The sequence below is a fragment of the Pontibacter cellulosilyticus genome (assembly GCF_014306105.1).
GTDB lineage: Bacteria > Bacteroidota > Bacteroidia > Cytophagales > Hymenobacteraceae > Pontibacter > Pontibacter cellulosilyticus.
In genome coordinates, this window is sequence record NZ_JACRVF010000001.1 from 1448139 (window position 1) to 1678824 (window position 230686).

Annotated in this window: 196 protein-coding genes, 10 tRNA genes and 1 riboswitch (1 of these 207 running past the window's edge); of the genes, 108 read left to right on the forward strand and 98 right to left on the reverse strand. The window is 44.6% G+C overall.

From position 1 onward, the window contains the following. Window positions 1-242: 242 nt before the first annotated feature. Window positions 243-1712 (reverse strand): competence protein CoiA family protein, encoded by a 1470-nt coding sequence (locus H8S84_RS06190; RefSeq protein ID WP_187066370.1) that lies wholly within the window; start codon window positions 1710-1712, stop codon window positions 243-245. Between the two features lie 166 nt (window positions 1713-1878). Here H8S84_RS06190 and H8S84_RS06195 point away from each other — a divergent pair, with 166 nt between their 5' ends. From H8S84_RS06195 to H8S84_RS06210, 4 genes are read left to right on the forward strand one after another with little or no spacing between them, the layout of a single operon-like run. Next, a complete protein-coding gene (locus H8S84_RS06195) occupies window positions 1879-3852 on the forward strand; it encodes a tetratricopeptide repeat protein (protein WP_187066371.1) in 1974 nt (657 codons plus the stop codon). Between the two features lie 2 nt (window positions 3853-3854). After that, window positions 3855-4187, forward strand: coding sequence for a nucleotide pyrophosphohydrolase (locus tag H8S84_RS06200; protein ID WP_187066372.1), 333 nt, complete (start codon window positions 3855-3857; stop codon window positions 4185-4187). A 42-nt stretch (window positions 4188-4229) separates the two neighbouring features. Then, a complete protein-coding gene (locus H8S84_RS06205; protein ID WP_187066373.1) occupies window positions 4230-6113 on the forward strand; it encodes a DUF2075 domain-containing protein in 1884 nt (627 codons plus the stop codon). Between the two features lie 25 nt (window positions 6114-6138). Continuing rightward, window positions 6139-8019 carry a DUF2075 domain-containing protein gene (locus tag H8S84_RS06210; RefSeq protein WP_187066374.1) on the forward strand — a complete coding sequence of 627 codons (1881 nt, stop codon included), beginning with the start codon at window positions 6139-6141 and terminating at the stop codon, window positions 8017-8019. 126 nt (window positions 8020-8145) lie between these two features. Here H8S84_RS06210 and H8S84_RS06215 read toward each other — a convergent pair whose 3' ends face one another. Next, window positions 8146-8358 (reverse strand): hypothetical protein, encoded by a 213-nt coding sequence (locus H8S84_RS06215; RefSeq protein WP_187066375.1) that lies wholly within the window; start codon window positions 8356-8358, stop codon window positions 8146-8148. A gap of 406 nt (window positions 8359-8764) precedes the next feature. On the opposite strand from H8S84_RS06215, the gene H8S84_RS06220 reads away from it, so the two are divergent. Then, window positions 8765-10489: an SIR2 family protein gene (locus tag H8S84_RS06220; RefSeq protein WP_187066376.1), complete on the forward strand. Its 1725-nt coding sequence runs from the start codon at window positions 8765-8767 to the stop codon at window positions 10487-10489. A gap of 68 nt (window positions 10490-10557) precedes the next feature. Here H8S84_RS06220 and H8S84_RS06225 read toward each other — a convergent pair whose 3' ends face one another. The 3 genes from H8S84_RS06225 to H8S84_RS06235 all read right to left on the reverse strand — a co-directional run bounded on the left by H8S84_RS06225 (window position 10558) and on the right by H8S84_RS06235 (window position 12148). Continuing rightward, the gene (locus tag H8S84_RS06225) at window positions 10558-10890 is read right to left on the reverse strand and encodes a hypothetical protein (RefSeq protein ID WP_187066377.1); all 333 of its coding nucleotides are present in this window, start codon (window positions 10888-10890) and stop codon (window positions 10558-10560) included. A 153-nt stretch (window positions 10891-11043) separates the two neighbouring features. Further along, window positions 11044-11349: a hypothetical protein gene (locus H8S84_RS06230; RefSeq protein WP_187066378.1), complete on the reverse strand. Its 306-nt coding sequence runs from the start codon at window positions 11347-11349 to the stop codon at window positions 11044-11046. Between the two features lie 725 nt (window positions 11350-12074). Further along, a tRNA-Ile gene (locus H8S84_RS06235) sits at window positions 12075-12148 on the reverse strand. 92 nt (window positions 12149-12240) lie between these two features. Here H8S84_RS06235 and H8S84_RS06240 point away from each other — a divergent pair. Both H8S84_RS06240 and H8S84_RS06245 read left to right on the forward strand, forming a co-directional pair. Next, window positions 12241-12876 carry an HAD family hydrolase gene (locus H8S84_RS06240; protein WP_187066379.1) on the forward strand — a complete coding sequence of 212 codons (636 nt, stop codon included), beginning with the start codon at window positions 12241-12243 and terminating at the stop codon, window positions 12874-12876. Then, a complete protein-coding gene (locus tag H8S84_RS06245; protein WP_187066380.1) occupies window positions 12863-14152 on the forward strand; it encodes a site-2 protease family protein in 1290 nt (429 codons plus the stop codon). Before H8S84_RS06240 ends, H8S84_RS06245 begins: the two co-directional genes overlap by 14 nt. A 101-nt stretch (window positions 14153-14253) precedes the next feature. Here the strand turns inward: H8S84_RS06245 and H8S84_RS06250 are convergent, their stop codons facing one another. The 5 genes from H8S84_RS06250 to H8S84_RS06270 form a co-directional block, all read right to left on the reverse strand. Further along, window positions 14254-17010, reverse strand: a complete 2757-nt coding sequence (locus tag H8S84_RS06250) for a S8/S53 family peptidase (protein WP_187066381.1) — start codon at window positions 17008-17010, stop codon at window positions 14254-14256. A gap of 393 nt (window positions 17011-17403) precedes the next feature. Next, window positions 17404-17709 carry a rhodanese-like domain-containing protein gene (locus tag H8S84_RS06255; RefSeq protein ID WP_187066382.1) on the reverse strand — a complete coding sequence of 102 codons (306 nt, stop codon included), beginning with the start codon at window positions 17707-17709 and terminating at the stop codon, window positions 17404-17406. 3 nt (window positions 17710-17712) lie between these two features. Then, window positions 17713-19512 carry a T9SS type A sorting domain-containing protein gene (locus H8S84_RS06260; protein ID WP_187066383.1) on the reverse strand — a complete coding sequence of 600 codons (1800 nt, stop codon included), beginning with the start codon at window positions 19510-19512 and terminating at the stop codon, window positions 17713-17715. 587 nt (window positions 19513-20099) lie between these two features. After that, a complete protein-coding gene (locus H8S84_RS06265) occupies window positions 20100-20876 on the reverse strand; it encodes a PASTA domain-containing protein (RefSeq protein WP_187066384.1) in 777 nt (258 codons plus the stop codon). A gap of 98 nt (window positions 20877-20974) precedes the next feature. Next, complete coding sequence (locus tag H8S84_RS06270; RefSeq protein WP_187066385.1) at window positions 20975-23677, reverse strand: D-alanine--D-alanine ligase family protein; 2703 nt, start codon at window positions 23675-23677, stop codon at window positions 20975-20977. Between the two features lie 834 nt (window positions 23678-24511). On the opposite strand from H8S84_RS06270, the gene H8S84_RS06275 reads away from it, so the two are divergent. The 4 genes from H8S84_RS06275 (at window position 24512) to H8S84_RS06290 (ending at window position 30401) form a co-directional block, all read left to right on the forward strand. Further along, a complete protein-coding gene (locus H8S84_RS06275) occupies window positions 24512-25711 on the forward strand; it encodes a phosphoglycerate kinase (protein WP_187066386.1) in 1200 nt (399 codons plus the stop codon). Between the two features lie 171 nt (window positions 25712-25882). Further along, a complete protein-coding gene (locus H8S84_RS06280) occupies window positions 25883-26476 on the forward strand; it encodes a hypothetical protein (RefSeq protein ID WP_187066387.1) in 594 nt (197 codons plus the stop codon). A gap of 446 nt (window positions 26477-26922) precedes the next feature. Next, window positions 26923-28500 (forward strand): amidase family protein, encoded by a 1578-nt coding sequence (locus tag H8S84_RS06285; protein ID WP_187066388.1) that lies wholly within the window; start codon window positions 26923-26925, stop codon window positions 28498-28500. A 287-nt stretch (window positions 28501-28787) separates the two neighbouring features. Continuing rightward, window positions 28788-30401, forward strand: coding sequence for a M1 family metallopeptidase (locus tag H8S84_RS06290; protein ID WP_187066389.1), 1614 nt, complete (start codon window positions 28788-28790; stop codon window positions 30399-30401). Window positions 30402-30462: 61 nt separating this feature from the next. Here H8S84_RS06290 and H8S84_RS20100 read toward each other — a convergent pair whose 3' ends face one another. Both H8S84_RS20100 and H8S84_RS20105 read right to left on the reverse strand, forming a co-directional pair. Then, window positions 30463-31002, reverse strand: a complete 540-nt coding sequence (locus H8S84_RS20100) for an NADP-dependent oxidoreductase (protein ID WP_317175429.1) — start codon at window positions 31000-31002, stop codon at window positions 30463-30465. Window positions 31003-31013: 11 nt separating this feature from the next. Then, window positions 31014-31409, reverse strand: a complete 396-nt coding sequence (locus tag H8S84_RS20105) for an alcohol dehydrogenase catalytic domain-containing protein (RefSeq protein WP_230407053.1) — start codon at window positions 31407-31409, stop codon at window positions 31014-31016. 236 nt (window positions 31410-31645) lie between these two features. Between H8S84_RS20105 and H8S84_RS06300 the strand changes: the two genes are divergently transcribed. From H8S84_RS06300 to H8S84_RS06320, 5 genes are all read left to right on the forward strand, one after another. Then, window positions 31646-32443, forward strand: coding sequence for a S1/P1 nuclease (locus H8S84_RS06300; protein ID WP_222621581.1), 798 nt, complete (start codon window positions 31646-31648; stop codon window positions 32441-32443). A 277-nt stretch (window positions 32444-32720) separates the two neighbouring features. After that, on the forward strand, window positions 32721-33851 hold the full coding sequence (locus H8S84_RS06305; RefSeq protein ID WP_187066390.1) for a helix-turn-helix domain-containing protein: 1131 nt from the start codon (window positions 32721-32723) through the stop codon (window positions 33849-33851). A gap of 73 nt (window positions 33852-33924) precedes the next feature. Beyond that, on the forward strand, window positions 33925-34305 hold the full coding sequence (locus tag H8S84_RS06310) for an SRPBCC domain-containing protein (protein ID WP_187066391.1): 381 nt from the start codon (window positions 33925-33927) through the stop codon (window positions 34303-34305). Between the two features lie 43 nt (window positions 34306-34348). After that, entirely contained in the window at window positions 34349-35014 is a 666-nt protein-coding gene (locus tag H8S84_RS06315) for a hypothetical protein (protein WP_187066392.1), read from the forward strand. A 161-nt stretch (window positions 35015-35175) separates the two neighbouring features. Then, entirely contained in the window at window positions 35176-35892 is a 717-nt protein-coding gene (locus H8S84_RS06320) for a hypothetical protein (RefSeq protein WP_187066393.1), read from the forward strand. Between the two features lie 69 nt (window positions 35893-35961). On the opposite strand, the gene H8S84_RS06325 is transcribed toward H8S84_RS06320, so the two are convergent. Continuing rightward, window positions 35962-36588, reverse strand: coding sequence for a YdcF family protein (locus H8S84_RS06325; RefSeq protein ID WP_187066394.1), 627 nt, complete (start codon window positions 36586-36588; stop codon window positions 35962-35964). Between the two features lie 108 nt (window positions 36589-36696). Here H8S84_RS06325 and H8S84_RS06330 point away from each other — a divergent pair, with 108 nt between their 5' ends. Together H8S84_RS06330 and H8S84_RS06335 are read left to right on the forward strand one after the other, a co-directional pair. Further along, complete coding sequence (locus H8S84_RS06330; RefSeq protein WP_187066395.1) at window positions 36697-37116, forward strand: nuclear transport factor 2 family protein; 420 nt, start codon at window positions 36697-36699, stop codon at window positions 37114-37116. Window positions 37117-37168: 52 nt separating this feature from the next. Then, window positions 37169-37393, forward strand: coding sequence for a VF530 family protein (locus H8S84_RS06335; protein ID WP_187066396.1), 225 nt, complete (start codon window positions 37169-37171; stop codon window positions 37391-37393). A gap of 376 nt (window positions 37394-37769) precedes the next feature. Continuing rightward, window positions 37770-37872: riboswitch (SAM riboswitch) on the forward strand. A gap of 88 nt (window positions 37873-37960) precedes the next feature. Here H8S84_RS06335 and H8S84_RS06340 read toward each other — a convergent pair. Then, window positions 37961-38116 carry a hypothetical protein gene (locus tag H8S84_RS06340; protein WP_187066397.1) on the reverse strand — a complete coding sequence of 52 codons (156 nt, stop codon included), beginning with the start codon at window positions 38114-38116 and terminating at the stop codon, window positions 37961-37963. Between the two features lie 116 nt (window positions 38117-38232). On the opposite strand from H8S84_RS06340, the gene H8S84_RS06345 reads away from it, so the two are divergent. The 3 genes from H8S84_RS06345 (at window position 38233) to H8S84_RS06355 (ending at window position 41526) form a co-directional block, all read left to right on the forward strand. Continuing rightward, a complete protein-coding gene (locus H8S84_RS06345; RefSeq protein ID WP_187066398.1) occupies window positions 38233-39213 on the forward strand; it encodes an ATP-grasp domain-containing protein in 981 nt (326 codons plus the stop codon). Then, a complete protein-coding gene (locus H8S84_RS06350) occupies window positions 39213-40247 on the forward strand; it encodes an LLM class flavin-dependent oxidoreductase (RefSeq protein WP_187066399.1) in 1035 nt (344 codons plus the stop codon). The genes H8S84_RS06345 and H8S84_RS06350 overlap by 1 nt, the downstream gene beginning before the upstream one ends. 175 nt (window positions 40248-40422) lie before the next feature. Further along, window positions 40423-41526, forward strand: a complete 1104-nt coding sequence (locus H8S84_RS06355; protein WP_187066400.1) for a serine hydrolase domain-containing protein — start codon at window positions 40423-40425, stop codon at window positions 41524-41526. 137 nt (window positions 41527-41663) lie between these two features. Here H8S84_RS06355 and H8S84_RS06360 read toward each other — a convergent pair whose 3' ends face one another. The 5 genes from H8S84_RS06360 to H8S84_RS06380 form a co-directional block, all read right to left on the reverse strand. Continuing rightward, complete coding sequence (locus H8S84_RS06360) at window positions 41664-42398, reverse strand: head GIN domain-containing protein (protein WP_187066401.1); 735 nt, start codon at window positions 42396-42398, stop codon at window positions 41664-41666. Between the two features lie 154 nt (window positions 42399-42552). After that, on the reverse strand, window positions 42553-44460 hold the full coding sequence (locus H8S84_RS06365; RefSeq protein WP_187066402.1) for a RecQ family ATP-dependent DNA helicase: 1908 nt from the start codon (window positions 44458-44460) through the stop codon (window positions 42553-42555). A 173-nt stretch (window positions 44461-44633) separates the two neighbouring features. Beyond that, complete coding sequence (locus H8S84_RS06370; RefSeq protein WP_187066403.1) at window positions 44634-45419, reverse strand: hypothetical protein; 786 nt, start codon at window positions 45417-45419, stop codon at window positions 44634-44636. Between the two features lie 530 nt (window positions 45420-45949). Beyond that, the gene (locus H8S84_RS06375; protein ID WP_187066404.1) at window positions 45950-46615 is read right to left on the reverse strand and encodes an ABC transporter ATP-binding protein; all 666 of its coding nucleotides are present in this window, start codon (window positions 46613-46615) and stop codon (window positions 45950-45952) included. Window positions 46616-46762: 147 nt separating this feature from the next. Next, complete coding sequence (locus H8S84_RS06380; RefSeq protein ID WP_187066405.1) at window positions 46763-47809, reverse strand: AI-2E family transporter; 1047 nt, start codon at window positions 47807-47809, stop codon at window positions 46763-46765. Window positions 47810-47996: 187 nt separating this feature from the next. Here H8S84_RS06380 and sucC point away from each other — a divergent pair, with 187 nt between their 5' ends. Further along, window positions 47997-49199: an ADP-forming succinate--CoA ligase subunit beta gene (gene sucC / locus H8S84_RS06385; protein ID WP_187066406.1), complete on the forward strand. Its 1203-nt coding sequence runs from the start codon at window positions 47997-47999 to the stop codon at window positions 49197-49199. Between the two features lie 106 nt (window positions 49200-49305). Here the strand turns inward: sucC and H8S84_RS06390 are convergent, their stop codons facing one another. Next, window positions 49306-49722: an organic hydroperoxide resistance protein gene (locus H8S84_RS06390; protein WP_187066407.1), complete on the reverse strand. Its 417-nt coding sequence runs from the start codon at window positions 49720-49722 to the stop codon at window positions 49306-49308. 178 nt (window positions 49723-49900) lie between these two features. On the opposite strand from H8S84_RS06390, the gene H8S84_RS06395 reads away from it, so the two are divergent. The 8 genes from H8S84_RS06395 to H8S84_RS06430 all read left to right on the forward strand — a co-directional run bounded on the left by H8S84_RS06395 (window position 49901) and on the right by H8S84_RS06430 (window position 55808). Further along, window positions 49901-49974, forward strand: a tRNA-Arg gene (locus H8S84_RS06395). 566 nt (window positions 49975-50540) lie between these two features. After that, a complete protein-coding gene (locus tag H8S84_RS06400) occupies window positions 50541-50927 on the forward strand; it encodes a response regulator (protein WP_187066408.1) in 387 nt (128 codons plus the stop codon). Window positions 50928-51368: 441 nt separating this feature from the next. Further along, window positions 51369-51445, forward strand: a tRNA-Pro gene (locus H8S84_RS06405). A 284-nt stretch (window positions 51446-51729) separates the two neighbouring features. Beyond that, window positions 51730-52602, forward strand: coding sequence for an STAS domain-containing protein (locus H8S84_RS06410; RefSeq protein WP_187066409.1), 873 nt, complete (start codon window positions 51730-51732; stop codon window positions 52600-52602). Between the two features lie 6 nt (window positions 52603-52608). Beyond that, on the forward strand, window positions 52609-53019 hold the full coding sequence (locus H8S84_RS06415) for an STAS domain-containing protein (protein ID WP_187066410.1): 411 nt from the start codon (window positions 52609-52611) through the stop codon (window positions 53017-53019). After that, window positions 53012-53416, forward strand: coding sequence for an anti-sigma regulatory factor (locus H8S84_RS06420; protein WP_187066411.1), 405 nt, complete (start codon window positions 53012-53014; stop codon window positions 53414-53416). Before H8S84_RS06415 ends, H8S84_RS06420 begins: the two co-directional genes overlap by 8 nt. Further along, a complete protein-coding gene (locus tag H8S84_RS06425; protein ID WP_187066412.1) occupies window positions 53406-54440 on the forward strand; it encodes a SpoIIE family protein phosphatase in 1035 nt (344 codons plus the stop codon). Before H8S84_RS06420 ends, H8S84_RS06425 begins: the two co-directional genes overlap by 11 nt. Window positions 54441-54446: 6 nt before the next feature. After that, window positions 54447-55808 (forward strand): sensor histidine kinase, encoded by a 1362-nt coding sequence (locus H8S84_RS06430; protein WP_187066413.1) that lies wholly within the window; start codon window positions 54447-54449, stop codon window positions 55806-55808. A 31-nt stretch (window positions 55809-55839) separates the two neighbouring features. Here the strand turns inward: H8S84_RS06430 and H8S84_RS06435 are convergent, their stop codons facing one another. Then, on the reverse strand, window positions 55840-56268 hold the full coding sequence (locus H8S84_RS06435) for a response regulator (RefSeq protein ID WP_187066414.1): 429 nt from the start codon (window positions 56266-56268) through the stop codon (window positions 55840-55842). Between the two features lie 235 nt (window positions 56269-56503). Then, the gene (locus H8S84_RS06440; RefSeq protein WP_187066415.1) at window positions 56504-57634 is read right to left on the reverse strand and encodes a PepSY-associated TM helix domain-containing protein; all 1131 of its coding nucleotides are present in this window, start codon (window positions 57632-57634) and stop codon (window positions 56504-56506) included. Window positions 57635-57879: 245 nt separating this feature from the next. On the opposite strand from H8S84_RS06440, the gene H8S84_RS06445 reads away from it, so the two are divergent. Further along, window positions 57880-58176, forward strand: a complete 297-nt coding sequence (locus H8S84_RS06445) for a sll1863 family stress response protein (protein ID WP_187066416.1) — start codon at window positions 57880-57882, stop codon at window positions 58174-58176. 57 nt (window positions 58177-58233) lie between these two features. Here the strand turns inward: H8S84_RS06445 and paaN are convergent, their stop codons facing one another. Continuing rightward, complete coding sequence (gene paaN, locus H8S84_RS06450) at window positions 58234-59910, reverse strand: phenylacetic acid degradation protein PaaN (RefSeq protein WP_187066417.1); 1677 nt, start codon at window positions 59908-59910, stop codon at window positions 58234-58236. A gap of 184 nt (window positions 59911-60094) precedes the next feature. Here paaN and H8S84_RS06455 point away from each other — a divergent pair, with 184 nt between their 5' ends. Beyond that, window positions 60095-63412: a S8 family serine peptidase gene (locus tag H8S84_RS06455; protein ID WP_187066418.1), complete on the forward strand. Its 3318-nt coding sequence runs from the start codon at window positions 60095-60097 to the stop codon at window positions 63410-63412. A 98-nt stretch (window positions 63413-63510) separates the two neighbouring features. On the opposite strand, the gene H8S84_RS06460 is transcribed toward H8S84_RS06455, so the two are convergent. Continuing rightward, the gene (locus tag H8S84_RS06460; protein ID WP_187066419.1) at window positions 63511-65790 is read right to left on the reverse strand and encodes an aconitate hydratase; all 2280 of its coding nucleotides are present in this window, start codon (window positions 65788-65790) and stop codon (window positions 63511-63513) included. A 169-nt stretch (window positions 65791-65959) separates the two neighbouring features. On the opposite strand from H8S84_RS06460, the gene H8S84_RS06465 reads away from it, so the two are divergent. After that, window positions 65960-67225 carry a peroxiredoxin family protein gene (locus H8S84_RS06465; RefSeq protein WP_187066420.1) on the forward strand — a complete coding sequence of 422 codons (1266 nt, stop codon included), beginning with the start codon at window positions 65960-65962 and terminating at the stop codon, window positions 67223-67225. 103 nt (window positions 67226-67328) lie between these two features. On the opposite strand, the gene H8S84_RS06470 is transcribed toward H8S84_RS06465, so the two are convergent. The 3 genes from H8S84_RS06470 to H8S84_RS06480 all read right to left on the reverse strand — a co-directional run bounded on the left by H8S84_RS06470 (window position 67329) and on the right by H8S84_RS06480 (window position 69700). After that, window positions 67329-67850 (reverse strand): energy transducer TonB, encoded by a 522-nt coding sequence (locus H8S84_RS06470; protein ID WP_187066421.1) that lies wholly within the window; start codon window positions 67848-67850, stop codon window positions 67329-67331. An 87-nt stretch (window positions 67851-67937) separates the two neighbouring features. Further along, the gene (locus tag H8S84_RS06475) at window positions 67938-68561 is read right to left on the reverse strand and encodes a class I SAM-dependent methyltransferase (protein ID WP_187066422.1); all 624 of its coding nucleotides are present in this window, start codon (window positions 68559-68561) and stop codon (window positions 67938-67940) included. Window positions 68562-68722: 161 nt separating this feature from the next. Then, window positions 68723-69700, reverse strand: a complete 978-nt coding sequence (locus tag H8S84_RS06480) for a polyprenyl synthetase family protein (RefSeq protein WP_187066423.1) — start codon at window positions 69698-69700, stop codon at window positions 68723-68725. 205 nt (window positions 69701-69905) lie between these two features. On the opposite strand from H8S84_RS06480, the gene H8S84_RS06485 reads away from it, so the two are divergent. From H8S84_RS06485 to H8S84_RS06495, 3 genes are all read left to right on the forward strand, one after another. Next, window positions 69906-70751, forward strand: a complete 846-nt coding sequence (locus H8S84_RS06485; protein WP_187066424.1) for an alpha/beta hydrolase family protein — start codon at window positions 69906-69908, stop codon at window positions 70749-70751. Continuing rightward, window positions 70744-71238: a 2-amino-4-hydroxy-6-hydroxymethyldihydropteridine diphosphokinase gene (folK, locus tag H8S84_RS06490; protein WP_187066425.1), complete on the forward strand. Its 495-nt coding sequence runs from the start codon at window positions 70744-70746 to the stop codon at window positions 71236-71238. Before H8S84_RS06485 ends, folK begins: the two co-directional genes overlap by 8 nt. A 694-nt stretch (window positions 71239-71932) precedes the next feature. After that, window positions 71933-72370: a hypothetical protein gene (locus H8S84_RS06495; RefSeq protein WP_187066426.1), complete on the forward strand. Its 438-nt coding sequence runs from the start codon at window positions 71933-71935 to the stop codon at window positions 72368-72370. A gap of 61 nt (window positions 72371-72431) precedes the next feature. Here the strand turns inward: H8S84_RS06495 and H8S84_RS06500 are convergent. The 3 genes from H8S84_RS06500 to H8S84_RS06510 form a co-directional block, all read right to left on the reverse strand. After that, window positions 72432-72505 (reverse strand) — tRNA-Arg (locus H8S84_RS06500). 69 nt (window positions 72506-72574) lie between these two features. After that, window positions 72575-72648: transfer RNA gene (locus tag H8S84_RS06505), tRNA-Pro, on the reverse strand. Window positions 72649-72758: 110 nt separating this feature from the next. Then, window positions 72759-72845 (reverse strand) — tRNA-Ser (locus tag H8S84_RS06510). 328 nt (window positions 72846-73173) lie between these two features. Here H8S84_RS06510 and H8S84_RS06515 point away from each other — a divergent pair. From H8S84_RS06515 to H8S84_RS06535, 5 genes are all read left to right on the forward strand, one after another. Beyond that, window positions 73174-74145: a vWA domain-containing protein gene (locus H8S84_RS06515; RefSeq protein ID WP_187066427.1), complete on the forward strand. Its 972-nt coding sequence runs from the start codon at window positions 73174-73176 to the stop codon at window positions 74143-74145. 8 nt (window positions 74146-74153) lie between these two features. Beyond that, entirely contained in the window at window positions 74154-75086 is a 933-nt protein-coding gene (locus H8S84_RS06520; protein ID WP_230407054.1) for a tetratricopeptide repeat protein, read from the forward strand. 134 nt (window positions 75087-75220) lie between these two features. Further along, entirely contained in the window at window positions 75221-75826 is a 606-nt protein-coding gene (locus H8S84_RS06525) for a TetR/AcrR family transcriptional regulator (RefSeq protein ID WP_187066429.1), read from the forward strand. Window positions 75827-75872: 46 nt separating this feature from the next. After that, window positions 75873-76382, forward strand: coding sequence for an acyl-CoA thioesterase (locus tag H8S84_RS06530; RefSeq protein WP_187066430.1), 510 nt, complete (start codon window positions 75873-75875; stop codon window positions 76380-76382). Between the two features lie 169 nt (window positions 76383-76551). Further along, a complete protein-coding gene (locus tag H8S84_RS06535; RefSeq protein WP_187066431.1) occupies window positions 76552-77205 on the forward strand; it encodes an HD domain-containing protein in 654 nt (217 codons plus the stop codon). A gap of 133 nt (window positions 77206-77338) precedes the next feature. Here H8S84_RS06535 and H8S84_RS06540 read toward each other — a convergent pair whose 3' ends face one another. Then, on the reverse strand, window positions 77339-77728 hold the full coding sequence (locus H8S84_RS06540; RefSeq protein WP_187066432.1) for a VOC family protein: 390 nt from the start codon (window positions 77726-77728) through the stop codon (window positions 77339-77341). 107 nt (window positions 77729-77835) lie between these two features. Between H8S84_RS06540 and H8S84_RS06545 the strand changes: the two genes are divergently transcribed. Together H8S84_RS06545 and H8S84_RS06550 are read left to right on the forward strand one after the other, a co-directional pair. Then, window positions 77836-78276, forward strand: coding sequence for a PaaI family thioesterase (locus tag H8S84_RS06545; protein ID WP_187066433.1), 441 nt, complete (start codon window positions 77836-77838; stop codon window positions 78274-78276). Window positions 78277-78435: 159 nt separating this feature from the next. After that, complete coding sequence (locus H8S84_RS06550) at window positions 78436-79041, forward strand: hypothetical protein (RefSeq protein WP_187066434.1); 606 nt, start codon at window positions 78436-78438, stop codon at window positions 79039-79041. Between the two features lie 74 nt (window positions 79042-79115). Here H8S84_RS06550 and H8S84_RS06555 read toward each other — a convergent pair whose 3' ends face one another. From H8S84_RS06555 to H8S84_RS06565, 3 genes are all read right to left on the reverse strand, one after another. Then, window positions 79116-80231: an L-dopachrome tautomerase-related protein gene (locus tag H8S84_RS06555; RefSeq protein WP_187066435.1), complete on the reverse strand. Its 1116-nt coding sequence runs from the start codon at window positions 80229-80231 to the stop codon at window positions 79116-79118. Between the two features lie 123 nt (window positions 80232-80354). Beyond that, window positions 80355-80873, reverse strand: coding sequence for a hypothetical protein (locus H8S84_RS06560; RefSeq protein ID WP_187066436.1), 519 nt, complete (start codon window positions 80871-80873; stop codon window positions 80355-80357). Window positions 80874-81062: 189 nt separating this feature from the next. Next, a complete protein-coding gene (locus H8S84_RS06565) occupies window positions 81063-83951 on the reverse strand; it encodes an alpha/beta hydrolase family protein (RefSeq protein WP_187066437.1) in 2889 nt (962 codons plus the stop codon). Between the two features lie 408 nt (window positions 83952-84359). Here H8S84_RS06565 and H8S84_RS06570 point away from each other — a divergent pair, with 408 nt between their 5' ends. The 5 genes from H8S84_RS06570 to H8S84_RS06590 all read left to right on the forward strand — a co-directional run bounded on the left by H8S84_RS06570 (window position 84360) and on the right by H8S84_RS06590 (window position 89364). Then, window positions 84360-85544: an acetyl-CoA C-acyltransferase gene (locus tag H8S84_RS06570; protein WP_187066438.1), complete on the forward strand. Its 1185-nt coding sequence runs from the start codon at window positions 84360-84362 to the stop codon at window positions 85542-85544. Window positions 85545-85667: 123 nt separating this feature from the next. Then, the gene (locus H8S84_RS06575) at window positions 85668-86201 is read left to right on the forward strand and encodes a HEAT repeat domain-containing protein (protein ID WP_187066439.1); all 534 of its coding nucleotides are present in this window, start codon (window positions 85668-85670) and stop codon (window positions 86199-86201) included. 28 nt (window positions 86202-86229) lie between these two features. Continuing rightward, window positions 86230-87552, forward strand: a complete 1323-nt coding sequence (locus tag H8S84_RS06580; RefSeq protein ID WP_187066440.1) for a toxin-antitoxin system YwqK family antitoxin — start codon at window positions 86230-86232, stop codon at window positions 87550-87552. Window positions 87553-87689: 137 nt separating this feature from the next. Then, window positions 87690-88271, forward strand: coding sequence for a TetR/AcrR family transcriptional regulator (locus tag H8S84_RS06585; protein WP_187066441.1), 582 nt, complete (start codon window positions 87690-87692; stop codon window positions 88269-88271). Between the two features lie 55 nt (window positions 88272-88326). After that, window positions 88327-89364, forward strand: a complete 1038-nt coding sequence (locus tag H8S84_RS06590) for an SDR family oxidoreductase (RefSeq protein ID WP_187066442.1) — start codon at window positions 88327-88329, stop codon at window positions 89362-89364. A gap of 57 nt (window positions 89365-89421) precedes the next feature. Here H8S84_RS06590 and H8S84_RS06595 read toward each other — a convergent pair whose 3' ends face one another. Further along, window positions 89422-90192, reverse strand: a complete 771-nt coding sequence (locus H8S84_RS06595; RefSeq protein ID WP_222621582.1) for a multidrug transporter — start codon at window positions 90190-90192, stop codon at window positions 89422-89424. Between the two features lie 370 nt (window positions 90193-90562). After that, the gene (locus H8S84_RS06600; RefSeq protein WP_187066443.1) at window positions 90563-91732 is read right to left on the reverse strand and encodes a glycosyltransferase family 61 protein; all 1170 of its coding nucleotides are present in this window, start codon (window positions 91730-91732) and stop codon (window positions 90563-90565) included. A gap of 573 nt (window positions 91733-92305) precedes the next feature. On the opposite strand from H8S84_RS06600, the gene bioB reads away from it, so the two are divergent. The 8 genes from bioB to lysA all read left to right on the forward strand — a co-directional run bounded on the left by bioB (window position 92306) and on the right by lysA (window position 105302). Next, window positions 92306-93304 (forward strand): biotin synthase BioB, encoded by a 999-nt coding sequence (gene bioB / locus H8S84_RS06605; RefSeq protein ID WP_187066444.1) that lies wholly within the window; start codon window positions 92306-92308, stop codon window positions 93302-93304. A 104-nt stretch (window positions 93305-93408) separates the two neighbouring features. Next, complete coding sequence (locus tag H8S84_RS06610; protein ID WP_230407055.1) at window positions 93409-94524, forward strand: aminotransferase class I/II-fold pyridoxal phosphate-dependent enzyme; 1116 nt, start codon at window positions 93409-93411, stop codon at window positions 94522-94524. Continuing rightward, window positions 94521-95135 carry a dethiobiotin synthase gene (gene bioD / locus H8S84_RS06615; RefSeq protein WP_187066446.1) on the forward strand — a complete coding sequence of 205 codons (615 nt, stop codon included), beginning with the start codon at window positions 94521-94523 and terminating at the stop codon, window positions 95133-95135. Before H8S84_RS06610 ends, bioD begins: the two co-directional genes overlap by 4 nt. A 394-nt stretch (window positions 95136-95529) precedes the next feature. Further along, the gene (gene bioA / locus H8S84_RS06620; protein ID WP_187066447.1) at window positions 95530-96810 is read left to right on the forward strand and encodes an adenosylmethionine--8-amino-7-oxononanoate transaminase; all 1281 of its coding nucleotides are present in this window, start codon (window positions 95530-95532) and stop codon (window positions 96808-96810) included. 8 nt (window positions 96811-96818) lie between these two features. After that, window positions 96819-98042: a beta-ketoacyl synthase N-terminal-like domain-containing protein gene (locus tag H8S84_RS06625; RefSeq protein ID WP_187066448.1), complete on the forward strand. Its 1224-nt coding sequence runs from the start codon at window positions 96819-96821 to the stop codon at window positions 98040-98042. A 313-nt stretch (window positions 98043-98355) separates the two neighbouring features. Beyond that, window positions 98356-102696 (forward strand): T9SS type A sorting domain-containing protein, encoded by a 4341-nt coding sequence (locus H8S84_RS06630; protein ID WP_187066449.1) that lies wholly within the window; start codon window positions 98356-98358, stop codon window positions 102694-102696. A gap of 136 nt (window positions 102697-102832) precedes the next feature. Continuing rightward, window positions 102833-104167 (forward strand): aspartate kinase, encoded by a 1335-nt coding sequence (locus H8S84_RS06635; RefSeq protein WP_187066450.1) that lies wholly within the window; start codon window positions 102833-102835, stop codon window positions 104165-104167. After that, on the forward strand, window positions 104139-105302 hold the full coding sequence (lysA, locus tag H8S84_RS06640) for a diaminopimelate decarboxylase (RefSeq protein ID WP_230407056.1): 1164 nt from the start codon (window positions 104139-104141) through the stop codon (window positions 105300-105302). The genes H8S84_RS06635 and lysA overlap by 29 nt, the downstream gene beginning before the upstream one ends. 75 nt (window positions 105303-105377) lie before the next feature. Here the strand turns inward: lysA and H8S84_RS06645 are convergent, their stop codons facing one another. Continuing rightward, window positions 105378-106109 carry a S8 family serine peptidase gene (locus H8S84_RS06645; RefSeq protein WP_187066451.1) on the reverse strand — a complete coding sequence of 244 codons (732 nt, stop codon included), beginning with the start codon at window positions 106107-106109 and terminating at the stop codon, window positions 105378-105380. Window positions 106110-106514: 405 nt separating this feature from the next. On the opposite strand from H8S84_RS06645, the gene H8S84_RS06650 reads away from it, so the two are divergent. The 9 genes from H8S84_RS06650 to trpS all read left to right on the forward strand — a co-directional run bounded on the left by H8S84_RS06650 (window position 106515) and on the right by trpS (window position 114929). Beyond that, complete coding sequence (locus H8S84_RS06650) at window positions 106515-107957, forward strand: SDR family oxidoreductase (RefSeq protein WP_187066452.1); 1443 nt, start codon at window positions 106515-106517, stop codon at window positions 107955-107957. Between the two features lie 208 nt (window positions 107958-108165). Continuing rightward, the gene (locus tag H8S84_RS06655) at window positions 108166-109122 is read left to right on the forward strand and encodes a phosphoribosylaminoimidazolesuccinocarboxamide synthase (RefSeq protein WP_187066707.1); all 957 of its coding nucleotides are present in this window, start codon (window positions 108166-108168) and stop codon (window positions 109120-109122) included. Window positions 109123-109166: 44 nt separating this feature from the next. Continuing rightward, complete coding sequence (locus H8S84_RS06660; protein ID WP_187066453.1) at window positions 109167-109544, forward strand: STAS domain-containing protein; 378 nt, start codon at window positions 109167-109169, stop codon at window positions 109542-109544. Window positions 109545-109560: 16 nt separating this feature from the next. Next, window positions 109561-110478 carry a ribonuclease Z gene (locus H8S84_RS06665; protein WP_187066454.1) on the forward strand — a complete coding sequence of 306 codons (918 nt, stop codon included), beginning with the start codon at window positions 109561-109563 and terminating at the stop codon, window positions 110476-110478. Between the two features lie 222 nt (window positions 110479-110700). Then, a complete protein-coding gene (locus tag H8S84_RS06670; protein ID WP_187066455.1) occupies window positions 110701-111060 on the forward strand; it encodes a DUF4260 domain-containing protein in 360 nt (119 codons plus the stop codon). An 81-nt stretch (window positions 111061-111141) separates the two neighbouring features. Beyond that, window positions 111142-111939, forward strand: coding sequence for a queuosine precursor transporter (locus tag H8S84_RS06675; RefSeq protein ID WP_187066456.1), 798 nt, complete (start codon window positions 111142-111144; stop codon window positions 111937-111939). Window positions 111940-112153: 214 nt separating this feature from the next. Further along, complete coding sequence (locus H8S84_RS06680) at window positions 112154-113071, forward strand: EamA family transporter (RefSeq protein ID WP_187066457.1); 918 nt, start codon at window positions 112154-112156, stop codon at window positions 113069-113071. Window positions 113072-113396: 325 nt separating this feature from the next. Beyond that, window positions 113397-113870, forward strand: coding sequence for a copper resistance protein NlpE (locus H8S84_RS06685; RefSeq protein WP_187066458.1), 474 nt, complete (start codon window positions 113397-113399; stop codon window positions 113868-113870). An 84-nt stretch (window positions 113871-113954) separates the two neighbouring features. Next, window positions 113955-114929 (forward strand): tryptophan--tRNA ligase, encoded by a 975-nt coding sequence (gene trpS, locus H8S84_RS06690; RefSeq protein WP_187066459.1) that lies wholly within the window; start codon window positions 113955-113957, stop codon window positions 114927-114929. Between the two features lie 82 nt (window positions 114930-115011). On the opposite strand, the gene H8S84_RS06695 is transcribed toward trpS, so the two are convergent. Then, on the reverse strand, window positions 115012-115605 hold the full coding sequence (locus H8S84_RS06695) for a CREC-EF hand family protein (RefSeq protein ID WP_187066460.1): 594 nt from the start codon (window positions 115603-115605) through the stop codon (window positions 115012-115014). 265 nt (window positions 115606-115870) lie between these two features. Continuing rightward, window positions 115871-116242: a methylglyoxal synthase gene (locus H8S84_RS06700; protein ID WP_187066461.1), complete on the reverse strand. Its 372-nt coding sequence runs from the start codon at window positions 116240-116242 to the stop codon at window positions 115871-115873. Between the two features lie 552 nt (window positions 116243-116794). Here H8S84_RS06700 and H8S84_RS06705 point away from each other — a divergent pair. Further along, the gene (locus tag H8S84_RS06705; RefSeq protein ID WP_187066462.1) at window positions 116795-117781 is read left to right on the forward strand and encodes a serine hydrolase domain-containing protein; all 987 of its coding nucleotides are present in this window, start codon (window positions 116795-116797) and stop codon (window positions 117779-117781) included. Window positions 117782-117919: 138 nt separating this feature from the next. On the opposite strand, the gene H8S84_RS06710 is transcribed toward H8S84_RS06705, so the two are convergent. Next, the gene (locus H8S84_RS06710) at window positions 117920-118318 is read right to left on the reverse strand and encodes a hypothetical protein (protein WP_187066463.1); all 399 of its coding nucleotides are present in this window, start codon (window positions 118316-118318) and stop codon (window positions 117920-117922) included. A gap of 149 nt (window positions 118319-118467) precedes the next feature. On the opposite strand from H8S84_RS06710, the gene hppD reads away from it, so the two are divergent. The 3 genes from hppD (at window position 118468) to H8S84_RS06725 (ending at window position 122127) form a co-directional block, all read left to right on the forward strand. Then, window positions 118468-119592, forward strand: coding sequence for a 4-hydroxyphenylpyruvate dioxygenase (hppD, locus tag H8S84_RS06715; RefSeq protein WP_187066464.1), 1125 nt, complete (start codon window positions 118468-118470; stop codon window positions 119590-119592). A 217-nt stretch (window positions 119593-119809) separates the two neighbouring features. Further along, window positions 119810-121543: a phospho-sugar mutase gene (locus tag H8S84_RS06720; RefSeq protein ID WP_187066465.1), complete on the forward strand. Its 1734-nt coding sequence runs from the start codon at window positions 119810-119812 to the stop codon at window positions 121541-121543. Between the two features lie 143 nt (window positions 121544-121686). Then, the gene (locus tag H8S84_RS06725; RefSeq protein ID WP_187066466.1) at window positions 121687-122127 is read left to right on the forward strand and encodes a hypothetical protein; all 441 of its coding nucleotides are present in this window, start codon (window positions 121687-121689) and stop codon (window positions 122125-122127) included. 79 nt (window positions 122128-122206) lie between these two features. Here the strand turns inward: H8S84_RS06725 and H8S84_RS06730 are convergent, their stop codons facing one another. The 13 genes from H8S84_RS06730 to H8S84_RS06790 all read right to left on the reverse strand — a co-directional run bounded on the left by H8S84_RS06730 (window position 122207) and on the right by H8S84_RS06790 (window position 138333). Continuing rightward, entirely contained in the window at window positions 122207-123598 is a 1392-nt protein-coding gene (locus H8S84_RS06730) for an undecaprenyl-phosphate glucose phosphotransferase (RefSeq protein ID WP_187066467.1), read from the reverse strand. Between the two features lie 222 nt (window positions 123599-123820). After that, the gene (locus H8S84_RS06735; protein WP_187066468.1) at window positions 123821-124603 is read right to left on the reverse strand and encodes a DUF4184 family protein; all 783 of its coding nucleotides are present in this window, start codon (window positions 124601-124603) and stop codon (window positions 123821-123823) included. Between the two features lie 129 nt (window positions 124604-124732). Next, a complete protein-coding gene (locus H8S84_RS06740; protein WP_230407057.1) occupies window positions 124733-125527 on the reverse strand; it encodes a WecB/TagA/CpsF family glycosyltransferase in 795 nt (264 codons plus the stop codon). Between the two features lie 406 nt (window positions 125528-125933). Next, window positions 125934-126869, reverse strand: a complete 936-nt coding sequence (locus H8S84_RS06745) for a sugar transferase (protein WP_187066469.1) — start codon at window positions 126867-126869, stop codon at window positions 125934-125936. Between the two features lie 2 nt (window positions 126870-126871). After that, window positions 126872-128086, reverse strand: a complete 1215-nt coding sequence (locus tag H8S84_RS06750; RefSeq protein WP_187066470.1) for a glycosyltransferase — start codon at window positions 128084-128086, stop codon at window positions 126872-126874. 1 nt (window position 128087) lies between these two features. Further along, window positions 128088-128930, reverse strand: a complete 843-nt coding sequence (locus tag H8S84_RS06755) for a glycosyltransferase family 2 protein (protein ID WP_187066471.1) — start codon at window positions 128928-128930, stop codon at window positions 128088-128090. Window positions 128931-128937: 7 nt separating this feature from the next. Continuing rightward, complete coding sequence (locus H8S84_RS06760) at window positions 128938-130221, reverse strand: hypothetical protein (protein WP_187066472.1); 1284 nt, start codon at window positions 130219-130221, stop codon at window positions 128938-128940. A gap of 250 nt (window positions 130222-130471) precedes the next feature. Further along, window positions 130472-131110, reverse strand: a complete 639-nt coding sequence (locus tag H8S84_RS06765) for a xenobiotic acyltransferase family protein (protein ID WP_187066473.1) — start codon at window positions 131108-131110, stop codon at window positions 130472-130474. Window positions 131111-131209: 99 nt separating this feature from the next. Beyond that, window positions 131210-132280, reverse strand: a complete 1071-nt coding sequence (locus H8S84_RS06770) for a glycosyltransferase family protein (RefSeq protein WP_187066474.1) — start codon at window positions 132278-132280, stop codon at window positions 131210-131212. Between the two features lie 40 nt (window positions 132281-132320). Then, window positions 132321-133871, reverse strand: coding sequence for a lipopolysaccharide biosynthesis protein (locus H8S84_RS06775; protein WP_187066475.1), 1551 nt, complete (start codon window positions 133869-133871; stop codon window positions 132321-132323). A gap of 247 nt (window positions 133872-134118) precedes the next feature. Continuing rightward, entirely contained in the window at window positions 134119-136491 is a 2373-nt protein-coding gene (locus tag H8S84_RS06780; RefSeq protein ID WP_230407058.1) for a GumC family protein, read from the reverse strand. Between the two features lie 12 nt (window positions 136492-136503). Then, window positions 136504-137292, reverse strand: a complete 789-nt coding sequence (locus tag H8S84_RS06785) for a polysaccharide biosynthesis/export family protein (protein ID WP_187066476.1) — start codon at window positions 137290-137292, stop codon at window positions 136504-136506. Between the two features lie 267 nt (window positions 137293-137559). Beyond that, a complete protein-coding gene (locus H8S84_RS06790) occupies window positions 137560-138333 on the reverse strand; it encodes an outer membrane beta-barrel protein (RefSeq protein WP_187066477.1) in 774 nt (257 codons plus the stop codon). 464 nt (window positions 138334-138797) lie between these two features. Between H8S84_RS06790 and H8S84_RS06795 the strand changes: the two genes are divergently transcribed. Further along, window positions 138798-140012: a glycosyltransferase family 61 protein gene (locus H8S84_RS06795; protein ID WP_187066478.1), complete on the forward strand. Its 1215-nt coding sequence runs from the start codon at window positions 138798-138800 to the stop codon at window positions 140010-140012. A 143-nt stretch (window positions 140013-140155) separates the two neighbouring features. Here H8S84_RS06795 and dnaB read toward each other — a convergent pair whose 3' ends face one another. After that, a complete protein-coding gene (gene dnaB, locus H8S84_RS06800; protein ID WP_187066479.1) occupies window positions 140156-141730 on the reverse strand; it encodes a replicative DNA helicase in 1575 nt (524 codons plus the stop codon). A gap of 156 nt (window positions 141731-141886) precedes the next feature. Here dnaB and H8S84_RS06805 point away from each other — a divergent pair, with 156 nt between their 5' ends. Further along, entirely contained in the window at window positions 141887-143263 is a 1377-nt protein-coding gene (locus H8S84_RS06805; RefSeq protein ID WP_187066480.1) for a UDP-N-acetylmuramate--L-alanine ligase, read from the forward strand. An 18-nt stretch (window positions 143264-143281) separates the two neighbouring features. Further along, window positions 143282-144088, forward strand: a complete 807-nt coding sequence (locus H8S84_RS06810; RefSeq protein WP_187066481.1) for a 3'-5' exonuclease — start codon at window positions 143282-143284, stop codon at window positions 144086-144088. Window positions 144089-144148: 60 nt separating this feature from the next. Here H8S84_RS06810 and H8S84_RS06815 read toward each other — a convergent pair whose 3' ends face one another. Together H8S84_RS06815 and H8S84_RS06820 are read right to left on the reverse strand one after the other, a co-directional pair. Continuing rightward, window positions 144149-144787 carry a hypothetical protein gene (locus tag H8S84_RS06815; protein WP_187066482.1) on the reverse strand — a complete coding sequence of 213 codons (639 nt, stop codon included), beginning with the start codon at window positions 144785-144787 and terminating at the stop codon, window positions 144149-144151. 18 nt (window positions 144788-144805) lie between these two features. Beyond that, window positions 144806-145600 carry a M48 family metallopeptidase gene (locus tag H8S84_RS06820; protein ID WP_187066483.1) on the reverse strand — a complete coding sequence of 265 codons (795 nt, stop codon included), beginning with the start codon at window positions 145598-145600 and terminating at the stop codon, window positions 144806-144808. A gap of 369 nt (window positions 145601-145969) precedes the next feature. Between H8S84_RS06820 and H8S84_RS06825 the strand changes: the two genes are divergently transcribed. The 9 genes from H8S84_RS06825 to H8S84_RS06865 all read left to right on the forward strand — a co-directional run bounded on the left by H8S84_RS06825 (window position 145970) and on the right by H8S84_RS06865 (window position 153962). Continuing rightward, window positions 145970-146581: a fumarylacetoacetate hydrolase family protein gene (locus H8S84_RS06825; protein ID WP_187066484.1), complete on the forward strand. Its 612-nt coding sequence runs from the start codon at window positions 145970-145972 to the stop codon at window positions 146579-146581. Continuing rightward, window positions 146541-148472, forward strand: a complete 1932-nt coding sequence (locus H8S84_RS06830) for a M23 family metallopeptidase (protein WP_230407059.1) — start codon at window positions 146541-146543, stop codon at window positions 148470-148472. The genes H8S84_RS06825 and H8S84_RS06830 overlap by 41 nt, the downstream gene beginning before the upstream one ends. An 11-nt stretch (window positions 148473-148483) precedes the next feature. Then, on the forward strand, window positions 148484-148933 hold the full coding sequence (gene bcp / locus H8S84_RS06835; protein WP_187066485.1) for a thioredoxin-dependent thiol peroxidase: 450 nt from the start codon (window positions 148484-148486) through the stop codon (window positions 148931-148933). Between the two features lie 94 nt (window positions 148934-149027). Then, the gene (locus tag H8S84_RS06840; protein WP_187066486.1) at window positions 149028-149885 is read left to right on the forward strand and encodes a transketolase; all 858 of its coding nucleotides are present in this window, start codon (window positions 149028-149030) and stop codon (window positions 149883-149885) included. A gap of 50 nt (window positions 149886-149935) precedes the next feature. After that, window positions 149936-151330: a vWA domain-containing protein gene (locus H8S84_RS06845; protein ID WP_187066487.1), complete on the forward strand. Its 1395-nt coding sequence runs from the start codon at window positions 149936-149938 to the stop codon at window positions 151328-151330. A gap of 73 nt (window positions 151331-151403) precedes the next feature. Then, the gene (locus H8S84_RS06850) at window positions 151404-152360 is read left to right on the forward strand and encodes a transketolase family protein (protein ID WP_187066488.1); all 957 of its coding nucleotides are present in this window, start codon (window positions 151404-151406) and stop codon (window positions 152358-152360) included. 138 nt (window positions 152361-152498) lie between these two features. Beyond that, window positions 152499-153038, forward strand: coding sequence for an RNA polymerase sigma factor (locus tag H8S84_RS06855; RefSeq protein WP_187066489.1), 540 nt, complete (start codon window positions 152499-152501; stop codon window positions 153036-153038). A 35-nt stretch (window positions 153039-153073) separates the two neighbouring features. Further along, the gene (locus tag H8S84_RS06860) at window positions 153074-153517 is read left to right on the forward strand and encodes a hypothetical protein (RefSeq protein ID WP_230407060.1); all 444 of its coding nucleotides are present in this window, start codon (window positions 153074-153076) and stop codon (window positions 153515-153517) included. A gap of 7 nt (window positions 153518-153524) precedes the next feature. Further along, on the forward strand, window positions 153525-153962 hold the full coding sequence (locus H8S84_RS06865) for a hypothetical protein (RefSeq protein ID WP_230407061.1): 438 nt from the start codon (window positions 153525-153527) through the stop codon (window positions 153960-153962). Between the two features lie 63 nt (window positions 153963-154025). On the opposite strand, the gene H8S84_RS06870 is transcribed toward H8S84_RS06865, so the two are convergent. The 4 genes from H8S84_RS06870 to H8S84_RS06885 all read right to left on the reverse strand — a co-directional run bounded on the left by H8S84_RS06870 (window position 154026) and on the right by H8S84_RS06885 (window position 157500). Further along, a complete protein-coding gene (locus H8S84_RS06870; RefSeq protein WP_187066490.1) occupies window positions 154026-155834 on the reverse strand; it encodes a DUF885 domain-containing protein in 1809 nt (602 codons plus the stop codon). 179 nt (window positions 155835-156013) lie between these two features. After that, window positions 156014-156733, reverse strand: coding sequence for a dipeptidase PepE (gene pepE / locus H8S84_RS06875; protein WP_187066491.1), 720 nt, complete (start codon window positions 156731-156733; stop codon window positions 156014-156016). Window positions 156734-156909: 176 nt separating this feature from the next. Further along, window positions 156910-157173, reverse strand: coding sequence for a hypothetical protein (locus tag H8S84_RS06880; protein WP_187066492.1), 264 nt, complete (start codon window positions 157171-157173; stop codon window positions 156910-156912). A 96-nt stretch (window positions 157174-157269) separates the two neighbouring features. Next, window positions 157270-157500 (reverse strand): hypothetical protein, encoded by a 231-nt coding sequence (locus tag H8S84_RS06885; protein ID WP_230407062.1) that lies wholly within the window; start codon window positions 157498-157500, stop codon window positions 157270-157272. 300 nt (window positions 157501-157800) lie between these two features. On the opposite strand from H8S84_RS06885, the gene H8S84_RS06890 reads away from it, so the two are divergent. Further along, complete coding sequence (locus H8S84_RS06890; RefSeq protein WP_187066494.1) at window positions 157801-158895, forward strand: MBL fold metallo-hydrolase; 1095 nt, start codon at window positions 157801-157803, stop codon at window positions 158893-158895. Between the two features lie 60 nt (window positions 158896-158955). Here the strand turns inward: H8S84_RS06890 and H8S84_RS06895 are convergent, their stop codons facing one another. Beyond that, window positions 158956-159162 carry a hypothetical protein gene (locus H8S84_RS06895; RefSeq protein ID WP_230407063.1) on the reverse strand — a complete coding sequence of 69 codons (207 nt, stop codon included), beginning with the start codon at window positions 159160-159162 and terminating at the stop codon, window positions 158956-158958. A gap of 192 nt (window positions 159163-159354) precedes the next feature. Between H8S84_RS06895 and H8S84_RS06900 the strand changes: the two genes are divergently transcribed. Next, window positions 159355-160083 (forward strand): Dph6-related ATP pyrophosphatase, encoded by a 729-nt coding sequence (locus H8S84_RS06900; protein WP_187066495.1) that lies wholly within the window; start codon window positions 159355-159357, stop codon window positions 160081-160083. 59 nt (window positions 160084-160142) lie between these two features. On the opposite strand, the gene H8S84_RS06905 is transcribed toward H8S84_RS06900, so the two are convergent. Next, window positions 160143-161036, reverse strand: a complete 894-nt coding sequence (locus H8S84_RS06905; RefSeq protein WP_187066496.1) for a DUF4249 domain-containing protein — start codon at window positions 161034-161036, stop codon at window positions 160143-160145. Between the two features lie 21 nt (window positions 161037-161057). Further along, the gene (locus H8S84_RS06910) at window positions 161058-163418 is read right to left on the reverse strand and encodes a TonB-dependent receptor (RefSeq protein WP_187066497.1); all 2361 of its coding nucleotides are present in this window, start codon (window positions 163416-163418) and stop codon (window positions 161058-161060) included. Between the two features lie 167 nt (window positions 163419-163585). Here H8S84_RS06910 and H8S84_RS06915 point away from each other — a divergent pair, with 167 nt between their 5' ends. The 3 genes from H8S84_RS06915 (at window position 163586) to H8S84_RS06925 (ending at window position 166924) form a co-directional block, all read left to right on the forward strand. Then, complete coding sequence (locus H8S84_RS06915; RefSeq protein ID WP_187066498.1) at window positions 163586-164386, forward strand: SDR family NAD(P)-dependent oxidoreductase; 801 nt, start codon at window positions 163586-163588, stop codon at window positions 164384-164386. Between the two features lie 115 nt (window positions 164387-164501). Next, a complete protein-coding gene (locus H8S84_RS06920; RefSeq protein ID WP_187066499.1) occupies window positions 164502-166259 on the forward strand; it encodes an SLC13 family permease in 1758 nt (585 codons plus the stop codon). Between the two features lie 44 nt (window positions 166260-166303). Then, entirely contained in the window at window positions 166304-166924 is a 621-nt protein-coding gene (locus H8S84_RS06925; RefSeq protein WP_187066500.1) for a hypothetical protein, read from the forward strand. 7 nt (window positions 166925-166931) lie between these two features. Here H8S84_RS06925 and H8S84_RS06930 read toward each other — a convergent pair whose 3' ends face one another. Then, entirely contained in the window at window positions 166932-167264 is a 333-nt protein-coding gene (locus H8S84_RS06930) for a hypothetical protein (RefSeq protein ID WP_187066501.1), read from the reverse strand. A gap of 3 nt (window positions 167265-167267) precedes the next feature. Then, a complete protein-coding gene (locus H8S84_RS06935; protein ID WP_187066502.1) occupies window positions 167268-167696 on the reverse strand; it encodes a tellurite resistance TerB family protein in 429 nt (142 codons plus the stop codon). A gap of 293 nt (window positions 167697-167989) precedes the next feature. Between H8S84_RS06935 and pfkA the strand changes: the two genes are divergently transcribed. The 4 genes from pfkA (at window position 167990) to tamL (ending at window position 177130) form a co-directional block, all read left to right on the forward strand. Continuing rightward, a complete protein-coding gene (gene pfkA / locus H8S84_RS06940) occupies window positions 167990-168961 on the forward strand; it encodes a 6-phosphofructokinase (RefSeq protein WP_187066503.1) in 972 nt (323 codons plus the stop codon). A 128-nt stretch (window positions 168962-169089) separates the two neighbouring features. Continuing rightward, entirely contained in the window at window positions 169090-169434 is a 345-nt protein-coding gene (locus H8S84_RS06945) for a hypothetical protein (RefSeq protein ID WP_187066504.1), read from the forward strand. Window positions 169435-169756: 322 nt separating this feature from the next. After that, window positions 169757-174712 (forward strand): translocation/assembly module TamB domain-containing protein, encoded by a 4956-nt coding sequence (locus tag H8S84_RS20300; RefSeq protein ID WP_187066505.1) that lies wholly within the window; start codon window positions 169757-169759, stop codon window positions 174710-174712. A 45-nt stretch (window positions 174713-174757) separates the two neighbouring features. Continuing rightward, window positions 174758-177130, forward strand: a complete 2373-nt coding sequence (gene tamL, locus H8S84_RS06955) for a translocation and assembly module lipoprotein TamL (protein ID WP_187066506.1) — start codon at window positions 174758-174760, stop codon at window positions 177128-177130. A gap of 101 nt (window positions 177131-177231) precedes the next feature. On the opposite strand, the gene miaA is transcribed toward tamL, so the two are convergent. Both miaA and H8S84_RS06965 read right to left on the reverse strand, forming a co-directional pair. Next, on the reverse strand, window positions 177232-178155 hold the full coding sequence (gene miaA / locus H8S84_RS06960; RefSeq protein WP_187066507.1) for a tRNA (adenosine(37)-N6)-dimethylallyltransferase MiaA: 924 nt from the start codon (window positions 178153-178155) through the stop codon (window positions 177232-177234). Next, window positions 178143-179231 (reverse strand): glycosyltransferase, encoded by a 1089-nt coding sequence (locus H8S84_RS06965; RefSeq protein ID WP_187066508.1) that lies wholly within the window; start codon window positions 179229-179231, stop codon window positions 178143-178145. The genes miaA and H8S84_RS06965 overlap by 13 nt, the downstream gene beginning before the upstream one ends. A gap of 182 nt (window positions 179232-179413) precedes the next feature. Here H8S84_RS06965 and H8S84_RS06970 point away from each other — a divergent pair, with 182 nt between their 5' ends. From H8S84_RS06970 to H8S84_RS06990, 5 genes are all read left to right on the forward strand, one after another. Continuing rightward, complete coding sequence (locus tag H8S84_RS06970; protein ID WP_187066509.1) at window positions 179414-184621, forward strand: PAS domain S-box protein; 5208 nt, start codon at window positions 179414-179416, stop codon at window positions 184619-184621. A gap of 9 nt (window positions 184622-184630) precedes the next feature. Further along, on the forward strand, window positions 184631-185008 hold the full coding sequence (locus H8S84_RS06975; RefSeq protein WP_187066510.1) for a response regulator: 378 nt from the start codon (window positions 184631-184633) through the stop codon (window positions 185006-185008). Then, window positions 185009-185284: a hypothetical protein gene (locus H8S84_RS06980; protein WP_187066511.1), complete on the forward strand. Its 276-nt coding sequence runs from the start codon at window positions 185009-185011 to the stop codon at window positions 185282-185284. It begins immediately after the preceding gene. After that, on the forward strand, window positions 185281-186042 hold the full coding sequence (locus tag H8S84_RS06985; RefSeq protein ID WP_187066512.1) for an MBL fold metallo-hydrolase: 762 nt from the start codon (window positions 185281-185283) through the stop codon (window positions 186040-186042). Before H8S84_RS06980 ends, H8S84_RS06985 begins: the two co-directional genes overlap by 4 nt. A 155-nt stretch (window positions 186043-186197) precedes the next feature. After that, entirely contained in the window at window positions 186198-187769 is a 1572-nt protein-coding gene (locus H8S84_RS06990) for an NFACT RNA binding domain-containing protein (protein ID WP_187066513.1), read from the forward strand. Window positions 187770-188211: 442 nt separating this feature from the next. Here H8S84_RS06990 and H8S84_RS06995 read toward each other — a convergent pair. Continuing rightward, window positions 188212-188293 (reverse strand) — tRNA-Leu (locus H8S84_RS06995). A gap of 347 nt (window positions 188294-188640) precedes the next feature. Between H8S84_RS06995 and H8S84_RS07000 the strand changes: the two genes are divergently transcribed. Both H8S84_RS07000 and H8S84_RS07005 read left to right on the forward strand, forming a co-directional pair. Next, window positions 188641-189399 (forward strand): ABC transporter ATP-binding protein, encoded by a 759-nt coding sequence (locus H8S84_RS07000; protein ID WP_187066514.1) that lies wholly within the window; start codon window positions 188641-188643, stop codon window positions 189397-189399. Between the two features lie 27 nt (window positions 189400-189426). Continuing rightward, window positions 189427-190788 (forward strand): hypothetical protein, encoded by a 1362-nt coding sequence (locus H8S84_RS07005; RefSeq protein WP_187066515.1) that lies wholly within the window; start codon window positions 189427-189429, stop codon window positions 190786-190788. A gap of 59 nt (window positions 190789-190847) precedes the next feature. Here the strand turns inward: H8S84_RS07005 and H8S84_RS07010 are convergent, their stop codons facing one another. The 3 genes from H8S84_RS07010 to H8S84_RS07020 all read right to left on the reverse strand — a co-directional run bounded on the left by H8S84_RS07010 (window position 190848) and on the right by H8S84_RS07020 (window position 192020). Next, a complete protein-coding gene (locus tag H8S84_RS07010) occupies window positions 190848-191465 on the reverse strand; it encodes a DUF4403 family protein (RefSeq protein ID WP_187066516.1) in 618 nt (205 codons plus the stop codon). 268 nt (window positions 191466-191733) lie between these two features. After that, a tRNA-Lys gene (locus H8S84_RS07015) sits at window positions 191734-191806 on the reverse strand. Between the two features lie 141 nt (window positions 191807-191947). Continuing rightward, window positions 191948-192020: transfer RNA gene (locus H8S84_RS07020), tRNA-Lys, on the reverse strand. A 69-nt stretch (window positions 192021-192089) separates the two neighbouring features. Here H8S84_RS07020 and H8S84_RS07025 point away from each other — a divergent pair. Continuing rightward, window positions 192090-192827, forward strand: coding sequence for an SH3 domain-containing protein (locus tag H8S84_RS07025; protein WP_187066517.1), 738 nt, complete (start codon window positions 192090-192092; stop codon window positions 192825-192827). 209 nt (window positions 192828-193036) lie between these two features. Beyond that, entirely contained in the window at window positions 193037-194314 is a 1278-nt protein-coding gene (locus H8S84_RS07030) for a hypothetical protein (protein WP_187066518.1), read from the forward strand. Between the two features lie 42 nt (window positions 194315-194356). Here H8S84_RS07030 and H8S84_RS07035 read toward each other — a convergent pair whose 3' ends face one another. Then, the gene (locus H8S84_RS07035) at window positions 194357-195166 is read right to left on the reverse strand and encodes an SDR family oxidoreductase (protein WP_187066519.1); all 810 of its coding nucleotides are present in this window, start codon (window positions 195164-195166) and stop codon (window positions 194357-194359) included. A 284-nt stretch (window positions 195167-195450) separates the two neighbouring features. On the opposite strand from H8S84_RS07035, the gene rlmD reads away from it, so the two are divergent. Continuing rightward, the gene (gene rlmD / locus H8S84_RS07040; protein ID WP_187066716.1) at window positions 195451-196803 is read left to right on the forward strand and encodes a 23S rRNA (uracil(1939)-C(5))-methyltransferase RlmD; all 1353 of its coding nucleotides are present in this window, start codon (window positions 195451-195453) and stop codon (window positions 196801-196803) included. Window positions 196804-196809: 6 nt separating this feature from the next. After that, window positions 196810-197178 (forward strand): hypothetical protein, encoded by a 369-nt coding sequence (locus H8S84_RS07045; protein WP_187066520.1) that lies wholly within the window; start codon window positions 196810-196812, stop codon window positions 197176-197178. Between the two features lie 152 nt (window positions 197179-197330). Here the strand turns inward: H8S84_RS07045 and thiL are convergent, their stop codons facing one another. From thiL to H8S84_RS07065, 4 genes are all read right to left on the reverse strand, one after another. Next, window positions 197331-198356, reverse strand: a complete 1026-nt coding sequence (gene thiL, locus H8S84_RS07050) for a thiamine-phosphate kinase (RefSeq protein WP_187066521.1) — start codon at window positions 198354-198356, stop codon at window positions 197331-197333. A 362-nt stretch (window positions 198357-198718) separates the two neighbouring features. After that, on the reverse strand, window positions 198719-200830 hold the full coding sequence (locus H8S84_RS07055; protein WP_187066522.1) for a ComEC/Rec2 family competence protein: 2112 nt from the start codon (window positions 200828-200830) through the stop codon (window positions 198719-198721). Then, a complete protein-coding gene (locus H8S84_RS07060; RefSeq protein WP_187066523.1) occupies window positions 200830-201258 on the reverse strand; it encodes a GNAT family N-acetyltransferase in 429 nt (142 codons plus the stop codon). Before H8S84_RS07060 ends, H8S84_RS07055 begins: the two co-directional genes overlap by 1 nt. 120 nt (window positions 201259-201378) lie before the next feature. Beyond that, window positions 201379-202416, reverse strand: a complete 1038-nt coding sequence (locus tag H8S84_RS07065) for a PhoH family protein (RefSeq protein WP_187066524.1) — start codon at window positions 202414-202416, stop codon at window positions 201379-201381. 96 nt (window positions 202417-202512) lie between these two features. Here H8S84_RS07065 and H8S84_RS07070 point away from each other — a divergent pair, with 96 nt between their 5' ends. From H8S84_RS07070 to H8S84_RS07085, 4 genes are all read left to right on the forward strand, one after another. Next, a complete protein-coding gene (locus H8S84_RS07070) occupies window positions 202513-203289 on the forward strand; it encodes an SAM hydrolase/SAM-dependent halogenase family protein (protein ID WP_187066525.1) in 777 nt (258 codons plus the stop codon). A gap of 447 nt (window positions 203290-203736) precedes the next feature. Further along, window positions 203737-204027, forward strand: coding sequence for a putative quinol monooxygenase (locus H8S84_RS07075; protein WP_187066526.1), 291 nt, complete (start codon window positions 203737-203739; stop codon window positions 204025-204027). Window positions 204028-204296: 269 nt separating this feature from the next. Further along, on the forward strand, window positions 204297-204830 hold the full coding sequence (gene hscB / locus H8S84_RS07080; protein WP_187066527.1) for a Fe-S protein assembly co-chaperone HscB: 534 nt from the start codon (window positions 204297-204299) through the stop codon (window positions 204828-204830). A 16-nt stretch (window positions 204831-204846) separates the two neighbouring features. Next, window positions 204847-204930, forward strand: a tRNA-Leu gene (locus H8S84_RS07085). Between the two features lie 149 nt (window positions 204931-205079). Here the strand turns inward: H8S84_RS07085 and H8S84_RS07090 are convergent. The 6 genes from H8S84_RS07090 to H8S84_RS07110 all read right to left on the reverse strand — a co-directional run bounded on the left by H8S84_RS07090 (window position 205080) and on the right by H8S84_RS07110 (window position 211834). Further along, entirely contained in the window at window positions 205080-205538 is a 459-nt protein-coding gene (locus H8S84_RS07090; RefSeq protein ID WP_187066528.1) for a hypothetical protein, read from the reverse strand. 336 nt (window positions 205539-205874) lie between these two features. Continuing rightward, window positions 205875-206279 (reverse strand): XrtX-associated membrane protein, encoded by a 405-nt coding sequence (locus H8S84_RS20365; RefSeq protein ID WP_394367991.1) that lies wholly within the window; start codon window positions 206277-206279, stop codon window positions 205875-205877. Then, the gene (gene xrtX / locus H8S84_RS07095; RefSeq protein WP_187066529.1) at window positions 206269-206811 is read right to left on the reverse strand and encodes an exosortase X; all 543 of its coding nucleotides are present in this window, start codon (window positions 206809-206811) and stop codon (window positions 206269-206271) included. Before xrtX ends, H8S84_RS20365 begins: the two co-directional genes overlap by 11 nt. Window positions 206812-206887: 76 nt before the next feature. Next, window positions 206888-207133, reverse strand: coding sequence for a PID-CTERM protein-sorting domain-containing protein (locus tag H8S84_RS07100; protein ID WP_187066530.1), 246 nt, complete (start codon window positions 207131-207133; stop codon window positions 206888-206890). A gap of 73 nt (window positions 207134-207206) precedes the next feature. Beyond that, entirely contained in the window at window positions 207207-210674 is a 3468-nt protein-coding gene (locus H8S84_RS07105; protein ID WP_187066531.1) for an NHL domain-containing protein, read from the reverse strand. A gap of 764 nt (window positions 210675-211438) precedes the next feature. After that, on the reverse strand, window positions 211439-211834 hold the full coding sequence (locus tag H8S84_RS07110) for a DUF983 domain-containing protein (protein WP_187066532.1): 396 nt from the start codon (window positions 211832-211834) through the stop codon (window positions 211439-211441). Window positions 211835-211981: 147 nt separating this feature from the next. On the opposite strand from H8S84_RS07110, the gene H8S84_RS07115 reads away from it, so the two are divergent. Next, entirely contained in the window at window positions 211982-212857 is an 876-nt protein-coding gene (locus H8S84_RS07115) for a helix-turn-helix domain-containing protein (RefSeq protein ID WP_187066533.1), read from the forward strand. 36 nt (window positions 212858-212893) lie between these two features. Here the strand turns inward: H8S84_RS07115 and H8S84_RS07120 are convergent, their stop codons facing one another. Beyond that, window positions 212894-213196: a hypothetical protein gene (locus H8S84_RS07120; protein WP_187066534.1), complete on the reverse strand. Its 303-nt coding sequence runs from the start codon at window positions 213194-213196 to the stop codon at window positions 212894-212896. A 254-nt stretch (window positions 213197-213450) separates the two neighbouring features. Here H8S84_RS07120 and H8S84_RS07125 point away from each other — a divergent pair, with 254 nt between their 5' ends. Continuing rightward, window positions 213451-214770: an alpha/beta hydrolase family protein gene (locus H8S84_RS07125; RefSeq protein WP_187066535.1), complete on the forward strand. Its 1320-nt coding sequence runs from the start codon at window positions 213451-213453 to the stop codon at window positions 214768-214770. 63 nt (window positions 214771-214833) lie between these two features. Here H8S84_RS07125 and H8S84_RS07130 read toward each other — a convergent pair whose 3' ends face one another. The 4 genes from H8S84_RS07130 to H8S84_RS07145 all read right to left on the reverse strand — a co-directional run bounded on the left by H8S84_RS07130 (window position 214834) and on the right by H8S84_RS07145 (window position 216754). Next, window positions 214834-215574 carry a class I SAM-dependent methyltransferase gene (locus H8S84_RS07130; protein WP_187066536.1) on the reverse strand — a complete coding sequence of 247 codons (741 nt, stop codon included), beginning with the start codon at window positions 215572-215574 and terminating at the stop codon, window positions 214834-214836. A 7-nt stretch (window positions 215575-215581) separates the two neighbouring features. Further along, window positions 215582-216040, reverse strand: a complete 459-nt coding sequence (locus H8S84_RS07135) for a hypothetical protein (protein ID WP_187066537.1) — start codon at window positions 216038-216040, stop codon at window positions 215582-215584. A 146-nt stretch (window positions 216041-216186) separates the two neighbouring features. Continuing rightward, window positions 216187-216438, reverse strand: coding sequence for a hypothetical protein (locus tag H8S84_RS07140; RefSeq protein ID WP_187066538.1), 252 nt, complete (start codon window positions 216436-216438; stop codon window positions 216187-216189). A gap of 76 nt (window positions 216439-216514) precedes the next feature. After that, the gene (locus H8S84_RS07145) at window positions 216515-216754 is read right to left on the reverse strand and encodes a hypothetical protein (RefSeq protein ID WP_187066539.1); all 240 of its coding nucleotides are present in this window, start codon (window positions 216752-216754) and stop codon (window positions 216515-216517) included. A gap of 251 nt (window positions 216755-217005) precedes the next feature. On the opposite strand from H8S84_RS07145, the gene H8S84_RS07150 reads away from it, so the two are divergent. After that, window positions 217006-219201, forward strand: a complete 2196-nt coding sequence (locus H8S84_RS07150) for a M3 family metallopeptidase (RefSeq protein ID WP_187066540.1) — start codon at window positions 217006-217008, stop codon at window positions 219199-219201. A gap of 74 nt (window positions 219202-219275) precedes the next feature. Here H8S84_RS07150 and H8S84_RS07155 read toward each other — a convergent pair whose 3' ends face one another. The 11 genes from H8S84_RS07155 to H8S84_RS07205 all read right to left on the reverse strand — a co-directional run. Further along, window positions 219276-219728 (reverse strand): hypothetical protein, encoded by a 453-nt coding sequence (locus H8S84_RS07155; RefSeq protein WP_187066541.1) that lies wholly within the window; start codon window positions 219726-219728, stop codon window positions 219276-219278. A gap of 71 nt (window positions 219729-219799) precedes the next feature. Next, complete coding sequence (locus H8S84_RS07160) at window positions 219800-219997, reverse strand: hypothetical protein (RefSeq protein ID WP_187066542.1); 198 nt, start codon at window positions 219995-219997, stop codon at window positions 219800-219802. A 95-nt stretch (window positions 219998-220092) separates the two neighbouring features. After that, window positions 220093-221988 carry an amidophosphoribosyltransferase gene (locus H8S84_RS07165; RefSeq protein ID WP_187066543.1) on the reverse strand — a complete coding sequence of 632 codons (1896 nt, stop codon included), beginning with the start codon at window positions 221986-221988 and terminating at the stop codon, window positions 220093-220095. Window positions 221989-221996: 8 nt separating this feature from the next. Beyond that, window positions 221997-223496 (reverse strand): NADH-quinone oxidoreductase subunit N, encoded by a 1500-nt coding sequence (locus H8S84_RS07170; RefSeq protein WP_187066544.1) that lies wholly within the window; start codon window positions 223494-223496, stop codon window positions 221997-221999. Further along, window positions 223497-225242, reverse strand: coding sequence for a complex I subunit 4 family protein (locus H8S84_RS07175; protein WP_187066545.1), 1746 nt, complete (start codon window positions 225240-225242; stop codon window positions 223497-223499). 101 nt (window positions 225243-225343) lie between these two features. Beyond that, on the reverse strand, window positions 225344-227518 hold the full coding sequence (nuoL, locus tag H8S84_RS07180; RefSeq protein ID WP_187066546.1) for an NADH-quinone oxidoreductase subunit L: 2175 nt from the start codon (window positions 227516-227518) through the stop codon (window positions 225344-225346). Between the two features lie 109 nt (window positions 227519-227627). After that, on the reverse strand, window positions 227628-228425 hold the full coding sequence (locus H8S84_RS07185) for a cation transporter (protein WP_187066547.1): 798 nt from the start codon (window positions 228423-228425) through the stop codon (window positions 227628-227630). A 6-nt stretch (window positions 228426-228431) separates the two neighbouring features. Next, window positions 228432-228743, reverse strand: coding sequence for an NADH-quinone oxidoreductase subunit NuoK (gene nuoK, locus H8S84_RS07190; protein ID WP_222621583.1), 312 nt, complete (start codon window positions 228741-228743; stop codon window positions 228432-228434). 2 nt (window positions 228744-228745) lie between these two features. Beyond that, a complete protein-coding gene (locus H8S84_RS07195; protein ID WP_187066548.1) occupies window positions 228746-229258 on the reverse strand; it encodes an NADH-quinone oxidoreductase subunit J family protein in 513 nt (170 codons plus the stop codon). A gap of 30 nt (window positions 229259-229288) precedes the next feature. Further along, on the reverse strand, window positions 229289-229897 hold the full coding sequence (locus H8S84_RS07200; protein ID WP_187066549.1) for a NuoI/complex I 23 kDa subunit family protein: 609 nt from the start codon (window positions 229895-229897) through the stop codon (window positions 229289-229291). Window positions 229898-230035: 138 nt separating this feature from the next. Next, on the reverse strand, window positions 230036-230686 hold the 3' portion of the coding sequence (locus H8S84_RS07205) for a complex I subunit 1/NuoH family protein (RefSeq protein ID WP_187066550.1). Its footprint extends 453 nt past the window's final position; only the last 651 of its 1104 coding nucleotides appear in the window; the start codon falls outside the window, past its right edge — the gene reads right to left on this strand; the stop codon is at window positions 230036-230038.

Genomic DNA, 230686 nt, shown 5'->3' on the forward strand with positions numbered 1-230686 from the left:
CAGCTACATTTTCAAAGCCAATTTATCAAAAATTATTTGTAGTTAACTATTGACAATAAATTTAAGTTAAACTTGCAAAGTTATGTAAAAACAGGTTTTTGAAGCTATGGCAAAGGTATTTTTTACTATGATAGGGCTACAGCAGCATTCAAACTGGAGTAATTGAACTACTCATTTTAGTAGGAGCATCAGGATACTCTTCTTCAGTAAATTTACCTAATTGAATCACCCATGTTTAAAGATCAATCTAACTTTTCTCTAACCTCTCTAATTCTTCGCAGATCGTCTCTAACTCTGTTTGCCTCTCCACTAACTCTAAAGATTTCTTCCCGCATCCAGCTATCAATCTGTCCCTCTGACTCAATTTGGCAGATAACGTAGTATTCAGCTGCTCTATACTCTTTCTCCTCTCTGCCAAGGCGTTCCTCTTCGTCTCCAATTGAGTCAATCTCTCCTCTAAGCTCTTTAACTCGGATACGAGTTGCTTCAACTCTCTTTGCAATGCTGTCTTCCTCTGCTCCGATCCTTGCATTAAGCTCAGACTCCTTTCTTGATAGCTTTTCTCTAGCTCGTCCAACTTCTTCTCTAAATGTTGTGGATAGTTCTCCCTGACTTCCTCCAACGTCTCTTTCCTCTTCTTCAAGCTTTCTCGACGCGTTTTGATATCGTTGCTCCAGTTTTCTGTACTCTCTTCTAGCTTCTTCGTCCAGTCGGTCTCTTTGCCGTATTTTTTCCTCAGCTGCTGCTCGAGCTTTAGCGTCCATTCGGAGAAATCTCTCTCCAGCCTCGACTTCAGCTCCTCTAACTTGTCCGATTGCTTCTTCAGCTTCGCCTTTTCTTCTTCCAAATTCGCCAGAGCCCATGTATGTCTCAAGCTGTCGTATAACATTCTTAATTCGGTACGCTCTGCATTGGTAATCCTCCCCTGCAGGAACGCGTCCTCGTCCGAGAGCAGTTCCAGGACTTTTTCGCTTAGGGAGGTGGTTACTGGGGTCAAAGGTTGTGTGTGCTCTTTCATAATTGTACAGCCATTGCGTGTTGGTGTGGCTCTCTAGTATTTTCTCAATGTCTTCCTTCTCCGGTACTGGCGGGATTTTTACCTCCACCGCATCGATCCCGATGGTCATCAGCTTCGCCAGTTTCTCTGCGTCCACCTTGTGCGTGGCGCATATCTCTATTAGCAGGATGATCTTGCCCTGGGCGTCGAGGAACAATGCATCCGGCTTAACCGAGATGAACTTTTCACCTGTTGACTCATCCTTGGTCAAGCGGACGTTGCCTGTCTCGTCCAGGTAAACGTACCGCTCTATCAGGACCCTGTGCGCCTGCACAGTCCTTGCCCCGCGTATTTCCGCTTCCTCGTCCTCGCCGTACTCAGCTGGAAGAGGAATCGTAATAGGCGGCACTTTGATGGTCCTGGTGATTTGCAGTATGTCTTTGGCTACCTTGTGCCGGTGGGTCTCGTCAGACCACACGCACTCCTTGGCGGCGCCCACGTCGGCCTGGTGGCGGAAGTGAGGGGTCTGCACAAGGCCGATACAGGCCATCATGGGCGAGCCGCAGCCAATACAGAAGTACCCCTTGCCGCCGCTGACAGCCTTGCGTATGGAGATTTCGTCACCGTTCTCTAGTTTGGCGTGCTGGAAAGTTGCTTTGCGCATTTGCATCAGTTTTCTACTATATATGAAAACAACAATAAAAAATCGTGCCAAACTCTACTTCTCTTGGCAGCAACTGAACCAGCTCTTCATTCTCACTTATTTGAAGTGTTAGGCCATACATCAGTTGTAATGTTGGAGTATATTTACCTTTTTTGTAAATAAGGCTGCTGTGCAGCTAATAATCTATATCTCTCAGTGAAAGCGACTAATATTTTACATGACGATAACACACCAAATTGATGATTTCCTCTTCGAGCTGTTTCCAAAAGCCAAAGCTGCAGAAAATAGTAAAGGGACACTTAAGGAGGAGATGTCCAGATACTATACAATAGGTCCTTTTGTGCCATCGGTGATAGTAAAAGGCGATACTATCGAGGTTACCTTGGATTCCGATCTTATAGACGAACAGCATAAGGAATATCAGACAGTTGTAGCACTTGCTGAGAAAGGCAGGTACAACGAGGCCAAGCAAAGGCTCCTCCCCTTGTTAGAGAAAGCCCCTCATATATCTGAATACCACCGCATCTTGGGTCAGATCCAATCAGAGGAAGGTGATCAGGATGAAGCGATAAACTCTCTTATAGACGCACTTCGTTGGGATCCGAAGAACGGATACGCGCTGCTCATGATGGGCAACATCTTCGCCCGGCACAAAAAGGACATTGACACAGCTTTAACCTATTACGCTCAGGCTGCTAAGGTGAATCCTGAAGACAACATAACGCTTAATAATATCGGAGCGATCTTGGTGCAGTCGGGCCGGGTTAAGGAGGGGATAGATTACCTGCTGAGTGCAAAGGATCTCGCCCCCGAGTACCCTAATACGTACTTTGCCCTGGCCATGGCAGAAGAAAGTCAAGGTAGTCTACTCAGTGCATTCGATTATGCTGTCGGTGCTATCAAAAAAAGCAAGGGTAGTCAACTTTACAGCCAGAGCGTAGAGTGTGCTATTGACTTAGCTGGCCGATTAGTGGCACACGGTAAAGGTGACAGAATTGTGGCAAAATACACAGCCGAACTGCAGCAAAGTGTCGGCACAACCATTGAGGTGGTAGAGGATGACAGCATCGCCACCGCCGCAAAGATAGAGTTCGCGGAGAACTACAACAGAGACAGACACATTATACGCTATAAGCCCTCCTACTCTGCCGTGCAGCACCTGATCATGCACGAGTTGGTACACTTGGACCTCGTAGCACAAGCCAGAAAGGAGCAGAAGAACCAACTTTTTACCTCTGGTCCCTCACACAGTACAGCCTTCAATAAGGCTATGGATAAGGATGTGAAACGGCTACGGAAGGAAGGAATACCAGAGGACTCGGTGATGCAGTTCCTCTCCTCTATCTTCAACGGACTTAACCTACAGGTCTACAATACGCCGATAGATCTCTTCATTGAGGACTACCTGTACAGCACCTATAAGGAGCTACGCCCTTACCAGTTCCTTTCGCTCATGCGCATCGTGCAGGAGGGGGTTAACGCCACTACTGACAAACGCATAGCTTCCCTTGCCCCGAGATTAGTACTGTCGGCTTCAAAAGTATACAACCTAGTGAATGCACTTCACCTGAAGGATCTTTATGGGGTGGATTATACAACAGTATTCAACGCTACTGCTAAAGAGACAAAGCAGGCAGAGGAGTTTATAGAAGAGTTTGAGGAGTACCGCTATGATCGGGACGCAGCTGAGGAGTACGAACTGGTTCAGCATTGGGCAGACGACCTTGACTTAGGTGACTTTTTTGCATTAGTGCAGGAAAATTCCTTCCGTAAAGGGAAAAGCCCCGAAGATCTGATAGCCGAAATGGAGCAAGACGCATTGGGGACTGATGAAGCTGATCCATACGAGGAGGAGCAAATGCAGACCTTCTTAAAGGAGCATCAGAACAAGGACTTAAACATGGCCGTGGTCATGTACATGGTAGATGCCCTAAAGTACTTTGGGAAGCTTTCAAAGGAAAAGGTAAAGACCATTGCACATGATATCGCGATGAAGGGAATGTACGGTATCTCCCCCGAAAAGTCAGACTACTCTATAGCAAGTATACCTGGAAAAACTTTCACTGGCTATCATCTGCTTGCTTACTACTATGTCAGCTGGGCTATTGCAGAACCAGCTTTCTTAAAGGAACTGCAGCTACCATTCGACAAAGAATACGTGGTAGCGCAACAATTCAAGCAGGAGAAATAACTATGAGCGCGATCCGAGATATAACGACAGCACTTCTGAAGTTCAGAGATGAACGGGACTGGAAGCAATTTCATAATTCAAAGGACTTAGCGCTAGCCATTTCTATCGAAGCCTCTGAGTTAGTAGAGCTATTCTTGTGGAAAGGGAATGAAGATGTGGAGAAGGAACAACTGAAGGATGAGCTGGCAGATATCCTGTCCTACTGTTTACTGCTAGCTGAAAAACACGACATCGATATCCTTGACATCATAAAAGAGAAGATTGAGAAGAACGCCCTAAAGTACCCGGTATCTAAGGCAAAAGGTAATTCGAAAAAATACAACGAGCTACAATAACACCAACTTTACTAACAGCAAACTTAATATCCCTCACAGGCCATGATCGTTTACAAGAAAACCAAGAGCGAGTTTATTACCGATATTGATGACTTCATCATTGAAGATATCATTCATGAAAGTGTTCAGCGAAAGCTAAACAAGCGTGTTGGCGAAAGTGAGTATAAATCCTGGCAAAACTCTTTGCAGTACATGGCTAATGTTCTCCGAACCGACATGATACCAGGTGATGCCGGTGTTGCCATTGAATATAATATACCAAGGACCAGCAATCGTATTGACTTTATAGTTTCCGGTCAAAGCGTCAACGGGGAAGAGCATGCCGTTCTGATAGAGCTGAAGCAATGGAGTGAGGTGCAACTAACAGGGAAGGATGCCATGGTTCGAACCCGTTTCAAACATGGCATGAGTGAGGAGCTACACCCAAGTTATCAGGCATGGTCTTATTCAGCGTTGCTCAATGGCTTCAACCAAACTGTTTACGAAGAGAACATTCAGTTAAAACCGTGTGCGTATCTCCACAACTATACCGATGATGGGCTTATCACAAATGCTTTCTATTCTGATTATATCGCCAAAGCACCTGTCTTTTGCAAAGAGGATAAGCTAAAGCTAAGGGACTTCATCAGCAGCTTTATCAAACATGGGGATAAAAAGGATCTAATACTTCGAATTGAGAACGGCAAGATAAAGCCATCAAAAAACCTAGCTGATAGCATGGTGTCGATGATCAAGGGAAACCAAGAGTTTGTCATGATCGACACCCAGAAAATCGTGTATGAAAATGCACTTGCCCTAGCCAAATCATCTGCTCCATCTAAGAAAAATGTACTCATCGTTAAAGGTGGTCCCGGGACAGGCAAGTCGGTAGTAGCAATAAATTTGCTGGTAGCGCTAACAAAGAAAGGGCTCCTTACGCAATACGTGACCAGGAACTCAGCACCGAGAGTGGTATATGAAACCAAACTCACCGGTACGCTAAAGAAGACAGAAATCTCGAACTTCTTTTCCGGCTCCGGGGCCTTTACTGAGTCAGCTTCTAACAGGTTTGATGCACTCATTGTGGATGAAGCACACCGGTTGAATGAAAAGTCTGGTATGTTTCAAAATTTGGGTGAAAACCAAATCAAAGAGATCATCTACTCATCTAAGTTCTCTGTTTTCTTTTTGGATGAAAATCAGAAAGTAACGCTGAAAGATGTCGGTAGTGAGGAAGAAATTGAGAGGTGGGCCACCTACCATAACGCTACCGTTCATAAGCTTGAACTGACCTCGCAGTTCCGTTGTGGTGGATCAGATGGTTACCTCGCCTGGCTAGATGACGTACTCCAAATCCGGGAAACTGCCAACACCGTCTTAGATCATAAAGATGGGTATGACTTCAGAATTTTTGATAACCCTAATGACTTAAGAGACATCATCTATAAGAAGAACAAGGAGGCAAACAAAGCCCGTATTGTTGCCGGTTACTGCTGGGACTGGACAAGCAAGAAACACCCCAATGCTATGGATATCGTCATTCCGGAACATGACTTTGCCATGCAGTGGAACATGGTAGATGATGGCATGCTATGGATCGTAAAGCCGGAAACGGTTAGTGAAGTGGGATGTATTCATACTTGCCAAGGCCTCGAAGTAGATTACATCGGTGTAATTATTGGTGATGACCTGGTTTGCAGAGATGGTGAAGTGATAGTTGATCCTACTAAACGTTCACGGATGGATAAGTCGGTTCATGGCTATAAAAAGCTGCTGAAGGAAAACAAAGAAGAGACCATGAGCAGGCTAACGGATATAGTTAAAAACACATACCGGACGCTCATGTCCAGGGGCATGAAGGGGTGCTACGTCTACTTTACAGATAAAGAAACGGAAGAATACTTCCGGTCAAGAGTGCTGCAGTACCAGCAACAGGAAAGCATCTAACCTTTGTTCTTGAAGTAATAATGGTATGCGTTTGTATCAAGGAAGTTCGCTAGAGTTTATTCGGGATAATGCACACAACAGTATTGTGTCAAAACTTGAGGAGAATTTCTTCAAGTACTATCGCCAAAAACCACAACCCAATGAAATACTAAGTTGGAAGAACTCACTAAAGTCTATAAGTAAGGTGTTTGATGACGCCAGGTTGTACGATCATGGTGTGCTGGTGGAATATCAACTACCGTTAACTTCGAAGCGCTTAGACTGCCTTATTTGTGGCAAGGACAAGCATGGTACTCCTAATGCCGTGATCATCGAACTTAAGCAATGGTCCGAGTCAGAACCGGCAGTTGGGGATAACGAAGTGACGACCTGGTTAGGTGGCGAACTAAGGGAAGTATTGCATCCTTCTGCTCAGGTAGGGCAGTACCGGGAATACCTCTCAGATGTGCATTCAGCATTTACCGATGAAAATACACCCGTACAATTGTATGCCTGCGCTTACTTGCACAACTATACATACCAGGAAAAGGAAGCGATACTGGACCCCAAATTTAAAGAAGTACTTAAAGAGAACCCGGTCTTTGCAACAAATGAAACTCAGAAACTAGAGCAGTATTTGCTAGATAAGTTATCAGCCGGTGACGGTCTCCCAACTTTGGATAAGATTGCCGTTGGAAGCTTCAAGCCGTCAAAAAAGCTGATGGTTGAAGTTGGGGAGGTCTTGAGATCAAAATCTCCCTATGTGTTACTGGATGATCAGCTTATAGTATACGACAAGGTTAAATCACTGGTAGAACAAGCTCAGCAAGCCGCAAAGAAGACCGCTGTGATTGTGAAAGGTGGTCCCGGGACAGGAAAGTCTGTGATCGCATTACACTTGATGACAGAGCTTGCTAAAGCCGGTTTCAAGGCACATTATGCAACTGGCTCCAAAGCATTCACCGAAACGCTACGAGCCATATTTGGAACAAAATCAGCGAAAGTATTCAAGTACTTCAACAACTATGTGGATGCTGAACCTAACAGCGTTGATGTCCTCATATGTGATGAAGCGCACCGGATACGAGAGTCTAGCTTTAACCGGTTCAAGCCAAGTATAGGCAAAAGTGTACCACAACTATATGAGTTGCTTAGAGCAAGCAAGGTGTCAGTGTTGTTTATCGATGACAATCAGATTGTACGACCAAGTGAAGTCGGGTCCATCGCGTATGTGAAGCAGTATGCTGCATCCAAAAATGTGGATGTTATAGAGTATGAGCTCGAATCACAGTTCCGTTGCAATGGTTCCGACGGTTTTATTAACTGGATCAACAATACACTCGGTATACAGCGAACAGCAAATGTGATCTGGTCCGAAGCGGATACTGAAACATTCGATTTCCGGATTTATGAATCAGCAGAAAGTCTAGAAGCAGCTATCATGGAGAAAGCCGAAGCCGGTTATTCCGCTCGCTTAACCGCTGGATTTTGTTGGCCATGGTCAGAACCAGATAGCCAAGGAAATCTGGTAGCAGATGTAAAAGTTGGGAGTTTTCAGAGGCCATGGAATGCTAAACCGGCAGCTAGAAGGTTATCCAAAGAATATCCAACTGCATCGTTATGGGCATATGATCCGAAAGGCATTGGACAGGTTGGGTGCGTTTATACCGCGCAGGGTTTTGAATTCGATTATGTTGGTGTTATCGTTGGTGAAGACATGAAATATAATTTAGAGAGATCAATTTGGTTAGCCGATCCTTCGAAATCTCATGATGGGATGGTAAAGAAAGATAAAGCAAGGTTTATCGATTATATTAAGAACACCTATAAGGTACTAATGACTCGTGGCATGAAAGGATGCTATGTGTATTTTGTAGATAAGGAGACTGAGAAATTCTTCCGATCTAGGATTGAGAAGTCATTGTGACATTACTAAAAAGGATACGATTAACTAGAGGTTTGTTTGGGATTAGATGATACATAGAGGTTATTTTAAAAAAAAGGCCGCTTACATCCCGAAAGCGGCCCTCATAATGAGTTAGGGTACATTCAATTACTTTTGGTTAATTACAACGTCTCCTGATTTTATTTGCACCGTGTTCACGGTAATCGGCAGAATGCTGATGCTCGGCAAGTTGATCGTAACGCTCTCGACCTGCACATCAAACATCGGCTTCTGCTCAACCTGGACTGCTCCGGATTGCAACAGCATCTTTAACCCGATCATCGGGATAAGCACTTTGCGCAGTATTCTCTGTTTTCTCATGACTTTTTACACCTCCTTCCTGCCATATTTGGTTAATCGGTATGCGATGCCTGGCGTTGCTATCGCTGCTACCTATCCTACTAATTGTAGAAACTCTTTTTACTATCGGTTATATCATAGTATCTGACTTGAGCCCACTTTGGTTATAGCTTAAAATGGGAATTAACCAATCTTATGTTTTTTTTGGCACAAACAGTAATTGAGTTTAGAAGTGTATAGGTAATTTACTGAGGGAGAGGCAGAAAAAATCTTAAAAATTTTTATTGATCCTGATCAAGTGTATGAACTGACAAAGTTTAGCCACCCTATTAAATATGTATTTATGTCTTTACGTATCAGACTGCTAACACTCGCTGTTTTAAAGGCCTAAATTCCATATATTGGGCCTCTACAAATCAGGCTTAATATGAATGATCAAGTAACTTCGGTATCGTACTCAGTTTACAGCAACAAAGGCGCGTTTGCGCTGCTATTAGGCTCAGGTATTTCCAGAAGTGCCGGTATCCCCACAGGTTGGGAGGTAGTGCTCAACCTTATCCGGCATACTGCTACTCTGAAGAATGAAAATTGTGAGCCGGATCCAGAGAAATGGTTTACTGAGAAATTCAAAAAGGACCCGGACTATTCCGATCTGCTAGAGTCCCTTACCAACACACCGGCTGAGCGACTTAACCTGTTGCGACCTCTCTTCGAGCCAAACGAAGAAGATTTGGAAGATGGGTTGAAGAAACCGACAGTGGCGCATCGTATGATTGCTGAATTGGTCCGCAAGAGGTACATCAGGGTTGTCATAACAACAAACTTCGACAGGCTCCTAGAAAATGCATTGAAAGATGTCGGCATCGAGCCAACGGTAATAAGCAACCCAGGGCATGTAGAGAACACAATGCCGATTGTTCATTCCCCGATCACCATTATCAAAATCCATGGAGACTACCTCGATACAAGCTTACTAAACATCAAAAGTGAGTTGTATAAATACGACGATCGGCTTGGAGAGCTGTTGCGCTTCGTGTTTGAGAACTTTGGTCTTATTACCTGTGGTTGGTCAGCAACCTGGGACATTGCGTTACGACAGGCTCTAGAATCTTCTAATAAGTTCAGGTTCTCCAACTACTTTACCTATGTAGGCAAGCCAGTCGGGGACTTAGAAAACTTAGCTTCTATCAGGAAAGGGCATACAGTAGCTATTGACAATGCTGATACCTTTTTTAAGGAGTTGCACGAGAACGTTGAGGCACTAGAGAACAGCAACTCTGAGCACCCATTAACACCTCAGATCGCATTGGCTAGGCTAAAGAAGTACATTGTCCGCGACGAGCACATCATCTCGCTCCATGACCTGATCAAAGGTGAAGTTGAAAGAGTTTACGAGAATTTCGACTCCTTATTGGTTAACGGTACGTCTAGCAGCGAAGAGATCAAGCAAAGAATCGAATACTACTTCCAGCAATGCAGCACGCTTTGCACCCTGTTCGTGAACGGAGTCTATTGGGGTAAAGAGCAGCACTACTCGATCTGGCTTAGTAGCCTGGCCCGGTTCTCATCAGCTAAGGATCGAAGCGGCGGCACTATTTGGTTAAATCTTGAAACCCTCCCTGGCTTAATTTTCCTCTATAGCATTGGCCTTTCTAGTATTCTGCGAAAAGATTACAAGCTCCTTTCTAATATGTTTTCGATGACTGTCCATCGGAGCTATGGGGAGATGAATATTCTTGAAGGTGTTAGTGCTCACAATGTGATTGACCCTGATAGTCTAAAAACAGTTTTAGGTAATCGGAATTTTGTACCTATGTCTGAGATGTTGTTCTCAAAGCTACAACCTTTCTTCGACAGCTACATGCCGCACACCCGCGATTATGAGAACCTGTTCGATATATTCGAATACATGTTGGCTATAGCCTATACAAAGAAAATAGGCAGAGGCTGGAGCCCTATTGGACGATTTGGGTACCGTATTATGCGGAGCGGCAAAATGCACCCATCAGAACATATCCTTCATGAATTTAAGACAACAAAGGAAGGAGCTAGGTTATTTTCCCCTTCCCTATTTGCAGACTTTGAAGATCTTGAGCAAACTGATAAAGACTTTAAAGAGTACTTCAGTAAAGTATGCTACCATTTCTTCTAGATATGAGTGCACATCTGCTTAAAACGTTTTACGCCTTTACATAAATATGTATTCCCGCATTTGCGTTTTTACTTGCGCGCAACGATTACATAGTTAGCTACATAGCCCGCTCTTCTGCCCAGCTCCGCAGCTGCAGACACAATGCTTTCTTTTGCCGTGAGTAACCCCTTTGGCCTAGGCTGCTCAGGGTTGTATGTATAGTATTCCGCTCTCCTGTGCGCGTAGTCTTGCCATCCCTGGTGTGTGTAGTATACCCAGTTCTTTGCCTGAATCTCTCTTATCCTCTCCAGCCGGCCGGCGTAGGCTATCGCTTTACTTTTCTCTTCACACAGCTGCCGAACACGCCTAAACTCTTGGTAGTCATCAAAGCCCAACACGGCGAAGCCCGTCTCTAAATCCACGTATTCCATCAGTTATGCTCAGGTTGATTTTATTTGCATTAAAGGCATGAATAACTACCTCATCCGTTAGTTTAGCTACAGCTTCTTTCAGTTTTTCAAACTCCTCAGCTGTTGGCACCGTTGGCCTGTGTTTCTATATTTCTTTGTTGTGTTTCACTCTCCGGAAAACCATTTTAGCAACAAAGTTAAGAGAGGCTCCGCAATCTCTTTGGCTCGATATAGCAGTATCAGCTTACAGCTCCATTTGACAATGTTTAAGAGCCATTCAAACAGAGCAGCTAACTGTAATAAATTATTGTTGAGCTTGCCCATCTGAGCTATGATGTGGCTACCTAAAAGCTTAGCAAGCATCCTGTTGACCCACCAGTCCCTTTTTGCCGGCAGCTTACCAGACGCAGCTGCTCCCTCCCCTTTCAGGATGGTCTGCTGTGGGTTCTTACGTTGCTTCCGTTTGGACATGGTACACCGCTTAATTGTTAAGCAGTGCCCTCTCTTCTATTCCAGTAAAGCCTTAGGGAAAGATACTGTAGTTGTGAAAGGAGCAAAAGGACAGGGTTTTAATTTATCCAGTTAAGTCCTATAAATGAACCATAACTATCTAAACCTGTTAATATTGCACTTATGCTCACCGTATTCTACTACAGTCTCTTGATCTCACCAAGGTAAAAGAAAAGGGCACAACATAGGCTTTAAATGCCTCGTGTTATGCCTCTCTATTTCTTTTAACTTGCGTTCAGCTAATATAACGTTTTAATCTCAGCCCAGCTCAATACCCCCTCCTGCAAAAAAGCACTTTTTTCGGATAAATCCTAAATATTAGCATTACTTCTTTATTTTGTCATATTTAACAGGCAATACCCTTGACATTATACCCAGCCCAATCACCCAGAAGGCAATCAGAATCCAGTGAAACCACAATAGTTAGCCTTAAAGTGCTTTCACAGAGCTGTATCCTAGTAAACAATTTTAAGGATTACATTCCAGTAAGTCAGGAGAGCACAATCACGGGGATTAAGTCTAGTACCATGCTCGTTATCTACCACTTGGAGAGGAGAGAACAGAACTTATGCCTCTACTAAGTCTATCAAGTTATCTTGGTAAGCGATTAGGATGCATTTGTATGCAAATTGTATGCACAAAAAAAGCACTTACCAGATTTCTCTACGTAAGTGCTTCATTTTCAGTGGGCCCACCTGGGCTCGAACCAGGGACCACCTGATTATGAGTCAGGTGCTCTAACCAACTGAGCTATAGGCCCGTTCCCTTTAAAGAAATGTGCTTCCTTTGAATTGGGAGTGCAATTTTACATATTTGCATTCAATATTTCAAATCCTTATCAAATATTTTTTCGTGGATCTTACAAAAATAAAGAATATCATCTTCGACTTGGGCGGAGTTATCATCAACATAGACTACAACAAAAGTATACAGGAGCTGCAAAAGCTGTGTAAAGACGATTGCCAGGTGCAGTACAGCCAGAAAGAACAATCTCACCTGTTCGACCTGTTCGAGACCGGCACCAGCTCCCCGGAAGAGTTTAGAAGAGACCTGCGCGAAACTTACCAGATGCGCGATGTAACCGACCAACAGATAGACAATGCCTGGAATGCTATGCTGCTGGATATTCCGCAGGAGCGCATTGACCTGCTTAGGGAGTTGGCTAAGAAGTACAGAATTTTCTTGCTTAGCAACACCAATGCCATTCACTTGGAGGCTTTTAATAAAATTGTGGAGCACAGCTTTTCCATTCCTAACCTCGATTCGCTATTTGAAGAGGCATACTATTCGCACTTAGTGGGCAAACGCAAACCCGATGAAGCTATCTTTAAACTGATACTGGACAACCACGACTTGGCAAAGGAGGAGACACTGTTTATTGATGACAGCAAACAACATATTGACAGTGCACAGGCAGTGGGTATACATACGCTGCACCTACAACCGCCGCTTACTATAAACAAGTTTTTTGCGAATGGGGCAGTTTAGCAAGCAGCAAACGTACGGGCTGCACCTGCTTCTTTTCTGCATTACACTGGTTACAACTACCCTGGCCGGTACCGAATGGATCTTTGGCAAACTGTTTTTTGTAGGCAGAGACGGCTTTACCTGGACAGGAAGTATAACGTGGGCAGAGTTTGTAGCCGGGCTATACTTTTCGCTGCCCTTCCTGGGTGTGCTCACGGTGCATGAGTTTGGCCACTACTTCACGGCAAAACGCTACCGCACCGATGTTACCCTGCCCTACTATATTCCGCTTTGGTTTGGTATAACTTCGTCTATTGGTACGATGGGTGCTTTTATCCGAATCAAGAGCCGTATTTTGTCGCGGCAGCAGTTCTTTGATATTGGAATTGCTGGTCCGTTGGCTGGTTTTGTGGTAGCGCTGCCTTTGCTGTTTTACGCCTTTACACACCTGCCAGAGCCGGATTACGTTTTTAAAATACATCCGGAGTACCAGCAGTTTGGTTTAGATTATGCGCAGCATGTATACCAGAATGGCTTTGGGAATCTGGCATTGGGCAAAAACCTACTGTTTATACTTTTCGAGAAGTATGTAGCAGACCCTGCACTGGTACCCAACCAGTACGAGATGATGCACTATCCCTTGCTGTTTGCCGGCTTCCTGGCCTTGTTCTTTACAGCACTAAACCTGTTGCCGATTGGCCAGTTGGATGGAGGGCATGTGCTTTATGGCCTGATCGGCTACAAGAAGTTTAACCGCATCTCGCCTATCTTCTTCAGCCTGTTTATACTTTATGCTGGCCTGGGCGTTATTTCGCCTTATAACGAGCCACTGTGGGAAGAGGACCTGCTGATCATCTTTGCCCCATTTTCTTACTGGGCTTTTTTGAAACTGCTGGATAACCGTCGTTTTGCACTGGCTGCCACCATGGGCATGTTCCTGTTGCAGTATAGCTTGTCTGGTCTGTTTCCTGTGTATGAGGCTTACATTTGGCTGTGGCCTTTTTACATGTTGTACCTGGTGTTTGTACTGCAGCCAGCTACACCGCACATAAAGTATAGTTTATACTTAACGGGCATCATACTTGCAGCGCAGGTGCTCATCGTAACTTTTTATGCTGCTGCCGATGGCTACAGTGGCTGGTTGGTTTTTGGCCTGCTACTCTCAAGAGTAATGGGCTTGTTTCACCCGTCCAGCGTTATCGAGGCTCCGATTACCCCGGCAAGGCGGGTGCTTGGTATACTTGCTTTTGTAATTTTTATACTTTGCTTCAGCCCCTCTCCTTTTATTCTGGAGTAAGAGTTAAGAAAGCAAGCATCCTTACCAATAGATAAAATATACAAAGAGCCGCTCCCTGTTTAAGGAAGCGGCTCTTCAGTTTCACCCTAAACTAATAGCTCTTATTTAGTAAGGATCATTCTGTTTGAGTATACTTTGCTGCCAGCCTGCACACGGTAGATGTAAGTACCACCAGGTAAATTACTGCCATCAAATTTCGTGGTGTAGCTACCGGCCTTCATACTTTCCGCCACCAGAGTCTGTAGCTTCTTGCCAAGCACATCATAAATTGCTACCTGCACCTCACCGTCCTGTGGCACCACATAACTGATAGTGGTAACGCCTGTAAAAGGATTTGGGTAGCTATATACCTGCTCAGTTGCTGTGCTTAGTTCACCGGCAGCAATGGCAGCAGAGGTGCTTGATGACGCTATCGGCTGCGTGGCTGCGTTCCACTGTGCATGTGTACGGGTGATGATCACAGCGAAGTCACCGCGGGTAACATCCTGGTTCGGCTTAAAGTTAGCGTGCAAGGTAGGCTGCAGGTCGTATGGCCCCTGAGTTAACGTAAAATAAGCGTTGATCAGGTTCATCTCCAGTGCCACGCTAACGTAGCCCTCTAAGCCAGCTGGTATATCGGCAGCGTCTTCTATTGGATAGGTGGTACCGTCTACATTAACTGTTGGCGATTTACCGTTGCGCTCTACCGCAAACTTCTGCAGCCCTAAAGCCTGCACCAGCGAGTAAGCTATGTCTGCCCTGCTTACTTTACCATTCGGATTAAACTTACCCGGCGCCACAGGCAGCATAATACCGCTGTATACATGGTCCACGTCACGCAGTGCCGCACCTTTAGCCACAATCGACTCAGCCAGCAGGTTTCTTTCCTTCACATCACTCAATGTGAAGGAACCATCTATAGGCAGGAACTGGCGAATGCCCTCACCCATCATCAGGTAATCTGCCATGTCGATGCGCTTCAGTAACTCATCAGGTCTGTAATTGCCACCAGATAATCCATCTGCCAATCGTGCATTAACAGCCATTTTGATAGAAGCCTCTGCCGGGTGGCCTGCAATATCGTTCAAGCCAGTCATACCGGCTGCAGTCATCATGTTGATGGTGCCGTTTATAGTTTCCGGGAAAGCTGCGCCGTTCAAGCCGGAGATTTCTACTGTCCAGGTACCTGCCTCCGGAGAGGCAACCGCTACTCCACGATCGTAGCTTAACGTGAATGTAACCGGTATACCGGCGCTTGTTCTTACACCACTAGGCGAGATTAGCGTCAGCCTTACAGGGTTACCCGTTTCGCCGGCCACACCGGTAGCCTTTATTTTTGCTTCGATGCTGGTAGTACCAGAAGCTACGTTAAAAGTCGTGTTGTTTGTAACTGTGGTAGCAGGGTTAAAGTCTATTGTAAATTTCTCCGATACATTATTAGAGTTTACATTGCTGTTAAAGGTGCGGGTAAGGTTTAGGGTAGAGCCATAAGGAGCCGTAGCTCTGAAAGCTCTGTCTACGGCAGCGTAAGCGTTAACATAACCGGCTCCCACCTCCCACGATTCACGATTTGGAATGTTAGTAGCCGTTTGCTGAAGTATTTCTTTTACCTGAGCCACAGTAAGCGTAGGGTTTGCGTCGAGCAACAGCGCCACGATACCGGCCACATGCGGAGCCGCCATAGAAGTACCGCTCATGTGTGTGTAGTATGGCACATGTGCCGCCTCAAGTTCTGTTGCATCTTTATCCGCAGATAACGAAGAAACTGGGGCAATTACTCTTGTAGAGATGATGTCTACACCAGGAGATGTAACTGTTGGGCGATCCTGCCAGGTATAAGTCTTACCATCCAGCATAAAAGAACCGCCTTTGCCTTCTATCCCTCTTGACGAAAAGTCAGCTAAACGGCCCTGCTTGTCGCCGGCGGCCACTGCTATTACCCATGGTGCTTTTTTATACTGCCCTGTAATGGTGCCTGAGCTTGGACCTGAGTTACCTGCCGAGAACACCACCACAATGTTTCTGTCTACGCAACGTTTGGTTGCCAATGTAATAGGGTCTGCAGGATTTACATCTGTACCTGTATCGCTTGTGGTGCCAAACGAGTTGGTAATAACACGGATGTTATACTGAGCCTGGTTAATTAATGCATAATCGAAACCGGAAAGTACATCCAGCAGCAACAGCGCCGCACCAGAACCATAACCCACCAAATCAGCACCGGGAGCAACGCCAGTATACTTACCAGTTGATGCCTGGCCTGTTCCTCCTACAATACCGGCCACGTGTGTACCGTGCCCGCCTGTGGCATCGGTGTTCGGAACATTCTCAATAGGTGTGTATGGTAAGATACCGGATACAGAGTTCAAATTAGTGGCTGCCGTTACGTTCTGCTTCAGATTTTTACCAAACTGCAGATCCGGGTGTGTGCCGTCTACGCCGCTATCGTTAACCAGCACGCCAATGCCCTTTCCGGAAACAGGCATACCACCATTCAGGGTAGTAAAGGCCATTTCGTTGCGTACTTTATTTACACCGGTAATGGCTGTACCAGTATTGTTCTCATACTTTAGCGACTCGTTTAAGTAAAGCGAAAGCACTCTTGAACTTTTAGCCAGTTCCTCTACCTGCGGTGCCGTAGCCAAAACGCCTGCAATTGGCAGTGCCTTCAGGGTTAAACCCTGTAAGATCCCAACCTGGGTAAGAAGAGATTTGTCTAGTAATGTAGGAGCCCCGTCGCTTTTAAAGGTAACGACTACCTGTACCAGTTTAGTCCTGTCTGCAATGGCATCCTTTAGTTTCGGATCGATAAACGCCTGGGCAAAAACCGTGTTTGCCCATAGCATGCAAATTGCAGCTACAGCTAAAATGTTCTTCATAAAGATTTAAGTAAAAGTTAGACATATAGTTGTTTAAGGTGAAATCAGTGAATAATGCGCAATTGAACTATCAACTGGAGCAGCAGCAGACATTGCACAAAGCCTATAATACGTGCTATGTTGCGACCAATAATTATATTATTAGAACTATTACTTTTACTTATAGAAGAATTTGTTTAACTACCATTAACTTGGTGCTTAAGTGAGCAGGTGTAGGGAAAGTATGAATTGAATTTGATAAATGGGAAATCTACACGCCTTGTTACATGCTGCCGTTGTGATCAAATCTGCTACAAAGTATAATAAGAGCCAGCACAAGCTGAGAGGAGTTAAATGAAAAAAGGGCAGAAACACCACTGTGCCCCTGCCCTTTACTATTATATCTTTTATGACTTATCCGTTGTAAGCCATAATGCCGCCAAGCAGGTTACGGACATTGCTAAAGCCCTGCTGCTGCAGGAACGCTTTGGCCGTAGCAGAACGCGCACCAGAACGACACTGCACGATAACTTCCTGGTCCTTCAGGTCTTCAAGGTCTTCGAGTTGCTGCGGCAGCGCACCCAGCGGAATGTTCTTTGCGCCTGCAATATTAGCCTCTTGGTATTCCCAATCTTCTCTAACGTCTATGATAACAGGCGTCTCTCCTTTGGCAAGGCGCTCTTTTAATTCTTCTACTGTGATATCAGATGATGTGATCATGGCTTAATTCAATATTATTTTTTTTGTAATAATAGCTTTTCTCGTTTGAATGCGCAAAGTATAAAATCCTGGGGCAAGGCTTTTTAAATCAATTGGCTCACTTTCAGTTTTATACTTGTGCTGGTACACTTGCTGCCCTGTTACAGTATAGATACGCAGGTTATCATACTCTCCTTCTATATAAATACGTCCATCAGCTGGATTTGGGAAAACTTTTATCCTGGCTGCCTCCATTTCCTCAGCCAAGCCCAGCGCCTCCCCTACCAGCACGGGCCGCATCATAATGGCTCCCTGCAATTGGGTATCCTGGGTCCATTGGTTTAAGGTGGTAAACAGAAACCTACGCCCTGTGGCAACTTCATTCCTATCAAAACCCACATTCACGAACAAATTACCCGGCTGCTGCCAACCGATGTAAAAAGAGCCGCTTACAGGCACAGGCTTGCTCAGCTGTACTTCATAGAACTCGTTTAACTTATCGCTGTACTGTATCTGGAAGTTTTGCTGATGCAGTATTTCGCCGGGTACTCCGTTATTGTCTGCCCATACTTTAAAGGTAAGCGAAGTACCCGCCAGATTGGTGCGCACCCTCGGGAAGTATATCCTAAAAGCGGATACCTGGTCTGGCTGGTTAAGGTCGAAGCGCTGGGCCACCTGCGTGCTACTGGACCCCGGAAAGCTAAAACTGGCCTCTGCCGTGCCGTCGTCGTAGGCGTAGTAGTTGGCAAAAACTGTTTTGCGCTGGGTGCTGTCGTTGGCCCGCTGCAAAGGGTCTGCCTCGTTAGTGATCAGCCGCACCCCATGCACTAGTATAAACCCGTTCTTATCCAGCTCCAGGTTATCTATTCGCGGAACACCGGTTATGGCAAACTGCCTGGCATTTCCCGGTATCAGGCCTTGCCCTCGTAAAAAAGTATCGGCTGCAGCATCGTTTTGTTTTTTGATGTAACCTCTCCAACTAATAGCTCCGGGCAGGCCTCCCAGATTGTTTACTGTGGTTTTTACCTCAACGGCTAATTCCTGCTGCTTGTTCTGCAGAAACTGCACGGCGGGCATGGCCGTGTAGTGCTTCAGCAGTTTGCTTATCCCCTGGCTAATAGCGATGTCACGGGTTATACTTTGCCCTTTTCGGCGGTTCCTATCAAGTAGTACATAATCTACGTTCCAGACATCGGCTATACCATTACGTTGCCCCACACTTCGGAACCTGAACTGGAAGTTATTGTGAAAGTACTTGGGATCTTTTAAGCCAATAAACACCTGGGCAAATGGCGTTACCTCTCCTAAACCTGTCTGTCGCCATACTTCCTGCCAGTTGCCGGCCGCGTCTCTAAACTCCAGCAACAGGTATACCTGCTCCGATCTGTCAGGAATATCACCAAAGCCACCAGACTGCCAGTAAAAGCTTAAGTAAACAGAGTCGGCTGGCGTGAGGCCTGCCAGCAGTATAGGCTGTGTGGTAAGCGTATCGGATGCGCCGGTTCCTGTTGTACCCGGTGCGTAGGCGATGCCATTGGCATTAAGTCCGTCAAAAGAGGCTACGTTTATGGTGATAGGCTCCTGAGCATAGCGGTTGTTCACGTACACGCCTCCGTTTATCCAGCGGTTGGGGTCAGGCACAACTGAGACAGTAGCGAAGTCATCGAAAAAGGGCAAGGACTGTGGTGCAGCGGCCTGGCGTAATGTTGATTTTATACTTTGCTGCAGGTGCTGCTCCTGTTGCAGCGGAGCTAAAACCGCCTGCGCCGATGCTACTGCACTACCCACAAGTATAAAAAGTATGATTGCCAGCGCTTTTTTCATAAGTATGGTTATCGGTCAGATTAGTGGTGTCGCGTTCAAAGCCTTAAAATAAGCAAAGCCCCGGACTTTCGGACACTTTACTATACTTAGTTATACTTTGTTTTAATGAAAATGGCTTTTTACAGCCTGTAAAGTATAAGTACAACGAAGTACTGATTGAGTATTATACTGTTTCCAACCACCCCTTTATCCCCTCCTTATCTAAGGCGGGGAATCTGCTATTACTTCAATCGTGTTTTATACTTTTAGCTACTGCTTAATCTTCCATCTACCACTATCTCCAGTTAAAAATCCTGGATTTGCCACTTTAAAATGACAAAGGAGAAGAACGGTTGCTATTGCAATGACAGGAAAAGTGGCAAGTAAAATTCCCCGCCTTAGATAAGGAGGGGATAAAGGGGTGGTTGGATAAACGCAGCTGAAGGAAAGTCTATCTATCTATCTATCTATCTATCTATCTATCTATCTATCTATCTATCTATCTATCTATCTATCTATCTATCTATCTATCTATCCTGAGAATCCTGATCTAAAACAAAAACGCCTGAACATTTCTGCTCAGACGCTTTATATCAAATCTAAGTTTCTTATTCTATACCTTCTATCGGTTCTCTACCGGCTACCCAAAGGTCTACCAGTTCGCCCACTCTTATTTTGGCGCCTACCTCCGCAAAAGGACGCTGTTTTACTACTGTTCCATCAGGCTCATCGCTGCCCTGCACGTAAATGATGTTTCCAATCTGGAGCCCCTGCCCTACCAGCAGCACCGACGCCTCATCAACAGGCATGCCTACCACAGATGGCATCTCGAACTCAGAGTTGCCCAGGCCATCGCCTACGTGTAAGTCAACCACAGCACCTTTGGGTACCATGTCGCCTGGCTTTACCTCTTTGCCGTTTACAAACTGCTTTAAGATAGCGCCCTGCTGCAAGTCCGGCACATAGGTTAGCTTACCCTTCTTTAGGTCGTAGCTTTTAAGTATAAGCTCGGCATTTTTAACCGATCCGTCAATCAGCTTTGGCATCTTGATCATCGGCGGGTTCTTCATGTTAACCGAGATGTAGATCTTACGGTCTTCCTTTACCTTGGCTCCCGGCGAAGGATCCTGTGTCAGGATCTGGAACGGCTTCAGGTCTGGCTTGTAAGTAGAGTCGTTGATGAAGTAACGCAGGTTCTGGTCCTCCAGCAACTCCTCTGCGTCTGCCAATTGCATACCCTCTATTTTAGGCACCGAAATACTCTCACCGTGATTCGTGGTTGCCGGCAGGTAAACGTAAAAGAAACCGATTACCAGCACCACAACAATGGCTGCCATCACGGCCAGATGTTTCAGAACATCTACAAATGAATTCGTTTTAAACATTTTTCTTTAGAGAATAGACGTTAGACAATAGACATAGGACTCTTTACCCTACTATCTCTAACTCTTTAAATTTCTAACTTTTTAACTTTCTAACTCAACTATACTTCTGCCTTCATTTTGGTGCGCTCCATACCGTACTGCAGAATACGGTCAATAAAGTCGTATGGCTTGTAACCGTTAATCGCTGTCTGGTGGAAAATGCAAGTTGCTGGTGTCATGCCTGGCAGTGAGTTCACTTCAATAATGATCGTCTCTACCTCATCGTTCTCCAGCACGCGCACAAAGGCATCTATGCGGGCGTAACCTTCTATGTTCAAAATCTGGGCCACGCGTCTCAGGTCTTCTTTTACCTTGTCAGATATTTTCTGGCGACGCTCCGGATCAGCAGCATAACGCGCAGGCGTAATGTTTTGTCCTTCGCCGGCCAGGAATTTTTCTTCCAATGATAAGACCTCGCCTTCTGCCAGAGCCTCCGATGCCTCAAACACCTCGTAGCTAACTGTTCCGTCAGGGGCATACTTGGTAAGCAGACCACCGGTAATTTCCAGGAAGTGCTTGGCGCCTTCTCTCGAGATAAGCGTTTCTACCAGGAAGCCGGCTTTGTTCGGGAATTCCTCTTTAAAACCAAGCTGTAACGTTACTGCACAATCAGAATCCAGCTCCTCCATCTCCCGGAAGATTAGTTTAGCAAAGGCCTGCAGTTCCTGGCGGTTCTTTATCTTCTTCACAGCAGAGCTGCAACCGTCATCGGCTGGCTTAGCTATGAACGGATACTTAAATTCATTTTCTATACTTTGGAAGAAAGCTTCCGGGTCTTTTTCCCAGTCCTCTTTCATAGCCATGGCATGCTTTGCCACCGGCACCCCGTGCTGCGCCAGAATCTCGTTCGTCTCATACTTGTTAATGGTAATGCGCGACGAGCGAATACCTGAACCGTTGTATGGGATGTATAGCTTCTCCAGCTCTGTTTGCAAGGCACCGTCTTCGCCTGGGCGGCCATGCAGGGCAATAAACACTGCATCCACCAGGTTTTTTAACTGACTGTAGGTAATGCGCTGCGGCTCTTCCAAACTGCGGCCTGTATACTTGCGGGTTATACTTTCGGCTTCTTTGGCGATCTCGGCCAATACCGGGTGCGGCTTGCCACCCTGCTCAAAGTAATGCACTTTCTCTTTGATGTCGTCTGCATTATCCTTTAGCATGATGTTGATCGGGATAGTATACAAACGGTGCTCATCGTTGCTGCCTGTTAAGAAGATTGGCAGTGGCTCATACTTGGTAGATGAAGAAAGCTTTTCGTAAATGTTACGGCCGCTCTCTACTGAAATATGGCGCTCAGAAGAGTAACCACCCATGATCACACCCACACGAACTTTCTCGCCACGGTGCGCCTGCTCTTCTTTAATAGCTTTATCCAGTTTGTTTAGCAGACGTGTCAACTTTACGGTGTCTTTACCGGTTTTCAAACGCTCTGCAACAGAAGTGCGGATAATGTAAGTAAGGAACTGCGACGGGTTAAGCCCGATCTCAGCTGCCTGGTGGAAGAAGAACGACGACGGCAACATACCAGAGGTCGTGTTCGGGTCATTCAGGAATATCTCACCGTTATCGGTGATAAAGCCATCCAGACGGGCATACACGTTAAAGCCAAAGTCTTTGAACAGTTTGCTCGTGGCTTTGCGTATCTGCTGTATCTGCTCAGTTGGCAGGTTTATCGGTGTTATTTTGCGGCTAAGGCCTGGCAGGTATTTCGAACGATAGTCGAATACCTCGCTGCCCTTCACGATCTCGGTTGGCGGAAGCGCAATTGGCTCTCCAGCTTCGTTCTGTACCACAATACAAGAGAACTCTTTGCCTCTTATAAAAGCTTCTACCAGCACCTGCTGCTCGTGCTCAATGTTTGTCAGAGTAAGGCTATCAGTGGCAGAGGTATTAAATGTATGGTTGATCTTGTTCAGCAGCTCTTCCGGGTGGTATACAATCGTACCATCCTCCAGCATCACCGGCATTCCGATACCCTCACGGATATCCACCAGTTGCTTCATGCTCATCAGCTGCTTCTCCTCACCTAATGCCAGCCACTGGCTCTTGTAAATGGTTTTGGTGAAGAAGCTGCGCTCCATGGCTGCCTCAAACGCTGCAAAGTTGTTCTCTTTGATAATAGAAACCCCAATAGACGAACCCTGATGAGGCGCTTTTAAAACCAGCGGCAAACTCAGGTCGGCTACCAGGTTGTTAAAGATCTGCTCGCGCTGCTCCTGCTTTGCCCAGTCAGCGTACTGAACAGTTCTATAATCTGGCGTAGCGAAGTTGTTTTGCTTCAGCAGTTTTTTCTGAGCCGCCTTATCAATACCTATGGCCGAAGGAAGTATACCAGAGCCAGAGTACGGAATGTGGTACCACTCCAGCAAGCCCTGAATAGAGCCATCCTCGCCATAAGGACCATGAAGTGCCAGGAAAGCAAAATCAAAGTGCTCCTTAAACTCGTTTGGCTGCAAACGCTTACCGGCATTGGCAATTATCTTGTCCTGCTCCGCTATGCTTAGTTCGCCAAGCGACTCCAGGTAGATCTGCAGCCCGTGCTCACTCTCCGGCAATGCCTCTACCGGTGGGTAAAAGTCACGGATTGTGCCTTTGTAAATGAACTGCCAGTCCAGGAGGATGAAGTTACCCAGGCTGTCCACAAATACCGGAACTGGCTCAAACAGAGCTTTATCCAGATTATCGTATACCGTACGGCCACCTGCAAAAGAGATTTCGCGCTCACGTGATGGTCCGCCAAAGATGATTCCTACTTTCATTAATGCAAAGGTAATAAATAGAGGGGCATTATACTCACTAAAGTTATAAGCTGCTATTCTAGTTCAATTTTAGGTTTTATCAAAGTATAAGCGGGGTTTATACTTGCAACTGCCATACTTTCTTGCTGCCTATCTATCGAGTAGTTGGTGTTCCTCAGTCTAACCTGCCTATACTTTCACCTTTGGCTTTGGTGCCCTCCCAAACCGGGAGGCCTCGTCCTCGGGCATCGCGCTGTCTATTGAAGCTGCTCCTCGCTCCGCTGCGGGCTGCTGAGCAAGCTCAGCACCGCAACAATAGAAGGCGCTCAACCCAAGGAATGTATAGGACACTTCTTCGTGAACGGCATCTGCAAATGGCAAAATTCCCCTCCTCAGTGGGACTGGAGGTGGGTTTACACCTTCGTAGGGATAGGTCGCGACCCAATGCCGTCAATTTAAGGAAAAAGCTGTCATTTCGAACACTCTTGAGGCGAGAGCCGAAGAGAGCCAGCGTAGCTGTGAGAAATCTATCTGGAATTAGTGCAGAAGAAGTTCTATAAAGATCTCTTCTATCGTCGAGATGACAAAAAAGCTTAAGTTGACGGCATTGGGTCTCGACCTGTCCGAGGAATAGCATCAGCAATGAAACCTATACATTGGCAAAAGCAACTGCAGACTCCCCTCCTTGGTTAAGGAGGGGCAGGGGTGGTTGGACCCGGTGCTGCAGAAAAACAATCAACAACCAGCAACCTCTAACAAGTATAACCATTTCACTATATTTGCTTCGCCTAAGATTTTGTGGCAACAAAATCTGGCGTTATAACGAACAACGAGTAACAAAACCTTAATCACCTCATGAAAACCGTAGATCAGTATAACTTTGCCGGCAAAAAGGCATTGGTGCGTGTGGATTTTAACGTGCCGCTTGACGAAAAACACAACATCACCGACGATACCCGAATTCGCGCGGCTGTGCCCACCATCCGTAAGATCATGAACGATGGCGGCGCGGTTATCCTGATGTCGCACCTGGGACGGCCTAAGAACGGACCAGAAGAAAAATACTCGCTTCGCCACCTTGTAGACCGATTGGCCGATGAGTTTGACACAATAGTGCGTTTCTCTCCGGATGCCATTGGGCCTGAGGCACAGCAAATGGCCGCTGAATTAAAGCCACGCGAAATACTGCTGCTGGAGAACCTGCGCTTCCATAAGGAAGAAGAAAAAGGAGACCCGAGATTTGCCGAAGAACTGGCTAAACTGGGCGATGTGTATGTGAATGATGCCTTCGGCACGGCACACCGCGAGCATGCCTCAACTGCTGTAATTGCCCGCTACTTCCCTAAAGATAAGGTAATGGGCTACGTAATGCAGGCTGAGTTAGACAATGCCAGCCGTGTACTGGATAACGCCGAACGACCATTTACCGCCATTATGGGCGGAGCCAAGATTTCTGACAAGATCATGATCATAGAGCAGCTGATGAACCGGGTAGATAACCTACTTATCGGTGGCGGCATGTCGTATACTTTTATAAAGGCTGATGGCGGCGATATTGGATCTTCGCTGGTTGAAGCAGACAAACTTGACCTGGCCCGCAGATTAATTGCCATGGCCCGTGAGAAAGGCGTTAATCTGATGATACCCGTAGACTCAGTAATTGCGGATGACTTCAGCAACGATGCCAACGTAGATACCTGCCTGAGCCACCATATCAAGCCGATGTGGATGGGTTTAGATATCGGACCTGAGGCGCGTGAGCAGTATGCAGATGTTATCAGAAATTCCAAAACCATACTTTGGAACGGCCCGATGGGTGTATTTGAGATGTCTAATTTCTCGGTAGGCACTGAGGCTGTAGCGGAAGCTGTGGTTGAAGCAAGCCGCCGTGGCGCTTACTCTCTGATAGGTGGCGGCGACTCAGCAGCAGCCGTTAACCAGTTCGGCTATGCTGATCGTGTTTCCTACGTATCTACGGGTGGCGGGGCACTACTAGAGTATATGGAAGGCCGTACTCTGCCTGGCGTTGCTGCCCTGGAGCGCGATGATTACTAGAATTATACTAGAAGTTATACTTAAAAACAGCCTTGCTACTTATCTGTAGTAAGGCTGTTTTTTTATGAGAAGTTGTATACAGTTCCTATATTTAGGATATACTAAGCTAAGTACATAGTGTTGATAAGCGTATGTTTACGCATAGCCGTTAGTTAGGTGCAAACAGTAATAATGAAGAAGGAAAGAATAAACACATTAGCAGCAACAAGTCTTTCAGGACTATTAGGAGGTTTTCTATACCTTATGACACCTTCTACGCCTGTTCTATTCTTTTCAGCCCCTATAGTTTTTGGATTAGGGGTGTTAGCATCCAATCATGCACATATAAAATGGAAGAGAAAACTTATTCCATACTTGCTGATTGGCCCTATTGCTTTGATCGTCCAATCTTATGGAGGAATAATATTTGCAGGAGTCGGAGCAAATTTATTTGTTCGAACAGTAGAGAAGCTATCCTTCTTAGCTGTTTACTTTGGGAGTGGTTTGTGTGCTTTGTTTATGGCGTACATTTTTGAAAGAATACTTGACAACATCAATCTTAACCTTCTCAATTGTTTGATAATCTTTATACTTGGAAGCCTCTCCTTATTAATATTCTTCCTTGCAAAAGGTTTTCCCTTAGACAATCTTTACCAAGGTATACCAGGGGAAGATGTTTACGGAGTTTTGCCGCTAATTTGGCAGCCATTAGTAGGTGTGGGTATTGCTCTAAGCTTGAAAAGAAAGTCTACACCTAACACAGCACATGAGCAAAGCTTCGGCTGATGCCTTGCTCACCTCATGTACAAATCCGTTCTGGTTAATTGAAAGGTAAAATCTGGTAGTTGTAAAATCTTATGAACTTTGCTCACCTAATTAGTTTACTCTTTGTTCCTATAGGAATTCTATTTATGATAAAGAACAAGTTTTGGAAGTATGATACAGGAGATATGCTGTATCCAGCAAACTTAAAACTATTCCTAGGTGGACTTTTCTTTTTAATGATTGGCTTATATGGAATCATTGATGGAACTATAAAACTAATCGAGTAAGTAATCAAAAAAAACAACTGCCCATAACCCAGTACATAAACCGTGCTTCGGCTACGCCTTGCTCGTTTTATGTACAAACCGTTACAACCGTTAAACTCCCTACTGCCGTAAAGTAACAGGGATTTTTTGTTTATATTGTTTTGAAAATATCATATACCCTGGATCACTAACTTATACCCTGTGGCAGACAAACTTTCATACCTGATCAGCGCGTTGCTTTCTCTCCTGCTCCTGAGCGGTTGTACCCCGGAAGCAACCTCCTCCGCTACAACCGCAGATTTTAATTTGCAAGAAGCAACTATCACAGAAATCCATCAGGCTTTTAAAGAAGGCACCTGTACTTGTCAGCAGTTAGTATCTGCTTACCTTGAGCGGATAGAGAAGTACGACCAGCCAACAAAGCTGAATGCCATTGTAGTAACCAATCCTGAGGCGTTGGAAAGAGCCCGGCAACTGGATGAGGAGTATAGAAAGACCAGGAGGTTGCGACCACTGCACTGCATACCGGTTATCGTAAAGGACAACTATAACACCAAAGGCCTGCAAACTGCCGCCGGCTCGCTGGCCATGAAAGGCTTTAAACCTAATGAGGATGCCTACCAGGTGCGGGAGTTAAAAGAGGCTGGCGCAATAGTGCTTGCCAAATCTAACATGGCGGAGTGGGCTTTTAGCCCAATGGTATCCATAAGCTCCATTGCAGGTGAAACGCTTAACCCTTACAGCCTGGAGCATGTGCCGGCTGGCTCCAGTGGCGGCACGGCTGCCGCCGTTGCTGCTAATTTCGGCACGGTAGGTTTGGGCACTGATACCGGCAATTCTATCAGGGGGCCATCTTCTCATAACGCATTGGTTGGTTTCCGTTCTACGCTTGGTTTAACAAGTCGCCACGGAATTGCTCCTCTGTACCTGCGTAACGATGTAGGCGGCCCAATGGCCCGAACCGTTGAAGACGCCACCAAGGTATTGGAGGTGATTGCCGGATATGACCCTGCGGACCCTCTTACAAAACACAGCCAGGGAAAAGTGCCCCAGAATTACACGCAGTTCCTGGACAAGAACGGACTAAAGGGGGCTCGGATCGGCGTACTCAGAGTTTTAAGCGATAAGGATCCTGATCCTCAGGTAAAAGCTTTGTTTGAGCAGGCCATCGCTGACCTGCAAGCTTTAGGGGCAGTAATCGTAGACCCGTTTGAAGTAGCACACTTCGATAGCCTCCGCAAAGACCAATGGTGCGCTGTATTCCAACGCGACATCAATGAATACCTCTCTGCACAGGGGGCAACCGTACCGGTTAAAAACCTTGACGAGATCATAGCCACTGGCAAGTATTCGTCCTACATTGAAGAGAACCTGAAGTACTTTCAGAAAAACCAAGTTGGACCGGATGAAGGCTCCCATACCTGTGGCGATGCCTATCATGACCCTAAAAGAATAGCCTTCCGCAATGCCATAGAAGAAGCCATGGATCATTTTAAAGTTGATGCGATCATTTATCCAACCTGGAATAATCCTCCAGCCAAAGTAGGAGACTTTGAAGGGTACAAAGGCGATAATAGCCAGATCATTGCACCGCACACAGGGCAGCCAGCCTTTACTGTTCCAATGGGCTATACTTACAGTAGCTTGCCAGCCGGCCTTCAGTTTCTTGGCCGTATGTTTGACGAACCTACTTTGATCAGGCTAACTTACTCTTATGAACAGGGAACAAAACATCGGAAACCGCCGGTAAAGTTTACTGAGAAAGTGGCGGGCAAATAACCCAAGCAAACTTGGTCTAATATATACAGCATCAAAACTGGCAAGCTTAAACATGGTAGTGCTTTTGGGGCAAGTATGGCCTAAGGAAGCACTGCCCCTCGCCAGAACAGTAAATATTATAGTCTGCACATTAAGCCTTTTGTTCTTTATTTCCTATTTTAGAGGAAGAAGCAAAATTTAACATCCCCGGCCTACAGCTTTTGTAAGGAACAGTCGTAAGCAAAACGGTGTTGCTTATCCATACCCCACGCACCGGAGACATTAAACTTATAGCGCTATCACATTCTATGAAAAAGTACTTTCTCATCGCATTGCTGGCTTTCAGCAGCATTTCGGCCACTGCCCAGGACGATAACTGGACCTGGGGCGGACCTGTAGACCCGGCACAGGCGGCTTACGATGTTAAGCATTATACACTGAACCTCACCGTTAATCCGGAAGGCAAATCTATTGCAGGATGGGCAGAAGCTACTGTAGCCATCGTGTCGCCAATAGACCACATTAAGCTGGACCTGATTGACAGGTATAAAGTTAGCGAGGTATTTGTGGATGGGAAGAAGGCAAAGTATACTAGAACCAAAGACGGGCTGGATGTGCAGCTAAAGAAAAAGTATGCGCCGGGGCAAAGAGTAAAGTTGAAGGTAAATTATGCCGGCACTACACCCGAGGCCGTCCGTCCGCCATGGCAGGGTGGCTTTACCTACGCTAAAGATGCCAACGGTAAGCACTGGGTGGGCCTGTCGTCGCAGAACGAAGGAGCCAAGATATTTATGCCTTCCAAAGACCACCCCTCAGATGAGCCTGACGAAGGTGTAGATCAATTTATTACAGTGCCTGCACCTTATAAGGTAGCTGCAAATGGTCTGCTGGTTTCGGAGAAAGAAGAGAAAGGCCAGATCACCTATCACTGGAAAACAGATTATACCATCAACAACTATGGCATAAACTTCACGGTAGGCGATTTTGTGCAGGCACAGAAAAACTATACTACTGTAAACGGCAACACCGTACCAATGGTAATGTACCTGCTACGCCAGAACGAGGCAAAGCTTCCGGAACTGATGGCAGTGCTTGAAAATAGTGTAAAAACCCAGGAGAAATACTTTGGTGAATATCCTTTCCCGAAAGATAAAATAGGCATAGTAGAAACACCTTACCTAGGCATGGAGCACCAGACTATAAACGCCTATGGCAACAACTACAGGTTTACAAAAGTAGGCGACGCTACCCACGATTGGCTGCTGTACCACGAACTGGGCCACGAGTGGTGGGGCAACAAAGTGAGCGTAAAAGACTGGGCTGACTTCTGGATCCAGGAAGGCCTGTGCACCTACGGCGACTGGCTGTTTGTGGAGGAGCATGGCGGGCACGAGGCGTACCTGAAACACGTGCAGCAGATCGGCCGCAACATCCGAAACGAAAAGCCGATTATTGTTAAAGAGTTTGCCACGTCAGATGAGGCTTACCATGGCGAGATCTACACCAAAGGTGCGCATGTAATGCACACAGTAAGGTATATTTTAGGTGATGATGTTTTCTTCAAAACCCTCAAAAACTTTATTAATGACCCGGCTTATACTTATGCCAACCAGGTAAAAACATTCGACCTGCAGAACTATATCAATGTAAACACCAGCCACAATATTACGCCTGTGTTTGATATGTACCTGCGCACTACCAAGGTGCCGGAGGTACAGGTAAAGCAGACTGGTGAAAACACTTATACCATCCAGATTCCGAACATTAACTTTTCGCTACCCATGGATGTGAAAACCGACAACGGCACGCAGCGCATGGAGTTGTCTTCTAAACCTATAACGGTAACATCTAAAGAGGCACCGGTGGTTGATGAAAAGGGTTGGTATCTGAAGAAGGTAAGCACCGAGAAAAGGAGTAGCTAACTTGTAAAAGCAGAGGCCGAAGCTATAATTGCGCCCCTGCTTTTATACATTTTTTACTTGTCTACTCTGCCAGACTTACCACTACTTTACCCCTGGTCTTGTGCGTTTCTACCTGTTGGTGTGCTTTTGGCAGATCTTCAAAAGTATACACATGCGAAACGTGTGGGCGCAGGTGGCCATCCCGCATCAGATTAGCAAGCTGTTCCATATCCTCGGCGCTGGAGTGCACCAGGTAGTTTTTAGCTGTGATATTATGTTTCTTGGCCTCTTCCTGCACAGCCTCTTTTGCACCGCCAAGTATAGATACAATCGTTCCACCGTCTTTTAGCGCCTTAAGTGAGTTACGGGTGTTCTCCTCCCCCAGCGAGTCCAGTACAATGTCCGCGTCCATTATTACTTCTGCCGGGTTATAATGATTATAATCTATCTGTTCATCGGCCCCCATGTTACGAAGAAAATCGTGGTTCTCAGGTGAGGCTGTGCCTATAACATTAGCTTTAAAGTACCTGGCAATCTGTACCGCAAAATGACCTACGCCACCTGCAGCTGCATGAATAAGCACCCGCTGCCCTGCTTTAATGTTAGCCTGATGCACCAGCACCTGCCAGGCAGTTAGGGCAGCCAGGGTGGCGGCGGCCGCTTCGTGGTGCGGAATGTTTGCAGGTTTGTGTGCCAGTGTGCCTCGGGTGCTGCCACATACTCAGCGTAGGCTCTGCCATGCCCCGGAAAGTTTACCATTCCAAACACCTCATCGCCAGCTTTAAACACCATTACATCCTCACCTACAGCCTCTACCACACCCGAAATATCCCATCCGGGTATAACAGGGGGGTCTTCTGACAACTGTTTATATAATGCTTTGCCTTCGCGTGTCTTTACATCAACAGGGTTTATACTGATGGCCTTTACCTTTACCAGCACCTCTCCAGCTTTTGGAGCAGGCTTATCTATTTCCTGCAATTGTAGCTTTTCCACTCCTCCCGGTTCGTTAACGATATATGCTTTCATGGCTGTCTTTTGTTATTGTTATGCTTCATCTAACCCTGCCATCCACAAAAAGTTATGATATGGCCCGGTCTTCTTGGCAGGTAGTTACGAGAGTACTATAAAATATACTTTGTACTAAGTAGGCAACCCAAGTACAACCGAGCTCTGGCACTTTGGTGCGGAAGTATAAATTACTTTTCATCTGCACAAAAAATACCGACATTTGCAGCATCTTTACAAGACTAAACACAGCACAAATGACCTTTAAATTCTTAAAAAGATTATTCCTGATCGGCTTAATGGCTTACCTGCCTTCGCAGGCAATGGCCTGGGGCATGTTGGGGCACCGCGTTGTAGGCGAGATTGCAGAGCGAAACCTGACCTGCAAAGCGAAAAAAAATATTAAAAAGATACTTGGCAACGAGTCGTTGGCAATTGCCAGCAACTGGGCAGACTTTATCAAGTCAGATCCATCCTACGATTACTTAGGGCCATGGCACTACATCAACTTTAAGCAAGGCCTTACGCTGGACCAGTTTACCGCAAGCGTTATGCAGGATACCTCTACCAACGTGCATACCAAGCTGAACATGATGGTGTCGGAGCTGAAGAACAACAAGAACCTTACGCAGGATAAGAAGCAGATGTACCTGCGCCTGATCATCCATATGGTAGGCGACATTCATCAGCCAATGCACGCGGGCCGTCCTGAGGACTTAGGTGGTAACCGTGTTAGATTAAGCTGGTTTAACACCCCAACCAACCTGCACAGAGTATGGGACGAGCAGTTGGTAGAGTATCAGAATTTGAGCTACACAGAGTATGCTACAGCGCTTAACTTCACTGACAAATCGCAGCGCCGCACCTGGCAGCAGGCACCGGTAAGCACCTGGATCTATGAGTCGTACCAGATTGCAGATAAGCTTTATGAAGGTGTGAAACCAGAAGAGAAACTTGGCTACAGGTATAACTTCGATCACGTAGATACTCTAAATGACAGACTATTGAAAGGTGGCATTCGCTTGGCAGGTCTTTTGAACGAGATCTTCGGATAAGGTTATACTTTGATGATACTTTAGCCCTGGCAGGTTTATACTTGCCGGGGCTTTTTATTTTAATGAGCTTAAACTTTGAGTAGGTGCCTCTTTAACTATTCGTGGTCCCCATTTGAAGGGGGCAGGAGGATGAGAGCCGTCATAAATTCATACAAACCCTTAACCACAGCTGTGACATTATCGCTTCATTGTAAATCTCCAATGCACTCCCTAATTCTTTTAAAAGAATCTTTCCTATATTAGTAGCCTCTACCATACTACAAGCCCGAAAACAAGCATGTACCTGAGCCTTTTTGATATCATTATTTTGTTTGGCGCGCTGCAGGGGCTCATACTTGGACTGGTGCTGCTCTTCTCGAAACCGGAAGAGCGTATTTCTGGCAAAAAGAACTACCTAGCGCTGCTGGTGCTTATCCTTGTCTACAACGGCCTCGAAACGTTTAGCTGGAGCTCAGACAACAACACGTTCAACTACTTTTTCAGCCTGTTTCCGAATGTGCTCATCTTTGGCTTAGGGCCGTGCTTATACTTGTACATTCGGTCTTTTACTCATCCGCAAGGTTTTTCTAAAAGCACGCTGCTAAAGCACTTTGCCATTGTAGGTGTGCAGTTTGCACTAAGGCTTTTTATACTTGCTGTTGCGTTGTTAAACCAGCGCGGCACCGTGCTCGGCCTCTGGAGCGCAGACCTGGATATCCTGCATAATACTGTCTCGGATAACCTGGCGGTAGTGGTATTCTGGTTTTACCTAGTGCTGGCGGGCAGGGAAATCTGGTTGCAGTATAAAAACCCCGAAGAACAGATACCGCTTAAATGGCTGCGCATCCTTTACCTGTTCACGTTGGTGTGGGGTATAGCCTGGGCGGTAACAACAGTTTACCCGGTAATCTTTAAAGCGAACAAGAGCAGCTACTACTACCCTATTGAGGTGCTTCAGGTGCTGTTTATCTACTGGCTGGGCATTACGGGCTTCTACCGTATTAAAGTGGTGCAGGTGGAGGCACAGAAAAAAACTGGTGCATACTTCGAGGGAATTGATACTGAAACAGTAGAAAGATGCGAGGTGGCGCTCAAAAAAGCAATGGAAACCGAGAGGCTATACCTCGACCCTGAATTGACAGTAAGCAAACTGGCCGATCACATCAACATAAGCGCCAAAACGATCTCGGCAGTCCTAAATCAACACCTGCAAAAAGGCTTCAGCGAGTATGTTAATGATTACCGCATTGCAGAAGTAAAACGCCGGCTGGCCCGCAACGAAACCAGAACCATGACCATTGCCGGCATAGCCCTGGACTCAGGTTTTAACTCCATGGCAACTTTCCAGCGTGTGTTCAAATCATCCGAGAACATGACACCAAAGGAATACCTGGCTAAGGTTAGCGAAAACAAATCTCAGGAAGCCTGATTGTTTTACATTGGCTATACTTCTGCCACACTAAATACTTAACTTACCGAGAAACAAAAATAGCAGCATCTGCATGAAAGACTATAAGAAATACTACATTATTCCAGCCTCTCCAGAGGAAGTATACGTGGCCTTAACCAACGCGAACACCATCCAATTGTGGTCCGGCGAACAGGCCGACATGTCTACGGAGCCAGGCTCTGAGTTCGAGTTATTTGAGGGCAGCATTGTAGGCAAGAATTTGGAGTTTGAGGAAAATAAGAAGATCGTGCAGCAGTGGTATTTCGGGGATCAGGAAGAGCCTTCTATTGTTACCATTAAGCTGCACCCACACAAGTATGGCACCTCGGCAGAATTGCGCCACACTAACATTCCGGACGAGGCTTACGATGACTTAGTTGAAGGTTGGGACGAAGCCTACTTTGGCTCCATTATAGAGTTTTATGAGGATTAATAGCAGCATACTATAGTCAGCTTAATTTCTATCAAACCTAATCATGAAACAGACTTTTATACTTCTAGTCTTTGTGTTCGTATGTCATGCAGCCTTTGCTCAAACAGGAACATACGTCAGGTCTACTAAAGTAGTCACAAAAACCACATTCGATGATGACCACAGTTATGCCCTGATAAACGGCGTAAAAACAAGTAGCAATATCAAATCGCTGTTCAAGCCTTCTGAGATTATTATCACCCGCGTTCATTCCAAGGATGAAAGTATGGCTTATTTTGTGTCTGGTGTTGAGGTAAAGAACTCGAACCACCCCGTACTTAAATACTTCGAGCATAAAGCCAGACTCAAAGTTTACAACAAATACTTTGAGCACAATGATATCCCGGACTTCAATCCTAATCAGATAGCGTCACTTGAGTTTCATGAAGCCGATGGCCAAACTGAGAGTTACCTGGAAGTGAAGCTGATTCCAAGGGGAGAATTTCAAAACAAGCCAATCCGATATGATGTCGTGCCTTACAAAACAAGATATTATGACATAGACGGAAAAATAATTGAGATCGGAAGAAGCCAGAACCAAAGCGATGTCAGCTACACTAGGCCCAAGAATGGTGAAGTAAGATCTGAAACACTTTGCTGCCGAGAAGCCTATGAGAAGTATAAAGACGAAAAGTACGTTGAAGGAATAAGAGTTATCCGAACTAAATAGAGGCCAATAAGATACAGTCAAAAATCCCTATCTACTTACTTCATCAGGCAATCTGCAAATATTTTTAACAAAAATCCGAACCATAGGCAACCTGAAGTATACTTTCTGCATCTACCCTACATGCCACACAAAAAGGCATCAGAACCTATACTTCTACAACTATGGAAAAAGAATTAACACAAGTAAAACGCCAGCTTAACTGGCTAAAGTATTATGCGGTTGTAAGCAGCAGCCTTTTTATGGCCTTTATGATGTTGAGCATGTCTGGCCGTAAGACTGATATTATTCGGGCAAAAGGAATCGTGATCGAAGACAGCATGGGCCGCGACAGGATTCTGATCGGAGCCACCATCCCTCCATCAAAAGACAGGGTAAGAACCAACCCGGACAAGGTGCGCGAAACCTGGGCTAAAAGCTTTGGCGGTGAAAAGTACATGAAGGATTACGCAACTTACGAGCACGGCGAAAACGGCATTATCTTCCTGAATGAAAAAGGTTACGACAAACTGGTGCTGGGCGAAAATGTTGGCGACCCCAATACAGGCAAACGTATCGTGAAAGCCGCTGGCTTCTCTTTCAATGATGATGAAGGCTTTGAGCGTGGCGGCCTCGGCATCTCTAAAACACAGGCAGGAGATTATCGCGTTGTGTTTGGCATGGACGACCCAAAAGTAGGTGAAGCCTTGCACCTGTTCCTGCTGGAGGATGGTACCAAAGGTATGCAGATAGCTTATGAAGGAGGCCGTATGTTGCTGGGCAGAGCAGAACCGAACAGCGCCTTCTTCGGCAACAAAGAAGAATTTGCAGGTATTAAGATCGAAGGAAAAGACGGCAAAGTGCTGTGGGAGAACAACGCCTACCAGCAGCCGAAAAAGTAGTTAAAAACTTAAACACAAACATAAGCAGCCCCGTCTTGATAAAGGTGGGGCTGCTTTTTTATTGATTTTCTAAATTGAAATACTACGGTCTCTCTTATTCATGTAAGCCAGCACCTCCTCCACTTTCGCCAGGTCTCCCATGGATCCATACTTATGGATGCGCTCCATTTCGCCGGCAATTAATTCGGCACGCGTGCCATGCACTTTGCCCTGCGAGTGCGTTACTTTTTCGCACCACGACAAGTTTCTTCCTGGGTAACTATACACTTTAAGCTCAGGGTAAAAGTCGTTTACAGCTGTTACGGCCGTCATAAAAGCGCGTGGCTGCTGAAACGGCGATGCTGAGGCAATAATACTTTTATACCCAATTTCTCTGGCATGTTTGATAGCGGCCTGTGCCTCTTTTCGTGTGTTCAGGCTGGTGGTATCTGCGGCAACCGGCACAGGCTCTATTTCTTTCTGCGTTACGCCAAGCTTTTCCAACTCCTTATGCCATGCATCAAAGCCGGGGTAGCCACTCATAGGCTCTGCTTGCAGAAACATCACTTTCTTAGCCAGTTTGTTGCTTAGTAAGTATACAGATGAGGCAAAAACAGACTGTTGGTTATCCTCTGTCTGGCCGAAGAGGAATACAGCGTCTGCAGGTGTGGATGGTAGCGTATCGCAGAGCGTACGAATGATGAGTTCTTCTAACATAGGAGGTGTATACGGGAAGACAGCTGAATGGTGTCTGTACTGGAAGGCTGGAACTTCTAATTCAGAATTTCCTAAATTGCACCAGGAAGAAACACTCTACAGCAAAAGATGAAATCAGTTATACTTACAGCACTATTCATACTTCTTGGCATGACAGCATACAGCCAGCAAAACCAGAATACCGAGGCCTTACTGGCTCCCGTTAAGCAGCAACTGGAGGCCTATAATAGCCGCGACATCGAAAAGTTTGCCAGTGCCTTTAGCGAGAATGTGAAAGTATACCGCCAGCCGGGCGTGCTTACTTACCAGGGCCGCGATGAATTGAAAAAGCGCTACGGTGCCATGTTTGCTGCCACTCCCGATCTGCACTGCGAAATCGTAAACCGTATTGTTGCCGGCGAGGTGGTGATAGACCAGGAGAAAGTACAGCGCACTAAAGGCCAGCCCCGCACCGATGCCATTGCGGTTTATCGAGTAAAGGATGGTTTAATTGTAGAGGTAACATTTATACCTCCTGTAAGCAACTAATCTGGTAAGGCTGCAAGTATAAAATAGCAGCATTAACGTACCTTTGCAACCTATGGCAGAAGCACAAAAAAACAACCCCCTGCACGGCGTAACACTACAGATGATGCTCGAGCACCTCGTGGATTATTATGGCTGGGAACACCTGAGCACGAAAATCAACATCAACTGTTTTAAGAGCAACCCAAGTATAAAGTCCAGCTTAACATTTCTGCGTAAGACGCCATGGGCTCGTGAGAAGGTGGAGAGTTTATACTTATATACTTTGCGGAGAGGGTAATAGTCGCGAAGGGAGTGTTTGCTGATCTCAATATTTTTCCAACCACCCCTAACCCCTCCTTATCCAAGGCGGGGAACTGTACTTACCACTTCGTCTGCTATTGCAATAGCAAAGGCTCTCTTTATGGTCATCCTACAAAGGATCTTGTATGAAGGGAGGTTGTGCAGCAGCTATACCACTTTTGCTTTTGCAGGAGTAATGCCTGATTCCCCGCCTTGGATAAGGAGGGGTTAGGGGTGATTTGATCCGGTACTGCTGAAGAAGTAGTTTCACCCTCCCCTTCTATGTACCTACATTATTTTTAGTTGAAAATTTGGAATTGTAAAATTCGGGTGCAAACTTTGTAACCGTAAAGTCAATTACCCTCACAGGATTTGATTTATAAAGAAGAAGGGAGAGAACAGGCTCTGTGAACTTCTAGCAACCAGTTTAAAAACAAGGTGCTAATTCCTGCCTAAAAAATTTAGGGGATATAAATTCACAAAAATGAAAATTTCAGCATCTCAACTTGCTGCCGCACAGGCAAACATTTTCAACCGATCGATTATCGGCACTACTTTACACACTTCACATTTCTGTTGTTGTTGCTGTTGCTGCTAACACAGCTGGGCAAAGTATAAGCTTTTTGTAGCACCTCGGTGCATTATACTTCTGCTGCAGTCTACTGAGTAGCACGGGCTTTCTGTATCCATACCTGAAAGCTTCAGGGGTTGCTGTATCCATACTTTTGGCTATACCGGCTCCTGCCCTACTCTAATTCTCAAGTCTTTTTCATTGCCATTTCAGGTTACCTGTCCTCACCTGTCTGGCTATACTTATACTTTTAAATCAGAAATACTATGTCTACGATAGTAAAACCAATTGCTATTTTCCATGAGCACCAGGAGTGGTTCAAACCGCTTTTCAATGAACTGGAGCAGAACGAAATTCCATATGTTCGACTAGATGCTGCCCGCCACACTTACGACATTGCGGCACAGGACATTCCGTACAGCCTGTTCTTTAACCGCATGAGCCCATCGGCTTACCTGCGAAACAACGAGAACGGCATTTTCTATACATTAAGCCTGCTGGCACACCTGGAGTCCAAAGGAATTCCGGTGGTAAACGGCTACAAAGCCTTCCAGTACGAGACCTCTAAAGCGCTGCAAATAAGCCTGCTGGAGAAACTGGGTTTGCCCTATCCAAAGTCAAGAGTGATTAACCATGCCTCACAAGCCATTGCTGCCGCAAATGGTCTGCGCTACCCAATTGTTGTTAAGGCAAATATCGGCGGCAGCGGCGCTGGCATCACCCGCTTCGACTCACAAGAGGAACTCGCACTGGCTGTTTCTACGAACCAGATCAACCTAGGCATTGATCATACGGCATTGGTGCAGGAGTACATCACCGCCCGCGATGGCCATATTACTCGCGTAGAAACCTTAGGTGGCAAGTACTTATATGCCATTAAAGTATACACCGACGGCGAAAGCTTTAACCTCTGCCCTGCCGACATATGCCAGACAACAGGCGGTAAAGAGCTGGTGCGCAACGCCTGCGCTATTGATGCCCCCAAGAACGGTATGCGTGTAGAGGCCTATACGCCACCGCAGGATGTGATTGATGCCATTGAAAAGATCGTGCAGGAAGCCGGTATTGACGTGGGTGGCATTGAGTACATGGTTGACGACCGGGACGGGCAATTGTACTACTACGATGTGAACGCACTCTCAAACTTTGTGGCAGATGCCGTGAACGTGATCGGCTTTAACCCGCATGCACGCTTGGTAGAATTTTTGGAAACTAAGGCTCAACTTAAACTGGAGGAGGTAAAATAATGGAATTCGGATATTGGTTGCCTGTTTTTGGAGGATGGCTCCGCAACGTGCCCGACGAAGGCATGGACACATCCTGGAACTATGTGAAAAAGCTGGCGCAGCGCAGCGAAGAATGGGGCTATAGCCTATCGCTTATTGCAGAGCTTTACCTGAACGATATAAAAGGAAAAGAGGCGCCCTCATTGGATGCCTGGTCTACGGCCGCGGCTCTTGCTGCCGTTACCGAACAGCTGGAAATAATGGTAGCAGTTCGTCCTACGTTTCACAATCCGGCTATACTAGCCAAGCAGGCAGCAAACATTGCTAACATCAGTGGTGGCAGATTATCGCTTAACGTTGTGTCGTCGTGGTGGCGCGACGAAGCTACCAAGTATGGTATCCAGTTTGAGCAGCACGATGATCGCTATGCCCGCACAAAAGAATGGCTTGATGTAGTAACGAACGTATGGGAGCAGGATCATTTCTCTTACAGCGGCAACTACTACAACGTAGAGGATAACATTCTACAGCCCAAGCCAATTAAGAAGCCTTTTATTTACGCTGGCGGGGAATCTGAAGCAGCTAAAACGCTTATCTCCAGCCAGTGCGATGGCTATGTAATGCACGGAGATTCCCCTGAGCTCATCGGCAAGCGAATTTCGAACATGAGAGAACGCAGAGAAGCATTTGGCCTGCCTCCTATGAAGTTCGGTGTGGCAGCCTACAGCATCGTGCGCGACACTGAGCAGGAAGTGCAGAAAGAGCTCACTCGAATTACTGACGTAAAAAGCTCTGCCGCCGGATTTGAGAACTACCAGCAGTGGTTAGCCGGCACCCAGCTAGAGGGGCAGCTCTCTTTACAGGAATACTCTGTATCTAACCGTGGCCTACGTTCTGGTTTGGTTGGCACACCGGCTCAGGTGCAGGACAAGATCGCTGAGTTCGAGGCTGTGGGTGTTGACTTCTTCTTGCTGCAGTGCAGTCCGCAGTTAGAGGAGATGGAGCGCTTCTCCGACTCTGTGATCAAAGCTCATACTTTGTCCGCTACTGCTTAGCACAACAAACACACTTTAAAACAAATAAACCACTTAGCTAATCAATTCCGGATCCCCTGTTGCTTCTGGCGGCAGGGGATTTTTTTCTGCGTTTGGGTTGAGATACAAAAGCAGGAAAGTATCGATGGCTTAAAGTATAAAATGTTTACTTTTATACTTCTGAAAACCTAAAACTATGAAACGTAACTACTTCACACTCTTGCTAGTACTGCTGGTTTGCTTTTCTGCGGTTGCACAAAGCACAGCCACTCTACAGAAGCAATTATTCCAACATTTTCACGAAAAGGCTTACCCGGGCATTCTGATTGGCTACTCAAATGGCCAACACAACATTTCACAAGCTTTAGGCTACACAAACACTGCTACAAAACAGTATTTAAAACCTGACCAGCTTATGATAAGCGGCAGCACCGGCAAAATTGTAGTGGCAGCGGCGGCGCTCAAACTGGTTCAGGAAAAGAAATTGGAGTTGGATGCCCCTGTGAGCAAATACTTGAAAGGTGAGTGGGCAGAGGCTATTCCTAACTATGATTGCCTTACAGTTAGGCACCTGATGCAGCACCGCACCGGCCTGGCCCGCTATATTTTCACAAACTTTAAAGAAGACGTAAAACAAGATCCTGATAAAGTATGGCAACCACTGGAGCAGGTAAAGTACATCACAGCCGTTCCTCCGAAGTTTGGCTGTGGTCAGGGTTTCGCCTACTCCGACACCAATTACCTTATACTTGGAGTTATTATTGAAAAGGTGTCTGGCCAGGACTTTTATACTTATGCTGAGCAGAATATACTGAAGCCCAACAACATTAAGACTTTCGTCCCGACCACTAAACGCACTATATCTGGTCTGGCAAACGGCTATGCCGGGGAAAAGGACCCAGTAGATTTCACTGGCCCGGCGCTGGATAAAGATGGCAAGTCGCGCTACAATCTCCAGTTTGAGTGGACCGGCGGCGGCTATGCCTATTCGCCAGTAATGATGGCGAGATTAATGATTGCTATATTTGAAGGCAAAGTTTTTGGTAAAGAACTGCTTGCGGAATACACAGCCACATTGCCAGCTCCAGAAATTAATGCAGAATATGGCTTAGGCCTTATGAAGTATAACCTGAACGGAAAAACACTTTATGGCCATAGCGGCTTTTTTCCGGGCTACTTAGCACAGGTTTATTACGACCCGGAAACCAAAGAGTCTTTTGTGTTTATGATAAATACAACAGAACCAGCCGGAATACAGGATCTTTACAAAAGTATAAACTCATTCTTTGCTCAACGATAGTATGAAAAACCGAACGCCTCCGAAGCTCTTTTATACTTTGGAGGCGTTTGGTTTATAATCTTTTGAGTTGATGATTTTCTTATAGCCTGTCACTAAGTATAGCCTCTGCACTGGCTAAAAAAAGAAGACGAACATTGTTACTTCTTCACAACTTTACCTGAGCCAGTTACAGTTGTAGTTACAGTAGGGTTGCCCTTGTAATACACATTCCCACTTCCCGAAATCTCTACAGCCAAAGCACTAACAGCATTCACCTCTGCTACACCAGAACCGGATAAATTTACTGTTACGTTATTGGCTTGCATGCCAAATGTCTCTGTCCTTCCTGAGCCAGATATATTAACACTATGCCGTGCCGCCGCCCCACTTAAAACAATCTCCCCGGAGCCAATTAATCGCGTTATCACCTGATCAGCAGAGGCGTTCAGCTCTATCTTACCAGACCCGTTAAGTGTTACCTGCAAATCAGCTGCTGTCAAAGCATTCTGGCCTTTTATGCGTCCGGAGCCATTTAAAAGCAGACTTTCTACAACAGGCATGGTAATGTATATTTCAACATCATTGCTTCTTCTTACACAGCTCGTGTGCTCTATTTTCCAGGTGTTGTTGCTAATGCTGGTGTTAAGCTGGTCCAGAATGTTGGACTCCCCCTTCACCTCTACCTGCTGTGTGGCGCCTTGAGTAATGTATACTTTAAAACTTCCGTTAGCCTCTATACTTTTAAACTGCTGCAGGTTTAAAGTTCGAGTCTCTCTAGGGCCCTCGCCTTTTATACAGTTGATATCGTCGCAGGCGCTTAGAAATAATGTTGTAAAAAGTGCAAGCAGAACAAATTGCCCTGAGCTCCACACACGTGTAAGTTTCTTTTTCATAGTTGAGTGGTTTTTGATCGGAACATGAAGAGAAGATACCCAAACGGGCAGAATGGTTGCAAGCCTACTTATAAAATTAAGTGTAGCCATTCCATATGGAGGCCAGCGGCGGCATCAGTAGTGATCAGAAGTATAAAAGTATTTTGCTCGGATATCAGGCAGATACCAGTTTCCCGCTTTCGAGTTGTTTTATACTTCCGAGGTCCAGCATGCCACGAAGTAGTTCTGTAACTGTTTCATGATGCTTCGGTTCAAATTGCTGTACCAACTCCTTTGGCAAGTATGGCTTTACCTGTAGTAGTTCTAACAGCTTACTTCTTAACTGCTTCTCCTCCTGCCCTTCCCGTTCCTTCTTCCGCTCTGCCAGGCAGTAGTCGCAGATACGGCAGGCTTTGTCGTTTACCTCGCCAAAGTATTCCAGCAACAGTTGTGTGCGGCAACGGTTAGAGGTTTCGACGTAATAGGCCATTTCTTTTGCCTGCACCTGTGCCCGCTCCCGCAGTTGGTTAAGTTTAGCGGTATCCAGTACAAGTGTAGTGGCATCCTGGCGTGGTTTGTTAAATACTACCTGAGGGGCATCGTGCTGCGGCTCGTATACCAGCAGTTGCAGCTTTTGCATGTACTCCAGCTTTTTGCGCAACTCCTGCTCCGGTATGTTAAGCTGCTTTGCTAGCTTCGGCTCCGATATCTTCACAAAGTTCACAAAAGCCTCCCCGCCGTAGGTTCTTAGTAAAGCCTGTATCAGCTTATCCAGCTTTGGGTTAGCTATTTGAAACTCGTACAGGGCAATGTTCTCAACAGTAAAGTATAAACGGGACGGGGTGTAGTATCCTTCGTTTAGTTGAATGTAGCCTTCACTCTCCAGTCGTTTTATAGCGTGGTGCACCTGCAAAGGCTGCAGCTTGTAGTTTTTGGAGAAATCAGCGAGGTCAAAATCGAAACTACTGAGCAGGCCGCTGCCCACTGCCAACTGATAGTAGTTAGCAAGGCACTGGTACACTCTCCGGATAAACTCAACAGGCGGGTGTGCGTCCTCAACTTTCTGCAGCAGTTCGGTCGTATCGTTAGGACCGTAAAGTATGGTGGCATAAGCGTATTTCTCGTCGCGCCCGGCACGGCCTGCTTCCTGGTAATACGCCTCCAAGCTCTCCGGCAGGTCCAGATGTACTACCAGTCGCACATCGGGCTTATCGATGCCCATACCAAAGGCATTGGTAGCCACCATTACCCGAACCTTATCCTCGATCCAGAGCTGTTGTACCTGGCTACGCTCTTCAAACTTTAAACCGGCATGGTAGGCGGCTGCCGAAATGCGGCGGCTCTGCAGGAATTTAGCCAGTTCTACTGTCTGCCTGCGGCTACGCACATACACTATACTTTGCCCCTGCATGCGCTGCAAAATCTCGAGCAGGCGGGTAACTTTTTCTTCGGTGTAAAGGCAGGAGTAAGAAAGGTTGGCACGGGCAAAACTCTTCTGAAAAACATTTTGCTTTGGGAAGTTAAGCTTCTCCTGGATGTCAGCTTTTACAGGCTCTGTGGCCGTTGCGGTAAGCGCAATGACAGGCACACCGGCAAGTATGGTCCGGAGCTCAGCCAACTGCAGGTAGGTTGGCCTGAAATCATAACCCCATTGCGAGATACAATGCGCCTCGTCTACAGCCAGCAAACCAACCTTCATCTTCTTTACCCGCTCCTGAAACAGATCGGTTAGCAAACGCTCCGGCGACAAGTATAAAAACTTAACGCTGCCATACACGCAGTTATCCAGCGTAATATCTATCTCGCGTCGGTTCATGCCTGAGTAGATAGCCACCGCCGAAATACCTCTTCGCTTCAGCTGCTCCACCTGGTCTTTCATCAAGGCAATCAGTGGCGTAATCACCAGGCACAGGCCATCAATCGTCATGGCCGGCACCTGAAAGCAAATAGACTTGCCTCCACCTGTTGGCAACAGCGCCAGCGTATCCTGCCCGCCCAGTACCGAACGGATAATATCCTCCTGCAGCGGCCTGAACTGATCATAGCCCCAGTAGGTTTTAAGGATGTGGTGGATGTCTTGCAAAGGTTAAGCGCTTTTTCAAAGCGAAGATAAAGTATAGCCGACAGAAGTCAGCATATCTATGCAGGTAAGTATAAAAGTTTGTTGCACTAATCTGTAAGTGTGCTTATCGTGCTGCCGGAACAAAAAAAAGCCCCTGCTTTAAAAGCAGAGGCTTTTGCTAGTAGTATATAAAATTATGCTGCTGCAGACTGGCCGTCTTCACGATCCTCGATCACTTTCTTCAGTTTCTCGATGGCCTGTGCGGCACGCTCTTCATCAAAACGGTTGATGTTCAGCAACATTTTAGTTTTCTCCTGGCGCGTAATGGTCGGGTTGTTCAGCAAACGAATAATCTCCTCTTTCTGCTTGGCAGAAGCGTAGCGCACGCTGGCGTTTTGCTCCTCAGTTATTTCAGCAGTTGCAGGAGCCGGAGTTGCTGTAGCCGATTTCATAGTAGCCTTTTTCTCAGTTGGCACAGCTGGCTTAGCAGCAGTTTCGTTTCCGCCGTAGTCCATTTCCTCGGAAGGAGTTGGCTCGTAGCCGGCAGCGCGAATTACCCAGGCTAAAATATTACGGTATGCTTTACCAATGGCTCTTGTCTGTGCCATACTTGCAATCGCAAACTCCTGGTAATACTTCTTGCCCTGCTCTTTGTTAGAGCAGATGGCAAAGCCGGCGCCAACTATCTGCTGACTGCGCAGGTCAAGCAAATTAACTTTTGCCTGATACTTAATTTCTTCGTCGGTGCTGATGTTAACCACATGCTCTACCACCGGCAGAATACCCAAACGAGATCCGGCATACTGCCAGCCCTCCACGTTTACATACTCTTTGCCTTGTATATTCTGGTATAAGCGGTTCTCCTTAATAAACTTAGCTAAGTCAACAGCCAAGTGAAGTGTCTCATCAGACTTGGCAATATCATAGCTCTCAACTTTGGCTTTTTTCTGCACCTTCGTCTCTTTAACTGGTTGATTCATAATACTTATTAGCTTTCATGTTTTGTACATATATCAAACACAGCGGCATCATAAATAGTGCAAAAAATTACAAAAATTATGTATTTTATATCATTGATTATCAATGTGTTACAAAATATTTTTTAATCTTTTTACTACCCTACTCCTGCAGCTGCTAATGGCTAAAAATTGAGCAAAGGGTAAAGTATAGGTACGAACTTGGGAGTGAAGAGTTTAGGGGTAGAAAAGTTAAGAAGTAAATAGGTAGTAAGGCAGAAAGTTGAAAGATGAAATAGTGGATGGGATTGTTTGTAGCATCATGTAGAACTGCCCCGGCCTTCCCTAGTTAAGGAGGAAAACTCCTGTATTTCTTTATCTTAAGTAAAAACTCTGTAGCTTTTGCACACATTTCTTTCTGCCAAGTTCTTTCTTAGATGAAAATTAGAATTGTCCTGTACTGTTGTGATGGCAGAAAAGAAAGTAATTAAAACTCCCCTCCTTAGTTGAGGAGGGCAGGGGTGGTTTGACCACACTTATAAATTTTGAATTCTTTAGATGGTTACTTCAGATACGATCTGTCCATCCTTCATCACCAGTGTTCTGTCGGCCATACCTGCCAGCTGCTCGTTGTGTGTAACGATCACGAAGGTCTGGTTGAACTCATTGCGAAGCCTGAAGAAAATATCGTGCAGTTCCTGCGCATTTTTAGAGTCGAGGTTACCGCTTGGCTCGTCGGCAAAGATTATTTTAGGAGAATTAATAAGCGCACGGGCAACGGCTGTACGCTGCTGCTCGCCACCCGACATCTCGGAAGGCTTGTGATTAAGCCGGTGCGATAAGCCTAACATACCTAGGAGTTGTTCAGCTTGCTCTTGTACCTCCTTTTCAGGTCGGCCTGCCAGGTAGCCGGGCAGGCAGGCGTTCTCAAGGGCTGTAAATTCTGGCAACAGGTTATGGAACTGAAAGATAAAGCCAATGTGCCTGTTCCGGAAACGGGCCATTTCGGTGGCACTCATTCGGGCAATGTTCTTTCCATCAAAAACTACCTCACCCGAGTCAGCTGTATCCAGGGTACCTAATATGTGCAGCAGCGTGCTTTTGCCGGCACCCGAGGCACCTACAATAGACACAACCTCTCCTGCTCCAATTTCTAAATCAATTCCCTTCAGTACCTGAAGCGAGCCGTACTTTTTATGGATGTTTGTTACCTGCAGCACTTTCTGATGTTTGTTTGCACCTAATCTGGCGAATTTCCTGCCAAATCTACAAAATAATTACTTAACCTGAACTGGGCATCATCTTTCCTATAAAGCAAGCTTTGTAGTGTATCAGCTTAAAGTATGATTGCTCTTAGCATCGATCTTTCAGGATGGCTGTACTTGTCCCTTCTCAAGCACATCTTTCACATATAATTCGTTTACTACAACCATTACAACTGCCAGCAAAGGCGCTGCCAAAAGTAAGCCAATGGCACCTTGCAGTATGCCCAGCAACACCTGGAAGAATAGCAACAAAGCCGGCGGCAGGTCTACTGTTTTCTGAAAGATAATGGGTGTAATGGCATACGTTTCCACCATTTGTATCGCTCCGTAGAGTAACAATGCATACAAAGCCATCTGAGGACTTACGGTTAGTCCTACAAGCCCTGCTGGAATGGCCGCAAGCCAAGGGCCGATATTCGGTATAAATGCAAGCAAGAACGTGATAATGCCTAAAGCCAGGGCAAGAGGTAATCCTAATAAGCTGTAGCTTATCGCCGTACTCACACCAATTATCGTCATGGCCAACAGCATAGCAAGCAACCAGAGTTTTAGTGTGTTATAGCACTTGCCCAGCACCTGCATTACTCTGGACCGATGCCGTATCGGAAAAAGCTTGGAGAAACCAACTGTATAAAGCTTAGGATTAGCAGCTAAAAATATAGCAGTAACAACAACAATCACAATATCAGCCAGTACACTAAGCGTGGCAGAGAAAATAGAGCTGAACTTAGAAAAGATGCTCTGGTCCTGAGGGAGTAGATCACTCATATTTTGCGGCACCTTGTTCATCAGCTTCTGCCCAACTCCAAACCCTTGCAGCCAGTCCTGTATTTTTCTAATAGCCGAAGGCAGTGTTTGCTGCATTTCCTGTATCTGTTTACTAACAGTAGGCACAATAAAATAAAACGCACCTACTAAAACACCGAAGAAAAGGAGCACAGCCAGAAAAAGTGCCAGCCCATGCTTAAGGTGCAGCTTATTCTCAAACCACTCAGCAATTCCGCTTAACAGAACAGCCAGCAACACTCCGGCAAATACTAATAAAAAGAAGTATCCATGTTTACCGAGCATATAAAATGCCGATGCTATCAGTAATATTATAAAAGCCGCAAGAGCAACACGTTTCGCAAAAGAAGACAAATCTGCCATACTATAGAGTATCAAGTATAAACTATTGAATATCTTTTCATACTTGAATTGTGCAACTTACGTTGCAAACCACATTACTCCCTTGATTTAAAGTATAGCAGTTGCGATGGGCTTATATTTTAAAAAAGCTTTACTTGAATTTAAGGGGATAAAGGCGTACTTTCGTGCGTCCATTAAAACTGAAAGCATGAACATACACGAATATCAGGCTAAAGACATTTTAAAAAGCTACGGCGTACGCATACAAGAGGGCATCGTGGCCGAAACTCCAGACCAGGCGGTAAAAGCTGCCATGAAACTGACTGAAGAGACAGGCACAGGCTGGCATGTGATCAAAGCACAGATTCATGCGGGTGGCCGTGGTAAAGGCGGTGGCGTAAAGCTAGCTAAAAACCTGGAGCAGGTAAAGCAGATCGCTGACGACATACTGGGTATGACACTGGTAACACACCAGACTGGCCCAGAAGGAAAACTTGTACAGAAGGTTCTGGTTGCGCAGGATGTTTACTATCCAGGCGAGTCTGATCCGAAGGAGTTTTACCTGAGCATCCTGTTGGATCGTGCGAAAGGCAGAAACGTGATCATGGCATCTACTGAAGGTGGTATGGACATCGAAGAAGTAGCTGAGAAGCACCCTGAGAAGATCATCAAAGAGTGGATCGATCCGGCTACTGGCTTAAGACCTTTCCAGGCTAACAAAATCGCTTTTGCATTTGGCTTACAGGGTGAGGCTTTCAAGGAGATGGTAAAATTCATCACTAACCTTTACAAAGCTTACGTTGATACTGACTCTTCTATGTTTGAGATCAACCCTGTTCTTAAGACATCAGACAACAAGATTCTTGCTGTAGATGCAAAAGTAGATCTTGACGATAACGCATTGTTCCGTCACAAAGACCTTGCTGCCCTTCGCGATACTTCTGAAGAAGATCCGTTGGAGGTTGAGGCTAGCGCTTCTAACCTGAATTATGTAAAGCTTGACGGTAACGTAGGCTGTATGGTAAACGGTGCAGGTCTTGCTATGGCTACCATGGATATCATCAAACTTTCTGGCGGTGAGCCTGCTAACTTCCTTGACGTAGGTGGTGGGGCAAACGCACAGACTGTAGAAGCTGGTTTCCGCATTATCCTGAAAGACCCGAATGTAAAGGCTATCCTGATTAACATCTTCGGTGGTATCGTTCGTTGCGACCGTGTTGCTAATGGTGTGGTTGAGGCTTACAAAAACATCGGCGACATCCGTGTTCCGATCATCGTTCGCCTTCAGGGTACAAACGCTGAAGAAGGTGCCCGCATCATCGACGAGTCTGGCCTGAAAGTATACTCTGCAGTTGCGCTTAAAGAAGCCGCTGACAAAGTAAAGCAGGTTTTAGCAGAAGTAGGAGCTTAATCGCTTAAATATAAAAACAGAAAAGGCTGCCGTAATTGGCAGCCTTTTCTGTTTTTATGCTAGAAGGAAATAACGAAACAAACAGCGTTTCAACCCACTCTATATTCTACACTACCTCTAGTTGCACCTCTACATTGCCCTGAACACCTATAGAGTAAGGACATATCTGATGTGCTTCGTCTACCATCTGCTGGGCTTTTTCTTTATCTAAGCCCTTCAGATCAACTGTCAGCTTCACACCTAATCCATACTTGCCATTTTCACCTTTCAGCAGGTCTACATGTGCTTTAACAGTAGACTCAGTATCTAGTCGTTCGTGATGCTTTCCGGCCACTACTAATAATGCACTCTGAAAGCAAGCGGCATAACCTGCCGCAAACAGCTGCTCCGGGTTAGTCTTACCCTTCTCCCCTCCCAGTCCTTCCGGCAACGACAGCGGCATATCCAATACCCCGTCCGAAGACACAATATGGCCACGGCGGCCTCCTGTGGCAGTTACTTCTGCCGTATACAATTTTTCCATAGTATATCAGTATTCTGTTTTAGATTCTATTAAATACTACTTAACAGAAGTAAGCTTAGTATTGTTTTACTTTTTACCTCCATGTATTGTACAGCTGCTTAAAATATAAACTAACTGATACTTTTTTTGAGACTATGTTTCCTTTTATCGGCATTGTTTCTATTTTTGCACACGTTCTGCACCCGTAGTTCAATTGGATAGAATATCGGATTTCGGCTCCGAGGGTTAGGGGTTCGAATCCTCTCGGGTGCACATAAAGCCTTGTAAGTATAACTTGCAGGGCTTTTTTGTTTTTTGTCTCCTCCAACCACTCCCTTACAAACCTTCATTAGCGCGGCAGCCACTAAACATACAGTAAAATGATTATAGTATTTTGCTGTATAAAAGCTAAAGAAGATGATAGAATAATCACCACAACTCCAACGGCTAAAGTTCTTACATTACTGCAAAATGGCTTCTATACTTTGAAAGGATTGTATAGCTCAGCACTTTCTTATTTAAAATTTACAAATGAGATTCTGTCCTCCATCACCCTTTATACTTAATTAAGTATACACCACCAACAGAAAGAATACTATATAATGTACAATATATAGTCAATAATATATTATTTGTTAAATTCTACTTCACGTTTAACAACTATAGAATAGTCTTCTAGCCAAAAACTTCTTTAATGATAGCGTTGACAATTATTCCCAAATTAAACATGAGCTAAGATTACTCATTAACAAAGATTAGCTCATACATAAATGCAGCTCAACTTATAGGCCATAAGCAATGTGTGGCTGGCTTAAAAGTTAAATCATGCTACAAGCCCTATGAAAATTTACAGTATCGACGACGACCATATTAATAACTTTTTAACTGAGAGGGTACTACAGGAGGCCGGCCTTCCTAGTCTTACCCGATCATACGCATCTGCTGAGGTAGCACTGGCTGATATAGTACAAACCAGCCGAGAAGAACTTCCCGATATAGTATTTCTTGACCTAAACATGCCCGCGATGAATGGTTGGCAGTTCTTGGAAGCGTTGGAGCCTTATAAAGAGAAAATTCTGGGCAAATCTCATATTTACATCTTGACCTCATCACTTGACACATCAGATGTTAAGAAGTCTGAAGATTACGAGCTGATAGATGGCTTTATCCATAAACCCTTAACTGTAGAGGATGTACAGGTTGTGCTTGATGAGATGAACAATTAAGTATAGTAGTAAACAAACCTCAACTATAAGTTACTTAGGTAGTTCGATATATACATGAGATTCCCTTATTTTCTTCGATATCGAACCATATTTTACCTCGGTGCCATTCAACAATCGTTCTAATAATTTACATCCCAAGTCCGGTCGAAGGCTTTCCTCTAAGTCCAGGATGACGGGTCCAAGTAAATCTATTCGGTTTACCTATCCATTTTCTTGGATAATCACTAGTAAACTATTCTTCAGCTCTTCAATTTTAGTAGTAATAACATCTTTGTAGTGGGTAAACTGAATTGCGTTTGAAATAAGTTTATTGATTACCTGCACAAACTTTGTCTGATTTATACAAGCGAATATTTGTAAGTGAAGAGGTGAAAACACAAATTTTCATATTACCAGGTATTGTATTTTAAGCATTGTAACTTTAATTTGCCTCTGCTAATACGGGGTGTAGCGTAGCCTGGTATCGCGCCAGCATGGGGTGCTGGAGGTCGTGGGTTCGAATCCCGCCACTCCGACCAAAGCCCGGTCCTGTTCTACAGACAGGACCTTTTTTATTTATAATTTACTGTAAAGAGAGCCTAACCTCCTCTTCAGCCCAGCATCCGCAAAACTTCCTCTATTGTATCATTTCAGCATATCCTTTAAACCGATTGCCCGTACTACCTATCTGCTTTAAGTATAATGCCCGGCATCACACTTATTCGTTTTATTTTTATACCTTTGGTACATGTGGCCTTTAGTGCACTCTTCCTGAATTATCTGATCACATCAAATTGAACTTAAACCGTTCATTCTTAAAAACATGAACATAACTGCCAACCTCTTGCAAAAGCAAAAAAAGAGAATACTGGAAATCTGGATGCAAAATCAGCTTGCTGATAGCGCACTAAGAGATGACCTAATGACAAACGACGAGCTACTGAAGCAGTCTGAAGAATTGATAGATGCGCTCGCTCGTGCTGTTAAATCTGGCAACATAGACAATATTTTTGCCGCTGAATTCGATCAAATTACAGAGATTTTAAGTGACGTATCTATTACACGTGCCCGCCAGGGTTTTAGTCCACGCGAAACAGGTATGTATGTGCTTAGCCTGAAAAGAGCTATTAGCACTGTAATGGAAGATGAGTATAAGGATCAGCCTGAAGTTCTTTACAAAGAAATTACCACTATCAATAACCTGCTCGATCAGCTAAGCATCATCACTTTCGAGACGTTCATCAAAAGCCGGGAGGAGGTTATACTTCGCCAGACAGATGAGATAAGCGAAATATCTACTCCGGTTATCCGTGTGTGGGAAGGTATACTTGCATTGCCTATCATTGGCACCTTGGACAGTGCCCGTACCCAGGTTGTGATGGAAAACCTGTTGCAGGAGATTGTGAACACAGGCAGCAACATCGCCATACTTGACATTTCGGGTGTGCCGGCTGTTGACTCTCTGGTAGCGCAGCACCTTATCAAAACAGTTAGCGCAACCCGCCTGATGGGTGCCGAGTGTATCATCAGCGGTATCCGCGCCGAGATTGCTCAGACAATTGTGCACTTAGGTATCGACCTGTCTAACATCAAAACAAAAGCCTCTTTGGCAAGCGCGCTGCAGCTGGCCTTTAGCATGAGTAGCGTGGAAGTAAGGAAAATAAACAAGAACACAGGTGCTGGCCTGATTCGATAACTTAGAATGGATAGAATTCCTATTTTAAAGATGGGGCCATACTTGCTGGTTACTATACAGGTAGACCTGTATGACCGGCTGGCCCTCAATCTTGAAAATGACTTAATTAGCATGGTAAGCAAAACTGAGGCAAAAGGTGTGCTTATCGATATCTCAGCTGTAAGTATTGTCGACTCTTTTATGGGTCGCATCTTAGGTAACATAGCCTCCATGTCACGCATTATGGATGCCGAGACAGTTGTGGTTGGTATGCAGCCTGCTGTGGCAATTACTCTGGTCGAACTTGGCCTTACCTTGCAAGGGGTGCATACGGCACTTAATGTAGAAAAAGGCATGGAGCTGTTACAGGACCTTATTGGCCTGTACGGTGGCTCTAACGAAGACGAAGAGGGAGAGCCAGATGATCGTAATGACTAAAGACACGATGCAAATCGTGCGGGAGCAAGATGTAGTTCCTTTTAGAAATAGGGTACGCGAGTTTGCTGCAAAAATAGGCATGAGCCTGGTTAACCAGACCAAGCTTATTACGGCAGCCAGCGAACTTGTCCGCAACATGCTAAAGTATGCCAGCGGCGGCAAAGTTATTTTAGAAATTATCAGCAAAAGTGCTCAAACTGGCGTAAGACTAACTTTCGTGGACGAAGGGCCGGGTATATCTGATATAAAACAGGCTATGCAGGATGGATTTTCTACGGGCCGTAGTTTAGGCCTTGGGCTTCCTGGCGCTAAAAGACTCGTAAATGAGTTTGATATTCAGAGCACCCCGGGCACCGGCACCACCGTTACGATTATACACTGGAAGCATGGACGCTAATCACCATCACCGTTTTGCCCTACCTGACAGAAGCTTTGCAAGTATCACTAAAAGGGATATTGCCAAGCTTGCTGAAGGCTGGGGTTTTTCTGAGGGGGAAATAGGCAAGGTAAATATCGTTGTTTCTGAACTGCTTTCTAACCTGGCAAAATTTTCTGCAAACGGCGGCGAGATACTTGTAAAGCCAATCGGCAACCCGATCCATACATTCGAGATTGTATGTATGGATAATGGCCCTGGCATGAGTGAGCCTGCCCGTATGCAGGAGGATGGTGTGTCTACTTTCGGCTCATCAGGCGAAGGGTTGGGTGCTATCAAAAGGCAATCATCTTTCTTCGACCTTTACTCGCAACCTAACTTCGGTACTGTAATACTGGTACACATTACCAAAGCCAGTGCGCTTTCTAAAATCCTGCAGGCACCTGCCCGATTAGAGACAGGTTATATTATGGTGCCTAAGCCCAACGAGACTGTTTGCGGCGACGGCTTTGCCATAACTGTAAAGAACAGCAGAACGGAGATCCTGGCACTTGATGGGCTTGGGCATGGTACAAATGCAAACGAAGCGTCTGGGCAAGCTATTGCTGCGTTTCACGAAAACATCAGCCTTGACCCCGCCAACAGGCTGAGGGCAATACACGGTGCTATAAAGAGAACAAGAGGGGCAGTAGGTTTTTCTGCCAGCATCAGCAACGGCACCATAACGTATTGCGGCATCGGTAACATTGCCGGTAAATTGTATACACCAGAATCGTCTCTGCTTGGGGCACAGTATAAGAACATTATCTCGTACAACGGTATACTTGGGCATAACATACCTACCACACTTAACAATCAGCAACTGGAGTGGATGCGCAATAAAATACTTATACTTCATTCTGATGGTCTGAAATCGAGGTGGGATATTGGCAAGTACCCGAACCTGCTAAAGCACCACCCAACCACCATTGCCGCCGTACTTTATTTAGACAACAGCCGCCACACCGACGACACATTGGTAGTGGTATGCAAGGCAAAACTATAGTTGATCATGCTCCGCAACATACTCCGCATTAATATTAACAACGAACTGGATATTGTGCTGGCTTATAAACGCGCAATGCAGCTCTCAGAGAGGCTAGGTGTAGCACTTGCTAACCAGACTAAGTTCGCCACAGCTGTTTCGGAGATTTGCCGCAACGTGGTGGAGTATGTGGGTAGCGGCAACATACAGTTTAACTATGTTGAGGAGAACGGGGTAAATTACCTGGAGGCAATTATCAGCGACAGAGGCCGAGGCATAGGCAATCTGGATCTTATACTTCAGCAAAGCGAACGGTACGGTTACGGCAGCTCACGCGGCATGGGCATCATCAACTCTAAAAAGCTGGTAGATCAGTTTAACATAGAATCTGAGTTCGAGAAAGGTACGAGGGTAACTTTGCGCCGTAAAATTCCGGCACAGGCAGCTATTGTTACTAAAGCAATACTAGACCAATGGGCACTGGAGTTTGAGCAGGAGACAGACATATCGCCATACGCCGAGATAAAGAAACAGAATATGCAGTTGCTGGAGCTGCTGGAGCAACTGCGCATACGCAACCTGGAGGCCGAGCAGCAACTACATGAGATCAAACGCTTGAACTCGAAACTTCAGCAGTACAATACTGAGATCAGCGAACTGCTTGAGGACCGTGATAAGAAGAACAAACTGCTGCAGAAGATAAATGATAACCTGGATGCCTTTGCGCATACGGTATCACATGACCTGCGCTCGCCACTGCAAAACATAAACGGATTAACCACAGCGCTGGAAGCCTGTATCGAGTCCGAGCACCTGAAAGAAGCTAATGTGCTGCTGCCCATGCTAAGGGAGCAAACCTTTAAAATGGACAGGCTGATTACAGGAATTCTGACCTACTCTTTGGCCGGCCACCACGACATACAACGCCGGTATGTGGATTTGCCTGTGCTTATACATCAGGTTATTTCTTCGTTACAAGTGCCAAATAACTTTAAAATAGAAGTACAGTCAGACCTGCCTAACCTCTTTACGCAGGAAATATACATGCAGCAGGTTTTAGCCAACCTGATTGGTAATGCCATAAAATACCACGATCAGCCGGAGCAGGGTGTTATAACCATCAGGTATGAAAAACACCCCGACAGGCTATTATTTACAATAGAGGATAACGGCCCTGGAATACTGGCAGAGCACCAGCCTCTTATATTCGACATGTTTGAGCGCGGGCAGTATAGCGAACGCTTGGACAGCACCGGACTTGGCCTTTCTATTGTTAAAAAGATAGTGAACGAGAAAGGCGGCAACGTGTGGATAGAGTCGCATGGCCGGGGCAGTAAATTTTTGTTTACCTGGCCTGTTGAGGACCTTGTATCGGAAGAAGATAAATAAAAAAGGGCTGCATTGCAGCCCTTAACTTTTTCTATCGTGTAGCAAAATATTCTCTCATAATCTCACGTACATCGTGCTTTGTAAGTGCTTTGGAGAAATGCTTCTTCACTTTTTTGTAATTCCTTAGCCTCTCCAGATCATAGAAGCTGGCAGATGAGGTAAGCATTAGGATGATCACCTGGTCTGTAACATCGAGCCCTTCCTGCTGATATGCGTCCAGGAATGAAAAGCCATCCATTACAGGCATTTTAATATCCAGGAAGATAAGGTCAGGTGATTTTAGATCAGAGGTTCCGGAGGCAGCAGTTTTAAGATAGTCAATCGCCTCACGGCCATTCTTCATTACAACAATTTTCTTGGCTACCTGCATGTCTTTCAACAAGCGCTCATTTAAGTAATTTGTAGTGTCATCGTCGTCTACCAACATCACTAAATCAAGCGATTCACTGTATTTATCCATTGTTGCTTCTGCTGTTATGAGTAAGTATAGACGCCTATGGATTTCATAATTGCACTATACTTGTTTAACCCTTGCAAATATCGCCTTTTGTTATCAACAAACCAATTAATGTCCAAACATTTGGTTAGTTTCTGACTATTAAGAAAGTATGAAATTCTCATTATCATACTTATAGGTTGCTTATCTGATTTAGCTGCGCCAATTAATTAAACAAAAGTATCGCCTGATGTAGCCTTTAGGCAGTAATCTGATCTGTGTGTTTTGCCTGAGATTTTTTCTTTTTGCTCTTGTTACGCCAGATCACAATTCCGCTCACCCAAAGTATAGCTGGCATCAAACCCATTATAAACCAAAGCACTCTGGTAAACATCCCTCCTATCTCTCCGAAGTGCACAGGCAGAAACCAGTTGCGTGTAAGTTGGCTACCACTAGATGCTCTTAAGGGTTCATACACATACAAAGGCTGGCCGCTGTACTGGTCCAGGTATACTTGTGGGCGGTATTCCGGGCCTCGGTCTACTTCGCTTGCGTTGGTTAAGGAAAAGTAGGCATAGTCCAGGCTGTCTTTTGGCATGGTTAGGTTACGTTTATAGTAGCCCTGGTCTTCGAATGACTGCATCTGCTCCAGCAACTGGTACACACTAACAGGTGCTACACCAGCCTGGTAAACCGACTTTAGTTCTTTAGGGTTTGGTGTCTTCGCTTTCGAGTTTGTCAGCACATCTGCTACCGCTTGTACCTGCTCCGGAAAAGCAAAGTATAAACCGGTAGTGGCAGCTATGAAAAGCGGCAGACTAAAGTAAAAACCCAGTACATTATGGATATCATAATTGCGGCGCTTGCTAGAGGCATTACGCTTAAATGTAAGTCCAGCTTTGAGCTTTTTCTTTTTGCGTGGCAGCCACAAGTATAAACCCGACGACACCAGCACCAGTGCCAGCAGAAGACTGCAAATACCGGTTATCGTGGATCCAATTTCACCTAATGTCAGCTGGCGGTGTATTTCCAGAACAGTATCAAGTATACCGCGCCTTTTTTCCATTTCACCTAAGTAGGCGCCTGTACTGGCATCAAAAAATACCCATTCTTTTTTACCCTTTACTTTAAAGGCATAGTTCTCGAGCTCACGCAGCGGGAACAGGGCATTTGTAACCGGTGCTCCAAAATGTTTCTCAGCTGCTTTAAAGACCACCTCTGCAGGCTTTGGCAGAACACCGGATGCTGTGCTGGTATACAGGTCGCTGTAAAGCATGCGGGTAAGCTCCGGCTGAAAAGTATAAACGGAACCTGTTACCCCAACAACAGCAAGTACAGCCCCTGTAGTAAGGCCAATCCACAGGTGCAGTTGGATGATCAGTTTACGCATAGTATACTTTTGCTTTCTTAACCGGAATATAGCTTTGGTTATAGCCTCTCAATTATTTAGATTAATTCTAATTAGAACACAAATGTACATCGCACCGGCACATTACCAAGCAGGTTACCATTAATTTATCTTTGAGTGCTCCCAAGTATACCCTCTCCCCTATATCCTTTTTTAGCTTTTACCTGTATTTAGAGTATAATTTGCCCGTGTAGGCACTAGTTGGAGCAAAAGAAAGCAAATACATTATGGATACATATCACCTAAACCCGGAGCACATGCGGGCTCCTGATCACCTGACAAGAGAAGAGGTGCAGAAGAGCCTGGCAGAACTGGATAGCAAGATAAAGACGCTGCGCGGCCGCATTAACGCGACAACAGCGGACTCTAACCATACTTACCACGAACACATTGCCGCCCTTGAACGAAAGCGTGAGCTTATAGCCGAAAAGCTAAACGACACCGAAGATACTCAAAGCAAATGGCATGAACTAAAGAGCGGATTAGACAACTTGAAAGACGATATAGGCAAGTTCTTTAAGTAGAAACAAAAAACGCCGTCAGCTTACTCTGACGGCGTTTTACTTTAAGCTTTATTATACTTAGCCTGCAACCGGCTCACGGAAGCCAACCCAGGTAAAGCGTTTAATCACAAACTCAGGGTTAGTGAAAGAAGCGTTACCCGCAGGGTTACCACCAGTTACGTGGAAGTCTGAGAAGCTGGCATTCTGGTTCACATAAATACCACCAGTCAGGTTAAAGGAAACAGGCGTTCCGGCCAGGCTCATCTCATCCATGATCTTCTCCTTCACCTCAGGGTCTGTAGTATAAGCCCCGCACGAAATGGCGCCGTAGTTCATGGCCATCTCCTTGGCAAGCTCAACAGACTGGTTAGTATCTTTCGTTTTGATGATAAGCATGATTGGACCGAACAACTCACGGCTATAGCTTTCTTTCTCTGTAGCATCTACCTCGTAAATAACAGGCGTGCAGGTACGGGCATTGGCAAACATTGGATTTGAGAAATCGCAGGTGCTTAACACTTCTTTGCCTTTAATAGAAGCTGCGCTCTTAACACGCTCTGAGGTAGCCGGGTTCTGAATAGCTCCCAATACATGCGGACCTGCCTTCGGGTTATTTACCAGGCCAGACACAGCATCAGAGATCTTTCTTACCACTTCTTCAAAAGGAACAGTTTCGCCGCCGGCTACTTTTACACCACCTTCTGGTATAAAGAAGTTCTGCGGTGCAGTACACATCTGCCCGGAGTATAAACTAACTGAAAATGCTAAGTTCTGCGCTACCTTATCCAGGTCCTCCACAGAATCTATGATAATAGAGTTAACACCGGTTTTCTCCGTAAAGGTAGTCTTACCTGGCAGGCTCTCTACATAATTTCCAAACTCAGTACCTCCGGTATAGTCGATCAGCTTCACCTTCGGATTTTCTGCCAATTCCTTTGTGATCAGGTGGTCGTCAGCGTCAACGGCCAGTTGGCAGATGTTCGGGTTAAGTCCATTTTCCTGCAGCACCTTTTGTACTTCTGCTACCACTATGGCAATTGGCAAAACAGCTTTCGGGTGTGGCTTTACAATGACAGGGTTACCTGTTACAAGGCTGGCATACATTCCAGGCACGGTGTTCCAGGTTGGGAAAGTAGAGCAACCAATTACCAGCGCAACACCTTTGGGAACCGCTTTCCATGTTTTGTTTAGCTTCAGGTTATACTTGCCCATCGGCTTTTCCCACTCCGTTGTTTCCGGGAAGCGAGTTTGCTCCTCCAGGCCAGCTGCTACTGCCTCTAAAGCTCTGTCGGCTGCATGTGGTCCCGATGCCTGGAAAGACATCATGTACGCCTGGCCTGTAGTATGCATGGTAGCATAGGCAATCTCAAAGAAACGCTCTTTCATGCGCTCCAACGACTCTACAAGTATAGCCGCACGGTCAGCTGGCTTTACTTTGCGCCACTGGTGGTAAGCTTCTTCGGCTCTGTTTACCAATGTTTCCGGTGCAAAGTATGGGTATTTGATATTAAGCGGCTGCTGCTCGTACGGCGAATCCTCCTGCCCTACCCATTGCTCCGGCTCCTGCTGCAGCAACTCATCAAATTTCTCGTTCAGGTGCGACTTATACTTTTCGCGGCCTTCCTTGTCAGCGTTCTCACCATAAACTTCAGGCGAGGGGTTCTCCGGGTAACGTGCATAGAAGGTTCGCTCATGAAGAGCTTTAATAGCCGTATTTAAGGCATCTTGATGCTTATTAAGCAAATTCAGTTTCATAGTTCGAATATTAAATATAATTATTTCTCTATATTTTCGACTTTATTACGGAAAGTTACGTAAAAATATTCAATGGTACGAAGGCCACTGAATTTGAAATTTATTAACAAAGTTCAATAAGTCTTATCTGCCAACGCGCGAGTCTATCTAAAATTTTACAAGAAACCCTAAATCGCTTGATGAAATGTTTACAGATTACCCGATGCTGAGGCGGATATTTATCTTTGCTTTAACATTCCTATTTGCCACCTACAGTTATCAGGTTTATGCACAGCAGCGCCAGCCACTTGGTGCCGAGACTAAACCTTATACTTTAGTTTATAAACTTAAGCAGCAACCGGAAAACGGTCGTGTATCTGATGCACCCTTGCAAGCGGCGCTTCAGAAGATTGGCGCCAAGGCCACTAAGCGTAAATTTCCGGATGCAGCAGTACAACCACTTAGCAGGCGAGCCACTGCTCCCGAAATAGCCAGGATTTTCGAGCTTAATTATTCGTCTGAAATAGGCTTCGAAAAAGCCCGCAATGTACTAATGGCCTCTGGTCTGGTAGAGTATGTGGAGCCCTTATATGAACGGGTTCCTTTCCACCAGCCTAACGATCCTGCCGCCGATTCCACCTTAACCACACAATATTATTTAAAGCTGATTAGTGCTTACCAGGCATGGGGTGTAGAAAAAGGTGACACGAATGTAATAATCGGCATTTTAGATACAGGGTTTCGCCTGACACACCAGGACCTGAAGGCAAAAGTTAAACGCAATTACAACGACCTCATTGATGGAAAAGACAACGACGGCGACGGATACATTGATAACTACGAAGGCTGGGACTTTGCAGACAGCGACAACAACCCATTTGATGACACACGTTTTAATGGGCACGGCACAAATGTAGCCGGAGTGGCTGTAGCAGCAGCTAATAATAGTACAGGCATGGCGGGAGTTGGTTACAACATAAAGTTTATGCCACTTAAGGTTTTCACTTCTACCTCGTCGGGTGGCTTTGGCGGCTACGAAGCAATTGTGTATGCTGCTAACAAAGGTTGTAGTGTCATCAACTTATCGTGGGGAGGCGAAGGTTATTCTAAGTATGAGCAGGACATTATTAATTATGCCGTTCTGGAACGTAACGCTGTTATTGTAGCCTCAGGGGGTAACACAGCTGGTAACATCAACTTCTATCCCGCCTCTTATGATAATGTGATTTCTGTTGGAGGAACCGATGCCAGTGATATAAAGCACAGCACATACACCCACAGCTATAACATAGATCTTACAGCTCCGAGTCGAAATGTGTATACAACTTCCCATGCCTCTGACTCGGCTTATGGCGGAGCAAACGGGACTTCCTTTGCATCTCCTTTGGTGGCTGCCTGCGCAGCGCTTGTACGCTCCAGGTACCCGGAACTGAATGCCCGGCAGGTGATAGAACACCTACGCGTAAGCTCAGATGATATTTATACGATAGCTCAGAATCAGCCATACCTCGAAATGCTTGGCAAAGGACGCGTAAATCTAAAAAGAGCAATAAAGCAACAAGGACTAAAATCTACGAGGTGTACAAAGTTCGAAATAGTAGGTAGCTATGCTCCTCCGGCTGGTGCCACAGCTCATATAAAGGCAGACTTTATCAACTTCTTAGCACCTACCAGCGCCCTAGAAGTTACGCTTTCCTCACCCTCTCCTTACATCACTGTCACTAAAAATAAGGTTACACTTGGAGCAATAGGCACTATGGCCAGTATTAGCGCTGGTAGCCAACCTACCTTCACATTTGAGATTGCCGAGAATGCGCCAGCAAACCATCAAGTCGTTTTCCGGCTGGGCTACAAAGATGGCAGCTACGATGATTTCCAGAACTTTGTACTAAAGGTTAACCCAGATTTCATTACACTTGATGTCAACAATTTGAAAGTTACGCTCAACAGCAAAGGCAACCTAGGGTACAATGGCTTTAAATTTGGCGAAGGAGATGGTGTTACTTACAAAGGCAGCAACCCAATGTTGTTTGAGGGCGGATTAATCGTAGCTGCATCCAACAATCGTGTTTCTGATAACTTACGCTCAAAGATGTGGGAGAACGACGGGGATTTTATACCTACAAGTATTACCAAAAGACACTTAAATACCCCACTTGCCACACAGGAAGTACGGCATGTGATGCACGATAACCATAACACGCCCAACGAACTGAATGTAGGGGTGCAGGTAAAACAGATAGCATATGCCTGGAACACCACTGGCCATCAGGATTACATTGTGCTGGAGTACCATATTAAAAATACATCTACTGAAACATTCGAAAAACTACATGCTGGCTTATTTGCCGATTGGGATGTTGGTGAGTATTACCTAAACGCCGCCAACTGGGATAGTGAAACTCAACTGGGCTATGTGCACCATGTGTCCGCTAAACTACCGTATGTGGGCATTAAGCTGCTTTCTGATAAAAACCCATCCTACTATGCTATTGATAACATAGGAGCCCAGGATGATGACCTTACAATTGAGGATAACTTCACATCAGAAGAAAAGTATAAAACACTATCTAATGGCATTGCACGTAAAACAGCAGGAACAGCCTATGGCAACAATGTGTCGCATGTTGTTGGGGCAGCCGTTAATAAACTGGCTCCCGGCGAAACTAAAATAGTTGCTTTTGCACTGCTTGCTGCAGATAACTTATCTGGACTTAAAGCTAACGCACTGGCTGCACAGCAAAAATATACCAGTTTTAGAACAAGCCAGCTGCCTGTGGCTCTCGCAGATACTGCCTGTGCGGACAAAGATGTTACCTGGGTACCTCAGGGTGGCACAAAATTTAATTTTTACGCCGATCAGCAGAAAACAACACCTCTCGGTAGCGGACCCTCTTATACCTTGAAAGAGTTAAAATCAAAAACAACTATTTATGCTGCCGGAGCTGACTCAGTATTTGAGAGTGCCGCCGTACCAGGCACTTTTTCGCTGTCCATGACTCCGGTAGCTGATTTCGAAGTACAGGGTGATATTTTTGCAGGAACTCCAGTTACTTTCATAAATAAAAGCAAGAATGCTTCGAGCTGGCGCTGGGACTTTGATAGCGTCCAACCCTTTATGGAGAAAGACCTGACGTATACTTTCGAAAAGCCTGGCAACTATGAGATTACCTTAACCGTGACAGACAGGCAGAGTTGCTCGGAGGTATCGGTGACAAAAGTGGTAGAAGTGAAAGCAGCCAACCCAACTGCCATCCCTAACGCATTGGCTGGCCAACTTCAGGTATACCCTAACCCAACCACAGGCCTACTGCATCTTAAGCTCGACAACAACGGGGCCAGGCAAAAGCTGCCGGAGGTGGCGCTGACGGACATGGTTGGCAAAACAGTGCGGGTGCCTGTTGCCGGCAACGCCGATGCTGCTGTTACAGACTTATCTGATCTGGCTGCCGGCGTTTACCTGGCTCGTATTAGCTACGACGGCGTAAGCGTTGTAAAGCGCATAGTGATTATGAAACCTTAGCATCAGCTATACCAAATATAGAACACGCTCATTAAGTATAAAAACAAAAAGGCCTCTCTGGTTTCAGAGAGGCCTTTTTGTTTTTATACTTTCAGCAATTAGGCGTTAGCGGCCTGCTTTTGCTGCTGACGAATCAGGTTTAGGGCAGAACCCGCCTTGAACCAGGCAATCTGACCTTCGTTGTAAGTATGGTTTACTGTAAAGCTGTCCTGGCTGCCATCTTTGTGCGTTAACACCACTTTAAGCGGCTGGCCTGGCGTAAAGTTCTCCAGACCAAGGATGTCGATGGTATCGTTCTCCTCGATTAGGTCATAATCAGCTTTGTTGGCAAACGTAAGCGCCAGCATACCCTGCTTCTTCAGGTTAGTTTCGTGGATACGAGCGAAAGACTTCACGATAACCGCACGAACACCCAGGTGGCGTGGCTCCATGGCCGCGTGCTCACGAGATGAACCTTCGCCGTAGTTTTCGTCTCCTACTACTACTGTTCCGATTCCCTGTGCTTTGTAGTTACGTGCTGTAGCTGGTACTGCATCGTAACCACGTGTCATAGCGTTGTATACTTTATTAGCCTCACCGTTGAAAGCATTGATAGCACCGATCAACATGTTGTTAGATATGTTGTCCAGGTGACCACGGTACTTCAACCATGGGCCGGCCATTGATATATGGTCAGTTGTACACTTACCTTGTGCTTTAATAAGAAGCTTCAGGCCTTTCAGGTCTGTGCCTTCCCATGGCTTAAAGCCTTCCAGTAATTGCAGACGGTCAGAGCCTGGATCAACTACAACCTCTACGCTGCTTCCGTCTTCTGCAGGAGCCACATAACCAGCATCCTCTACAGCAAATCCATTAACCGGCAACTCAATACCTTTTGGCTCATCAAGTTTAACCTGTTGGCCATCTTTGTTTGTTAAGGTATCGGTAAGTGGGTTAAACGTAAGGTCACCGGCAATAGCGAAGGCAGTTACGATCTCTGGTGATGCCACGAACGCGTGTGTATTCGGGTTACCATCGTTACGCTTGGCAAAGTTACGGTTGAACGACGTGATGATAGAGTTCTTGCGAGTCGGATCATCAGTATGGCGTGCCCACTGGCCGATGCAAGGACCGCAAGCGTTAGCCAATACTACACCACCCATCTGTGCGAATGTATCTAACAAGCCATCGCGGGCTGTAGTATAACGTACAAGCTCAGAACCAGGAGTAATAGTAAATTCAGCTTTCGCTTCCAGGTTTTTAGATACCGCCTGTTCTGCGATAGAAGCAGAACGTGTGATGTCTTCGTAAGATGAGTTCGTGCAAGATCCGATCAAACCTACTTCCAATTTAGCTGGCCAATTGTGCTCTTTTACAACTGCAGCAAACTGAGAAATTGGCCATGCAGCATCCGGAGTAAATGGTCCGTTTACGTGTGGCTCCAGTGTATTTAGGTCGATCTCGATCAGCTGGTCGTAGAAAGAAGCCGGATCAGCGTATACTTCGTCATCAGCACGTAGCAGGTGTGCTACTTCGTCAGCCAGTTCTACTACTTCTTCGCGCTTGGTAGCGTTCAGGTAAGCACGCATGCTGTTATCGTAGGCAAACACCGATGTAGTTGCACCAATCTCAGCACCCATGTTACAGATAGTACCTTTACCAGTGCAAGACATAGACTCAGCGCCTTCGCCGAAGTACTCCACGATAGCACCTGTACCACCTTTTACAGTAAGGATACCGGCTACTTTCAGGATAACGTCTTTCGGAGAAGTCCAGCCGCTCATTTTACCAGTCAGCTTCACGCCGATCACTTTCGGGAATTTAAGCTCCCAAGGCATGCCTGCCATTACGTCTACGGCATCAGCACCACCAACACCGATCGCGATCATACCCAGACCACCAGCATTTGGTGTGTGTGAGTCAGTACCGATCATCATACCACCCGGGAAAGCGTAGTTTTCTAACACTACCTGGTGAATGATACCAGCACCCGGCTTCCAGAAACCGATACCATACTTGTTAGATACAGAAGCAAGGAAATCGTAAACTTCTTTATTCTCGTTGTAAGCGTCCTGTAAGTCGGCGTCAGCGCCAACACGAGCCTGAATAAGGTGGTCGCAATGCACAGTAGAAGGTACTGCTGCCTGCGCCTTACCAGCCTGCATGAACTGAAGCAAGGCCATCTGTGCCGTTGCATCCTGCATAGCTACCCTGTCCGGAGCGAAATCTACGTAAGATTGACCACGCTCATGTGCTCCTGTAGCCGGACCTTCGTAAAGGTGCGAATAAAGGATCTTTTCTGTCAGGGTAAGCGGTCTGCCAACCTTTGCGCGGGCAGCAGATATGCGCTCTTCCATGCCGGCATAAACTGCCTTGATCATTTCTAAATCAAATGCCATAGTTTTGCTATTCTTAACGTTTTTAATTCTTCTATTTGAAGTTTACAAATGTACAAATCAATGGGGTTCTGAACAACATTCGTCAGGATGAATATACCGTGTGTCTAATCTAAGTCACTTGCATATCTAATTAGTAGCTTTTACTAGCCGTATGTCCTAACTTTGCTGCATGAACAGATACCTTTCTAATACCCCTGCCAGGCTGATTTTGTTGTTGGCGTTGGCATTAACTCAGGTTATAACCTCCTGTACTTCTTCCACATCCACGGATAATACGATCAAGCCCGGTCCATGGCGTGTAGTTTTGCAGGCCCAGGACCAGGAGATTCCCTTTATTATGGAAGCCGAAGCAAAAGGCGATAGTACCGTTCTATACCTGATCAATGGGGAAGAACGTATTCTGGTGGATGACATAAAAACAGAAGGCGATTCGGTTAAGATCAGACTTCATATTTTTGATGCCGACCTGATAGCGAAAGTAGACGGCGACAAAATGGCCGGCCGCTTTACCCGTAACGACCTGGCTAAGCGCTACTCTGTTCCTTTTACGGCTGATCATGGCAAAACCAATCGTTTTAAAGAAAACCCTGCCCCAGCCACTTATGATTATAACGGTAAGTGGGAAGTGACCTTCACGAAAAAAGACGGCAAAACCTACCCTGCCATTGGCGTATTTGAGCAAAAGGACAATTACGTAATAGGCACTTTCCTGACCGAAACCGGCGATTACCGCTACCTGGAAGGACAAGTAGAAGGCGACCAGCTTAAACTTTCGACATTTGACGGTAACCACGATTACCTGTTCACGGCTACACCGGATGCGGAGAACACACTGAAAGGCGAGTACTTTGCCGGCCTCTACGATTATGAAACCTGGACCGCCAAACGCAACGAAAATGCCGAACTGGCAAAGGCAGATAAACTGACTTACCTGAAGCCGGGATATGAATCGCTGGAATTCACGTTCCCGGATGTGAATGGCAAGCCTGTATCGCTTTCGGATGACAAGTATAAAGGCAAGGTAGTGCTGGTGCAATTGCTGGGCTCCTGGTGCCCGAACTGCATGGACGAGACCAAATTTCTGGCACCATACTATGCCAAGAACAAAGACCGCGGGCTGGAGATAATTGGCTTAGGCTTTGAAAGAACCCTAGGATACGAACAGGCCGTGCCAAGGCTGAAACGCATGCAGGAACGTTTTGATATTGAGTATGACCTGCTTTATGGTGGCGTAGCGGATAAAGAAGTGGCCGCTAAAGCCCTGCCGGCCCTGAACCACGTACTCTCCTTCCCGACAACCATCTTCATCGGCCGCGATGGTAAAGTACGTAAGATACACACCGGCTTCTCCGGCCCCGGCACCGGCAAATACTACGAAGATTGGGTTGCTGATTTTAAGAAGACCATGGATCAACTGCTGGCGGAGAAGATTTAATTATTGATTATTTGTTACTGATTGTTGATAGGCAGAAGTATAAAATAGAAGGCCGTTACTGTTAAAGTAGCGGCCTTTTTGCTTTTGCGAGTTCATTCTACTATTAGTTATGTGCAGCTGTAATAAAAGCAGGCAGTAAAGTACATTTCATCATCTGTAGCGTATTTCCATCATCAAACGTTAGCATGTTCTTCATCCCAACGTTAAACTTGTTCGATTGAATCACCTCCATATCACCGTTACAGCCTAGAGAATAATAGAATACCAGAGGCATTACAAAAGGGTCGCTCTCTACAGCCTTGCCATTTACATATTTGGGCTTCCAGTAGCTGTTCGTTGCTTTCACAGCTTCCTTCAGTGCATTAGCAATGGCAGGAGGTGTATCTGTTGTCACAGCGATATCTTTCACCAAGCCATCTTTACCTATGGAGAATTTAACAAATGCAACAGAATTCATACATAGCTTGTACAGTTCTTGCCTGTTGGGTTTATAGTTCCGCTGTATTATATCTGCCGGGTGGCTTAGTTTACCATCGTTAAATTCTGGCTCCAGTACAGGTGTTTGTGCCCAAAGCGGACTCACAGAATAAAGCATCAGCGTTAGAAGTAGTATCTTTTTTAGCATATACCATCAAATTAGTTAATTGAGTCTCGAGTTTACAATATCCTAATATATAGTATTTCTCTCATCCAATCATTAAAGCAACTCTCATTACTCCGGCTTCCTCAGCCTTACCAACCTAAATGTACCACGCAAAGCAGCAGGCTCATTTAGTTCTATTTGCAGAGAAGTATGGCTTGTAATACCACCGATGCTGCGGTTTATATCGGAGAAAAGCGTGCTGGCTATTTGGTTAAAGAAGCGGCGAAGTATAGATGGCCGCTGCCCATCAGGCAAAAACTTATCGAACACCATAACAGTGCCACCTAGCTTGAGCACTCGCTCCACCTCTTTTATGCAGTCTACCGGATCCGGGATAACGGCAAGTATAAGGTGAAGTATAACTGCATCGAAACTATTGTCTGCGAATTCAAGTTGCTGTCCGTTCATCACCTGCGCATTAACAGGTATTCGCAACTCCTCTGCCCGCTCTTGTAATTTAGCGATCATGCCCGGCGTGATGTCGATGGCAGTCAGGTTGGTGTAGCCTTGCAGGTAGGGCAGATCAAGGCCGGTGCCGGCACCAAGTATAAGTATGGCATCGGTGGGTTTGGCAGCCAGCAATTCTACTGAGCGTTTTCTATACTTTCGGAAAATGCGGTCGGCGATGAGGTCGTAGATGGGCAGGTATAAAGTATAACGCAATCGGTTCCAGGTGTTGGTGTTCAGGCTCATTTTTCATAGGATATTTTGCAGGAGCAAAACTAGCTCTGTTATACTAAACTGCCGTTGCAAAATTTGGGTTAATAATTACAAAATACGAGACAGACGCTGCAATCCAGATGCACAGGTATAGCCAGGCATTAGAAATAAATAGCTAAGAAATCAGCATTAGCTTATTTTTCGCGCTCAATTGTGTAGGCGATCAGGTACTCCAGGGAACGGCGCGACGGGGAATCCGGGAAAGTGTGAAGTATAGCCAGTGCCTCCGCATGGTACTGGTTCATTATCTGTATCGTATACTCGATGCCGCCGGTGCTCTTTACAAAGTCTATCACCTGCTGCACGCGCTTGCTGTCGCCGTTGTTGTTCTTTACGTTATAAATGACCTTACGCTTAGTTAGCCAGTCTGCCTCGCGTAAGGCATGGATCAGCGGCAAGGTCATTTTCTTCTCTTTGATATCGATGCCCACCGGCTTGCCTATTTCAGCAGTGCCGTAATCAAACAGATCGTCTTTTATCTGGAAGGCAATGCCAACTTTCTCACCAAACAAACGTGCCTTTTCTATGTCTTCTTTGCAGGCACCCGCCGAGGCTGCGCCTACAGCGCAACAGGATGCAATTAGCGAAGCCGTTTTCTGGCGGATGATATCAAAGTATACTTCTTCTGTAATGTCTAAGCGGCGGGCTTTTTCTATCTGCAGCAGTTCTCCCTCACTCATCTCCTTCACCGCGTTTGATACAAGCTTAAGCAGTTCGTAATCATCGTTCTGCAGCGACAGCAACAAACCTTTAGAGAGCAGGTAGTCTCCAACCAATACGGCGATCTTGTTTTTCCAGAGGGCGTTTACAGAGAAGAAACCACGGCGGTAATTCGCATCGTCCACCACGTCGTCGTGTACCAACGTTGCCGTGTGCAGCAGCTCTATTAAAGCAGCGCCACGGTAGGTAGGTTCGCTTATGGTTTCATGGAACAGTTTGGCTGTAAAGAACACAAACATCGGACGCATTTGCTTGCCTTTGCGCTTTACTATGTAGCTCATTATCCGATCAAGAAGCAATACCCTCGTTTTCATAGAGGCTCTGAACTTCTTCTCGAACAGATCAATTTCAGGCGCGATGGGCGCTTGTATTTCCTTTAGGCCGATGCTCATGTGTTAAGTCTGCAATATTACTTCCTCTGTGGGTGCTTTCCAAACGCGTGTTAGCAAAACAGTGATTAATTGTTAAATTGCTGACACACTAACTATTTAATTGCTGTATGGTTAATCTGTTCAAAAAAGCAATTGCTTTTCCTGCCTTATCTTCGTAAACAAGCAATCAACGACTTAACCATTTAGCCACACAACCTTACAACAAATGAAAGTTGATTTTGTAGTATACCCTGAGCACGGTCGCCCTTTTACTGCCGATGCTACCTTTAAAGAAGATGGAAAGCACAAACCTGTTGTCATTTTTACACACGGCTTTAAAGGATTTAAGGACTGGGGACACTTTAATGTTCTGGCGCGATATTTCGAAGACCAGGGCTATGTTTTCATTAAGTTTAATTTCTCCTATAACGGCACCTCTGTAGAAGACTACTCCGACCTGCACGACATGGAAGCCTTTGGGCAGAACAACTTTAGCTTGGAACTGGAGGATATGCAGGCACTAATAGATTTGCTGCACGACCCGCACGGACCTCTCAACCAAAGTGAGCTCGACTTAAACCGGATTTACCTCATGGGCCACAGCCGTGGAGGCGGTGCCGTTATACTAAAGGCTGCCGAAGAGCCACGTGTTAAAGCAGTAGCTACCTGGGCCGCCGTTAACCGTTACGATAACCGCTGGGAAGAACTGCATATGGAAAGCTGGAAACAGGAAGGTGTGCAGTGGGTTGAGAATTTTAGAACAGGTCAGAAGATGCCACTCTACTACCAGATTGTAGAAGACTTTCAAAAAAACCGTCATCGCCTCGACATCCCAAAAGTAATCCTGAACATGCACCAGCCACTTTTACTTATACACGGTGAGGAAGACGAGACACTGCCAGTACAGATGGCTCAGGACCTCAAAAGCTGGAAACAGGATGCACACCTGGTACTTTTGCCACAGGCTGATCACTCGTTTGGCGGTGTACATCCTTACGAGGACGAAGAATTACCTCCTGCCGCCAAAGCAGCCGCAGATATGTCAATAGAATTTTTCAGGACGCATGCCTAAAGTATACTTGCTACTAGGCGGTAACCTAGGAGATCGACTTTCATACCTGAGGCAAGCAAGGGAAAGTATAACGCAGCGTGTCGGAAGTATAATGCACACTTCTAAAGTATACGAAACAGCCGCCTGGGGCAAAACAGATCAGCCAACTTTTCTGAATCAAGTATTGGAGGTAAATACCTTACTTTCTCCAGAGCAAGTACTGCAAAGTATAAATGCCATAGAACACGAACTGGGGCGCATCCGGCAGGAACATTGGGGTGCACGCGTCATCGATATCGATATTCTTTTTTACGATAACCTTGTGCAGCAAACGCAGCGCCTGACTATACCGCATCCGCAACTGCACCTTCGCCGTTTCACATTACTGCCTCTAGCTGAGATTGCTCCTGACTTGGCACATCCAGTTTTTGGCCAAAATATAAAACAGCTGTTAGCACAGTGCCCTGATAAACTAGAAGTGAAGGAATACAAAGAAGCCACTCTTTAAAGAGTGGCTTTTTACTTTATTATAAAATCACATTTACAGAAACCTGCACGTCTTATTTTATAAAGCACTAAAAGTTATCTAGGTGCTTGCATGACCAATATAGGAAACTATAGTCTTATCTGAGGTGATAAGTTGCTTTGGTTTATCAGCTAAAGCGAACTCCCCTGTGCCTTTGGTACTTTACCTAATAGCTTTACCGGCCACTCAAACATTAGCATAAGGTACAGGTTGCTGTATAAAAGCATATATCACTTTCCTTCTTCAATTGCCTGTGCAAAACCTGGAGAGGTAAATAAAACCCGCATGAGCAATAGTAGTCCTGAAGTGTTTCATTTCATAGCTACGAGTAAATTAGGTGTCTACATAAATACAACAAGGCTTTGTTTTGCATTACTTAACCACTACACTCTTCACCCTCGTTAATGTGTACTTCACTCAGTTAGAAGGTACTCTACCAAACATTGCAAGTGTATATTAACCCAAGCTATTAATATTGAGTACAAGAATATAGGTTAGATAATTGAAATAGCCCACCTGAGCCTTATGGTGGGCTATTTCTATGTTACTAGATTATAGTTTCTTATCCTAAATTCCCTCTTTAAGTTCTCCTGCATGGCTAGCATCCTATATTTGAAATGCAATGTTTTTTTCCTATATTAGGTTTATTAGTTTAGCATCCTATTAACAATATTTGATGAAAAACTTTGACAGCAAACTTATTGAAGAAGACAGTTATTATCGTGTGGAATATGCTGAAAAGCAATCTTTGATTTATGTTCACTGGAAGGAGCACATACAAGGAGAAGTATTAAAAAACAAATACCTCTCTCTTTTAAATGTAATAAGTGCCTTACAACCAAAAAAGTGGCTTAGTAATGCAAAGGTCTTTCACTATACTACACTCCAAGATGCTAGATGGGTATTTGACTATTTCATACCTAACGTCGTAAAATCTTCGCTTATAAAATATGCACGCATCGAGGCACCCCGCAGTTTACTACTTCTAGATTCTGAAAGCCTATTAGAGAAAATTACTCGAACAACTCGTGAACAAAATGAAGTGTTTGAGTTTAGGTTTTTTATAGACGAAGAATTCGCCTTGGATTGGCTACTGTATAAAAACGGAGAATGATCAGTAGGCATTTGTGCAAAAACAAAAAAGCCCCTCTAGTAAACCTAGAGGGGCTTTTCAGTGATCCCGTTTGGATTCGAACCAAAGACCTACTGCTTAGAAGGCAGTTGCTCTATCCAGCTGAGCTACGAGACCAGCGTTTTCAGGAGAGCGATGCTCTACCCTTAAACAAAAAATTTCGGAATTGCTTCCGAAATTTTTAAGTCGGGGTGGCAGGATTCGAACCTACGACCTCCACATCCCAAATGTGGCGCGATACCGGGCTACGCTACACCCCGAACTATGCTTTCAACTCCGGAAGCGCTTGTGGCGCTGTTATTGTTGATTGCGGTGCAAAAGTAAGCGATTATTCTAAATAGTCAAAACATTTTTAAAATATTTTCGCTTGCGGAGGAGGGGGGATTCGAACCCCCGGTACCCTTACGAGTACGGCAGTTTAGCAAACTGCTGGTTTCAGCCACTCACCCACCCCTCCGGGACTCTTCCTGCTAAAGAGATTGCAAACATACAACATTACCCTTAACAGTGCAATAGCATACCCTAAAAAATAAGCTTGAAACCAGTACATAAAATCGCTCTCCAAGTATAACTAATTGATAATATTCAGCTTGCCTAGGCTTCTTTTTGCAAAAAAAATTTTATCTTTTTTCAAACAGACTAATACTAAGGAGGAATTTTCAGGCAGCAATTGCCAAAACCTGTCCTCAAAGCTCCTGAATGCAGCATTTAATAGCCGTTCTTTTAGTATATTTGTGATTGGCAGCCATAGTAAATTATAGAGTTGCTGCTCATTTCTTTTTTACATGACCTGGTACCAAACCATCACAATACTCGAGATTCTGTTCGGCTCACTGTTTTTTGTGCTGTACATCGGGTATCTATTGCGTGTCAGAAAAGTAGCTGCGTTTTTTAACCAGCGTCCGCACGTAGTGTGGTTTAAGTTCCTGCTAAGGCATGTGTATGTAGCCCTGATCATCATAGCCATACTTGGGCCTTCTTTTGGTGCCATGAAAAAAGAGATCAAAACAATCGGTAAAGATCTTTATATTGCCGTAGACCTGTCGCAGTCTATGAACGCCACGGATGTGCAGCCTTCGCGCCTTGATAAAGCAAAGCACGAGATACAGCGGTTGATCAAACGTTTTAACTCCGACAAGATAGGTTTAATCGTGTTCTCTAACGAGGCATACCTGCACAGCCCACTCACTTACGACCAGAACGCACTGCAGCTTTACACACAAACGCTTCGCACCAGCCTACTCCCCTATTCCGGCACCGACTATGCGCCAGTACTGCAACTAACCTTAGATAAATTCACCTCTACAACCCCTGCTGAGGCCGAAGAACAAAAGGCAAAAGTACTGGTGCTGATCAGCGATGGAGAATCGTTTGGAGCAGACGTGGAGCAGCTTGCAGAACAGCTGCGCGAGCAAAATGTGCGTGTATATACCTTGGGCATTGGCACATTAGAGGGCAGCCGCATCCCAACTAGCCGTGGTTATAAGCGCGACAAAAAAGGTCGTATTGTAACATCTTCCTTAAATCCGGGACCACTAAACCAATTGGCAGAACTCACCGATGGGCAGTATTTTGAGGTGAACAACAGGGTAAGTGAGGTAAGCAGGCTTATAAGTGCCATCAATAACATAGAAGGTGAACTGCGCGAGAGCAAAACAGTGGACGTTACGGCTAACAAGTATATTTACCCGCTAGCTCTGGCACTTATCTTGATCTTGCTCGATGTTTTAATAGCTGTTAAAGTTGTTAGGATATGAAGGGATTGATGTTAACGATATTCTTGGTAAGTATACTTGGAGGCGGCTTGCGCACCATATCCCAAATCAATGAGTATACTGCTATTGCTGCTGCGGCTTATAAACAACAGGAGTACCAGGAGGCTATTGTTGCCTACGAATACCTGCTAAACGACCTGGAGGTAAATGACGACCAGATAAGGCTAAACCTGGCCCATACTTACTACCAGGCAAACAGACTTACAGAAGCATTGCAGCAATACAGACTCTTGGCTGACAACCCAGCTTCTCATTTGCGCTCTATCGTGCACTTGCAACTTGGCAACATCCACACAAAACAGAAAAAATATAAACAGGCGCTTATACTTTACAAGCAGGCCCTAATTGCGAACCCCGGCAACGAGGCAGCACGCTATAATTATGAACTGCTAAAAAAATACCTGGACCTGCATCCGGAAAAAGCTGAGTTACCTAAACAAGAGCTTCCTGAGCCAGAACAGCTGCAGGAAGACAGCACTGCTCTGCCCCCACCTGCTGAGGAAGAACCACAGCCAAAGAAAAAGCCTGATGAATCAGGTGACACTGAGGAGGAGGTAGAACAGCCACAGCCAGACAAAAACGGACAGAAAGGCAAAGGGGGATCTTCTGGCAAAGAAAACGAGCAGCCTCCTCAGCAACAGGAAAAAGAGCAGGCGTCTGGTAATCAGCCCGGGGACAAGGAAGGATCCAACTTAGACAGCCAGTTTAACCCGGAGCAGCAACAACGTAGCACCAGTGGAGAGAACATAACGGAAGCTGATATTAGGGCACAGACGCAGCGCAGCCGCCTGCAGAATGCTAATATTAGTCCGGAGCGGGCCAAGCTTTTGCTCGACGCTATGCGCAACGATGAAATGCAGTACATACAACAACTGCCCAAGAAAGCAACCAAGAAACCTGATAGGTCTAAGCCTGACTGGTAGCAGTGCTTAGCCAGTGGCGGTTTATAATTTGCTTATACAGTAAATACTTCACCTAACTCTTAAAGCCTCAACTCCCCATTACATACTTTACATTTGTTTTTTATAAACCGATTGGTTTATTTTGAACCATACGTATGGAAGCAGTAACATCTAAAGCGGAGCGCACTCGCCAGCTGATCATCGAAAAAGCAGCACATCTTTTTAACCAGAAAGGATTTGCCGGCACTTCTATGCAGGATATTATGGCTGCCACTGGTTTAACAAAAGGCGGAATTTACGGCCACTTTGAGAGCAAAGAAGAAATTGCCCTGGCTGCTTTTGAACATGCCACCAGCTTCCTCACAAGGCTTATCGCAGAAAAATTAGCTGCCCATACTTCGGCAACTTCTAAACTAGATGCCTTACTTACCTTTTACCGAAACTACCTGCTTACTCCACCTATTATTGGTGGTTGCCCTGTACTTAATACTTCTGTAGAGGCCGATGATACAAATCAGCAGTTGAGGGCAAGCGTGGTTAAAGTGTTGAACAGGTTGCACAAGGCAGTTGCAAACATTGTAAGCCAAGGGATAAAACAGGGCGAATTTAAGGCAGACGTTGATGCCGAACGCTTTGCAGTGCTTTTTATAAGTGTGGTTGAAGGTGGCATAATGGTATCCAAAGCCTACGGCGATACCAAATACCTCAATATTGTTCTTCAGCACCTGGAACAGATAATAGCATCAGAACTTAAAGTATAATTTTTTTATCACAAAAAAGACCAATCGGTTTATAAATGTAAAAACTATGAAGCTAGAAAAAGATTTACCCAAATACCTCGAAAGCGATGTGCTAATCCGTTTTGAAGACTGTGACCCTTTCGGGCACCTGAACAACGGCCGTTACATTGATTATTTTTTGAACGCACGCGAAGACCAGGTGCGTGAATACTATGGCTTAGACATTTATGGCCACATCAAGCAAACAGGTAATGCCTGGGTAGTTGCTTCTAACCAGATCGCTTATATCCGCGAGGTTAAGTTTATGGAGTGGGTAAAGATCAAAACATGCCTGATGCATTACGATGCTTCTAACCTGATTACAGAATGCCAAATGCTAGACAAAGAAACCGGAGCTGTACTGGCAGTTATCTGGTCCAGGTTTGCCTATATAAATATCAAAAAAGGGCAGCGGGTAGAGCACAGCCTAGATTTAATGACTCTGTTCGGAGATGTAGCCACAGAAGGCGAAGGTAAACCAACAACCTATTTTGAGGAGCGTGTAAAGGAGCTTAGAACGGTGCAGGTGGGGGCTTAAATTTAAAGCATTTGATGCCGTACCTGCACTGATTAAAAGCAGCATCAGCAGCAGTTGCAGAATTGCCAGCCATACAGCAGTTATTACAAGACAAACGACATTACATGATTTAAGGTAGCTTGTTAAATTTGTACAGAACATCTATCAGATTTATAACAACTGCTGCCCCATGAAGAACGCGCTAAAGAATGTACTTGAGGTACTGTCGCTTGCAGAGAAGCTGAAATATGAATTAAGGCACAGCTGGCTATCCAGTGGCCGCCAGGAAAGTGTGGCAGAGCATACCTGGCGTATGTCGCTGATGGTTGTTTTGCTGGAGCCATACCTGGATAAAGACCTGAATACGGCTCGCGCCCTTAAAATGGTGATTGTACATGATCTGGTAGAAGCTGAGGCTGGCGATATTCCGGCGTTTGAGGTAACTACGGCGAAGGCTAAAGAACTAAAGCAAGAGAAAGAGAAGCAGGCGATTGAAAACCTGCGCACCCGACTAGGTAACGGAATCGGGCAGCATGTCTACGAACTGTGGTACGAATTCGAAGAAAAGCAGACTTACGAAGCTAAAGTTGCCAATGCACTTGATAAACTGGAAGTACAGATACAGCATAACCACGCGGATATTTCTACCTGGCTGGAGATTGAGCAGGATTTGTGTCTGCTAATGGGCACACATACTGAATTTGATTCCTGTCTCACCCAATTAAAGGACCTGATAGAAGAAGCTGCAATAGATAAAATGGAACGTGCCGGCATTGATGTTGCCGCAGTTAAAGCACGGGTAGTAGCAAACTATAAAGCGGGCAGCGGTTTAATTGCCCAGTAAAGAAATAATTACCCTTAAATCCCGAATGTCCTGCTTGCAAACTAATGTATGTAAGCAGATGCGTGATTTTCAATTTTAATAGTTTTCCTGTTTTTTTGAGTAGCCTGTGCTTTTAGAAGTGCAGGCTATTCTTTTATAGCTCAATGTCAGGCATGTGCGTTACCTCCAGCACAAAGCCGTTTGGGTCTCGGAAGTCTACGGTATAATAGCTGTTATCATATTGCGGCATTGGCTGAGGCCCACGGATAATGTCTGCGTTTATACTTTGCAGCCACTCTCCTACTTTATCTACCACCTCGCGGCTTTTGGCATGAAAGCAAATATGGCGTACCCCCAGGCTAGGATGCAAGGCAACCGGCATCTCTTTAAAGTAAATCTCGTGTGCGCCGCAACTATATGATGTCCGGTTTAAGGCATACCATCCTATCATCGGGAATAGCTTGCTGTAAAACAAAATTGATTCTTCCAGATCCTTTACCCAGAACTCCAGGTGGGCAATACCTACTCCATATTTATAGCTCATTGTCTTCAGATTGGCAGGCGAAAGTAGCGCATTAAACATTAAATCAGAAATAAGTACCTGCTATTACCCATCGTTTTCTATACTTGTCTTTAAAAAATAAACACCTTATGGAGCCAGAACTACATTACCGCGCGTTGGAGCATCTTTACCACAGCGCCAGGATTCAGAATACGATCAGCGGCAGCACTATCACAGTCACTCACAGCCAGGCGGAGATTTCCCTGCCCATAGTTCCGGCCTATTTCCATGGAGCCAATGCCATGCACGGTGCGCTATACTTTAAACTGCTGGATGATGCCGCTTATTTTGCAGTAGCCTCTGTTGTTCGTGATGTGTTTATCGTTACGTCTTCCTTTCAGCTAAATCTGGTTCGGCCGGTAAACGGCGGTACAGTAAAAGCAGTAGGTAAGCTCAGGTCACAGGGCAAAAATCTTTACATCGCAGAGGCCACGCTTTTCAACGACAAGGGTAAAGAAGTAGCTTTTGGCACCGGTCAGTTTGCCCGCACTTCGCAACTACTAACCAGCCTGCCCGACTATAAATTATAAGCTCTTTTAGCTGCTGTTTTAAAAACTGGATTTTTCATTCGCTTATTATTTTCTGACGCTCTCTTACTTAAACCATACTCCCACCAGCAAATATGGTGCATCTGGCTAATTAGCTGGTTATAAAGCGTAAGTAGTTCGAATCAAAAAAATATAAACACTATGAAAAATTTCCTACGTAGCGCTGCCTCTGCTGTGGCCATATGTTCTCTATTTGCATTTTCTGCCTGCGAGTCTGAAGAGATTTCTCCTGATGCGTCGCTTAATGCTCAGGCAAGCCAGGATGCACACCGCAACAAATCGTTTAACCTGAGCAAAACTTATACTGCTGACATCATGGCTCTGAATGGGTCTGGCGTAATGGGTACAGCAACTTTAACGCTGGAAGGTGATATGGTAACTGTGCACATCATGGCAAGCGGACTTGAGCCTAATCAGTTGCATCCGCAGCACATCCATGGTTTTATGGACAGCAACAAAAATGCAGTTTGCCCACCTCCATCTGCAGATACTGACGGAGATGGTTTAATTGAGCTAGGTGAAGGCGCGCCTTTTTATGGTCCTATTTTACAACCGCTTACCCCATTCCCAACTGCACCTAACGGCACCATTAACTACACAAGAACCTTCGAGGTTACAGCAGACATGCTGCCACTACAGAACAACGTGATTGTATTGCACGGTATGACTGTAAATGGCCAATACTGGGCAACATTGCCAGTTGCATGCGGTGAGATCAAACCTGCCAACATGAAAAAAATGAAGTAGGTAAGCACACCTCTTTTAGCAAAAAAGCCATTACAGTTTTTACTGTAGTGGCTTTTTTACTTTTGGCCTCGCTATTACTGCACAAATGGCGTTAGAGGCACTTTGTAAATACTAAATACCATTCTGTTTACCTCTGGCCCAGCCTCGTGTATGCGTGAAGCTGTAAAGTATAAGTTGTCCTGGTAAATTGTAAATGTGTCGGCCCAACTTATCTGTTCTCCCTGTATCAGTTGCTTTATTTCACCAGTTGGTGTGCGGTACACGATGGCGTTGTTTTCCAGATCAGCCATATATAGGTTGCCGCGCTTGTCAAATATCATTCCGTCGGGGGCTGGCGTTTTACCGAGGTTCTCTACCTGTTTGCCTAAAGCTTCGCTGCTTAAGCTGGTGTTGTTTAAGGCAGTTGTTGGAATTCTGTACAAAGTATAGCCGGTTAAGGCGTGGTAATATAAATAGCCTTCTTCCTGATTTAACGCTATTCCGTCAGAGTGAATCTGTGGCTGTTTCCCGTTTTGGAGCCATTTTTTGCCATCAATTTTCAGGGTTATGTTTTCAGCTTTGGTAGATGGATGCTGCTCCAGAATGCGCCGAGCTTTACCTGTTGCAAGATCAAGTATAACAAGTGCCCCCATCCCAGAGTCGGTTATGTAAATTTTCTGGTTCTGATCATCTACCCGCAAGTCATTCAAGTATGATTTTTCTGGAGCTATACTTCTGTCAAACTCCCACTTATTCTTTAGCTTGTTTGATGCCAGGTCAAACTCATATAGGGTAGCATTTCCCACCACGCCCTGCATCATAGGGTTAGATGGATCGAGTACAAACAATGAACCTTTATGCGCTATCACCGATTGCACACAAGTAAACTGATTTGGCTTTGGCTCTCCGGTCCAGGTGTTCCAGTCAGGGCTGGGGTATTGCACAAAGGTGCCGTTATCCAGTACCTCTACTACAGAAAAAGTAACTCCTTCACGCCATCTCGGAAAGTTGGCAAACATACGGCCGTCTTCGCTTATAGTAACACCTGTTACCTGTGCACCTTTAAAAGAGAAAACTCGGTCGATGGAGTCTATGGGAGCAATCTCACCGTATACTTCGTTTCCTAAATCCGCCTCAGTTTCAGATGACGATACTGTGCAGGAAGACAAAGCAAGTGCAAGGCCAGCTAGTAATATGATAAAGTGTTTCATAACCACATTTAATATATAGTGCTATCCTTATACTTGCTTCTGCAGATGTTTGTTTTCTGAATAAAAAAGGGGGAGCAATTTTAGCTGCTACCCCTTTTACCTATAAGTGATTTTATTCTGTTATTAAGTAGCTACTGTACCTTCTGTGTTAATAAAAACATTTTGAACTAGACTGGATAGTTGTTTTCTTACAACTGCCATCGTAACAAGTATAAGAACCGAAGAAATTACCGGCAATAACCCAATCGGATTTAACGGAAAGATAGGAGCACTTAAAAGTATAATTAGCCAGCTTACATTTCGCAGTTGCTTCTTGGCACCAATCTGACCACGCGTAACCCTTGTTATGGCACCAAGCTGAAACAGGCTAAAAGTTAAAAAAGCGGCCCCCATCATCATCAATGAGTAAAAGTGGTACGTGTAAACAAAAGAGCCTGCCAACATTACCTTAATATTTACGATTGAAACGGCAATCAAATGGCCTAACCAATTAGATGCGGTCCACAAACCTCCGAACAGCATCAGGAGCAAAGGCAATCGCTTAATGTTTGTCTCTCTTGTTCGGAATAAATAGTTTGAAAATAGCCATGCTCCAAGAATGGACAAAACAATAAGGCTTGAATCAATTAATTGGGTATTCATAGTTTTGTAGAAAAATGTTAACGTGTTAATTGTAAAATAAGCTTCTACAAACTTACAATAATCAAATTAAATAAACTTATATTAATAAATTTAATTTGTGAGCATCGTTATTTCAGATGTGAAAATCTCCTAAATAGAAAAGGGAGCAAGTACACACTTGCTCCCTTTCTTGTTACTAGTATATTTAAATTACTCTTTTGCTTCGCCGGCAACCTCTGGCTGCGGCTCTACCAACTCAAAACCATACTCTTTGCCTTTTACAACAGATGGCACGCCCTGCTTCATCCAAACAGGCATTGGCTCACCTTTCAGGTAATGGTCAAAGAACTGAGCCATACGCACCGATAGGTCTTTACGGTTTTTACGCTGCACCAGATTGTGGTCTTCGCCGTTGTATACCAGCATCCAAACAGGGCGGTTCAGGCGACGTAGAGCCATAAAATACTCTATTCCCTGGTACCACGGCACAGCACCGTCCTGGTCGTTGTGCATGATCAGCAGCGGTGTTCTTACACGATCAGCGAAGAATAGCGGCGAGTTCTCGATAAACTGCATCGGCTTCTCCCACAGCGTACCGCCAATGCGGCTTTGGGTGCGCTCGTACTGGAACTGGCGGCTCATGCCTGTACCCCAACGAATACCACCGTAAGCACTTGTCATGTTAGATACCGGAGCACCGGCCATAGCAGCCTTAAACATATTCGTGCGGGTAACCATATAGGCGATTTGGTAACCGCCCCAGCTCTGCCCCTGCAATGCCATGTTCTTATCATCCACAAACCCTTGCGCCACCAAGCTCTGAACACCAGGTATGATACAGTCCATGGCGCTCTCGCCAGGGTAACCGTCGATGTAAACAATATCCGGCACAAACACCAGGTAACCGTTACTCACATAGTATGAAATGTTGATCGTAGAAGCACTAGGAGCCGGTGTGCGGTATGTGTGTAGGCCATCAGAAGAACGCTCGTAAAAGTATACCAGCATCGGGTATTTCTTCTTCGGATCAAAGTTTTCCGGCTTAAACAGCAAGCCTTCTAAAGGCATTCCGTCTGTAGATTTCCACTCAACCAGCTCCACATTACCCCACAGGTAATCTTTCATCTGTGGGTTAGCCTCGCTCAGTTTCTCTACATTCTTAAAGTTGGCATCAGCAGCGTAGATATCATTGTATTCTCTGAAAGAACCTCTACGGAATGTAAGGCGTTCAGCATCTTTTGCTTTGTTCAAGCCAGAATAAGCATGGTCAGATCCGATCAATTTCTCCGGGGCAACCTGCTTGCTGATATGCTCACGGAAGTATGAATCTGCCTTTGTTTTGTAGTTAAAACCACTTACATAAATAGCTGCATTCTCTGGTATAAACTTCTGCTCTCTGTCCAACTGCTCGTAGCGCAGGCGCAGGTTATTCTGGCGGCCATACTTGTCAGTCAGGTTTTCAGGAGCTTTCTTGCCACTTGGGTCCAGCTTCCAGATGTCGTGCTTGTCGTACACCAGCATGTAGCTGTCTTTTTCTACCCAGCCGGCAAAACCATAGTCATCCGGTAAAGTAGGTATGTCGTTGGTCTCGTCATAGAATGGCAGGCCGATACGCTTGGTCAGGTTAATGTTGGCTCCGCCTTTGCTGCTCATGGCATGCCAGCTGCTGTCGGTTGGCTCGTACCAGTAAATGTAATTGCCCTGCGGCGACATGCGCGGATAGCCGCGTGTTTCTGAAAGTACCTGCTTCTTGGTTCCTTTCTTCAGGTCTATCAGGTAAGCGTCTTTGCGCGTAGGAGTTTCGTAACCGATAGTGATTTTATACTTCTCGTCGCTCACGCCCAGCGCCACATCGCTTTGCCCATAAGCATCCAGGTATACATCCGGCACTTCGAGTGTTGCCAGCTGCTGCATGCGCTTACCCTTCAGGTCGTACATAGCCAGGAACGAACGCTTCAGTTCACGGTCTTTGTTCTTTAGCTGCATCGGCTGGATAAGCGGATCCTGATACGTCCAGATGTCCAGGCTTACTTTCTCCTCCTCCAGCTTGGTGGTGTCTTTTTCGTAGCGCGTTGGGCGTGGGAACGTTCCAAAGAACAGACGCTTGCCGTCTTCAGAAAAGTTAAGCCTTCCGTGCTCACTCACCATCCACGCCTTCGGCATGTTCTTCGTAACTGTGTCGGCTAAGAGTGCGGCTTTGTTATCCTTCTTGTTCCAGCCGTAGAGGTTAAAGTAACGGATCTCGGCACCCACAGTATCTGTTGTCGCAACAAAAGCAAGCTGCTCACCGGCTTTGTCTGCGCTAATGTTTTTGTAAGTAACTTTACCTGTATCGATCGGCATTGTCTTCAGGTCTGCCATACTGAACGCATACACCCCTGCTTTATGCAATGAGTCCAGCTCATCCTTCACGAAGTATAGCATATTGCCTTTCTCCGATAAAATGTAATCTGTTACCCTTGTAAAGCGGTGCTCCTGGCCAGACTGCAGGTTACGCAGCACTAATTCGGTACCGGCATACTTTTTATTTTGCTTCAGTGGCTTAGAGGCCGGCTTTTTAGCTTCTTCTTTTTTCTCGCCTGCCGCCTTTGCGTCTGCTGCCTTGGCTCCTTTTTTCTCCGGAAGCGGTTTTTCCAGGTGATAAGCAATCCAGTCGTTACCCTCTTTCGGCAACTTGTAAGATTTTACACGCGGCACCTTCACCACGCTCATATCCTCTAGCTTTACAATGGCCAGCGAGTCTTTTGGTAGATCATCAGCCTTCTTTTTCTTTAGCTTAAGGTCACGCACCTTCTGGTACTCCGGCTTGATCTCAAAAACAGCAAAGCGGCTATCATTTGTAAACTCGGCTCTGCCACCGCGGTCGTACTGCTTAACAGCATTACTGATATAGTTTTTAATGATCAGTTCTCCGTCGCCTTCCTGAGGGTTCACGTTAAACAGCACATACTTGCCGTTATTGGAGATCTTCTCCCCTGATACCCCTTTCCAGCTGTCGTACACGTCGTGCGTGAGCGGTTTTTTGGCAGTTTGCTGCTGTGCCTGTGCCTGCATCAGGCCTGCACCACATATAGCTGCCAGCAATAAATATTTTCTCATTGCGGGTGAAATTGATGATTAGTATAGATTAGTTGGTAAGTTTTATTCTTTAAAGATAGTAATAACCTAGTAAGTATAAATACCTGTAAAACATACTTTAGTAAAAGGCTGTTTTATTGCCAAACAGTTCACGGGAAGTATAATTAATACCACCTTGCCCGTTATAGAGGCAATTTGCTGGTGGTATAGACTATGCCAGCAGGGTTTGGTTTAATAGTGGCAGGCTCAGTAATTGATATGCTTGTGCAGAGGCATAAAGAAATCTAACCGGAAAACTATTTTACAATTCTCCCGATTAACAATCGAAACCAGCAATCAACCGCTAGTTTGCACTAGGCTAACGAACGTTTGGTTTTAAGCTCGAAACATGGTAATTTCACACAACTAAAATTAACCCGATTCAATAACATGCAAGTAAAGGAAGTATATATTATTTCGGCGGTTCGTACGCCAATAGGCAGCTTTGGTGGTGTTTTAGCCAGCATGAGCGCCACACAACTTGGTGCAGCGGCTATCAAAGGTGCACTAGAGAAAGCCGGTGTAGACAAGAGCCTAGTACAGGAAGTTATCATGGGTAACGTGATCTCTGCAAACGTAGGTCAGGCACCAGCTCGTCAGGCAGCTATGTTTGCCGGACTAGGCCACGAAGTAGAGTGTACTACTGTAAATAAAGTTTGCGCATCTGGCTCTAAAGCGGTTATGTTTGCCGCGCAAGCCATTATGCTTGGTCATAAAGATGTGATTGTAGCAGGTGGTATGGAAAGCATGAGTAATGTGCCTTTCTACCTCGACAAAGCTCGTTTCGGAGCAAAGCTGGGCCACGGACAAATGATTGACGGTTTGCTGAAGGACGGCCTATGGGATGTTTACAACGATTTCCATATGGGTAATGCTGCTGAGAACACGGCTAAAGAAATGCAGATCACACGTGAGATGCAGGATGAATACGCCATTAACTCTTATAAGAAAGTGGCAGCTGCTGCCGATGCCGGTTACCTGAAAGATGAGATTGTGCCAGTTGAGATTCCGCAGCGTGGCAAAGACCCGATCGTTGTTTCCGAAGACGAAGAGTATAAAAAAGTAAACTTTGACAAAATAGCTGGCCTACGCCCTGTGTTTGATAAAGCAGGTACTGTAACAGCTGCCAATGCTTCTACGCTGAATGACGGTGCCGCAGCGCTGGTACTCATGAGCAAAGAGAAAGCAGAAGAACTTGGTGTGAAGCCGATTGCTAAAATCCGCGGCTTTGCAGATGCGGAGCAGGACCCGATCTGGTTCACTACTACTCCATCACTGGCTATACCGAAAGCACTTAAGAATGCCGGTGTAACGCCTGAAGAAGTTGATTTCTATGAGATTAACGAAGCATTCTCGGTAGTGTCTATTGCTAACAACCAGAAGCTTGGCCTGGAAGGCGGAAACGTAAACGTTTACGGTGGTGCTGTATCGCTTGGTCACCCACTGGGTGCCTCTGGTGCGCGTATCCTGGTAACGCTTTGCAACGTGCTTGATAAGAAAGGTGGCAAAATTGGTGTTACTGGTATCTGCAACGGCGGTGGCGGTGCCTCTTCTATCGTTATCGAGAAAGTATAAATTGCCGACAGGCATACAATTTGCAGGAAGCCTTACGTTAATCGTAGGGCTTCTTTTTTATACCTATATCTGCACATTAAACTGTTTTCTATAGTTTTGGTGTTCATCTATACGAAAGAGCAAATGTCGTTACAAACTGAAGTAGCCAGATTCTGGGATTGGGCAGGAATGACGCCTGAGCATTATTCCGAAAATAGGGGTTTAGGAGAATGGGAGGCAGATTACCCGAACTGGGATGACCTGCACAAAGCCGCAGACGAAGTGATAGATCTTCTGAATAAGGAGTTTAACCACGACCTGGCCCAGTTGCTGGTGTATGCCCTTGCCATAGATAATGAATCGGGAACGGTGCTGCAGCATGTACAGGACAAGCTGGAATCTAAGCTCAGGTTTGTGAGAAAGGCAATCTTTTCGGATCAGCCGCAGGCAAGGTGGCAAATCGCCGAGCTGCTGCGAAACACTGAAGTAGAGGACCGGGAGAAGCTGCTTGTTAACCTGATAAACCGCGACAAAGACAAGTATGTAATAAGAAGGGCTTTGCTGAGCCTGAGTGATGTGAACCATGCAAAGGCAGTGGAGTTTGCCAAAAGCTTCTCAAAAGATCAGGATCCCTTTCTAAAACTAGTATCGAAACAGATCATTAACCAGAAAGTATAAGCCGTCACTTTCTAAAACCATCATCAACATGTATAGATTTCTTTCATTCATCGTAGCGCTTTGCTTTGCCCAAAGTATGGCAAGTGCACAAACGAAAGTCATCACTTATCACCCACAGGACCAAAGTGCAGTAAAGGAAGTATACCAGATGCTCCTGCCTGATTCTACTATCGTTGGCTACTATAACCGCTATTATATAGGCGGTGAAAAAGAGGCTGTGGTAAAGTTTGTAGAAGGCAAAAAGGATAGCGTTTACACCGAGTATTACCCGAACGGACAGGTAAAACTTCAGGTAAACTACATTAAAGGCGTAATGCAAGGGCCTTTTAAAGCGTATCACCCTAATGGCAAATTGCTACAGGAAGGCACCTACGAAAACGACCAGCAGACAGGTATCTTTAAAACCTATAACCCCGACGGCACCACTAAAAAGGAAACGGAATTTGTAAAAGGTTTTCCGGAAGGCAAGGTGCGTGAGTATTATGACGGCGGCAGTTTGAAGTCGGAAATATCCTACAAAGACAGTAAACAGAATGGGTCGGCTAAAACATATTTCCCGAATGGTAAACTGGAGACAGAAGCCAACTACAACAATGGCATGATAGAGGGATCTTACAGAACATACTTTGACAATGGCCAGCTACAGACGGAGGTTATGAATGAGGCTGGCCAGAAGAACGGCAGCTTTAAGAGTTACTACCGCAGTGGCCAACTAAGTACCGAAGGAAGTTTTGTAGCTGGTAAAATGCACGGCCCTGCCAAATCGTATTATGAAAGCGGAAAGTTGCGTAGCAGCATTCCTTATAAAAATGGCAACGTTAACGGCACTGGTCAGTACTTTTACGAAGATGGCAAGCTAAAAGAAGAAGTAATTGGTAGCAGCAACGGCGAAGAGTTGAAAAGCATCACCTACTACCCCTCTGGCAACCTGCAAACCGAGGAGCAAACAAAAAACAAGAAGAAGCACGGTAACTGGAAAAAATATTATGATGCTCCGGGCAAGCCTGTTCATGTTTCCGAAACCTACAAAGATGATAAGCGTGTAGGCGACAAACTGGTTTACCACGAAAACGGACAAGTAAAAGAGAAGTATAAGTATGAGGATGGAAAAATTATTGGCCTGAGCTACGAATACTATCCTTCTGGCAAATTAAAATCAGAAACCAATCACAAAGACGGCCTGCGCTTCGGAGCCTATAAGCAATACTTTGAAGATGGTAAGGTACAAGTTTTAGGCCAATTCAGAAATAATCGCGAAACCGGCACCTGGAAATACCACAGCCCGGATGGCAAGGTTATCAAAACGCGTGTGTACCGCAATGGGCAGGTGCTGGAAGAGAAGGCGAAATAATTTATACTTTGAAGTATAACAGGAGCACTCAGAAATGTGTGCTCTTTTTGTTTACCCATACTTGTTACCCTACATAATACTATGCTAAGGCAGCTCTCTAAATTCTTTTTGCTACATAAAAATAAACACTTACCTTTGTGCCGAACGATTATTCGGTCTGGATGACAAAACGAGAAAAAATACTACACACTACCTTGGAGTTGATTGCCAACCAAAGCATTCAGGCAACACCAATGTCGCAGATTGCGAAAGAGAGCGGCGTGGCTACAGGTACTATCTATCATCATTTTGCCAGTAAGGAAGAGATCGTACAGCAAATTTATTTAAGCACGAAGCAGGATTTCCAGCGCATCATACAGTCTAACCTGCATCCATCACAAAATGTAAAGTCACAGTTTATAAGCCTCTGGAAAAGTATCTATGAGTACTACATCAACAATCCACTGGCCTTCCGCTTTGTACAGCAGGTAAACTATTCGCCTTATATCAACGAAACCACCAGAGCAGAAGCGCAGCAGTATTACCAGGAGGTTTACCAGTTTTTTGAGGCGGGAATAAAAGCCGGTCATTTTGTAGAAATGGAAGTTGTACTGATCGGAGAATTGATCCATGGCAACATCAGCACTTTAGTTGAAATGCAGTTGAACAACATGCTCGAGCAACCAGAGAGCCAGATTCAGCATGCCATTGAGTTTTCGTGGAATGCTATAAAAGTATAATCAAAAAAAATTTAAGTATAATACCGACCGAACGTTCGGTATAAATAAAAGAGATATGGACAAAGTAGTTTTAGTAACAGGCGGAACAGGTTATATAGGATCGTGGGTAGTAAAGATGCTGCTCGAGCAGGGTTACATAGTACGATTAACCGTTCGTGATAAAAGTAAACAGACAGGTTATTCACATCTTGCTGCTGCTGCGGAACAAAGCAATGGGAAATTAGAGATTTGGGAAGCAGATCTACTAAAAAAGGGTTCTTTTAATGAAGCAGCCAAAGGTGCCGATGCTATTATTCATATGGCCTCCCCTTTTACGCTACGTTTTAAAGATGCGCAGAAAGAACTGATAGATCCGGCGGTGAAGGGCACCCAAAATGTATTAGAGGCAGCAAATCAGTCCGGTAGCGTGAAAAAGGTGGTGCTTACGTCAAGTGTAGCGGCCGTGCATGGAGACAATATAGATATGAAAGAACAGGGCTTACAGGAGTTTACTGAAGAACACTTTAATACCTCCAGCTCCCTCACCCACCAACCCTACTCCTATTCAAAAGTAATGGCCGAAAAAGAGGCCTGGAAAATGCACGATGCACAATCAGCCTGGAAACTGGTGGTCATAAACCCATCCTTTGTTTTAGGACCTTCACTATCCAATGCCTCCAACTCAGAAAGCCTTAGTTTTATGAAAGACATACTTACAGGCAAATATTACTTGGGTGCTCCTGAACTGCAGCTAGGTTTTGTAGATGTACGCGACGTGGCAAAAGCCCATTTGCTGGCATTGGAAAATAATCAGACAGAAGGAAGGCACATACTAGCCGAACGAACCACAGGTGTGTATGAAATTACCCAGTTAGTTAAAGAGAAGTTTGGCAACAAGTATAAACTGCCTTTGATGAAGTCGCCGAAAATGATGTTGTACCTGGTGGGCTGGATGTTTGGATTAACCAGTAGTTTTATAACGCGCAATGTAGGGCACTCGCTAAAACTGAATGCAACGAAGAGTAAACAACAACTTGGGCTGCACTATACGCCACTCCAAAAGACAGTAGAAGATATGGTACTGCAAATGCAGCAGGATAAGGTGGTGGCATAAATTTTACTTCGGTAAAAGTAGCGGCACATACAATGCTACTTTTACCGAAGTAAAGTATTAAACAGCCTGTTTTATTTCTGAAACTTTATTCGAGATAAGCAAGACGGGGTTTAACGAGGCAAGGTAGTCTAGCAAAGCAAAGATGAATAGCACTATAGCCCCCATCTCCAAAAGTTCTTCGAAAGTATACATGATCCTGTTGTAGATATGATCAATGCCGTAATGCTTGTACAGATACCCTTCCACTAGTTCAAAGCCTATTGCAGCACCAACAAATATACATCCAGAGGCCAAGAACAGATTACGGGTAAATGAAGGCAGTGAGAATACCCACTTCAAAAAGAATACGCCAAGCAATGCTACTCCTGCAGCATATGGTAACACCCAAGACCAGTAGAGAAGCCCGTTTAAGTCAGAGCTCAGTTGGGGCCTTACAAACTCTGCAACGTGCTCGTGTACTTGTGCGCTCTCATCAATTGCCATAAAAACAAAGATTAGTGAAAGTACTAACCAATATCTTCTCCCGTTGCGTTTATCAACTTTGCTGTTTACCAGAAAAATCAGGTAAAGTAAACTTGCCGCTATAAGGAGCATAACCGAAGAAAAGAAAGCTGGCACATTCTCTTCACCGTTAAAATCGAAGTACCTAACAATTATGCGTGTAAGCCGAGACTCATACTCTACTATACTTTCCAGTACCAAACCTATACTATGCATACAGAGAAGCACACACACAATCAACAATAGTCCCTTTGCCACATACGCAGCTGAAATTTTAATGACCTTAGCATAATCTGTGGGTATGGAAACAATAGCAGTATGATCCATAGTCTGAATAAAGTTCTGTCAGAGTAATTGCGTGATTTAATTATATCGTTGGTGTAAGAAGTAGTACAGGAATCATAGTCGCCAGAATCGTTAGTTTACTTTGCACATAGGTGTCCAGTGACAAATAATTACTTACCGGCTTTCAACAAAATACATAAAGTAAAATTTACTGGATTACTATTTACTATTCTGTCTTTAAAACCTTCTGTACTATAATGAACTACACATTTAGCATAAAGACTACTGCAACTGCAAACTAAGTACTGTGATTAGAAGGGACTTGGAAATTTTACAACCCACTATTTAAACTGCAAGAAATGCTGCCACAGATAAACTAGAGAAAGTGGTAAGATCAATAAAGCAAAGATTACTACTTAACACCAACAACAGGTAAAAGCTTCTCAGGTTCCTCCTTTAGTATACTCTGTACCTTACTTCTTAATTCATCAATCATCACCATACCACCACTACCTCTGTGTTCTACTGCGTTTATGTAATCGTATTTGAAACCCAAAGAAACGGCCAGCCTGCCGAAGCAATCGTTAAAATAAGCTGATGTAAAAATTTCGATGATGTTTATACTTTGCCTTGCCCACACCATGTTACTTAGCCCTGCCCCATGCGGTGCTACAATACAAGTGGCATGCGAGAAAATTATCATTTGCTCCTCAATAGAAAGTTCTTCACTGTAAACTATAGAAAAGCCAAGCTTATGCACTACTTGCTCTACTTCTTCTTCATTTGCTAGCTTCCTTTTAGGGGTTTTTCTTCTGGATATATAAATTTTAGTAGGAGCCAAAGATATAGTTGTTCGTGGTACCACTTTGTCTCTAAGTTGATGTAAGTACTCAATAGCTACAGGGTGCACAAAGCCAGCATCAGGTTCCTGTTGCAGTGTAAAGTACTTCGGAATTAGTTTCATACCATTGGCCACTATAATCCGATCATTATAATCCTGCTCTCCAAGTATGAGCATAAGCAGCTCTCTGCAGTAAGAGGGACAATCCTTTGGTACCATAATCTTAGCTGAGGGCATGGCTTCCAAGGAAATCAGAATTCCTGGCAATGACTCGAAAATCCAATGGAAAAACGGGTGGTTAGGGCAGCTGATTACATACTCTTCTTCATGCAATTGCTCCCATTTAAGTAAAGGCTCATGTAGCATATTCTCCCAGCCAATCATTCTGTACAAAGACCCTAGACTCTCCACTAGAAAGAAACACCTATCAATCCAGGTAAGCCCAGAATAAGGAGATACACAAACATTATTCAGAAGATACAGATTTTTCTTATCGAAAGCTTTATGTCTCCTGAACGTTGATGGGAAATGTGCTGGGAAGTGATAAGTTTCAATTAAAGGATTAGCTATAGTGATTATTTCCTTTACATGTCTCCTTATAATTGGATTGTAAAGATTCTCTTCTATCGAGTTAATAACAGTAGAAGGTACATTACCACTCAATTTACCGAGAAGCACCTGGCTTATCTTCTGTAAAAGGAGAACCTTATACTTCAAATAAATTACTCTTATGTTATTCATTATATGTACAGGGTTCAACAGCAGTAATACATATATTATTATATAGTTGAATATAAAGCTTTTACGCCACACTATAAACTATGTTACATAATTTATATATATATTCATAAAAGCAAGTTGGAATTTGCCTTATATCATGCTTCACGTGCTTTTATGAATGTTTTCGGTATGCAAAGAGTATCAGGATATTACCTGAAAAATAGGTATTAGAGCCAAACTCTATCGAAAAAAATGGGTATGAGACGAGAACAATATAGAACTTACCGGTAAGTAAGTTTAACAAGAATATTTTGAGAAGGTACAGCTCCTGGTGCAATCAGAAATTGCACCACCAATCAGATGCTGAAATGCTTTAAATACTAGATTAAGCTTATTGCTAGTAGAAGAACAATGCCTTTTACTACTTATCTAAATCAGAGAGTAAAATTTTTCAACAAATTAACAGACCATTTTTTCCACAGAAAACCTACACAATCTGAATTACTTAACTAATTATCCACGAAATCTGCCCATATTTTTGATTTTTATTTCATAAATCTTCAAATTAACTTCGTAACCCTAACTACGAGTACCATGACGCACAACGAACAAAACACAGGCATCCGCACCGACTGGACCCTGGAAGAGATAAAGGAGATATACTATAAACCCGTACTTGAGCTAATTGTAGAGGCGGCTAACGTGCACAAGCAGTACCAGGCTACCGGCGAGGTGCAGGTATGTACTTTACTTTCGGTTAAAACAGGCGGCTGCCCCGAAGATTGTTCTTACTGCCCACAGGCAGCACGTTTTCACACAGGTGTTGATGTGCACAAGCTACTGAGCCAAGAGCAGGTGCTAACAGCCGCACAGCGTGCAAAAGATGGCGGCTCAACCCGTTTCTGCATGGGTGCCGCATGGCGCGAAGTGCGCGATAACCGCGACTTCGACAAAGTGCTGGACATGGTGAAAGGCGTAAACGAAATGGGCCTGGAAGTATGCTGCACATTAGGCATGGTAAACGAGTATCAGGCCGAGAAGCTGAAAGAGGCTGGCCTGTATGCCTACAACCACAACCTGGATACTTCAGAAGAGAACTATAGCAACATCATTACTACCCGCACTTACGACGATCGCTTGGATACAATTGAGAACGTGCGTAAGGCAGGTATTTCGGTTTGTTCTGGTGGCATTATCGGTTTAGGCGAAACAGACGAAGACCGTATTGGTATGCTCCATACATTATCTACGCTAGTGCAACACCCAGAGTCAGTTCCGGTAAATGCGCTGGTACCAGTTAAAGGTACTCCGCTTGAGAACCAGCCATTGGTAACTGTTTGGGAGATGGTGCGCATGATCGCAACAGCGCGTATCCTGATGCCTAAAACAATGGTACGCTTATCAGCAGGGCGTGAGCGCATGAGCGTAACTGATCAGGCACTTTGTTTCTTAGCTGGTGCGAACTCTATTTTCACAGGCGAAAAGCTGCTTACTACGCCAAACCCTGACTTTGATCAGGATAAAGCTATGTTTGAATTGCTTGGCCTAACTCCAAGAAAATCTTTTAAAGAGGAAACACAGCACGTTTGCTAGTGTATTGACAAAAGACTATTTGACATAAGACCAAAGACTTTTATTAAATTCAATGTTGTCTTTAAATCCTTGGTCCTTTGTCACATAATCATTTGTTAAATAGATTGCAGCAAAAGCTGGAAGAGCGGGAGGTGCAGGGCAACTTGCGCCAACTAAAAACCACTTCCGCCTTAATAGATTTTTGCTCTAATGATTACCTTGGTTTTGCTCGCTCCGAAAAACTGCGGGCACTGGTCCAGGAGTACGAGAACAAATACAAACATCTGCCAATGGGGGCGACCGGCTCCCGACTTTTATCTGGCAACAATACTTTATTTAAGGAACTAGAAGAAACGATAGCGCAATACCATCACGGCGAAGCAGCATTGCTGTTTAACTCCGGATACGCGGCTAATGTTGGGCTTCTATCTGCCCTGCCACAGCGCGGCGACTCTATTTTTTACGATGAGGCCATACACGCCTCTATCAAAGATGGTATGCGCCTTAGTTTTGCAAAAAGCTACAGCTTTAAGCACAATAACCTGAAGGACCTGCGGCGGAAATTGAGCCATGCTACAGGCACAGCTTTCGTGGTAGTAGAGTCTGTTTACTCCATGGATGGTGACATGGCACCATTAGCAGAGCTAGCGCAGCTGTGCCAGGAGCAAAGTATAGCTCTAATTGTAGATGAAGCTCACGCTGTTGGTTTGTATGGACCAAAAGGCGAAGGCTTAACTGTTGCGCTTGGCTTAGAGGATAAGGTATTTGCACAGGTAATTACCTATGGCAAAGCTATGGGCAGCCACGGAGCAGCTGTGGTAGGATCAAAAGTACTGCGCGACTACCTGATAAATTTTAGTCGCGCTTTTATATACACAACAGGTTTACCAACCCATGCACTTATAACGCTGCAATGCGCATATAAATTGTTGCCGGAGTTGGACAAAGAACGTCAGCATGTAAACAAGCTGGCAGAACACCTGTTGGAGCAACTGAATAAAGTAAAGGGCATCCGCTGTGCTCCAGAAGAGAGTGTCATACTTTCTGTTTTCCTGGAGAGTGGCGATATAAAAAAGCTAAAAGAGCTGGCCTTATACTTACAACAAAGTGGTTTTGATGTGCGCCCCGTGCTCAGCCCTACCGTGCCGCAAGGCCAGGAGCGTTTACGGATAATTGTGCACGCATATAATACAGAAGAAGAAATTGAGGGCCTCGTGCAGGCCATAGCCAAAGGAACATGAAACGTTATTTTGTAACAGGTATCGGTACAGATGTGGGCAAGACAGTTGCTGCCGCCATACTTACCGAAGCCCTGCAAGCCGACTACTGGAAACCTGTACAGGCAGGCGGTCTGGATTTTACTGACACGGACACTGTTATGAGTCTGGTGTCTAACCCTGTATCTGTCTTTCACCCGGAAGCTTACCGCCTCAAAATGGCTGCTTCTCCCCATCGTGCCGCCGCTGCCGAGGGCATCGAAATTGATGTGCATGGGCTAAAGCTACCCGAAACCAGCAACAACTTAATTGTAGAAGGAGCCGGAGGGTTGATGGTACCTTTAAACAAACGCTACCTTGTATTGGACCTGGTGCAACAGCTCGGGCTAGAGGTGGTATTGGTATCACGCAACTACCTCGGAAGTATAAACCATACTTTACTCACGGCAGAAGTGCTTCGTTACCGTAAGATACCGGTAGCAGGCATCATCTTCAACGGCGAGGAAACCCCAAGCTCAGAAGACTTCATCATTAAGTATACCGGTCTGCGCCGCCTACCATCCATCCGCCAGGAAGCTGATTTTTGCAAGGATACCGTAGCCGAGTATGCTAAGCAGTTTGAAGGATATTTATAGTATAAAAAACAGGATATAGCCTATAGCTTCAACTCTACTAATTGATTTATACTTCAAAGCTGAGTAAAAAACATGATTAACATTTTTTCTGTAAATCATGAACACTCCCCTATTTCTATTAAGAGGATAATTTTGCCGCTGCGGAAGTTTGCTTTACGCTTTGTAGCAAATGCTTAGCCTATCTTCATACAAACAGGAAAGGGAAACAAAAGGTATAACGCTGGCAGATGAGTTAGAAGAACAAGAATCCCCGCCTTAGCAAAGAAGGGAATAAAGGAGTGATTTGATCTGTTAAGGCAAAACATATACTTTAAAAGCCGGTTTAGTACGCTGTTACTGCTCATACAAACTTTCAAAGTATAAATCCACACACTTTTAATATTTACCTTTGGCTATGGATTTAGCTCAACGTGACCAAAATGTTATCTGGCACCCTTACACCCAGATGAAAACTGCCGCCCTGCCCATTCCTATTATGCGTGGCGATGGAGCACTTTTGTTTGCCGAAGATGGCAAAACGTACATTGATGCTGTAGCATCTTGGTGGGTAAACTTGCACGGACATGCACACCCATACATTGCTCAAAAGGTAGCGCAACAGTTACAGACGCTGGAGCACGTGATCTTTGCTGGCTTTACGCACCCAGCGGCCGTTGAGCTGGCAGAACGACTGCTGCAGATTTTACCGGCAAACCAGAAACGCGCTTTTTATTCTGATAATGGTTCTACTGCTGTAGAGGTAGCTATCAAAATGGCAATACAGTACTGGAATAACGTTGGCCAGCCAAAGCGTAAAATTATCGCCTTCCGCGACAGTTACCACGGCGACACCTTTGGCGCCATGGCCGTAAGCAGCCGCAGCACATTTACTGCTCCGTTCTGGTCCTACTTATTTGATGTCGAATTTATTGATGTGCCAGTACAAGGCCAGGAAGAAGAAGCCTTAAAACAACTAGAGGCGATTGCTGTAGCAGGAGGTGCAGCGGCATTTATTTACGAGCCTCTGGTATTGGGCACAGCAGGTATGGTAATGTATACACCGGAGGTGCTTGATAAACTAATGGGCATCTGTAAAAAGTACAGTGTACTTACCATCGCCGACGAGGTAATGACTGGCTTTGGCCGCACTGGCCGTAATTTTGCCAGCCATTATGTGCAGCACCAACCCGATATGATGTGCTTTTCCAAAGGCCTAACCGGCGGCACTATGGCGCTGGGGCTCACTACCTGCAGCAACCAGATTTACGAAGCTTTTCTGCACGACGACAAAAGCAAAACATTCTTCCACGGCCATAGTTATACCGGCAACCCTATTGCTTGTTCAGCGGGCCTGGCAAGCCTTGATTTACTGCTTCAGGAAGAAACACAGCAAAGTATAAATCGCATAGGACAGCAGCATAACATATTTGCCGCAAATGCCAGGAAGCTGCAGCATGTAAAAGAAGTGCGCCAGCAGGGCACTATACTTGCCGTAGAATTTGAAGCTGGCCAAACCTCATACTTCAGTAATCTGCGGGATACACTTTACAATTTCGCTCTAGAACAGGGTGTATTGCTGCGTCCGTTAGGCAATATCATATATATAATTCCGCCTTACTGTATCACCAACGAGCAGCTAGAGCAGATCTATAAAACTATACTAGGTATGCACGAACTGGTGGCTAATTTGCATTGATTTATACTTTGGCAGAAGCAAAAAAACATATCGTTATCAGAGGCAAGGGCATAATTTCACCACTTGGTCATGATGTGGCTTCTGTTAATGCTGCCTACGCTTTGGGTAAGCCAGCTTTCACAACTATCCTCCATAACAACGAACTTACACCTGTTGCCGCCTTACCTGCCATTGCAGAAGAAGCACTGCAAGGGTTAGCCAAATCAAACCCAAACTACAGACACCTTGATAGGTCTGTTTTAATGGCTGTTTATGCGGCACGCCAGGCTGCTTCACAAGCCGGGTGGCTTAATGAAGAAAGCCAGACTTCTGTAGATTATACTTCCGAAGACCTTGCTGTTAACATAGGCTCCTCGCGTGGTGCAACAGGGTTATTCGAGCAACATTACAGCTCCTTTCAACAAAGTATAAATGGAACCACTGCTTCTAGCGCCTCACCTACTACTACACTTGGCAACTTATCCAGTTGGGTAGCACACGCTGTCAATGCAGGAGGTGCCCAAATTAGCCATTCCATTACCTGCAGTACGGCACTTATGGCTGTAGCCAATGGTGTGGCCTGGTTAAAAGCCAGTATGGCGAAGCGTTTCCTGGCTGGCGGTACCGAAGCGCCTCTTACTCCCTTCACTATTGCGCAGATGAAGGCTATTGGGATTTACTCTAAGCTTGCTGGTGCTCCTTACCCCTGCCGGCCCTACAACAACCAGGAAAATACTTTTGTATTAGGTGAGGGTGCTGCAGTATTTGCGCTTGAGCTAACTGACACAGCCAAACTTAACAAAGGAGATATGGTGATTGAAGCTGTGGGGTTTGGTTTTGAAAAAATTATAAGCAAGACAGGTATATCAGCAGAAGGCCAGAACTTCCAAAAGTCCATGCGCCATGCTTTATCGCAGTTACCTGCCGATGACCAGGAAATCGATCTTATCATCAGCCACACCCCTGGCACCAAAGCTGGCGACAAAGCAGAACTGGAAGCGATTAATACCGTTTTTGCTGGTAAAAAGCAGCCCATAACAACAAATAAGTGGATTTTAGGCCACACCTTAGGTGCATCTGGTGCTTTAAGCCTTGATTATAGCCTGTATCTGCTGGATTCTTGCGAAAACCTGCACATTCCGAAATATTTTTCAAAAAATTTCACACAGAAAAATACTATAAATAGAATATTGATCAATGCTGCTGGTTTTGGTGGAAATGCCTCAAGTATTATTGTTAAAGTTATAACGTAATTGCTATATATATAGCATGAACATATATACATATGAAGTTTTAATTTTAACAATACAATTTGTTCCTTTCTCAATTATCCTACATTACACTACCCCATTATCACCTAAATAATCCTAATCATACATTAGCAAGTATAATTCGGGAGTTTAAACTCCTTTTTTTTATAATTTAATGTAGTTTAGATTTGCGCGCATCAAGTTAGCTATAACCAACTTTTAGTTAAACCAATGTAGGCAAACAAACTATTTATTCCTGCTTCAATCCATCTCACCTGCTTCACCTTTTCAAACTATCTATCTGGTAATTAACAAAATGAGAGATGCTCTAAAGCTATCATTCTGCCTATTGGTTATACTAATTACGTTTCTTATAACAACAGGAGAGCTGAGTGCGCAAACACCAGGATTAATATTTAAGCCCGCTGCTAACGGTGGTAATAAAATATTAGATCCTAACGGCGACGGATATGTATCTAAAGCTGCCACTGGATTTACAGGAACAAACGACGAAACCACCAACAACAGCGAAATTCCTTATAGGCCTTTTCCAACTATGGCTACGGAGGTGGTAGGTGATCTTGTAACAGGTACCAGCGGAGGGCACACAGACCTTGTCCCTTCCCAATCGTCAGGTGGTACGGGTTCTCCCATCGCAGCGTATTATGATGGCAAGAACCTGATGTTCCGTGTTAGGCTTGGCAAGCAGTCTACAGCATCGAAAGGATACAGTATCATGATTGATTCTAACAATCTTTTTGGAAATCTTGTATCCGGCACTACTCCATCTAGCACTCCCAACCCTGGTTTTGAATATGAGATCGTACTTGCCGCCAACTTCGATGTGAGTCTATACGACCACCGTAATCAACCAAATGGAGGATCCAAGATCTGGACAGGCTCTACAGACCAGTACTTTCAAAAGTCTATAGCTGCATCGAAAGCTAGTGGCGACGATGACTATTTCTATGATTTTTACCTGCCACTTACAGCGTTTGCAGGTGGTATTACAGCAGACACCAGATTGCGCATGACAGGCATTACCATCACCAGTGCCCAAAGTGGCATTACCGGAACGGTGTCTGATGTTGGTGGAGTAAACTTTAGCGGAACTTATGGCGGTGAAGCCAGAAATGCCTGGGCTGATGTAATAAATAGCTTCCCGAGTGTGTCTCTGAATGAACTCATGAACGGTGGGTTTCCTTCTACCACTATTTTAGCCCGTCCTCCTATTATCAGCAGCACAATTTTTACCTCCAGCACAAGTATAAGCGGCACCTCAGTAGAGGCCGCAGGCTCTGTAATCAGGCTATACCAGAACGGCACGCTGATCTGCGGTGGCACTTTAGCTTGCCCAACTGTTAGCTCAACCGGCACCTGGACCTTGTCCGGCATTCCTTTTGGCACCCTTATCGGTGGTGCCCAGATCACTGCTACAGTCTTAGCTCCGGGTAAACCGGAATCTGTTGCGTCTGTTGCTGTAAATGTCATTTCCTTGGCTTCTTTCTGCACGGCTACTGTTCCGCCTACCATTACAGGAGTTTCTAACGGAAGTATAAAGTCTTTAGCAGGCACTACTCAGTATCCGGGGCAGCAGGTAATCAAAGTATACCAAAACGGAGGCACAACTTCTGTTGCCACTCATACTGTTACGGCTGTTGGAACCGCCGCTCCCTATACCTGGGAACTGTCCACAGCACTGGATGCAGGTATGTGGGCTGTTACCACAACCCCTACCGGTCAATGCGAGTCATTTAAATCAAATGAAGTATGCTACAATGGTAATGGACAGTCTACCTTTAACAGCACAACGGTAACAATAACCAGTGTTACTTATCCTGATTTAACAACCAGCACAGGGCCTTCTATTAAAAACAGCATTACCACCATTTTTGGAACTGTAAGCAAAACCGGAGATGCTGTTTATATCTTCAAAAACGGGGAGAGGATGATGTCCTATACAGTAATTCCTACAACTATTAACTGGCAGATCAACATCAGTTCGCTTGCGCTGTCTACAGGTGATGTTATTACAGCAAGAACAGTTGAGGCTGGCACTAAAAACGGCAGCTATTCCTGCGGAGACTTAGCATCCAGCAGATCAAACTTCTTTACTGTAACTGCAGTTACCTCAGCTCCAACAATTGCAGGTTCATTCTGTACGACAGGAAGTATAACAAGTGTATCCGGTGCTTGTAAAGAGCCTGCAGGTACTCTGGTTCAGTTATACGATGCTGTAAGCAATGCAGTAATTGGTAGCCCGGCTACAGTAAACGCAAGCGGAGCTTGGACGGTTAATACAACCATTGCAAACGGCATATCCTTTTACGCCAGAGCAACAGCAGATGGCAAAAGCATTAGCTCAGCTTCCAGTACAGTAACGTTGCGTTCTCCTGAGTCAAACACAGGACTGGCTATAACATCTGTACCGGTAATAGAGGGCGCTACTACCCTATCTGGCACGGTGGCAAACGGCACTGGCAAGATCGTAACACTTTATATCGGAGGATCGCCTTACGGCACCACAACTGCTACCAACGGCAGCTGGTCTTTTTCAGGCATTTCTCCTTTAGAGCTCTATTCAGGTGCGGATCTTTATGTGACAGTCAAAACATCCACCTCCTGCGAAAGTGCGCCTTCTCCGGTTGTGTTTGTGCAATGTAAGCAGCCACTCACTACATTTATTGTCACGTCATCCATCGTCTCGCCTGCTAAAGCTTGCTACAACAGTACAGTAACTTTAAAACTGGGCGGATCTGAAAACGGTGTTATCTATAACATGTATGTGTATGCCAACGGCGTATACACACGCACCGGAAGCTCCGTATTAGGTACAGGCTCTACAATCTCACTTGCATCGGGCCCCATGACGGTAGATCCTACTACCTTGCAGGTAAAGGCGACAAAAGTTGGCAGCGTAAACTGTGAGCCGAACGTTGGCTCTGCTGTTACAGTGGGCGTATACCCGCAAGTACCAAACACATACGACATAACAGCTTCTACAACATCCGGTTGCCCTGGCCTTAGCACAACCGTAACGGTTATAAATGCCGCCACTGGTTATTCGTACCAACTCTACAATATTACAACAAGCACATTTTTAGGTACAGCTATTGAACCCACTACTGCAGGCAGCATTGCATTCCCGCCCATAACAGTACATACTACAGCAGATTACAGCGTTTACATAAAGAGTGTATCTACACAGTGTGGTACAGAAAATGTAAACTCCAAGTTTGTAAGAATAACAATAGCTGGCCCAACAGTGACGCAACAGGTAACACAAACTGCCACAAAAGTATGCAGCGGCGGTAGCGTAAGCTTTAGTTTTGACGGTTATACAGGCTCTACATATAGCCTTATCGATAAAGCTACTAACACGCAAGTAGGTTCCGGTATAGCTGGCAGTACAGGTACAAAAGTGTCGCTTAGCACAGGTGCACTAAACACATTAGGCATAAAGAACTACAGAATTAGGGTTGTAGACAGCAGTTGTACTTCTTTTCTAGTAACAGAGCCAACTGTAGAGGTTACCAATGGTATTCCAGCAACTGTATCGGCTGGCTCTAATGTAACTGTATGCGGTAACAAATATACACTGCAAGGGAGTGACCCGTCTCCAGGTACCGGCACCTGGAGCCAAACAAGCGGACCTGCAGGCGCCACTATCGTCAGTATAAATTCCGCAAACTCTGATATTACAGGGCTTACATCAGGCACATATCAGTTTACCTGGACAGTTACGTCAAACTGCGGCACCCCTACTAGCAGCTCAAGCACAGTTACCATAACAGTAAACTGCGCCGCTATTTACAGTGTAAAGTCCACAAAGTATGTAAATGAGTATATGCAAGGCGAAGTACTTGCTACTGTTTCTGATGAGGACGGGGGAATAAAGAGTGTTGCTTTTGTCTCGGGTACTTTACCTAGAGGATCTACTCTTAATAATGCAACCGGAGAAATTAAAATTACGGATGTATCCATGCTGCAAGCAGGAAACTATATTTTCACAGTACGTACAGTTGATGCTTATGACAAAACAACCGATTTGACTGTTGGTATTAGAATGCTTAGCATAAATGGTTCTTCTGAGCCTCTTCCCTATGCAGTTGAGCTATCTAACTTTACGGCTCTATATGCTGATTACAAAGTGAAACTGCAGTGGACCACTGCATCAGAAGACAACAACAACTTCTTTGAAATTGAGAAAAGTATAAACGGAAAAGACTTTAAGGAAATTGGCACCGTGAAGGGAAATGGCACTACAAAACAAGCAGTACGCTATACCTTCACTGACAGCCATCCTACTTCCGGCACAATCTATTACCGTTTAAAGCAGGTAGATTTTGATGGAAAGTATAGCTACAGCAAGACAGTGGCGGTTAGTGTAAAAGCCAATACTAAAGCTGCAGTACAGGCTTATCCGAATCCTTTTTCGAAAGATCTTACACTAATGCTTGCACTTGAGGAGGCGGGTGATGTGCAGATACAACTCCTAGACCTCCAAGGCAAAGTAGTCTACAGCAGCAAAACTGTAACCGAGAAAGGCTTTCAAGAAACTACACTGCCGCTCCATACTTTGAGTAAAGGCGTTTATATACTTCGTGTTAACGGGACTGGATTAAACCAGATACTAAAAGTTGTAAAAGCACATTAAGCATAGCCATATCTAAAAGAGAAAGGCCGCCCCAACAGGTGGCCTTTCTCTTTTAGATTTATTTGCTGTTTGTACTGATATTCTAAACTCCCTGCACTATTTTTGCAGCTTAACATTTTATTTTTAAGACACCTAGATGAAAATCTTAAAATTCGGTGGGACCTCTGTAGGCTCTGCTGAGCGAATGAGGGCAGTTGCCTCGCTCATCCAAAACGATGAGCCTAAGATCGTAGTGCTTTCGGCTATGTCGGGCACTACGAATGCATTGGTGCAGATTGCAGAAAAACTGTACCAGAACAAAAACCAGGAAGCAAAGGAGCTGATAAACTCCTTACACGATAAGTATAAACAGGTGGTAGAAGCATTCTACACCTCCACCGATATTAAGAAAAAGGCTTACGAGCTGATCAATAACCACTTCGAGCACATCCGTTCGTTTACGCTGGACCTTTTTACGGTACACGAAGAACGCGCGGTGCTGGCTCAGGGCGAGCTATTGTCTACGGCGCTTTTCCAGTTTTACCTGGAGGAGCAGGGCATTCCGTCTGTGCTTTTGCCGGCGCTCAATTTTATGAAGATTGATGAGAACGAGGAACCAGACGCAGACTATATTGCAAAAAACCTAAAAACCGAGCTGGCAAAATATCCTGACACGAAGCTCTTTATCACACAAGGGTACATCTGTCGCAATGCCTTCGGGGAAATAGATAACTTAAAGCGTGGTGGTTCAGACTACTCTGCTTCTTTGATTGGTGCTGCTGCCGATGCATCTGAAATCCAGATCTGGACTGACATTGACGGTATGCACAACAACGACCCACGCATTGTAAAGAACACTTATCCAATTGCAGAATTGTCTTTCGACGAGGCAGCTGAGCTTGCATACTTTGGCGCAAAGATTTTGCACCCGAGCAGCGTATTGCCGGCCAAGCAAAAGAACATACCGGTGCTTTTGCTAAACACTATGCAGCCGGAGGCAAAAGGCACCATCATCACCTCACAGAGCAAGGGCGGAAGTATAAAAGCCGTAGCTGCGAAAGATGATATCACAGCTATCAAGATAAAGTCAGGCAGAATGTTGTTGGCTTATGGTTTCCTGAGAAGCGTGTTTGAAGTGTTCGAAAGGTATAAAACGCCTATCGATATGATCACCACTTCTGAGGTAGCTGTTTCGCTTACTATAGACAACAGCAAGTTCCTGAATGAAATTATTACGGAGCTAAAAGAGTTTGGACAGGTAGAGGTTGATACTGACCAGACAATTATTTGCGTGGTAGGCGATTTTATAGCCGAACGAAGCGGCTCTGGCTTAAAGATATTCGAATCACTGAAGTCTATCCCGCTGCGCATGATCTCTTACGGGGGCAGTAAAAACAACATCACCCTATTAATTAACACAAGCGATAAAGTAGAGGCGCTTACAAGACTAAATGATGGAATCTTTGAAAGAAACAACGGAAACAACGCTTAAGCAGCACTTGCAGGAGCTGCAGCAGCATCCTACTCCGCTGTATGTATATAACCTGGGCCTGCTGCGCCAAACACTACAGGCAGTAAAGCAAGAGGCTGACAAGTATAACTACCATGTGCATTATGCTTTGAAGGCAAATGCCAATACTCCTATTCTTAACGAGATGCGCACCTATGGCTTTGGCGCTGACTGCGTAAGCGGCAACGAAGTTAAGGCTGCCATCGAGAATGGCTTTGCACCGGCAGAGGTTGTCTTTGCAGGAGTAGGTAAGTCTGACGAAGAGATTAACTACGCACTGGATCAGGATATTTTCAGTTTTAACTGTGAGTCAAGCCATGAACTGGAGGTGCTTAATGAGCTAGCCGCTGCGAAAGGAAAGATTGCACGCATTGCCCTGCGTATTAACCCGAATGTAAACGCCAACACGCACAAGTATATTACTACAGGCTTGGAGGAGAATAAATTTGGCATCAACGCATGGGAACTGGACAGTGTGATGACGCTACTACAGCAACTGCCAAACTTAAAGTTAATCGGTGTACACTTCCATATTGGCTCACAAATTACAGACCTCTCGGCTTTTAAAAACCTTTGCACGCGTGTAAATGAGTTTCAGGAGTGGTTTGAGACGCGCAAGATTGAACTGGAGCACATTAACGTAGGCGGTGGACTTGGCGTGGATTATTACCACCCGGAGCAAAACCCGATTCCGGATTTCGAGGCATATTTTGGTTTGTTTAACCAGTTTCTTGAAGTAAGACCAGGACAGCAGGTACACTTTGAACTCGGACGTTCACTGGTAGCACAGTGCGGTACGCTTGTATCACGGGTGCTGTATATCAAAAACGGTATTACCACGAATTTTGCCATACTTGATGCCGGCATGACGGAGCTTATACGTCCTGCTCTGTACCAGTCATATCATAAGATCGAAAACTTAAGCAGCAGCAAAGCTGAAGTACGTTATGATGTGGTAGGTCCTATCTGCGAATCATCGGATTGTTTTGGGAAGGCAGTTATGCTTCCAGAAACTAGCCGTGGCGATTTGATAGCCATACAAACAGCAGGCGCCTATGGCGAGGTAATGGCTTCTGCCTATAACCTGCGCACAAAAGCAAAGGCGCTGTATTTATAACAATTGAAGATCCTGTTTAAAATCAAAAGCCCATACTTAAATTTAAGTATGGGCTTTTGATTTACAGAGTTAAGGCTAGCGGGTGAAATCTGCTCTACTCATTCCGTTTGCTTTTCTGTTCAAGCCCGGATGTTCTGGTGCCAGCGACACTACAAAGTCAGGTTCAGCATGTGCAATGCTCTCCTGTGCAGCTAAATAGTTGGCCAATTCCAGTGCGTTGCCATCTGAGTTCTTATCAACTTTTACCACATATACATCATCACTCAGGCTGGCTACTATACTAGCGTTATAGTTTTGCAATAGCTGATCAAGCGCAGCTTTACCTCCGTCTCTTACTGTTACAATAGTCTCGTTGCTGATGCCTAACAGGTTATTCTCTCTTAAAAAATATGGTGCTGCATACGCTATTCCTGGGTCATTACTTAACACCTGCACAGCTTGTTCTGCCTGCTTACAGTTAAGTCCGCTTACTAGCTCAAGTGTGTAAAGTGTAGCAGAGTTTGTGCCTATAGGGGAACCGAGTTGAGCCACAAAACCATATTTTTCGGCCGTTTTTTTCTGCTGCTCATATGTACTGCCTTCTGTAAAAACTACAACTACCTTTCCAGTATAAACAGAGCCAAGAGAAGTCTGCTCATTTTGGAACATATAGCTGAAAGAAGTACAAGGAGAACCATCCATCGCCTGATTTAGAAGGTTAGGGTCAAAACGCACGTTCCTGATAGGAGAGCCATCTTCTTGTCTGCAGGAGGCCAGGGCAAGGATGGAGAGGGTGTATAAAAGTAGGGGTATAAAATTTATCTTCATCGCAGTACAATTTTAGGGATCATATTTACTTAGATGTACGTGCAGATTTATGGAATAGCTACAATTTATAGCACCTATTTTTTCAATTTTTAGCCTTACTTGCTTCTTTTAATCCATTTTATTAACATAAGTAAATTTTTTAATACTTATTTTCAACAATTATACTTTATTATCTGTTTAACAGTGCCTTAACATTAAACTGTGCAATTGTATCTACTACAGTCTAACCAGAAGCTTCAAGTACAATACTTTGAGTGCCCCTAGCTCTTATATCTTCTTACAGCGGTTAGCCCATTGGATAAAAATGGTGTCATTCATAGAAGTTTAACCTGCAAACATGCACTTGCTTTAGCTGTTCCCAAAGTATACCTTGTATAGTTGTCTTATTTTTCCCTTAGCTTACTTATGCGTATACTGTTAACTGGTGCCAACGGCTATATTGGAAAGCGCCTCATTCCCCTGCTCGTGGAACAGAAGCACGAGGTGCTGTGTATGGTGCGAGACCCCAGACGCTTTGATTTGGCTGCCACGCTTAAAGAAAAGGTACAAGTGGTAAAAGGCGACCTGCTAATACCAGAGTTACTAACACAACTTCCCACAGACATCGATGCAGCTTATTACCTCGTCCACTCAATGGGTGGATCTGGGCAGAACTTTGCCGAACTGGAAATGCGTGCGGCCAAAAACTTTGTTGCTTACCTGGATACCACAAGCGCGCAACAGGTGGTCTATTTGAGCGGTATTGCCAATGTAGAAAATCTTTCCAAGCACCTTTCTTCCCGCTACCATGTAGAAACCATACTTAACAGCGCCAACGCCAAACTTACGGTGTTGCGGGCAGCTATTATTATTGGCTCTGGCAGTGCCTCCTTCGAAATATTGCGAGACTTGGTAGAGAAACTCCCCCTCATGATCACACCAAAGTGGTTAAGGTCCAGGTGTCAGCCAATTGCTATCCGGGATGTGATGTACTACCTGACACAGGTACTTGGAAATACAGCATGCTACGGCAAAGGGTTTGAAATTGGCGGACCAGATGTGCTTACTTATAAAGAGATGATCCTCCGCTTTGCCAGACTGCGTGGACTTAAGCGTTACCTCATCTCCGTGCCAGTGCTTACACCTCGCATCTCATCTTACTGGCTATACTTTGTTACCAGCACCAGTTTTAGCCTGGCAAAAAGCCTTGTAGACAGCCTGCGGAATGATGTGGTAGTGATAGACCATAGTATAGAAAACATACTTCCGCACCAATGCATCAGCTACGATGAAGCCATCAGGCTAGCTTACAGCAAAATTGAACAGAACATGGTGATCTCGAGCTGGAAAGATGCATTAGTTAGCGGCACGATGCACCTGAACTATATGGACTTTGTGCAAATACCGGAGTTTGGCGTGCTCACAGACAAACAACGCCTCAAGTTCGAAAGGCCTGTGCATGAGGTAATGCAGAATATATGGGAAATAGGCGGCGAGCGTGGCTGGTATAAGACGGATTTTTTGTGGCGGATAAGAGGGCTTTTGGATAAGATGGCAGGCGGAGTTGGCTTAAGGCGCGGCAGGCGCAGCGCCACAGAACTCAAAGCCGGCGACACAATAGATTTCTGGCGTGTGCTCGTAGCTGATGAGCAACAAAAGCGCCTATTGCTGTATGCCGAAATGAAACTTCCCGGTGAGGCTTGGCTCCAGTTTAAAATATGCGAAGAGGCTGATGGTAATTACCTGGAGCAGTTGGCAGCTTACCGGCCAAACGGTATACTTGGTAGATTGTATTGGTATGCAGTACTGCCCTTCCACTTTATTATTTTTGGAGGCATGATAAGGAACATCATTGAATTCCGTAAGTAAGGCTTTTACAACAAAAAGTTAATATTCAAAAAAAAGTGCAATTTATAGATTCTTAAATATAAAACATTATACTTTTTGGCTAAGTATACTTCAATATAAAAACTGAGCTATATTTTAGTAGACCATATAAATAGATTGCTGTTGCCACAATAATTTTCTCGCCCTGTAAAAATCCTTAACTTTGCTCGTCTACTACACAACACACCAGATGGAGGCCATAAAAGAAACTAACTTCTCAATTGCCGGCCAAACCGGGTTTTACCGGGGCAAAGTACGCGACGTTTATTATTTTGATAACAAAATTGCAGTTATAGCTACAGATCGCATCTCTGCTTTCGATGTGGTGCTGCCGCGCGCCATCCCTTACAAAGGCCAGGTACTAAACCAGATCGCCAGCATTAACTTGGCAGCCACAAAAGACATTGTACCTAACTGGGTTATCTCCACACCAGACCCTAATGTAACCATTGGGCACAACTGTGAACCTTTTAAGGTGGAGATGGTTATTCGTGGATATCTGGCAGGACACGCCTGGCGAGAGTACAGAGCTGGGAAAAGAAGTGTTTGTGGAGTGGCTTTACCAGAAGGACTCAAAGAGAACGATAAGCTGCCGCAGCCAATCATCACGCCAACAACCAAGGCAGATGCCGGGCATGATGAGGACATTTCGAGAGAAGAAATTTTGGCGAAGGGCCTTGTTTCTGAGGAAGATTACCTTAAATTAGAGCATTATACACATTCCCTTTTTGCACGCGGCACAGAGCTGGCAAAGCAACAGGGGCTTATATTAGTAGATACAAAGTATGAGTTTGGGAAGTATAACGGCGAAGTATTTTTAATCGACGAAATACATACACCAGACTCTTCTCGTTATTTTTACAGCGAGGGCTATGCCGAAAGGCAGGCAAACAATGAGCCGCAGCGCCAGCTCTCTAAAGAGTTTGTTCGGCAGTGGCTTATTGAAAACGGTTTTCAGGGGAAAGATGGCCAGCAGATACCAGAAATGACAGACGATGTAGTATCTGGTATATCTGAGCGGTACATTGAATTGTACGAGGTATTTACCGGAAAACCCTTTGTAAAACAAGATTATAGCAACGCTCTGAAAAGAATTGAAGAGAAGCTAACGGAAAACATTTTTAACACCAAAGATTACAATTTTTAAAGTAGATTTGGTACATTTGCTTTTAAATCCTTATAGGTAGATCTATGAAGTACACGATTGATAAGAAAGAAAACTACACAACCATCACGATAGATGAGAAGAAACTAGACACTTCCATCGCACCCGATCTTAAATCTGAGTTCGTGAAGTTGAACGCCGAAGGGATCACAAATTTGATTCTTGATTTGAACAACGTAAAATATACTGACTCTTCAGGCTTAAGCTCTATCCTGATCGCAAACCGTCTTTGCAACTCATCAAACGGCTTGCTGATCCTGACCGGGCTTCAGGACCACGTGATGAAACTGATCACTATTTCTAAACTTGAGTCTGTATTGAATATCCTGCCAACTGTAGAAGAGGCAATCGACCGCGTTTTCCTGCACGAGATTGAGCAGGACCTTACAAACAAAGAAGACTAATTAAAAGCCGCCTGTGGTGGATTTCGAACTCAGAATACTGGGCAGTTCGTCGGCCACTCCATCGGCAAACAGACACCATACCGCCCAGGTTTTAACCATAGGCAATCAGCACCACCTGATTGATTGCGGCGAAGGAACACAAATGCAGCTGATGCTTTACAAAATAAAGCATCAGCGCATTTCAAACATCTACATCAGCCACATGCATGGCGACCACTACTTTGGGCTGGCCGGGCTGATTTCAACCATGCACTTACAGGGCCGCCAGGCACCGCTCCATTTGTTTGGCCCTCCCGGCTTAGCCGAAATCCTTACCCTACAACTAAAGTACTCCGGCACCAACCTTGTTTACCCGCTTATTTTTCATGAGCTGGATACTAACTGCCATAAAAGAATTTTTGAGGATAAGCAGCTCTCGGTTTATACTATTCCTATGGAGCATCGCATCCCCTGCTGTGGTTTCTTGTTTAAAGAGAAGGTAAAGCCGCGTCCGCTGTTAAAAGAGAAGCTGCCGCCACACCTGTCGCCACCCCAGCTGGTGAGATTAAAGTGGGCCGAAGACATCAAAGACGAAAAAGGCAATGTGCTGGTGAGTTACAAAGACGTAACCGGCGAACCTAAACGCAGTCGTAGCTATGCTTACTGCGCAGATAGCCGCTACAAGCCCGATATCATCCCAATTGTGAGGCAGGTGGATATGCTGTATCACGAGGCTACCTTCCTCGATGACCTGCGCGACAGAGCAACCTATACTTTCCATAGCACTGCCCTGCAGGCAGCTGAACTAGCCTCGCAGGCGGCAGCAAAAAAATTACTCTTGGGGCATTTCTCAGTTCGCTACAAAGACCTTACTCCACTTTTAGAAGAAGCCAGGCAGGTGTTCCCGAACGCAGAACTGGCTGTGGAAGGAAGTGTATTTTATGTAGAGGAGTAGGACCGGTGAAAGAGATTAGAAGATTGTCAGGGTTTTCTAGATTGGCTGTAAAGTCCACATCGTCCATAACTCACCCCCGGCACAAGTTAACAATACTCATTTCTTGGAATACTGTTGAGATATCATTATTATAATCAGCTTTACAGCAAATTGGGAAAGCTATACTTTATCGGAATTCCTCAAAACCTGACCTCACTGCAGATCAATATTCATAAATAGAACATGAAAAGCATACTGAAACTAGAAGAAATTGCCAGGTTTATACTTGCCTATACTTTAAGCCTGTACCTGGGCTACAGCTGGTGGCTATTTTTCGCACTACTACTTGCCCCCGACTTAAGCATGACTGGTTATTTGTTTGGCACAAGAGCCGGAGCATGGTTGTACAATATTTTTCATCACCAGGGCATAGCTATTGTCGTTGGCATAGCAGGCTTATTTCTCGGGGAAACGTGGCTGCAACTTGCGGGTCTTATACTTTACGGCCACAGCGCAATGGATAGAGCATTAGGGTATGGCCTGAAGTATAACGAAAGCTTTAAACACACCCATCTTGGGTTAATAGGAAAACAAACCGGTTGAACCGCTGTTAAGCTGCAGCTACATTTGTCTTACCTAATATTTTGTAATTTAGCTCGCTTATAAGGGTAAAGTATAGTTACGATGTCTCATCCAACCTCTTTAGCGGAGAAAAAACGCACAAACCTGTTTCTGGTGCTTAGTGGCATTTTTATTTCGAATGCATTGCTCGCAGAGCTTATTGGCGTAAAGATATTCTCGGGAGAAGCTATTTTCGGTTTACCCGGTGCACAAATACCGTTGCTTGGGGATAGTAAGTTGGACTTCAATTTATCTGCCGGCGTTATTATCTGGCCTGTAGTGTTTATCACTACTGATATCATCAATGAGTACTTTGGGAAAAGCGGTGTGAAACGCGTAAGTATACTTACAGTTGTGCTTATACTATATGCTTTTTTGGTAATTACAGTAGTTACCGGCCTGCCTCCTGCCCCTTTCTGGCTCGACCTGAACAACACTGATCAACAGGGAAATCCGTTTAATATTCACTTTGCTTTTAATGCTATATATAGGCAAGGTTTAGGTATTATCATTGGCTCCGTAATTGCTTTTCTGCTGTCGCAGTTTTTGGATGCCACCGTATTCCATTGGCTACACAAGTATACTGGCAGCAAAAAAATATGGCTCCGTGCCACCGGTTCCACGCTGGTATCTCAGTTAATAGATAGTTTCGTGGTACTGTTCATCGCGTTCTTTGTGTTTGGCAACTGGACAATGGAGTTGGTGCTTTCGGTAGCAATTCTCAATTACACCTATAAGTTTTTGGTAGCGGTTATACTTACCCCACTCTTGTATGTAGCCCACTCCCTCATCGACAACTACCTCGGTGTAAACCAAGCAGAAGCACTGATAGAAGAGGCCGCCCTGGCAAGCGAAGAATAAATTTTAAGAAAAATTATTTGCAATAATAAACTTTTAAAGGTTACCTTTGCAGCCTTGCAAAATTAAAAATGCCTGCTCACTTAGCACATACACAAATTTTTATTACAGGTTACGTTCTACACGACTTGTAAGAGTACCCCTTTCTCAAAATTAGGGCTGCTTAGGCCCGGCTATTTCTATTTTTTGTTTTTAGTATTTTTTAGGAGGGACAACCGTGTTCAGAGGAAGCATTATGGTCTTTCTTGGAGCGTGCAGCTTCGGGATCTTATCGACTTTTGTAAAACTAGCATATAAAGAAGGCTTTACCTTGGGTGACGTGACTGGCACTCAGGTATTTTTTGGGTTGATTTTTCTTTGGGTGATGGTGTTGTTGCGACAGCTGCGAGGCAGCAAGAGCAGCGGCACATCGTTCAGGGAAAAGCTTAAGTTGGTTGCAATGGGCACCAGCACCGGCCTAGTAAGCCTTTTCTACTATAAATGTGTGCAAACTGTGCCTGCCTCTATTGCCATACTTTTACTTATGCAGTTTACCTGGATGAGCCTGGTATTAGATGCCATCATAAAGCGCAAACTTCCAATGGCTTCGCAGGTAAGTATGGTTATACTTGTACTACTGGGTACTTGCCTTGCCGGCAGGCTGTTCTCCAGCCAGTTACCAACATTTGACTGGGCTGGCATTGGCTTTGGTTTGCTTGCCGCTTTCTCATACACTATTTTTCTGGCTATAAATGGCAAAGTAGGTAACAGCCTGCACCCTACTACTAAAAGTGCTTTAATGCTTACTGGCGCTACAATACTTGTTTTCACTATCTTCCCGCCGGTTTTCCTGGTAAACGGAGCATTGATGAACGGTTTGTTTAAATGGGGACTGGTGCTATCAGTGTTTGGCACGGTGCTGCCGCCGGTACTTTTTGCCTACGGCATACCTAAAACAGGCCTTGGGTTAAGTGCCATACTTAGTGCAGCCGAGCTGCCAGTGGCAGTACTTATGTCGTGGGTGGTGCTGCAGGAGGATGTATGGCCAGTGCAGTGGCTTGGAGTCTTGCTTATACTTATGGCTATACTTGTAGCAAACTGGAAAACGATTTTTACGAGGAAAAAACATACCGGTAATTTTGCTTTGGCCGGCTAGCAACTATATACACTACTACCTAAATCTACTTTTAACTAGTACTTACTGCCTATGATGTTATAATTGTTTTTCATTTGAATTGGTTGATTTACGATGGTTAGGTTCAGCGAAGCGCTGTTCGCTAACCATTATTTTTTACGAGCACCCTCCCCCTTCCGGCTCTGGTAAAATTTTGATCTGCCAGCACATAAACACAATAATAGCACCCCCTTAAAAGTTTTTAATACAGAATCTCTGATAAACTATTAACTTACTAATACGCCGCACAGCTTTTGCTTCAAACTTCTACGTAACACATTACCTTTTACTTTAACAGTTTATCCTCATGAAGCAATTACTAGTAGCTACGCTTGTGCCAATGCTTTGCCTGTTTTATAATAGTGTGCAGGCTAATGTATCACCAAATCCATCTTATCTAATAGTTACAGCAGCATCAAACCCTAACACAGCTTACTTAGGAGTTTACCAAGGCACCCTCCCCTGCACCGACTGTCAGGGTATTGTAATGGAGCTGACACTGAAAGAGAACGGGAAATCAAAAAGTAAAACATTTGTACTAAAGCAGAAATACCTGGGAAAACCTGCAGCGCAAAGCGTGTACACCGTTACTGGTAAATGGTTTTTAGCAACAGGTAACAAACAAAATCCAAAAGCCAGGATACTGCAGCTTATCCCCGATGGAAAAGAAGACCTGTTATACTTTGAGCTGCTTAAAGATGGAAGTATAAAAATGCTGGATAATCGCCAGAACCAGCTAAAGTCGAAGCACAATTATACTTTAAAGAAGCAACGCACTTAAACTAAACCGGCTAATTGTTGCGAAGGCTTCTATTAAAAGGCATTTTAGCTTAAATTGCGTGCCGAACTTAACCACTTACTATAAATGGCACGTTACCTTACCGGAATCCAGGCTACAGGCAGGCCCCACCTGGGCAATTTGCTTGGCGCTATCATTCCAGCAGTAGAATTTTCCAGGGCCTCAGAGCAGGAGTCTTTATACTTTATCGCCGACCTGCACTCGCTTACCACAGTACGTGATGCGGAGTTGCTTCGAAGCAATACCTATGCTGTGGCTGCGGCCTGGCTGGCATTTGGTTTTGATACAGATAAACACATATTCTACCGCCAGTCGGATGTACCGATGGTAACGGAGCTTACCTGGTACCTGAGCTGCTTTACGCCGTTCCCGATGCTGGCCAACGCGCACTCGTTTAAAGACAAGTCATCCAGAAGAGGTTTGTCTGAGGTTAATGCAGGTTTGTTTACTTACCCTGTATTAATGGCTGCTGATATTCTGATGTACGATGCCAATTTTGTACCGGTAGGCAAAGACCAGATTCAGCACCTGGAGATCACTCGTGATATTGCCAGTTCTTTTAACCATACTTACGGCGACACATTTGTGCTTCCGGAAGCCAGGGTGGATGAATCGGTAATGACGATACCGGGCATCAACGGAGAGAAGATGAGCAAGTCGTACGGCAACATCATTGATATTTTTGAGGCTGACAAACCGCTTCGCAAAACAATCATGAGCATTGTAACCGACAGCAAAGCCTTGGAAGAGCCTAAAGACCCGGATAGTGATACCGTTTACAAGCTCTTTAGTTTGCTGGCTTCACCTGATGAGGTGGCAACAATGCGTGAGAATTACATGGCAGGCGGTTACGGTTATGGCCATGCGAAGCAGGCCCTATATGAACTTATACTTAAGAAGTATGCACAGGAGCGTGAGTTGTTTAATTATTATATGAACAACTTGGAAGAGGTTGACAAGAAATTGATGGAAGGAGCAGAAAAAGCAAAGGCAATTGCTACTCCTGTGCTGGAGCGCGTAAGAAAGAAACTAGGTTTTTAGACACATCACCTTAAACTAAAAAGCGCCTGCTACTCTAAAGTAACAGGCGCTTTTATTATATAGTCTGTTGTTTCAAATGTTATTACATACCATAGTATCTGTTGTATCTGGTATTATACTCGTTGTTGTCCAGTGTACCGTCTTTGTTGGTGTCCCACATCATAAACAAACCGTCAGAGTACTCGCGCTGGCTTACTTTGCCATCACGATCTTTATCCCAGTTACGCATATAATCACCTTTAGCAAAGCCTGTATTAAACTCATTATTATCTAGCTTGCTGTCTTTGTTAGTATCCCAGTCAGCGTAAGTTTGGCCAGTAATACCAAAGTCAGCTGTAGCGGTGTTCCACTCATTCTCATCCAGCATGTTATCGTCATTTTCGTCCCAAGTACTGTAGAAGCTTGTATTAAACTCATTCTCATCTAACATGTCATCATCATTGGCATCCCAATCAGAATACATGGTGTTAGAGGCGAATGTTGTTCCAAAACGCTCATTGTCCCATGTTGCCATAGCATCTGTATTAGCGTCCATTTCTGTTTCAGTTCTTACTTCAGTAGTGGTTTCAGTAGTTTCCACTTCTGAGGCAGTTTCTGTTTCGCCTGTACTACACGCAGAAAAACCGGCAAACATAGCCATACCAAAACCTACACCCAAAATTTTATTAATATTCATAGTTTTCATGTTTTACAAATTTAAGTTAAACAAAGTCATACATATGGTGTACGAAGTGCAGTTTGGATGAGGCAAAAATGAACAGAATAGACTAGGGAAAGATAGTTAATGTACAGTATGAGTTAAAATATGCAGGGCGAAAGGAATTTTAAATTAAGAAAAAAGAGCCCTAAAATTGTATTTTAAATATAATTTTTATCCATAAAAAAGTACCTGACCTGTTAATTTTACAGACTCAAGTGCAAAAATGTAAGTGTATTAAAAACTACAGTCTGTTGTCCTGCACCACTAAATCGGCAGACGCTCTGTTCAATGCTATCGGAATGTTATTGATAACGGCTGTACGAATCAATGTCTGAATGTCGTGCTCATGCCCATGCGGTGTTTCGGCATCAATAAAGAAGATAACTTTGTGTACTTCGCCCTGCAATATCTTAGCAGCAAGTATAATATCTCCTCCGCTTGGCCCATGCCCGAATGGTTTCACATCCAGGTCAAGCATATCATTGATCAGGCGCGAGGTATTAGATGTACCGATCAGTTCGTGCTCCCGCAACAGGTTGTAGTTTACTTTTGCCCAGTTTAGCAGGTCGTTTTTCCGGCTATTGTGAGCAATCAAAGCAATAGTTTTTCTCATATTCAAATCTTATACCTGACCTCCACTGCAGAGGCCCTAACTAAAGATAAGAGAATACTGCCGACAAACTGTTGCTTAACAATAATTTAATAAAACCAGCCGGTATAGACTTGCTTTAAACCACCTACATAACTTTAACTTAATTGCCATATATGGTATTGAATTCAAGCATAACTCACACCTACATTAGCTACTTTTCCTGCATCAAATCCTAATGTCAAATTGCATTGAGGGTGGCATGCCCCAATTGCCTAATTTCCAGATACACATAAACATCCAACTCCTGTTGCTGCCTCTCCATGCAATTACTTATCCACCATCTCAGTTCATTTTCGATTAGCTTCGGGCATACTTTGTTTCAGGCCCATACAACCATACTGCTGCTATATTTTTTTAGGTCTTATACTTATGTATGATTCGAGATACTCAACTCTCATTTAATTAATAACTCATGTCAATTAATAATTTTAAACTAAAAAGTTAGTTTAAAACTTGCTTTCAACTAAATTATTAGTTAATATTATTCTCATAACCATCATTCAGTGTATAACTATGAAAAAGAGAACCATCTTTACTATGGCACTTTTGAGCCTCACCTTCTACTGTTTCGGACAAAGCAGCGCTATAAATCAAAAGAACCTCAACCTTCTCCAAAAGAAGATCGAAGCAACACACGCAGACGGATACATGCTGATCCATAATAACAAAATTATCAGCAAGTGGAAAAACCCCGGATGCGACTCCACTTTTATGGGCACTGCATCCGCAGTGAAGTCATTTACTAGTATAGTTATTGGCATGCTGATACAGGATGGTAAAATCAAGAGTGTTAAAGATCCTGTGTGCCGGTACATTCCTGAATGGAAAGCTGGATGCGAACAGGGCGTAACAATAGAGCACCTACTCACGATGACAGCTGGCTTAAACAAAAGAACATCACCAAGGCCTGGCCCAAATCAATTTATACTTGTGGCTAAAGATTTTAACAAGTTTGTGCTGAACATGCCACTTGACACTGTGCCGGGCTCGAACTGGGACTATAGCAATGAGGGAGTGCAACTGCTTGCTCCAATCATCGAGAAAGCCAGTGGTATGTCTGTGGTTGACTACTTTGACAAAAAGCTTTTTAAACCTTTAGGCATGGACTCCACCTCTCTATACCTGGACGATATTGGAAACGCCTCTACCTTTGGCGGCTGTAAAACCACTATGGAAGACTTCTCTAAAATAGGACAACTGATGCTGAACAATGGCGTCTGGAATGGTAAGCGCCTGTTGCCTGCAGATTACGTGAAGGCTTCAGTAACCTCTACTCCTATTAATGAGCTTTATGGATACCTGTGGTGGGTTTATAATAATACAAACAGTTATGCCGCATTCGGTGACTATGGGCAAGTATGCATGGTGTTCCCAGATCTTAACTTGATCTTTGTCAGGTATCAGAAGTGTACAAACAACAACCAGGATTACAATATCTGGAGCTGGATGAATACTGATTTTAGGAGAATGGTGAGAAGTGTGGTAGAGGTAAAGCAGTAAATTCATTTGCCATTACTGCTAAGTTTATAGCATATGGTACAAAATAAAAGACCGCCCCTGCCTATGGTAAATTCCAGAGGCAGGGGCGGTTATACATAAACCCAGCAAACAAGCTGGTACTAATTCAGTTTAAACTGATTACTCTGCTGTCCAGAGCACGCGCTCCTGGTCTGCAAGTATAAGCAGGATACGGGGCGGATTTGCTACCAGTACCAGGCGCATTTCTACACCTGGAAAAGAGTCAGACTCCACCCAAACGCCTTCTGTCTCATCGCCTTCTTCCAGTTCTTTACCGTCCAGCGAACTGGCAAGGTATGCAGTTGGCAACAGAATATCGGCGTCAGATTTTATCTTGGCATGCACATCTTCCAGCGCATCTTCCAGCACATCGCCGTACTCCTCGTTAAAGTCGTCCTCCAGGTCGTGCAGTTCTTCTTCAATATCATCGTAACGTGCATCGTTATAGTCTAAGGAGTTAAGCTCTTGCTTCTTCTCAAGTATGGCAACAATGGCACTGTTAAGGGCATCTGCAATCATAGCGTCGTTGTTTTTTTACAAAGTTGAAAACATGCCACAGCAATTGCAAGTATTCGGATTGATAATTTGCCTTGCAGGGGGCCTGATTTTGTTAAAACATTAAAAGCTGTATTTTTACGTAATATATTATAAATTCTTTTCTACTGACTATGACTACAGAAACCAAGACCGCAGATACACAGATTAAAGATATACTGCCGCTAAACGGCACTGACCATATAGAATTTTATGTGGGCAACGCAAAACAGGCAGCTCATTTTTACCAGACTGCTTTCGGTTTTAAGCTAATAGCCTACGCAGGCCCGGAAACTGGCGTGCGCGACAGAGCTTCTTATGTGCTGGTTCAGGATAAAATCCGTTTTGTATTAACCACTGCGCTAAACCCTGACTCTGAGATTGCCCGACATGTGCACCAGCATGGCGATGGTGTAAAGGTATTGGCTTTGTGGGTAGACGATGCAGAAGAAGCATTTAATGGTACAGTAGCACGCGGTGCAAAACCAGCCCAGGAGCCGAAAACGATCACAGATGAATTTGGTGAGGTAAAAATGGCCTCCATTCATACTTACGGAGAAACCATCCATACTTTTGTAGAGCGCAAAAACTACAACGGTCCGTTTATGCCTGGCTTTGTGGCCCGTACCTCTGAGCTGCAGGTAGAGCCGGTTGGCTTAAGGTATGTAGACCACTGCGTTGGCAACGTAGAGTTGGGTAGAATGAACGAGTGGGTTGAATTCTACGAAAAGGTGATGGGTTTTAACCTGTTGCTAACCTTCGACGACAAAGACATCAGCACTGAATATACTGCCCTGATGTCAAAAGTGGTATCGAACGGTAATGGTTACATTAAATTCCCAATAAACGAGCCGGCACAGGGTAAGAAAAAATCACAGATAGACGAATACCTGGAGTTTTACCGTGGAGCCGGTGTGCAGCATATTGCCGTAGCCACCAACGATATCCTAAAAACAGTAGCCGACCTGCGCAGTCGCGGTGTAGAGTTCCTATACGTACCTGAGACATATTACGATGACCTGATTGAGCGCATCGGCCACATTGACGAAGACATGGAAGACCTGCGTAAATTAAACATACTTGTAGACCGAGACGACGAAGGCTATTTGCTGCAGATATTCACAAAACCTGTAGAGGACAGGCCGACGGTGTTTTACGAGATCATTCAGCGCAAAGGTGCCAAATCATTCGGCAAGGGTAACTTCAAAGCACTTTTTGAGGCCATCGAGCGTGAGCAAGAGCTGCGCGGAAACCTTTAGCCCTGAAAAAAAGTATAGTAGCCCGTGAATATTTGGGCAATTTGCTTTAAATTATAACTGAGAAATCACACCAGTTCTTTCGTACGTGCAACAGACACAGAGAAAGCTGGTGTGATTTTTTGTGCAGCAAAGGCACTACCGCTTTGATGCGATCGCCCCTGCTAAGGAGCAAATAAACTTAGACTTCAAAATTTATACTTAGATACCAACAACGACAATGATAGAACCAACTATTCGTCAGAAAATTGATAGCTGGCTTGCCGGCAACTATGATGAGCAAACCAAAAGTGAAATAAACGGACTGCTGGAGCGAAACGAGCACGAATCCCTTTCAGATGCATTTTATAAAGACCTTGAGTTTGGAACAGGTGGCTTGCGCGGTATAATGGGCGCAGGCAGCAACCGCATGAACCGCTATACTTTAGGAATGGCCACGCAGGGCCTGTGCAATTACCTGAAACAGAACTTCCCAAATGAGCAGATAAAAGTAGCTATTGCCCACGATTGCCGCAACAACTCTGATTTGTTTGCACGCATTGCAGCCGAGATCTTCTCTGCCAATGGCATCAAAGTATATTTGTTCAGTGAGCTTCGTCCAACTCCGGAGTTGTCGTTTGCCATTCGCCATTTGGGCTGCCAGAGCGGTGTGGTAGTAACAGCCTCACATAACCCAAGAGAGTACAACGGCTATAAAGTATACTGGAATGATGGTGCACAGGTAACAGCCCCACACGATAAAAACATCATTGCTGAGGTTAACAGAATCACAAGTATAGATGATGTTAAGTTCGAGCCAAACCCTGCAAACATTCAATTAATAGACAAAGAGATAGACGAGGCTTATATGGAGCAAGTGCTTGGCCTTTCTATTTCAAAAGATGCTATTAAGCGCCAGCATGACCTGAAGATAGTTTACTCATCTATACATGGCACCGGCATTACACTGGTACCGGAGGTGCTTAAGCGACTTGGCTTTACAAATGTACATGTAGTCGAAAAGCAGGCTACACCAGACGGCAACTTCCCGACTGTAGTATACCCAAACCCGGAAGAAAAAGAGGCTATGACGCTTTCGCTGAAGAAAGCAGCCGAAGTAGACGCAGACATTGTTTTCGCCACCGACCCTGATTCTGACCGTGTAGGTATTGCCGTTAAAAATCTTGAGGGTGAGTTTGTACTGCTAAACGGCAACCAGACCGGCGCATTGCTAATTAATTACCTGTTGCAGGTATGGCAGAAAGCAGGCAAGTTAACTGGCAAAGAGTTCATTGTTAAAACTATTGTAACCACCGATCTTATAAAAGACATTGCTGACAGCTACAACGTAAAAATGTATGAGACACTGACTGGCTTTAAGTACATTGCTGAAAAGATCCGTGAAGTAGAGGGGAAAGAAATTTACATTGGCGGCGGCGAAGAAAGCTATGGTTACATGATCGGTGACTTCGTACGCGATAAGGACGGCATCTCTGCCTGCGCCCTGATTGCCGAGATGGCGGCAGTGGCAAAAGACAATGGCCAAAGCCTGTTCGAAATGATGATCACCATGTATGAGAAGTATAACTTCTACAAAGAAGAACTGGTATCATTCACGAAAAAAGGACAGCGGGGCGCTGAAGAAATTCAGCAGATGATGGCCGACATGCGCAGCAATCCGCCACAAAGTATAGCCGGCTCTAAAGTAGTAGAGGTAAGCGACTACAAACTAAGCACGCGTAAGAACCTGGTTACAGGCGAAGAGTCTAAGCTAGACCTAGAGAGCTCTAACGTGCTACAGTATATGACAGAAGACGGCAGCAAGGTATCTGCACGTCCGTCTGGCACAGAACCTAAGATCAAATTTTACATCAGCGTAAACGAGCCATTGCACAGCAAAGAGGAGTACGATGCTGTAGAGAAAAAGCTTGACCAAAAGATAGAGCAGATACTAGTTGACTTAAAACTAAAATAAGACGAGAAACACAATTAGCTAGTTGTAGCTTCTCTCCTTAATTGTTTCGTAAATTAATGTCCTGAACTAAGCCTATGTCTTTAAGTTCAGGACATTTTACGTTTTAATAACCATTTTATTAAAGAAGCAAAGTCTTCCGTGTTATGGCATATAGAATTATAAACAACCAGTTACAGCAAACCAAAATAGAGTTTACAAAAGCCAACGGAGATATTTATGCCATTCTGGAACGTGCTCCTGACAATGCCTACCTGTTTGCGCGTTGGACCGGTATACAAACTATGGAAACTATACAGGAAGGTGGCAAAGTATACCTCGACGTGATGCAGCAGTACCCTGCTTCTAAATTATTAAACAGTCACAAAGAACTTATCGGCCCCTGGGACTTCGCCAACGAATGGATCTCTCAGGTATGGACACCTAAAGCCGTAGAGTTAGGTATGCGCTATATGGCACAAGTACTAGCACCTGGTGTATACGGGCAGATGTCATTTCACCAGCTCCATCAGCGTATCGGAAATCTGCTGGAGGTAAAAATGTTTGATAACGAAGAGAGTGCGAAAGAGTGGCTGTTGAGTGTGTAATTTAAAGTTGTATACCCACATATTTTATAAAGCTGTTTTCAAAAAATGTCTCAACACTAGGGTTACAACACAGATTTGGTTAAAAAGCATTGTCGTTCCCTCTGATAGTCTGCCAGGCGGTTAGTACTACAATTTTCAGGTCAAGTAAAAAAGACCAGTTTTCGAGGTACCAGATATCGGCCTCAATCCTACGCTCCATAAATACAGGATTTGTTGTTTCCCCTCTGTGCCCATTCACCTGAGCCCATCCTGTTATACCTGGTGTTAGGAAGTGGCGCACCATGAACTTATCAATCAGGTTAGAGTAATCCTCAGTGTGCTTCAGCATGTGTGGCCTCGGCCCTACTACCGACATGTCACCCATCAGCACATTAAAAAACTGTGGCAGTTCGTCTATACTTGTTTTCCTGATAAAGGCGCCCACGCGTGTAATTCTAACATCTCCTTTACAGGCTTGTTTTTTATCTGAGTCGCCATTCACATGCATACTTCTGAACTTAAGGCAATAGAAAGGTCTGTTATCTTTTCCGGAACGAATTTGCCTGAAGAACACCGGACCTTTTGAATCCAATTTAATGATCAATGCCATTAGTGGTACAAACCAACTCAGCAATAAAACAATGACAAATGAAGAAAATACTACATCAAAGCCACGCTTTATGATTTCATTAGCTTTGTCCTCTAATGGTTCTTTTCTGGGAGTAAGGATCGGTAAATGGCCGAAAAGCTCAATATTAAAGTTCCTGCGATAATCTTTAACCTCTGGCACCAGCTTAAACCTGATCAAGCGCTTATCAGCTTCAAGCATCAGGCATTTAATCTTCTCTTGTGCCACATCTGGTAAAGCGCAGTAAACCTCGGCAATATTGTTCTCCTCCACAAAATCAAAGCAGTCTTCAACTTTACCAAGCACTCTTAATCCTTTTTTACACTTGCTTAGATCATCATCAAAAAAGCCAAGCACTTTATAGCCTAGTTGCTTATTCATTTTGAGATGATTATATAAGTCTAACCCCAATGCTCCTGCACCAACAATTACGATGGTTTTGTACTTCACCAGTGACCAGCGAGCTGGCCTCCTGATTAGCAAAAACAATGTTTTCCAGGACAGCAGTAGCACAGAGAAGACTACAAAAGAAAGCGTTATAAGTGAGTTAGGAAGATCAAACTGCTTAAGGGACAGCTTCAGCAAAAGCCCTATCAGAAGGTAAAGCCCAAGCGCCTTAAGTGTAGCATTGATAGTAGGAATGGCATCACGACGAAATATATCTTCGTATAAATTCGTTACGTTAGAACAGTAAAACCAGACAAGGTTCAGAAATAGGAAATCTAGCTTGTGATCTTCCGTAATATCCTGACCAATCAGGTCAGGGTGCACGAAAGCAAACCCAGCATAAAGTGCTAGGTTCAGTAGAAAGAAATCAATTAAAATATTAAGTCCTTTAGATAGCTTGGAGTATCGGTAATTCATAGCGGCAGAGCAGCTTAAGCTAATTGCACGGCTAAGTTACATAAAGATTTGAATATTTTAATATAAAGATGCTTTTTACTATCATCAATCAAGCAGTTCTCAAGCTTTTCACCAAGTTCTCAATACAAGCTCTCTTATTAGTCTTTCATGACATTATCTCATATAGTTTTGAAACTGCTGCTTGTATAAGAGTATTTGAAAGAGTATGTGCTAGGAACTTATTTAATCGCAGCGCTTTTGCTCAAGTTTTAATCCTTTGAATATAAGTGACGATATTGTAACCCCTATTAACACTGCTGATATGGTAGTAAACAACAGACTCCAGTAGTCATTTACATTGAAATTAAATGAAAGCCTTAAAACTATCGCTAGTACAGCAATTGTTAATACGAGTAACCAGTAAAAGTCGAAACTTTTACTTTTTCGTGGTTTGCTCTTACTAGAAGGAAGTTTTATGAGTAGGAGCAGTATCAGGAAACCTCCCAAAACTGAACATATAAGATCCAGTAATTGGAACAGTTGTATGCTGTGGTTCCACAACGTTATTTTGACTTTCAAGAATGGTAGTAACTGTAAAGTTAAGTTGTTGTTATGTGTCAAACTATCCAATAAGAGATGTGAAACTGCGCCGAAAAGTATTGATAGAATAACAACAAAGAAATTCTCTCTGAAGTATTTATACCAATCATACCCTCTGAAACAGATAAGCTTCTGCTTTAAAAGAAGAGGCAGGTTGTCAAGTAGAGGATTTCTAACTACTACATGAAACAACAATGCTAAGCATACACCAAGAGGAATATTAAACCACAATAATCCTTCCCAACTGTGGCTAAAGGTATTACCCCCTTCCATTTTCAAGAACTTTTCAAAGTCCGGGACAATACTTCCTGTTACTAAACCAGTTAAAGATGTCCACTTTTTAGGAAGTAATCTAAATGGCACTATAGCAGCTGGATGCGAAAAAGTAAAAGGCATATTTGGAAATAAGATTAATGCTGCAACCAAGCTATAATTAGAGTAGTTAACTCTATATAGTCCATTCAAAGAATAGCAGAATTGAACACTTTAGTTGATAATAGAAACTTATATAGTTTATAAACACCTAAGCCTACCTAGATTGACTTTTGTCTTAGCTTAGTTGTTTTGAAAAGTCCGAATATCTTCATGCTGCATATGGCTTTTTTTAAATTTATAGGTGAGTTGCTTAAATTTGTGTTCGAAAAGATAAAATCCGAAGACTGCTCCATAATAAATATATCTTTTCCACATGCGCTTGGGCTCTTTCACTAAACGTACCAACCACTCCAATCCAAATTTAATCCAAAGCTTTCCAGGTCGCTTTATTCTGCCAGAGTAAAAGTCGAATACAGCTCCTATAGAGCAGATCATTTTAGCATCTAAGTTCTCTTTGTGCTCAAAAGCCCACTTTTCCTGCTTTGGTGCTGTCATTCCTATAAACAGAACATCTGGTTTAAAAACATTCACTCTAAAAATCATATCCTCGCTGTCTTCCTCAGAAAAGTTAGCTTTAAAAGGAGGAGAATATGTACCTACCTGTACAGAAGGGAAATCTACTGCTAATCTCTTTTTTATTTTAGAAAGTGTTTCTTCAGATGAACCTAAATAAAAGCATCTACCCCCACTTATTGCCAACTTTTTTAAAAGGTGTTGATGCAAATCAGCTCCAGCAATTTTAAATATTTTTTTCCCTTTTATAAATCTTGATGCTGCTACAATACCTATTCCGTCTGGTAGTAAAACATCGGATTTTAAAAGCGAATTCTTAAACTCAGCATCTCCTTCTGCAATGCAATAGGAGTATTGATTAATCGTATTAACAAGAGTTTTCTGATGAAATGGTAATGTGTTTAGGCTACCTGTGAAAATTGGGTATCCCATGCATTCGATGGAGGTGTTGGACTGCTTCATTTAACATCATATTTACCTAAATGCACATATTTTTGTAACAAGCGTATCTAGACATAATTATATGTAAATATACTAATCCTCAATTTAATAAAATAACCAAGTTTTGTGTTTTATTTTGTTGAAGATAATTCAGCTATTGGTAAAAGAAAAGTCAAGCACTCGTGATTATTTATAGATTTGACAAACACTATAATTAACAAACAATCCTTTCCACGTCTTTAGAAAATTTGCTTCTATCTAAAAAGGAACGCTCCATTTTTGTAAGTAAAGAATTAAGCTAATGCCGTATTATCTTAACTATTCTAAAGCTTTTTAAAATGGTTAAGATAATACAACAAAATATATAAGATATGATTGATTTTTATTTAAGGATTTTTATGACAAGGTAAATAGCCAAATCTTGTGTCTATCTAAATAATTCTTTCATCTTTTTTACCTGAGACATTAATGTTCCATACACAATACGTGTCGGTACACTAAATTTTTTTTGTATATATTTTTGATAAAAATCATTGATTTCTCCAGAAGGTTCAAAAATGAACTCATCCTTTTTACCATTATCAACTACAGTTTTGTATCGATTATAATTTGTTGTATGTGTAGCTTCCTGGTCAAATCCGTTATTCGCAACTTTTGAAGTGGTAGGATATACTGTGTACTGATTGTTTTTACTTTGTTGATAGTACCATCTAATGGCCCAAGAGTCAATACTGCCATTCATTTGCTTCTTAAGCATAGGAATGAGGTCAGAACCAGATTTAGAAAACTTTTTACGCTTATCAACACTTGATAAAAATACGTCATAGTCAGAGACTTTCCAGTCTACTGTTTCCCATCTATCCTTCCACGTACCCCATCCCCAAGAACAACCTCTTGTTATAGTATAACAGTCATACTGATAATTATTAGGAATTTTAAACGGAAAGGAATAACCACTGACTGAGAAGACATTCTTATTATTTTCATAATAATTCAAAGCAGTGTTCATGAAGTTTAAGAAATTTCTGGATGTTATTAAATCATCTTCAAGAACAACAGCTTTATCATTGCTGTCAAGAATTTCTGAAACACCCTGAATAATTGAATTAGCTAATCCCTTATTACAATGTGCTTCTTTTATTATAACTTTTTTAAAGCCACTAATAGTTTTAATATAAGATCTTACTTTTTCAACTTGTCGCTGATCAAAGGTGCCTTTATAACCATCGGAAAAAATATATAATACTGAATCGGAAGCGAGATGATTATTTTGTAAAGCTTGTACAGTCTTTTGCAAAGTTTCTAACCGTTTATAAGTAAAAAGTAAGATAGGAGCTAAAGGTGATACAATATCTGTTTCCATTTCTAATAATAAGATTTAATAATTAATTCAACTTTAGCTTCCCATATTTGAGATTGTCCAAATTTAAATGCTTCTGCTCCTAATTTTACTCTAAGAAGAGGATTTTCCTCTAACAGTATTATTGCTTTTGAAATTTGATTGACTGTTTCGAGCGGGTCTCCAACAGGACATTTAATACCTCTATTCTCCTGAACGAGCAAAGACTGCCCATGTAGGTCCAATGTTATCACAGGTAACCCGAAAGCCTGTGCTTCTAAAACTTGCGCAGGACAGGAATCTCTTAAACTACAATAAATAAAAGCATTAGCCTTTAAATAATATTTCTTAACTTCTGAAAAGGGAACTGATCCGTGAAATTTAACAATTGGTTGTAAACCAAGCTTACATGAAAGCTTTTCAGCTTCATCTTTAAAAGGACCATCTCCTACTACATGTAATTCGATATTCATTAGCTTCTGCTGTGGCACTTTAGACAAACTTTCTAAAACGAGGCCTAAGCCTTTGAACGCATATATTCGTCCAAGCCACAGAAGTACTAGCTTTTCTTGATTTCGATCAGGAAATTTTGACGGACCAAAGTCTTTTGGAAGAGCCGCATCTAGTATTAGATTAACATCTCGTCCACCAAGACTTTTAGCCATTTTTAATGTTTCTGCGTTAGTAGCGAGTATAGTTTTAGCGTGTTTTAATGTATTTCTAGTTAGGGGATTAATTTTAGCAATGAATACACCTATAAAGTTTCTTGCCCATTCGGACTTTTTGTCTGAATACAAGAACTTTTTTAGAATGAGAGGAGCAGTATGCCCTCCTCCTACAGGTCCATATACAAAAGGAGTATTTAGTTTATATAATGCTGATCCAACTTTTAAGCTACCCCATGTTACATGGTGTACAAGGTCAAACTGTATATTTGACTTTTTAACATAATTAAATATTTTCAGCTGCCATAAAAAATAAGCAACATACATTAATATAAAGTTTTTGTAATATGCTTTTGCCCAAAAATTAGAATGATCAATAAAGTGAAAGACAAGTTTATCACTAAGAAAGTCTTTTGAATTTAGCTGCTCTTCAATGCTTTTTCTCCCCCTACTCGTAGTTATAACGTGTACCTCATATCCTTTTAAAGCTAACTGATATGCCCAATTCCACCCATTGCCGTATTCTGACCCTCTTGAGGGATCACATGCGTAAGCTGAGAGTAATACTTTATTCATTTTATTTCCTTAACCAATATCCTAATAATCTTCTTGTTGTTCCTAACAGCAAAAAGGAGGGTAATGCATATAATGGACAATGTCTGAAAGCATATCTATAAAATAGAGGTAAGTTTGCCCCACCCTTCATCCCAAAAAGGTGATAGTAATAATTCTTTATAGTCTTCCTGTTTATCAATTGGTTTGCACCGCTCGCTTCAGGATATATGCTTAAAAAAGCGGCACAGGCGCAAAAAATTTTAAAACCTTCTTTTCGGGCTCTTAAAGTAAATTCATAATCACTCATATAATGAGGGAAATGAACTTCATCAAACAGACCTACTGTATTAAATACCTCTATAGGAATTAACAAGCCCCTACCAGGAAAGTGGGTTAGCTCAAATAAACCCGACTCCGGTATATGTTCAGAATTTACTAATTTTCTTGAAGTTTCGGTTAACCAATTTATTAATTCTCCTCTGTATAAAACTTTCCCAGTATTGTAATCCACAGCGGTCGATCCAATTAAAGAAAGTTTAGGTGCAACCTTTGTTGTCTCTATCAACCTTTCGATATAATCAGGCTGAGCAACTGTGTCATTGTTTAGCGTCAAAACATAAGTAGCGCTGTTACGAATAGCATGACGTATTCCAACGTTGGTTGCAGCTGCCCACCACATTTGATCATTTCCTGTTAGAACGGTAACTTCTGGAAATTGCGCCGCAATCAATTCACATGTACCATCGGATGACCCATGGTCTATAACAATAACTTGAAACTGTGAAAAGGTCTGCCTCTGCAAACTTTTTAAACAGGCTTGGGTGAAACTCCATCGGTTTAACACGGGGATCACAATATAAATCATCTTGTTTTTATTTCATCATAAGCAGTTGATACTTTATAAGCTCAACCCGATATTTTTTACTAAAAATTCCTTTTAACCAATACTTAATTATAAAGTTATTCATTTCTCTAAATGCTTTTGAATAGCACATCCCAATCATGATCCACAAAAACAAGTAAGACAAATCAAATCGACTAAAATCTTCTACCCATGCATAGGTCCATCGGAAAGCAACATATAGCCCTACAATCTTAACATAAAAGTTATTCGATTTATGAATAGCTAAATAAGATGCATGCCAAAATATTAAAAAATATAAAGCTACGCCTACTACACCTGTCCATGTGAAAATATTCAAAATGGAAACTTCATTGGCAAAACGTTCCATCTTCCCAGTCTTTAGAACATACTTCGAAAATTCCCCGAACCACTCAGACTCATTCCCTCTTGCAGGAGTCCTACCAAACAAGACATAATCATATTTGATTGCTGATATTAAAACTTCTTTATATAAAAATGTGCGAGTATCTTTTGTTAAGTCTTCCTCAACTTTCTCCCCTTTTAATACAGAAGTAGTAACTAAATTCCCAGATGTGTATTCTTTAATTTTAAAAATATTGAAAGCCCCAGTTATTCCTAGTGTAAAAAAAATAAATGGCAAAATTAAAAGAAGCACTCGAATGAAGGCAATTATTCTGTTTGGGATAAATGCACGGACGTAAAACAACAGTCCTAGAAGAAATGGAATACTAAATTTGATAATGTTGCTTCTTGCGCCTAAATCACTTATAAATACTAAAAAGAAAACAGCAAGACATAGGAGTTTCCACTTTTTATCAAGTAAAGGGAAAAATAACAAAAGGAAGCTAAAAGGCACAAAATATCGGCCAACAGCCTCACCCTCCATAAAAGGCAAGAACAAAATAAAAGCTGGGAGAGCAAATTTTAACCAAGTAGTGAGGATGTGCTGTACTACTGTTTTGTTAGTAAATGCATATATTGAAATTGGAAGCAACAAAACTAATCCTACTCCAATTAAATTTTTCCATTCCCAATAATTTTCTGCTACAAATAAGCCCCTCAAGATGCAGATGATGTTCCAAGCTAAGTATATTTTTAAGATGAGTAACTTGTTATTATCACGTTGATCAAAGTATTCCTGCCTAGCCATTATAAAAGCGGCTAGGGTACATATATCAATGAACCACCAAACAAATGTTTCTCCTACTGGAAGGTTTGTCCATTGTGCTATCGAAAATATAGTTATCAATAAAACTAGAATAGAGATTAAACCTGCTAAACTATATTTCATATTGGCCTTATCAGTAGTAAGTGTTTTTAATCAAAAATTTGAAAATGAGTAGAACCAAAATACATTATCTACTTTTCTTGTTTTGAAGCGCATATTTTATTGTATAATTCAATTTGAATTATTACTTATGACACCAATTAGTAAATAAGTTAGAGACCTTGATTATAAAGGTAAATGCTTAATTGACGCACACGTAAGGTAGCGGTTCATGAAAATATCTAAAACTAACAGCTTTAATAGTTGTTCAGCATTATTTTTCAAGTATTGCATTACCTTCGCATATTGAGCTCAATATATCCTTTTGCCGATAAACTTCATCAGCTTCCTTTTCCCACCACCTGGTCTTTAAAAGAGCATTTTGAACTTCTTCTGAGAACCTGAACTTTATAATTTTTGCAGGTACCCCACCAACAACAGCATAGGGTGGAACATCTCTAGTAACGACAGATCCAGCAGCTAGAACCGCTCCATGTCCAATGCTTATACCACCCATAATAACTACCCTTGCCCCTATCCATACATCATTTCCAATACTAATAGATTTATATTCCTCAAAGTCTTGATCCTTTTCAACTAATCTTATCTGCAATGGATTTTTTGTTTTGTAGAACAATGGAGAAGTAGAAAACATATTTATTGGATGTGCACCTAATCCTATAATTACATCATTTGCAATTGAACAATAGCGCCCTATCGTAGCACTTTGAATTAATGCGTTTTTACCAACATAAGAATAGGATCCTATGTGGCTATGATTTAATATCGATCCTCTTAAAATATGAGAATTTTCACCTATAGTGGTATCAGATGTAAAGCAACAAGATTCGTCTATCATAGAACCTGAGAAACGACTTCTGTTCTCAAGATCTCTTGCTTTTTCGTTAAGCATTACAAAGAGTCCATAAAAGAATGAAATAGGCATCCTTATTAATCGACTCCATAAATTACCACCTTGCATTTCTTTAAAAGCTACTAAAATTAAATAGATTTAGTTACTGGAAATATTATTGACCTGTTCGTATTTTCTTTTATAAGCAACACAGTCCATCACATTAGAATAAAATTTACTCCACACAACATTTGGATGATAATTATTTAATGCAAAATTGCGAGCGCGCAAAGATCTATCAATTAGATCTTCTTTACTTAAAGAAAGGACATAATTAATAACATCTATAGCTTCGTCATTGCTCTTAAAGAAAAATATAAAGTCTTGACCCTTGAAAATCTTATCATAGCCTTGATGGTAATGGCAAACAAAGAGTGAACCAGCTAATAAGGCTATAGGTAATCTGTTTGAAAAGAAATAAGGTACATCAGGATAATGCTCATAGGAAACAGTTATCCAAGTGTTTCGAAACACTTCCAGTTGATCTTGAAAATCAACTGGACCTTGATTCCCAACAAACCCATCCCATCCGTTCCCGTATATTTTAAATTCGTCTTTAAAAGCTTTACCTAAACATTGCACAAGTTTTTCTCTCCCTGATGCACCTGGAAGCCTCCGAATTAAACTAAAGGCCTTGGGTTTGTTCTTATTTCCTATTAATATAAGTTTGTTATCTCTTTGGATATTTATACAAGGTTCCTTATCAAACCTAGCTATATCTGCATGATTAGGTGTATAGATTACATTCTTATTCAGCTCAGAAATGACATTATAAAACTTTCCTAATCCTCTTATAGATACGATGTCGACACATTTTATCAAATCTCTCATTTGTGGAGTAACAGGCTTTGCCCAAGAGCCATACATATCTCCTTCATCATAAGCTATAATAGGACTTGAAGCGATAGATTTTAGAAAAGTTATATACTTACTAGTTATTGGAAATTTGTTAATATGGAAAATAACTATCAAAGTGGGTAAATAGCTTTGGCATATCTCAACTATTTCACGTAACGCTGCATCTTTACCATTCTTTAGAGAAAAATCATCATAGTAAAACCATTCAAGTTCATCGATTTCTCCTTTTATCTTTAAGTATCCAAAACCATCTTCAATTCCAGTTTGCCACCCCATTTTTCCATTAAGCAGCAAAAAAACTTTATTCTTCATATTAAATTAAGGTAGTTTTATGGCGGATATTCTAGTTTCGCTATACTTTCTGGAAAGCCTCACCTTTATTTAGGTTAAGCTTCTTAATCAAATATTCTTTCGATTTTATCATACTCTGCCTTAACTCAGAATCAATTAGAATATTAATGGCCAAATAAGGCAAACAAAACATCAGTGTACTAATTAACAGCTTCATTGAATAGCTATATTCATTATAAAACTCTTGTGATACAATATCCTCGCCCCAAAGCAAAAATAGGCCAATTGGTATTACAATGGACCAAATATTTAACAAGCCTTTGAACATTGATAAGTTTAAATAATTAAGCTTGTATACTTTTAAAGTAAAAACAATAAATTCTAATAGAAAATTAATAAATAATACCGAAACAAGAACTCCTATAATACCAAATTTAACTACACCAATGATGGACAAAATTATAGACAGAACACCTTTTATACTGCTTATTATACTATTAAACCTAATTTCTCCTAATGCAAAACTAATATTAGACATAAAGTATCCCATTGTGCCAAAAAAGAAACTTCCTATCAATAAATAGATAATTGTATGTCCAGCAAATTGGTCTTTACTGGTCCACATACTAATTAAATATTCATAATTTAAACACAAAATAAAAGACACAAATAATAGTACTTGAAAGTAATATTTTATTCGAATTGCTAGCATTGTTGTTACTTCACCATAATTGCCAGTACCTTTTGCATGTGAGAGTAAAGGCATTAGAGCAACAGAATAACGCCCTATAAGGCTCTGAGCCATTTTAATAGGTCTTCGATTTACCTCAAATAATGTTATAAAGCTTCCTGGTAAATATCTAGCGAGGATAATTAAATCCATATTGTTACTAACTGTAGTAATAACTTTTGAAACTGATGTGACAGAAAAAATTTTTATAAACTTTTTGAAGTGAGATAGATTTAAGATAATATGAAGTTTCCCTTCTCTAGCTTCTCTTAGTATTACTAATGTATTATATGCAGTTAGAAAAATAGCTCTCACTAAGTTAGCAATTGCAATAGAAACAACTCCAAATTCAAAATATAATAAGCAAATGTTTATTAATAGAAATAATAAATTAGATGAGATATATGAGATCGCAACATTTGCAGACTTGTGCATTCCTTGATTAATACCAGCAGTCCCAAATGAAAGTAATGTTATACTGGTAGAAACTATTGAAATTATTATAGCTATTCTTAATTCATTGTATATTAGTACATCTTCACCTAATATGTTATCAATAAAATAGTAAAAGATTATACCAACTAATATAGAGATTATAAATACTAACATGCAAGCAAGAAGGCCCGATCCTATTGTAGCTCCAATTTGACTATCTTTTTTCTCGCCTTTTAACTCAGCAATCTTTTGCTGTAATATGTCTCCAATACCTGGATCAGACATTGTAATCCAAGCTAAAATGTTGCCAGTTGCTAACCATAAACCCAGTATATTCGAATCAATAAACTTTATATAGACAGGTAACAGAACCAGTGAGTTGATTATATTTGTTATAGTATAACCATATTGGAAAACTAGATTCCATCTTAGGGTCTTATTATTCATTACTTTCTTATTACTAAATCGCTTATGATTCAAGCAACCCCTGGATTAGTTAAAACTTAAGATACATTCGCACAGAAAATATCAAAATGTCAGTATTTTTAAAATTTTACCCTATGCCTGACAAGTAGTTGGACAAAAAGCCTTTTTCTGCCTCTCTATTTTCTTAGCGCATATATCGATCTTAATGCCTAACTCAGTTCCTATCAAAGAGTAATTGTCAATTGCAAATTCTATTGAAGGCTTTCGGTTAAGCTCTTAATTTTGACTTTTGTTTCTTATGTCCCAATTGCTCATAACCATAACCGTAGCCGTACCCAGCATTCTTTACAGCATCATTTAATACTATCATCGGAGAGTTTAACTTCTTCTGCTTATAAATATCATCTATAATCTCCAACTGCTCCTTCAACGTATAGCCATAGCGAACAATATACACACTAGAATCTACATAAGGAGCAAGGGCAAAAGCATCGGCCACTTGGCCAACTGGTGCGGTGTCAATTATGATATGATCAAAGGTAGCTTTTAAAACATCAATCAACTTCCCTACTTTTGGACTTGACATGAGCTCTAGAGGATTCGGAGGTACTGGCCCGGAGCCTATTACAAACAGCCCAAGCTGTTTTTCGATTGGTGTAATGATATTATCCACGGTCATCTTATCAGAAATAAGATAATTTGAAATACCTAGCTCCGATGGCAGATTCAGATCCTGCATGAGCCTCGGCTTGCGCAAATCAAAACCAAGCACAACCACTTTCTTACCTGTCATGGCCATAGTAGCTGCTAAATTTATACTGAAGAAGGTCTTACCCTCCCCACTCATGCTGGAAGTTATAAGTATGACTTTGTTCTCCTTACCTACTGTGGAGAACTGAAGGTTAGCACGCACCAAGCTGAACAGCTCCGCTACTGGGCTTCTGTTACCCTGTGTTACAACAAGTGTTTCTTCAGTGTCCTTATGTCCTAACTCGCCAAGTATAGGTGTGTTGGTAGCTGCCTCTACATCTTTTCTTATCTTCACTTTGTTGTCCAGCATATCCAGTACAAAGATACTAGCAAAAGGAAGAACCAAACCAGCCAGTAAAGCTATAGCCAACACTTTCCCCTTAGTTGGGCTTACCGGTTGCTTGCTTGCCATTGCTGGGTCAATAACACGAGAGTTTGAGACTGCAGCAGCCAACGACAAGGAAGACTCTTCGCGCTTCTGCAGAAGGTAGAGATACAATCCTTCCTTGATACCTTGTTGCCTTTTAATCTCCAGGAGTTCACGCTCTACGGCAGGAATCTGCTGGATGCGCGATTTAAAGGAGGCCATATTTGCCTGCAGGTTGTTACGCGTAATAGTTAACCCTTTTTTAATGTTCTGCAGGTTTTCTAGGATATTAAAGCGCAGGTTGCTTAACTGGTCGTTAATGTTCTGAACCAGCATACTATTCGTTTGTGTTGTACGTACTAAGCGGTCACGCTCCAATTGCAATTCGTTGAATCGCGCGATCAGGCCCAGCAGCGTGGCATCCTGAATGCTAAGTGTACTCGGCACTAATTTGTATTGCCCTCCATTCTCCTGTATATACTTTTCAATAGAAGTAAGTACATCTAGCTGAATTTCAAACTCCGCCAACTGTTTGTTATACTCGCTTGCTCTTTGCACATACAACTGTGCTTCGGAACTCACATCGGTCAATTCATTCTGGCGTTTGTACGCCTCTACATCCTTCTCTACATCAGAGAGTTCGGTAGTCAGGAATTTAAGGCGTTCATCAATAAACTCAATTGTATTGGATGCAACAACATTTTTATCCTCAAGGGCTTCTTTATTATAGACCTCAATCAGCTTGTTCAAGATACTCTTCCCTTTTTCCTGCACCGGAATATTCAAACTCAGCCATAAAACACTTGCCGCTTTGTTTACAGGCTCTATAATAAGTTCTTTACTGTAATAGTTAGCCAGCTCGTGCGTATCGTAAAATTTTACAATAATCTCCTTCGGACTAGCAGGCAGTGAAACACCTGGCAATGCAACAACTGTAAAAGTTCCATAAGGCCTTACTACCTCCTGCCCGAATTTATGCGTAGATTTTGATGATATGCTATATTCGTTCTCCTCTTCCAGCTCGAACTGGTTATTATCCTTTACATGGATCGTAATTGCCTGTTCGTAGGCTAAAGAATCGAGTTTACTTACAATTACCTTAACAGGCAGCTCCTTTCCATAGATTTCTTCATCCCGAAAATAACCTGGGGTAAAGTAACTGGTTGAAAGAGAAAGCTCTGTCAATACACGTTCCATCAGGCTGATCGAGTTCAGCACTTCTACTTCATTGTCAATGTTCTTCGTATCGCTAAAGATATCCAGATCGCTAAAGGCGCCACCACTTAACAGGTCAGCCCCTTTCTCATCATCCTTTATAAGTATCTTGCTCTTTACAGTATAATGTGGCGTAGTATACTGTAAATACAGAAAGCCTAACCCTAAAGCTACTACTACACCAAGCACAAACAGGTACCACAGTCGCAGGCATTTGAAAAATAGTGCTTTAAAATCTATTTGCCCTGAGTTACTATCTTCAAACCCAAGCAGCATTTTCTGAAATTCTGTTAACTCTTTCTCTGCCATATCCTTCTACTATTAAAATAATCGCGCTACAAAAATCGAAACTATAGAAGCTGCAGCCGCTACAATAGACAAAGTGCGGGTGTTCGCGCTGGCCTGCACTTCTTTCATGCGGTCCGGCTCCACATACACCACATCGTTTTGCTGCAGGTAGAAGTATGGCGAGCTCAGCACCTCTTTGTTATTCAAATTGAGACGTGTCATTTTCCGAACGCCGCCTTCTTCGCGAATCACAAGCACATTTTCTCTTTTACCGAAGGCAGTCATATCGCCGGCCATACCTAGGGCTTCGAGTATGTTTATCTTCTGAGTTGGGATTGTGAAGGTAGAAGGACGATTTACCTCCCCTACAACTGTCACCTTAAAGTTCAGGTAACGGACATTGATAATAGGGTCTTTGATATGTTGCTTTAGATCGCTGGCAATTTTCTCTGTAGCCTGCACCCTAGTAAGGCCTGAAACTTTCACTTTGCCAAGCACCGGGAAGTTTATAAAGCCTTCTTCATCCACAAGGTAACCTTCGCGGTAAAGATTGTTTGTAGTAACATTTGATGCAATGCTAAAGTTTGAGATGCTTGCCGTTTGCATCACTTCTCCCCTGTTAAATATGGCATTCGCCTCGGGGCTAAGGCTGGTTACAGTTATACTTAGCAGGTCGTCAGGCTGTATTTTAGGGATATTGTTGTTCTGAATGTTCTCAGAATACTCTGTCTGTTCCTGCAGATCATTAAAGTAGGCAAGGTTTCTCGGAGTACAGGACACGAAGAAAAGAAAGGCAATCAGGTAAAAAAACTTCACTCTCATGTATTTATTGTTTACACGTTGTTCTATGCTTGAGAAAAAAGCTGCAACTTATTTCTTACAAAGCACGTACACAAACGGTTTCACAAAAATGTAGAAAAAGTTTCTTTAAAAGAACTAGTGTTCTCAAAATAGTTTTACACAATCAGGTTAAACTTCAGCAAACTTACTTCTAACTCAAATAGAGCACTTTCTTTTTAGAAACAACTATAAAAAGGAGGGGCTGCAAGTAACTTGCAGCCCCTCCTTTTTATGAGTATAAACTTCTTCTTATTTACTGATTCTATACTTACGCTTTCCAGGTGTGTAGATCATTTTCACGGAGGTAGTCAAGTAATGATCGTTGTCACCTGTATATCCTCCTTCTACTACCATATTATCTAAATAGTCTGAAGAAGTAAAATGCATGTTGATTTCTGGAGCGAAAGTGATACGTTTAGAGTAATATACCTTTACGCCTAGCCCTACCGGGATAACAGCTGCTACAGCTGGATAATCTGTTGTGGCAGGAAATGTCATCTCATTACTTTCTGAAGACGCTTTGTAAGATATTAAGCCCAGTCCAGCTTTAGCGTAAGGCACAAATCCTCTTCTCTGTCTCGAAGCATATGGACCTCTACCACGAACGTGACTATTTATCAGGTTAACTATAACTGAACCAGATACCTCTACCCCACTGGAGTTAAACGAAACATCTCTTCTAGGATCGTTCATCTCATCTCCGTCTAGGCTAAAGTAGTCAATGTTACCCTGCACACCCACACTAGGCGTGAACTGGTAGATAGCTCCCACGCTTAGTTCTGGTCCAAATCCATTATTGCTTATTGGCTTTAAACCGTTGTCGCCAAAGTCATGGCCTCTGTTGTCGCTGTTCATTACAGCAATACCTGCCCCCAAAACGATAGAGAACTTTTCAGAACTCTTTAAGGTACTACGGGAAGCATTTCTGAATTTAGGATGATGCCCGCGTTGTGCAAACATCGTATTAGTTGCACTTAAGAAAAGGACTAAAACAACAACTACAAAAATGAATCTGTTTTTCATGGAACGGTAAAAGCAAGTATTAGCGCACTATTAAAATCAAAGTTGGCACAATAATACATATAAATTCATATATTTCAATAAATTAATCAAAATAATGTTTTTTTACTGTAGCTGGTTTAAGGTAGGTTTATCTTATTTAGAAATGCTCAACTGAATAGAAAGGTTTAAATGCTATTATCATGTCCAATCTTTGAAAGGTGAATCATATAAATCGCTTAACTCATGATCAAGTTTAAAATTAGGGTCACTCTTAATCTTTATCAAATAGGTTTTCTAATTGCTTACTACCGTTAATCTTTGTATTGAAGTATAAAATACTGACTTAGATAATAAGAAGTCGGTTTTGTGCAATTAAATACTAAATAACTGCATAACAATAAGTATATGAGCTAGTATACTGTTGATTGTAGCTGGTATTTGTCCACTGAGAGGTTCACATTGCTACATTACTTTTTGTACAATATATGCCACGAATATATAATAGAGTTTACCGTAAGCTAAATAGCCTGATTGACAAGCACATTCCTTTTAATCAATTTTATAGGCCAACTGGCTTTTATCAAACTCTCCAAAACTATGTAACTACCTCTGGTGCAGAACAGATAGTCGTGTACCCTCCTGAAAAGTCTACTTTAGATGTTCCGAAGGCGCTATTAAAAGCATCCGAAAATCAAATCTTCACACCACCAACTGGTGAACTGCCTGCTGCCTCGATAACAGCCATAAAACAGGGAAGGCTATACACCGACGGGACCAATTTTGCAGCAGTAATCTCAGAGGACAATAAATTAATCGGCGATATATCCCTACAGGTTGGCACCACTAATCCGGAAGAAAATGGGATATTCAACCACAAGTACTTTACATCTCCTTTGGGTTTGAAGGGCAACGTTTTCCATACGCTGATTGGTGGTAGCGGAGAGAACAACTACTTTCATTGGATGATAGACTCGTTACCGCGCCTGCACTTACTACAAAAAGCGGGTTGGTTTGATAAAATAGACTGGTTTGTGGTGCCAAAGCATAGCTTGCCCTATCAGAAGGACACACTCAGAATTCTAGGTATACCTGACACTAAAATTGTAGAAGGACACAGTGTAAACCATATAAAAGCTGACACACTATTTGCCTCTACCTTTGTCCGGAACATTGAACACATACCCAATTGGGCCTGCCAGTTTTTAAGAGACAAGTTTATACCTGCCGCGCAACGAATCATTCAAACTCCGAAGCGTATTTACATAAGCCGCCAGGATAGCAGTTACAGGAGTGTGACCAATGAAGCCAACGTTCTTAAAGTGCTGCACAAGTATGGCTTTAAAAAAGTAGAGCTTAGTGAATTGACTTTTACGGAACAGGTGAGCCTGTTTAAAAATGCTGAAGTTGTTGTAGCGCCTCACGGAGCTGGGCTCACCAACCTGGTGTTTTGCCGCCCAGGCACACAGGTAATAGAGTTGTTTGCTAGAGAGTATACTCCTCCATTATATGCCGATCTGGCTAGCAAAGTAAATTTAAAATATAATTACCTCACTAGTGCCTCTGCTCCTGCAGTGGTAAGTTTAAGAGCAGCGATGCAAAAGGGTGTAGATGTGCCGGTAGACAAACTGGAAAGTATGGTTTTGGAGGCGATAGCAGATGCAGTGCAAACAATGGAGCAGTTTAACCCGGAAGCAGTGTAGCAAATACCAAAAAAGAAAAGCCGCTGGTCTTTCAGACGCAACGGCTAATCTTCCTTTGGCTATTTCTTAAAGCTGTTCGTCTTTTGTATACTTTCTAAACAGCCCATGCTTAATTTTATTGCCTTACCTAAAGATCTATACTTTTAGAAAGGCGGTTCCTCATCAAAGTTAGACGCCGGGAAACCTCCCCCACTTCCACCATCGTTCATGCGGCTACCCAAACGGATAGATCCCGGTGAGTCGGCATCGAACGTGCTGTTTGGTAAGGCGTTGAATCCTCCCATCGGGTCGTCACCAAAGTTGTGGTCAAGGTTTGTAAACTTAGTAAACTTACCGATAAACTTCAACTGCACGTTCTCCAGCGAGCCGTTACGGTGCTTGGCAATAATCACCTCTCCTACTCCAGCAGTTGGGTTGCCCATCTCATCTTCAGTAATGCCATAATACTCCGGACGGTAGAGGAAACACACCATGTCGGCATCCTGCTCAATGGAGCCAGATTCACGAAGGTCGGATAGCTGCGGACGTTTGTCACCACCACGGGTTTCTACGGCACGGCTAAGCTGCGACAGGGCAATTACCGGCACGTTCAGTTCCTTTGCCAACATCTTGAGGGCTCGGGAGATAGAGGCAATTTCCTGCTCACGGTTACCACCACCTTTACCATCCGAGTTTCCGCTCATAAGCTGCAGGTAGTCAATAATGATCATCTGAATGTCGTACTGCGCTTTAAGTCGGCGACACTTGGTACGCAACTCACGTATCGAAAGACCTGGGGTATCGTCGATGTAAATAGGAGCTTCGGTAAGCTTTGCAATTTTGTGGTTCAGCTGTGCCCACTCATACTCTTCCAGGCTGCCTTTCTTAATCTTCTCCGACTCCAGCTCTGCCTCAGATGAGATCAAACGATTCACCAGCTGTAGCGACGACATCTCTAGCGAGAAAATGGCCACACCCTTGCCAAAGTCCACGGCGGCATTGCGCATGCACGACAGTACAAAGGCTGTTTTACCCATCGCCGGACGTGCCGCTAGTATAACTAAGTCAGATTTTTGCCAGCCGGATGTAACCCTGTCCAAAGCCACTAATCCGCTTGGCACACCTGTTAAACCATCTGCTTGCTTACGCTTTTCTTCAAGCTCCTTAATAGCCAGGTGCATGAGCGAGCGCATGTCGTCAAAGTTCTTACGGATGTTCGATTCAGATACTTCGTATAGCTTTGCCTCCGTTTTGTCCAGCAATTCAAATACGTCTGTTGTATCTTCAAAAGCACTGGAAAGCACCTCGGATGAAATAGAAATAAGATCACGCTTAATGGAGTTCTCTGTGATGATACGTGCGTGATACTCGATGTTAGCCGCTGAGTTTACGCGGGTGGTAAGCTGCGTTACATAATAAGCACCTCCTGCCAATTCCAGCTCGCCGTTCTCGCGCAGTTCGTGCGTCACTGTCAGGATATCGATCGGCTCCGACTTATCAAATAAGGCAAGTATGGCTTTAAAAATGCGCTGGTGCGCTTCTTTGTAGAAACTTTGCGGACGCAAAATATCGATTACGTTGGTAAGGGCATCCTTCTCCAGCATAAGAGCACCTAGCACGGCCTCCTCCAAATCAAGTGCCTGCGGCGGTTTTTTGCCTAATTCCGATACAACAGGGGCTTTTTTCTGCCATCCGTTGCGGTTGCCTGCAGGCCGCACATTCATTTTCATCTCCTCCATAAGCACAAATTTAAGAGTTAAGCCGTAGAAGCAATCTTTATAACCATGTTAATAATCCACAAGATATCCACAAAGTATCAACATATTAGTGTATAGCTATTTTATTTTAATTAAGGTCTTCTAACTTTGCTTGCTTCAGAATATATTGATTGGCTTATGGAGAAGGAAATACAGCACATACACCTGATTGCCACCGGCGGCAGCATTATGCATAACCTGGCTTTGGCCCTGCACGACAAAGGGCTGAAGGTAACAGGCTCTGATGATGAGATTTATGAACCAGCCAAAAGCCGACTGGCCGTCGCAGGTATACTTCCGGAGCAGGAAGGTTGGTTTCCGGAGAAACTGGATGCTAAACCCGATGCCGTTATACTTGGCATGCATGCCCGCCCCGACAACCCAGAGCTGAAGCGCGCCCAAGATCTGAATATTCCAATCTACTCCTTCCCTGAGTTTATCTACGAGCAAAGCAAAGATAAACAGCGCATTGTAATTGGGGGGAGTCATGGCAAAACGTCTATCACCTCTATTATTATGCACGTGCTCCAGCAGCTTGGCCGTAAGTTCGACTATGCTGTGGGTGCGCAGTTAGAAGGCTTTAACCGCATGGTAAAGCTCACAGACGATGCTCCAATCATTATCATTGAGGGAGATGAATATCTGTCTGACCCGATCAAGCGTGTACCTAAGTTCCATCTGTACCACCACCACATAGCTGTGATTAGTGGCATCAGCTGGGATCATATTAATGTGTTTCCGGACCCGGATACTTACCGCGACCAGTTCCGTATTTTCGCAGAGATGACACCAAAGGCCGGTACCCTGATCTACAACCAGGACGATGAGCAAGTGCTGTTAGCTGCCGTACCGCGCAACCCAGCTGACATTGCTTACATTGGCTACGGCGTGCACGACCACAGCATCCGCAACGGCAAAACCATACTTCATACTAAAAAGGAAGGCGATGTAGAGATACAGCTGTTTGGTGAGCACAACCTGCGCAACATCAATGCAGCCAAAGAGGTGTGTAAGAAAATCGGTGTGAAAGCACATGACTTCTACGAAGCTCTGAAAACCTTTAAAGGCGCTGCCAAGCGACTGGAGAAACAGGGCGAGAACAGCCACTCTGTTATTTACCGTGATTTTGCACATGCCCCATCAAAAGTAAAGGCAACCACAGAAGCAGTAAAAAACCAGTACCCGCAGCGCGAACTGGTGGCTGTAGTGGAGCTTCACACCTTTAGTAGTTTAAACAAGAACTTTTTGCCGCAGTACGCTGGAGCGCTAGATAAAGCAGACGAGGCCATTGTGTTCTTCAGCCCGAAAACTTTAGAGCACAAGCGTATGGAAATGATCTCGGAGCAGGAACTGAAGGAGGCATTCAGGAATCAAAGTATAAAAGTGTTTACAGATTCAGCTGCTTTGCAAGAACACTTAACCAGCCGCAACTGGCAAAACGCGAACCTGCTGCTCATGAGCTCAGGCACTTACAACAACATGGATCTGGGAGCTTTAAAACAAGCTATACTTTAATTTATACTTACAAAAGCTATGAAGCTGAACTTAAAGCGCCCCATGGTTTTCTTCGACCTGGAAACCACCGGCACCGATATCTGCAACGACCGCATTGTAGAGATAAGTGTTCTGAAGATTATGCCGAACGGGGAAGAGATCCTGAAAACCAGACGCATCAACCCTACTATTCCAATCCCGCTGGAGTCGAGCCTGATACACAAGATCTACGATGAGGATGTGCAGAACTGCCCTACTTTTAAGCAGGTAGCCAAGAACTTCGACGATTTTTTGAAGGGATGTGACCTAGGAGGATATAATTTGCTGCGCTTTGACATACCGTTACTGGCAGAGGAGTTCCTGCGTTGCGGCATTGATTTCGATATTGAGAACAGAAATGTAGTGGATGTTTGTCGTGTGTTTCATCAGATGGAGCAGCGCACTTTATCTGCTGCTTACAAGTTTTACTGCGATAAATCTTTAGAAAATGCGCACAGCGCAGAGGCCGATACCATAGCCACTTACCACATCCTGATGGCCCAGCTAGACCGCTACCAAAACACTCCGGTAGAAATTACCGAAGGTGTGGAAGAGTTTCCGGTACAAAATGACATGGAACAGCTGCACAAGTTTACCACCCAGAAAACCGCTGACCTATCGGGCAGGATAGTATATAACAATGCCGGCCAGGAGGTATTTAATTTTGGTAAGTATAAAAATGTGCCCGTAGAAGAGGTGCTGCAAAAAGAACCTACATACTACGACTGGATGATGAAGGGTGATTTCCCGCTTTACACTAAAAAAGTATTGACGCGCATACGCCTGCGCAATGTGCAGATGTCGTAATCTGTCTCGAACTAGTATAAACAAAAAAGGGCTGCAATAAAATTTGCAGCCCTTTTTTGTTTATGGTTTTGGAAGCGGTACCGGCTTCTGTGTCGGCCTGTCCATCTGCTTTAACCTTGAGTTTGTGAGTAGTTCATTAGCCTGTGAAGTTTTGTATCCGCAATTGTTTCCTGCTGCCCTCGACGAACATTCACAGCCTGTAATGGTGTTGCCCACAAACGTAAAGTAGCAAAACTCACAACCGGGGCCTGCATTGCAAATATACTTTGCACTTTTACTGCTCAGGAATAAACTATTATCGGCAGCCACATCCAATTGCAGCGCCATAGACCTGAATGCACCGTTACGTATCCCAAGCCCAACTAAGTAATAGCCCGGCTTGTCTGATTTATTTTCCTGCACCTTCCGGATCATTACCTTATCTACCACAGTGCCATCACCAAATTCTTGGATGAATGGCTGCAGCAGGTCTTTCCGGTCCACAATGTAATCTACGCTATCAAAAACCACTTGCGCGAGCAGCACTCCATCATACTTGGCTAGTGCCTCCTCCCCTTCCGCTACCTCAATTGGTTCTTCGCTATCTTCCGGAAAAGATTCTCTTCTGGTACAGGCAGTAGCCAGCAACAGCAAAAGCATCATACAGAATCCGATTTGTGAGGCGGCGCGCCAGTAGCGGCCAAGGGTGAACTTGCTCATGTGGTTATGTTGGTTAGGTTATCGTGCTTTGTAGTACTGCAAGGCCTCTGGCATGTGCTTCTTCAGGTCAGCCTGGCGTGTACCGGCACTTGGGTGCGTAGACAAGAACTCTGGTGGTGCCTGTCCTCCCTTTGCCTCCATACGCTGCCAAAACGGAATTGCCTGCTGCGGATCGTACCCGGCCATTGCCATAAATATCAATCCCAAACGGTCTGCTTCTGATTCCTGCGTGCGGCCATACTTTAATAAGCCTAGCTGAGAGCCTACGCCATAAACAGCCATTACTAAATTACTGGCTGTACCTGGCTGAGCGCCAGCCAATGCCGACAGCGTCTGTCCCCCGAACTGCTGTGCAAGCGCCTGGCTCATGCGTTCGCTGCCGTGTTTGGCGATAGCGTGCGCAATCTCATGCCCCATTACGACAGCAAGGCCGGTTTCGTTTTGTGCTACCGGTAAAATTCCTTCGTATACTACTGTTTTACCGCCAGCCATGGCAAATGCGTTCACCTGGTCATCTTCAATCAGGTTGTATTCCCATTTGTAACCCTGCAATTCGCTGCTCAGGTTGTTGGCTGCCATATACTGCTCCACAGCATTTTTGATGCGGTTACCCACTCGTTTTACCATGGCAGTTGCCTGTGCATTGTTTGATAACTTGTTCTCCTTCAAGAACTGATCGTAAGCCTCGTAACTCATTGCCTGCATTTCTGACTCCGACACAAGGCTTAACTGACGGCGACCTGTAATTGGAACTGTTGTACAGCCCACAAACATCGCCACAGCCATACTAAAAGCTATTAATTTCTTATACATCTTCTTTAACATTTAGTGGTTTTTAAAGCTGATTCAAATTTTGAACCATTTTTTCGAAAACCAAACTTTAATACATTAATAAATTATCATATGAATATATTACTGCAAGCAACAAACCTGTTATTATTAAGGCCGTGTTGCTAAACAAAGTGCAAAACACCTGTTGGTTATACGTTTTTAATCCGCTAAAATGTTCGAGGCGTGCGTAAAGGCAATATTTAACCGAAACGGATGTTGTACTTGTACAGGCTTGTAACTATACTTTGTGCCTGTCAGTAAAAACTCTTAGCTATAAAAATGTTACTTTATAGTGCGCAGAAACGTTAGAAACCCTATTTTTGAGAAACAGAACATTGCAAATCACCCTATATGAAGATATTAGCGATCGGCAGAAATTATGCCGAGCATATTGCCGAGCTTAAAAACGAAGTGCCCGATGAGCCTGTCATTTTTTTTAAACCCGACACAGCCATACTTAAGAACAACGATCCGTTCTATTACCCGGAATATACAAATGACGTACATTACGAAGTGGAGCTTTTGCTTCGCATCAGCCGTGAAGGGAAGAACATTGAGAAGAAGTTTGCCTCTAAGTATTACGATGCCATTGGCCTGGGTATAGACTTTACAGCCCGCGACCTGCAGGCAAAGGCAAAAGCAAAAGGCCTACCCTGGACTCTGGCCAAAGGCTTTAACGGCTCTGCTCCTATATCAGAGTTTCTGCCGCTCGAGCAGTTCCCCGATCTGCAGAACATCAACTTCAGGCTGGATGTTAACGGAGAGACCAAACAAAAAGGCAACTCTCAGATGATGCTCAACTCATTTGACGACATCATTGCCTACATTTCAAAATTTATCACATTAAAAAAAGGAGACATCATTTTTACCGGAACACCAGAGGGTGTTGGCCCGGTTAAAATAGGAGACAGATTAGAAGGGTATGTTGAAGATAAAAAACTTTTGGACTTCGAAGTTAAGTAAGAAGCCACTGGCTTTGGTTATACTTTCCTGGCTTGCGGCCGGCACTGCCTTTGCACAAATGGCGCCGAAGGCCGGGGAATTTCTATTCCCGATAAAGCCAGGTGAACGCAATTACCTGTCAGGTACAATGGGCGAGATACGCTCGAACCACTTCCATGGCGGACTGGATATCAAGACCGACCAACGTGAAGGTTTGCCCGTGTATGCTGCCGCTGATGGGTATATTTCAAGGGTAAAGCAGTCTACTTACGGGTACGGCAACATTATATATATAACGCACCCCACCAATGGCTTGGTGACCACTTATGCGCACCTGCGCGAATTTGCCAGCCCTTTAGCTGATTTTATACTTAAGAAGCAGTATGAGAAGAAGACCTTTGAGCTGGAGCTATTTCCGGAGCCGGACAAGTTCCCGATCAAGCGTGGCGATATTATTGGCTATTCTGGCAACACCGGTGGTTCTGGAGGTCCGCACCTGCACTTTGAGATACGCGATGAAAAAGACCGCCTGTACAACCCGCTCAAGTATAAATTTTCTGAAATACTGGATACGACGCCGCCGGATATTTACACTATTGGCATTACACCGCTAAACATCCATGGCCGTGTAAACGATGCATTTGAGCGCAGGGAATTCAGAACAGTTAAAAAGGGCACTAATTACGTGCTGCCTGATACAGTATATGCGCATGGGCTACTGGGGCTGGAACTGCAGACAATAGACAAACTGGATGGAGCCGCTAATAATAACGGTACACAGGAGGTGAGTCTGGTGGTAAATGGCAAGCAAGTTTACAACCATTACATAGACCAGGTGCCTTTTGAGCTATCTAGGCAGGTGTCGCAGCACATAAACTACAACCAGTACAAGCGTACGGGGCGCTCTTTTCAGAAGGCCTTTATAGACCATGGCAACGACCTGCCGCTGTACAAAGCCAACGGCCGCCAGGGACGTTTTAATGTGCACCCAGACTCTACGTACCAGGTAAAACTAGTGGCCCGAGACTCTTATGAGAATACCACTACCCTTAGTTTTGTGATCAAAGGTAAAAAGCCATCGTTCACCCAAACTACGTCCAAGGCAGTAAAGGGTCCTGCGCTGAGCTATGAGATTATTGGCAACATACTTAAAGTAAATGCCAGCGACACCAGCTCTACTCCTCAGAACATCGAGCTTTACAAAGACGGCAAAAAACTTATACTTGTGCCCAGTTACGTTAAAAACTCGGCTGGCATAGGCTTGTACGATCTTCGCGCTGGTGCTCCTGATTCGATCCGATTTTGCGGTGTTACGTCCGGCTTAGGCGTAGAGAAAGCAATTCCGCCTGCAACAGATTATACGTTCTCAAATAAATTTGCCAAAATACAGTTTAACAGCAATTCGCTTTACGATACCCTGTATTTCCGCACTAATCTGGATGGGGAAGTTTATACTATAGGAGACTATTTTACACCGCTGCACCAGGCCATACAGGTTACCATTACCCCGCCTAACATCAGCGAGATAAAGGACAAATCGAAAGCAGCAGTGTACTTCTTGGGCACGGGACGTGGCAGAGGTTATACAGGCGGAAAGTGGGACGGCAATAGTATTACGTTCAGCACCAAAAACATGGGTAAGTTTAAGGTGATGGAAGACGTAAAAGCTCCAACGATCAGGTTACTCGGTAAGAGTCCTACCCAGATCAGGTTCAAGATCGGCGACGACCTATCAGGCATTGCTTCCTTTAACGCTTACATAAACGGTGAGTGGCTGTTGATGAAGTATGAGCACAAAGAGGCGCTGATTTACTCCGAAAAATTAGATAAAAGTGTACCTTTGTCCGGTGAAGTAGTTTTGAAGGTGAAGGACATTGCTGGCAACGAAGCCACGTACACAACTAGAATCTGATTTTAAACCCAATGGAATTAAACATCGGCGACAAAGCCCCTGATTTCGAAGGAAAAGACCAGAACGGCAACACAGTTAAACTAAGCGATTACCGCGGCAAAAAGGTGTTACTGTACTTTTACCCAAAAGACAACACCCCCGGCTGTACCGCCCAGTCCTGCAACCTCCGCGACAACTACAGCGATTTGCAGCAGCAGGGCTACGAAGTGATCGGTGTAAGTATAGACAGTGAAAAGTCGCACCAAAACTTCATTGGCAAGTATGAGCTGCCCTTTACGCTGATAGCCGACACAGACAAAAAGATAGTAGAACAATACGGCGTGTGGCAGGAGAAATCGATGTATGGCCGGAAGTATATGGGCACCATGCGCTATACTTTCGTGATCGACGAAAACGGTGTCATACAGGACATCATCACCAAAGTGAAGACAAGTGACCACGCCAAGCAGATACTGAAATAACAACAAGCGCAGCTGTCCTTACGGGCAGCTGCGTTTTTCGTATATTTGACCTATTAATTCATAACTCATAATTCTTAATTCATAATTAACTACCGTGAATCCACACAACAAAAGCATTGAAGAGCTGAAAGACATTGCAGCACAGGTACGCCGCGACATTGTACGCATGGTGCACGCCGTTAACTCGGGCCACCCGGGCGGCTCGCTGGGCTGTACAGATTATTTCGTGTCGTTGTACTTTAAAGTAATGGACTACAGCACCGATTTCTCCATGGACGGTAAAGGCGAAGACCTGTTCTTCCTGTCTAACGGCCACATATCGCCGGTATGGTACAGCACACTGGCACGTGCAGGTTTCTTCGATGTGAGTGAACTGGCTACGTTCCGTAAGATCGATTCCAGGTTGCAGGGCCACCCGGCTACAGAAGAAGGTCTGGAAGGTATACGTGTTGCATCTGGCTCACTTGGCCAGGGATTATCGGTTGCACTAGGCGCTGCTCAGACAAAAAAACTGAATAACGACGACAAGCTGGTATATGTGCTGATGGGTGACGGTGAAGTAGAGGAAGGCCAAGTATGGGAAGCTGCCATGTATGCCGCACACCATAAAATTGACAACGTTATTGCCACTATCGACAGAAACGGCCAGCAGATTGACGGCTCTACGAACGAGGTAATGAGCCTAGGCGACTTGAAAGCGAAATTTGAAGCGTTTGGCTGGCATGTACTGGAGGCAAACGGCAACAGCTTCGAAACCCTACTTCCTGCCCTTGAAGAAGCAAAAAGAAGCACAGGCCACGGTAAACCGGTCATGATTATGATGGACACTGAAATGGGCTATGGCGTAGACTTTATGATGGGTTCGCACAAGTGGCACGGCGTAGCACCTAACGACGAGCAGTTGCAGATTGCCCTGCAGCAGCTGGCTGTTAAAGTAGCTTCTGACTATTAGCTGAAATAAGTATAAAAGCCTTTGCTTTACAGGATCTAGCTTTTGACGTGATGTTTTTCTGGCGCATAATTTTAGCAGCTATACTTTTCTTGCTGATGCTATCGGCAGGTGGCGCTGCTATTGCCCAGGAAAAAAAGCAGCAACCCAAAACCAGAATCCTGTTCCTGCTGGATGCCTCGGGAAGTATGCTGGCCAAGTGGGAAAACAGCGATCGTATGAGCGTTGCCAAAAATCTGCTGGCTGAACTGGTAGACTCCCTGGAGCAGTACGATAATGTGGAAGTGGCGCTGCGGGTATACGGTCACCAATCCGGCCGTGAACGCAACGACTGTAAGGACACGAAACTGGAAGTGCCTTTTTCTGCTGGAAACAACAGTGAAGCCATTAAGAAAAAGCTGGGGCAGGTTATACCACGTGGCAACACGCCTATCACCTACTCGCTGCAGCAAACGGCCAACGATTTCCCGGCAGACAAGGCACGTAACGTGATCATACTTATCACCGATGGCTTAGAGTCTTGCGGAGGCGACCCTTGTGCTGTTTCGCTTGCCTTGCAAAAGAACCGCATTTTCCTGAGGCCTTTCATCATTGGCATTGGTATAGAGCCGGAGTACGAAAAGCAGCTGAGCTGCATCGGCCAGTATTTTAATGCCGCTGATGTTAAGACTTTTGAGAATGTGCTGACAGAAATTGCCACACAAACGCTAAGCGAGACAACAGTAAGCGTGGAGCTGCTGGACGAGCAGAACCGCCCTACAGAGACGAACCTGAACCTGACCTTCGTGAATGCGGTAACTGGTGTGCCAGAGTATAACTATGTGCATTACCAGGACAGCAAAGGAAAGACAGACAAGCTGGAAATAGATGCGCTGATCCCCTACCACCTGGTCGTGAACACTACACCGATTGTGGTTGAGAAAGATCTGCAGATCAAACCAGGGCAGCACAACGTGATCCGGGTAAAGTCGCCGCAGGGAGAGTTATACTTAAGCCAGGATGGCCCCTCCCCTTACGGTGCTTTGTCAGCTATCGTGAGGCAGCAGGGCTCAACCGAAACGCTAAATGTACAAACCTTCGGCAACAGGCATAAGTACCTTACCGGCAAGTATGACATGGAGATCCTGACGCTGCCACGCATTTACTTAAAAAATGTAGAGGTAAAGCAAGGGCAAACCAACACGGTTACAATTCCGCCTCCGGGTCAGCTGGCTATTCCATCGCAGATGCAGGGCTACGGCAGCATTTACGAGCTCGATGATGCAGGAAGGCAAACGTGGATCTATAATCTGCCGGAAGACAACAGCAGAGTTACAGTGGCCTTACAGCCCGGAAAGTACAGGTTGGTTTACCGCATGAAATCAGCCCAGGCAAGTAAATTTACTGACGTGCAGGACTTCACAATCAGGTCAGGCGCAACAACAAACGTAAAAATTTTTAACAGATAAAAAGAACAGGCATGCTTCTGCAACTTAAAAGTATAAAACCAGGAGCCTGCATATAAAAAGCCAAAACACACAGATGAAAGAGTACACCTATTCAGAGAAAAAAGACACACGTTCGGGTTTCGGTGCCGGCCTGCATGAGCTGGGCAAAAACAACCCAGAGGTAGTAGCCCTTTGCGCCGACCTTACTGGCTCGCTTAAAATGGATGCCTTCAAAAAGGATTTCCCGGAACGTTTCTTCCAGGTAGGTATTGCCGAGGCGAACATGATGGGCCTTGCCGCAGGTATGACCATCGGTGGTAAAATTCCGTTTACCGGCACGTTTGCTAACTTCTCTACGGGCCGCGTTTACGACCAGATCCGTCAGTCTATTGCGTACTCTGGCAAAAACGTGAAAATATGTGCTTCGCATGCCGGCCTTACACTAGGCGAAGACGGTGCCACGCACCAGATACTAGAAGACATCGGCATGATGAAAATGCTGCCGCACATGACCGTGATCAACCCATGCGACTTTAACCAGACCAAGGCTGCTACTATGGCTATTGCCGAGTACGAAGGCCCAGTATACCTGCGCTTTGGCCGCCCGTCGGTTCCTAACTTCACTCCTGCCAATCAGAAATTTGAGATTGGTAAGGCAGTGATGCTGAACGAGGGTACAGATGTTACCATCATCGCTACAGGCCACCTGGTTTGGAAAGCCATACTTGCCGGTAAGATGCTGGAAGAGAAAGGCATCTCTGCTGAGATCATCAACATCCATACGATCAAGCCTTTGGATAATGAAGCAGTACTGGCATCGGTTCGCAAAACCAAGTGCGTGGTAACTGCCGAGGAGCACAACCGTTTCGGTGGTCTTGGCGACAGCGTGGCACAGGTGCTGGCAACTAACTTCCCGGCTCCGCAGGAGTACGTGGCAACCAACGATACATTTGGTGAGTCTGGTACTCCGGAAGAACTGATGGAGAAGTATGGCCTGACAGAGGGCAACATTGTTGCTGCTGCAGAACGTGCTATTAGCAGAAAGCAGTAGATTCTTAGAAATATTAATCTAAAATAGAGGGAGGTATTAAGTTATCTCCCTCTATTTTTTTATACTTGCTATCTTGAACAGAGATCATCAAAATTTATTCTGCATAGCTTAGCTGTTACCGGCTCCCATACCTGACCTGTGGAAGACAAGGAGATTTTAGAAAAATTCTCGCAACCTGAAAGCCAGAACCTGGCCTTTAACCAACTTGTGCGCAAGTACCAGCAGAAAATCTACTGGCACATCCGCAAGATGGTGATAGACCATGACGATGCCGACGACCTAACACAGGAAGTATTTGTGAAAGTATGGAAGAACCTGGGCAATTTCAGGCAGGATGCACAGCTTTACACCTGGATTTACCGTATTGCCACCAACGAGTGCCTTACCTTTTTATCGAACAAGAAAAAGCGTTTCTTTTTGCCGATACACGATGTTGCCAGTGAGCTTGCCGAGAAAATTGATACCTCACCGGATATCTCTGGCGATGAAATACAGCTAAAGCTGCAGAAGGCACTGCTGCGCCTTCCTGATAAACAGCGGCTTGTGTTTAACATGAAGTATTATGATGAGATGAAGTACGAGGAAATCTCTGAGATTCTAGGCACTTCGGTGGGTGCTCTGAAGACATCTTATCACCTGGCAGTAAAAAAAATTGAAGAATTTATTAAGCGAGATTAAACTTTTGCACGAGTTCTATATCTAACCCTTAGAGAATGAATAGAATGAAAGAGGATTTTAAACTGGATAACCTTCCAAAGCACAACATTTACCAGGTGCCCGAGCAGTATTTCGATCGCCTGCCCATGCGTGTGATGGAACGAACAGCTGGCGCTGAAAGACAGGTACCAGCCTGGCAGCAAAGCCTTTGGGCTCCGTTGCGCACAGCTATTGCCCCCCTAGTTTTACTCCTTGTGTTTGTAGGCGCGTTCATTGTTACCTTGCAACAGCAAAAGCAGGATGAGCAATATGCGTTGCAGCCTCTGGCCGAAGAAGAGATACTGGACTACCTGAGCTATAACGAAGACCTGGAAACAGCGGACTTTGCTGAGCTTAGTTCGATGTCTAAACAAGACTTTACAGAAGACTTCTTAAACATCAGCTCTGTAGCTGCCGAAGAGGAACTGGAGTATTACCATATCAGACACATTCAAGAATAATTCACCCATGAGACATTTTGTTATACTTATACTTTTCTGTGTGTTTGGCTTGGCCAGTACTAGTGTTCAGGCACAGGAGCGTAACGAGAATGTAGAGGCTGCTAAGGTTGCCTATATTACCGATAAGATCGAATTGACGGCAGACCAGGCGCAGAAATTCTGGCCCATCTACAACGAGTACGAGACCAAACGCCGCGAATTAATGCGCAACTACCGCAGTGGTTACCGCAGAAACCTGGAGGAGATGAGTGAGCAGGAAGCGAAGGCTAGAATAGATGAGATGTTCGATACCAGAGAAAGAGAGCTGGCCTTGGAGAAAGAATATGCTGCCCGTTACCAGCGTGTAATCTCTACGAAACAACTAATCAAGCTTTATCGCGCAGAACGAGATTTTACAAAACTCTTGCTTAAAAAGCTGGATGCCAGCAAAACAGCAAACAGATAATAATTTTGGCTAAAGTTGAGAAAAAGGCACTACCGTAACTGGAGTGCCTTTTTCATTTAATTATCAGCCTCTTTTCTGCTCCGCTATCCACTCATCAATCCTTTTCTCAAGCACAGCCAGTGGCATCACACCACCGTTTAATATTAAATCATGAAAAGCACTAATGCTAAACTTAGCTCCTAATTCACGCTCTGCCCGCTGTCTCAGCTCTTTTATTTTAAGCTCCCCGATCTTGTAACTGAGTGCCTGTCCGGGTATGGCCATGTAGCGTTCGATTTCTGCAACAGCTGCTTCTTCGCTTGTCAGTTCGTTATCTAGTGAATATTGTATTGCTTGTTCGCGCGTCCAGCCTTTTGCATGTATACCCACATCCACTACCAATCGTATAGCCCGGTGCATTTCGTCGCTTAGGCGGCCAAAGTATTGGTACGGGTCAGTGTATAGCCCCAATTCCTTACCCAGGCTTTCAGAGTATAAGGCCCAGCCCTCTCCAAAAGCACCATACCAGGCATATTTCCGAAATTTGGGTAGTCCCTCCTGCTCTTGTTGTATAGATATCTGATAGTGGTGCCCCGGTATCGCCTCATGCAAAAACAGCGACTCCATACCTACAGCGTTATACTTAGTGGCATCCAGGATAGGCACGTAAAAAATGCCTGGTCGGGAGCCGTCTGGGGCGGGTGGGTTATACTCTGCACTGGCAGAAGCAGCCCGAAATGCCTCCGTCTGCCGTACTTCAAACCTTGACTTTGGGGTAATGCCAAAAAGTTTGCTCAACTGTGGCTGCATGCGCTGCTCTATGCTGCGGTATCCCTCCAGAACTTGTTCTGGTGTTTTGAAAGGTGTAAACTTAGGGTTCTCATTCACATACTTAAAGAAAGCTTTCAGATCACCTTTAAAGCCAACCTGTTGCTTTACCTGCTCCATCTCACTGCGTATACGAGCCACCTCCTGCTGCCCTATGTTAAATATTTGGTCAGGTGTCATGTCGGTAGTGGTCCAGTAGCGAACCAGATAGCGGTAATACGCATCTCCCCCTTTTATGCCACTTATGCCTGAGGTTGATCTGCTTTTAGGCAAATACTCCTGTCTCATAAAATCGTGCAGCTTTTTGTACGTTGGGATGACTTCTTCCTTTATCGCCTTAGTGTAGGCTTGGCGTATGCTGTCTTTTTGTGCCGCAGTAAAACTAGCAGGCAAATTTTCAACAGGCGCCCAGAAAATGGTTTTCTTCGGATCATCCACCACCATTGCCTGCAACTGCGGCAACACCTTTTGTGTGAGCATGCGCGGAAGTATAACACCCATTGCCATGCCTCTGCGCATGTTGGCAATGGCAGTGTCACCCCATACTGTAAAACCCTTTATGCGCCCTAAGAAGTCCCTGTAATCCTCTGGCGTTTTAAATGGCTGGTTACTGGAGCCGGAACCAAGTTGCGCCATGGTTATAGGCAAACTCCAGAACTGGTTGATTGGCAACAGCTCACTGGGATAATTGAAAGCCTCTAACGATTTCTCCATTTCATACTTAAAGATATCATAGCTTACCTGCTCCTGCTCTGCCAACTTGCTTCTATCTAAGCTATTAATCTGGTCTAGGTACTTTTGGTAGAGCTGCTTTACCTGCTGTTTGTGCTCTTGACTCAAGTCATTTGGCAGTTGGTCATTATAGCGGCTATCTGCAATGGCAGTGGCCTCTAACGGAAAAAGCTTTAACCGCTCTTCGAAATAGTTCTCAAAGATCTGATCAATATTTTGTGCTGCCTGCACAGCCTCTGTTGCCTGTTCAGGTTCTGTTGTGCGTGTACAACTAACGGTGCCACTAAGTATAAGGGCTGATGCCAGGAAATAAGTGATATAATACTTTTTCATAGGATGAGAAGTATGGTTTGTTGTAATTATACTTTGTAGAGCCTTAAAAGTATAATCTTTTAGTTTTTTGGTTAGTTATACGACGATAACTTGAAGTGCCTTCCAAACAATCAGAAACAAAAAAGGTGAAGTCTGTTCAGCTTCACCTTTTCAAGTACATCAGGTACGTTTTATAATAGTTAATAGGCCTCCAGCAAAAAACCGATATCATCACCTGCCTTAAACTCCATTGGCTTCTCTGACTGAAGGAAGATGCGGGCAGAGTGTGGTCCTTTCAGCTCTATTCGATCGCCTTTAATGCGCAGCATACTACCTTCGCGCAGACCAACAACCGGCTGGCGGTTCAGGTGATGGAATTCTGCAATACGAGTTTCACGGGTTTCGCCCATATGTGTAGAGCCCTCAATCGGATCGAGGTAATGTGGGTTTATATTAAACGGCACCAACTGCAGCGCATCAAACGACTTTACATGCACAATAGGCATGTCGTTGGTGGTGCCAATGGATTTACCTGCCACGTTAGTACCTGCACTGGTGCCCATGTATGGCATCCCCTTCTTCACCCGCTCCTGAATCGGCTCTATAATTTTGCTAGCGTACAGGTTCTTTAGTAGCTGAAACGTATTACCACCGCCTATAAAAATTGCCTCAGCCTCCTGTACAGCCTTCACCGGGCTTTCGTGTTCGTGTATGCCGGTAACTTTGAAACCCCATGGCTCCAGCGCTTCTTTTACTTTAGCCGTGTAGTCGTTATGCGAGATACCACCCGGACGGGCATAGGGTATAAACAATACGCTGGACTTTCCATCCAACAGTGCCTTAACCTCCTCTTCAGCATGCTCCAGGTAACCTGTGCCGTGTGTAGTAGAGGTGCTTATCAAAAGTAAGTTTCTGCTCATGCTCAAAAATAGACATTCTGAGCCGATTTATAAATTAGAATTACTTTTTAGATATAAGAAGCAAGTCCGCCAAGTATAAATTGGAGATTGAGATCGGTCCTAGAGGGGAAACTGATGCTTAAAGAAATGTAATTCGTAATTCGTAATTCGTAATTCGTAATTCGTAATTCGTAATTCTACTCCTCTTTCTTCACGGTTTTGAGTTTGAGCTTAATTGTTTCTAAGTATGGCTCCAAGTGTTTATAGCTGGTGAGGCCACGCACGAGGCCTATACTTTTAAGATCATACAGGAACCATATCTCCACATAAAAACTATGGAACCAATAGAGGTCTATTTTACACCAGCCTTTTATGCGGTGGTATAAGTAATGTCCTTGGCTTAATACAAGTTCTGATTGCAAATGAGGGGGAAGCTCATTGAATTCTTCGGCGGTAATCATGGTAAAAATGTACTCCTATACTAGTCCGGCAAAAAATATTAAAAAAGGCTGCGCGAGGCAGCCTTTATAGTTTAACGTAATTTTTCTGAATTTGGTCTAGTTCAGGTGCAAAGTATAAAGCTCGAACCGCGACGAAGCAAAGCTCCAGTGCGAAGAAGAAGGGTGAATTTCGATACCGTCCTCATCCATAATAGTAATGGCAAAACCATCACCCTGGTTCAGAGGCTCCGAAAAATGCTTTACAGGGTACACCTTGCCTTCCTCAATCCACTCCTCCGGATCAAAGGCAGGCATCGACGCATCTATGCACTTTGCATAGACTGACATGTAGCTAGGTGGAACAAATAAATTAACCATAAAAAATAAACTTTGCTCTAATATAAATAATTCCCGCAAAACAGGAAATTAAATCGCCAGTATTTAAGGCAACTTGGTGTAAATAGCTCAAAAAACATGCCTCACTCGGCAACTGTCAGCTACTTTTAATTCTTATATTTTTAATCTGCAGCAGGTCAGGCAATAAAATAACAGTTAAGGATTTATTTGGTTTTAGAGACGGCCAAAATCAGAGGTGCCGCGTACTAAAAGTCTGACATTATTTCCCTAACTTTAAGTAAAGGCACGCCTATGGAAACAACAAAAAAACAAACCGCCGCGGCTAACCGGCAAACATTTCCTGTAGCGCCACGCGTGTGGGGCTTAAAAACAGTTTTTGTTAATTTATACTTTGTAGCCAACCCAGATGGCTCGTGGGTTTTGGTGGACACTGGCGTGAAGGGTTATGCGCAGCAGATTAAAAATGCTGCTGATGAGTTGTTTGGAGAAAACAGCGTACCGCAGGCAATTGTACTTACACACGGCCACTTCGACCATACAGGCACTGTTAAGGAGTTGGCGCAGCAGTGGCAGGTACCTGTTTACGCACACCCGATGGAGTTCCCATACTTAACCGGCAGATCCAGTTACCCACCACCTGATCCGAGTGTGGGTGGTGGCGCCATGGCTTACCTTTCGTTTATCTACCCTAAAAAGCCAATAGATATACACCAGTTGTTGGTGCTGTTGCCGGAGGATGGCAGCGTACCCGGTCTCGAAGGCTGGCATTGGATATCTACTCCTGGACATAGTCCCGGCCACGTGTCGTTTTTTAGAGAAGAGGACCGCGTGCTTTTGGCTGGCGACGCCTTTACTACGCGCGATGCAGAGTCAGCTATTGCCGTGATGACAGAAAAGCGCGAAGTGCACGGACCACCAAATTATTATACCCCGGATTGGGGTAGCGCACACAGATCCGTAGAAGCACTTTTAAACCTATCACCTAAAATAGCTGCCACCGGGCACGGTATGCCCATGAAAGGAGAAGAACTCATCTGGCAACTGGAAGACCTGGTTAAAAGTTTTTGGCTGAAGGTTGTGCCAAAACGCGGCCGTTATGTACACGAACCTGCTATCACCGACGAAAAAGGAATTGTTTTTTTACCGCCCCCAGTCAGCAACACTGTACCAAAAGTATTGGCTGTGGCCGGTGCAGTAGCAGTGGCAGGAATATTCTGGATGGCGATTAGGGACAAAAACTCGAAGCAAAAGCAAAGCCGCCAGCGACAGCCGCAGGCTTACGGTAAAGATAGGCCCTTTTCGCACAATCGCGTCATGACCGGCTTCCCTCCTACTATTGATCCGGAGCACGATGACCCGGAAGCGCACACTAATAACTATCCGTAGAATAGCTAAAAGGCCAGGGGCAATTGCCCCTGGCCTTTTAGCTATTATTAATATTTATACTTAAGAACTTGATTTGCCGGAACCACTTTTCTTGCCGCCGCCGTCCTGTTTGTTAACGGTAGCCCAGGCTCTTTTCTCAGCTTCTTTGTGGCTTACACCCCTATCTTCGTAGCTGTTCTCGATGTGTTCGGCTTTTCTTTTCTGCTTATCTGTGTAAGCTGATTTATCTCCTTTAGACATAATATCCTCCTTTTCATAGTTAAACATTACAGGCCACCATACGGCGGCACTACTACTTTTTACGTTCTATCTTCTGTATCAGGTTCTAATTTGTGCAATTTTAATGGCGCTAAGAAGTTCTTTTGCAAGTGTAAAAGCTAACATACGGCAACTGCAGTGCAATATTTGCTGGCTTATACTTTGTGCCTACCTTTGTTATACTTCGAAAACAGACTAAACATGAGAAGCGTTTTTAACTGGAGTGGTGGAAAAGATTCTGCCCTTTGCCTATATCATACGTTACAAGAACAGCAGTACCAGGTAGATCTGCTGCTAACAACTCTGAGTGGAACTACAAATCGCATAACCATGCACGGCGTTCGGCAGGACCTTTTAGAGCAGCAGGCAAATAATCTAGGTATTACTTTGCAGCAGGTTATGCTATCGGAGAGCGCCTCGATGGATGCTTACAATAAACTGATGCAGGACACAATGGCACCTTTAAAAGTACAAGGATTTACTCATGCCATTTTCGGAGACATCAACCTGCAAGACCTACGCCAGTACCGCGAGCAGCAGTTGGCACAACTAGGCATACAGGCTGCATTCCCATTGTGGGGCAGACCTACAGATGAACTGGTGCGTGAGTTTATAAACCTTGGCTTTAAAGCAGTGGTGGTAAGTATAAATGCCAGGCTGCTGGATGAGTCTTTTGTTGGCCGTATTCTGGATGACAGCTTCCTGGCTGACTTGCCTGCCGGTGTAGACCCTGCAGGCGAAAATGGAGAGTTTCATACGTTTGTGTTTGATGGCCCCATCTTCAAAAGGCCTGTAAAGTATACGCTGGGAGAGAAAGTCCTGAAAACATACGGTGCACCAGCAGATGCCGATAACAACTGCTTTAAAAAAGAAGACAAACCAGCTTATGATACCAGCTTCTGGTTCTGCGATTTGGTACCAACCCACTAAAAGCAAAAGCCCGGTAAGTATAAACCTGCCGGGCTTTTACTATAAAATAAAGTCTCTGATTATTGTATCTGCTTCTGTACTTTAATCTGGTTATAAGCTGCAAAAACACCCAATCCGCCCTGAATGTTGGTATAGATCCGTTTAGGTTCTGCAAACGGGTTACCACCCACGCTCTCCTGCTCCATCACAGATTTGTGGTACAGGTAGTATGGTTTATCTGTTACAGATATAATAGCGGTAACTACAAAGGGCTTAGGTACAACGTCTGGGTCCATGGAGGTTATCTTAAATTCAGGCGACTGTATTACTTTCCCATCATGCTTAGCGTCTGATACAAATATCTTTTCAGAATCTGTATAGGCCGACTCGTGCTGCTTTTCCACGATTGGAGGATAACCGTAACTTACACTATAGGTGCGGTAACTGGTAAGGTGATAATAGTTCTCTATACCTGGTTTATCCTGCCATTTGAAATCAATCTTGTGTTCCAGAAATTTGTACCCATAACTCTCGGCAGCTCTTGTGTTATAGTTTAACTCCGTAACCTGTATGCCTTCCCGCGATGGCACGGTGCACGTAGCTTCGGCCTTTTCTCCGGCTGGTGTGGTTACCTTCAGGAAGTAGCTTTTATTGGCCACAACTGGTAAGGCCTTAATTGAACCAAAGTACTTGTTCCAAGCTGTGTTGTAGGTAAGCTGCACGGTGTTTGTACCATCTGATATGGTTACTGTAGCATCTTTCACTCTCAACTCTTCCTCCTGCAATTGCTTGCCTATAGCAGGTTGTGTACGCTTTACCTCCACTGCCAGCGCTGTATCCTGTGGCGAGATAAAAGCCGTAGCCACCAACATCGGTTTTGTGCTTATGTCAAAGTCAGCCACTTCTTTTTCGCAGCTTTGCAGGGCAGCTGCAAACAGCATAAGCCCAGCCAGTATATATCTATGTAGTTTCATTTTGTCTTAGTTTAAGCTGTTTTAAAATTTGAAGCTGTAGTTTACCGAAGGAATGATCGGGAAAAGCGTTACCTGCTTCAGTTTAACCTCCGATTCATACTTGTCCCCTACCTGGGTTGATCTTTCATCCAGGTAATAGAAGAATGGATTTCTGCGGTTATAGGCATTGTAAAAACTAACCTCCCAAGTGCGCTCTCCCCACTTCTTCTGCTTATGGAATTGTATGCCCAAGTCCAGGCGGTGGTATGGCGCCATGCGATGGCCGTTCATAGGTCCGTATTGTGTAGAGTTCATGCCCCAATAGGTGTAGCCAGTACGTGACTCATCGCGCGTTGGGGTGTTGCGTGGCGCATTCCATGTGCCAATAGGCATGGTAATGGCGTTACCTGTTCCGTAAACCCATGTACCTGATAGGGTAATGTTTTTGCGAAGTTCATAGATACCTACCAGCGACACATCATGGCGGCGGTCGTAGCGGGCATAGTACTTTTGGCCAAAATTAAGTGAGTCGAACTGGTGCTGTGTCCACGACAAAGTATAGCCGGCCCAGCCAGACAGACGCCCTACTTTCTTCTGCAGCAACACCTCCACCCCATAAGACCATCCTTTGCCCTTGGTAATGTTGTCTTCCCATCTCACTTCCTCTGCCGACTCCGGGTCTTCGATCAGCAAAAAGCTAGCGCCTTCCTTATACCCGATAATGTTGTCAGACTTTTTGTAGTAGCCTTCTACGGTTAACGCTATATCACGCTTCATAAAGTCCTTTGCAAAGCCCAGCGCCACCTGAGACGACTGCTGCGGCGCTACCCTGTCTGTAGTTGGCACCCAAAGATCGGTTGGTAAGCCGATACCTGTGTTAGTGAGCAGGTGCACATACTGGTTCATCTGCGAGAAAGAAGCTTTTACTGCCAAATCTTCTTTAATATTATAAGCTGCAGATAAACGCGGCTCTGGCCTTATGTACTGCTTATTTTTAGTATAGAAGTGGCTAAGGCGCAAACCTCCATTCAGGCGCAGGTTAACAAACGGCCTGTAAGTATCCTCTATATATACCGCCGACTCCACCACATCAATGTTGTCTACTTTGCTTTCAAACTTATCTATGTCGGTGTCTTTTACCACAATGGCACTCGGGCTAAAGCGGTGGTAGGTGCTCAGCAAGCCGGCTCTGATCGAGTGCTGCGGGTTAGGCAGGAAGTCCAGGTCATACTTTATGCCGATGTCGCGGATGCCGGAAGAGTAACGAAGGCTATACTCGTCGTCGCCATCTTTCTCATCTGTGAAAATGTTAAACTTATAGCGACTGAAAATAAGTGATGTGTTGGCAAAAAGCCTGTCGTTGAAGAGGTGGTTCCAGCGCAGCGTGCCCGTGGCGTTGCCCCAGTTAAAGCCGGCTTTGTTTACTTCATCATCATCTTTTTCCAGTATAGAAAACCTGTCCTCGCCAAAATAGCCACTCAGGTACAGCTTGTTCTTTCTGCCGAAGTCATAGTTCAGTTTGGTGTTCAGGTCGTAGAAGTAGTAGCCGGGGCGTTCATCTTCTTTAAAGAAAGGGCGGGCCAACACATCGGCATACGTACGACGACCAGATACCAGGAAAGAGGATTTACCTTTAACTAACGGCCCCTCCAGCATAAGCCGCGAAGAAAGTATACCAATACCTCCCTCGCCGTGCAGTTCTTCTTTGTTGCCGTCTTTCATGTTCAGTTCAATAACCGAAGAAAGCCTGCCGCCATACCTTGCCGGGAAACCGCCTTTCGTCAGCTCCACACTCTTTAGGGCATCGCCATTAAACAGGGAGAAGAACCCGAACAGGTGAGATGCATTGTACACTGTGGCATCATCAAGTATGATCAGGTTTTGGTCAGGACCGCCACCGCGCACGTAAATGCCGCTGTTGCCCTCGCTTCCCGATTGCACACCCGGCATCAACTGCAGCACTTTCATCACGTCTTTCTCGCCTAGCAGTGCCGGCACACTTTTGATTTGGGAGATAGGAATATCGAGCTTACTCATCTCCACAGCCTGGCTTACCTTTTCCACCCTTTCTCCTACAATCTCTACTTCCTTTAAAGTAGCCTCAGACTGCAACTGTATATTCAGTTCTACATTCTGCCGCAGCGATAAAGTTTTAACTTGTGACTTATATCCCAGGTAACCAAAAGCAAGCGTTACCGAGTCCTGGGCCGGAAGCGTAAGGGAGTAAAACCCGTAGGTGTTTGTAGATGTACTGATGGTAGTGCCAGGCCGGTATACACTAACTCCGATTAAAGATTCGCCGCTGCCTTGTTCGCGCACATAGCCACTGATGGTATACTTGCCCTGTGCAAACGAGAGGCAAGTGCAGCAAAGTAGCAGCAAGAGCGTAAAGAGTTTTTTCATAGTTTTAGATTATGTAAATATTCTACAAATTTATTGAATCGATCTTAAGCAACTTACATGCCAAGTATTAACTTTTAAAAATATTTAGTGAACGTAATGTTTAATGGTTAAACAGCGGTGGTAGCTATGTAAAAGCAAAACAACACTCTGATTTATAGAATGAAAGTATGGAACAGGTAACGTATAATTTCTCGGACAAAGTGGTACTGGTAACTGGTGGAACCTCAGGCATTGGCCTGGCTACAGCCCAAAAGTTTGCACTTGCCGGTGCTCAAGTAATTATTACTGGCAGAAGCAAAGAAAAAGCAACAGCCGTGATGGGTAAAGCCGGCTTCCAACCAGAGTTTATTTGCACCGACAACAGCCAACCTGAAGCCATCCTGGAGCTGTTCCAGCACATAAAGCAGAAGTATAACCGCCTGGATATTGCCGTAAATAACGCAGCAAACGAAACAGGCATTGGCAAACCCCTACACGAGTTCGAGCTCACGGATTTTGAGGAGGCAATGGCTGCAAATTTACGGGGTGTATGGCTGTGCATGCAGCAGGAAATCCGGCTGATGCTGGAGCAGCAACCAGCAGGCGGGGCCATTGTAAATGTAGCAAGCATAAACGGCTTGGGAGGGGCACCAGGCGGTGCGCTTTACTCAGCAGCTAAAGCTGGTGTCATTGCCATGGCAAAGTCGTCGGCGCAGGAGCTGGCCACCAGCAACATCAGGGTTAACGTACTGGCCCCGGGTGCACACAACACGCCTATGCTGCAGGATGTTTTTAGCATGCAGTCCGGAGGCGATGCAGCCAGGGAAGAAGAAGTGAAGCAAATGTACCTCAACTTTATACCCCAGAAGCGGCTTGGTGATCCTACTGAAGCTGCAGCGACGATTGTTTGGTTGTGCTCAGATGCTGCTTCTTATATTACCGGCCATACATTGATCGTAGACGGGGGTACATCTGCAATGATGCGTTAAGTAAAGTTTAAGTATTAAAAATTCCTGCTAACTCTGGCAGGCAGTAGCACGTAAAAGCCGAAGCTATACTGTCATCATTCCTCCTGAAGTATAGTTTTTCATCCTAACGCCCTTTATGGAAATAGCACTTGTACTCACGCTTTTGGTTGTAGCCATTATTCTGTTTGCAACCGAGTACCTGTCTATCGAGATCGTGACGCTGGTTATGCTGATCATTCTCGCCAGTGTGCGCATTATTACACCGGAGGAGGCGTTTGCCGGGTTCAGCAGCGATTTCATCATTATTATTGCTTCCATTTTTATACTTAGCGCCGCCCTGCAGGAAACCGGCATACTTGATTTTGCCGTAGTCCGGCTTGCTAACCTGGCTAGGCGGAGCACCAACGTGATGCTGCTCGTAGTGATGCTGGTAACAGGTGTTGTCTCTGCTTTTATGAACAATACCACCGTTACGGCTATGTTTGTTACGCCTTTGGTCGGTCTTTCGAAGCGCATAAACCGCAGCGCCTCTAAAATATTGATGCCCCTAGCTTACGCGGCTATACTTGGCGGCACCTGCACCTTGATCGGCACCTCTACCAACGTGGCTGTGAGCGGCTACATTGCTAAAACCGGCTTACCACCTATTGGTCTTTTCGAGATCTCCGGCATCGGGTTTATCATTTTTATAGTTGGCATTGTGTACATGATGACGATCGGGCAGCGCATGCTGCCAAGCCACGACGACCAGCAGCTTACCGAAGAGTATAAACTGCAGAAATACCTGACGGAGATTTTAGTACTACCCGATTCTCCTCTGGTTGGCCAACTGGTATTCGCCTCCGACCTTACCACACTCAATTTCAGGATGCTGAATATTATCCGAAACAAAGACAACTTCCTGCCTGACTTCCGCACACGCATTGAGGTTAACGATATACTTTTAGTAGAAGGCGACCTGGACAACCTAATGAAGGTGAAGGAGACCAAAGGCATACAGATTATGGCAGATGCCATACTTGCCAAAGACATTGAAACAGAAGATATAAGACTGGCGGAGCTACTCGTAGTTCGTCAGTCGAACCTGATCGGGAAAACGATTAAGGAAGTGGAGTTTACGCGCCGCTATGGCTTGGTAGTATTGGCTATTTCGCGCCACGGCGAAAACCTACGTACTAAAATAGGAAGTGTGCGCCTGCAACTCGGCGACCTGTTGCTGGTACAAGGCGCAGCCCAGCGTTTAGACCAGTTACGCCAGTCAAACAATGTGGCTTTGCTGGACGAATTTGAGCCGCTGCTTTTTAAAAAACGAAAAGGATTAATTGCTATCTCCTGCTTTATACTTGCCATAGTGGCTGGCACCACGAAGCTGCTGCCTCTTTCTATCGCGTTTTTACTGGCGGCTATACTTACCATACTTTTCAGATGCATCAGCACTAATAAGGCCTACGCTGCCATAGACTGGCGCCTGCTGGTGCTTATCGGGGGCATGACGGCCTTTGGCACCGCCATGGAAAACTCGGGAGCCGCAGACTTTCTGGCACAGGGTATCGTAGACCTGATGGGGCCATTTGGAAAACTAGCTGTGCTGGCTGGCTTTGTGGTGCTCACGGTTATACTTACGCAACCTATGTCTAATGCTGCAGCTGCATTAGTGATAGTGCCGGTGGCCCTGCGCGCTGCCGCTGAGCTTAACGCCGATCCTAGGGCCTTTGCTATTGGCATTATGCTGGCTGCTTCTGTTTCTATGGTTACGCCGTTTGAGCCAGCTTGTATCCTGGTTTACAGCCCCGGCAAATATCACTTCTGGGACTTCATAAAAGTAGGCACTCCCCTCACTATTCTGCTTGTACTGGTAATTGTACTGCTTGTACCGGTGTTCTGGCCAGTGTAACTGCTTTTGCCTTATGCTAGTATGCATAGATAAACTATGGCATTATGAAAAACTTAGCTATACTTCTGATTCTTGTCGCTTTTTCCTGCAGCCCCAAAAACGAGGAGGTAAAAGACGAACAGATAGATTTAGGCCCTCCTGCTGAGGCACTTGATTCAGCAGCAAGCCCCGATAAAGACGCCACCAAGATAAATGAGACCTCTCAGGAAACTTACCTGCCGCTGCCACAACCCGTGCTGCAGCTACTAGCCCAGAAGTACCCGGGCCATAAGCAACCAATTCTTACTCAGGGCATCAGAGCACAGGATGATAAAGGTGAGCAGGGGCCATTTGTAATAAGCGGCTACTTCACAGACGATACTTACCTGGATCACGCCTTGCAATTACAGCACGAAAAAAACGTGATCATAGTAGCAGCGACTGATATAGGAGATAACCAATGGAGACTGCACGAGCTAAAACGCGACATACTTTTTAATGACAGGGGCACCCTCCGAAGCGTCTATGATTTGAATGTGACCGAACAAGGGCAGGAACTGCAGAATGCAGAAACCGGAGAAACCTTAAAATTACAGAAAGATGCTATAGGGGTTAAATTTGAGGATAACATAACCACTTATGTTTATCAGAACAATGGCTTTACAGCCTACATCACCTCTAGGTAGAGCCAGCCTATGTTAGTGTATAAAAAAGCACTCCGCTAAGGGTAGCCATAAATACACCTCCCACAAAAGCAAAGGTTCCGACTTTAGCCGACTGTGCGATCTCTGCGTCAGATAGGTTGTATTGGTGCATGCGTATATGAACCACAAAGAACAGCATGGCCAGCACAAAACTTATAAACCAGAAAACACCAAAGCGCAGCATAAAATCAAGGGGTAACTCGCTTGGTGTATTATGGTTTAACAGAAACCGGCCGCTTAACAGCAAATAAGACCCCAGTAACAGGAGCAGGCAAACATAAGTACCGATAAGGGCTCTATAGCTAACTTTTATCCGCTGCATAAGTTAGTAGTTAAGAAAGGTTTGCGCCTCGCGTTTAATATGCTCACGCGTAAAGCCGTCTTTCACCCCCATTGATATCTTTCTAACCAGCACCCCAACAATAGATTTCTTAAAACCCAGACGTGCAGCCATACTAATGCAGAACTCCATTTCGCTTTCATCCACTATGCCGTCGGCCAGCATCATCTCCACCAGGTCGTAGATCTGGTCAAAGCGTTCAGAGTCATTGGTCGGTAACTGGGGATCAGATTTCTCTGCATTGGAAATAAGGTGCCGCACGTCATCAGCCTTCATGCCATGCTTTTTACCTATCGAAATTATGAAATTCATTTCGTTTGGGTCTACGTGGCCATCAATTTTGGCTAGTGCCCCAAGGTTGGCAATATGGCTTTTTAATTTTTTTGTTTCTTCGCTTTCAAAAAAACCGAACATACAGTACCTCTTTAATAAGTATAAATAATGTAATTAATGCATCTTGCAAGTGCTGCTGCATAACGTTATGCGGTTACGTAACACAGCCTTAGAATTATTGGTACAGATACTACCGATATTACATACGGTTTTCTCTATTTTTAAGGACATGGTTTTGCGGCTTTTTTTAATTTTATGGCAAAGCAGCAGCCTTGGTGCACAATCTATAAACGAAATGGCAGCTAAGTTAATGTTCAGAACCAAAGGTTTTAATCTGAATATCCTGACAGAATAGCTTTACAAAAAAGATCAAAATGAAAAAAATCGGAGTATTTACTTCTGGCGGCGACTCTCCTGGCATGAACGCCTGCATTCGTGCAGTAGTGCGCACAGCAGTACATAAGGGAATTGAGGTTTACGGGATAAAGCGTGGCTACCGCGGCATGATCAAAGGCGAGATAACACGACTGGAATCTAACTCTGTCAGCAACATCATTCAAAAAGGCGGCACTATACTTCGCTCTGCCCGCAGCAAAGAGTTTACGACTAAAGAAGGGCGACGCGAGGCATATGAGCAACTTCAGAAATTCGGAATAGAAGGTTTGGTAGCCATTGGCGGTGACGGCACCTTTACCGGTGCAAATATATTTTACGAAGAGTTTGGTATACCTACACTAGGTGCACCCGGCACCATCGACAACGACCTGTACGGAACTGATTATACCATAGGCTACGATACCGCTGTTAACACCGCCCTGGATGCCATTGATAAAATTCGTGACACTGCAGACAGTCACGATCGGGTTTTCTTTATAGAGGTAATGGGCCGCGATTCTGGTTACATCGCTATACCGTGTGCCATTGGCGGCGGAGCTGAGATTGTGATGATACCTGAGACAGAAACAACAATCCAATCGGTGGTAGATACCCTGCGTACTGGCTGGGACCGATCCAAAACTTCTTTTATTGTAATTGTAGCCGAAGGCGACGAAGAAGGAAACGCCGCCGACATTGCCGCACAAGTACAAAAGACACTCCCATACATGGATGCCCGTGTTACTATACTTGGCCACGTGCAGCGGGGTGGAGCACCTACAGCTGCCGACAGAATGCTGGCAAGCCAATTAGGCATCGCCTGTGTAGACGGACTGCTGGCGGGTCGCAAGTGTGAAATGGCCGGCATCATTAACTCTCAGTTGGTTTATACTCCTTTTATCGATACCATAACCAAGCAGAAGGTAATAAACCCTTATTATATCGAGATGGTGAATATACTTTCTGTTTAACCAACTCGGCAAGCAGTACACTGTAGTTATTGGAAAACCAGACCAACATGAAAAAACAAATCTTACTTTTTTTTCTGATTTTACTGCTGCCCTTAACTGGCTGCAACAAATGCTCTAATGTTGATTGCATGCCAGACATTTTTGTTTTTAAGCTAACGGACAAAGAGGGGCAAAACCTACTAGACAAAGGATTGGTTAACCTGGATCAGATAACGCTTCAAGCTGCAAATACTTCTTTTTCGGCAGAGTTGTATACCTTGTCTCGGGGCAATGAGACGTGGATAGAAGCTATCGTACACAGAAACCTCAGCGATTACGAGCTCTGGGTGAATGGTTTTGGTCCACAACAACTTAATCTGAAATTCACAGAGAAAAAGGGTGATTGCTGTACAACAGCTAGTGTTCAGGAGGTTTACCAGAACGGAACCCTAGCCATTAAAACACCCGACGGGAACGTCATTATACTTCAATAACATGTGTATTATTTAAAACTTAGCACAATTAAAATAACAACAAAAGCCCTTGCTATGTCAGCAGCAAGGGCTTTTGTTTTGTAAATTGGCATTGTGTTATTTTCCCCAGACGCTTCTGGTCCTGCGCATAGCTAGTTTTAAAAAAACAGCCTCAATCTATCCATATCTATACTTTTCCGTAAAAGCAGTACACACGTAATTTTAACTGCTTATCGCATCAGCCAAACATATCGGAAAAGGTATCCTGAAATTTATACTTTGGTTTCTCGCCATAGTAATAGGCCTTGTTATACTTATAGTTATACTACTGCAGTTTCCGGGAGTGCAAAATTTTGTAGCTCAGAAGGGCGCAAACTACCTTGAAAATACGCTTGGCACCCGCGTAGACATTGGCAGGTTTACCACCGACTGGCGCAATACGTTTGTACTGAAAGACGTCTATCTGGAAGACCAGCAGCAGGATACGTTGTGGTACTCAGAGCGTTTGGGTGTGGATATGCGTTTGTTTTCACTCTTCAGCGGCGAACTCAATATCAGCAAAGTAGACCTCGACAATGCCACGGTTAAGCTGCACATCCGTGAAGACAGCACCACAAATTACGACTTTATACTTGATGCTTTTGCCACCGACACTGCCGCCACACAACCAGCCGACACGGCCGCTGCCATGGCCATTAATTTGGGCACCGTAAATTTGGACAAGGTGTATCTGGTGTTTAAAGACGATGCCGGAGGAAATTATATTAAGACCCGCATCGGCGAACTAACCACCACCATGGAAGAACTGAACCTAGAGGAGCAGCGCTATCTGGTGGACGAAGTGGAACTACGCAATACCTGGATAGACTATAAGCAAACCAAAGTCCCGCCACCTTCTGGCAATGAGGAGCCACTGGAAGTAGAGTTTGGCCTAAACCGCTTGGCCCTCGAAAACATAAAGATGAACTATCTCAGTTACCCATCTGATCAGCGGATTGAACTGGACTTGGGTAAATCAGAAGTTGTATCAGATAACATTAACCTGAAAGACGCACGCATAGACCTTAAGAGTTTCACACTGCTGAACACTGATGTGGTGTATGTACAGGAAAAGCTCACCCCTTCCGATTCCCTCACAATTAACCCGGAGCGAACAGCAGAGAAACTGGATGAGTCGGTGGAGAAGGCAAGTGGCCAGCCAATGAACTGGGTATTAGCCTTGGGAGAACTAAACGTTAAAAACGTAGATGTTAAATTTGACAATGCCGATGTAGCAGCCCAGCCGCGCGGCATGGACTATAACCACCTGTTATTTACAGATGTGCTGATAGAGGCACAGGATATTTTGTACAGCCTGAACAGCTCACGAGCCGATATAAACCAGCTCCAGCTAAAAGAAAAGAGCGGTTTTACCTTACAAAATTTTCAGGGGTTAGTTAGACTGGATTCCACTAGTGCCAGTCTAACCAATTTGGATATAAAAACACCGAACAGCCATCTGCAGAACGACTTGGCGATGACCTACCCTTCTCTGGAGGCTATCGCAGAAAATCCTGAGCGCCTGGCCTTGGACATAAACATTAAGGATAGCTACATTGGCATGAAGGATGTGCAGTATTTTGCCCCTGACCTGACCAAAGATCCATCCTTTAGAAGTATAGCCAACTCCACGATACGGGTAGAAGCACGCGCCGAAGGCCCAATGGACAATCTCCGTATCCGGGAGTTAAAGTTATCCGGACTGAAAGATACGTATGTGGATGTTAGTGGTATGGTGCGAAACGCCACCGATCCAAATAAGCTTTATATGGATCTGGATATAGACCGCCTTACAACTACACGCACCGATGTGCAGGCGCTGGCTCCGGCTGGCACCATACCACCTAATATCAGAATTCCGGCACAAATTAGCTTGCAAGGAAAGTATACAGGAACCCTGACCGCTTTCGATTTAAACGCCGATCTGCGGAGCTCTTTTGGCAACGTAGAGGCCGTGGTAGACATGGGAGCCAACGAAAGCTTTACCGCCACAGTTAAGTCAGCAGGTTTTGATCTTGGGCAGCTGTTCACCGATAGCCTCGGTCTTGGCACAGTGGCTCTAACGGCTAAAGCCAGTGGCACAGGGCTAACACCTGAAACCATGCGGGCCAACGTTCAGGCTCAAGTGCAGCGCTTCGATTATAACAACTATACTTACAACAACATAGATGTAAACGCTAACATAAACCAAAACCTGTACTCGGTGAAAGCTACAGCCGAGGACCAGAACCTGAACTTTGACCTGATCGGCGATTTTAACCTGAGAAACGAACAGCAGCCTATCTATGATTTCAACCTTGATCTGGACAATGCCAACCTGCAGGCACTTAACCTATATCCTGATCCGCTCTCTGTAAAAGGGCAGCTGAAAGGCAGATTTACTGGTGCTGATGCCAGCACACTCAGTGGCAGGTTAACAGGAGACCAGCTGATAGTGCAGCATAACAATAAAACTTACCCTATCGATTCGCTACTGCTTACACTTGAACAGAGCGGAGAAAAGGCAACAGTAAACATAGCTTCTGATATTGTAGACGCACAAATGCGCTTTGGCAACTCGCTGGCGACACTGCCTACTGCCTTGCAAAAATACTTCTCCAACTATTTCGATCTGCAACCAGACCCGCCTTACCCGGCCAACGTGAACCTAAAGGATTTTACAGCTACACTCAACCTAAAGAACACAGCACTGATTGCTTCTTTTGTACCGGGGCTGGAGCAGCTGCAGACGTCTGGTCCTATCACGGCAGCTTATAATGGCAATACAAAACAATTAGCACTGGAGGGCAAAATCAGCAAACTTGCTTACACAGATTATACTTTACAGAACATCGACCTGCAATTAAATGGTAATAGGGAGCAGCTAGCCTATGAGGTAAACCTGCAAAGACTTATCTCACCGTCGCTTAATGTTAAAAATGTAACGCTGGAGGGCGCGGCCCGCGACGACAACCTGCAGGTGAAGCTAACGGTAGCCGGCGCCGATACAACTACAACCAACTTTATGCTGGGCGGCATATTCAACAGCCTGGGAGAAGGATACCGGTTTACGTTCAGTCCTGACGAAGTGATTATTAACGGGGATGTTTGGAATGTGCCCGAAGATAACTCATTGCAGTTTGACACAGACTTTATCTACGCCAACAACATTGTGCTGCAGCGCAACAACAGCTCACTTCGCCTAAATAGTACAGGTCCAGTCGGTCCGGGCGCTCCGCTGCAACTACAGATTCAGAACCTGGACCTGGGATACCTCATGGGGTCCTTCCAGCCAAAGGATAGTCTGCTGCTTGATGGTACATTAAACGGAGAAGCAACTATCCGGAACATACTCTCCGGCACACTTTCGTTCACATCAGACCTCGACATAACTGATTTTACCTACCAGGGCGTGCCTGTTGGAAACCTTGCGCTGGAGGCCAACAGTACCGGTGGCAACAGGTACAACATAGATGCAGCGCTAACCGGCAACAGCAATCAAGTAAACATTACAGGCTTTATGGAAACCCAACCTAACGCCACTTTACTCAACCTGAACGCTAATATCGCTAGCCTGAACATTGCCTCGCTACAGGGTTTTACAGAGGGTATTGTAGAAGACTTGGATGGAAGGGCCACCGGAGATTTACGTATAGCTGGCACCTTAGAGAATCCAAATATACTTGGCCAGCTTAACTTCGATCAGGCACAGTTTAACCTTACCATGCTGGGCTCAGTTTTCACGCTGCAGGATGAGCGTCTGGTATTCAATGAGGCAGGTATTAACTTCCCTAACTTTACCCTTACCGACTCGCTGGGTAATGATTTAGTTGTAAACGGCAACATTCTGACAGAGGACTACACCGACTATCAATTCGACTTGAAAGTTGACACAGACCGGTTTTTGGCACTTAATTCTATCGTTCAGGACAACAGCCTATACTACGGCACCGTGTTTATTGATGCGAATGCCACTGTTACCGGTAATATGAATGTGCCGGAGATCGACGTGAATGCAAAAGTGCTGGATGGCTCAGATTTCACAATCGTGATACCCGCAGACCAGGTAGGCGCTGCCGAACGGGAAGGTATTGTAGAGTTTGTAAACCTAAACCCATCGTTGACGGCCATAATCCGAGAAAAAGAGCAGGATACCACCGCGATTACTGGTTTTGTAGGAGCTGACATAGAAGCTGAGATAACAGTAAATGATAATGTACCGGTTACCATTGTACTAGATCCGATCACTGGTGACCAACTGACAGTAAGAGGTACTGCTGACCCACTATTTATAGGCATGAGGCCAAGCGGAGAGATAAATATGTCGGGCCGCTACACCGTTACCGATGGCCGCTACAGCATGGATTTTTATGACTTGGCTTCGCGCGAATTGGATATTACGCAGGGCAGCTATATAAACTGGACCGGAGACCCTTTACAGGCTAACATGGATATAACGGCTATTTATAATGTAAAGACTGCTCCAATGGAGTTAGTTGCCTCTCAGGCCGGTGGTACACTAAACCCGGTTTTGCGCAACCAGGTGCCTTTCCAGGTATATGTGTACGTGGAGGGTGAGATGCTTACACCGGAGATCAGCTTCGATATACAGCTCCCGGAAGACCGCCAGGGCAGTGTGCCTCCGGAGGTGGTCAGCAGTCTGGGTAATCTTCGCCAGGACGAGTCAGAGTTGAACAAGCAGGTGTTTGCGCTATTAGTTCTAAATCGTTTTCTGGCTCCGGACCCGCTCAGCAGCTCTGGGGGTGGTTTTGAGTCTACGGCTCGTAACAGCTTGGGACAGGTGATGACGGACCAGTTAAACCAGTTGACAAACCGCTACGCCGGCGGCTTAGGCCTGGAGCTGGGTGTAGAGTCTTACCAGGACTACTCATCAGGATCCGGGCAAGGACGCACCGACTTGAACGTGGCATTGCGCCAGCAGTTCCTGAATGATAGGTTAACCGTGCGCGTGGGTACCGACATAGGTCTTGAGGGAGGCAGTCCGGCCGGCCAGTCGAACCAGACGATGAGTGGCTTTGGCGGCGATATTTCTATTGAGTATTCTTTAACCGAAGACGGACGGCTGCGTGTGCGTGGTTTTCAGCGCAACCAGTACGAAGGAATTATAGAAGGTGGCGATGTGCGTGCAACCGGCGTTTCGCTGATTTATGTGCGGGAGTATAATAACTTCTCCGATCTGTTCAGGGATCTGGAAAGAAGGAGAACAAGAGAGGCTGAACGCAGAATGGAAGCAGCAGAAAAAAAAGACGCAGCAAACTAAACACTGCCACTAAAGGAAAAAGTATAAACCGAACAACACACAACAATGACACAAGAGCCTGTGAGGTATCTTTTAAGTAAATATTGGTTCTTAGCAGTATTTATACTACTGCTTTGCACAGGGTGCAGCGTAACCAAAACAGTACCCAAAAACGATGCATTGTTTGTGGGCTACAATGTGAAGGTAAATGGCAAAGACGATAGCAGCAACCGCGCGGGAGAACTGGAAACAGAGTTAAGTGCAACCGTGCGTCCCAAACCAAACCTTTCTATACTTGGATGGCGGCCAAAGCTTTCCATATACAATGCCTTTTATACGGAGAAAGAAAAAGGCATTAGCCACTGGATTATGACTAAACTAGGAGAGCCTCCTGTGCTTATGTCGCAGGTAGATACAAGCAGTATAAGCCAGATTATGAGCAACAGGTTGCACAACAGGGGTTACTTTAACAACAGGGTAAATAGCACTACAGAAGTAAATAACAAGAAAGCCATTATTAACTGGACCGCTTGGGTTGGCGAGCCATACCGGATACATAAAGTTGAGTATACCCTGCAGGACTCCCTGCCAGTGCATCAGGCCATTGAACAAGAGCAGGATGAGTCTTTGCTACGCTCAACTGAGCCTTACGACCTTACTACTTTAACACAAGAGCGGGTTCGAATAGATGCAGTTCTCAAAAAAAGAGGCTACTACTTCTTCAGTCCGGAACTTCTCATTTTCAGTGTCGATTCCACCGTTGGTAACCGGCAGGTGGATGTACTGCTCCGTATTAAAAATGCAGCATCTGCCAAAGCCCTTCGTCCTTATACTTTAGATGATATTTATATCAATGCCGAGTACTCTCTCGGAGACAGTCTTGCAGTGAGAGATACAATTAGTGTAAACGGGTATCATTACATTCCGAATGAGAACTATGTAAAGGCAAAGCATTTATTGCGCGGGATGTTCCTGGAGCAGGATAGCCTCTATAGCCGCGAAGATCACCTGCTCACGATTAAACGACTCTCTGGTTTATCTGCCTATAAATTTGTGAACATCGACTACCAGATCGACACCTTGAATAATGACAAACTGGATGCTTTTGTATTCTTAACACCTGCTTTGAAGAAGTCGTTAAGGGCAGAGTTGAAGATGGTAACCAAATCAAATGGATTTGCAGGGCCCGGACTTACTGTGTCTTTCAATAATAGAAACGCCTTTAAAGGATCTGAATTATTGAACGTAGAATTTACAGGCAACCTGGAATCACAGGTTGGAGGAGGCGGTTCGGGCAGGCAGGAGAATAATGAAACAAGTGCACAAAACAGTAACCTTTCTTCCTATGAACTAGGGGTGCAGACTACCCTCACATTACCCAGAATAGTATCTCCTTTTCAGCTGAGAAACCTGAGAACGGAGTTTGTACCCAAAACACGTATTGGCTTGGGTTTTAACTTCCTGAACAGGACTAATTTTTACCAGCTGAATTCTTATAACGCTTCGTACGGCTACAGTTGGCGCCCAAAACAAATTCTTACTTTTGATGCCACGCCAATAAACCTGCAGTATGTGCGTGTAAACAGCTCAGAGGTTTTTGATAGTCTGTTAAGGGTAAACCCATACTTGCGCCGCAGCTTTGAAAATCAGTTTATCATCGGTTCCATCTATCAGACCACTTTCAGTACGCAAATGTATGAAGACCGTACAAACACCTTCTTTGATAGGCTGACACTGGACCTGTCAGGCAACCTGATCAGCGGACTTTCCTCGCTTACTGGCTCCACGAAACCAACAGATGATGAGCCACGCACGTTAATTGGGCAAGCTTTCGCTCAATATGTACTAGTGGATAACGATTTCAGACACTACTTGAATATAGGAGAAGAAAGCCAGTTGGTAACGCGCTTGTCAACGGGGGTAGGCTACTCTTACGGTAACTCCTCTACCCTACCGTTTGTGAAACAGTTTTCTGTTGGCGGCCCTAATAGTATAAGGGCTTTCAGAGCCCGCAGTGTTGGCCCAGGTACTTTTAACGACACCACCAGCCGTGCACTTTCATACTTCGACCAGACCGGCGACATCAGGATAGAATCAAACATAGAATACCGCTTTCCGATTGCTGGCTTTTTCAAAGGCGCTGTTTTTGTAGACGCAGGTAATATTTGGCTGCTGCGCAACACACTTGATGAAAGCGGAGAGATTGTACGCCCTGGAGGCAAATTTGAGGCAGGAAATATAATCAGTGAATTGGCCGTCGGAACAGGTTTTGGTTTACGAATAGATGTTGAGTTCTTCGTCATCAGGCTTGACCTTGGTATACCTGTACGGGTACCATACTTACCCAAAGGAGAGCGCTTTGTGCTTAGTGATTTTAATGGCAGCTTCAGCGGCGACTATGGCATGGTGCTAAATATTGCTATAGGGTATCCTTTCTAATTTTGAATGAGTGGTTATTGAATAGGTTATTTGTAGATCACATGGAAAGCAGGTAGCAGTTGCTTAGTATTTCTGTTGATCCTGTTACGTCATTCATTTACTCACCTATTCATTCGCTCATTAATAAACGCAACTATCTTATCCCACTGCTGCGGATGAAACCAGGTATACTCATCCGGGTGCTTGGTGAACCAGGTAAGCTGGCGTTTGGCGTAGCGGCGGCTATTTCGTTTAAGCAATCTTACGGCTTCCTCCCAGTTATACTTCCCCTCCAGGTAATCGAAAATCTCTTTGTAGCCTACTGTTTGCAAAGCGTTGTGCTGACGGTAAGAGTAAAGCGACTTTGCTTCAGCCAAAAGTCCCTGCTCCAGCATCTGATCCATGCGTTGGTCTATGCGGCTGTAAAGCTCTGCCCTGTCGCGGTTGAGGCCAATTTTGATGATATTGAAGGGCCTCTCCTGCTTTTCGCTTGTCCGAAATGAGGAGTATGGCTGACCGCTGCTAAGGCATACTTCCAGTGCCCTTACAACCCGTTGTGTATTAGCTTTATCAACCTGGGCAAAGTATACAGGGTCCAACTCTTGAAGCTTCTCCAACAGCGGTGCAATTCCCTCTGCCTCAACCTGCTTAATTAGTTTCTCCCGGATAGCAGGATCAACGTCAGGCATTTCATCCATCCCTTCCAGCACAGCCCTTACATACAAGCCTGAGCCCCCGGTCATCAACACTACATTATGCTCTTTAAAAAGCTCCTCCAGTAGTTGCAGCACATCCGTTTCGTAAGCACCGGCATTATACTCTTCAGTTATACTATGCGAGTCGATGAAGTAGTGCTTTACCCCTTGCTGCTCTGATGGAGTAGGCTTGGCAGTACCCACACTCATCTCCCTGAAAAACTGCCTGGAGTCGGCTGAGATAATATCTGTATGATAATGCTTTGCCAGTTGCACGCACAGGTCGGTTTTACCTACAGCTGTAGGCCCTACCACCACTACCAGGTGCTTCTGCTTGTTTATACTTGCCATAATCCTCTGTAAAAACTAAACAGCTTTTGTTCTTCGTGCTGCCAGTTCAGCTCCTTTTTTGCCTGCTCACAATTCGCTACCAGTTCCTGGTACAACGCTTCATCTGTCAAAAGCAGATTCAACTTCTCACGTATCTCCTCCACATTAAGGCTGGTGAGTAATCCTACTTTATACTCGTTGTTTAGTGCTACATATTCCGGAAAATCTATAACCAGTTGCGGTACGCCGGCATGTATGTAATCGAAGAATTTGTTTGCCAGCGAATAGTAATAGCTGAGGCCCTTGTTTTCCAAGAGCATCACACCTACCCTGCAGTTTCTGGTAATATGCAGCAGGTCCTGTGGTAGCACCTGCCCTTCAAGCTCAACTTTGTCTTCTAACCCAAGTTCGCTTCTTAACTTTATCAGGTTGTCGAAAACATCACCGGTTCCGCATATGATCAGCTTCGCATCCAAACCTACCATAGCCTCCAGCAGCGGCTCCAGGCCCCGACCGGCATTTACAGCTCCCTGGTAAAGTATAGTGGCGGGTGCTTTTTCGGTTGGCTCAAATTGCCATAGCACTGGTACGTTTCTGATTACCTCAAACTCAGTTTTATACTTCCTTTTAAAAATGTCTGCAATAGACTGTGTTACAGTATAAGCATGTTTGGTACGTGTTACAACAAACCTTTCAATTGCCGTCCAGGCTGCTTTTACCGTTTTGCGATCTGTTACCTCTATTACTTCCGGAAAATATTCGTGGGCATCGTAAACAAAAGGCACCCGTTTCTTCTTTGCCTGAAAGTAAACAGGCAGCGCCGTATCTAAGTCGATGGCGCAAAGGGCATCGTAGGTGCGGCTATTGAGGTAAAAGTATAGCCGAAGCATATACTCCAGATAAAACAGTTTGCCCTTGTTATAACGGCATTGCAGGCGGTGCTGCTGGTAAGGCTGCGGCACCAGCGGCTTAGAATCTTGCTTCTGCCTGCCCACCAACTCCACATCATACCCCTGTTGGACCAGCGAAGTGCAGATACGCTGCATCCGTTGGTCGTGGTTGAGGTCGGTGGTAACGGCAAACAAAAGTTTCTTCATGCGGGGCAGTATTAACTATTTAAGCCTGTGTAGCACTAAGAGCAGCCAACAAATGTTTATGTACAGCAGCGTGCTACTTTAGCAGTGTTTATTTGCTAATTTATAACGCAATTTGTAAAATTAATACTAGAGTGCGGCGCAAAGCGTAAATACACTTTAACTAACATAGCATATTTTCTCAAATGCCATATATACCTACCATTACCCCTGACTCCAGAATTATACAGATAGCCAACAGTTTACTTGGGGTGCTTGCGCAGCTTACCAATCCTAATAATGGGTTACTGGTTGCTTTACCTAGTGGACAAATTTTGGCTAAAGATGCACAGGTACAAAAATATGTTTCTGCTGCTTCTGAACAGCTGCATAACCTGTTAGCCATGGAAGATTCTGCTTTTCAAGGGGTAATGGAAGAGTTGAGGCTAAACCAGATTGTTTCCGGAAACTTCCAGGCAGCAACAGGAGCCGCGCGCAACACCTATCATTACAGCATTAAACTGGTAAGGTATCAGGAGCAGGATTTTGTATGCGCAGAACTAACTGGCGTAGGGCAGCCCTCTACCCTTATTCCTGTGGACGGAGACAGCTACCACAACATTTTTGAGAGCAGCGTAGAACCGCTTTTTATACTTGACTGCAGCGGCAATTTCATCGACCTGAACCAGAGCGCACTCAGGATGATTCATAAGTCGAAGGAGGAGCTTTTGGGTGCTTCTATCTACCGCAACTTTGGCTTAAACCTATTTGAACGAGTTGCCCTTAGAAACCAGATTAATTTGGCAATTACCGGCACTACCCAACGATTTGAGTGGTGGCTGCACGAAGAAAACAATGAGCTTTTACCAGTTGAAATTTCTTTGCAGGCAGGCAGCTTTCGCGATGAGCCTGTTGTGTTTGGCTATGTTAAAAACCTATATGAGGTTATTGATGCAGAACAAGATATCCGGTTTCGTAACCACCAGTTGGAGTTTGTAAACACACTTATCACCAACTTATCCTCCTCCGACAGCCAACATGATGTTCTAAACACCACACTGGACGAGCTGATTGACAAAAGTGATGTAACCGGAGGTGCAGTTTTTACTTTCAGCCAGGATGAGGGGCTGCTCCAGCTGTCATACTCAGCAGGGGAAGCAAGCCCTGAGGGATTACCAGAAACACAAAAACTGCCCGCAGCACTGGTAAACAGTATACTTAAAAGCGAAAAACGCAAAGCAATTACTGACACACGCGCATTTCTGAAGAAGGCCTTACACAAAGACCTGACAGTTGTACCTATCACAACAGATACAGAACTGCTTGCGCTTATTTTAATATGGCCCGGCGATGAAGCGCACATGACGCAGTCTTTCGCTGCCTTGCTTGATTTTATCGGCAGCGCCATAGGCAACTATATCTCCAGGCACAGACTCCTGCACCAACTCACACTCTCAGAGGACAAGTATAAATTGTTGTTCGAAGCCTCTTATGACGCAATTGTGCTGTTACAGGATGGCGTAGTAAAAGAATGTAACGAGAAGGCGCTGGAGTTTTTCAGGTGTACCCGCGAAGATCTGATAAATCACTCTCCTGTTGAATTTTCCCCTGCCTTTCAGCCGGACGGAAGCCGCTCAGATGTTAAAGGAGAGCAGATCATACAAGAAGTACTAAGTACTGGCAGGCCCATTACTTTTGAATGGAAGCACCGTAGGAAAGATGGCACTGAGCTTGACACTGAAATTAATGCGAACCGCCTGCAGATAGATGGGCAGTACTATGTGCAGGGCTTCATGCGCGATACAACACAGCGCAACCAGGTGCAGCAGGCCATGCGGCGCCAGGAAATCCTGAATGAGTCGATGGCTCAGTTTCGCAACTTCCTTGATAAAGTAAACCTGATATACTTCAGCTTGGATGTAAACGGCTACATTACCTATGCCAATGATTACTTTTTAAAGTATATTGAGTATAGCCGTGAAGAACTGATCGGTCAGGATTATTTTGAGTTGCTGGTAACGGAGCACGACAGGGAGCAGCGCAGAGCAGAGTACCTTGCCACCCTACAGTCACGGCAACTGAATACGTATTACGAACGCGACGTTATCTCCAAGACTGGCCAGACAAAGACTATCCGTTGGAACAGCATGTTTGAGTACAATGCTGATGGCGAACTGATCGGATTAACTATTGTCGGTAAGGATATGACTGATAAGCGCATCGCCATGGAGGCTCTAAAGGATAATAAAATACGCCTGCAGGACCTCTTCGACAATGCCCATGACCTCATCCAGAATATTTCAGTTGACAATAAATTCATTTTCGTAAACCGTGCCTGGAAAGAGCGTCTGGGATATACAGATGAAGACATTGAGACGCTGACACTGAATGACATTGTACATCCATACTACAAGGCGAAGCTGATTTACCAGTTGCGGAATCTGTATAAGGGTGAGAATGTAAATAAGATAGAAACAGTTTTTCTAACCAAGGCAGGCAAGCCGGTGCACCTTATCGGAAGTATAACCTGCAGCTGGCAGGATGGGCAACCGGTAGCTACCCGCGGTATTTTGCATGATATCACAGACCGCATCAAGGCAGAACGATTGCAGAAAGTATACTATAGCATAGCCAATCTGGCCATCAGCAGTAAAGACCTTAACTCTCTGTACTCTGCCATACATCGGGAGCTAAGTAAGATCATCGAAACCCGCAACATATACATCGCGCTTTGCGACGATGAGCGGAGGACGCTGCACTTTGCATACCTGGTGGACCAATACGTTGAGAAAACCGGCAGAGCACCAAAAGAAAGGCCTTTTACAAAAGGTTTATCAGAGTACATTATACAGTCGGGCAAACCACTGTATATGCAAAAGGCCGACCTGATAAAACTTGCCGAAGAGGAAAACCTGAAGATACACGGCGCCATTCCAGAAGTAATGCTTTGCTCTCCGCTTGCTATCGGCGACAGGATTATTGGAGTTATTACATTACAAGATTATCAGAACCCAGAGGCTTACGTGCATACAGATATTGAGATACTTCACTTTATCTCGAACCAGGTGGCACTTGCTATTGAGCGTAAACGAAACGAGGAGCAGATAAACACACAGAATGCGCGTCTGAATGCTATCTTCGAAAGTGGCACGCACCACATGTGGTCGCTTAATCGCCACTACGAACTCACATCTTTCAACCGAAACTTTGCCCAAAGCTTTGAGCAAGGGGCAGATCACAGGCTGGTGCCTTTCACTAAGATCGACAGTGAGAATATGCTTCCACTGCACCGAAACTCCTATGACTTCTGGAAAGAAAAGTATGAACTGGCATTTGAGGGCGAGCCTCAGCACTTTGAAGTACATTTACTGCAGCCTGAGAGTTGGCGTGAAGTATACCTGCACCCTATCTACCTGGACAATGGTACCTTCGAGGAGATTTCAGGTATAGCTCTGGATATTACAGATAAGAAAAAGTCTCAGTTGGCGCTGGCCGAAAATGAGGAGAAGTTCCGACATGTGTTCGAGTCTTTTCAGGATGTGTACTACCGCACCACCATGGATGGCGAGATAGAACTCATCAGCCCATCTGTGTACAACTTGCTAGGTTACCGTGAAACAGAAGTGATCGGCAAGAATGTTAAATCGTTTTATGCCAATCAGGAAGATTTCAGTGAGCTGAAGCGCCTGGTGCTGGAACACGAAAGCATACGCGATTATGAAGTGGACATGCTGGGCAAGAACGGCACTAACATCAACCTGCTCATCGACAGCCGCCTTGCGTATGATGCCGAAGGAAACCCGATAGCCATGGAGGGTGTTGCCCGAGATGTTTCCGAATTAAAGCGCACTCAAAAAGAATTACTTGCCGCGAAAGAGGAAGCCGAAAACCTGCTGAAGGTGAAGACACAGTTCCTGGCTAACATGAGCCACGAGTTGCGCACGCCGATGAACGGCATTATTGGCATGATCGATTTGCTGAGCCAGATGAACATAGACCCGGAACAGAGCGAATACATCGATACACTGCGTAAGTCGTCTGATGCATTACTGGCCATACTTAATGATATCCTGGATCTTTCTAAAATGCAGGCTGGCAAACTGGCTGTAAGCGAAAACAGCGTTGACCTGCACGAAACTATTGGAAAGATACACTCGCTGTTTGCAAACAGGGCACAGCAAAAGGATTTGACTTTTACGTATGAGATTTCTGAGCAAACACCTCGTTATGTTGTTACTGACGAAACAAGGTTGCTGCAGATCCTTTCAAACCTTACTTCTAACGCTATTAAATTTACAAACTCCGGTGCGGTAAGTATAACCGTGGAAAGCGAGTGGCTGAGATTTGATAAGTACAAGATATTGGTTAGAGTAAAAGATTCCGGTATAGGTATTTCTCCTGAAAACCAGGCTTTGCTCTTTACCGACTTTACGCAATTAGATAATTCCTCCACCAAAACGTTTGGAGGAACCGGCCTGGGATTAGCCATATCTAAACAACTAACCCATTTGCTTGGAGGTGACATTGGTGTGGAATCTTTACCTGGCGATGGCAGCGTGTTCTGGTTCTACATTACGGTACGCAAAGCCAACGAAGCAGAGATAAAAGAGCACCATAGCCGCCAGCAGTTGATGGACGTAGAGCAAAAAGTACTGGACTATAAACCAATAGTGCTGCTTGTTGATGATAACCAGATAAACCAGAAGGTGGCCCAAAAGCAACTGGAACGTTTAGGCTGTGAGATCGATGTGGCATCTAACGGCTATGAGGCAATAGACTATGCTACGTCCAGGTCTTACGATATCATCTTTATGGACATCCAGATGCCACAGATGGACGGCGTGACGGCTACAAAGCACATCAAAGAAAAGCTTGGCAGCAACTGCCCGCCTATCGTGGCCATGACAGCTTACTCTATGAAGGACGACGCTGAAAAGTTTATGAACCAGGGCATGGACGACTACGTGTCTAAACCTGTGAAAAGCGCCGACCTTTATGCCACTATCAGCAAATGGAAGGAAACGCCAAAAGTTGCAGACACAGAAGCTATAGAAGAAGGGGGCACGGCAGCAGACTTACCTATTATTGATAGCCAGGTTGTAGAGCAGCTGAAGCAGATAGGCGGAGAGGATTTTACCAAGCAACTGTATACAGAATTTGAGCAGGAGGCCGCTGAATTGCTGGAGGAGGCTAAAAAAGAACTGCAGGCACAACAATACAAGAGTATTTTGAGTACATTGCATCAGCTTAAGGGAACCGGCTTTACGCTAGGTATTAATCCGCTTGCTGAACTGGCTAAGCAACTCGAGCACGAGATCAAACACGATAAATTTGATACTGTGGATGATATGTTTGCAGAGCTGCTGGTACAATATGAAAATTATCGAAAAGCATATAAAGAAATTATTATCTAATTTACTCTTATGGCAGAAAAAACGATCCTGATCGCAGAGGACAGCTCTGTGATCCTGAACCTGACAAAAAAGATCCTTGAGCTTCAGAACTACAAAATACTGACTGCTAAGAACGGTGGTGAGGTGTTAAAGCAAGTAGAGAGTAACAAGATCGACGCAATTCTGATGGACCTGAACATACCTGTAAAAAACGGTATGGACTGTACCCGCGAAATTCGTGCGCACCAGGACAAGCAAATTGCAAACATTCCGATAATTGCTGTAACAGGTAACGCCAACAACTACTCTATGGAGGATTTCAAGGAGGCTGGCATTAATGATTACCTGCCAAAGCCACTGGATTTTGATGCATTGGTACTAACCGTTAAGAAGTATACGGCTGAGTAAATGGAGCTAAAGTACACGCGGCCATTCTTAAACAAACTGGAGGATATTTTTGCAGAGTCGGATTTTGTGCTGCGCTACGAAAAAGGCAATTTTAAAGCCGGCTACTGTGTGCTGAAGGATATGAAAGTGGCTGTGGTAAATAAGTATTTCAGCCTGGAGGGCAAGATCAACTGCCTCTATGATATCCTCCGTACTATTTCAGTGGACGAAAACCGACTGAGCGAAAAAAACCGGCAACTCTATCTCGACATCCGAAATCAGGAGAAAGCCAATTGAAAGTAACATTTTTAGGCACGGGCACCTCGCAGGGCGTACCAGTAATAGGGTGCAGTTGCGAGGTGTGCCGCTCTGTAGATTACCGCGACAAGCGCCTGCGTGTGTCTGTGCACCTGCAGGTAGACGGCAAAAGCATTATCATCGACTCCGGCCCTGACTTCAGACAGCAGGTACTGCGTGAGCGCATCAAAACTTTGGATGCCCTTGTGTTTACACACGAGCACAAAGACCACACTGCCGGCCTTGACGATATCCGCGCCTATAACTTCTCTCAGAACAAAGACATTCCTATTTTTGGTGAGCAACGCGTACTGGACCAGTTGCAGCGGGAATTCGCCTACATCTTTGCTGATTACAAGTATCCGGGCATACCGCGTGTAGAGCTTAATCCCATCCAGAACGAGCCTTTTAAGGTAGAGGGAGTTCCTTTTACGCCTATTCGTGTGCTGCATTACAAACTTCCGGTTTTAGGCTTCCGGGTAGGCGATTTTACCTACATCACCGATGCCAACCACATCAACCACGAAGAGAAGGAAAAAATAAAAGGATCAAAAGTAATTGTGCTGAATGCCTTGCGTAAAGAACCGCACATCTCCCACTTCTCCCTGCACGAGGCGGTTGACCTGCTGGAAGAACTGCAACCAGAGCAGGCCTATCTTACGCATATCAGCCACCTGCTAGGCCAGCACCGCGAGGTAGAACCCCAGTTGCCCGATTTTATTCACCTCGCCTACGATGGCCTGCAGATTGAAGTATAAGTCTGGAGTTACGAGTTCTGAGTTCTTAGTGCCGAGTTAGAATTTAGATGCAGGAATTTATACTTGCAGCTGGCTTTGTTGCTTAAGGAAATGTAATTCGTAATTCGTAATTCGTAATTCGTAATTCGTAATTCGTAATTCGTAATTCTAATAAGGTGCATTTAAACTACTACTTTCTTCGCCAGTTAACCACTGAACTCGGCCACAAACTGATCGGCATGAAGGCTGTTACGGCTTTTACGCAGAATAAAGGTGAGCTTGTGTTGGGTTTTGCTGGGGATGGGGAGGAATTCTATATTCGTGCCTTGCTTACCTCGCAGTTTACCTCTCTCTCCTTCCCTTCTGATTTTAAAAGAGCCCGGGCCAACACCATGGAATTAATGGAGCCGATGCAGGGACAAACCGTGGAGGAGGTAGTGCAGCACCAGAACGAACGCAGCTTCTTCCTTAAATTATCTGATGGCTTTTTGCTGCTGTTCAAGCTGTTTGGTAACCGTTCTAACATCATACTTTATCAGCATGAGGAGCCGGTAGAGCTGTTCCGCAAAAAACTTTTTGCCGACGCTGATCTGAACCCGCTTCAGATGCATCGGCCTTTGCAGCAGAATTATGATGCCTTTGCAGCTGCAAACGGAAATATACGGAAAGTATACCCTACCTTCGGAGAACTGCCGGCTTTATACCTGGCACAGCAGCAGTACGAACAGCACTCTCTGGATCAAAAGTGGGAGCTGGCGCAAAACTTACTCGATGTCTTAGAGGCTCCTGCATCATATTACATTATCCGCCTAGAAGAAAAGTTACGCCTTTCACTGCTGCCACTCGGCGAGGTAGTTTATACTTACACTAGCCCGTTAGAGGCGCTAAATGCCTATACCCGTTTATACTTATCTGAAACGGGTTACGAGCGGCAATACACCCAGGCAAAACAACAGCTGGAGCGGAAGCTGCATGTAACGCAAACAGTGCTAGAACAGTCGGGAGCCAAGGTGAATGAGCTAAGGCATAATAAGTCCTACTCACAAACAGCCGACGTGATAATGGCTAACCTCACCAATATTCCGCCACGTGCCACAGAGGTAGAACTGTACGACTTTTACACCGACCAAAACCGTACTTATAAACTAAAGGAAGGCGAAACGCCCCAGAAGTTTGCAGAGCGCCTATACCGCAAAGCTAAGAACCAGCATGTTGAGGTACAGCAACTGGAAGAAAAGGTAGAGCGTAAACTGGAGGAGGCTATAATTTTGGAGGATGCCCTGAAAGCGCTTTCGGAAGCAGATGATTACAAAAAGTTAAAGGTATTTCTGCGGGAGCATGCCCCGCTGCTAACCACAAAGCAACAGGCAATGCAGGAAGCACCTTTCCGCGTTTTTGAAACAGAAGGTTATAAAATACTGGTAGGAAAAAGCGCCAAGAACAACGACGAACTCACTCAACGCCATACTTACAAAGAAGACCTTTGGCTGCATGCTAAGGATGTGTCGGGCTCGCATGTGGTGGTAAAATACCAGGCAGGCAAAACCATACCTGCCACCGTGCTCGAAAAAGCAGCCCAACTGGCAGCCTTCTACAGTAAACGCAAATCCGACTCGCTTTGCCCTGTACTATACACACCTAAAAAATGGGTGCGAAAACCTAAAGGTGCTGCCCCCGGCGCGGTGGTGGTAGAACGTGAGAAAGTTATACTTGTAAAGCCTGAGAACCCTTTTGAGCGGATTAGGTAGAGTTTAGCTTATACTTTGGTATTCTGCGCATAAGTACTGTTCCATTTTCCTTTCAGCCCTCACTCGCCTCTAGCGAGTGTGCACTATCCTACGGCCTCTAGCCGCTTTAATTTATGCCATCGAACAGAAGTATCCACTTTCATCTCGGACAGCGTGAGAGATCTTAATAAAATACTCTTGTACTAGTTTTGAATAGATCTCATACAGCTACGCTGGTCCCTTTCGACTCCCGTCTCAGGCATATTCGAGATGACAAGAGTTCTTTATTAATACACTGAACTGACCGCAATTAGATTACAGGCGGATTCTATACTCAGGTAGCCAAAACAGTTTAGCTGCAAAAGCAGTTGAGGCAGCTTTATACAACGGATTACTAAAAATCAGTAGATGCTGATCTCTAAAGAAGCAGGAAGAAGTATAAGAGGAGATAGGAAAAGTAGAGTGCGCACGGGGAGATTCGAACTCCCACACCCGAAGGCACCACCCCCTCAAGATGGCGTGTCTACCAATTTCACCACGTGCGCAGGTAAAAGGTGGATACAAAAGTAAAGAGCTGCTCCGAAATATGCAAGAATCGCCTTATTTGCTTTGCTTCTTCAGCTCATATTACATGCCATCAGTCATTCATTAACAAGATTATCAACAACTTAACTTTTCTTTATAAAATAATATTGGTTTATTCTTGATTTCAGAAACCATCTTAGGCTTACTGCTTGTTCAGAATACAAGTAACAGCTACTAATTATCTGCATAACATCCCGATCCGAATGCTTTTGCATGAATAATTAGGACAATATGTAGCTAACCCTTAACTTTATTAAAATACAATTGTTTGGGTATTAGGGTATTGGCAATTTAGTTTCAAAGGTATATGAGCTTAGAGATCAAAGGACTAACAAAGGCTTTCGGGAGGAAACAGGTGCTACAGGACCTGAACATTACCATAGAGCAAGGGCATTGCTATTGCCTGTTGGGGAAGAATGGTGTTGGCAAAAGCACTTTCTTAAACTGTATTCTTGATCTTATTCAGCCTGATAGCGGCACCATTACCTTATATGGTAAAGATTACCACCAGAACGCATTTGAGGTAAAGCAAATTGTTGGGGCTCTCTGCGAAGATAACCCTCTGATTGAGGAGTTTACAGGTCTGGAGTATCTAAACTTTATTGCCAAGCTGTATAAAATACCTACCACAGAAGCTACAGAGCGCATCACTAGTCTTACAAACTACTTTTTCACCGATAAAGAATCGCTGCACAAGAACATTGCCGGCTACTCTACTGGTATGAAGAAGAAAGTAGGTATAGCCGCTGCTATACTTCATAAGCCCAGCGTCCTTATCCTGGACGAGCCTTTTACAGGGCTTGACCCGATTGCGGCGCAACTGCTCGTAAACCTGATCCGCAACTACAGCACGCCAGGCAGAGTGGTGCTTATCTCGTCTCATGACCTAAACTATGTTGAGAAGGTAGCCACCCATATTGGTGTGCTTAACGACGGCCAACTGATGTACAATGGCTCAGTGCAGGAGTTTACCATGAACGGCGAAAACCTGATAGACCAGGCTCTGTTCCAGCTGTTGCTGCCTCATCACAACACCGAATCGAACATCGACTGGATGCTTAGCTAAGGTAGTTTAGACGCTTAATAGAATTTGATGGATTTAATCATATTTTCGTGCCGTGCCCGCCTTGCCAGCTTCTTCAGACAAAAGAAGCTACAGCGCGTGCTGTTGCTGGCACTGGGTATAGTTGGCTCTGCTTTCTATGCCTGGCTTTTCTCCTTTTTACTTCAGAAAGCGCATTTAGGTGGTATCAACCCAAGTGTGCAGCAGGTGTTGCAGTACGCTAACCTGTTCCTGCTGGCTATTATTATACTTCGCGGTTTCTTCCCGGCTTATATTCCTAAGGTTAATATTATACAGCGTATTTACCCGGTTAGGGCATTGCAAAAGTTCTGGATCGAGTTTGTAGTGGAGTTGGTGTCTCCGTTCTACTTTATACTTGTAAACTTCCTGATACTACTTTTCCTGATGTCGCCGGAGTACACGTTTCTGCACCTGCTGCAAAGCCTGTTGGTGATGTTTACAGCACATGTAACGCTGCGTTCGCTGCAGGTGTTTGTAGAGCGGCGCATGCGCTGGCTGAGCATGAACTTTCTGTCTGCTGCGGTGCTGGCGGGTGGCTTTGTAGCACTTCAGGCGCGCGTGCCTATGTTTACCGCCTCCGACGAATGGCTTTACCTGATCGTGCATTTGGCCAGTTTGGGCTTTCTGATAGCCGCTAACTTTTTTGTAGAACTTGCTGCCGCAGAGCCAAAGCGACGTGAGGTATCGTACAGCAGCAATGCCAGACGAAGCCTGGGATGGCGCCTGTTCAAAAATCATAAACTAGCCAAGCAGATGATTCTATTCGGCCTGGTTTTCAAAGGCTTTTTCCTAGCTGTGGATGCTTTCTCGGCTTACAAAACCGGAACACATATCTTCGACAAGAATGTAGTAATGTGGATTTTCGTCGGACCTATGATCATCTATAGCTATGTGTTTAACAACGCATGGGGCTTTTACAAGAACCTGTGGCTCTCGATAGAGCGCAGCAGTGGCAATTACGTCGATTTTGTGAAAGCCAGCCTATTGCCCCTGCGTGTGCCTCTGTTAATGGATGCCGTACTCACAGCCTTGTATGTGACGTTCTTTAACCATGCAAATGCGTTGTTTATAGTGGCGCTTTACATAGGTTCTGTGCTGTTGCTTACACCTTTTGGCATCATTATCTCCATCATAAGCCCGAAAGCGATAAAGGGAGGCTTATTTAGCTTTGAGGCCAAGTCGTCATACTTCTACAATTTTCTGGGTATAGCGATTTATGCGATGCTGTTTTTGCCTTTGCTGCACCCAGTGCTTTACCTGATTTACCCGGTACTGATCGGAATAATGTTCTTTGCACTGGTAGCTGTGCTAAAAGAATACCCTACGTACAAGTATAAACTCTTCGAGACACTCTTTAAAGCAGAGGCATAGTATAAAGTATAAGCCCCGGCAACTGCTTGTTGCCGGGGCTTATACTTTATACTGCTTAGCTATTGGGCTGGCAACAAACTAAGCAGGTCGTGTATATCTGCTTCTAAATTCCCCTGCACCTCCAGCAAAAGCAACAAACGATTTGGCAGAAGGTTGACTTCATGAATCCGCACCGTTTCTACTGTTCCTTTCAATTTTATACCTTTTAACACAAGCCCTTCGTCAAGTGTGCTGTTGGCTTTCCCAAGCTCTTTGGAAATAATCTCCCTCAGATCTATTCTAGCCTTTTTTAAAATCTGGTTGTAGGCTACTTTATTTGCCAGCACCTCCAGCGCAGTATTGTATAACCCACTCGATGTTCTTGATTGCAGGTTAAATTGCTGCACATAAAGCTGCTCATTGGCTTGATCGTAGTCTAGAGTAGCCTGTACAAACAGCTCCACCTGGTCACGCTTCAGCATAGTGCGGAGAATCTTTATCTTAATTGCCAACACCACCTCGTTTGCGATGGCACTGCTTTTTACAATCCCGACATCCAGTAGCTGTGCGTACGGGGCTTCATCGGTACCCGCTTCCGGTTTGGGAATAAACTCTCCGATCAGCTGTTTCTTCAATACCTCTTCTATTGCGTGGTAAGTTACTGAGACTGGCAGTTGAATCCTGATTGCGTTGTCCATAGTTTAAGTGTGGTGGCAGAAACAGGTTTGATTTGCTGCCTGCGACAATTCTAATGCTTGAAATTAAGGAAAAAGCTTTTAGAAAACCCTGCAGGTTAAGACGAAATTACCAACATTTGGATGCGCAGCACCAGCATCAACCTGTTTTTATAAGCCATACTATACTTTACCGACTGTGCTCAAAGTATAAATCGGGTTAAACCTTACGGACAAATAGTTGAGGCAAAGCAATAAAAAAAAGCCACTCGTTTCGGAGTGGCTTTTTTAGTGATCCCGCTGGGATTCGAACCCAGGACCCATACATTAAAAGTGTATTGCTCTACCAGCTGAGCTACGGAATCGTTACTATTTCCCGTTGTTTGGGAGGGCAAAATTAGAAGCTTTATTTTAAACTGCAAAATAAATTTTCAGATTTGCTGTTCTCCTTTACAAGAGCAGAAAGAAAAAGCCTTTCTTATTAGAAAGGCTTAAGCTCCCATCTGTGATCCCGCTGGGATTCGAACCCAGGACCCATACATTAAAAGTGTATTGCTCTACCAGCTGAGCTACGGAATCTTTTAGTAACTTGCATTCTCAAGGACGTTTCCCTGAATTGCGATGCAAAAGTAACAACCATCTGTTTAAATGCAAAATCTTTGGTTCAAAATATCAGCGTTTACTATACTTTTTTTAACGCTTTTTGCTAAACCAGCTTATTCTCAAGAAGATAATGCCACACTAATTAAAGCAGATTCTTTGTTTCTGAAACAGCATTACTCTGACGCACTGGGCCTGTACGAGGAAGTACTATACAATCAGCAGGCATACTCTCCGCAAATGCTCCTTAAAATGGCCTACATCAAAGAAGGACTGCGCGATTACACCGGGGCCATGTACTACCTGCACATGTTCTACACCAAAGAACCCAGCCGCTCTACATTAAAGAAAATGGAAGAACTGGCGCAGGCACACCGTCTGCAAGGGTATGAGTATGACGACCTCCAGTTCTTTAAAACACAGTTCAACAAACACTACATGCGCATACTGGAGCTCATGTTGCTGGCTGCGGTTGTAACAGTTACTATAATGTTCTTTAGCTGGCGCAGAGGGCACCGCTTTACAAAAAACTTCAAGATTGGCTTTGTCTTATACCTCCTGTTTATACTTTACTACATCAACTTCCTTAACCTGGGCGATGCTGGCATTATCAAAAACAATAATGTAGCCATTATGTCGGCACCCTCTGCCGGTGCATCGTGGCTGGCTACTGCCTCGCAGGGGCATAAGGTACCTATTACAGGTGAGCAGGACATCTGGTACGAAATAAGATGGAAAGGCTCCAAAGCCTATATCCGAAAAAGCAACCTGCTGGAGCTGCCATAGCGCGCTTTAAGGCAGTGGCAATAGTTCTATTAGCCACTTAATTTATACTTCTTGTAAACAGCATCTTGTTTTTAAAAGTCTAAACAAGATTAACTCCTCTATTTGCCAGGCAGATAACACAACATAAAATTATTTGCTCTTGCTATTTGAGTATATATGCATCTTAGTATATTTACAGAATACTCTTACCTCAACCTTTAATTATTCAGATGAAAACAACTTCCCTGCTGCTATTGATGCTGCTCCTTTCTTTCTTTGCTCAGGCTCAAACACCGGCTAGTAAATTTGACAACCTGCGGGTGTTTATCGATTGCCAGACCTTTTGCGACAGCGATTATTTTAAGCGCGAGATAACGTTCGTTGACTATGTAAATGATCGTTTTGAAGCAAATGTATACTTGCTTATCACATCGCAGGCCACAGGCAGCGGCGGACGTGAGTATAAACTGCAGTTTCAGGGACAGGGCAAATTTGAGGGGATAGTAGACACTAAAAACTACATCAGGCAGGCAACAGCTACCGACGATGAAGACCGAAAAGAAGCCGTGGAAAAGATAAAGCTTGGCTTGCTGCCATACTTGCTTAAAACCGACAAGGCCAAGGATCTTATTATCTCCTTTAAAGGTACAGAGCAACAGGCCGCCAATATTGCTACAGCCCCAACCGAGGATCCCTGGAACTTCTGGGTGTTTAACCTGAACATGCGAGGCTATTTTAGCGGCGATAAAAACTACTCTAACAATAGCCTGAGCGGTGGTATCAGCGCCAGCAGAGTAACAGATAAAATGAAATCCAGCTTCTCTGTAAATGCCAGCGAAAACAACAACCGCTTTGGAGAAGGCGACGAAGAGTTCAAGTATACTAACAGGAGCTACAACTTTAACAATACAACTGTCTGGTCTATCAACAACCATTTATCTGCCGGTGGTTATATCAGTGCGCAAAACTCCGACTACAACAATTACCAGTTAAGCTTGGCAGTAACTCCCGCCATAGAGTATAACTTCTTCCCCTATTCTGAGTCTAACAACAAGTATGTAGGGTTGATGTACAAAGTAGGTCCACGCTATTTCAATTATAAAGAAGAAACAATTTTCTCAGAAATGGAGGAGCTGCGCTTTCAGCAGAGCTTATCACTGGATGTAAGCTTGAACCAAAAGTGGGGACAGCTTAGCGGCTCTACTTCTTACAGCCATTACTTTCATGACTTAGAAAAAAAGAGAGTTTCTTTTTCTGGCTTTGCAGACATCAGGCTGGTAAAGGGCTTATCGTTTAATGTTGGCGGCTACTATGCCATCCAGCACGACCAGCTGAATATTATTAAAGGAACAGTTACGGGCGAAGATTTATTAACGCGCAGACGCCAGCTAAACTCAAACTACGACTTTTACTTTAACTTCGGTATCCGTTACAGATTCGGTTCGATCTTTAACAACATCGTAAACCCTCGCTTCGACGGCGGTGGCGGCATGATGTACTTCTACTAAAACAAAAGGCCCGAAGCTTAAACTTCGGGCCTTTTGTTTTAACTATTTCTTCAGCGGAGAATCTTTTTCTTTCGCCATTACATTGAATACTAGCTTATCGGCCAAACTCGGGAAAAGCTTGTTAACCCAAACGGCCATTTTGCCTTGTGTGGTCATTACTAGGTCGCGCTTGCGTTTCTTGGTAGCTATTAGTATTCTGTCAGCCACCTCTTCAGCGCTCATCATCTTCTCTTCCTCTCGTGGCGTTTCGCCCTGCTGTTGCCCATTGGCTGCCAGTGCCGTATTACGGATATTTGAGGCTGTAAAACCAGGGCAAGCCAGCAACACATGCACACCAGAGTAAAGTAGCTCGGTACGCAGCGTCTCCAAGAATCCGTGCATAGCAAACTTTGATGCTGAGTAACCGGTGCGGGCCGGCAAACCTCTGTAGCCGGCAATAGATGAAATACCGATGATCGAGCCCTTAGCCTGCTTAATGTATGGCAAAGCAAACTTGGTGCTATACACGGTACCCCAGAAGTTAATATCCATAACCTGACGCAATACATCCAGATCCAGATCTTCAAAAAGGGCGCGCATCGAAATACCGGCATTGTTGATCAGTATATCCAGTCGGCCATACTTATTCACTGTTTCCTGTACCATGCGTTCACAGTCGGCTTCTATACTTACATCAGCCTGAATAGGCAGGTTATCTATACCAGCTGCTGCCAACTCACTAGCTGTTTCGTTCAGGCCAGCCTGCTTACGCCCTGAGAAAGCGATCTTAGCCCCTTCCCTGCCAAACGCGAATGCCAGCGCCTTGCCTATACCTGATGTTCCGCCTGTAATTAAAACTACCTTATCTTTCATTTATACTTGTATCTCGAGTGTTTGCAATTACAAAGATAAGGTTAATTGCTAATTGTACTGATTGCCGTTTCAAATGCAATGAGAAATCAAGATACTTTAAAAATAAACAAATTATCCCAGTCTCTAGCGCTGCTCAAAACGACAGAGCATGGCGGAACTTATACTTCCGCTTCGATCTTCTACAATCTGAGCGCTATCTGCTCATATTTTCGTACTTTTGCAGCATTGTGAGAAATAAGCATAAAAAGAAATTACCGATACTCGAGAACATTCGCATCGAGGACATGGTAGCGGAGGGCAAATGCCTCGCGCGCCACGATAACATGGTTATTTTTGTGGGCGGTGTGGCTCCCGGCGACGTGGTAGACCTGCGCGTTACCCGCAAAAAGAAAAGTTTTATGGAGGCTGTGCCTGTGGCTTTCAGAGAGTATTCTGAACTACGTGTGCAGCCCTTTTGCGAGCACTTTGGGGTGTGCGGTGGCTGCAAGTGGCAGCACATCAGCTACGACACGCAGCTGCACTACAAACAAAAGCAGGTAAAGGATAACCTGGAGCGCATCGGCAAAGTTGCTCTACCGGAGTTTGACCCTATACTTGGTTCTGAGAAAACACGCTATTACCGCAACAAACTGGAATTTACTTTCTCCAATACGAGCTGGCTTACAAATGAGCAGATTCAGTCGGGACAGGAGTTTGACCGCGATGCATTGGGTTTCCACATCCCGGGCCGTTTCGACAAGATACTCGATATAAAGCATTGTTACCTACAGCCAGACCCATCCAATGCGATTCGCCTAGAGGTGCGCAACTATGCAAAGCAGCACAACCTGCCGTTTTTCGACATTGTGAAGCAGGAAGGCTACATGCGCAACCTGATCATCCGCACGGCTAACACTGGCGAACTGATGGTGATTGTGCAGGTATACGAGGACAGGTCGGAGGAAATGGTTGCGCTGATGGAGCACCTGGTTACTACGTTCCCAGAGATTACCTCGCTGCAGTATGTAGTAAATCCGAAAGGCAACGAAACTTACCACGACCTGGAGGTAGTGTGCTACAAAGGCCTGCCATACATTCACGAAGAGATGGAAGGCATCAAGTTCAGAGTAGGGCCTAAGTCATTCTATCAAACCAATGCAGATCAGGCTTACGAACTGTACAGGCTTACCCGCGAACTGGCTGCTTTAACAGGCAACGAGCTGGTGTATGACCTTTATACGGGTGCTGGCACTATTGCTAATTTTGTAGCAAAGCAGGCCCGGGAGGTAATTGGTATCGAGTATGTGCCAAGCGCCATCGAAGATGCCAAAATCAATTCGCAGATCAACAACATCACTAACACTACTTTTTATGCCGGTGATATGAAGGATATACTTTCGGATGAGCTGATCGAGCGTCACGGCAGACCGGATGTAGTGATTACAGATCCTCCAAGAGCAGGTATGCACCAGGATGTGGTGGAGAAGCTCCTGCAGGTACACCCGAATCGTATTGTCTATGTAAGCTGTAACCCAGCCACACAGGCCCGCGATCTTGAGTTGCTCTCAGCAAAGTATGATGTAACCAGAGTGCAGCCGGTGGATATGTTCCCGCAGACGCATCACGTAGAAAATATAGTACTGTTAACAGCTAAATAAACCACAATGGAAAACGATCCGGAATTAAATGGCAAATACCTTGGCTCTATCTCCAAAGATTTTGTGGTAGTAGCCGAAACGTTAAGAGAAGCATCTTACCAGGTGCGGAAGCGCAAAATTTCTGATTACCCGATTTTCGTATTCAGCAGAACGCAGGTACCAGTTGGCTCTATTTTCCTGGCAAAGGAAGAAGTTGCGCTGGACTGGCACATAAACGCCTCTTACCTAGAGGATTTTGTGCAGCGCCAGCTGGTAATGCCTGAGAAAGTGGATGAATTTAAGGCCGCTTACAAAGACCCTGACGAGTTCTGCTGCCTGTTCGTGGTAGATGGCGATTTCCAGAGCTTCATATTTATTCCTTTCCCTGAGGATTGATTTCTCAGGGAGATTAGTTCAGAAAACGATTGTCATCCCCCTATCCCCTTCAAAGGGGGATGATTACACTGGCAGAAGATAATCCTATAAATATCAAAACAGGAGAGGCAGCGTAAGTAGTTGCCTCTCCTGTTTTAAAGTATAAATAAAGCTTAAAAATGGCTCCAGCCCTGTGCTTTTAATGGGTAAGAGTTGCCATGCTTTGTTGCCAGGTTTATGCCTTCGCTTTCCTCCGTAATCACACCAATAATGCTGATGTCCGGGTGGTTTTTCAGTTTCTCGTGATCTGAGAGCGGCACCGTAAACAGCAGTTCGTAATCTTCGCCGCCGTTCATGATGCAGGTTAATGGGTCGATGTTGAAATCAAGGGCAGTCTGCAGCATCTGCTCATCGGCTGGCAGGTTGTCTTTGTAAACTGTTGCTCCCACACCTGATTGTTTGCAGATATGAAACAGTTCCGATGCCAACCCGTCTGATATATCTATCATAGCTGTTGGCTTAATGCCGCGCTCTTTCAGGTCGTACACCACATCCATACGCGCCTCGGGCCTCAGCTGTCTGCCAACAATGTACTGCTTACCTTCCAGCTCTGGCTGCATATCAGGGTTGGCCATAAATGCCTGCTTTTCACGCTCCAGAATTTGAAGACCCATGTAAGCAGCGCCTAAATCGCCAGTAACACAAATTAAGTCGTTTACTTTAGCTCCGCTGCGCAAAACTGATTCACCTTTGGCCACCTCACCTATGGCTGTTACACTAAGCACTAGACCGCCATGAGATGAAGTGGTATCACCACCAACGAGATCAACTTTATAGTTCTCACAAGCTAAGCGGATGCCTTCATATAGCTCCTCAACGGCCTCTACAGTATAGCGCGCTCCTAAGGCAATGTTCACCGTAATCTGCGTAGGCTTAGCGTTCATAGCTGCGATATCAGACACGTTTACAGCTACTGCTTTATAGCCCAGGTGCTTCAGCGGACAGAAAGTAAGGTCGAAATGCACACCTTCCAGCAGCATATCGCTGGATACCACGATCTGCTTTTCTCCCGGCTCTAATACAGCTGCATCATCGCCTATTCCTTTTATAGTAGAACTATTGCGGAGCTCGATCTTTTCGTTGATCAGCCTGATCAGGCCAAACTCACCTACTTCGCTTAATGGGGTATATTCGCTCATCGTTTTCTCTTTTTGGAGGTACAAAGTTAAGGAAAAGGGTTTGTTTGTGCTAAAGTGGTTTGGGTGGAGTTATTCTACACACCTATTGCTTCAGCACCTAGTCCAACCACCCCTAGCCCCTCCTTGTCTAAGGCGGGGAATTCTACTTACTTTTTCATCTGTCATTACAATAGTATAAGCCATTCACCTTATCAACATGCAAATGGCACATCCTCTACTCGTTTCGGGAGATCTTGATAGAAGTGAGGTTAAGCAGCAGCTACAAAGTTTATACTTATACCAGAAGTAACACCAGAGTTCCCCACCTTAGATAAGGAGGGGCTAGGGGTGGTTGGACTAGGTACTGCAGAAAAAACTCTAGCCTACTCCACCAAAAAAGCACCATCCTTCATCACATCATGATATGCTATACTAGCAGTTTCAAACTCCTTTCGCATCCGTTCTCGGTACCACGGGCTGTTGGAGCCGTCAAGTATAACTTTATCAAAAGTATAAACCTGCAACTCTTCTGGCTTAATCTGTGCATTGCGGCGCAGCAGCACATAATCTACAACAAAACTACCTGAAGGCTGCACTTTTATAGGTTTTGAAAGTATAAGCCAGCGCTTGCCCTTTGCTATTAGTAAATGATTTCCGTCCGGCAAAACCTGCGAAGAAACCTCAACATCTATACTTTCCTCTAAAGAAACAAACTGAGGCTCTTGTACCCCATGCTGCCAGAAGTGCGACTGCACATTGAATGTATAATTGCTTTGGTTTTGCATGAGTGCAGAATCGGCTATCAACACAGCTTGCTGACCTGCAATAACAGCCACACCCGTACTGCCGCGCAAACTATATACTGCTTGCATGTTCTGCTCGCGCTGCTGCACTGTCTCCCAGATCTCCTGCACCGAAAGTATGGCTACAATACTTGTCGCTAAACTTAAGTAGCGGAGCTTCTTAAGCGCCATAAAAAGTATGAAAGCCAGCAGAAGCAAGTATAAAAGTACAGTCTGAAAGAGGGTAATATCGATGCCGTTGATAATGGCCTGTGGCAGTTGCTGCACCCACAGATTAAACTCATTCATGCACCAAATAAAGCCGAAATGAATTTTGAACAGTAACCAGCTTAGGCCAGGTACCCAACTTAGTGCCAGTGCCGATACACCTGACCACAGCACAAAGGTTGCCAAAGGCACTACCACCAGGTTAGCCAGCCAGAAGTATACCGGGAACTGATGAAAGTAAAAAAGCCCCAATGGAAAGGTAGCCAACTGTGCAGCCATGGCTACTGTAAACAAAGCCCATACTTTGTCCAGCAGCCAGTTATTAATCTCAAGCAGCTTATAAAACCGGGGTTGTAAGTACACAATACCTAAAACTGCAACAAACGACAACTGAAAGCCAACCTCCAGCAGATTGTAAGGGTTGATAAAGAGCAGCACCAGCGCAGCAATGGAAACGGTGTTATAGATATTCGTATTCCGGCCTAGCGCCATACCAATCGTTACTAGGCTAAACATCAACACAGCCCTAAGAACTGAGGGAGAAAGTCCGGTAATGAAAGCATACAGCCAAAGTATACTTAAGGTAAGTATGGCACCCAAAACACGCTGCTGCACGTTTCGGTTGAGCTTCGCTAGCACCAGCATCAGCACCGAAAAGATAAGCCCCACATGCAAGCCTGATACTGCCAACACATGCATAGTTCCTGTCTGTGAGTAGGCGTTTCGGATGCTGTTGTCTAGCTCATCTTTCACGCCAAGTATAAGCGCCGACGAAATCCCATACTCCCGCTGCTCATCCAGCCGCGCCTGCAGTAAATTGTCTAGCTGCCGGCGGAGTTGTATGCTAAAGTATAAAACGTCTGATTTTGGCTCACTGCCTAGTTTTTGATACTGGTAAGTTTGCAGGTAATGCTGGTGGTAAATGTTTTTGTTAGCCAGGTACTTCCGGTAATCGAATTGAGCAGGATTGAGAGGCGGAGCAACTGCCTGTGGCGCGCCTTTCACCAAAAGCCTGTCTCCGTAAGCCAGCTCATACTGCTGCTCAGAATCGTGGGGCACCGACAGCAGCTGCACTTTACCTTTTGCCTGCTGCCATTGCCCATTAATTTTTACCTGCTCTACCTGTAACACTGTGCTTTGATAGCCAGGCTTTTGCAGCACATAGTCCTCCACCACCCCTACATAGTGTGTAGGCATAGTTTTTAGATGAACAAGATGCTGTGGATGATGGCTGTCCGTGCGGTAGTGAGCAGTAAACAGGCCAGCAGCGAAGAAGCTAAGCAGTCCTATAATGCCGGCAATGTTGGTGGCAAGCGCAGATTTATACTTTTTAGATAGTATGGCCGCCACTACAAAGGCTACAAAGAAAAAGGCAAGCAGTTCAAAAGTATATCTGAACTCCCTGCCCGAAACAATATAAAGCAGTATGCCCGCAATAAAGCTAAGCGTGATGCGCACAAAAGGATATGGCGCCCACCGCAGCATCAGCCTTTGTAAACCATTTTGTAATGATCAATAGCGCACTCACTAAACATCTCCCCTTCCGTTACAAAGCCATGCTGTTTGTAAAATTTCACGGCAGGCAACTGAGCGTTCAGGTAAATCTTTTTATCGGGGTATGCTTCCTGTACATCCTTCAGGACCTCTCGCAGCACATGAGCTCCTACTTTTTTGTTTCGGTAAGGCTGCAGCACGGCAAAACGCTCTAGTTTTATCCCCTCTGCTGTTTCGCGCCATCTGGCCGCTCCACATGGCACTCCGTCGTAGCTTGCCACATAATGCGCGGAAGTAGCCTCGTATTGGTCGCACTCAGCCTCGCGCGGCACATTCTGTTCCTCCACAAAAACCTGCATTCGTATCTGGTGTGCTTGTTTCAGGTCCTGCTCGTTATCTATGCGCTTCAGCGTGATCATGGGGTAAAATGCAAAGTATGTTAAACGTATTTTAAAAAATAAGAGACGCAAAAATATTGCGTCTCTTCAGTTACAAAGTTACAAATTGCAGAAACACAAAAGTGCATCTCTACACAGGATTTACTCAGCCTTCTGCTTTCTGCTGTGGCCGTTTACCTTTACAGGCTCACCGTTTACGTTAGCTTCTGCAGCCTCCTTAGCGGCACGACGCTCTTCCTCCATTACAGAGTAGGCATTCACGATGTCTTTTACCAAGCGGTGACGCACCACGTCCTCAGCTTTCATTTCCACAAAGCCGATGCCTTTCACATCGCGCAGAATGTTCATGGCCTCAAACAAGCCGGAGCGCTGCCCACGCGGAAGGTCTATCTGCGAACGGTCTCCGTTTACCATCACTTTGGCATTCGGCCCCATACGCGTCAGGAACATCTTCATCTGGGCTGGCGTGGTGTTCTGAGCCTCGTCAAGCAGTACAAAAGCATTGTTAAGCGTACGGCCTCGCATGTAAGCCAGCGGCGCTATCTCAATGATCTTATTCTCCTGGTAATACTTCAGCTTTTCGATCGGAATCATATCCTCCAGGGCATCGTAGATAGGGCGCAGATAAGGATCCACCTTTTCCTTCATATCGCCGGGCAGGAAACCAAGGCTTTCGCCGGCCTCTACCACTGGTCTGGAAATGATGATCTTCTTCACCTCTTTGTTCTTGAGGGCACGCACCGCCATCGCCACCGAAATATACGTTTTACCCGTACCGGCAGGACCCAACGCAAACGTGAGGTCATACTTCTCAACAGCATCCACTAGCTTTTGCTGGTTCGGGGTTTTGGCCTTGATAATGCCACCCTTGCTGCCGTATACAATTACATCCGGAGAGGTAACAATTACTTCTTCGTCAGTAAAAGCATCCGCAGAAAGGTATCTATTTACGCTGTTATGCGTAATCTTTCCGAACTTATGATAATGGTCTATTAAAGATGCGAGTATCTCGTGAATTTTGGTGATCTCGGGCGTTTGGCCCTGAATCTTAATCTCGTTGCCCCTGGAAATAATCTTGCTGCTCGGAAAAGCGGCGGCCAGTTGCTTGATGTTTTGATTCTCTGTCCCCAGAAAATCAATCAGAGAAATATTCTCTAGGGTTATTACTTTCTCTACCAAATGTTTACCTCAAATATAGATTGTTAGTTATATTACTATAATTTAACTAAATTACATATATATTAATACAAATCTACCTAAATTATAGTTCGTAGTATGGCTGTAATTACGTTTCTGTCTGACTTTGGGTACACCGACCATTATGTGGCCGCTGTAAAAGCTAAAATACTTACCCAGAATCCTGATGCCACCATCGTGGACATCTCGCATGGTATCGAACCTTACAACATTGCACAGGCCGAGTATGTTTTGGGCGCTGTCTTCCGCGATTTCCCGGAAGGCTCGGTACACCTGGTGGCCGTTAACACCCACGGTAGTAAATATGGCAAATATCATGCGGCAAAGTATAAAGGTCATTATTTTTTAATGGCAGACAACGGTTTACTTTCCCTTTTAACCGACGGAAGGCCCGACATGGTAATAGAGTTGAATGCAGAGATGCCGCACATGCCTTTCCCGGCTAAAGACCTGCTTGCCCCGGTAGCGGTGTACCTTGCCAAGGGCGGAGACATAGAGGTATTGGGCGAACAGACTACTAATTTCAGACAACTATTAAACCGCCAGCTGCGCCTAAACGACCACTCCATTACTGGCCACGTCATCCACGTTGACCGTTACGGCAACCTGATTACCAACATTACCCGCGAGTGCGTGGACACCATTGCCCATGGCAGAACCTATACGATACACTTTGGCCGCGAAACCATTGGCCGTATTCATCCTAACTATAACCAGGTAGACGACGGCGACTGCTGCTGCACCTACAACAGCCAGGATCAATTGTGCATCGGTATTAACAAAGGCCACGCCGCTGAGTTGCTGGGCCTGGGTTTTGACTCACAGGTGGACGTTCGCTTTTACCCTGGTGCGTAGTAATTTTAACTTTGAAAGTGCGCATCTGGTATAAAAAAATCTTTACTCCCTGCATACATGAAAGAACCTGGCGCTAGACTTGCATTGTTTCTGCATCTGCTAACGGTATTTGTATTAGTCCTGAAAGGCTTCAACAAAATAACGCATGACCATCTCCTGTCTGGCAGTATCCTCATTTTTTTAGGTCTTGTTATACTTACACTTGTTACCTTTGAGAAAAAACTTCGGTTATCACACTACCATGTAAGACAATCCTGCTTTATGATAGAGGCTCTTGCCCTGTTTATAGTTGCCATAGTTTTTTACCAGGAGGGCCGGCAGTATCTGCAGTATGTTTTTGGAGCCAGTGCGTTGGCATATCTTATAGCTGCGTTGGTTCATTACAGAAAACTTAAAAGAGCACCGCATTAAGCTGTCGATTATAAATACCGCAAATAAATTTAACTCATGCTAATTCGCATTGTCCGGATGACGTTTCAGGAAGATAAAACAGCTGATTTCCTGGAGATATTCCGCAATTCTAAAGACAAGATCAGGGCATTTGAAGGCTGCAATCACGTGGAGCTGCTGCAGGACCTGAACCACCCAAACATCTACAGCACCTACAGCCTTTGGGATTCTGAAGAGCACCTGAACAATTACCGCGACTCAGAACTTTTCGGGCAAGTATGGAAAGCCACCAAAGCTCTCTTTGCCGATAAACCACAGGCGTGGTCGAATGTGCAGGTAAAAGTATAGAACAACCTATAGACCTAGCAGCATGCGCAGCTCCAGCGAGCGTCTGGTAATGTTAAAGAGGTAAAGAGTTTTGGAGTTAAATTATTCACTCATCCACTCAATCGCTCATTCAAAATTTAACCGCCTTCACAGCCAGACATTCGCAGGACCTTCAGACGCTGCGAGGTCTTAAGGACAAGTTTAAACAATCCTGCCGCTTTTACTGTACCTTTACAAAGTATAAACTAGCCTTCAGGGCAGTTTACTAACGAACTATTGAAAGCACAAACATGATAAACTACTTCGAGTTTTATAATATACCAGAGAGTTTTATACTTGACGAAAAGGCACTAAAGGCAAAATACTACCAGCTTAGCCGTGAGTATCACCCCGATTTCTACGCCAACGAACCGCAGCAGAAGCAGGACGAAATTCTACAGCTTTCTACTCAGAATACCAACGCCTACCGAACCCTCTCCGACCCAGACCTGCGCATACAGTATATTTTAAAAGAGCATGGTGTGCTGGAGGAAGGAAAGAACGAACTGCCTTCTGATTTTTTGATGGAGATGATGGAGCTGAACGAGGAATTGATGGAACTGGAGTTCGACTTTGATGCTGCCAAACTGCACGAAATTGGAGAAAAAAGCAGTGGCCTGATGGCTACTATGGATAACGACATTTTACCAGTGCTACAGCGATATCCTGAGTTACACGGAGTTACCAAAGAAGAGGCGCTGCAGGAGATAAAAACATACTATCTGAAGAAAAAATACCTGTTGCGTATTCAGGAAACTTTATCTAAGTTTGCAGCACGTTCCTAGTCGAGGAACATCATTTGCCTTGGTGGCGGAATTGGTAGACGCGTTGGTCTCAAACACCAATGAGGTAACACTCGTGCCGGTTCGACTCCGGCCCAAGGTACAGAAACAACAAAAGCCACTGGTAACCAGTGGCTTTTGTTGTTTATAGGTGGCAGAAATGGTGGCAAGTCCTTCTGTATCTGCAAATCAGCAGAGGTATATTTGCAGATACAGAAGGATTCGCAGGACAAGCGTTACTAGAAAGTTATTTTATTGCTTCATGTAGTAGCGCACCTCGTCAACCACTCCGCGTTTAACGCGGTCGAAGATGCTGACCCTGTAGCGGCTGCCCTCGTGCGTGATTACCCACGCGCCCAACGGCACACTGCGCAGGGCTGAGGCGCAGGACTGCGGCGGCGGCTGGTGCCCCGGCGGGATACCCAGCTCACGGAACGGCAGACCGCGGCCATCTCCTCCTCTGCCCCTGTCACCCCGTTCCCAATTTCTGTCCTTTTTCTCCCAGTCTTTGTCTCGGTCTTCCCAGTCACGGTCTCTGTCCTTGTCCTCTCTTCTTTGCTCCCGCTCGTCGGGGTATGGCACAGGAATCCTGCCGTCATTGCCCGGGTAACGGGAGGAAGCGCAGCCTGTCATCAATAGGATGAGCGGCAAGAAAACCATGAACAGAATTGCAGGATTCCGGATTTGGAATGGATAAACAAAATATTTCATAGCAAGCATTTTAAGATAATCCTAAGTGGGCAGGCATAAACAAAACTCAACCCATTTATATAAGTACGAAGGAGTTGGAGCAAACATCTGTCCATCCAGATTTATCTTTATTAATTCGATGAGCTGTACTTAAGTAGTTTATTATTGCCGATCCACTTCATGATTATAGAAAAGAGAGAATTATATTTTTAATATAATGCAAGTTGCATCATTCCGCACCCTATAAAACTACTATAATCAAGCCCAAAAAAGTTGATAGTATTAACTAATACATTTAAATAAAAAAGGCGCGACATTAAGATGACGCGCCTTGGAAAATGGATGTTTATACTTTAATTAACCTTTTTTGTCAGTAAGATATAAAGCCGGAATGATAAGCACTACAGGAAAGGGTGATACCATTATTCCAACTAACTGAGCTCCCATTCTATAAGCAATATCCAACTGACTTATGTTTTTTCCTGTTTTCACTAAAACCAACGAAACTATAAATGTAATTCCATATAAGTAGAGGGTAACTTTTGTCTTCTTCCAATTATCAGTATATAGATGAACAATGAGCAGGCACAGAAAACAGTATATGATTCTAAAGAAGTAATCATGGGTCAAAAGCTCTCTCTCCATAATCATATAATAAAAAGCGTTTAACCCTCTGAATAAAGGAAACATAGGTTCTCCTATCATGAACAAAGCCACAACAGTAAGAAAAAGAAAGAAAAGTCGTAAACGTTTATGCCACATCAGCAGTCGGTTTACTTTCTAATTGGATATCAGCTAATGACGAAAATCTTTTTACCCACAGCATCAACAGACCAAAGATGCAAGCATACACTACAAAAGTGAATGTATACTTGTGGTTAAAATCTAGCAGATCGGGTTGATATAAGGCAGTTAGCGCTAATGCAACTACTCTCATAACATTCAGAAAATTAATCACCACAATGCCTACAGGTATGTACATCAACTTGCGCAAAATAGGACCAGGAAAGGCAACGACAAACCCTAAAAAGAGAGCCATAAGAATAAGCCCATTACAGCCATTGCCAACAAACACCATCGGGTGCGAAGCGATGTAAACAGTTGTGTTTTTAACAGCACCTTCATAGCCAAAAATTTTTAGAGAATAACCGCTGGCAACAGCGACCTGTTCGGTAAGCCAGTTATCTAATCTACCATCTTCTAGCATCCATAGATCATAAAAAATATACCAACAGATGTAAACGCCAACAGCTGTTATCAAAAATCGATAGAGGCTTCTATTATTGCTATTCATTTTTCACTATTTAAATATTAAAAGCAGTACTAGAAATGTTCATTCCCAGTACTGCTTTATTAGTTGTAGCAGGTGCTTATACTTCCGGCTCCTGCTTTTTGCCTTTACGGTAGTCATTAATTTTCTTAAGGCCATAAGCTCCTCCGGCTGCCAGTAGTAGACTTGCTCCACCATCTATAGGCACACCAGCAGGGGGTTCTTCTGAGTTGGTTGGCTGGGGACCTCCGCTACCAGGCTGTGCCACTACTGAAGAAAGCGAAAACAAAAAGAAAATAGCCGCAAACGAGACAATCTTTATGCAGGCTGAGAATATGTAATTCATGTTAAATAAGATTTTTAAATTCAATTAAGTAAATCAACGTACCGGTTCGAAGCCATGTATCTTTAGCTTATTCTTATCGTTGTAGTACCAACTTTTTGGTTATGACTTTATCACCTATCTGCAACTGCATATGATATACACCTGCGGCAAAACCTGTGGTTAAAAGCTGCACACCTGTCTGTACTTGCTGTGTGCTGTAAGCTTGATTTAACACTTCCTGCCCTAAACTGTTAAGCAATTTTACCTGAACCGTTCCGGTATTTGACTTCAAGCCACTCACTGCAATATTTATATTCTCATTGCCTGGATTAGGATATACCAGCACATGAACACCTGTTGTAGTTTCATCACCTGAACTAAGCAGGCTTCCAGCTAAAGCTGAAAAACGAAGTACAAAACGGTGCGGATCAGTGGATGGAGAGAGATGAACGTTCAGCTGATTTGTCTGTTTCAAATCATACGTTTGATTAGTTTCTCTATCTTCAAGCAATATTTTGGAGGCAGTAGCAAAGTTTACCAATTTTGCTACTGAGAAGATATACTCACCACTCACAGGCACATATATTTCCAATGGTAGTGTTTGTACAGTATTATCAACCGGCAGACCTTTAATGGCAAGTGCATCTGCATTGACACGGGCAAATAGAGTTGGTCGGTCTTCGTTGTAGGTTAGTACTTTATAAGCGTCATACTTTCCGTTAGCTACAGTAGAGGTGCCTTCCTGGAAGTAGACAAATGCCTCATCTCCCAACCCTACCTTATCAACTAACTTCAACTGCAGTTTAGGGCGTGTATCGGCTGCGGTACGATAAACTTTAGCCCCACTATAAGTTGAGCGTGCACTATTAGTAAAAGTCAAATCTACTGGCCCGGAGTTTACGCGCACAAAGAACCCTTGCATGGCAGCAATATAGTTTGCCTCATCATTACCCACACCGTTTACATAAGAAATATAATTTCCTGCGTACTGGCCTGTAGAGCGGAATACATAAATAGCATCATCCATTCCTTCAGGTTTGTTCAGTGCAACCCAGGCAAGGGTGGATGGATAAGGATTGCCTAAAAGATGCCAGCCAGCAGCTCCTGTAGCTGCTTTGCCTAGATTTGATACAGTTATGTCGCCATTGTTAAGCGTGCCGACAAAGTCTACTTTAGCTGATGCTGATATATTTAATGAATATCCCACACCCGGCACCAAGCTTGCTGCAGAAGATGCAGGTGAATACCAACCATAGTTGAAATTCTTTTTCAAATCGGTTGCATTAGACAAACGAGACTGATCATACCCTAGCACCGTTGGAAAAGGCTTTACTGCATAAGGATCTTCTGCAGTGTTATAAGCAGCATTTGTTACAGGCGAATAGCCTGTTGTTGCCAGATCAGCTACGGTAGAGTTGGCTACAGGTGAAGAAAAATGGCGGTAGCCGGATCCTGTATTAAATGAGTTATCGATGTGGCGCTGAACAGTTACAGTACCATTAACTACTCCGCCTATATTTTCTACGTTCACTGCATACCACTTTTGTGATAGCATTGTCAGCTTTTTACCGTTAGTGTTTAGGTCGCTTTTTAGGGAAAGCGTGTACAGTACCGACACATCAGTGGCCATATTTACTGTAGCTCCATTCTCCAGCCATAGCTCATAGAAAGGTATAGGGCTAGAACCTCCAAAAGTCGCTGGTTTGTGCACATGTACCCTGGAAACTGTCTGGTATATATCTCCAGACATGTTGCTATAGCTAACGAATGAACCGTTATTAGTAAAATTACCATATAGGTCCAGAATTGTTTTCAAGTTGAAAGTAGCACCAGCCTCTATAGTTAAGTTTCTAGCCGAATAGCCTGGATTAGGTTCATTATTGGGAATATCAGGCATATAAGTACCGGCTTTAATCACAATATCCTTTGCCGAGGTAGGTACTCCGTTACTCCAGTTGTCAGCATCATGCCAATTGCCAGATTTGGCTCCTAACCACACTGTTTCTGCAGGGTTTGCTGCAGGATCAACTATAGTTATGCTTTTTGTAATAGAGCAGTTATTCGCGTCTTTTACAATTACTGTATATGTTCCAGCAGTTAAACCGGTAGCTTTAGAGTCAGTGCCACCGCTTGGGGACCAGGCATATGTATAAGGAGAAGTACCACCTTCTGCTACAACTGTAGCTGTACCATCTGCTCCACCAGCCATAGTTACATCTGTTTTTGAAATAGAAGCCGAAAGAGTACTTGGCTGTGTTATGCTTACTGTAGAGGAAACTGTCTGGCTTTGTGCATCGGTTACGGTTACAGTATAAGTTCCAGCTTTAAGATTGGATGCTGTAGCTGCTGTACCACCTACAGGAGACCAGCTATACGTGTAAGGAGTTACACCACCAGTAACAGAAACAGTAGCCGATCCTGTTGTACCATCATAGCATAGAACATTCGTCTGAGAGGTTGTCAAAGCTAATGGAGCATAGGCTCTGGTAACCTCCATAGTATAGGTTTTGGTGGTACCATCTTGAGCAGTAACAACTACAGGAATAGTATTTTTACCTACAACTAAAGGTACTTGCACCCATTTACCACTCTCCGTAGCTGTACCGTTTACAGTTACCGTTGCCATAGCATCTGCTACAGTAGGAGTAACCATTACTGCTGTGACTGCATTTATTACACTTGCTGAATAAGCAGTAGTGTTTGGATCAAAAACTGGTAAATAAGATGTAGATAGACTTAGACTCGAAAGATTTGCATTAGAAGAGAGTGGGTCAATACTTACTTTACGGATTCGATCACCTCCGCTTTCCGCTATAAAAAGATTGCCTTCCGAATCTACAGCTAGACCTGTTGGTGAATCTAGATAAGCACCTGTAGCTGGTCCACCATCACCAATATTACCCAAAGCTCCACCACCAGCAATTGTACTAATAATACCATTCTTATCTATCTTGCGGACTACACCATAATATATGTCTGAAAAGTATACGTTCCCATTATTGTCTACGGCAACACCAACTGCTGTATGCAGGACTGCGTTAGTAGCCAAGCTACCATCTCCACTATAACCTTGTTCTTCGCTGCCTGCTATGGTAGTTATTGAACCATCATCCTGACTTACTTTATGAATTCGACTACCATTTGCGACATACAAATTACCTGCTATATCTACAGCTATACCTGCTGGTGATTTTAATACAGCACCTACAGCTGGCCCATCCATATAGTACACATCCGAGCCTCCACCTGCAACAGTAGAAATGCGCCCCAAAGCAGAATCTACTTTCCTGACACGACCTCTGTTACTTTCCTGTTCGACTATATACAGGTTGTTATTTACATCTACAGCAACAGCATATGGCGTATTCAAGCGAGCTTCAGTAGCTGGCCCACCATCACCTTCGCCAGCAGAGCCTATCGTACCATTACCAGCCCAGTTACTAATAGTTGATTCACTATAGACTCTCCTAACTAGATGGTTATCTCTATCAGCTATATAAATATTTCCTTCACTGTCTAAGGCAACACCGCGTGGATTATTAAAATTTGCTTGAATAGCCAAGTTGTTCTGTCCACCGCTTCCTTGGATACCTGTTCCAGCTATTGTTGTGACTGTTCCGTCATTATTAACTTTTTTAATACGGTGATCACCTCCTGAGAAATATATATTTCCATTTTTGTCAATTACAATTCCTTGTGGGCCTACAACATTATTAGCAATGGTAGTAATGTTCTGCGCTGAGACAAAATGCCCACAAAAAAGAAAAAGGCAAATGATTATTCTCTTAAGAGTTTTGCCAAGTTTTATAAAACCATAGCTCTGCCTTCCTCTTATAGAGGCAAAATTGGGGATAATCATAAAGGGTTGATTTTGTAGAAATTATACCATATTTTAACTATCAAGGCTGCAAATGTATGAGCAAACAGCTAATTATCAATGACATTAACTAAATAATAATTTCTACAAAATTGACCTTTATATAAATTGTGATGGTGGTAGTGATAATGAGTATAAACTTAACTCTTTTATTAAGTTCTGCTGCTTCACTTATATCTGATGATCGATAAGAAATACTACAAAACACACTTTAAGTACAGATTCCGATGCTATCTCAAATTATTAAAAATCATCAGTCTTTCACAAGGTTTTAGAATATGAATATGCCAATGCAGAAATTGTCTCTAAATAAATGGAAAAGCCAGAGCTCTTAAAGAAGATGAACTTCATACAGAAAGGCATTGTAGCAAATCATAAAGAATGAGGTAGGAAAAACCGTTGATGATTTACATGTATGTTAAATGGACAGCTACTGGGCAAAGCCATACTTACATTTTCTTCGGTATCTGGCTACAAGGTCCTTCATACCTGATAAAAATGTTGATCCATAGCACTCTGGACAAGCGAAAAATAATGGGCAGTAAACCAATTACTACAACAGCTACGATCCCAATCATCATAGCCATAGTAATCTCCTCTACAAACTGGTAAAGTATAAATAGCGACACTAAAAATATACCCACGTTTAAAGCAAAGCTAACATACATGGCTCCATAATAGAAACCTGGCTCTGGTTCATATGTCTGTCCGCAGCAAGGGCAATTTGGGTGCATGTCCGCAAACTTTGCAGTATATAGTGTACCTTTCGGAAACATTTCCCCTTCTCTGCACCTCGGGCATTTAGCTGCTACGATACCATATAATAATGATTTTCTTTGGCTCATTCTATCAAACTTAAATTGACTGCAAAAATAAGATATACCTCACCTATACTTACGTGACAAAAGTTACTATTTACTGTACTTTTGGTCACTTTTAGCAGGTGCTTTTACTAATTTAACATCAACTTGGCACCCATTTAGCAGACTATTATGCGGAAGAAGCCTTTACCTATATATCAGATTCAGGACTACAATGCACAGGACCAAAAGGAGCACTACTTCTACTACAGTTCTTTCTCCTTGCACCTGCAAGAACATCTGTTCATTCGAGAGCCTCACAAGCACGACTTCTACATTATCTTAATTGTAACACATGGTATTGGCACTCACACCATTGACTTTAAGGAATACGAGGTGAAACCTGGCACTATATTTTTCATGATACCGGGGCAGGTGCATAGCTGGCAACTTTCAGATGATGCTGACGGCTATATCATTTTTTTTACGCAGGAGTTCTACGCCAAAGCATACCCTGACCGGAAGCTGTATAGTTTCCCTTTTTTTAACACGATGCTGCACAGGCCCGTCCTAAACATCTCTCCGGAAGATGATGCGCTGCTTATGCCTGTTCTGCAAAAAATTGCTTTAGAGCACAAAGCTTCAGGCTTTATGAAAGAGGTTATGCTTAGCAGGCTTCTGGATGTACTGCTTATTGAGTTAACAAGACTCTTCAGGCACATTGAACACAGCACCGAAGTTACAGGTAAAGACCACTCTGTTTTGCAAAAACTGGAAAGGCTGATAGACCAGCACTACAAAGAGCACATGCCAGTTCGCTTTTATGCTGACTGCTTACATGTAACGACAAGACATCTGAACGAAATCTGTAAATGGTCTTTGGGAAAAACAACGATCGAACTGATACACTTCCGAAAAGTACTTGAGACTAAAAGGCTGTTAGTACACTCTGATTTAACCAGCTCGCAAGTAGCAGCAGAGTTGGGATTTACAGATAACGCTTACTTCTTTCGGTTTTTTAAAAAGCACACAGGCTTTACACCGGAACAATTCAGAGCCGAGAAATAAGCACATGAGCAAGTAAGGTGTGTTAAGTATTTATACTTACCGCCTCTCCACCACAATATAGCGTGCAGAATAGCCATTGCTTTTGTACAAAACCTGCAAAGCTGTGATCAATGAGTTGGTGGCAGACACCCGGGCATGCAGATGGTTGAGCGGTTCCAGATAGTTTTTATATCCACTCCCCTCTACACGCTGCACATACCTTCTGGCATCTGGCTCTTCTACTTCCATAAGTCCTTTTGCCAGCACCACACGCCGCATATAGGGCAGGGCCTCTTTCATACTTCTATAGTCGGAGAAGGCGTAAAGACGGTAGTAGGAGCTCAGGTCGATGGAGTTCATGGGTGCAAATATAGCATGGCAAGCTTAATGTAACAGTTTAACGCTTACCTTCAGCTGCCCTTGTTTTACCTGTTGTTATTTGCTCTACACTACTAAGTTTAACATCTACATCTATTAATTCAAAATAAGATCACTTAAGTACTATTAAAAACGCGTACTTATACTTTAACGCTTGCCCTTGGTGAATAAAATTTTCCGTCCTGCCCTTATCTGTTCACATTTATTTCAGTTATGTAAAATCTTAACCCAAGCCTATGAAAGCTTTAATAAAGTATCTGTTACTGAAAATTTCTGCGCCTAAACTTACTGCAAGTTTAATAGGCATCCTGTTATTGCTAACCCAATGCCAGCCTGTGATCGACGAAGATCCGCAGCCTTCGCAAAGCCTTAATGCCGCTGCCACGCTGCAAACAGTCACTACTTTTAATGGTAGTATAACGCAGACAGTGTGCCAGACAGAAGTAATGCAGCCATCCGGCGAGATCATACTTATTTGTGTACCCGCTAATTGGAACGGAGAACTTATACTTTATGCCAGAGGCTACACACCTGCTTTTGAGCAACTGCACATTGCTGATGAAGCAAGTATTTACGCCCCACTTTTTACAAGCCTTGGCTATGCCTTTGCCACCACCAGCTACAGCGACAACGGCCTGGCTGTGCAGACCGGCATTCAGGATATGATCGATCTTCGGAACCTGTTTATCGAACGCTACGGCATGCCTGAAGAGATTTACCTGACAGGTGCTTCTGAGGGAGGTTTGGTAACAACTCTGGCAATAGAACGATACCCGGAGTTGTGGAGTGGCGGTTTGTCTTTGTGTGGGCCATGTGGTGATTTTCAGAGACAACTAAACTACTATGGTAACTTCAGAGTATTATTCGATTTCTTTTTCCCTGGTGTGCTGCCTGGTACTTTAGTAGATGTGCCGCAGGAAATGATTTTAAATTGGGAGACAGTATACATACCAAAAATCATAGCCGCCATCAGTCAGGATCCGGCCAAAACGATTGCTTTATTAAATGTAGCGGATGCACCTTACGTGATCTCTGATCCGAACACAATTATAGAAACTGTTGTAGGTGTGCTCACTTATAACCTGTTCATTGTTGATGCCATTGAAAAGCTGGGCGGCCAGCCATTTGATAACCAGAACTATGTTTATTCAGGCTCAGGAGACCCAGGCTTGGATGCATTGATAAACCAGACAGTGCAGCGGTACTCAGCAGACAAAGAGGCTACCAAAACCATCAGGAAACTTTATGAGACAAGCGGCAATTTTAAAAAGCCTTTGATCAAATCACACACCACCGGAGATCCTATTGCACGTATCTGGAACATGACCCTGTACCAGGAGAAAGTACCTGTAGGGAAATTGTCTTTATTTGAGGCAGTACCTATAAACCGATATGGCCACTGCACTTTTACTGAGCTTGAGGCGGTACAGCTTTTCTCTCAGCTGCTACAGAAGGTAGATGCCCAGAAAGAACATCCATTAGCCAAAGTTGTGAGCAAAGGAGGCAAGGTGGTCAGTTCCGTTACTATAACACCCAAGCTTACTGCGGCAAAGTAGATAATATCAGCATTACAAAATAGCTTAATAGCCCTGCAAATTGGTATTTGCAGGGCTATTAAGCTATTTTTTCTCAAGCATCAGAAAGTGCTGAATCGGCAGCGCATCTACCTGTTTGTAAAGTATAAAACCGTTTGCCTCGAGTTCTTTTCTTACCTGTGCCACGCTCATTTTATGCAGCTCCCGGATGTTTATATCAGGATCTTCAGCTTTATACTCCAGCAGCAACAGTTTGCCACCTGGCTTTAGGGCTTTGTAAATGGCCTGCAGCATTTCCTGCGGGTACTCCAGCTCGTGATACACATCTACCATAAAGGCCAGATCAAGGGAGGCATCCGGCAAATTTATACTTTTAATACCGCCTTTTACCACCTCCACATTTGCTGCCTTCAGTTCCTGCTTACGCTTTTTAAGTGTGTTTATAAAGGCATCCTGTAACTCTACGGCATATACTTTGCCCTCTGGCACTCTTTCGGCCACTTTAAAAGTATAAAAACCAGTACCTGCACCAATATCGGCAACAACACTTTTAGGCTGAAGCATCATGTTATCAATAGCCCGGAGCGAATTTTCTTCTTCCTGCCGTGTGCTTCTATCCAACCAGCCTCCTCCACCGGTTCCGATTACACGAGCAATCTCGCGGCCCATGTATACTTTACCCGTACCTCCCGGTGCTGGCGTCTTGGCACTGTACACAGCGCTTTTTGTCTGCTCTGTCTGTGCCTGGCAGGCTGTTGCTCCACTTAAAAGCACTAACAGCAGCACAAGGACAGGATTTATACTTAGGCAGGAAGATATCTTCATATACAGGTTATGAGGTTAAACTTTTGATACGTTCTGTTACGGCATCTATCAATTCCTCGGCCCATTTTGATGCCACTATTTCATACTCATCATTGTTCCAGCGCTCCAGGTAATCTTTCTCCAACCAGGTGGTGTTTTTGTCCGGTCCAACAGTATAGCTGTTACGATCCAGCGTAAAAAGCAGGTTCTTTTTCATGTCGAAAGCGTCCATGCCTGTTCTTTGGAAGCCCTCCAGGTTTACCTTTAGCCCCATTTGCTGTATGTTGCCGTTGTCTATACTTATCACTTCGGTTGCATCTCCTGCAGGGTCTTTTGTCCAGGTATCAATTATCCGTTCCAGGCCAAAGTCGTGAAACAGGGCGGTAACGGGAGCTATATTTTCATTGATATGCTTTGCCAGCTCCGGGAGTATAGAATCGTACAGGTGCAGGATAGTTTTTTTGCTTCGTGTGGTTTGGTCGTTCATGCTAAGCCGGTATTTAATTTTACTACTGTTGTTGCAAGTATACGAATGAAGTATGGCTAAGCCTACAGATTAAGGCTGGATGAGGATGAGAAGTATAAATTATACTTAGGCGGGAATGTGTACTTTGGCTGCGGCAAAACCGATAGTTACCACTCCATCATACTTTCGATACTGATCTTACCCAGGTAAGGCTCCAGGGCTTTCTTGCTCTTGTAGCCTCTCACCATACTTATGTAATCTGTATGTGGGTTTGTCCAGATCTCTGCAAAAAAGTTGCCCAGGTCGTAAAGCGCAATCCTATAACCCCTCCTGCCCCGCTGAGCCAGGAAAGTGCCATGTTCCCAGATTATTTCTAATCTTCCTGCATGAGAGTGGGTGTTAAAGAATTCGAGGTTCATGCAATTGTATACGTGGCAAATATTAAAGTAAGGTTTGCGTACAGGCTTTGTTATAGATAACGATGGAAGCTACAGCTTAATTACTGTTATACTCTTCGGGGCTTCTAAAATCCCAGTACACTTTTAGCGTTACAGGCCCGTCGAGGTACGCAGGAATCGGTGTATAGATGATCAGGCCATCTTTGAATACGCGTTTTCCTGTTTTTGCGACACGCATTGCCTGCCATAACAGTCTGTCCCGGATCTCCTGCTTTACAGGTCTCCTGCTAACGATAAACGGACTCCCCTCTCCAAAGTTGAAAACAGTAGCATACATAACAAAATACTTAAGATACAATCTATTCTACGCAGGTTCCAAATTTCAGATATAATTCAACCTTATTTTAGTAACACAAGTACGCCTTTTGATGTTTAGAGGCTGAGAGAAATAAACACGATACCAGATTCATCCGCTGTGCAAACAGGCTAATAGCCTCGAAAGCGGGTAAAAAACACGGATTTTTCGTATCTTGTGCTAACTTATACCTTAAGGAGCTCATGTGAGCTCCCTTCACAAACTAACAATTTATGCAAAAGCAAATAGTTACTGCTGGCAAGAAGTCAAGTTTACTTGTGTTGCTGGCATTGGCAAGCTGTACATCCGTACAGACACCGCAGTCGCAGGAAACGCAGGCAACTGTAGAACAAAAGCAGGTAGAGACAAACCCACTGCTGAAAGAATGGACAGGCCCTTATGGTGGCGTGCCAGCCTTTGATAAAATGAGTTTGGAGGCCCTGAAGCCTGCTATGGAAAAAGCCATGGCCCTAAACCTGGCCGAGATCGAGACCATTGCCAACAACCCGCAGCCTGCCACTTTCGAGAACACCATTGAACAGATGGAAAAAGCCGGCGAGGAGCTGAACAGGGTTTTCACTTACTATGGCATCTGGAGCAGCAATATGTCTTCTCCGGAGTTCAGAGAGATACAGACTGAGTTAGCGCCTAAGATCTCTGAGTTCAACTCTAAGATATCGCAGAACGAGAAGCTTTTCCAGCGCATTAAAACGGTTTACGAAAACGCTAAGAAGAACCCGCTTCCGGAGGACCAGCAGCGTGTGGTACAACTGGTGTACGAAGGCTTTGCCATGGAAGGCGCCGATCTGAGCCCTGAGAAAAAGAAGCGCTACGCTGAGATCAACAAAGAGCTTTCTTCGCTTTACACCGATTTCTCTAACAACATCCTAGCAGACGAGGAGAAGTATGTAGTATACTTTACCAAGGATCAGTTGAGCGGCCTGCCGGAGTCGTTTGTAAAAGCAGCGGCCAAGGCAGCAGCCGACCGCGGAAAGCCAGGCATGTATGCCGTAACAAACACCCGTTCCAGCATGGATCAGTTCCTGACCTACTCCGACGAGCGTGCGCTGCGTGAGAAAGTATGGAAGAACTACTATTCCCGTGCCGACAACGCTGACGAGAACGACAATAACGAGAACATCCGAAAGATCCTGAAGCTGCGCAACGAGCGAGTAAAGCTGATGGGTTATGATAACTATGCCGAGTGGCGCCTACAAAACCGTATGGCCAAAACTCCGGAAGCTGCCATGGACCTGATGCAGGCTGTGTGGCCGGCAGCCGTTGCCAGAGCCAAGGAAGAGGTTGCAGATATGCAAGCTATTGCCAACAAGACCAGCAAAACCAAGATCACGATCGAGCCCTGGGATTACCGCTACTACGCCGAGAAAGTGCGCCAGCAGAAGTATGACTTAAACTCTGATGAGGTGAAACAGTACCTGGAGCTGGGCAACCTGACGCAGGCTATCTTCTTCACGGCCGGTGAGCTATTCAACTTTAAGTTCACGCCGGTGCCGGAAGGTTCTGTTCCTGTATTCCACGAGGATGTGAAAGTATGGGAAGTAACCGACAAAACAACTGGTGAGCACATCGGCCTGTGGTACTTAGATCCTTTTGCACGCCAGGGCAAGCGTTCCGGTGCATGGGCTACTACTTACCGTGCTCACACTACCTTTAATGGCAAGGAAACTGTATTGGCATCAAACAACTCCAACTTCGTAAAACCTGCCCCAGGTGAGCCAGTATTGGTATCGTGGGATGATGCGGAGACGTTCTTCCATGAGTTTGGCCACGCGCTGCACTTCCTGGCCTCTAATGTAAAATACCCAACCTTGAACAGTGGTGTGCGCGACTATACAGAATTCCAGTCGCAGTTGCTGGAGCGTTGGCTATCTACTGATAAAGTGATCAACCAGTTCCTGAAGCACTACAAAACCGGTGAGCCAATGCCAAAAGAATTGGTAGCTAAAATTGAGAAAGCTTCTACCTTTAACCAAGGCTTTGCTACTACCGAGTTCTTGGCATCTGCTTTAATGGATATGTACTTCCATATGGCTGACCCTGAAAACCTGGACCCTGACAAGTTTGAGCGTGAAACGCTGAACAAACTGGGTATGCCAAAAGAGATTGTGATGCGTCACCGTTCTCCGCACTTCGGACACGTGTTCTCCGGCGAAGGCTATGCAACCGGCTACTACGGATACCTGTGGGCTGATGTATTGACATCTGACGCTGCCGAAGCATTTGCCGAAGCGCCAGGCGGATTCTACGATGCAGAAGTGGCAGCGAGACTGGTGAAATACCTCTTCGCCCCGCGCAACTCTATGGACCCAGCTGATGCTTACCGCAAGTTCCGTGGCCGTGATGCTAAGATTGATGCACTAATGCGTGACCGTGGCTTCCCGGTGCCTAAGCCGCAGTCTAAGAAATAAGAATAAATAGTAAGTATAAAAAAGCCTTGCAGATGTAATGTCTGCAAGGCTTTTGCTTTTTATAACTGTTATGTCTAGTGGTGGTCTACTTTTCTGGTGAGCCAATCAAGGGCTTCCTGGTAGTCGGTAAAAACTTCGTGCTCCGTATGGCCGTGGCGCTTATAGTTTTTTTGTGCTTGCAACGTAAAATTAGTCATCGTTGATAAAGTATGAAAACGATCTGGCGTGTAAACAGCAAGCTTTTGTATACCTGCTACAGAGGAAAGTTCAGTCCAGATGTTCTCTACCCAATCTATTTCCTGCTGAGTAAACATAAAGATTTCTTCATCATCAATCAGCCAGTTCTTTACCCTGTTGTCGATAGAGAACTGATACCCCCACATGAATAGCTCTTTGCGCTCCTCAAAATTAATCTGCCGCTTCCATTTAATAATAATCAGCGTATTTGCCTTGTCATAAAGCACCGACACATAATCATTTTGTAACACCTCTTCGCAAGCCGTATCAGAGTTATCTGCTATGCTCATTTAATCTAAAAATTAAACCAATCCATAAAATACGACTTTCGGGGCGGAAATGATGATAAATTAACTAAAAATTACCGGAGAAGGTCCACCACAGCCATAATCAAAAACGCTAATGTACCTCCGTAAACAGCTATTTTAGTTGTGGTGGATGCGTTCTGCAGGAAAGCAGTCTGTTGGTTATATTTGATCACGCCAAGCATGGTAAGCGACAAGTATAAAAACAGGGCCAGCGGAATTAAGGTGAATATGATTTCTGATACGTTGCTCATTGATTGGTAAAGTATAAATTTGACTCGACTATAAAAGCAGAACCTCCAAAACACAGGCCTTGGAGGTTCTGAAAGTATAAATTCAGGAGAAGAGACTAGTATGCTCTTCCGCCCTTGTTCTCTACAAAATTCATAAAGGCACGGTTAACTACACCTGTACCGCCTGGTGTTGGGTAGTTGCCTGTAAAGTACCAATCGCCTTTGTGGTTCGGACAAGCCTGGTGCAGGTCTTCTATGGTTTGGTAGATTACCTGTACTTCCGCGTTGATGTCCGGTGCCTTCACGATCTGCGATACTTTTGTTGATATCTCGTCAGCAGTAAACTGATCGAACAGCTCCTTTACAAAGTTGTTTTCCTGGAAAGCCGGTGTACCCTGTGCTTCTACACATTTCTGGTAAACCTCCTGTACCATACAGCCCTTACCATTGTCTTCCAGTAAAGCCAGCATGGCTCTGAAAGCCACAAACTCCTTCACCCTGGACATATCAATACCATAGCAGTCTGGGTAGCGAATCTGCGGCGCGCAGGATACGATGATAATCCTCTTAGGCTCCAGCTTATCCAGCATTTTGATAATGCTTTTCTCCAATGTGGTTCCGCGTACAATAGAGTCATCCAACACAACCAGCGTATCCACACCTTTTTTGATGACCTCATAAGTCGTGTCGTACACGTGCGTTACCAGGTCATCGCGGCTCGAGTTGTCAGTGATAAAAGTACGCAGCTTGGCATCTTTAATTACCAGCTTGTGCGCGCGTGGCTTGTACTGCAGAATCTCGTCAAGCTCCTCCTCTGTCAGTTGGTTGTTCAGGATAGCCTTTTTGCGGTAAGTGCGCAGGTAGTCTTCTATTCCCTTCATCATGCCCAGCCAGGAGGTTTCGGCAGTGTTCGGGATGTAAGAGAATACCGTATCCTTCAGGTTATAATCAACCGCTTTCAGGATTTGGTCGCAAAGCAAACGGCCCATGTTCAGGCGTTCGTTGTAGATCTCCGGATCGTTGCCCCTGGAGAAATAGATGCGCTCAAAGCTACACGACATTTTCTCCCGCTGCGGCAAAATTTCCTTCAGCTCCGGATCACCTGCTTTATCGATGATTAGTGCATGACCCGGTGTGATTTCTTTGATCTGATTATAATCTATATCAAATGCTGTTTTAATGGCAGGCTTCTCGGAGGCAATAACCACCACTTCGTCGTCGGCATAGTAATAGGCAGGACGAATGCCGTTAGGATCGCGCACTACAAAGGCAGCGCCGTAACCTGTAAGGCCCGCCATCGCGTAGCCACCGTCAAAGTCCTTGCAGGCACGTTTAAGTACGCGCTGCAGGTTCAGGTTCTGCTCTATCAGGCTGGTAATTTCCTTGTTGGTATAGTCGCCTTTCTTAAACTCATCAAACAGCATTTGGTTCTCCTCGTCCAGGAAATGGCCGATCTTCTCCAGTACTGTGATGGTGTCGGATTTATGCTTTGGATGCTGGCCCAGTTCCAGTAGTTTCTGGAACTGCTCATCCACGTTGGTCATGTTAAAATTACCGGCCACGGCCAGACTGCGGCTGCGCCAGTTATTCTCACGCACCATCGGGTGGCAATTGTCTACGCTGTTAATGCCGTGTGTGCCGTAGCGCAGGTGGCCCAGGTACACATCTCCCAGAAAGGGCATATTTTCCCAGATCCATTCTGTATTGTTTGCCTGCTCCGGATGCTCTTCCTTCAGGTTTCTGAACTCCTTGCCAATCTTACCGAAAATGCTGTCGATGGCGCGGGTTTTAACGGAACGAAAGCGGTTAATGTAATCTATACCTGGCAGGGCATTTATTTTGATGCTGGCAACCCCCGCACCGTCCTGGCCACGGTTATGCTGCTTCTGCATAAGCAGGTACAGCTTGTTTACACCGTACATCGGGGTTCCATACTTCTCTACATAATAGTCGATCGGTTTTCTAAGCCTGATCAGGGCGATGCCGCATTCGTGCTTAATAGAGTCGCTCATGGGTGCTTTTATTGTGCCAGCACTTGTTCGATCCAGTTCAGGAGCAGGTCCGGTTTAAAGAACAGCACCAGCAACGGAAGGACGAAAAACGCCAGCAGCAGTTTATTCGATAGTGAAATAACTAAATTTTCTTCTCTTAAATTCCTTTTAAAGAAAAGGTAGTATGGAATCTTTATATAATAAAACAAAGCCACTCCGGTAAGCAGCACACCCACCCCCAAAAGGGCCAGCAGCATAGGGCTGTTGTATAAAGTATAAGCTTCCCAAATATTTGTAAAGATGAGCAGCTTGCCCATAAAACCTGCTAACGGCGGCAGGCCTGTAAGCGACAGCAAGTATAGCAGTGCGATTACGCCCAGGTAAGGATATACTTTACCAAGCCCCGAGAAATGCTCTAGTTCCTCTACCCCAAGCTCATCCTCCGAAATCTGCAGGAACAGGAAAATACCGAAATTCATGAACAGCAGCACCGTCAAGTAAAAAAGTATGCCGGAAGTATAGTCGGTGCCAAACGCCAGCAAAGCCGCCAGCAGAAAACCCGCATGCGAAACAGAGGAAAAAGCCATCAGCCTGCGAGGTGTCTTTTGCCAGAGTGCTGTTAAGTTACCAATTACTAAAGTTGCTAGGGCTGCGATACCCAGAAACAGCTGCACATCCGAAAAAGCAAGACTATCAGAAAACGGGGCCACAAAGCGAAGGATCACCAAAATACCCGCCATCTTCGGACCTGTTGAGAACAACGCTACCACCGCCATTGGAGCGCCACGATATACCTCGGGTACCCAGAAATGGAACGGCACTGCCGATATTTTAAAGAAGAAGCCAGCAAACACAAGTATGGCTGCTACGGTAACAAGTAAGCCATTAGCCTGTGAAAGTGCTAGTGCAAACCCCTCCGATGTATAGTTTAAAGTGCCCGTAAAGCCATAGCAAAAGGACATGCCGTACACCATTACACCCGCCGAAAGCGAACCGTACAGAATGTATTTGATACCAGCCTCTATGGAACGCCGGTTGTCTTTAAGTATAAGCGTCAGGATGTAAGAGGCAATAGAAACTGTTTCGATGCTCAGGAAAACCATCAGTAGGTTCACTGATTTAGCCATCAGGTTGAGTCCAAGTACCAGTATAAGTATGAGCCCGTAATACTCTCCTTTGCCCTCCGTTAGCTTTTCAAGGGGCTTGTGTTGCAGGGATAAAAGTATGGTGAAGATACCGGTCGCGCTAAAAAGGATACCGCCAAATCGCGCCAATCCATCAGACAGCAGCAGGTTCAGGAAAGCTTCGTTGCCGGAAGTATAGCCTCCCAGTATCTGTATAACCAGCGTGGAGAACAAAGCAGTTAGCGCCAGCCAGGGCAGCAGTTGCTTTATACTTTTAGACTTGAACAGGTCGAGGATAATCAGCAGCAGGAAGAACACTGCCAACAGCAACTCAGGCAGCAACGAGCCTGCACCTGAAAGTATGGCGTTGATCTTATCTGATAAAAGGGTTGCCTGTTCGTTCACTTACCTGATAATCGTAGATAAAACCATGTTTAACTGCTCCTGCCCGTTCTGTAGCACCAGCTCCGTGAAACCTGTTACCGCCACACCCATTTTATCGAGGAGAAGGTGCGGGAAAATACCAAAAAGCAATGTGAGTATAGCCAATGGTACCAGCATGAGGTACTCCCGTGTAGTCAGGTCGGCAATGTTGGCTTTTTCGCGCAGCTCCGGAAAAATCCAGTATTTGCCAAAGAACATGCGCTGCAGGGCCCATAGGTAATAAGCCGCACTCAAGAGCAAACCTACTACCGCTACCACCGTCATCCAACGTGGCAGCATACCCGTTACGTCCGGTGCACTAAAGCCACCCAGCAACACCATCAATTCCGAGATAAAACCGGAGAAGCCAGGTAAACCTAATGAGGCGAAGAAGGCGATAACTACAAAAGAAGTATAAGCCGGCATTCGGCTGGCCAGTCCACGGAAATTCAGGATCATCCTGTTATGAGAGCGGTCGTAGATCACACCTACTACCAAAAAGAGCATAGCCGAGATAATGCCGTGACTGAACATCATGTAAACCGCACCGTTCACTCCTTCTACGGTAAGCGAAGCCAAGCCCAACAACACAAAACCCATGTGCGACACTGAAGAGTAAGCAATGAGCTTCTTCAGGTCGTTCATGGCAAGGGCACACAGTGCGCCATAAATAATAGACAGCACACCTAAGCCACCCACCAGTATAGAGAAATAGGCACCTGCATCCGGGAAAATCGGGTACACAATTCGGATCAAACCATAGCCACCAACTTTCAGAAGTATAGCCGCCAAAAGCACAGAGATAGGTGTTGGCGCCTCTACGTGGGCATCGGGCAACCAGGTATGCACCGGCACCGACGGCACTTTAATGGCAAACCCGGCAAACAGCAGCAGGAAAGCGATAAACCGAAGCGGCAGATCCCACAGCACCGATCCAGAGAGCACGTGCAGCAGGCTGCCAGGAATATAGTTGGCAGGCTCCATCATGGCCGGTATGTTAAACGTGCGCACCAGCTCAGAGCCACTAATCACATTCTGCTGCAGCATTTGCTGTACCTGCAAAACAGCCTCCTGACTGGCAACTCCATTCGGCAGTAGCTCCAGGTATGCTGCTGTAGCCACCGGATCAATAACCGAAGTATACAACCCGATCATCACTACAAGTATAAAGAGCGAGCCTACTAAAGTATAAATGAAGAACTTAATAGCAGCGTACTCTCGTTTTGGCCCTCCCCAGATACCAATTAAAAAGTACATTGGCAGGAGCATGAACTCGAAGAAGAGGTAGAACAGGAAAAAATCTAGTGCCAGGAAGCAGCCCATCACGCTCGTCATGAGTAGCAGGTAGAGCAGGAAATAGCCTTTAACTGTTTTGGTGATGGTCCAGGAAGAGATGACGCCAATAACGCCTATAATGCCCGTGAGCAGCACCAAGCCTATACTTATGCCGTCTACACCCACAAAATAGTCGATCTGGAGACGGCCTAAACTACCCAGTGAAAAGCCGATCCAGTTCAGCTTCTCCACAAACTGGTACCCGGTATGCCCGTTGGCAAAGGCCGCACCATCAAACCTGAAGTATAAAAGTATAGCTAAAATCAGCTGCACCACCGTCCCGGACAGCGCCACAACCCTGATTGGCTGCTGCAACCGGTTTGGTATAAGCAACAAAACAAGTGCTGCCAGCAGAGGTGAGAAGATTAAGCCGCTAAGTATAAAATCGTTCAAGAGTTACGAATTCTGAGTTATGAGTTCCGAGTTTTTAGTGACAAGGTCAAAACTAATCCATCCAATCAATAAAACCTCCTTAATCACCGGTCAAAGATACTTTAAAACAAGACGATATATAGTATTATCAAAATAAATCCGAACAAAGAATAGGCGTAGTACGACTGCACCTTGCCATTTTGCAAGCCACGCCCAAAGCGGCCTAAGAACTTAGCCAAAGCGCCGATCAGCCACACCGTTCCGTCTACCACCAATCTATCGAACCAGCCTATTATCTTTGAGAACACTACCAGCCATTTGCTGCCGTAGTTCAAGGTATAATCTATCACGCGCTTATCAACCCGGTAAAGTCCACGCGACAACAGCAATGTTGGTTTTACCAATGTATAGTTGTACAGCTGGTCGAGGTAAAAGTGATTGTAAGACAGTTTAGCAAAAGCACCGGTTGGCCTCTCCTGTAGTAGTTCTTCGCTTGTTCTGCGGTTATACTTTATCAAGGCTATTGCTATACCAGTTGCCGCAAGCAACGCAGACAAAATGCCAATAACAATGTGTGGCCAGTGATTTGCATCGTCCTGCAGCCTTACTGCCTGCACCAGGTTATCTGCTAAAAGCGTAATTGAGTAATTTTTCAGGCTGATACCACTTACTACCCAGCTACCACTAAAGCTAAGTGGGTTTAGGGAGAAGAAGATGCCCAAGGAAAGTATGGCAAGTAAAATTACCGGCAGCAACATTACCCGCTCCGTTTCCTGCTTGTGCGAAAGCCTGATCTGGTGCACATCGAAAGGAGTCCGGAAACTGCCAAAGAACATAAACCACATATGGCGGGTCATGTAATATGCCGTTAGCACAACTACCACAAACCCAATAACCGGAACTATAAAGTATAAACTGTTCCCATTTGCGCTCATGGTCTGCGCCCAGGCCCAGGCTACCGAAAGTATAGCGTCTTTGGACAGGAAGCCCGAGGTTAACGGGATACCAGCCAGGGCAGCAGCAGCCACCAGGTAAGTATAAAATGTAACCGGCATTGTTTTGCGCAAGCCTCCCATGTTCCGGATATCCTGCGCATCAACGTTACCCAAATGGTGCATGTGGTGCAGCCCCCGGTGCATGGCATGTATAATGATACCGGCATTCAGGAACAGCGCAGCCTTGAAAAAGGCATGTGTAGTAAGATGGAAAAGCGAAGCATCGTAAGCGCCTGTCCCCATTCCCATCACCATATAACCTAACTGCGAAATGGTAGAAAAAGCCAGCACAGCTTTGATATCGTATTGCTTAAGGGCTGCCAGGGCACCTATTAAAGCTGTAATGGCACCAACTATGGCTATAACCGTAAGTGCATCCGGCGTAAAAAAAGCATAGCAACGGGCCACTAGGTACACACCCGCTGCCACCATCGTTGCCGCGTGTATTAAAGACGAAACCGGCGTTGGCCCCTGCATGGCATCGGGTAACCATACCTGCAACGGAAATTGCGCCGATTTCCCCACACAGCCCATAAATAAACCTAGTCCGGCAAATGTTAGAAACACCGGGCTTAACTCCAGCAGCCATGGTTGGTTATTTAAAGTATAGCCAAGTGCAAATCCGTTGCCGGTCCAGTTGCCTGTGCTAATAAGTGCCCGTAATGCCTCCAGGTCGAAAGTGCGGAAGTAAGTATAAAAGGCAAACAGGCCCAGCAGCAAACCAATATCCCCTACTCTGTTTACCAGGAAAGCCTTTTTGTTGGCAGCAATGGCAGCCGGCTTGTGGTACCAGAAACCAATGAGCAGGTAGGATGAAAAGCCCACCAACTCCCAGAACATGAACAGCAGCAGCAAATTATCAACCAACACAATACCCAGCATACTAAAGGTAAAGAGCCCTAAGTAAGCAAAATAGCGGTAGTAGCCCTTGTCGCCATGCATGTAGCCTATCGAGAACAGCTGCACCAGCATGGAGATGAATGTTACAATCACCAGCATCAGCACCGTGAGGTTATCCAGAAGTATACCTGCCGTAAAATCAGAAACGATACTTGATGGTATGCTGAACCAGGTAGTGCGGGTGTGGTAGGTGGCGGTGTTCCAGGTTTGCGCGAAAAGCCACACAGAAAGTATAAAGGCTAAGCCGGTAAAGCTGATGCCCAGCCAGTCGCCTTGTCTTGGTATTCTTTTGCCGAACAAGTATAAAACAGCAAAACCGAGCAGCGGCAGCAAAAGCACTACCAAAGCTGTAGTAGTTTCTGGGGTACCTGCCAATGGCTTTAAAAGTTCGGACAGCTCCAAGTTTATACTTTGTAGTTTTGTGTTTATGCCTTAAGCGGGCAAAGTTAAGTATAAAGTATATCTATTAATAGCAATCTTGCAGTGGATATGCCGGGTAAGAAGAAATCCTTTACCTGGACAGCTTGATAATGCGGAAGGCACCTCGGGCCACCAGCAGAAAAACGATGGCACCTATAATCAGATCGGGCAAATTTGAAGACGTAAGGTATACCAACAAGCCAGCAATGATAACACCAATGTTGGCGATCACATCGTTCGAAGTAAAAATAACGCTTGCCTGCATGTGCGCCTCCTTGCTTTTCGACTTCTGAAGAATGTAAAGTGAAATAGCGTTACCCAAAAGCGCCAGGAAAGAAACGATGACCATGGTCTGGAAAACAGGAGTGACCTCATATCCCAAAAACCTCCGGATCACTTCCCCAAAACCAAGTATAGCCAGCCCTAACTGCATGTAGCCACTAATTTTTGCAATGCTTTTCTTGCGACTTGCTGCCCCTCCTACTGCAAATAAGGCCATACCATACACCACGGCGTCGGCCAGCATGTCCAGGGAGTCGGCTACCAGTCCCATTGATTTGGAGATAAAACCTGTAACGATCTCCAGCAGGAAAAACCCGAAGTTGATAAGCAGTACAATCCAGAGCAGTTTTCGTTCGGCGGCAGGCTGTGCTGCTGCAGAGGTTAGTTCGGCCTCTTCTGTGGTCAGCAGCGTTGCATCCAGGTTTAACTCATTAATGGAGTTTTCTACAGCACTGGCTTCTCCGGTATGGTACACGGTTAGCTGCCTGTTTGGAATATCAAAGTCCAGTTGCCCGATAGCTTCATCGCCTTCCAGTTTCATCCGGATCATCTGCTCTTCGGAGTGACAATCCATTTTGGAAACTTTGAAAGTCGATTTATTAGCCATCACTGGTTACTTTTCCGGTGTTACAATCTGGTTTACGTTGGCGGTTTTGAAGTGCTGGTAAACGCGCAGCACAATGGCAAGCGCCACTGCAGCCTCGGCGGCGGCGACCAAAATAACGAACAAAGAAAACATCTGTCCCTGCAAAAGCGATGGGTCGTAGCGGCTAAAGGCTACCAGGTTCAGGTTAGCGGCATTAAAAATCAGTTCTATGCCCATCAGCACCACCACCGCATGGCGTTTGGTGATAACGGCAAGGATGCCCAGACTAAAAAGCACCGCGCCCAAAAGCAGAATATGTTCTAAAGGAATTTGCTCCATGGTTATACTTTCGGTTTATCGGTGGCAATGTAGGCTGCCCCGATCAAGGCGATCAGCAGCAGCAACGAGGCTACTTCAAAGGGCACCACAACATCCGTCATTAGCTTTATGCCTATACTTTGCACTGTACTCTTTTGAGGACCAAGCACATCGGTATCGGCTGTTAGCAACCAGGGCAACGAAGCAATTTCAGCCTTAAGTATAGTATAGCCCAACCCCACCAATAAAAGCCCCGACACCAACGGCCCCCACACGGTATTCACGTTCTCCGACAGCACTGATTTATCGTGCACGCGGCTGCTGAGCATGATGCCAAAAAGTATAAGCACCAGCACACCGCCTACATACACCATCAGCTGGGTAACTGCAATAAAATCAGCAAACAATAAAACGTAAATACCGGCTAGACTTAACAGCGTTACAAGCAGCGAAAAACCGGCGTACAGCAGGTTGCGCGTCAGCACCATGAATGCTCCCGAAAGTATGGCCAGTATCGCGAAGATGTAGAAAAGCATTTGTTTCAGTTATCAATTAACACTTAACAGTTACCCTTGCTGTTTTCTTGCTGCTAATGCTGCAGCTTTTGCCGCTGCCATTTCTTCCTGTTGTTTTGCCAACAGCTGCTTCTTTTCTTCGGCTTGCTCTGGTGTAAGATCGGTAAAATGGTAGATCATGTTTTTGATATCTACTTCAGCAAAGTCATACACAGGTGTCATCGTCAGACAGTCGGTTGGGCAAACGGTGGTGCAGAGGCCGCAGTAACAGCACTTGGCCATGTCTATGTCGAAAACCGGTGCATAAAGGCGTTTTTTGGTACCGTCTGAGGTTACGCCTATCTCTTCTGTTGCCTTTACAGACTCGATTGTGATGCAGTTAACAGGGCAGATCTTGGCGCAGAGGTCACAGACAATGCAGTCGTCAATCTCGTTGTGCAGGCGGTAACGGCCATTGTCGGGCACTGGCAAAGCTTCGTACGGGTACTTCAGCGTTACCAATCCGTCAGCCTGCTTAAAATAATTTTCATCCGACACATACTCAGGTGTGCGCCGATTTGTGGCTCTCCAGAAATGCTGCCACGTCAGGCGCAGGCCACTCATCAGCGACTTCACCACGTACCAGAACCCGGATGTATGTTTTATGGTTTTATTTTCCATAATCTTAGTGGAGTGTTAACCCACCCCTAACCCCTCCAGGGAGAGGTATTCTTTTATAGTTCTGTCATCTCGAATGTAATGAGATATCTCTACAGAATTCTGATTAGATTTCTCCAAAAGGTCGAGATGACACTTAAGTTATATCATCAGCAACCGCCAAATTCCAGCTATCAGCACTACGCCTAAGGCAACAGGTGTAAGTACCTTCCAGCAAAGGTGCATCAACTGGTCTACGCGCAGGCGCGGATATGTCCATCGGAGTTGCAGCTGCACAAACAGCAGCACAAACGTTTTACTTATCAGCCAGAACGCCCCCCAAAGTATACCGGATACTTCTCCTACGGTGCCAGAGGTCCAGTAGGCCAGGCTAACAGGTCCAATATTAGGCAAAGGTGTATTCCAGCTGCCCAGGAAAAGCACTACAGCTACCAGGCTCACTAACACCATCATGCTATATTCTGCTAAAAACAGCACTGCAAACCTGAAACCTGAGTACTCCACATGAAAACCCGCCACCAGCTCCGACTCCGCCTCCGGAATATCGAAAGGAGCACGGTTACTTTCGGCCAGCGAGGCGATAAAATATATCACAAAAGCTACCAGAAGTATAGGAGCCCGAAAGATATTCCAGGTAGTGATGCCGCCAATAGTAGTCGTGTTTATACCTAACTCACGAATGCCGAACAGCCAGTTCATATCATACTCCATCCCCGGAAACTGGTTCATCAAGGCACCCTGCTGGTAACTGATCTCCTGGAAATCTAGCGACTGGCAAATCATCACGACAGA

Coding starts and splice junctions, on each gene's coding strand:
- H8S84_RS06925 (WP_187066500.1), top strand. CDS start 166,304: ATGAAAAACTTAGCTATACTTCTGATTCTTGTCGCTTTTTCCTGCAGC.
- bioA (WP_187066447.1), top strand. CDS start 95,530: ATGGATTTAGCTCAACGTGACCAAAATGTTATCTGGCACCCTTACACC.
- H8S84_RS06830 (WP_230407059.1), top strand. CDS start 146,541: ATGTTGAAGATAAAAAACTTTTGGACTTCGAAGTTAAGTAAGAAGCCA.
- H8S84_RS06310 (WP_187066391.1), top strand. CDS start 33,925: ATGAAAGACTATAAGAAATACTACATTATTCCAGCCTCTCCAGAGGAA.
- H8S84_RS06785 (WP_187066476.1), bottom strand. CDS start 137,292: ATGAGAGTGAAGTTTTTTTACCTGATTGCCTTTCTTTTCTTCGTGTCC.
- H8S84_RS06555 (WP_187066435.1), bottom strand. CDS start 80,231: ATGAAACACTTTATCATATTACTAGCTGGCCTTGCACTTGCTTTGTCT.
- H8S84_RS06805 (WP_187066480.1), top strand. CDS start 141,887: ATGGAGAAGGAAATACAGCACATACACCTGATTGCCACCGGCGGCAGC.
- H8S84_RS07075 (WP_187066526.1), top strand. CDS start 203,737: ATGCTAATTCGCATTGTCCGGATGACGTTTCAGGAAGATAAAACAGCT.
- H8S84_RS06315 (WP_187066392.1), top strand. CDS start 34,349: ATGAAACAGACTTTTATACTTCTAGTCTTTGTGTTCGTATGTCATGCA.
- paaN (WP_187066417.1), bottom strand. CDS start 59,910: ATGAAACTGAATTTGCTTAATAAGCATCAAGATGCCTTAAATACGGCT.
- H8S84_RS07200 (WP_187066549.1), bottom strand. CDS start 229,897: ATGGAAAATAAAACCATAAAACATACATCCGGGTTCTGGTACGTGGTG.
- H8S84_RS06890 (WP_187066494.1), top strand. CDS start 157,801: ATGGAAACAACAAAAAAACAAACCGCCGCGGCTAACCGGCAAACATTT.
- H8S84_RS07005 (WP_187066515.1), top strand. CDS start 189,427: ATGGATTTAATCATATTTTCGTGCCGTGCCCGCCTTGCCAGCTTCTTC.
- H8S84_RS07070 (WP_187066525.1), top strand. CDS start 202,513: ATGGCTGTAATTACGTTTCTGTCTGACTTTGGGTACACCGACCATTAT.
- pepE (WP_187066491.1), bottom strand. CDS start 156,733: ATGAGCAGAAACTTACTTTTGATAAGCACCTCTACTACACACGGCACA.
- hscB (WP_187066527.1), top strand. CDS start 204,297: ATGATAAACTACTTCGAGTTTTATAATATACCAGAGAGTTTTATACTT.
- H8S84_RS06420 (WP_187066411.1), top strand. CDS start 53,012: ATGACTAAAGACACGATGCAAATCGTGCGGGAGCAAGATGTAGTTCCT.
- H8S84_RS07025 (WP_187066517.1), top strand. CDS start 192,090: ATGCAAAATCTTTGGTTCAAAATATCAGCGTTTACTATACTTTTTTTA.
- H8S84_RS06860 (WP_230407060.1), top strand. CDS start 153,074: ATGAATAGAATGAAAGAGGATTTTAAACTGGATAACCTTCCAAAGCAC.
- H8S84_RS06740 (WP_230407057.1), bottom strand. CDS start 125,527: ATGAAGCAGTCCAACACCTCCATCGAATGCATGGGATACCCAATTTTC.
- H8S84_RS06415 (WP_187066410.1), top strand. CDS start 52,609: ATGGATAGAATTCCTATTTTAAAGATGGGGCCATACTTGCTGGTTACT.
- H8S84_RS06470 (WP_187066421.1), bottom strand. CDS start 67,850: ATGCTAAAAAAGATACTACTTCTAACGCTGATGCTTTATTCTGTGAGT.
- H8S84_RS06460 (WP_187066419.1), bottom strand. CDS start 65,790: ATGGCATTTGATTTAGAAATGATCAAGGCAGTTTATGCCGGCATGGAA.
- H8S84_RS06915 (WP_187066498.1), top strand. CDS start 163,586: ATGGAACAGGTAACGTATAATTTCTCGGACAAAGTGGTACTGGTAACT.
- H8S84_RS06305 (WP_187066390.1), top strand. CDS start 32,721: ATGTACCTGAGCCTTTTTGATATCATTATTTTGTTTGGCGCGCTGCAG.
- H8S84_RS07090 (WP_187066528.1), bottom strand. CDS start 205,538: ATGAAATATTTTGTTTATCCATTCCAAATCCGGAATCCTGCAATTCTG.
- H8S84_RS07115 (WP_187066533.1), top strand. CDS start 211,982: ATGCGGAAGAAGCCTTTACCTATATATCAGATTCAGGACTACAATGCA.
- H8S84_RS06765 (WP_187066473.1), bottom strand. CDS start 131,110: ATGCTTAACGAAAAAGCAAGAGATCTTGAGAACAGAAGTCGTTTCTCA.
- H8S84_RS07055 (WP_187066522.1), bottom strand. CDS start 200,830: ATGCTGCGGTGGGCGCCATATCCTTTTGTGCGCATCACGCTTAGCTTT.
- H8S84_RS07155 (WP_187066541.1), bottom strand. CDS start 219,728: ATGAGCATAGCAGATAACTCTGATACGGCTTGCGAAGAGGTGTTACAA.
- H8S84_RS06780 (WP_230407058.1), bottom strand. CDS start 136,491: ATGGCAGAGAAAGAGTTAACAGAATTTCAGAAAATGCTGCTTGGGTTT.
- H8S84_RS06260 (WP_187066383.1), bottom strand. CDS start 19,512: ATGAAAAAAGCGCTGGCAATCATACTTTTTATACTTGTGGGTAGTGCA.
- H8S84_RS06465 (WP_187066420.1), top strand. CDS start 65,960: ATGAACAGATACCTTTCTAATACCCCTGCCAGGCTGATTTTGTTGTTG.
- folK (WP_187066425.1), top strand. CDS start 70,744: ATGCCTAAAGTATACTTGCTACTAGGCGGTAACCTAGGAGATCGACTT.
- H8S84_RS06580 (WP_187066440.1), top strand. CDS start 86,230: ATGTATAGATTTCTTTCATTCATCGTAGCGCTTTGCTTTGCCCAAAGT.
- hppD (WP_187066464.1), top strand. CDS start 118,468: ATGACTACAGAAACCAAGACCGCAGATACACAGATTAAAGATATACTG.
- H8S84_RS06440 (WP_187066415.1), bottom strand. CDS start 57,634: ATGCGTAAACTGATCATCCAACTGCACCTGTGGATTGGCCTTACTACA.
- H8S84_RS06360 (WP_187066401.1), bottom strand. CDS start 42,398: ATGAAAAAGAAACTTACACGTGTGTGGAGCTCAGGGCAATTTGTTCTG.
- H8S84_RS06520 (WP_230407054.1), top strand. CDS start 74,154: ATGTTAACGATATTCTTGGTAAGTATACTTGGAGGCGGCTTGCGCACC.
- H8S84_RS06645 (WP_187066451.1), bottom strand. CDS start 106,109: ATGAAGATAAATTTTATACCCCTACTTTTATACACCCTCTCCATCCTT.
- H8S84_RS06745 (WP_187066469.1), bottom strand. CDS start 126,869: ATGGAAACAGATATTGTATCACCTTTAGCTCCTATCTTACTTTTTACT.
- tamL (WP_187066506.1), top strand. CDS start 174,758: ATGACACAAGAGCCTGTGAGGTATCTTTTAAGTAAATATTGGTTCTTA.
- H8S84_RS06455 (WP_187066418.1), top strand. CDS start 60,095: ATGTTTACAGATTACCCGATGCTGAGGCGGATATTTATCTTTGCTTTA.
- H8S84_RS06425 (WP_187066412.1), top strand. CDS start 53,406: ATGGACGCTAATCACCATCACCGTTTTGCCCTACCTGACAGAAGCTTT.
- bioB (WP_187066444.1), top strand. CDS start 92,306: ATGACGCACAACGAACAAAACACAGGCATCCGCACCGACTGGACCCTG.
- H8S84_RS06320 (WP_187066393.1), top strand. CDS start 35,176: ATGGAAAAAGAATTAACACAAGTAAAACGCCAGCTTAACTGGCTAAAG.
- H8S84_RS07185 (WP_187066547.1), bottom strand. CDS start 228,425: ATGGCTAATAAATCGACTTTCAAAGTTTCCAAAATGGATTGTCACTCC.
- H8S84_RS06660 (WP_187066453.1), top strand. CDS start 109,167: ATGAAGTACACGATTGATAAGAAAGAAAACTACACAACCATCACGATA.
- H8S84_RS06980 (WP_187066511.1), top strand. CDS start 185,009: ATGGAGCTAAAGTACACGCGGCCATTCTTAAACAAACTGGAGGATATT.
- H8S84_RS06970 (WP_187066509.1), top strand. CDS start 179,414: ATGCCATATATACCTACCATTACCCCTGACTCCAGAATTATACAGATA.
- H8S84_RS06330 (WP_187066395.1), top strand. CDS start 36,697: ATGAAATCAGTTATACTTACAGCACTATTCATACTTCTTGGCATGACA.
- H8S84_RS06535 (WP_187066431.1), top strand. CDS start 76,552: ATGAAGAACGCGCTAAAGAATGTACTTGAGGTACTGTCGCTTGCAGAG.
- H8S84_RS06635 (WP_187066450.1), top strand. CDS start 102,833: ATGAAAATCTTAAAATTCGGTGGGACCTCTGTAGGCTCTGCTGAGCGA.
- H8S84_RS06700 (WP_187066461.1), bottom strand. CDS start 116,242: ATGAGAAAAACTATTGCTTTGATTGCTCACAATAGCCGGAAAAACGAC.
- H8S84_RS06675 (WP_187066456.1), top strand. CDS start 111,142: ATGTCTCATCCAACCTCTTTAGCGGAGAAAAAACGCACAAACCTGTTT.
- H8S84_RS06325 (WP_187066394.1), bottom strand. CDS start 36,588: ATGTTAGAAGAACTCATCATTCGTACGCTCTGCGATACGCTACCATCC.
- H8S84_RS06200 (WP_187066372.1), top strand. CDS start 3,855: ATGAGCGCGATCCGAGATATAACGACAGCACTTCTGAAGTTCAGAGAT.
- H8S84_RS06885 (WP_230407062.1), bottom strand. CDS start 157,500: ATGTCAGTCTATGCAAAGTGCATAGATGCGTCGATGCCTGCCTTTGAT.
- H8S84_RS20365 (WP_394367991.1), bottom strand. CDS start 206,279: ATGTGGCATAAACGTTTACGACTTTTCTTTCTTTTTCTTACTGTTGTG.
- H8S84_RS06760 (WP_187066472.1), bottom strand. CDS start 130,221: ATGAAATATAGTTTAGCAGGTTTAATCTCTATTCTAGTTTTATTGATA.
- H8S84_RS06945 (WP_187066504.1), top strand. CDS start 169,090: ATGCCAGACATTTTTGTTTTTAAGCTAACGGACAAAGAGGGGCAAAAC.
- H8S84_RS06870 (WP_187066490.1), bottom strand. CDS start 155,834: ATGAAAAAGTATTATATCACTTATTTCCTGGCATCAGCCCTTATACTT.
- trpS (WP_187066459.1), top strand. CDS start 113,955: ATGGCACGTTACCTTACCGGAATCCAGGCTACAGGCAGGCCCCACCTG.
- H8S84_RS06530 (WP_187066430.1), top strand. CDS start 75,873: ATGAAGCTAGAAAAAGATTTACCCAAATACCTCGAAAGCGATGTGCTA.
- H8S84_RS06755 (WP_187066471.1), bottom strand. CDS start 128,930: ATGATTTATATTGTGATCCCCGTGTTAAACCGATGGAGTTTCACCCAA.
- H8S84_RS06685 (WP_187066458.1), top strand. CDS start 113,397: ATGAAGCAATTACTAGTAGCTACGCTTGTGCCAATGCTTTGCCTGTTT.
- H8S84_RS06705 (WP_187066462.1), top strand. CDS start 116,795: ATGAAAAAGAGAACCATCTTTACTATGGCACTTTTGAGCCTCACCTTC.
- H8S84_RS06255 (WP_187066382.1), bottom strand. CDS start 17,709: ATGATCACATCATCTGATATCACAGTAGAAGAATTAAAAGAGCGCCTT.
- H8S84_RS06270 (WP_187066385.1), bottom strand. CDS start 23,677: ATGAAAGTAGGAATCATCTTTGGCGGACCATCACGTGAGCGCGAAATC.
- xrtX (WP_187066529.1), bottom strand. CDS start 206,811: ATGAATAGCAATAATAGAAGCCTCTATCGATTTTTGATAACAGCTGTT.
- H8S84_RS06210 (WP_187066374.1), top strand. CDS start 6,139: ATGCGTTTGTATCAAGGAAGTTCGCTAGAGTTTATTCGGGATAATGCA.
- H8S84_RS07060 (WP_187066523.1), bottom strand. CDS start 201,258: ATGATCACGCTGAAGCGCATAGATAACGAGCAGGACCTGAAACAAGCA.
- sucC (WP_187066406.1), top strand. CDS start 47,997: ATGAACATACACGAATATCAGGCTAAAGACATTTTAAAAAGCTACGGC.
- H8S84_RS06820 (WP_187066483.1), bottom strand. CDS start 145,600: ATGTATAAGAAATTAATAGCTTTTAGTATGGCTGTGGCGATGTTTGTG.
- nuoK (WP_222621583.1), bottom strand. CDS start 228,743: ATGGAGCAAATTCCTTTAGAACATATTCTGCTTTTGGGCGCGGTGCTT.
- H8S84_RS06880 (WP_187066492.1), bottom strand. CDS start 157,173: ATGATTACCGCCGAAGAATTCAATGAGCTTCCCCCTCATTTGCAATCA.
- H8S84_RS06825 (WP_187066484.1), top strand. CDS start 145,970: ATGAAGATATTAGCGATCGGCAGAAATTATGCCGAGCATATTGCCGAG.
- H8S84_RS06275 (WP_187066386.1), top strand. CDS start 24,512: ATGAAAACCGTAGATCAGTATAACTTTGCCGGCAAAAAGGCATTGGTG.
- H8S84_RS06770 (WP_187066474.1), bottom strand. CDS start 132,280: ATGAAGAATAAAGTTTTTTTGCTGCTTAATGGAAAAATGGGGTGGCAA.
- H8S84_RS06850 (WP_187066488.1), top strand. CDS start 151,404: ATGAAAGAGTACACCTATTCAGAGAAAAAAGACACACGTTCGGGTTTC.
- H8S84_RS06930 (WP_187066501.1), bottom strand. CDS start 167,264: ATGCAGCGGATAAAAGTTAGCTATAGAGCCCTTATCGGTACTTATGTT.
- H8S84_RS07150 (WP_187066540.1), top strand. CDS start 217,006: ATGCAAAAGCAAATAGTTACTGCTGGCAAGAAGTCAAGTTTACTTGTG.
- H8S84_RS06810 (WP_187066481.1), top strand. CDS start 143,282: ATGAAGCTGAACTTAAAGCGCCCCATGGTTTTCTTCGACCTGGAAACC.
- H8S84_RS07165 (WP_187066543.1), bottom strand. CDS start 221,988: ATGAGCGACTCTATTAAGCACGAATGCGGCATCGCCCTGATCAGGCTT.
- H8S84_RS06790 (WP_187066477.1), bottom strand. CDS start 138,333: ATGAAAAACAGATTCATTTTTGTAGTTGTTGTTTTAGTCCTTTTCTTA.
- H8S84_RS06895 (WP_230407063.1), bottom strand. CDS start 159,162: ATGTTTAACTATGAAAAGGAGGATATTATGTCTAAAGGAGATAAATCA.
- H8S84_RS06730 (WP_187066467.1), bottom strand. CDS start 123,598: ATGAATTACCGATACTCCAAGCTATCTAAAGGACTTAATATTTTAATT.
- H8S84_RS06595 (WP_222621582.1), bottom strand. CDS start 90,192: ATGGATCATACTGCTATTGTTTCCATACCCACAGATTATGCTAAGGTC.
- H8S84_RS06565 (WP_187066437.1), bottom strand. CDS start 83,951: ATGAGAAAATATTTATTGCTGGCAGCTATATGTGGTGCAGGCCTGATG.
- H8S84_RS06525 (WP_187066429.1), top strand. CDS start 75,221: ATGGAAGCAGTAACATCTAAAGCGGAGCGCACTCGCCAGCTGATCATC.
- H8S84_RS06775 (WP_187066475.1), bottom strand. CDS start 133,871: ATGAATAATAAGACCCTAAGATGGAATCTAGTTTTCCAATATGGTTAT.
- H8S84_RS06230 (WP_187066378.1), bottom strand. CDS start 11,349: ATGTCCAAACGGAAGCAACGTAAGAACCCACAGCAGACCATCCTGAAA.
- bioD (WP_187066446.1), top strand. CDS start 94,521: ATGAAACGTTATTTTGTAACAGGTATCGGTACAGATGTGGGCAAGACA.
- H8S84_RS06300 (WP_222621581.1), top strand. CDS start 31,646: ATGACCTTTAAATTCTTAAAAAGATTATTCCTGATCGGCTTAATGGCT.
- H8S84_RS06430 (WP_187066413.1), top strand. CDS start 54,447: ATGCTCCGCAACATACTCCGCATTAATATTAACAACGAACTGGATATT.
- H8S84_RS07120 (WP_187066534.1), bottom strand. CDS start 213,196: ATGAACTCCATCGACCTGAGCTCCTACTACCGTCTTTACGCCTTCTCC.
- H8S84_RS07035 (WP_187066519.1), bottom strand. CDS start 195,166: ATGAAAGATAAGGTAGTTTTAATTACAGGCGGAACATCAGGTATAGGC.
- H8S84_RS06215 (WP_187066375.1), bottom strand. CDS start 8,358: ATGAGAAAACAGAGAATACTGCGCAAAGTGCTTATCCCGATGATCGGG.
- H8S84_RS06650 (WP_187066452.1), top strand. CDS start 106,515: ATGCGTATACTGTTAACTGGTGCCAACGGCTATATTGGAAAGCGCCTC.
- H8S84_RS06400 (WP_187066408.1), top strand. CDS start 50,541: ATGAAAATTTACAGTATCGACGACGACCATATTAATAACTTTTTAACT.
- H8S84_RS07140 (WP_187066538.1), bottom strand. CDS start 216,438: ATGAACCTCGAATTCTTTAACACCCACTCTCATGCAGGAAGATTAGAA.
- H8S84_RS06590 (WP_187066442.1), top strand. CDS start 88,327: ATGGACAAAGTAGTTTTAGTAACAGGCGGAACAGGTTATATAGGATCG.
- H8S84_RS06265 (WP_187066384.1), bottom strand. CDS start 20,876: ATGTTTAAAACGAATTCATTTGTAGATGTTCTGAAACATCTGGCCGTG.
- H8S84_RS06540 (WP_187066432.1), bottom strand. CDS start 77,728: ATGAGCTATAAATATGGAGTAGGTATTGCCCACCTGGAGTTCTGGGTA.
- H8S84_RS06750 (WP_187066470.1), bottom strand. CDS start 128,086: ATGAATAAAGTATTACTCTCAGCTTACGCATGTGATCCCTCAAGAGGG.
- H8S84_RS06480 (WP_187066423.1), bottom strand. CDS start 69,700: ATGAGCATCGGCCTAAAGGAAATACAAGCGCCCATCGCGCCTGAAATT.
- H8S84_RS06630 (WP_187066449.1), top strand. CDS start 98,356: ATGAGAGATGCTCTAAAGCTATCATTCTGCCTATTGGTTATACTAATT.
- H8S84_RS07125 (WP_187066535.1), top strand. CDS start 213,451: ATGAAAGCTTTAATAAAGTATCTGTTACTGAAAATTTCTGCGCCTAAA.
- H8S84_RS06575 (WP_187066439.1), top strand. CDS start 85,668: ATGTCGTTACAAACTGAAGTAGCCAGATTCTGGGATTGGGCAGGAATG.
- H8S84_RS06560 (WP_187066436.1), bottom strand. CDS start 80,873: ATGAATACCCAATTAATTGATTCAAGCCTTATTGTTTTGTCCATTCTT.
- H8S84_RS06220 (WP_187066376.1), top strand. CDS start 8,765: ATGAATGATCAAGTAACTTCGGTATCGTACTCAGTTTACAGCAACAAA.
- H8S84_RS06600 (WP_187066443.1), bottom strand. CDS start 91,732: ATGAATAACATAAGAGTAATTTATTTGAAGTATAAGGTTCTCCTTTTA.
- H8S84_RS07195 (WP_187066548.1), bottom strand. CDS start 229,258: ATGCTTTTCTACATCTTCGCGATACTGGCCATACTTTCGGGAGCATTC.
- H8S84_RS06795 (WP_187066478.1), top strand. CDS start 138,798: ATGCCACGAATATATAATAGAGTTTACCGTAAGCTAAATAGCCTGATT.
- H8S84_RS06380 (WP_187066405.1), bottom strand. CDS start 47,809: ATGGCAGATTTGTCTTCTTTTGCGAAACGTGTTGCTCTTGCGGCTTTT.
- H8S84_RS06570 (WP_187066438.1), top strand. CDS start 84,360: ATGCAAGTAAAGGAAGTATATATTATTTCGGCGGTTCGTACGCCAATA.
- H8S84_RS06495 (WP_187066426.1), top strand. CDS start 71,933: ATGAAAAACTTTGACAGCAAACTTATTGAAGAAGACAGTTATTATCGT.
- H8S84_RS06695 (WP_187066460.1), bottom strand. CDS start 115,605: ATGAATATTAATAAAATTTTGGGTGTAGGTTTTGGTATGGCTATGTTT.
- H8S84_RS06725 (WP_187066466.1), top strand. CDS start 121,687: ATGGCATATAGAATTATAAACAACCAGTTACAGCAAACCAAAATAGAG.
- H8S84_RS07030 (WP_187066518.1), top strand. CDS start 193,037: ATGAAAACAACTTCCCTGCTGCTATTGATGCTGCTCCTTTCTTTCTTT.
- H8S84_RS06345 (WP_187066398.1), top strand. CDS start 38,233: ATGTCTACGATAGTAAAACCAATTGCTATTTTCCATGAGCACCAGGAG.
- miaA (WP_187066507.1), bottom strand. CDS start 178,155: ATGGCAAGTATAAACAAGCAGAAGCACCTGGTAGTGGTGGTAGGGCCT.
- H8S84_RS06920 (WP_187066499.1), top strand. CDS start 164,502: ATGGAAATAGCACTTGTACTCACGCTTTTGGTTGTAGCCATTATTCTG.
- H8S84_RS07100 (WP_187066530.1), bottom strand. CDS start 207,133: ATGAATTACATATTCTCAGCCTGCATAAAGATTGTCTCGTTTGCGGCT.
- dnaB (WP_187066479.1), bottom strand. CDS start 141,730: ATGGAGGAGATGAAAATGAATGTGCGGCCTGCAGGCAACCGCAACGGA.
- H8S84_RS06445 (WP_187066416.1), top strand. CDS start 57,880: ATGGATACATATCACCTAAACCCGGAGCACATGCGGGCTCCTGATCAC.
- H8S84_RS06720 (WP_187066465.1), top strand. CDS start 119,810: ATGATAGAACCAACTATTCGTCAGAAAATTGATAGCTGGCTTGCCGGC.
- H8S84_RS07010 (WP_187066516.1), bottom strand. CDS start 191,465: ATGGACAACGCAATCAGGATTCAACTGCCAGTCTCAGTAACTTACCAC.
- H8S84_RS06245 (WP_187066380.1), top strand. CDS start 12,863: ATGGGGCAGTTTAGCAAGCAGCAAACGTACGGGCTGCACCTGCTTCTT.
- H8S84_RS06335 (WP_187066396.1), top strand. CDS start 37,169: ATGGCAGAAGCACAAAAAAACAACCCCCTGCACGGCGTAACACTACAG.
- H8S84_RS06670 (WP_187066455.1), top strand. CDS start 110,701: ATGAAAAGCATACTGAAACTAGAAGAAATTGCCAGGTTTATACTTGCC.
- H8S84_RS06710 (WP_187066463.1), bottom strand. CDS start 118,318: ATGATTGCAGATGCCCTTAACAGTGCCATTGTTGCCATACTTGAGAAG.
- rlmD (WP_187066716.1), top strand. CDS start 195,451: ATGGTAGCGGAGGGCAAATGCCTCGCGCGCCACGATAACATGGTTATT.
- H8S84_RS06390 (WP_187066407.1), bottom strand. CDS start 49,722: ATGGAAAAATTGTATACGGCAGAAGTAACTGCCACAGGAGGCCGCCGT.
- H8S84_RS06845 (WP_187066487.1), top strand. CDS start 149,936: ATGTTTTTCTGGCGCATAATTTTAGCAGCTATACTTTTCTTGCTGATG.
- bcp (WP_187066485.1), top strand. CDS start 148,484: ATGGAATTAAACATCGGCGACAAAGCCCCTGATTTCGAAGGAAAAGAC.
- H8S84_RS06475 (WP_187066422.1), bottom strand. CDS start 68,561: ATGAGCCTGAACACCAACACCTGGAACCGATTGCGTTATACTTTATAC.
- H8S84_RS06910 (WP_187066497.1), bottom strand. CDS start 163,418: ATGAAAAAACTCTTTACGCTCTTGCTGCTACTTTGCTGCACTTGCCTC.
- H8S84_RS06900 (WP_187066495.1), top strand. CDS start 159,355: ATGAGAAGCGTTTTTAACTGGAGTGGTGGAAAAGATTCTGCCCTTTGC.
- H8S84_RS07110 (WP_187066532.1), bottom strand. CDS start 211,834: ATGAGCCAAAGAAAATCATTATTATATGGTATCGTAGCAGCTAAATGC.
- pfkA (WP_187066503.1), top strand. CDS start 167,990: ATGAAAAAAATCGGAGTATTTACTTCTGGCGGCGACTCTCCTGGCATG.
- H8S84_RS07145 (WP_187066539.1), bottom strand. CDS start 216,754: ATGTATGCTACTGTTTTCAACTTTGGAGAGGGGAGTCCGTTTATCGTT.
- H8S84_RS06340 (WP_187066397.1), bottom strand. CDS start 38,116: ATGGATACAGCAACCCCTGAAGCTTTCAGGTATGGATACAGAAAGCCC.
- H8S84_RS06975 (WP_187066510.1), top strand. CDS start 184,631: ATGGCAGAAAAAACGATCCTGATCGCAGAGGACAGCTCTGTGATCCTG.
- H8S84_RS06195 (WP_187066371.1), top strand. CDS start 1,879: ATGACGATAACACACCAAATTGATGATTTCCTCTTCGAGCTGTTTCCA.
- H8S84_RS07000 (WP_187066514.1), top strand. CDS start 188,641: ATGAGCTTAGAGATCAAAGGACTAACAAAGGCTTTCGGGAGGAAACAG.
- H8S84_RS06545 (WP_187066433.1), top strand. CDS start 77,836: ATGGAGCCAGAACTACATTACCGCGCGTTGGAGCATCTTTACCACAGC.
- H8S84_RS06965 (WP_187066508.1), bottom strand. CDS start 179,231: ATGAAGAAACTTTTGTTTGCCGTTACCACCGACCTCAACCACGACCAA.
- H8S84_RS07160 (WP_187066542.1), bottom strand. CDS start 219,997: ATGAGCAACGTATCAGAAATCATATTCACCTTAATTCCGCTGGCCCTG.
- H8S84_RS06550 (WP_187066434.1), top strand. CDS start 78,436: ATGAAAAATTTCCTACGTAGCGCTGCCTCTGCTGTGGCCATATGTTCT.
- H8S84_RS06290 (WP_187066389.1), top strand. CDS start 28,788: ATGAAAAAGTACTTTCTCATCGCATTGCTGGCTTTCAGCAGCATTTCG.
- H8S84_RS06935 (WP_187066502.1), bottom strand. CDS start 167,696: ATGTTCGGTTTTTTTGAAAGCGAAGAAACAAAAAAATTAAAAAGCCAT.
- thiL (WP_187066521.1), bottom strand. CDS start 198,356: ATGAGCGAATATACCCCATTAAGCGAAGTAGGTGAGTTTGGCCTGATC.
- H8S84_RS06280 (WP_187066387.1), top strand. CDS start 25,883: ATGAAGAAGGAAAGAATAAACACATTAGCAGCAACAAGTCTTTCAGGA.
- H8S84_RS06355 (WP_187066400.1), top strand. CDS start 40,423: ATGAAACGTAACTACTTCACACTCTTGCTAGTACTGCTGGTTTGCTTT.
- H8S84_RS06250 (WP_187066381.1), bottom strand. CDS start 17,010: ATGAAGAACATTTTAGCTGTAGCTGCAATTTGCATGCTATGGGCAAAC.
- H8S84_RS06515 (WP_187066427.1), top strand. CDS start 73,174: ATGACCTGGTACCAAACCATCACAATACTCGAGATTCTGTTCGGCTCA.
- H8S84_RS07045 (WP_187066520.1), top strand. CDS start 196,810: ATGGAAAACGATCCGGAATTAAATGGCAAATACCTTGGCTCTATCTCC.
- H8S84_RS06350 (WP_187066399.1), top strand. CDS start 39,213: ATGGAATTCGGATATTGGTTGCCTGTTTTTGGAGGATGGCTCCGCAAC.
- H8S84_RS20105 (WP_230407053.1), bottom strand. CDS start 31,409: ATGAAAGCATATATCGTTAACGAACCGGGAGGAGTGGAAAAGCTACAA.
- H8S84_RS06205 (WP_187066373.1), top strand. CDS start 4,230: ATGATCGTTTACAAGAAAACCAAGAGCGAGTTTATTACCGATATTGAT.
- H8S84_RS06435 (WP_187066414.1), bottom strand. CDS start 56,268: ATGGATAAATACAGTGAATCGCTTGATTTAGTGATGTTGGTAGACGAC.
- H8S84_RS06410 (WP_187066409.1), top strand. CDS start 51,730: ATGAACATAACTGCCAACCTCTTGCAAAAGCAAAAAAAGAGAATACTG.
- H8S84_RS06485 (WP_187066424.1), top strand. CDS start 69,906: ATGAAAGTTGATTTTGTAGTATACCCTGAGCACGGTCGCCCTTTTACT.
- H8S84_RS06865 (WP_230407061.1), top strand. CDS start 153,525: ATGAGACATTTTGTTATACTTATACTTTTCTGTGTGTTTGGCTTGGCC.
- H8S84_RS06905 (WP_187066496.1), bottom strand. CDS start 161,036: ATGAAACTACATAGATATATACTGGCTGGGCTTATGCTGTTTGCAGCT.
- H8S84_RS07135 (WP_187066537.1), bottom strand. CDS start 216,040: ATGAACGACCAAACCACACGAAGCAAAAAAACTATCCTGCACCTGTAC.
- H8S84_RS06370 (WP_187066403.1), bottom strand. CDS start 45,419: ATGAATCAACCAGTTAAAGAGACGAAGGTGCAGAAAAAAGCCAAAGTT.
- H8S84_RS07130 (WP_187066536.1), bottom strand. CDS start 215,574: ATGAAGATATCTTCCTGCCTAAGTATAAATCCTGTCCTTGTGCTGCTG.
- H8S84_RS06655 (WP_187066707.1), top strand. CDS start 108,166: ATGGAGGCCATAAAAGAAACTAACTTCTCAATTGCCGGCCAAACCGGG.
- H8S84_RS06815 (WP_187066482.1), bottom strand. CDS start 144,787: ATGAGCAAGTTCACCCTTGGCCGCTACTGGCGCGCCGCCTCACAAATC.